The following is a 230,686-nucleotide window of genomic DNA, read 5'->3' as shown; positions in this document are numbered from 1 at the left end:
GTTCAAAGGTATTTTGATCGACAAAGACGACAGCGGTTACCGGGCCACACTGCAAGAGATCCAGGACGATCAGTTACCCGAGGGCGATGTCACGGTGCGTGTTGCCTACAGCACGCTGAACTTCAAGGATGGCCTGGCGATCACCGGCAGCAGTCCGGTGGTGCGCAAATTCCCGATGGTGCCGGGCATCGATCTGGCCGGTGTGGTCGAGGTCAGCGGGCATCCGGACTACAAGGTCGGTGACGCAGTCCTGCTCAATGGCTGGGGCGTAGGAGAAGGGCATTGGGGCGGCCTGGCGCAGAAGGCTCGCCTGAACGGTGACTGGCTGATCCCGCTGCCCAAAGCATTCACCGCCGCCCAGGCGATGGCCATCGGTACGGCGGGCTACACGGCCATGCTGTGCATCCTGGCTTTGGAACATAACGGTGTGACGCCCGGGCAGGGTGAAATCCTGGTGACCGGCGCCAACGGTGGCGTCGGCAGTTTCGCCATCGCGTTGCTGAACAGGCTCGGCTACCGGGTGGTGGCGTCCACCGGACGTACGTCGGAGCATGACTACCTGAAGCAACTGGGCGCCAGCGAAATCATCGATCGCGCCACCTTGTCCGAGCCGGGCAAGCCCTTGGCCAAGGAGCGCTGGGCGGCCGTGATCGATTCGGTCGGCAGCCACACCTTGGCCAATGCGTGCGCCAGCACCAAGGCCAATGGCACCGTCGCGGCCTGCGGTTTGGCGCAGGGCATGGACTTTCCGGCGTCCGTTGCGCCGTTCATCCTGCGCGGTGTGACCCTGGCCGGCATCAACAGCGTGACCCAGCCCAAAGCCAAGCGCGTGGAGGCCTGGAGTCGCCTGGCCAAGGACCTGGACTTCAACCTGTTGCCGTTGATCAGTCACGAAATTGGCTTGAGCGAAGCCATCGAAGCCGCGCCGCGCTTGCTTGCCGGGCAGTTGCGCGGGCGCGTGGTGGTGGACGTGAATCGCTGATCAGCGCGATTCGCGCTCCAGCAACTGGCGTTTGCGCTCGACACCCCAGCGATAGCCCGAGAGATTGCCATCGCTGCGCACCACGCGATGGCACGGGATCGCCACGGCCAGGTTGTTCGCGCCGCAGGCTTGAGCTACGGCGCGAACGGCTTTTGGCGAACCGATGCGTAGCGCGACATCGGCGTAGCTCGCCGTGCTGCCGACAGGGATCTCCCGCAGCGCTTGCCAGACCCGTTCCTGGAACGCGGTGCCGCGCACGTCCAATGGCAGGTCCAGGCCAATCGCCGGGGCTTCAATAAAGCCGACGACCTTGGCAATCAACGCTTCGAACGCCTGATCGGCGCCAATCAAATTGGCTCGCCGAAACTTGTCTTGCAGATCACAGACCAGTTGGTGCGGATCATCACCGAGCAAAATCGCGCAAACCCCGCGTTCACTCTGCGCCACCAGAATCGCTCCCAGCGAACACTGGCCGACGGCAAAACGAATGTCGTTGTTTTGCCCGGCAGCGCGGTAGTCCCCGGGCTTCATTCCGAGCAGTTGGTCTGCCGCTTCATAAAACCGGCTGTTGGAGTTGAAGCCGGCGTCATACAGGGCATCGGTCACCGAGCCGCCGCCTGCCAGGCGCTCGCGCACCTTGCGTGAACGATGGGCATCGGCGTAGCCCTTGGGCGTCAGGCCGGTGACGCCTTTGAACACACGATGGAAGTGGAAGCTGCTCAATCCCGCAGCCTCGGCCAGTTCGCCCAGGGTGGGCAGCGTTTCGGCGCTTTCAATCTGGCGGCAGGCAGCGGCCACGGTGGCGGCATGCTGTGCGGCGAGTTCGCTCTGATCCTTTGTCGCGCGCTTGCTCGGACGATAACCCGCGGCCCGGGCCTGTTCGGCGCTATCGAAGAATTCGACATTGTGTGGCTTGGGCAGGCGCGCGAGGCTGCTGGGGTTGCAGTAGATGCCTGTGGTCTTCACGGCATAGACAAACTGCCCGTCAGCCTTGGGATCGCGTGCGACCACGGCGGCCCAGCGCGGATCGTTTTCGGTGATGATCTTGGTCGATTGGGTTGTCATGGCGTCACGTCCTTTGAGGAGTTGCCTGCACATTATCCATGGGGCAATTCCCACACACTCCGGCGCTTGCGGTCAAATTCGAAGTCTTCATCCGGCGGTGCGGAAGGTGAAGTTGATGCGTTGCTCGCCCAGTCTCGGGTGAAGGCCGTCCTTGATCGGCAATACGCCGTGATAGCGCAGGCGATCCACGCCACCCCAGACCACGATGTCACCATGCAGCAGGGGGATGCGCTGACTTTTGTCACTGCGTGCAAAGCCGCCGAACAGGAACATCGCCGGCAAGCCCAGCGATACCGAAACGATGGGGGCTGCATAGGAATGCTCGTCCTTGTCTTGATGCAATGACATTTTTGCCCCGGGGATGTAGCGGTTGATCAGGCAGGAATCAGGCACAAAGTCGCTGAACCCGGCAGCCTGCGCCGCCGCTTGTGCCAGTTGGAAAAACACCTCGGGCATCGTCGGCCAGGGCTGACCGGTCTGGGGATCGTGACGGGTGTAGCGGTATCCGTTGCGGTCTGTGGTCCAGCCGAATGTGCCACAACTGCTCAGGGCGACCGACATGGTAAAACCGCCGGGCGTGACCATCTGCCGAAACGGCGCAGCCAGCAGCACCGCCTCCAGGGCGGGCAGCAAACGCTCCAACCAGGGTAGGGCGAAGCCTCGCAGCACGTATGACTGTTCGCCGATCTGCTCGCGCCTGGGCTCTTGCTCGGGTTCTGCATCGGCAAACAGATCGAACGTCAGCGGGTTCATGGGCTCATGTCGCATCGTGAAAGATGATTCCAAGGGTATGCCGTTTGCCGCTGTGCAGGCGACTCACGCCGTGGCGCAGGGTCACGCGGTAGTAACCGCGAGTGCCTTTGACCGGCCGCTGGTTGACGGCAAAGATCAGTCCGTCACCTTTCTTCAGGTCGATGACCATCGGGCGTGACTGCATGCGCGGGCGTTGTTCGGTCATGACAAATTCACCGCCGGTGAAGTCTTGATCGGGGGCTGACAGCAGAATCGCCACTTGCAACGGGAAAACGTGCTCACCGTACAGGTCCTGATGCAGGCAGTTGTAGTCCTGCGGACCATATTGCAGCAATAAGGGGGTCGGACGGTTCTGACCAGCGGCATGACAGCGCTCGAGGAAGGCAGGATGAGTGTCAGGAAAACGCTGCGGCAAGCCCATTTGTTCATGCCAGCGATTGGCAATCGGCGGCAGGCGCGGGTAGAGCGCGCTGCGCAAGCGCGCCACGAGGTCCGGCAACGGGTAGCTGAAATACTTGTACTCGCCGCGGCCGAAGCCGTGACGAGCCATCACCACGTGCGAGCGAAAGGACTCGGTCCGGGGGTACAGGGCGCTGACCTGATCACAAGCCTTGTGGCTCAGCAGTGAAGGGATGACGGCATAACCGTTCAGGTCAAGTTGCTGTTCCAGCCGGGACCAGTCCAGCCGGTCCAGATAGTGCTCGCTCATTGCCGGGCCTCTTGTGGTTGAGGTGGCCAGTCTGGAAGACTTGAATGCAGCAGGCACTCCGGCGCTTGCGGTCGAACTGCGAACGGGAGCCGACGTCCATTGTCGCTCCGGATCGCGTTACAGCGCTTTGCTGACGCTGATTTCGCTGATGACGTCGTCCTGTCCATGAATGGCATCCAGCGCCGCTTTGGCTTCTTCTACGGTGCCGTTTTCAAGCTGGGCAAACTCGAAGCGGCGCTCGCCATTGAGTTTGTATTTGATGACGTACTTGGTCGTTTGGGCCACGGTCGTATCTGCCTGTCTGTGTTTCGGGTGTGCTGATCAGCTCAGTTTCGTGCTGGAACGGCGAATGATTTTGATCGAGTGCGTCAGGGTGGGCTTGCGCGTCACGCTGATAGCGCGGCGGTTGACGGTGTCGATCGTGATGTTCCAGAAACCGGTGCTGGGGGCGGTGATGCGCGCCGGAAACGTGTCGAATGCACCGCCGTGATAGGTGTGACGGCCGCCATTCTTGAAGCTGCGGAAGTTGGCGTCGTTCATCAAACGGATGTTGCACATTTGGGAGCATTGAATGACGACGATGTCGTCTTCATTGAGGTGCTCGCGCTGATGGATAAATTTCATGGGGCGCCTCCAGAAGGGCTTTTTCTACAAAATCAAAACGATAGCATGGGCGATGGGCGCAGTTTATCAGCCCGAAGGCCTTATTATCCGGCCGCTTTGACAATTAAAAACGCTAATTTCACCTTTGATGAGTGATAAAGCAGTTTGCCTCGGAGAAAAAACGCATCTGCGTTGTCCGAGCCTCTTTATCGGAGGTTTTGTATGAAGTGGGGTTTGTGGGTTGTTTCGCTGGCGGCATTGGTGAGCGGTTGTGCGAACGTCTCTGACATCAACGAGTCACTGCCGACCATGAGCGTGATTTCTGGCAAGAAACCCCATGAGTATGCGCAATGCCTCAGCGAAAAACTGGCCGACAGTCGTGGCGCCTTGCAAATCGAGCCGCACAAGGATGGCCTGCGTGTGATCGTGCCACTCAAGTATTCCACGGGGCCGTCAGCCGTATTCGACATTGAAGAGCGCTCGGGTGGCAGCAGCATCAAGCTGCACGAGAGCATGTCCAATGTCCCGGTGCGTCCAAAGGATGTACAGAAGGCTGCCACCGAGTGCATTTCCGGCTGATAAACTATCGACCAACAGCACCGATGCCGCCAAAGCCTGTTTTTGGCGGCATCGTCATTTCTGGAGTCGACGATGAAACGAGAGCAGGTCCGGGAGCGCCATGCAGAGGGACTTATCTCTGCCACCCATGTGATCCAGAATCCGGCGGAGCTGGGGGAGTGGATCGTGTTTTTCAAGAAAAGCGCCGGGCGCAGCTATTTCCTGGTGGATGACAATGACGAAGTCGAGTCCTTTGCCAAACTCGACGATTTGATCGAAACAGTGCGTGGACTCGGGATCAGGTTCGCCGAAATTCATCTGTAGGGCCGAGCCCCTTATTTGCAGACCACCACGACGCTGCGGTTCTTGTAATTGCCGATATCGGCGCCGAGGGTTTTTTCACTGACCTTGAGCGCTGGCGTGCCGTCGGTGCCGACAATCCGGTAGCCGGTTCCTGCACAGGAGGCATCGGCCTTTTCATAGCAGGCGGCCCAGGAATTCGCCTCTCCCGAGCAATCGATCGTCAGACCCTGCTCTCCATTGCCCAGGTAGGTTTCTTCCGACGTTGCGCAGCCGCTCAGGGCCAGTACCGTTAGCAAAGGCAAAATTTTATTCATGGCTTGATCATCGTCAGGGGGTGGGCTAAGGCTGAGACAGCGCCGGAATGAAAAGGTTATAGCGAAAGGCCACTTCTTTTTCGGTGTTCATAAAACAGGTTCTTCACGCATTCCCGGGAAACTGTAGGAGCCAGCCTGCTGGCGATGGACTCCAGTGCGCCGCGTTTATGCAGGTTCACACGCGTTATCGTTAACGACCATCGCAGGCAAGCCAGCTCCCACAATGGACCATGCCCACGCTGAAAATGTAGGAGCCAGCCTGCTGGCGATGGACTCCAGTGCGCCGCGTTCATCCAGTTCACACGCATTATCGTTAACGACCATCGCTGGCAAGCCAGCTCCTACAGGAGACCGCGTTCGCGTCGAAAACGAAGTGACCTCTAAACCAGTGAAAGAACCATAAAAAAGCCCTGCGCCATGGCAGGGCTTTTCGAGAGGGGCGTCGATCAGCTCTTGTCCTTGCCGCGTCGCTTGGGTTCCGGGTGCTCAAGCTCCAGCACCGAGGCCACTTCGATTGCCAGGGCTTCGGAAGGGAAAGGCCCGGCGATATTTTCACCGGCGACACTGGCCACCCACCATTGCCCGTCTTTCATCTTGTTGATCAGGAATCCGTTGACGCTTTTTGCTTCCGACATCTATTTGCCTCGTTGTCTGGTTCAATCGCGCCATGATACCGGCAAACGCGCGCAACGGGTGCCGTTGGGTGTAGGGTAGGTCGCATCGGGTCGGTGAAAACCGTGCAATTACGCAAGTTTCTGCTATGCATAACGGGTTGCGTAGTGACCTGTGAACGCCCGCAGGGAACTATCGCCAAGAATATTTCTCTATGTTGACATCGGTTAGCCAGCGCGGGGCATTGTAAGGTGCTCGCCGGCTGATTAGACTGCGCCGAAACTCGTACACACAGCCCTTTCAAGGACTTTTATGATCAAGAAATGCTTGTTCCCAGCAGCCGGTTACGGTACTCGCTTCCTGCCAGCGACTAAAGCCATGCCCAAAGAAATGCTGCCGGTGGTGAACAAGCCACTGATCCAGTACGGCGTCGAAGAAGCCCTGGATGCCGGCTTGAACGAAATCTCCATCGTTACAGGTCGCGGCAAGCGCGCCCTGGAAGACCACTTCGACATCAGCTACGAGCTGGAAAACCAGATCAAGGGCACCGACAAGGAGAAATACCTGGTCGGCATCCGTCGCCTGTTGGACGAGTGCTCGTTCTCCTACACTCGCCAGACAGAAATGAAAGGCCTGGGTCATGCGATCCTGACGGGTCGCCCGCTGATCGGCGACGAACCGTTCGCCGTGGTGTTGGCGGATGACCTGTGCGTCAACCTGGAAGGTGACGGCGTTCTGAAGCAGATGGTCAAGCTGTACAAGCAGTATCGCTGCACCATCGTCGCGATCATGGAAGTGGACCCGCAGGAAACCAGCAAGTACGGCGTGATTGCAGGCGACCTGATTGGTGACGACCTGTACCGCGTGCGCAACATGGTCGAGAAACCAAAGCCGGAAGATGCCCCGTCGAACCTGGCGATCATCGGTCGTTACATCATGACGCCGGACATCTTCAGCCTGATCGAACAAACCGAGCCAGGCAAAGGTGGCGAGATCCAGATCACCGACGCCCTGATGAAACAGGCGCAGGATGGATGCGTGATTGCCTACAAGTTCAAAGGCAAGCGTTTCGACTGCGGTGGCGCCGAAGGCTACATCGACGCGACCAACTTCTGCTTCGAGAACTTCTACAAGACGGGCAAGGCTTACTGATAGCGCTTGAGCTACTTGTATTGAATTCACCTTCTCAGTTTGTGTAACAACAAACAGATGAAGGCCCAGGCAAACGCCCCGACTTGTTCGGGGCGTTTGCTTTTGTGCGGGCTCAAGTACGCAGGGGAGCGGGAAGGTAGGTATCGCCTGACATCCATCGGTGGGCGCTGCGAAAGAAAATCCTGATTTGTTAATTGCAGGGGCAAACGATGATTGTTGCGGCTAAAAACCTCTGTATTAAATGGGATGTATCAGAGCCGGCTTGCTCGGCGTGACTAATGTCACATCAAGGGTGCGCTTAAAGTCGCTGGGGTTTATGAGGAAATGGAGTTTCGTGAATGGCATTAACAGGAGGCGTGACCCTAAAACGGTGGTTGGCTCTAAGCGTACTGATGCTGCCTGTACTGCTGGTAACAATTGACAATACAGTGCTTGGATTCGCGCTGCCAAAGATTGCCGAGGCTCTGCGTCCGAGTGCTAGCCAGCAGTTGTGGATGATCGATGCTTATTCGCTGGTATTGGCGGGATTGCTGGTATCGATGGGGAGTCTGGGAGATCGGGTCGGTCATCGTAAGTTGTTGCAGGTCGGGTCTTTGGGTTTTGCGATTGTGTCGGTGTTGACTGCGTATTCCGATACCGCCGCGCAACTGATTGCCGGGCGAGCTTGTATGGGCATTTTCGGTGCAATGCTGATGCCCTCAACGCTGGCGTTGATACGTTCGGTGTTCGAGGACCGAGAAGAACGCAGGCTCGCAGTCGCGATCTGGGCGACGACGTTGACGGTAGGTTCGGCACTCGGCCCTTTGGTGGGCGGGGTGTTGCTGGAATTCTTCAGTTGGGGGTCGATTTTCCTGTTGGCGGTGCCCGTGTTGGTGCCACTGCTGGTACTGGGGCCACTGTTGTTGCCCGAATCCGAGCGAGATGCTTCAGGACCGTTGGATCCATTAAGCATCCTGCTTTCGATGGCAGCCCTTGGTGCCATTGTTTATGGCATTAAACACAGCGCCAGTAATGGTATCGACTGGATGGCGCTGACAGCATTTGCAGTAGGCGCAGTCGTAGGCGCGATGTTTGTACGTCGACAGTTCCGTCTGCCAGTGCCGCTGATGGACTTGAATCTGTTCCGCAGTGGCGCCTTTAGCGGCGCTGTCGCGATCAATTTGATGAGTCTCGCGTTTCTCGTCGGCTTCGTATTCTTTACCACCCAGTTCCTGCAGATCGTTCTTCAGATGTCGCCCTTGAGTGCTAGCCTCGCGTTGGTTCCTGGTCAGGTTATGGCGATCATAGTGGGAATGGCGGTCGTGCCAATTGCACGGCGATTACAGGTGCATGTGCTGATACCGATTTTGATGGCGTTTGCTGGAGCGGCGTTTTTGCTGGTCGCCAGCATGGGCAGTAGCCTGACCGTTCTAGTGGTGGCTTTTGCCTTGCTGAACATTGGCGTGGGCGCGATCGCGACGGTGTCCAATGATGTGATTTTGTCAGCCGCACCACCGGCAAAGGCGGGCGCTGCGTCGGCCATTAGTGAAACGGCCTATGAAGTGGGCGTAGTTTTGGGGACGACAGTGCTCGGCGGTGTCGTCACCGCCTACTATCGCGGTGCATTGCAGCTTCCGGGGTTCTTGAACGAAGTGCAGGTGATGCTGGCGAGTGAAACGCTGTCTGGCGCCTATCATGTGGCGGCAGACTTGTCGGGTGATCAAGCCAGGGAATTGATGGCGCAGGCGGGAAGGGCATTCGAAGGTGGAATCGGTTTGGTTTCGTGGGTGACGTTCGGCTTGGCACTCATGGCGATATTGATTGCTTGGCGCACTCTGCGGACACCGAAAACGCAATCCGCAGAGGGGCATTGATCGAAAACGAAGATTGGGTCGCGCATTGCCCGGCCCGAGCATTTCAGCACAATGCTTGCTCAGCGGCCGTCCGCAGGTATGCTGGTCACCTGCCGAGGAGATTGAAAATGGCCTACGATTTTGACCTTTATGTGATTGGTGCCGGTTCCGGTGGTGTGCGTGCTGCGCGGTTTGCCGCCGGGTTTGGCGCGAAAGTGGCGGTGGCCGAGAGTCGCTACCTGGGCGGCACCTGTGTGAACGTCGGCTGCGTGCCGAAAAAATTGCTGGTCTACGGTGCGCACTTCGCCGAGGACTTCGAGCAGGCATCCGGTTTTGGCTGGAGCCTGGATCAAGCGCAGTTCGATTGGCCGACGCTGATCGCCAACAAGGACCGCGAGATCAATCGCCTCAATGGCATTTATCGCAACCTGCTGGTCAACAGCGGTGTCACCTTGCATGAGGGGCACGCGAAGATCGTCGATCCGCATCAGGTCGAGATCAATGGCGAGCGCTTTACCGCGAAGAACATCCTGATCGCGACCGGTGGCTGGCCGCAGATTCCGGAGATTCCGGGGCACGAGCATGCCATCAGTTCCAACCAGGCATTCTTCCTCAAAGAGCTGCCCAAGCGGGTGCTGGTGGTGGGCGGTGGCTACATTGCCGTCGAGTTCGCCGGGATCTTCCATGGACTGGGTGCCGAGACTACGTTGCTGTACCGCGGCGAACTGTTCCTGCGCGGCTTTGACGGTTCCGTGCGCAAGCATTTGCAGGAAGAGTTGACCAAGCGTGGCATGGACCTGCAATTCAACGCGGACATCGAGCGCATCGACAAGCAGGCCGATGGCAGCCTCAAAGTCACGCTCAAGGACGGCCGCCAGCTGGAAGCCGATTGCGTGTTCTATGCCACCGGGCGTCGTCCGATGCTGGACAATCTCGGGCTGGAAAACACCGGGGTCAAGCTCGACAAGAAAGGCTTTGTCGAAGTCGATGAGTTGTATCAGACCGCCGAGCCGTCGATCCTGGCGCTGGGCGATGTGATCGGCCGTGTTCAACTGACGCCGGTCGCACTGGCTGAAGGCATGGCGGTTGCGCGACGCCTGTTCAAGCCTGAGCTGTATCGTGCGGTGGATTACAAGATGATCCCGACGGCGGTGTTCAGTCTGCCGAACATCGGCACCGTCGGTTTGACCGAAGAAGAGGCTCGCGAAGCCGGGCACGACGTGCAGATCTTCGAAAGCCGCTTCCGGCCAATGAAGCTGACCCTGACAGAATGCCAGGAGCGCACGCTGATGAAGCTGGTGGTGGATGCCAGGACCGACAAGGTATTGGGTTGCCACATGGTCGGCCCGGAGGCCGGTGAAATCGTCCAGGGCCTGGCGATTGCCTTGAAGGCCGGTGCCACCAAGCGCGACTTCGACGAAACCATCGGCGTGCACCCGACGGCCGCCGAAGAGTTCGTCACCATGCGCACGCCGGTCGCCGGTTAATCGTCCTTCGCTGCGTCTGCCGCTGCCGCAAGGGTCGCGGCCAGACGTACGCGTTCTTCCAGATCCGTCCGGGTTCTGGTCAGTTCAATTTCCAGTGACTTGTTGAGCTGCGATTGCTCATCGACGTTCTGTTTGAGTGCCTGACTTTCCAGCAGGGCGACGCGCAGGCGTTCCTGGAGGAGGGTGCGCTCGCCGTCGACACGGGTAGCCTGATCCAGCAACTGATCCTGACGGGTATTGCTTTGTTTGAGCTGTTCCTGCAGCAGGCTCAGTTCACGCAGTGTGCCGCGGTTTTCAGTCAGCAAGCGTTCGTTGTCACGGTGCAACTGGGTGATTTCATCCTGGCGTACCAGAGCGCTTTGTTGTGCCTGGCGCAGTTCCATCTGTAGCTGTTGCACCTGGCCTTCGTGGCGACTCATTTCCTGTTCGCGCTGTTCCTTGGCCGCATTGCGGTAGTGCTCCAGTGCGTCGCGAGTGTGCAGGTGCTTTTCCTCAAGGGAGCGGATCTGCTCGTCCTTGTCTTTCAAGCGCAATTCGAAATCGGCCAGCGCCTGGTTCATCCCGGCGTTACGGGTTTGCTCCGTTTGCAGCGTGGCGCGGGTTTCTTGCAGGGCCTCGGATTCCTGAGTCAGTGCCAGGCTCTGGAACTCGTATTGCTGGTGCAGTTCGTTGTTGGCCTCTTGCGCTTCGTCGAGCTGTTTTTCCAGCGCCTTGCGTTGTTCCTCGTACTGCGTGCGTGCCTGGTCGATGGGTTCCTGCGCCTGCTCCTTGAGTCTTTGGGCGAGCCGCGCCACCAGCGCCATCAGTTCGTCGTCAATCGGTTCCGCTGGCGCTTCAACCGCCTCGTTCCTGTCATCGAGCTCTTTGAGGTAGCGATGAATCGTGGTTTTCGAGCCGGTATTGCCCATTTCGATCCGTACGGCATCGATGCTGGGGTTTTCGCCACGGGCGAGGATCGCCAACCGAGCGGCTTGCACTACCGCTTTATTTACACCGCCGCGTGCCATGAGATCTCCCGGGTTTTGTTGATGTGGTACGTACCACATAAATACGCATTGTACCATTCAATTGATAAAGTTAAATGCTGAATGTAATTAACACGGGATATACTGGTATTACCCCGTGTGATGGCAGTTTCGAGATATTCCTCGCGCTATTTCCGTACACAAACCCTTGTAGGAGCGAGCTTGCTCCGGGCGGCGATCCGACGATGACCCCAAGACCGCCGCGGGGCACCTGCCAACCAGCGTCATCGTTAACGATCATCGCGAGCAGGCTCGCTCCTACAGTCGGTTAAAACAGGTTCATGTCCTATGAGCGATCTGGATCGCTATCTGCAAGCCGCGACTCGCGACAACACCCGTCGCAGCTATCGGGCGGCCATCGAACACTTCGAAGTCACCTGGGGCGGGTTTCTGCCGGCAACCGGCGACAGTGTGGCGCGCTACCTGGTGGCGCATGCCGGGGTGTTGTCGATCAATACGCTGAAGCTGCGCTTGTCGGCCTTGGCGCAGTGGCACAACAGCCAGGGTTTTGCCGACCCCACCAAGGCGCCGGTGGTGCGCAAGGTGTTCAAGGGCATCCGCGCGTTGCACCCGGCCCAGGAAAAACAGGCCGAACCCTTGCAGCTTCAACACCTGGAGCAGGTGGTCAGTTGTCTGGAGCTGGAAGTGCAAACCGCAAGAGCCGAAGGCGACCGCCCGGGGTTGTTGCGGGCCAGGCGCGATATGGCGTTGATCCTGCTGGGCTTCTGGCGCGGCTTTCGCAGCGACGAGTTGTGCAGGCTTCAGGTTGAACACGTGCAGGGGCTTACATCGACTGGATCACCGAAGCGGCACTGGTGCGTGGGCCGGTGTTTCGTGGCATCGATCGCTGGGGGCATCTGGGGGAAGAGGGCTTGCACGCCAACAGCGTGATTCCCTTGTTGCGCCAGGCGCTGGCGCGCGCAGGCATTGCCGGCGAACTCTACACCAGCCATTCCTTGCGCCGCGGCTTTGCGACCTGGGCGCATCAAAGTGGCTGGGATCTGAAGTCGCTGATGAGCTATGTGGGCTGGAAGGACATGAAGTCGGCCATGCGCTACATCGAAGCCAGTCCGTTCCTCGGGATGGCGCGGCTCACGGAAAAGCCCGTGTCACCCTAGATACCGTTTTCTTCTATTAATACAGCTGGCTAATAGCTAAAGCCAATCAGCAGCATCAGGTTTGCCAATGAGCCTTCCGTTCGTCGAGTGGGTAAAGTTCTCTCCATCAACTTCTTAACCCCTGACGGAGAGTCAACGATGCCTATCATCAACAGCCAAGTTAAACCGTTCAAAGCTGATGCATTCAAAAATGGCGACTTCGTAAAAGTCTCGGACGCTGACCTGAAAGGCAAGTGGTCTGTAGTGTTCTTTTACCCGGCCGACTTCACCTTCGTCTGCCCGACCGAGCTGGAAGACCTGGCTGACAACTACGACGCCTTCCAGAAACTGGGCGTCGAGATCTACAGTGTTTCCACCGACACCCACTTTGCCCACGCTGCCTGGCACAACACTTCGCCAGCCATCGGCAAAATCCAGTACACCATGATCGGCGACCCGACCCACGCCATCTCCCGCAACTTCGACGTGCTGATCGAAGAAGCTGGCCTGGCTGACCGTGGCACCTTCGTGATCAACCCGGAAGGCCAGATCAAGATCGTTGAACTGAACGACGGCGGTGTAGGCCGTGACGCTTCCGAGCTGCTGCGCAAGATCAAGGCTGCCCAGTACGTCGCTGCTCACCCGGGCCAGGTTTGCCCAGCCAAGTGGAAAGAAGGCGAGGCCACTCTGGCGCCGTCTCTGGACCTGGTCGGCAAGATCTAAGTCTGTGATCGCACCATCAGGGCGGAACTCCGCACCTACTCGGTAAGCTGCACCGCCCAATAAAAACGCCCGGGCGAGATTCGCTCGGGCGTTTTTTTATGCCTGCTTTATATGAAACAGCAAAAAGGAAATCGCCCGTATGTTGGACACCAATCTTAAAGCCCAGTTGAAATCGTACCTGGAACGGGTCACCCAGCCGATCGAGATCGTTGCTTCCCTCGACGACGGCGCGAAATCCCAGGAAATGCTCGAACTGTTGAAAGACGTTGCCAGTCTTTCCACCCAGATTACTTTGCTCGACAACGGTGATGATGCACGCAAGCCATCGTTCTCGATCAATCGCCCGGGAGCCGACATCAGCCTGCGTTTTGCCGGCATCCCGATGGGCCATGAATTCACTTCGCTGGTGCTGGCCTTGCTGCAAGTCGGCGGTCATCCGTCCAAGGCCAGTGTCGAAGTGATCGAACAGATTCGCTCGCTCAAAGGCGAGTTCAACTTCGAAACTTACTTCTCGCTGTCGTGCCAGAACTGCCCGGACGTGGTCCAGGCGCTGAACCTGATGGCGGTACTGAACCCGAACATTCGCCACGTCGCCATCGACGGCGCGCTGTTCCAGGCTGAAGTCGATGAACGCCAGATCATGGCCGTGCCCAGCATCTACCTCAATGGCGTGAACTTCGGTCAGGGCCGCATGGGCCTGGAAGAAATCCTCGCGAAGATCGACACCAGCGGCATTGAACGCCAGGCCGAGAAAATCAGCGCCAAGGAAGCCTTTGATGTGTTGGTGGTCGGCGGTGGCCCGGCCGGTGCTTCGGCGGCCATCTATGCGGCCCGTAAAGGCATTCGCACCGGTGTCGCGGCCGAGCGTTTTGGTGGTCAGGTGCTGGACACCATGGCCATCGAAAACTTCATCTCGGTGCAGGAAACCGAAGGGCCGAAACTGGCCGTGGCGCTGGAAGAACACGTCAAGCAGTACGACGTGGACATCATGAATCTGCAGCGTGCCGACAAGTTGGTGCCCGGCAAAAATGGCGAGCTGCACCAGATTCACTTCGCCAGCGGCGCAACGCTGAAAGCCAAGACCTTGATTCTGGCGACCGGAGCGCGCTGGCGTGAAATGAACGTCCCGGGCGAGCAGGAATACCGCAACAAAGGCGTGGCGTACTGCCCGCACTGCGACGGCCCGCTGTTCAAGGGCAAGCGCGTGGCAGTGATTGGCGGCGGTAACTCCGGCGTCGAGGCGGCCATCGACCTGGCCGGTATCGTGTCCCACGTCACGCTGCTGGAGTTCGACGTTCAGTTGCGCGCCGATGCGGTGTTGCAGCGCAAGTTGCACAGCCTGCCGAACGTCACCGTGATCACCAGTGCACAAACCACTGAAGTCACCGGCGACGGTCAGAAGGTCAACGGCCTGCGCTACAAGGATCGCCAGAGCGACGAAGTGCGCAGCGTGGAGCTGGAAGGGATCTTTGTGCAGATCGGTTTGCTGCCCAACACCGATTGGCTCAAGGGCACCATCGAGCTGTCACCCCGTGGCGAGATCATTGTCGATGCTCGCGGTGAAACGTCGGTGCCGGGTGTGTTCGCCGCCGGCGACGTGACTACTGTGCCGTACAAGCAGATCGTGATCGCGGTGGGCGAGGGCGCCAAGGCTTCGCTAAGCGCCTTCGATCACCTGATCCGCACGTCCGCCCCGGCATAAAGCCCGGCGCTGAAAACACAAAACCCCATGATCGGTCATGGGGTTTTTTGTGTCTTGCACATTACCAATGTGGGAGCGAGCCTGCTCGCGAAGACGGTTTGTCAGTCACATCATTTTTGCATGGACTGGCGCTTTCGCGAGCAGGCTCGCTCCCACAGGGGATTTGTGGTGAGGCTTACAGTGGAGCGGGCTGGATGATCTCGACCCAGTAGGCGTCCGGGTCCTTGATGAATGCCAGGCTCTTCATGCGGCCATCGCTCAGGCGCTTCTGGAAATCGCAGCCCAGTGCTTCAAAGCGCTCGCAGGCGGCGACGATGTCCGGCACCGAGATGCAGATATGGCCGAAACCGCGCGGGTCGGTGTTGCCATTGTGGTAGGCGAAATCCGCATCGTTCTCTGTGCCATGGTTGTGGGTCAGCTCCAGAATGCCGGGGATCGATTTCATCCACTCTGTGCGTGCGGCGGCATCGGCCGGGATCTGGTTTTTGTCGACCAACGCCAGGAAATACAGGCTGAACTCGGCTTCCGGGAAGTCGCGTTTTTCCACCAGGGTAAAGCCCAGGATGCGTGTGTAGAAGTCCAGGGACTTGGTGATGTCCTTGACCCGCAGCATGGTGTGGTTGAAGACAAATTTCTGCGTAGCGGTGTCCGGTTGGGCGGTGACGCCGGGGAAGGTGTTCAATTCGTGCAGGCTCATGGGCCCTCCGGGAAATATGTGGGCTAACGAATGGTGACAATGATACGCAAGGGTTCGGACATCACCAAACCCAAACAGTCGGCTATTGCCTGACAGCCGGCCTGGGCCCAGACTTTACGGCTTGATCCGTGAGTGCCGATTGCAATGATTCGATTCCGTAACCTGCTGTTTATCCTCCTGAGCGTGTTTTCGCTGGTGGGCGCTGCTCGTGCCGATGCGCCAGTGGTGACCTGGCCGCAAGGCTGGCAGATCGAAGCCGTCCCTGACTCTGCGTCGGGGGTCAGTCGCCAGCGGGCGGTGAAAAATGATCAGGATGGATCGCCGCTCCTGGTGATGGAGCTGACCATGAGCCCGGTGCAAAGCGATCATCAGGTAAACCTCGAAGGCGTATTGCTGGAGATGCGCAAGTCAGTTCAAAAAGACTTCTTTCAGGGTGGGTATCAAAGTGTCTGCACACGAATTCATTCGACTACCTTGAGTCGATTGGCCGCGTTGGAAACAACCTGCACCGTCACGCAAAACGGCCGGCATGTGCTTTCGCAAACATTGGTGGCCGCGGTGGATGCCGATAAGGCCTATGTTTTTTCCTACGCCGGGCAGGCCGAGGCTTATAAGGCGAGCCAGGATGAAATAGACGCAGCCCGTAACAGCTTGAAACTTTAGTTGGCGACAGTGCTTTTTCGATGCATGAAAAAAATTTTAGATATCGAAATGGATTAAGCACAAAGTAGTCGGGGGGGCAGGTAGTTGTCTTGTGCTCGCCGCGGGCATTTAGATAGCCCATGAAAAAGCCCTGCATAAGCAGGGCTTTTTTGTCGTCGCGAGAGTCAGCCGCGCAGCCAGGAGTCAACGGTGGCTGCACCGTACTGTTCTTTCCAGGCTTTCAGGCCGCGGTGATTGCCGCCCTTGGTTTCAATCAGCTCGCCGGTGTGCGGGTTCTGATAAACCTTGACCACACGGGCACGGCGGGTTTTCGGTGCTGCTGCTTGCAGGCCGGATTTTGCCGGGTTCGGGTCGAGAATGGCGATGATGTCGCGCAGGCTCTTGCCATAGGTTTTCATCAAGCCCTGGAGCTTCTCTTCGAATTCGATTTCTTTCTTGAGCCCGGCATCGTTCTTCAGGGATTCCAACTGCTTGAGCTGTTCTTGAAGGGCCTTTTCGGCTGCACGAAATTCAGCGAGTCTGGACAATATCTTTACTCCAATAGTGTGTTTGGCTGATACCAACCGCAAACAAAGCTATAAGCCAAGAGCCTTGAAGCGACTCGGTGATAGTGGCTCACCTGCCAAATTAGCGCAGGCAGGAAAAATTGTAGTAGTTAATTGGCCAAGAGTAAATCCTGTCTTTTTCTTCATGTAACGGCAGTAGTGTCTTGATTCAAATTTATGCCTGTAGTCGTTGTTTTATCGATTAAATTTTCGAGTTAATGGTCGCTTAATGCACTAATGAATTCCGCCCCGGGCATGGGTTTGCCGAACAGATAACCCTGCAGGAAGTTGACTTGGCGTGCGCTGAGGTAATCACTCTGCTCAGGGGTTTCGACACCTTCAGCCACCAGGGCAAGGTCGAGTTTGACGGCCAGGTCGATGATGCTGTCGAGGATGTGGCTGGAGAGGGTGTCGATGCCGATCATGGCGACAAAACTCTGGTCTATTTTCAGGAAGTCGACATTGAACTGGCGCAGGTAGCCAAGGCTTGAATGACCCGTGCCAAAATCGTCGATGGCGATCTTCACGCCCAGTTCACGAAGTTGCTCGAACAGTTGCAGGGTGATGTCCGTTGGCTCGATCAGTTCGCGTTCGGTCAGTTCCAGTACCAGGTAGATCGAGCCCGGCTCGAACGCATCGAGGAACTCGCGGCAATCCTTGACCAGCTCCAGGTCCTGGCAATGGCTGGCGGTAATGTTGATGCCAATGTGAAAGGGTTTGTTGAATCCGGCGGATTGCGGCGCGAGCAGGGCGGCGGTTTGTCGCATGAGCGAACGGGTCATCGGTACGATCAGTCCGCAGTGCTCGGCAAACGGGATGAACAGGTCCGGACGCACCAGGCCTTCCTTCGGATGCTTCCAGCGCATCAGCACTTCAGCACCGGACCAGCGTTTGCTGTCGCCATGCACCACGGCCTGGAAATACGGAATGAACTCTGCGGCTTCCAGTGCCCGTTGCATTTCCTGGGTGGGCGCCGATGAGCGCTTTTGCAGGAAGTGACCAATTGACCCGGCAATCACACCGAAGAAAATCAGCAGACTGAACAGGGGGGGATACTCGCGGCTCATGTATCGCCAGGTTTCGCCTTTGGGGAAACCGGCTTCCACGGCAAAGGCATAGTGCCCGGAGGCCAAGCGGCTCTGGGCAACGGGTAGTTCAGGCGCGGCACCGGCGTGAACCTTGCCATCGGCGGACATCCAGTCCGGGCCGACTTGCAGCACCAGCAAGGTCTGGCGGCCGATCAAGCGCAGAGCGTTGCCCAAGTGATAACCATCGAGGGTCGTCAGCGCGCCTTTTTGTCCTTCGCTCAGGCGGTACACCAGCAAGGCGGTGTTGGGCGTCACCGGATTGCCGTTCATGAGCCACAAAGCGCCCTGGGTGTAGTCGCCGGGGTTGACCTTCTCCTGGTAGTCGCCGAACAGCGAACTGCAATAGAGGTTGTTGTCCCACACCAGACTGGTCGAGCGCACGAATGGGCGGCGAGTGACCTGCTCGCGCAGCGCCAGATTGACCTCGCTGCAACTTTGGCCAGCCATCGGCAGCAGTTCGCGAGCGGCCTGGGCGGTGTTGTCGAGCATCAAGTCGAACTGACGAACCGCTTCCTCGGCGGTTTGTTCGGTGTCTTGCTTAAGCACACGTCCTGCCTGCATGTAAAGAATGGTGGCCCCCAGCAGTACCGGGAGTAATCCACAGAGCAGGGTGACAGCAATTTTCTTGCTGCGACTGCGGGTTTTGGCTTTCAGCGGCATTCGCGAATCCCGTCACGAAGAAGTAAGGCTCTCAACAGCTGGCAGGGCAATACGCCTCCCATAAAGAGTTCGGATAAGGGCCATGATAGTTGGCCCTCGGTAGTTGTGCTGGTAGCTATGCCGCTCAACGCAGGTCGAGGCTTGCGGCCAGTTCGATAAAGGCCAGCGTCGCGGGTGATGCCTGGCGTCGATCGAGTACCGCCAGGCCGACCTGGCGCACCACCGTCGGTGACAGCGGTTTTCTCACATAACGGCTGTCTGATTGATGGGGCAATGAACCTTCGGCGACTACCGTCACCCCATCGCCACGAGCGACGACATCCAGGGTGCTCAGCAGCTGTGAGCAGCGATAACGGATGTTGGGCGTCAGTCGGGCCGCGGTGAACAGGCGTGAAACCAGCTCCGAAGAACCGGCCTCGGTCAGCACAAACGGGAAGTCGCACAGGTCCTTCAGGTTCAGGCTGTCGTGAACCGCCAGCGGGTGGTCGGCGGGCAGCAGCGCGACCATCTGGTCTTCGATCAGCGCGACCGTGTCGAAACGCTCCTCGGGCAATACTACAAAGCCGATGTCGATCCGTCGCTCCTCCAGCCACTGCAGCACCTGGCGGTCTGGGCCTTCGTCGATATGCACTTCGATGCCGGGATGGGCGGCGCGGTACTGCTGCAGTATCAACGGCAACAATTTGATCGATGAAGTCGGCCCGAACGAGCCGATACGCAGCGTGCCGCGTTTCATGCCCCGCGCATCGGCCGCTTCCTGGCGCAGGGTGTTGGCCAGGCCCAGCATCGCGCGGGCGCGCAGCAGCAACTGCTGGCCAATGTCGCTTGGCTCGACCCGGGTTTGATGCCGGCGCAACAATTCGACCCCCAGCTCCTGCTCCAGAGACTTCAAGGCATGGGACACCGCCGATTGGGAAATGCCCAGGCGATTTGCCGCTGGCGTGAAGCCGTGGAGTTCGGACACGAGGGAGAAAATCTCCAGTTGAGTGAGGGTCATGAGTGTTTGCTCATTTTACGATGACTGAGTATTAGTCGGATGATAACTCATCTCTCCGACATCCGACCCTGGAACCTTATGACGATCTGTGAGCAAACCCTGTCAAAACCCTCGGATGTGCCGGTGTATCTGAAACTGGCGGGCGTCAGCATGGTGTGGGGCGGCACCTTCGTTGCCGGACGCTTTCTGGCTGACGGCCTCAGCCCGCTGCTGGCTGCCAGCCTGCGGTTTTTACTGGCCAGCGTGGCATTGCTGCTGTTTATACACATGGCGCGCATACCGCTGCTCCGACCCAGCGCCCGGCAATGGCTGCAATTGGTCTTGCTTGGCTTTTTCGGGATCTTCTTCTACAACCTGTGCTTCTTTTATGGCCTGCATTACATCAACGCTTCACGGGCATCCTTGATCGTGGCACTGAACCCGGCCGTGATCGGCCTGGCTTCCTGGCTACTGTTCAAGGAGCGTTTGAACCGGGCAAAAGTCGCCGGTATCTCAATCTGCATGGCGGGCGCGAGCATGGTGATCGTCAGTCGCAACCCGCAATTATTGGCCGCAGGTACCGATGCCTGGATCGGCGATCTGCTGATTTTCGGCTGCGTGCTCGGCTGGGGTGTCTACTCGCTTTGCTCCAGAGAGCTGAACCAGACCCTGGGACCAGTGCAAACGGTGACCTGTTCGATTCTGCTGGGCACCGTCATGCTCTGGATGACCTGCCTTGTCCGTGGCGAGGTGAGTGTCTCTGCGATCGCTCACCTGGATGCCCAGCAATGGTTGAGCCTTTTGTACCTCGGCGTGCTGGGTTCGGCGCTGGCGTACATTGGCTACTACGACGGCATCCGCACAATCGGTGCAACGCGTTCCGGGGTGTTCATTGCCTTGAACCCGTTGACAGCGGTGATCCTGGGGGCGCTGTTGCTCGATGAGCCGTTGACGCTGGCCATGTGCCTGGGTGGCGGGCTGATACTGGCGGGGATTTTCCTCTGCAACAAACCCCTTGCGCGGGTAAGGAAAAAGGGGATTTGATACAGAAGGCGGACAAATCTATTTACGCTGTGTAGAATCAGGTTACGCATACAATAATAATCGTCTTCTGGCAGCAGAAGCCTCGCCCGCAAGAGCCTTGGGTCGATAATGAAGATATTCGGGTTTCAACTGATCTACGGTGATTTTCTCGCCCGCAGCGTGCGGGGCATCTCCTGTGCGCCACCCAGCGGTCTCAGCATTGCTTACAACTAACCTTAGTTAATTGATAAAAAATGATGAGGCGCCAACCATGGCAGATTTATACGAAAACCCAATGGGCCTGATGGGCTTTGAATTCATCGAGCTCGCATCGCCGACCCCGAACACCCTGGAGCCGATCTTCGAGATCATGGGCTTCACCAAGGTCGCGACCCACCGCTCCAAGGACGTGCACCTGTATCGCCAGGGCGCGATCAACCTGATCCTCAACAACGAACCCCACAGCGTCGCCTCGTACTTTGCGGCCGAGCACGGCCCGTCGGTGTGCGGCATGGCGTTCCGCGTCAAGGATTCGCAGAAAGCCTACAAGCGTGCCCTGGAACTCGGCGCCCAGCCGATCCACATCGAGACCGGCCCGATGGAGCTGAACCTGCCGGCGATCAAAGGCATCGGCGGCGCGCCGCTGTACCTGATCGACCGTTTCGGTGAAGGCAGTTCGATCTATGACATCGACTTCGTGTTCATCGAAGGCGTTGACCGCCACCCGGTCGGTGCCGGTCTGAAGATCATCGATCACCTGACCCATAACGTGTATCGCGGTCGCATGGCCTACTGGGCCAACTTCTACGAGAAGTTGTTCAACTTCCGCGAAATCCGCTACTTCGACATCAAGGGCGAGTACACCGGCCTGACCTCCAAGGCCATGACCGCACCGGATGGCATGATCCGCATCCCGCTGAACGAAGAATCGTCCAAGGGCGCCGGGCAGATCGAAGAGTTCCTGATGCAGTTCAACGGCGAGGGCATTCAGCACGTTGCCTTCCTGTCCGATGACCTGCTCAAGACCTGGGATCACCTGAAAAGCATCGGCATGCGTTTCATGACCGCGCCGCCGGACACCTACTACGAAATGCTCGAAGGCCGTTTGCCGAACCACGGCGAGCCGGTGGGCGAACTGCAGGCACGTGGCATCTTGCTGGACGGTTCGTCCGAGTCGGGCGACAAGCGTCTGCTGTTGCAGATCTTCTCGGAAACCCTGATGGGGCCGGTGTTCTTCGAGTTCATCCAGCGCAAGGGCGACGACGGTTTCGGCGAAGGCAACTTCAAGGCGCTGTTCGAATCCATCGAGCGGGATCAGGTTCGTCGTGGCGTGTTGTCCACGGACTAAACCATTACACCGATAAAACTGTGGGAGCGAGCTTGCTCGCGATGGCGGTTGTACATTCAACATTAATGTTGACTGACACACCGCATTCGCGAGCAGGCTCGCTCCCACATCTGTTTTGTGTGTACTAAGGCCTGCGCTGCCGCACCAGATGTTTGAACCCTTCAAACACCAGCACCAGCACCGCCATCCAGATCGGGATATAGGTCAGCCATTCGCCGGCCTTGATACTCTCTCCCAGCAGCAGCGCCACGCCCAGCAGCAGCACCGGTTCGACGTAGCTCAACAAGCCGAACAGGCTGAACGGCAGCAGGCGACTGGCAATGATGTAGACCACCAGCGCTGAAGCGCTGATCACGCCGAGCAGCGGGATCAGCAGCGACAACCATGGGTGCTGGTCAAACACGAGAAAACCCTGTGCACCGCTCTGAACGAACCAGAAGGCCACGGGCAGCGTCAACGCCATGTCCAGCCACAAGCCGCCGAGGTTGTCCGCTGCCAGCCGTTTGCGCAGAACGAAGTAAGTCGGATAGCCAATGCAGACCAGCAAGGTCGCCCAGGAAAAACCACCGACCTGATACACCTCGTTGACCACGCCCAGGCAGGCGAATACCACGGCGACTTTTTGCAGGTACGACAGGCGTTCGCCATAGGCGATCCGCCCGGTCAACACCATGGTCAGCGGCAGCAGGAAATAACCGAGGGATACATCCAGGCTGTAGCCGTTCAGCGGCGCCCACATGAACAGCCACAATTGCACGCCGAGCAGGGCAGAGGAGGCGATCAACGCGCCAATCAGCTTCGGATCGGCCTTGGCGCGCCGCACGATCTCCAGCACGCGCTTCCACTCGCCGGACACCACCATGAACACGGTCATGCACGGCACGGTCAGCAGCATGCGCCAACCGAAGATTTCCACGCCGCTCAAGGGGGTGAGCAGCGACGTGTAGTAATACATGACGGCAAACAGCACCGAGGCTGAAACCGATAGAGCGATACCTTTAGACAAGCTGTCCTCGCGAGGTTGAAGGTGAAACGGGGGGGCGGAGGATACGCGTTTTCGCCGACTGATATTGACCATTCAATCAACACAGCTTCTGTAGGAGCCGGCTTGCCGGCGATTGCTGCTTAACATTCAACATGAATGCTGGCAGGTAGGCCGCTATCGCTGGCAAGCCAGCTCCTACAGGGTGAGTAGTGGGTCAGATTGGGTGTGGCTTGCGCCCGGACACAAAATGGCTCACATCATTGAACCCCGGTGTCGACGCATGTCCCGGTGTCACCAGCGCATCGATGAACGCCTCGTCCTCGGCCGTGATCTTCACCGCCTGCGCCTTAGTGTAGGCGTCCCATTGCGCTTCGGTACGCGGCCCGACAATGGCCGAGGTCACGGCGCTGTTGTTCAGCACCCAGGCAATCGCGAACTCGACGATGCCGACGCCGCGCTCCTGGGTGTACTGCTGGATCTGCTGGGCGATGCGCAGGGATTCGACGCGCCATTCAGTCTCAAGGATGCGTTTGTCCTGGCGACCGGCACGGCTGTTGGCGTCCGGTTTCACATCCGGCGCGTATTTGCCGCTGAGCACTCCGCGCGCGAGCGGGCTGTAGGGCACCACGCCCAGACCATAATTTTGCGCCGCCGTGATCTGCTCGGTTTCAGCCTGGCGGTTGACGATGTTGTACAGCGGCTGGCTGATGACCGGCCGGTCGACGCCGAGCTTGTCAGCCACGCGAATCACTTCGGCGATGCGCCAGCCACGATAATTGGACAGGCCCCAATAGCGGATCTTGCCCTGGCGAATCAAGTCGCCAATGGCCGATACCGTGACATCCAGCGGCGTGTTGTGGTCTTCGCGGTGCAGGTAGTAGATGTCTAGATAGTCGGTGCCCAGGCGCGTGAGGCTGGCGTCGAGACCGTTGAACAGATGCTTGCGGCTCAGACCGCTGCGGTTGGGGACACCGTCCACGGGACCGAAGCCGACCTTGGTCGCCAGCACCCATTCATGACGGCGGCTGGCGATGGCCTCGCCGACGATTTCCTCGGAACGGCCGTTGGTGTAGACGTCGGCGGTGTCGATGAAATTGATGCCCTGGTCCCAGGCCTTGTCGATGATCCGCAGGGAGTCTTCGGTACTGGTCTGTTCGCCGAACATCATGGTGCCCAAGGTCAGCGTGGACACCTGCAGACCCGAATGACCCAGTGTGCGATAGCTCATGAGCAAATCCTTTTACCGGTGGGAAAGGCTCAATCAGATACCAGAATCGCTATGCGGGGCAAACCGAATTATCCGGCCAACGCAAAAAACTTGTGGGAGCGAGCCTGCTCGCGAAAGCGGTGTGTCAGTCAGCATTGATGTCGCTGACACTCTGCATTCGCGAGCAGGCTCGCTCCCACAAGGGTGGTGGTGCTTAGGCGCGCAACGTACGAGTCATGCGCAACGCCAGCAGACTGCCGCAGACAATCACTCCCGCCAGCAGGTACAGCGCCGCATCGGTCGAACCGGTGCTGTCCTTGACCCAACCCACCAGGTACGGGCTGAGGAAACCAGCCATCTGTCCCATGGAGTTGATCAGTGCCAGGCCACCGGCGGCAGCGCCGGCACTGAGCAGGGCGGTCGGCACCGGCCAGAACATCGGCAGGCCGGTGAGGGCGCCCATGGTGGCGATGGTCAGGCCGAGAATCGCGATGGTGGGGTTGGCGGCGAAGTTCACCGCGATCAGCAGCCCCAGCGCGCCCATCAGCATCGGCACCACCAGATGCCAGCGACGCTCCTTGCGCAGGTCCGCCGAGCGGCCGACGAGCAGCATGAACACCGCCGCCAGCAGGTACGGAATCGCACTGAGCCAGCCGATCACCAGGTTATCGCTGAAGCCCAGGTTCTTGATGATCGATGGCAGCCAGAAGTTGATCGCGTACACACCGCTCTGGATGCAGAAGTAGATCAGGCCGAAGGCCCAGATCGCCGGGTTCTTGAACACCGCCAGCAGCGAATCAGTCGTGGTTTTCGGTTTGTTGGCCAGGTCCTCAGCGTGGTCGCCTTCCAGCACCGAACGCTCGAACGGGGTCAGCCATTTCGCATTGGCGTAACTGTCACTGAGCAGGAAATAAGCCAGCGCACCTAGGATCACGGTCGGAATGCCTTGCAGCAGGAACATCCACTGCCAGCCGGCGAGACCGCCCTGGCCTGCGGCGAAGTGGTTGAGAATCCAGCCGGAGAAGGGGCTGCCGAGCAGGCCGGAGACCGGGATCGCCGACATGAACAACGCCATGATGCGACCACGGCGGAAGGTCGGGAACCACTGCGAGAGATACAACACCACGCCGGGGAAGAACCCGGCTTCGGCAGCACCGGTGAACAGGCGCAGGGTATAGAACTCGGTCGGTGTGGTGACGAACAGCAGGCAGGTCGACAGCGTGCCCCAGGTCATCATCATCAGCGCGATCCAGCGCCGTGGGCCGAATTTCGTCAAGGCCAGGTTGCTGGGCACGCCGCACAGCACGTAACCGATAAAGAAGATACCGGCGCCCAGGCCGTACACGGTTTCGCTGAACTTCAGCGCGTCGAGCATCTGCAGCTTGGCAAATCCAACGTTGACCCGGTCGAGGTAGTTGAACAGGTAGCAGATGAATATGAAGGGGATCAAACGCAGGGTGATGCGCTTGTAGACGGCGTTTTTGTCGTCAGCGATGGCCTCGGACGCTACGGCGCTCTGTGTCATGGCGGCTCTCTCTTTATTATGATTTTTTGCGATGCAAAGGGTAACGTTGATCGCCCAGAGAGTCTCGACCACCCTCAGGGTGGCTGTCTTTGTGCCTGAGCACAGGGTTTGCAACCAAGGCCTGTGCGGGTGAACAACCCGTTCCATCACCGTCTTCAAGGATCACTTGCATGTTCGAACTCGATCACGACCTGGCCCAGGACATCGTCGACCGGGCGATGGCCATTCTGCCGTACAACGTCAACGTCATGGACAGCCAGGGCCTGATCCTGGGCAGCGGTGAACCGGAGCGGGTCAACACCCGGCATGAAGGCGCGCAACTGGTCCTGGCCAACGGCCGCGTAGTGGAGATCGATGCGCAGACGGCGATTCATCTCAAGGGCGTGCAGCCGGGCATCAACCTGCCGCTGTTGCTCGATCAGCGCCTGATTGGCGTGCTGGGTATCACCGGCGAACCCGAGCAACTGCGAACCTATGCCGAACTGGTGCGCATGACCGCCGAAATGCTGGTAGGCCAGCGCAACCAGCAGGCCGAACAGCAATGGCGGCGCCAGCGCTGCGATGATCTGCTGGCGCTGTTGCTCAGCGAAGCCGGGGATTCGCCGCGACTGATCGATGAAGCGCAGCAGTTGGGCCTCAAGCCACAAATGACCCGGGTGCCGTACCTGTTCGAACTGGGCCTGGAGCACGCGGCGGGGCAAACCGTCGAGGCACTGAGTGCCTGGTTGACCACTCGCCATCCGGACAGTTGGTGCGTCAGCTCGGCCAAAACCTCGTTGCTCTGGTGCCGGCCGGCCAGCCAGACGATCGAGAACGAGCGCTTGCTGGACAAGCTTGACGGCCTCGGCTGGAACATCCTGCGCATTGCCGTCGGTGGGCAAGCCGATGGGCTGGCGGGGTTGCGTCGCTGCTATCGCCGGGTCGGTGACTTGCTGGCCTACGGGCGCGAAGTGTTGCCGCGCTCCCGGTTGTTGACGCTCAACCGCTATCGGTTGCCGGTGATGCTCTGGCGCCACCGCAACGACGACGCCCTCGACGAATTGCTCAACCCGCTGCGCAAGGTCATTGCCAAGGACAGCAATGGTCAGTTGCTGGCGACCCTGCGCAGTTGGTGTGAACACGACGGCCAGAGCCAGGCCTGCGCCGATGCGCTGGGCATTCATCGCAACAGCCTGCGTTACCGCATGGAGCGGATTGCCGAGCTCAGCGGCGTCGACCCGCTTCGGCTGGACGGCATGCTCGCGTTGTACCTCGGCGTCCAACTCCTCCCCGAGCCAGACTCAATTTCGTGAGCGACAAAATCCCCCTGTAGGAGCGAGCCTGCTCGCGAAAGCGGCGCATCAGTCAGCATGGATGTCGCTGACACACCGCCATCGCGAGCAGGCTCGCTCCCACAGGTAACGCGTCTGCCTCGGGTTTTGTGGAAATGAACAATAATCCTCTTTGCCGCTTGTGCAGCGGACCGGCGTTATTGTTCATGGCGGCTGGCAGCATGTGGACATTGGAACTGGAGAATTCCCATGAAAATCGTGATCGCCCCCGACTCGTTCAAGGACAGCCTCAGCGCTCAAGGCGTAGCCGACGCCATTGCCTTGGGATTGGCGCAGGTCTGGCCTGATGCCCAACTGATCAAATGCCCGATGGCCGACGGCGGGGAAGGGACTGTCGAGTCGATTCTTGCCGCGTGCGAAGGCGAACTGCGTCGCACCCTGGTTCGCGGGCCGATGGGGGCCATGGTGGAGGCCGCCTGGGGCTGGTTGCCGCAGAGCCACACCGCAATCATCGAAATGGCCGAGGCCAGCGGATTGCAGTTGGTCCCGGTGGCGCAGCGCGACGCGTGCATCAGCAGCACCTTCGGCACCGGGCAATTGATCCGTGCCGCACTGGATGCCGGTGCACAACGGGTGATCCTGGCGATTGGCGGCAGCGCGACCAACGACGGCGGCGCCGGTGCCATGCAGGCCTTGGGCGTGAAATTACTGGACGCTCAGGGGCAGACGCTGTCACCGGGTGGCCTCGCCCTTGCGCAATTGGCCCGCGTGGACCTGAGCGACATCGATCCGCGTCTGGCGCAGGTGCGCTTCGACATCGCCGCCGACGTCAATAACCCGCTGTGCGGCCCCCACGGCGCCTCGGCGATTTTCGGCCCGCAAAAAGGCGCCTCGCCCGTGCAGGTCGAACAACTGGACCAGGCGCTGGGGCACTTTGCCGACCATTGCGCGGCCGCTTTGCGCAACGACGTTCGCGACGAACCGGGGAGTGGCGCGGCGGGTGGCCTGGGGTTTGCCGCCAAGGCGTTCCTGGGCGCGCAGTTCAAGGCCGGGGTCGAGGTGGTCGGCGAACTGGTGGGCTTGGCCGAGGCGGTTGCAGGCGCTGACCTGGTGATCACCGGCGAAGGGCGTTTCGATGCGCAAACCCTGCGCGGCAAGACGCCATTCGGTGTGGCGCGTGTCGCCAGGCAGCACGCCGTGCCGGTCATCGTCATCGCCGGCACGCTGGGCGAGGGGTATCAGGCGCTTTACGAGCACGGCATCGACGCTGCGTTTGCTCTGGCAAGCGGGCCGATGACCCTGGAGCAGGCCTGCGCCGAGGCGCCGCGCTTGCTGCGTGAGCGGGCAACCGACATCGCGCGTGTCTGGCGGATGGCCGTCCGCAAGCATTGAACGATTCCAATCAATGACATCTTTGTGGCGAGGGAGCTTGCTCCCGTTCGGTTGCGCAGCAACCGCCATTGAATGGGGCCGCTGCGCAGCCCAGCGGGACGGTGCGGCGTTCCGACGAGCTCCCTCGCCACAAAGTCCCCGATGGCAATTTTGAGGCTGGATTTGAAACGCCATGCTGGCGCGTTTCGTGATTTGCGATAGGGTTGAGGCTTGGAGCACCCGCGCGACTGGAGAACGACATGCGCTACTCAGCCTTGACCCAACGAATCGCCGGTGACGGAGCGGCGGCCTGGCAGATTCACGATCGAGCGCTGCATTTGCGCGAACAGGGCGTCGACGTCTTGCTGTTGTCCATTGGCGACCCGGACTTCGATACGCCGCAACCCATTGTCCAGGCCGCCATCGCCAGCCTGTTGGCCGGTGATACGCACTACCCTGAAGTGCGCGGCAGTCGTGGGCTGCGCGACAGCATTGCCCGCCGGCATCGGCAACGCAGTGGCCAGGTGGTGGATGGCGAACACGTGATCGTCTTTCCGGGGGCGCAGTGCGCGGTGTATTCGGTGGCGCAGTGCCTGCTCGACCCGGGCGATGAAGTGATTGTCGCCGAGCCGATGTACGTGACCTATGAAGGCGTGATCGGCGCGTGTGCGGCCACCGTGGTCCCGGTGCCCGTGCGCCCGCAGAATGGGTTTCGCGTCGACCCGCTGGATGTCGCGGCGCGGATCACGCCCAGGACCCGCGCCATACTGCTCAACAGTCCGAACAATCCATCCGGCGCCAGTTTGTCACTGGCCATCTGGCAAGCGCTGGCGGCGCTGTGCATTCGTCACGATTTGTGGCTGATCAGCGATGAGGTCTACAGTGATCTGCTGTTCGAAGGCCAGCACATCAGTCCGGCGAGTCTGCCGGGCATGGCCGAGCGCACCGCCACGATCAACAGCCTGTCCAAGTCCCACGCCATGAGCGGTTGGCGGGTGGGCTGGGTGATCGGGCCCAAACCCATGGCGGGTCACCTGGTCAATTTGTCGCTGAGCATGTTGTTCGGCATTCCGGATTTCGTGCAGAACGCTGCGCAGTTGGCGCTGGACCGGAACCTGCCGGAAGTGGCGATGATGCGCGAAGAGTATCGCCAGCGCCGCGACCTGGTGTGTGCAAGCCTGGGGCAATGCCCGGGGCTCAAGCCGATACGCCCGGACGGCGGAATGTTCGTGATGGTCGATGTGCGCCAGACCGGGTTGTCGGCCCAGCGCTTCGCCGAGCGACTGCTGGAAGGTTATGGCGTGTCGGTGTTGGCCGGTGAAGCTTTCGGGCCGAGTGCGGCGGGGCATATCCGCATCGGTCTGGTGGTGGATCAGCTGAAGCTGGCTGATGCCTGCCGGCGGATTGCTTTGTGTGCGACGGATTTGCTGGAGGTGCGGCGGGCCTGAAGGGTTGTGTTGCCTGTGCTGGCCTCTTCGCGAGCAAGCCCGCTTGTGTCTAGATCTAGGGATAAACTCTGGGGTGAGAGAGGTGGATGGCAAGCTGTGAGTCCGCGGTGCTAAAAGCACGTGTGGGAGCCAAGCTGCCATCCACCTTTCCACTCTGGCCCATAAGCCCGAACAGTTGGACGAGCGCCACTCGAATCACAAGCGTGGGCAAAGCCAGAGCACTCTCACTCCTGAGTGTAAGAGGGTTTTGCCATGATTTCCTGGGTCGGCATCGATATCTCCAAATCAAACCTGGTTGTATGGGTTCAACCTCAAGGTGAAGGTTTTGACCTTCCCAATACGTCAGAAGGCTTTGTTGAGCTGATTGAGCGCCTGAGCCAGTACGAGGTTGACCGGGTTCTGCTGGAGGCCACCGGTGGGTACGAATGCAAGGTCATGGCGGCGCTGCAAGGCGCCAACTTCAAAGTGCTTAGAATCAATCCCCGCCGGGCCAGAGCCTTCGCCGTGGCCATGGGCAAGAATGCCAAGACCGACCCCATCGACGCGGCCGTGCTGGCGGACTTCGCTGAAGTGCTGCATGCATCCCGCGACAAGATCATTTCGCCGGAACGTGAAGCGCTGCGCGAGCTGATCCAGTTGCGCGAGCAGTTTGTTCAGCAACGAGACGACAACAAGCGCCGGCTTCAGCAAGTTCAACTACCCGCTGTTACCGTGGCGATCAAAGGTCTTGTTCACTACCTGCAAGTGCAGATCAAGCAGCTCGATAAAACCATCCATCAGAGCATGCATGAGCTGGATGCCGAAAAAGCCGAGCGACTCATTTCCGTTAAAGGCATCGGTACGGTGGCCACAGCCAGCTTGCTGGTTTATCTGCCCGAATTGGGAGCGCTTGATCGTCGTGAAGTGGCGGCCTTGGCGGGAATTGCGCCGTACAACGACGACAGTGGCAATCACAGCGGAAAACGTCAAATCTACGGAGGCAGAGCCCGCGTCAGACGTGCGCTTTACCTGTCTTGCTGGGTCGTGATCCGTCATCAGCCAGACTTCAAGGCACGTTATGACGCTCTTCGGGAGCGAGGCAAGAGCGCGAAAGTCGCGCTCATCGCCTGCATGCGGATCCTACTGATCAGGCTGAATGCCATGTTGCGGGACGGCACCGAGTGGCGGTGACGAGTGGCTGGGGGAAGACAGTTGCTCCCACCCTAATGTGGGAGCGGGCTTGCTCGCGAAGGCTGCCTGACAGGCGCCGAATACCTCAGCCCTTCCACGCTAGAGCGTTCACCAGATTGGCCGGCCGCTCACCGGCCAGCGCCGCCAACAGGTTGTCCACCGCGCATCTGGCCATGGCCTCCCGTGTTTCATGGGTGGCCGAGCCGATGTGGGGTGTCGCCACCACGTTGTTCAACTGCAGCAATGGCGAGTCCTGATTCAAGGGTTCGTGATCGAAAACATCCAGCCCCGCCGCGCGAATCCGACCCGTGCGCAAGGCTTCGATCAGCGCCGCTTCGTCCACCACTTTACCCCGTGAAATATTGATGAAGATGGTCTCTGGACGCATCAGGGCGAACTGCTCTGCGCCGATCAGCCCTTGGGTTGCAGCGGTCAGCGGTAACGTCAGGCAAACGAAATCGGCCTGTTGCAACAGTTCCGGCAGGCTTCGATAGTGCGCATCGAACCGCTGTTCCACCGCCGGTTTAGGTGACTGGCTGTGGTAGATCACCGGCATGCCAAACCCGAAATGCCCGCGCTGCGCGAGGGCCTCGCCAATACGGCCCATGCCGATGATGCCCAGGGTTTTGCCGTGCACGTCGCTGCCGAAATGCGCAGGGCCGATGTTGCGGTTCCATTGGCCGGCGCGAACCAGGTTCGCCAGTTCCACCACCCGCCGGGCGGTGGCCAGGATCAGGGCAAAACCAGTGTCGGCAGTGGTTTCGGTGAGCACATCCGGCGTGTTGCTCAGCAGGATTCGCCGTTCGGTGAGGTAGTCGATGTCGTAGTTGTCGACGCCCACCGAGACGCTGGCAATGGCTTGAAGGTCGGGCGCCAGGTCGAGCAGTTCGGCATCCAGCTTCAGGCTGGCACCGAGCAGACCGTGAGCGCGGGGCAGGGCATCGCGCAGTTTGGCCAGGCCCTCGGCATCAAGGTTTTCGATCAGCGTCACTTCGACCTGCTCGTGCAGACGAGCCATCAATAGCGGCGAGAGTTTCTTGTACAGGACGACCTGCTTTTTCATCTTCGAGATCTCAACGTCAATTCAGGAATGTGCCGCGGCGGTGCGCGTTACCGTGGCCGTGGGCCGCTCCCGGTCGCTGGCGCCGGGCTTGAGGAAAATCGTCAGTACCACCGAGAACATCAACGCGCCGCTCATCAACAGGTACGACGCACCCGGCGAGCCGGTGGAGCTGTTCAGGTAACCGACAAGATAAGAACCGCCAAACGAACCGAGGGCACCCATGCTGTTGATCAGCGCCATGGCGCCGCCCGCGACGTTGGCCGGGAGGATCTCCGGAATGATCGCGAAGAAGGGGCCGTAAGGCGCGTACATGCAAGCGCCGGCAATCACCAGCAAGGTATAGGACCACCAGAAGTGTTCGGCACCCAAGGCGTAGGAGCCATAGAAGGCGATCGAGGCAATCAGCAGTGGCGGCCAGACGAAACGTTTACGTTTTTGCAGTTTGTCCGAACCCCAGGACACCAGCAGCATACCGATCACCGCCGCCAGGTACGGCAGCGCCGACAGCCAGCCGGCCTGGACCATGTCCATCTGCGCGCCGGCCTTGAGGATCGACGGCAGCCACAGCACGAAACCGTACACGCCAATGCTCCAGCAGAAGAACTGCAGGGCCAGGATGATCACTTTGGGAGAACGGAAGGCTTCGGCGTAGTTCTTCACGGCCTTGATGCCGACCTGTTCGGCGGCCAGTGCGCTTTCCAGATCCTGCTTTTCCTGATCGTTGAGCCACTTGGCCTGTGACGGACGATCATCGGCCAGGCGCCACCAGATGAATGCCCACAACACTGCCGGCAATCCCTCGACGATGAACATCCAGCGCCAGCTGTAGTGCTGCACCAGGTAGCCCGAGACCACTGACATCCAGAGCATGGTCACCGGGTTGCCGAGGATCAGGAAGGTGTTGGCCCGCGAACGTTCGGCGCGGGTGAACCAGTGGCACAGGTAGATCAGCATCGCCGGCATCACGGCCGCTTCGACCACGCCGAGCATGAAGCGAATGACGATCAGCCAGTAGGCATTGGAGACAATCCCGGTCAAGGTCGCCAGGCTGCCCCAGAGAATCAGGCTGACGAAAATCAGCTTCTTCACGCTGTGTTTCTGCGCGTAGATCGCGCCGGGTACCTGGAAGAAAAAATAGCCGAGGAAGAACAGCGCGCCGAGCATCGACGACAAGCCTGGTGTGATCATCAGGTCCGCCGCCATGCCGGACGCGGCGGCGAACCCATAGTTGGCGCGATCCAGATACGCCAGGCTGTAGGTGATGAACACGATGGGCATGATGTACCACCAGCGGCGGGTGGCGAGCGTTGCGGTTTTCATGAGTGATGCTCCTGAGCTTGTTGTTTTTGTCGCAGCAGGTAACGGTTTAAATCTTCAGTGACTGTTCTGGCCTATTCGCGAGCAGGCTCGCTCCCACAAATCCGATCCAATGTGGGAGCGAGCCTGCTCGCGAAGACGGCTTCGAATTCGCTGGCCATTTCAGGCCGGGTCGGCAACCCCTCCATATCCCCTCGGCTCTGCACCGCACGGCTGCCAATCCAGTTGGCGCGTTTCACGGCCTCGGCAAAGCTATGGTTTTCCAGCAGCGCGCTGATCATGCCGACGGCAAAACCATCGCCGGCGCCCACCGTATCGACTACCGTGGCCACCGGCACGCCAGCGACGAAACCTTGATCAAGATGGGTGCGGTAGTAAGCACCGTGCGGGCCAAGCTTGATCGCCACGGCTTCGGCGCCTTGGTCGAGGTAAAACGCGGCAATGTCGGCCGGGTCTTCGAAACCGCTCAGCAAGCGACCTTCGCTCAAGCCCGGCAGCACCCAATGGGCGAGGGCGGCGAGGCGGTTGATCTCTGTGATCATGTGTCGCTCGCTCGCCCACAGGCTCGGGCGCAGGTTCGGGTCGAAGGACACGCTGCGCCCGGCCTCGCGCATGCGGGTCATCAACTCGAACGACATCTGCCGCGCCGACTCCGACAGCGCCGGGGGAATGCCGGTGGCGTGCAGGTGCCGGGCCTTGAGCAACTCGGGCACGATCGAGTGCGGCGACAGGTGACTGGCCGCCGAACCACGGCGGAAGTACTCGACCACCGGATCGCTGCCATCGTCGGTGCGGGACTTGAGTTGAAAACCGGTCGGGTGGGCGGTGTCGATGTCGACGTGGCGGCAATCCAGGCCTTCTTTTTCCAGGGTGTCGACCACAAACCGGCCCAATGAGTCGGCACCGACCCGGCTCAGCCATGCCACGTTGAAGCCAAGCCGGGACAAACCGATCGCAACATTGCTGTCAGCCCCGGCGATGCGCCTGTGGAAAGCACTGACCTCGGCCAGGTCGCCAGCCTGCTCGGCAACGAACATCACCATGGTTTCACCGAACGAGAGGATATCGATCTCAGACATGAACATTCTCCCGTTGCGACTGGCCGAGGCGGGCGAGGGCCGCCACGTGTTCGCGGGTCAGTTGCACCAGGTCATCGCCTTGCAGCGGATATTCCGCAGCCCGCATAACACCTTGGGCCATGTGCTGCAGCAGCTGTTCCCACTGTTGCAAGTCGCTGGCGGTCGGCGGGATGGCGACCAGCTTGTCGTCAGCGCGACGCGCTACCGCTTTGCAGTGCACATAGCCGACGTGGCGTCCGAGAAGGCGCGCGGCGCTGGCGGCGGACTGGTCCTGCCAGTGCCAATTGCCGATGTCGAAGGTCATTTTGATTGGCAACCCGTGCTGCTCGACGTCCGCGAAAAAACGCTGGAAGGGTTCGATGCGGCCACCGTGCAGGGTCTGGTCGTTTTCCACCAGCAACTGCACGGGGCTGGCGTCCAGCAGCCGGGCGAGGGCGTGCAGGTCGCAGTTGTCGGTGAAATAGCCCAGCGACACTTTGAGCCATTTGGCACCAAACGCCTCGGCGCGTTGCAGGGCGGTGATCAGTTCTGGATTGGGCCTGGATTGCCCGGCCAGCCAGAGTTCCATGGGCGACGAATACACGCTCTCCAGGCCTTCTGCCTGAGTGGCACTGGCCAGTTGAACGGGGTCCTCAAGGGTCAGTAATTCTTCGCGCCACTCAATGCGCGTGGCGCCGGCGGCGGCCAGTACTTCAATAAAGCTGCCTTGGCCGCGCTGGCGCACCAGGTCGGCGCCGTAGCTGGAGAGGCTGATGGAAACGGCTGGTTTGTGCATTGTTGTTTTACCTCTGAAACCGGTTTCATTTTTGTTCAAAAAAAATGGCTGTACTGCTTGGGGCCCCTTCGCGAGCAGGCCGGAACATTCACCGAGAATTTCCAAGGGTCGATCCCCTAACAATCAACCGCGCCGAAAAATCCAGCGTCCGCACCGCCCCGTCTTCCCCCCGCAGCCGCTTGAGCAAACACTCAAACGCGCTGGCGCCAATCTCGGTGGTCGGCTGGGCCAGCGCGGTTATCCCGCTACCCACCAACGGATACCAATCCAGATCATCCAGAGCAATCAGACCCACATCCTCAAACAGGTTGCACTTGAGTTCACGCAACGCATGGGTGCAGGCCAGCGCCGCAATCCCGTTCGCGCAAAACAGCGCTTTCGGGCCGGGGCCAGGCATGTCGAGGAAGGCTTTAAGTTGTGCGGTCAGCTCATTGCCGGTTTCGATGATGCTGCCATGAAGGAGCGGGCGCAGGGCTATTTGCGCCTTGAAGCTGCCGACCCGTTCGATCCGCGAACTGGTGCCATCGAACGGTTCGGTCACCATCAGCACGTCGCGGTAGCCGCGCTCTTCAAGATGGACGATGGCCATCTCGACGGCGGCCGGGTTGTTTAGCCCGACCATGTCGCTTTCCAGGTCCTCGACCTTGCGGTCCACCAGCACCAGGGGCATTTCCCGGTGCAGTTCGTGCAATTCGTCACGGTGATGACCGAGGGTGTTCACGATCAGGCCTTCGATGTTGTACGAGCGCAGCAGGGCCAGGTGCTGGCGCTCTTGCTCGTCGTCGCGGTCGGTGTTGCACACCACCAGGCTATAACCGTGCTGACGGCAGGCGGTTTCCACCCCGTGCATCACGGCAATTGAATAAGGGTTGCGAATATCGGCCACCAGCATGCCGATCAGGCGGGTGCGCCCGCGTTTCAGGCCGCGGGCCATCTGGTTCGGGCGATAGCCCAGTTCCGCAATCGCCTGCTCGATGCGTTGAGCTATGGCATCGGAGAGCAGGGCGCGGTCTTCGCCGATGAACCGCGAAACGCTGGCCTTGGAGACCTTGGCGTGTTCGGCCACGTCGAGCATGGTCACGCGGCTGCGCTGGGCGGCGGAGAAATCGTTCACGGTCTGAAACCTTCTTATTGGATTTATAAGGCCGAGCGCTTCGTGAGATAACGCTGAAACCGGTTTCAGGAGACACCAAAAGCCAATTCGCCGTCAAGCCCCGGATTGTCAATTGTCGAACAAACACCGACGGGTGGCGCTCAGACTAATACGCTCAGCCACGCCGAACCCAGCAGCAACAGGCCCATGCAGCGATTGAAACGTTGCATGGCCCGGGGCGAGCGCAACCAGCGACTCGACCCGGCACCGAGCAGGGCCCAGACACCCAGGCAGGGCAAGGAAATCAGGAAAAACACCAAGGACAGGTTGATCACGTGCACGAACCGATCTTCGCCCGCTCCAGCGAAGACACTGACCACCGCCAGCGCCATCATCCAGGTTTTCGGGTTGATCCATTGCAGGCTGGCGGCGCCTACCCAACCCAGTCGAGCACCGGTTTTCTGCGTGCTGATGGCTTCGGCCGGCGAACGGATAATCTGCCAGGCCAGATAACTCAGCCACGCCACACCGACCCATTGCATGACGCTTTGCAACGCAGGCCAGGCCGTCAGTGACGAACCAACGCCCGTGCCCACCAGCAACACCAGCGTCGCGGCACTGGTGCAGGCGCCGAAGATAATCGGCAGGGCGGCGCCCAAGCCGTATCGGGCACTGTTGCTGAGCACCAGAATGTTGGTCGGTCCGGGTGTGATCGACGCCACCAAGGCAAAGAGCAAGAAGGGCAGTAACGTCGGGAAAGAAGAGAGCATTGCGGGCGAACTCCGGTAAAGATCAGTGAAACCGATCTTCACAATCCCCGGCGTTACTTGTCTGGAAGATTTGAGCAGCGCTTGCGGTACAGGGCCGGCGTCAGGCCATAGGCGAGCACGAACCAGCGGCCCAGATGGCTCTGGTCGGCAAAGCCCAGCGCCATCGCCACCGCCGCCGGTTGTTCGCCACGGGCCAGCATTCGCCGCGCGGTTGCAAGGCGCAATTGCACCAGATACGCGTGGGGCGCCATGCCGTAAGCGGCTTTGAACGCACGGGTCAGGCGGAAGCGGTCGACACCTGTGACGGTCGCCAGTTGATCGAGGCCGATGTCGTATTGCGCGTTGGCATGCAGGTAGTCCCGGGCCTTCTGCGCCACGCGCGGCAGACGCGGGTCCTGGCCATCGCGGGCGCGCCAATGCAAGTGGCTGGTCAGGCGCTCGAGCAACGCGTCGAGGGCGGTCTGGCGGACGATCTTCAGCTCACCGCGATGCAGGGTTTCAAACGCCAGGCTGGTGGCCTGGGCCAGGCGCGCATCGCTGGCCAGGGTGGCGGCGAAACTCAGTTGGCTGTGGTCGGGGGCATGATCGAACACAGCGCCGAGTTCGCGCTGTAACCACTGTGGATCGAGGTACAGCATGCGGTAGGTAAAACCGTCGGCGGTCGGTGCGTCGCCGTCGTGGATGTCACCGGGCTCGAGCAAAAACACCTTGCCCGGCGTGCTCTGGTGCCTGGCCCGTCGGCAATTGAATTGCTGGACCCCTTGCTCGGTCACGCCCACCAGATAACTGTCATGCCAGTGCGGGTCGTAGGCGTGACCTTCGAAATGCGCGCGCAGGGTCTCGATGCCGGTGTCGGCGTCCTGGGCCAGGTCGATCCAGTTGTGAGCGTTCATGTTGCACCTGCGGGACGGATTGCCGAGCTATTTAACGCCTGCTGCAAGTGCGATGACTAGAACGTTTGTGCAGGCATCAGTTAAACAGGCCCGCCGCAATATTGATTGAGAACCCAAGGATGGCGGTGTTGAACAGAAAACCGATCAACGATTGCGCCAGCACGATCTTGCGCAAATCGCGGGTCGCCACGCCGACATCCGAGGTCTGCACCGCCACGCCGACGGTGAACGAGAAGTACAGGAAATCCCAGTAATTGGGCGTCGTCAGGCCTTCGGCAAAGCGCAGCGCCGGCTCTTTGCCTTCCCAGGTGTAAAACAGGCGCGCGTAGTGCACGCTGAAAATCACCCCGATCAGCAGCCAGGAACCGATCACCGTCAATGCAGTGAAGGCGTAGTGCAGGAGCTTGCGGGTGGTTTCCAGGTCTTTGCTGCCGGCCAGTTCGAAGGTGATGGTCGCCAGGCTGGCCAGTGCCGCGATGCACACCACCAACAGCACCAGCCCGGCGTTTTCGTCTTCGATTTCGGCGATGCGTTTTACGTCGGTCGCTTTCGAGCGCACGGTGAGCCAGGACATCAGGATCAGGTAAGTCCAGACTCCGGCATTCCAGCCGATGAGGATTTTGCTGATCACCGAATCGGCCGGAACCAGGATGCCCGCCGCGATACCGAGCGTCGTGGCGGCGGACAGGCGAGGGTGGGTGTGAGTGAGGTAGGGCATGGAGGCTCGAAGGATTGGGGGGATGTAATCACCTTAGCCCAGGGCTGTCCGTCGTGACCACCATCATCAGGTTTACACAATCCCCTGTAGGAGCCGGCTTGCCGGCGATATCGCCCTTGAAGATTGCATCGTTATCAAGGCCGTCTTCGCTGGCAAGCCAGCTCCTACAGGGGACGTGGTGTGGGTTAGAGATCTTTATGGCGCTTGCGCACCAGCTTCATCACCACCACAAAAAACACCGGCACGAACACCACGGCCAGCGTCGCCGTGATCATCCCGCCGATCACCCCGGTGCCGATGGCCTGCTGGCTCGCCGAACTGGCGCCTGTGGCAATCGCCAGGGGCACCACGCCGAGGATGAACGCCAGCGAAGTCATGACAATCGGCCGCAACCGCAGGCGTGCCGCTTTCAGGGTGGCGTCGACCAGGTCGTGGCCTTCGTCGTACAGGCTCTTGGCGAACTCGATGATCAGGATCGCGTTCTTCGCCGACAGACCGATGATGGTGATCAGCCCGACCTTGAAGAACACGTCGTTGGGCATGCCGCGCAAGGTCACGGCCAGCACCGCGCCGAGCACGCCCAGCGGCACCACCAGCAGCACCGAGGTCGGGATCGACCAGCTCTCGTACAACGCCGCCAGGCACAGGAACACGATCAACAGCGACAGCCCGAGCAGGATCGGCGCCTGGCTGCCGGACAGGCGTTCCTGCAACGACAACCCGGTCCATTCCTGGCCCAGGCCCGCCGGACCTTGCGCCACCAACCGCTCGATCTCGGCCATGGCCTCGCCGGTGCTGTGGCCCGGCGTCGGTTCACCGGAAATGCTGATCGCCGGATAGCCGTTGTAGCGGGTCAACTGCGCCGGGCCCTGAGTCCATTTGGCCTGCACGAAGGCCGACAAGGGCACCATTTTTCCGTGGGTGTTGCGCACGTGGATCTTCAGCAGGTCTTGCACCTGGCTGCGCTGGTCGCCCTCGGCCTGCACCACGACGCGCTGCATCCGCCCCTGGTTGGGGAAGTCGTTGATGTAGGCCGAGCCCACGGCCGTGGACAGCACATTGCCCACGTCGGCAAAGGACACCCCCAGCGCGTTGGCCTGCTTGCGGTCTACCACCAATTGCACCTGCGGCGCTTCGGCCAGGGCGCTTTCGCGCACGTTCATCAGGATCGGGCTTTTTTCGGCGGCCGCGAGCAAGTCGGTGCGCGCTTGCATCAGCTTCTCATGGCCGAGACCACCGCGATCCTGCAGGCGGAACTCGAAGCCGCTGGACGTACCCAGGCCATCCACGGGCGGCGGCAGCACGGCAAAGGTCACGGCGTCCTTGATCTGGCTGAGGGCGACGTTGGCCCGGTCGGCAATCGAGCTCGCCGAATCGTCGCTGCCGCGCTCGGACCAGTCTTTGAGCGTGCTGAACGCCAGCGCCGCATTCTGCCCGCTGCCGGAGAAGCTGAACCCGAGAATCACCACGCTGTCGCGAATGCCCGGCTCGCCGGCGTTGTGCGCTTCCACCTGCTCGGCCACCTGCACCGTACGGTTTTTGCTCGCACCCGGTGGCAACTGGATGTCGGTGATGGTGTAACCCTGGTCTTCCACCGGCAGGAACGAGGAGGGCAGGCGACTGAAGGCCAGGCCCAGGCCGATCAGCAGCACGCCGTAGATCAGCAGGTAGCGCCCGGTGCGTTTCAACGCGTAGGCGACCCAGCCTTGATAGCGCTCGGTCAGTTGCTCGAAGCGGCGGTTGAACCAGCCAAAGAATCCGCTCTTTTCGTGGTGCTCGCCTTTGGCAATCGGCTTGAGCAGCGTTGCGCACAGGGCCGGGGTCAGGGTCAGGGCGAGGAAGGCCGAGAACAGGATCGAGGTGGCCATCGACAACGAGAACTGCTGGTAAATCACCCCGACCGAGCCCTGCATGAACGCCATCGGAATGAACACCGCGACCAGCACCAGGGTGATACCGATGATGGCCCCGGTGATCTGCTGCATGGCCTTGCGCGTAGCTTCCTTGGGCGACAGGCCCTCGGTGGCCATGATGCGCTCGACGTTCTCCACCACCACGATGGCGTCGTCCACCAGAATGCCGATCGCCAGCACCATGCCGAACATGGTCAGCACGTTGATCGAAAACCCCAGCGCCAGCATCGTCGCAAAGGTGCCCATCAACGCCACCGGCACCACCAGTGTCGGAATCAGCGTGTAGCGGATGTTCTGCAGGAACAGGAACATCACCGCGAACACCAGCAGCATGGCTTCGCCCAGGGTGTAGACCACCTTGGTGATCGAGACCTTGACGAAGGGGGAGGTGTCGTACGGGATCGAGTACTCGACGTTTGCCGGGAAGTAGCGCTTGAGTTCGTCCATCTTCGCCCGCACCAGGGTCGCGGTGTTCAGGGCGTTGGCGCCAGGCGACAACTGCACGGCGACGGCGGTGGACGGCTTGCCGTTCAGGCGCGTGGAAAACTGGTATTCCTGGCTGCCGATCTCGACCCGCGCGACATCGCTGATGCGCACGGTCGAACCGTCCGGGTTGGCCTTGAGGACGATGTCGGCAAACTCTTCGGGTGTCGACAACTGACCCTTGACCAGAATGGTCGCGGTGATTTCCTGGGTGGTGCGGGTTGGCAGATCGCCGATGCTGCCGGCCGACACCTGGGCGTTTTGCGCGACGATGGCGGCGTTGACGTCCGCTGGCGTCAGGTTGAAGGCGAGCAGTTTCTGCGGGTCGATCCAGATCCGCATCGCCCGCTCGGCGCCGTACAGCTGCGCCTTGCCAACGCCGTCCAGGCGCTTGATTTCGTTCATCACGTTGCGCGCCAGATAATCGCTGAGCGCCACGTCGTCGAGCTTGCCGTCGCTGGACGTCAGGGTGATCAACAGCAGGAAACCGGAGGAGACTTTCTCCACCTGCAAACCTTGCTGGATGACCGCTTGCGGCAGGCGTGACTCCACGGCCTTGAGGCGGTTCTGCACATCCACCTGCGCCAGTTCCGGGTTGGTGCCCGGCTGGAAAGTGGCCTTGATGGTCGCGCTGCCGAGGCTGCTCTGGGATTCGAAATACAACAGATGATCGGCGCCGTTGAGTTCTTCCTCGATCAGGCTGACCACGCTTTCGTCCACGGTTTGCGCCGAAGCGCCCGGGTAGACGGCATAGATTTCGATCTGCGGCGGCGCGACGTCGGGGTACTGCGCCACCGGCAACTGCGGAATGGCCAAGGCACCGGCCAGCAGGATGAACAACGCGACCACCCAGGCGAACACCGGGCGGTCGATAAAGAACTGCGGCATAAAAAAGCGTCCTGCTTACTGACCAGTCACCTGGGCAAGTGGAAGAGGGGAGTCGTCGATCTGCACTTTCTCGCCGGGGCGGGCGTGCTGCAGGCCCTCGATGACGATGCGGTCGCCGGCTTTCAGGCCGCCGGTGACGATCCAGCGATCGTTCTGCACGGCGCCCAGTTCGACCGGTTGCTGGCCGACGCGCTGTTCGGCGTCGAGCAGCAGCACCTGGGCGATGCCGGCGCTGTCGCGCTGGATGGCCCGTTGCGGCACGCTGATGCCCTGGCGATTGACCGCTTGTTCCAGGCGCACGCGCACGAAACTGCCGGGCAGCAGGTCGAGGTCGGGGTTGGGGAACTCGCCGCGCAGGATGATCTGGCCGGTGCCCGGGTCGACGGTGATGTCGCTGAACAGCATTTTGCCCGGCAGCGGGTAGAGGCTGCCGTCATCCTGAATCAGCGTGGCCTTGGCCTGGTCCTGGCCGACCTGCTGCAACTGGCCGGAACGGAAGGCGCGGCGCAGTTCGTTGAGTTCGCGGGTGGACTGGGTCAGGTCGGCATGAATCGGGTTGAGTTGCTGGATCAGCGCCAGCGGCGTGGTTTCGTTCTGCCCGACCAGCGCGCCTTCGGTGACCAGCGCACGACCGATGCGCCCGGAAATCGGCGCGGTGACGGTGGCGTAGCCGAGGTTGAGTTTTGCCCGCTCCACCGCAGCCTTGTTGGCCGCGACGTCGGCGGCGGTCTGCCGTGCGTTGGCCCGGGCGTTGTCGTAGTCCTGGCCGCTGATGGCCTTGTCGTCGATCAACTGGGCATAGCGCTGTTCCTGCAACCGGGCCTGGAACGCGTTGGCCTCGGCTTTGCGCAGCGCTGCTTCGGCGCTGTCCAAGTCGGCCTTGAGCGGCGCCGGGTCGATGCGGAACAGGACATCGCCCTGTTTCACGTCACTGCCTTCACGGAAGGTCCGCTGCAGGACCACGCCGGCCACGCGGGCACGCACTTCGGCCATGCGCGGTGCGGCAATCCGTCCGCTCAGTTCGCTGCTGATGGTCAGTGGTTGCGCTTCGATGGTCTCGATGCGAACCGTGGCCAGCGGCGCCTGTTCCTCGGCATTCGAGGCCTTCTCGCACGCACCCAGTGTCAACGCCAGAGCAATCAGACTGAGCCTGGCAAGCAGATTCTTCGACATGTAATACCCCAATAAAGACTCCCAGCATCCTACTGGGCGCAGGCGAGGGTAGCGGTGAAGCTTTGTTGGTGCTGTGTGAAATTGTGTAAGGGTTTTACTCAGAGACGAGTGAGGGCGTATATCCTTCAGTCCTTGAATTTTATTGCGCCTGTCAGGCCGCTATCGCTGGCAAGCCAGCTCCTACAATTGAAATGCGATCCCTTGTAGGAGCTGGCTTGCCAGCGATAGCGAGCTGATGGTCACCACCGCGTTTGCTGGAAACACCCCATGCCCAACATCCTCCTGGTCGAAGACGACACCGCCCTCGCCGAATTGATTGCCAGTTACCTGGAACGCAACGGTTATTCCGTCAGCGTGATCGGTCGCGGTGATCATGTGCGCGAGCGTGCGCGGCTCAATCCGCCGGACCTGGTGATCCTCGACCTGATGCTGCCCGGTCTCGACGGCTTGCAAGTCTGTCGCCTGCTGCGCACCGATTCGGCGACCTTGCCGATCCTGATGCTCACCGCCCGCGACGACAGCCACGACCAGGTACTGGGCCTGGAAATGGGGGCCGACGACTACGTCACCAAACCCTGCGAGCCACGGGTGCTGCTGGCGCGGGTGCGGACCCTGTTGCGCCGCAGCAGCCTCAGCGAGCCACAGACCGCCAACGACCGCATTCTGATGGGCAACCTGTGCATCGACCTGTCCGAACGCACCGTGACCTGGCGCGAGCAATTGGTGGACTTGTCCAGCGGTGAGTACAACCTGCTGGTGGTGCTGGCCCGACATGCCGGGGAGGTGCTGAGTCGCGACCAGATCCTGCAACGCCTACGCGGCATCGAATTCAACGGCACCGACCGTTCGGTAGACGTGGCGATCTCCAAGTTGCGGCGCAAGTTCGACGACCACGCCGGCGAGGCGCGCAAGATCAAGACCGTGTGGGGCAAGGGCTACCTGTTCAGCCGTTCCGAGTGGGAATGCTGAACCGATGTTCAGAATCCTCTTTCGCTTGTACCTGGTGACCATCGTCTCGTTCAGCGCGGCGATTTATCTGGTGCCGGACCTGGTGGTCAAGGTGTTCCACGAACGCTTTGTCACCTACAACCTCGATTACTCCCGTGGCTTGCAAACGCTGATCGTCAAACAGTTTCACGCGGCTCCGGCCGAACAGTGGCCGGCCTTGGCCGCCGAAATGGACAAGGACTTCAATCCGCTGCACATCGTGCTCAGCGGTAACGACGACAGCAGCCTGACGCCTGAAGAGCAGCAGCGCTTGCAGCGGGGCGAGAACGTCGTGCGCGTGGGTGACTGGGGCTGGCGTACGCTGGCGGTCGCACCGCTGAACGAGCGCACCGTGGTGCAAATGGTGGTGCCGCCGGATCCGCTGGACGTCAACCTGTTGTACTGGAGCATCAACGTACTGATCGGCGCGACCATGCTCGCGTGCCTGTTGCTGTGGCTGCGTCCGCACTGGCGTGACCTGGAACGCCTCAAGGGCGCGGCCGAACGCTTTGGCAAGGGCCACCTGGGCGAGCGCACGCAAATCTCCCCGAGTTCCAACATCGGCAGCCTGGCCAGCGTGTTCGACACCATGGCCGGGGATATCGAGAACCTGCTCAACCAGCAGCGCGACTTGCTCAATGCGGTGTCCCATGAGTTGCGTACGCCATTGACCCGCCTGGATTTCGGCCTGGCGCTGGCCCTCTCCGACGACTTGCCGGCGGCCAGCCGCGAGCGCCTGCAAAGCCTGGTGGCGCACATTCGGGAACTCGATGAGCTTGTGCTTGAGTTGCTGTCCTACAGTCGCCTGCAAAACCCGGCGCGACTACCGGAGCGGGTCGAAGTGTCACTGGATGAGTTCATCGACAGCATCCTCGGCAGCGTCGACGAGGAGCTGGAGTCCCCGGAGATCGTCATCGACGTGCTGCTGCACGGCCAGCTCGAACGCTTCAGCCTCGACCCTCGCCTGACCGCCCGCGCCCTGCAAAACCTGCTGCGCAACGCCATGCGCTACTGCGAAAAGCGTATCCAGATCGGTGTGCAGGTCTATGCCAGTGGCTGTGAAATCTGGGTCGACGATGACGGCATCGGCATACCGGATGACGAGCGCGAGCGGATTTTCGAACCCTTCTACCGTCTTGACCGCAGTCGAGATCGCGCCACGGGTGGTTTCGGACTGGGATTGGCGATCAGCCGGCGCGCCCTGGAAGCCCAGGGCGGCACGCTGACGGTGCAAGCCTCGCCGCTGGGCGGGGCGCGGTTTCGCTTGTGGTTGCCATTGCCGGTCTGATTTCGACAAACGGCCGCATTATCTGTCAGGTTTGACAGTAGCAAGGTGCCACGCTTATGGGTCTCATTAGCCTGCGAAGTCAATACAGGGCGGCAAGGCTGGAGGGACGAATGGGCGCGCCAATAATAAAAACCAGCGGGCAGGGCACGATCAGTGCAATCAGGGACGTCAAGGTCGAAAGCCTGTCGACAAAATTTGCGATGGTCATGCCTGATGACGGCTGTTGCACCTTGGCGATCCGGATTGGGCCGAACATGACCGCAGAGGGTAACGCCTGTTTTCTTGTCGGCGATGCGGTGAGATACACGATGACGAGCGGGGGGGATGGTGTGCCGCCAAGGGTACACGACCTTGAGAAGTCGGGCGTCGGCAGCAGAACAACATGATGGCTTGCGGGGGCTTTTTACGACCCCGCAAACCTGTGCCTGCGTATCAAGCGCTCAACCGGCCCCGCAACACCTTGGCCATCTCCTCCAGATCCGTCATCGGCTGGTGCCCGATCAACATCCAGGCGTGCTCCATGTCCGCCCAATACACGATGTTCAGCTCGCGCCGCTGTTCCTGGGCGAAATGGCGGCTGCCGCTGTTGGAACGGGTCACGCACAGCGCCATGGGGCCGTGCGCCGGATCGAGGTAGGTGATCTGGGCGATGGGCGCACCGTCGTACTCGAGGATTTGCGCCCGCTTGAACTCGGCACGGGGCAGGCTCAGTTTTGCCGGCGCGAGGTCGAGGCCCAGGCGTGCATCGATGGTCTGCAGCTGGGCCCGCTGGGAAGCTTCATCAGCGGGCAGGTGATCCAGGGTTTCCGGCACGTAGAGCGCCATGTAATCGGCCACGAGGCCGCGCCAGCTGTGAGTCTGCTGACTCGCTTGCCAACCGAGGAACAAACGGTCCGCCAGCACGCCGCCGGCCAGCAGCCCGGCCGCGGCGGCCAGGAACCAGCGTCGGCTGAGCCCGGGGCGGGCGGGTGAGGGCATTGTGGCGAGCATGGCTTGCAGGCGATCCACCGGCGCCTGCCGGGCCAGTTCATCGTAGGCGTCCTTGAACGGCAGGCTGCTGCGACCCAGCCATTGCAGGCGCAGGCTCAGCATCGGGTCGGCGCTGATGGCGGCGTCGATGCGCGAGCGCTGCTCGGCATCGAGTTGGTTGTCGAGATAAGCCACTAATTGTTCGTCCGAGGGTTTCGCGTTCATCAATGTTCTCCTCGGTAAGGGTGGGGCACCGTGTGCAAGGGTGGATATTCGGCCAGTTTCGCCCGGGCCGCGGCCAGGCGACTCATGACCGTGCCGATGGGCACTTGCAGCACGTCGGCGACTTCGCGGTAGGACAACCCTTCGACGTAGGCGAGAAATACCGTTTCACGCTGGGCCTCGGGCAATGCATCGACGCGGCGGATGACCTGTGCCGCCAACACGTGGGTCTGGGCCACGGACTCTCCATCGAACGACAAGGCCTGGTCGGCATCCACCTGGCCCTGACCTTGCCGCACCCGCTGGGCACGCACTTCATTGAGCCAGATCGAGTGCAGGATGCTAAGCAGCCAGCGGTCCATGCGCGTCCCCGGCTCGTATTGCCCGGCCCGCTCCAGCGCCCGCACGCAGGTGGCCTGCACCAGGTCATCGGCGACATGCCGTTGCCGGGACAACAGCAGACCGTAGCGCCATAAACGCGCCAGATGCTGGTTCAGTTCCGTTCGTATTGCCTGATCGCTGGCGATGGCGACCTCCGTCCGCTCGGGTTGTCAGGTTTTCGATGATCCGTTGATGGCTTCGGCCAGGTCCTGGTACTCCTCGCACTGGGTATTGCCGCAGATGGATTTGATCTGCTGCAGTTGCTCCTGCGCAAGGTCCAGCCGGCCCTTGACCACATAGGCCTCGCCCAGGTATTCGCGGACTTGCGCGTATTGCGGGTCGAGTTTTACCGATTGCAGGTAATAACCGATGCCTTCGTCGGTGCGTCCCAGTTTACGCGTGGCGTAGCCGCGATAGTTCAGCGCTTTTGCGGTATTTGGCTGTTTCAGCGTGTCGAGCAGGGCCAGGGCTTCTTCATAACGCCCGTCCTTGGCCAGTTGATAGGCATAGTTGGTGCGGTCTTCGTCAGGCACCAGGTTGCTGGTCTGCCTGACGCACCGCTGCGATCGGGTATCGAGCACCTGTCCTTTCGGGCAGTTGGGTCTGGCGGGCGGCTCGTCACCGCCGCCACCGCCGTTGGCCAGGGCGAGGGAGCCGGACAACGCAACGGTCAGCAACAACGGGGTCATCAGAAACGCAAAACGACTATTCATGGGCTTTGCTCCACAGGTTCATGGGTTTCAGATCAGTTCGCGCCCGGCCAGGCGCAGTGCAAGGTTGATGTGATGAGAACACTCCAGCATGCACAATTATTCATTGTGGGAGCGAGCCTGCTCGCGAAAGCGGAGTCTCAGGCAGCATTAATGTTGATTGACCCACCGCTTTCGCGAGCAGGCTCGCTCCCACAGGGGATTTTCGTTCAACCCAGCAAACGAATCGGAGCCCCCGCCGCCCAGGCCTGGATGTCCTCGATCATCTGCGAGAAAAACAGCCGGTAGTTCTGTTGGCTCACGTACCCGACATGGGGCGTGGCCAATACATTGTCCAGGGTCCGGAACGGATGGTGGGCGGGCAGCGGCTCCTGCTCGAAGACGTCCAGTGCGGCACCGGCCAGGCGTTGTTTCTGCAGCGCCTTGATCAGCGCCGCCTCATCGACAATCGGTCCGCGGGCGGTATTTACCAGCAGTGCCGTGGGCTTCATCCAGCCCAGGGCTTGCGCGTCCACCAGGCCCCGACTGCGGTCGCTGAGCACCAGGTGTACCGACAACACATCGGCCTGTTCGAACAGCTCTTGCTTGCTGACTCGGGTCACGCCGGCTTGCGCCGCACGTTCGGCGGTGAGGTTTTCGCTCCAGGCGATGACCCGCATACCGAATACCTGGCCGAATTGTGCGACGCGCTGGCCGATGCTGCCAAGGCCGAGGATCGCCAGCGTCTTGCCGTGCAGGTCGCCGCCCAGGCCTTGTTGCCACTGGCCGGTACGCAAGGCATTGGCTTCGGCCACCAGGTTGCGGGTGGCGGCCATGATCAGCGCCCAGGTCAACTCCGGCGCGGCGTGTTTGTAGCTGTCGGTGCCGCTGACCTGGATGCGCAGCGCGGCGGCGGCTTTCAGGTCCAGGGCGGCGTTGCGCATGCCGCCGGTCACCAGCAGTTTGAGCCTGGGCAGGCGGCGCAGCAGGTCTTCGTCGAAGCGCGTGCGCTCGCGCATGACGCAGATCACCTCGAACCCGGCCAGGCGCTCGGCCAGGGTCTGGTTGTCGGCGGGGTAGTCATGGAGAAAACTCACCTGGCCGACGCTGTCCAGCGCCGACCAGTCCACCACATCCCGCGCCACATCCTGCCAATCATCAAGCACTGCAATCTGCACAGGCATCAGCCTTTCCTCTTTAACGCACGGGGTTGGTCTTGTTCAGCCAGGCGAGCAGGGCCTGGTGGAATTGTGCCGGTTCTTCCATCTGTGGCGCGTGGCCCATGCCGGGGAATTCGACCAGCGTGGACCGGGGAATCAACTTCGCCACTTGTTTGCCGAGGACGTCGTAGTGCCCGATCTTCGCCTTGACCTCGGGCGGGGCGATGTCACTGCCGATGGCGGTCGTATCGGACGTCCCGATCAACAGCAGGGTCGGCATCTGCAGGTTCTGGAATTCGTAGTACACCGGTTGAGTGAAGATCATGTCGTAGATCAGCGCCGAGTTCCACGCGACTTGCGTATGCCCCGGGCCTTTGTTCAGGCCGGCGAGCATGTCGACCCAGCGATCGAATTCGGGTTTCCAGCGGCCGCCGTAGTAGGTGCTGCGTTCGTAGTTGCGGATACCGTCGGCGCTGAGCTTGAGTTCGCGTTCGTACCATTGATCAACTGTGCGGTAAGGCACACCGAGTGCTTTCCAGTCTTCCAGGCCGATGGGGTTGACCAGTGCCAGTTGCTCGACCTGTTCGGGGTATTGCAAGGCATAGCGAGTGGCGAGCATGCCGCCGGTGGAGTGCCCCAGCAGGGTGGCTTTCTGTATGCCCAATGCCTTGAGCAATTGCTGGGTGTTCGTCGCCAGTTGCTGGAATGTGTACTGATAGTGCGCAGGTTTGCTGGAGCTGCAGAAGCCGATCTGGTCCGGGGCGATGACCCGATAGCCGGCGTCGCTGAGGGCTTTGATCGAGCTGTCCCAGGTGGCGCCACAGAAATTCTTGCCGTGCATCAGCACCACGCTGCGGCCATTGGCCTTGCCGTGGGCGGCGACGTCCATATAGCCCATTTGCAGGGACTGGCCCTGGGATTCAAAGGCGAAGTGCTTGAGTGTGTAGGGATAATCGAAACCCTGGAGTTCGGGGCCGTATTCCGGCGCTTCGGTTTGGGTTTGGGCGTGGGCGATGGCGGGCAGGGCGGCGGTCAACAACAGGCCGGGCAACCAGCGGGGGAAGGGGCGCGACATGGGAGTGCTCCATGGAAAATCCGCCGATGCTGGATCGGCTCGATTAGGGCGGCATTAAACACAGGCAATCATCGCCCTCGATGGTTCAACCCATCCAGCCCAGCGTCGCCACGGCCAACACGCCGTAACGGGCGCCTTTGGCCAGGGTGACGATGAGCAGGAAGCGCCCCAATGGCTCGCGCATGACCCCGGCGACCAGTGTCAGCGGATCGCCGATCACCGGGAGCCAACTGAGCAGCAATGACCAATGGCCGTAGCGCTGGTAATGCAGCCGGGCTTTTTCCAGGTGCCGGGGGCTTACCGGAAACCAGCGCCGGTCGCGGAACCGCTCAATCCCCCGCCCCAGCCACCAGTTGAGCAGCGACCCCAGAACGTTGCCGAACGTGGCCACCGCCAGCAGTGCCCAGAGCCAGTAGCGGTCGCTGAGCAGCAGCCCCACCAGCACGGCTTCGGATTGCAACGGCAGCAGCGTGGCGGCACCGAATGCCGCGAAAAACAGCCCGAGGTACGCGCCGGGCATCAATGGGCGGGGTAGTCCGCGACCACCAGGTCAGTGCCGTCCTTTTTCAGGCCGATGACCTGATAGGCATCGCTCATGCCGTCCATTTCCATGCCGGGCGAACCCATGGGCATGCCGGGCGCCGCGACGCCCAACAGATCGTCGCGCTTGCTCAAGGCCAGGACCTGGTCGGCCGGGACGTGACCTTCGACGAATTTGCCGTTGATCAACGCGGTGTGGCACGACGCCAGGCGTGGCGGCACGCCGTGCTGTTGCTTGAACTTGCTCATGTTGGCTTCGACGTGGTCATCGACCTTGAAACCATTGGCTTCAAGATGGCTGATCCATTTTTTGCAGCAACCACAATTGGCGTCGCGATGAACCTCGATCGGAATGAGGTCCGCGGCCTGGGCCAGGGAGGACATAAACAGGGCGCTCAGGGCGATCAGACGCAGAGGGTTTCGCATGGGATTCGTCTCGGCTAACGGGCAAAAAAACGCATTCTGACCCTTTTTTCCGGTCAGGCATTCAAGGAGTGTTTCGAAGTACTACAAAGATCGGCTGTTCGATGATGGTAGATCAGTGCTGTCAGGCAGATGAGGGGGACATTACAAAAACGTCAGGTTGAAATGCCGTAGGCGCATGTTTACGTGATCCCCGGGTTCAAAAAAGGTTCTTCACGCAATCCCGGGGGACACCGATACCTGTAGGAGCCGGCTTGCTGGCGATGGCGGCCTCATGGCTGGCGTATTTGTTGGTGGTGTACATATCCATTTCTGCGGTAACGGCCGCCTATGGTTCCGCTTTTACAGCGGGTTACTTGGAAAAACGGAACGCCGCCCGGCCTGTAGGAGCGAGCTTGCTCGCGATGGAGGTCAACGATGATGCGGGGAGCCTGACACCCCGCGGTGCTCTCAGGTTTTTCGCGAGCAGGCTCGCTCCTACAGAGTCCGCCGCCATCGGTCTCTCGATGGGGCGTGCACCGCGAGGCGAGCTAACGCTCGACCTCGTTGTTTGGTGGTGCACGCGCTCCTACAGATAATTCGTTATCTCAGCGGTCAAGCAGTTTCATGACTTCCTCCGGATAACGCAGGCCAGCGGTGGCATTCGCCGCAAAGACCGACTCCAGCGCCCGCAGTTCATCAGCGTTCAGCCTCACCTGCAGAGCGGCCGGTTTTCTTCCAGGTATTTGCGTTGCTTGGTGCCCGGAATCGGAATCAGGTAGTCACCCTGGGCCAGCACCCACGCTAGCGCCAGTTGGCCTGTCGTCACGCCTTTCTCGGCCGCGAGCGCCTGGACTTGCTGCACCAGCAGCAGGTTTTTCGCAAAATTGTCGCCCTGGAAACGCGGGCTGAAACGGCGATAATCGTCTGCCGCGAAATCATCCGGGCTTTTCAATGCGCCGGTCAGAAACCCTCGGCCCAGCGGGCTGTAAGGCACAAAGGCGACGCCCAGGCGCCGGCAGGCCGCCAGGCAACCGTTCTCTTCCTGATCACGGCTCCACAACGAGTATTCATTCTGCAGCGCACTGATCGGATGAACCTTGTGCGCCCGCTCCAGGGTCGCCACCGAGGCTTCGCTCAATCCCAGGTAGCGGACTTTGCCGGCACTGACCAGTTCGGCCATGGCGCCGACGGTTTCTTCGATGGCCACCTGCGGGTCGATACGGTGCTGGTAATACAGGTCGAGGGTGTCCACGCCCAGGCGTTTCAAGCTGCCGTCGATGGACTGGCGAATGTATTCCGGCCGACCGTTGACGCCCCGGGCACCGGGATTCGCCGGGTCGCGGACGATACCGAACTTGCTGGCCAGGAACACCTGGTCGCGCTTGCCGGCAATGGCCTTGCCGATCAGCTCTTCATTGGTGTGCGGGCCGTACATATCGGCGGTATCGAGCAGGTTGACACCCAGTTCCAGCGCGCGATGCAGGGTCGCCGTGGCTTCGCGGGTATCCGTACCGGTGGTGTAAAAGTCAGTCATGCCCATGCAGCCAAGGCCGATGGCCGACACCTGAGGACCGTTCTTTCCCAATTGACGTGTGTGCATGAAATCAGCTCCCTGTGAGTGAGTGGCCATTGTTCGCCTCGACAGAAACAAGATAAACCGGCTAAAACGGCTATCACTATTCGTAAAATCTAAACAATCTGTCGGTGGAACCAGCAATGGACCGTTTCAACGCCATGCGCGTCTTTACCCGAATCGTCGAGCTGGGTGGCTTTGCCAAGGCTGCCGATAGCCTGCAACTGCCCCGAGCCTCGGTGACCATTCTGATCAAGCAACTGGAGGCCCATCTGGGAGTGCAACTGCTGCAACGCACCACACGGCAGATCAGCCTGACGCTCGACGGTGCGGCCTATTACCCGCGTTGCGTGCGCTTGCTGGCGGATCTCGAAGAGACCGAAGCGGTGTTCAGTGCTGCACGCCACAATCCCAAGGGGCTGTTGCGTGTGGACATGCCGGCGGGCGTGGGGCGTCTGGTGGTGATTCCGGCGCTGCCGCAGTTCACCGCCCGCTATCCGTTGATCGAGCTGGAAATCGGCTTGAATGACCGGCCGGTCGACCTGATTCGCGAAGGGGTGGATTGTGTGTTGCGCGGCGGCTCGACGCTGGACGATTCGCTGGTGGCGCGGCCGCTGGTGATGATGGATCAGGTGACCTGTGCCAGCCCTGACTACCTGCAGCGGCACGGAACGCCGCATACCCTGGATGACCTGCGCGGTCATCAGGTGGTCGAGTACTTCTCCAGCAGCAACGGAAAGCGCTATGGACTGGAGTTTGTCGTGGATGGCCAGATACAGCTGGTCGACCTGCCCAAGCAGGTGGCGGTCAACAGTGCCGATGGTTATCTGGCGGCGTGCGAGGCCGGATATGGGCTGGTGCAGACGCCTTACTACCACGTGGCCCGGCAACTGCAGGAGGGGGCGTTTGTGTGAAGTGCTGAGGGAAGTGCCGCCACCGGGCATGCCGATGACGGCGCTTTATCCGCCGCACCGCCAGTTGTCCCGGCGGGTGCGTGTGTTTGTCGACTGGCTGGTGGAACTCTGTGCCCAGGCCGGCAATGACTTTTACAGGAAGGATTCAGGACGTTGAACAGCGGTTAACGATGCGGGTAGTACCCCGGTCCGCCATGGTCGTAGTAGTGATCGTGATGCCAGCCCCCATGGGGGAAAACAATGCAACCGCTCAGGGTCAGGATGGCCAGCAGGGGAATCAGCAATGTGATTCGACGCAACATTTGAAAGTCCTCATGGTTATCGCCGCAATGAAGCTAAAACTCTTCATCGGCTGTAACATGAGACCCCGCTTGTAGCCGCTTATCCCCGAAACAGGGTATGTGCTTGGCAAGCGTCTTGATACAAATCGGATACATTTTCTTCAGGTTCAGGAACCCGCAATGACTCAGTCGCAACGTTTGAAATACTCGATTCTGATCTCCCTGGTGGTGCTGGGGATCATGTTTGGCCTTTCCTGGTTGCAGAACACCGGCGTCATCAGCGAAAAAATGTTCCAGTACATCGCCATTGGCGTGGCGGTGATTGTGGTAGTCATCAATGGTGTGATGCGCCGCAAGGTCAAGCCCTGATCATTCGCTCACGGGTTGCGCAGGATGGCGGCAGCCTGTGGATGCAGGCTGTAGCTTTTGTCGGGGTTCAGGACAATCACGCCTTCAATGCACAAGCGCTTGAGCACTTCGCGCACGCTGAGAAAGGACAGGGGAATGTCCAGTTCCAGCAATTGGCTGTGCACGCCACGCACGCCAAGACTGCGGTCGCTTTCGGCGGCCGTCAGCAGGGCATCGATGACTTTCAGGCGGATCAGGCTGGTGCGCAGGCCATAGCTCTTGAGCAGGATCCGGATCCGCTCGTTACCGTGGCGATCGGTACGCGGCTCGAACGCGCCGACTCCCATGGAAGTACCCTTTGGCGCGTTGCTACCGTCCATTGGCAGTTGCGAGTTGTACATTGGCAAAACTCCTTTTCAGAGCCTGATCAGGAAAAATGGGGCGCTCTTGCATGTCTAGACGTATGAGCTCCCCAAATCATGAAGGCTCAAATGTAGAAATTTTGTCGACGTCGTGTGATCAGCCTGTCAGTTCGCACGCCAATGCGCGGCAAAACCCTAAATTATTGATGTGAGCTTCGTCCCTACAGGGAGGCACTGCGCGCGTGGGTGCGCGCAACAGTGGCCATCGTTTTTTCGATCAGGAGCGAGCGTGATTATTTCCAGCCAGTTAACCAGGTTGAGCCTGGCGGGTGTGACTCTGGGGTTGAGCCTGGGGTTGAGCCTTGCGGCGAGCGCGAGCGATACGCCTGCGCCAACGAGCGCGGACATCCGCCGAACCAGTTTCGGCGTGCCGCACATCCGCGCCGACAACGAGCGCGGGCTGGGCTATGGCATCGGCTATGCCTACGCCCAGGACAACCTGTGCCTGCTGGCGAACGAGATCACTACGGTGAACGGCGAGCGCTCGCGCTATTTCGGACCGGATCAGTTCACCGTCGAGGCGCGTGAGAACCTGGTCAGTGATCTGTTCTTCACCTGGCTCAACACCCCGCAAGCCGTCGCCGGTTTCTGGCAGGCCCAGACTCCGCCGGTTCGTGAGTTGATTGAAGGCTATGTGGCGGGGTTCAACCGTTCCCTGAGCGAACGTCGCGCCCAGGGTCTGCCGCAACAGTGCCAGGGCGATTGGGTGCGGGACATCACCCCGTCGGATCTGGTCAAGCTGACCCGGCGCCTGTTGGTCGAAGGGGGTGTCGGCCAGTTCGCCGAAGCCCTGGCCGGTGCCATGCCGCCCCAAGCCGTGGCCGGTGCGTCGAACGCCCAGGCAGCGTTCCAGGAGGCCGCCACGCGCATGCAACGGTTTGCCCTGGACCGCGGCAGCAACGCGGTCGCGATCGGCAGCGAACGTTCCTTTAACGGACGCGGCATGTTGCTGGCCAACCCGCACTTCCCGTGGGTGGGCGGCATGCGTTTTTATCAGATGCACCTGACTATTCCCGGCAAGCTGGATGTGATGGGCGCGGCGTTGCCCGGCCTGCCGCTGATCAACATCGGTTTCAATCAACATCTGGCCTGGACCCACACCGTGGATTCGTCCAGGCATTTCACGCTGTACCGCCTGCAACTCGATCCAAAGGATTCGACCCGTTACCTGCTCGACGGCCAGTCCTTGCCGATGGACCAGCAGACCGTGACGGTCAACGTCAGGCAGGCGGACGGGCAGGTCCAGGCGATTACCCGCGTGGTCTACAGCTCGAAGTTCGGTCCGGTGGTGCAATGGCCGGGAAAACTGGATTGGGATCATCAATACGCCTTCAGCCTGCGCGACGCCAACCTGGATAACGATCGCGTCCTGCAGCAGTGGTACGCGATGAACCGCGCCGAAAACCTCAAGGACTTCCAGGACTCGGTGCACAGGATCCAGGGCATTCCGTGGGTCAACACCCTGGCGGCGGACGATCAGGGGCAGACGCTGTACATGAACCTCTCGGTGGTGCCCAACGTCAGCGTCGACAAGCTGGCGCAATGCAGCGATCCGCGGATCGGCCTGCAGATGATCATTCTTGACGGCTCCAACAGCGCCTGTGCCTGGGACAGCGACCCGCAGGCGCCACAACAGGGCATCTATGCGGCGGACAAGCTGCCGCAGCTGCTGCGCAAGGATTTTGTCCAGCACTCCAACGATTCGGCGTGGATGGCCAATCCGGCGCAACCGCTGACCGGCTATTCGCCGCTGATCAGCCAGGACGGTCAGCCTTTGGGCCTGCGTTCACGCTTTGCCCTGGACCGTTTGAGTACGCTGACCGGGGCCGGCAAGGTCGCGGTGGCGGACTTGCAGCACATGGTCATGGACGATCAGGTCTATCAGGCGGCTCAAGTGATGCCGGACATGCTGCAATTCTGCGCGAAGGATCTCGGTGCCGATGCCAGAACCCTCGCGCCACTGTGTGCCAGCCTCAAGGCCTGGGACCGCAAGGCCAACCTGGGCAGCGGTCTGGGTTTTGTGCACTTCCAGAATGTCATGGAGGCATTGGAGCCGGTGCCGGACGTATGGCGCGTGGCGTTCGATCCGCAGGACCCGCAACACACCCCGAGTGGACTCGCAGTCGATCTCCCGCCAGTGGCGAAGGCGCTACGCACAGCGATGCTGGCTTCGGCTGAGCAGGTCAAGGCCTCAGGCCTCAAGCCGGACACTCGCTGGGGCGACATCCAGGTGGTCAGCAGCGGCGGGCAACAGACGCCGATCCATGGCGGGCCAGGTACGCTGGGGGTATACAACGCGATCCAGAGCGTGCCGCGCAGCGATGGCAAGCGTGAGGTGGTCAGTGGCACGAGTTACCTGCAAGTGGTGACCTTCGACGAAAACGGACCTCAAGCCAAGGGGCTGCTGGCGTTCTCGTTGTCGAGTGACCCAGCTTCGAAATTTTCACGGGATCAGACGCAGGCCTTTTCGCAGAAGCAATGGAGCGTGCTGCCGTTCACCGAGCAGCAGATCACGTCCGATCCGCAGTATCAGGTACAGACGATCCGCCAGCAGGATGCCAAGGTCGCCGCGCATTGAGGTAGTGGGGTTTTACTGGAACGCTGAAGGCCGCACCCCGCAAGGGTGGCGGCCTTTTCAGCTTTTCGGGGTCTTTTGCGGGATCGCGTTGACCACCAGATTGCCGTTGTCATTGCGGGTCAGGTAGACCGGCAGGACCCGCGGCAGGGACTTCACCAGGCCGTTGATCTCTTTGATGTTGTAGATGCCACCGATATGGATCGAACCGGTGCTGTTGTCGGCGACCATCAGCGGTTTGTCCAGGTAGCGATTGATCAATGGCAGCGCATCGCTCAGTGCCAGATCGTCGAGCACCAGCTTGCCCTGGCGCCAGGCCAGCGAACTGTCATTGTCATAGGTCTGGCTGATGCGGGGAGTGAAGTCGCCGCGGCGGTAACTGGCCTGCATCGCCGGGTCGAGGCGCAAGCCGTCGCCGGGCAGGTCGGTGTTGCTGCTGACCAGTACCGAACCCTCGATCAGATTGACCTTGACCTGGTCTTCATACATCCAGACGTTGAATTGGGTGCCGGTCACGCGAACCCGGCCTTCGGCGGCCTTGACCACAAACGGATGGCGGGTGTCATGGCTGACCTTGAAGAAGGCTTCGCCTTTTTTCAGCGTGACCTGCCGCTGATCCTTGTAGTTGCTGTACGTCAGCTCGCTGCCCAGGTTCAGTTCCACCTGGCTGCCATCTTTCAAGGTGACCGTGCGAACATTGTCGGTGGTTTCGAAATGCTGGTACGCGTTCGGTACCCAGCCCAGGTGCCAGCCGCCATAACCGGCCAAAGGCAGCGCCAGGGCACAGACTGCCGCGGCAATGGCCAGGCGGCGCCACGGGGCTTCGGGTTGAGGGCGAACCAGCGGCAGGACGGGCTCGGGGCGGGGCAGGTCGCCGGCGACATCCCATATTTCCAGCATCGCTTCGTACTCGAAGGCATGGAGCGGATGTGCATCACGCCATTGTTCGAACGCGTGGCGCTCCTGCTCTGTGCAGTCATTGGCGTGCAGACGCATACACCAATGCGCAGCGGCATCGGTGATGGCGTCGTAGTCGGCTTCCGAGAGCGTGTGTTCGGTCATTGGCTCATCCTGATTTCGTGCATTCTAACCTTGGGGGCAGTCTGCGAGAACATCAGTCATGGCATTTAACTATCAATGTGTAACTTTTTTTCAACGCTTTGCCTCTGGATAGCCTGTTGTCGGCTTGCAGTATCCATAGGGCGCGTGAAAAAAAGATCAAAAAATTCATCACAGTGCCATCGCGGCCGATGTGCTGCGCAGATCCGGGGATCTGCGCTTTGTGATGCCAGGATCAGTTTCCGGAGGCCGATGTGACTGGCACCGGGTCCAGTTGCCGGCCCATTTCGCAGATCAGGAACGCGAGCGAATCGGCATTGTGCAAAATGACGTCAGCCCTGAAGTTCGCATTTTGCCCGTCCAGGAATGCTTCCCGTGCTCCGTCCATGGTTCTGCTGCCCGTTAACCTCAGAATGGCCTTGCCGACGTGATAAGACTCCGGGATCGAATCCAGGCTGATCCACGATTGCAGGCTGCTGTTCCAACGCGCAAACAGTTCCTCCTTCGGCGTGTTCAGCGACAAGGCTTCGCGCTGGAATTTCAGTTGGGACTGTTTCATGGCTTCACCGTAGGCCGTGATCGGCGCTACCAGGTCGCTGAAAGGGCGCCGGGCTTCAAGGTATGCAATGTCCACGGCCGCGGAAAACAGGTGAGCGAATTCGTGTATCAGCGTGGCGGCCTGGCTGTGGCCGTCGACGTTGAAGGGTTCCGTCAGACAGGATTTGTACCAGTCGAGTTGTTGATCGAAGAACCTTTCGGTGAAATGCACGTGGCGCTGTCGGTCCTTGTCCAGGACAAACGCGATGAGGTTGTCCTGCGGGGCCCGGTTTGAACCCACGACAAAACGATGGGAGTTCATCCAGTCTTCATCAGGGTCGACCAGCGCGTTGCAGATGGGGAGGATGGCGTCCTTGATCTTGTCGAGCAGCGCTGCGTTGACCTGGCCGACACCAAAGAAATCTTTGAGGAAGGTGTCCAGCCGGGTACCGGGGACGAATCTGCGCAGTTGCGTCATGTTGTGCAAACTGTTGAACGCGTAATAGCGCGCCATGTCGATGGCCTGCACGATCATTCGGGCTTTTTCGGGATGCCGGGCGCGAATGTCTTCCATCCCCCGGGCCTCGATGTTCAGCACCTCCCCGGCGATACGGGCATGAGCAAACTGGTTGTGCATTTTCGACATGGCCTTGCCGAAGTGCACCGTATGGATGTCCGGGTCGATCACCAGTTGCTTGTCTGGCGCCGTCAGCAATACGGGGCCTTGTTCCTTGTCCTTGATCATTCGCCAGGCCGGTCCGGTCTTGTCTACGTCGTAGACCTTGCCGGCGATGGGGGCGTAGGTTTTTTTGCTCGCCGCATCGAGGTAGGTGCCGTCAGCGCTGTTTTTCGTCAGGTTCTTGAGTTCGACCGTGGTTTCGAACGGTTGCAGCCGCGTACGCAGCGGTGCCGTCGAGTCGATTTCGGACCACTTTGGCGCGATGATCGGTGTGGCGACCGGTGCGCCCGGGTTTTCCTGGGTTGCCTGGGCCGTGTCGGTCCATCCTTCGAGCGACAGCCTGCCCAGTGTGATGAGTTGCGCCGCACCGGCGATGAACTCCTCCAGCGCAACTTTCCAGTGATGATCCTGCAGGGCTTCTGCGGAGTGGAGGGCATCCTTGTAGGCGTTCCAGAGAAACTGTGCATAAGCGAGTTTGCCCGGCAACAGGCCGAGGATGCGGTGGATGTTGGCGCCGAACAGGTGTTTGACGGCCTCCCAGTCCGCCTGGCTTGCCGCGTGTAACTGGCTGCCAAGCATTTGCGACAGCAGTCGGGTGTTGTCGTGGTATAGCTGGGTGAGCAAGTTGCCGTCGATGGGGCTGGACCCGAGGGTGATCTCACTCAACTGTCCAACGGTTGAGCTGAACAGGTTGCGGAAGGCGGACTGCTCGCTGTCTGGAAGGCGTCGTAGCAATAGGTCCTGCAAGGGCCCCGGGGTGTTCAGCGCCGAGACAAGGCTGGCCTCAGTGTCGAATTCGATAAAAGGCGAGCCGCCAGGGTGGTAAGGGGCATAGAGGATCTGCGGCCCGGCCTTTGCGTTGCCGGGGCTCACCAGGTACAGGCCCAACGCTTTGACCGCGGCAGCGCCGGTGGTCTTGATCAGCTCCAGTGGCCGGGCAATCGCGTGTGCTCCCTGCACGGCTGCCCGGGCCGTGGCGTCCGGCATGTCGAGCACCTGTCGAAGCAAATCGAACGCGCTGCTGGATAGCCTTTGCAACAGCTTCAGTTCATGGGCGTGTTGCAGCAGTTGCCAGGGCAGTTGTTTGACGAAACGCTGCATCCGGCCTTCGGCGTCGGCCGTTGCACCGGACAATGTCTGCGTTACCTGTGCTGCGTAGCTTTGCACAACGTTCAATGACTGCATCAGTTGACGGACTGCGGCCTGGTCCAGGCCCTCGGGCAGCGCCTGAGTGGTAGTCGAGGAAACCTGGAATCCGGAGCCTTGCGCGACACTGACATGGTTCAGGGCGAACTCGGTAAGGCTCCGGGCGGGACCGGTCAGGTTGAGGTCGGGGATGATTTGAATATCGTCGGGGTCCAGCGTAATGGCGGGGAAGCGATTGCCGAGCAACGTCTTCAGCCGTCCATGCACATACGACCTTAGGGGGGTGATCCCGTGCAAGTAGTCTTTGTCCTCCTCGACGCTGTTGCGGTATTGCTCCAGCAGTTCAACGTGCAGCCGCTGATCTTCAAGCGGGGCCATTCCAAGCCATGTGGGCAGTGACTGTTGCAGGGTGATCGCCCGGGCGATCGAGGTGGCTCTTCGTAAATGGGTATTGATCCCGGCGGTGGTCAGCGCTTTCAGGGCCTTTTTCTGCTTCGTGTCGTTCAGGTCCAGGCTGCGCGCGTGTTCGCAGCGAGCCAGAAAGTGATCGATGGATGAGCGTGCGACCTGCTCCAGTGCTGACCCTTCAATCAGCCGCAGCGCACCCAGCGAGTAGCGTTGGTGGAAGACGCGTTGGCTCGGGGTGAGGTTTTCCAGTAGCGCCATGCGTTGCTGCGGGTCGAGCAGGCGTCGGTTCAGTTCCTGCCTGGCACGGCTGATGTTGTCAAACACCTCCAGCCCCTCGGCGGGCGTCCACAGGATGGTCCGTCCGGAATGCGAGGGGTCGAGTCCGCCGCGCTCGGTCAGGAGAAGGCAATGGGCGAGCGGCAGGAGATCCCGCAGACCGGAGCGCTCAAGGGTCAGTGAATAGGCATCGGGCCGGAACCCCTTCAAGGAGCGACGGTTATGTCTTTCGGCCTGATCCGGGTTGAACACCGTATCGACGATGGCCCGGTCCGCATCCGCCAATGTCGCGCCGAGTGTGCGCAGGCTGGCCTCGCCGCGGATGCCGACGGAAAGCGCATGGGCCAGGCGCGGTTGCAGGTTTTCCAGGTAGACCCGCTGCAACGCCAATGAAGCGATCGGTTGTGCGGCGACGTCGGCGCTGATCAGCGTTTCGATGTCACTGAAGCTCTTGACGAACGCTGCCGCCGTATCGGCCAGCACCATGGACGGATGCTGGTCGCCGGACAACACCGGCCGCGTGCTCCAGCGTCCATCGGACTCCAGCGTCAGCAGCCGCTCGTTGATCATCGAACGGATATCCAGCGCCTTGTCGAACAGGGCGCGGATGTCCACGGCGCCGTCACTGTGGCGGAACACCTGCAGGCTGTATTCCGTGTTCTGCAGTTGCTTGGTGACAATGGCGTCGAAGAGCTTGCTGAAGATCGCGCCGGAGATTGCTTCCCCGGTCACATTCGGCCGGTCAAAACCAATGAATCGCTGGCGTTCGTCCAGGCTCAGCAGGCCATAGAGCTCGTCCTCGTGACCGGCCGCGCCGAACTTGCTCCGCACGGTATCGCGCAAGTCCTGATAGTCCTTGAGCACCTGCAAACCTTCGGTGGGCGTGTAGAGAAACGCATGACTGGCGCTGACCATCAGTGAACCGGCCAGCTCGACGTAATTGGCCTGGTACTCCCACAGGCGCACGGTTTCGACCGTCATCGATGTGTTCGTCCGGGTGGCTGTCGAGATCAACGCGTGCAGGTCCTGGCTTTGCTCCGGGGTGATGATCCCGGCTTCGCGCTTGAGCAGCAGTTGCACGCGCGCCTGATCGGCGATGGCCCGGCCGAAAAGTGCGCGACGGGAGGCGCCATTGGCGCTCGCCGCGTCCCAATAGTGTTCGAGCTTCCCGATCAGCAGGCTGACCAGTTTGCCCGAGACTGTCGTGACCGCCGTTTCCCAATGCCCCTGATCAGCGTTTGCCGGGGACTTTTTCGGGTGGGAAAATTCATGGGTCTGCCCGGTGGGCCAACGCTGATGGCGATAGTGCAGGAGCACGGCGTCACTCAGCGACAGGGAATTGACCCAAGGTCGCGACGGACGGCTTGCGTCCTCGTTCCCTGCAGTCGCTGCCAGATAGAAATTCACCCGGGTCTGGCTCTGATCCACGCCGGGAAATGACACCGTCAGTTGTTCAGCCAGCAAAGCATCGAGCAGCGACGTCAGGGACGGTAGCGCCTTGAGTTCATCGAGCAGGGCCTGGTCGTTGAGTTGCTGATGGCGAGAGAGGGTGGTGCGTTGGTCCTCGAACACGTCACCTTCAATGGTTTGAAACTCCAGCCCGATATCGTCGGCAGCCACCACCGTCTTGCGTTGTGACAGGGCCATGAAGGCCAGCAGTTCATCGTCTTCGTTGGCTACTTTGAGTCGTGCCGCCAGATGTTCGGTAAGGACCGAGCGGCTGGTGAACTTCTGTATGCCGGCGTAGGAGGTGTAGAGAATCACGCCGTTGTCATCCGGCGTCGCGGTCAGCAAAAAACTGCCGGCCAGCGTCACGGGGTCCTGGCCAGGGATCTTCAGAAGGATTTTTTTCGCCAGCATGGGCGGCGTCTGCTCATCGCGCAGGGCCTGGCTGGCCAGTTCGATATGGCTGAACCATTCGAAATCCTTTTGCGTCAGCCCGTGGGTTTGGCCAAGTTCTCGCCAGAGTCCGGGCATCGTCAGTGCTTCGGGGAAAAACAGCGGAGTTACGGGTGTAGTCATCGTCGAGTCTCGTTCAAGGTGCCACTCAAGGGCGCCTGTGGGTTGAGCATCGAGACTAAAAGCCGGTGCGTTGACGCAGGTGGTAAATAGATAACGCACGGGACGTGGGCTTTGGTGACACGGATTCACCTCGTCGCCCCTGAGCGAAAGGTTGACAGGTCGCTCGCCGCGCGTTGTTAATCGGCGGGTCTTTGTACGCTGTTGTTCCCTCCAATAATCAGTCTGGAGCTTCAGATGTCTGCGCCACACGATCATGCCTCTACTGCCGTCTCGTCACACCTGTCACTCGAAGCGCTGAGCGCTTTGCTGGAGAAGATTTTTCTGCGTCATGGCACCTCGGCCGAGGTTGCCAGGGTGCTGGCGCAAAACTGTGCCGGCGCCGAGCGCGATGGCGCCCACAGTCACGGGGTGTTCCGGATCCCGGGTTATGTTTCGACGCTGCAAAGCGGCTGGGTCAATGGCCAGGCCGTTCCGGTGGTCGAAGATGTGGCTTCGGGGTTTGTGCGGGTCGATGCCAATAACGGTTTTGCGCAACCGGCCCTGGCGGCGGCACGCGAGTTACTGGTGCAGAAGGCCCGAAGCGCCGGCATTGCAGTGCTGGCGATCCGTAATTCGCACCATTTCGCGGCCTTGTGGCCGGATGTCGAACCCTTCGCCTATGAAGGGCTGGTAGCGTTGAGCGTGGTCAACAGCATGACCTGCGTGGTGCCCCACGGCGCCGACCGACCACTGTTCGGTACCAATCCGATTGCCTTCGCCGCGCCACGGGCTGGCGGCGAACCGATTGTCTTCGACCTCGCCACCAGCGCCATTGCCCATGGCGACGTGCAAATTGCCGCACGCCAGGGCGAACGCTTGCCGCAAGGGATGGGCGTGGACAGCCTCGGCCAGCCGACTACCGACCCGAAAGCGATTCTTGAGGGCGGCGCGTTGCTGCCTTTTGGCGGACACAAGGGCTCGGCGTTGTCGATGATGGTCGAGTTGCTCGCGGCGGCACTGACCGGCGGCAATTTTTCCTTCGAGTTCGACTGGAACAACCACCCAGGCGCCAAGACGCCCTGGACGGGCCAATTGCTGATCGTGATTGATCCGGACAAAGCGGCGGGGCAAGGTTTTGCCCAGCGCAGCCAGGAACTGGTGCGGCAAATGCACGGTGTCGGCCTGAAGCGTTTGCCGGGTGACCGGCGTCATCATCAGCGCGCCAGGTCGCTGGCCAATGGCATTGAACTGGATGCCCCGACGCTGGCGAACCTGCGGGAGCTGGCGGGGGAGTGATCCTGTAGGAGCGAGCCTGCTCGCGATGGACTTGAGGGCGCCGCGGGGAATCAGATTTCCCGCGTAATCGTTAACGACCATCGCGGGCAAGCCCGCTCCCACAGGGTTCCAGTGTTTGCCAGTGCTCAGCGACGCCCCAGCAACAACCCCACCACCAGACCAAACCCGGCGGAAATCGCCACGGTTTGCCATGGATGCCCGCCGATATAGGTTTCAGTGGCCTCGACCGCGGGCAGGGTGCGGTTGCGCACGTTGGTCACCGAATCCCTGGCCTGCTGGAGTTTCAGGGCGATTTGCCCACGAAGGGTATCTGCTTCTTCCCCGACCAGTGAGGCGCTGCTTTTCAGCAGTTTTTCCGACTCTTCGATCAACGATTGAAGTTCGCTGAACGCTTGATCCTTGATTTGATCTTCGGCAGCTTGCGCGGCGGTTTTGCGGGCCATTGAAGTACTCCTTGCGGGTAAGTGGACAGTGAACAATGGAGTCTGCGGCCGTCGGAAAAGTTGCAGCTATTTTGCCCGGGAAGGTCATCTTGCTGAAAAACCGGCGCAGGACATTTCGCCCTACAGTGTAAGATGTCGCCAATTTTACGCAGCAGGAAATTCCCATGAGCTTCAACCTGGCCGACAAACCCCTCGCCGAGCGCGCTGCGCTTGAAGACGAGAAATCCCGTCTGTTCGAACTCTGGCAAAACAACCTGGGCAAAGCCAAGGGCGAGGCCGCGCGGTTGTTTGGTGAACGGGCTAAGCGCAAAGGCAAGTGGGCGGAATGGGTGCGCGCCGAACTGGACGGCATGTCGCCCCCGGAATACGCCAACATGGTACGCAGCGAAGTCAATCGCCTGATGGCGGCCAACAAATAACATCGGCGGTCAGGTGAAACTCGCGACAATCGCTTCGCGCACTTTCAACACGACCGGGTCAAGTTGGGTGCTGGTGCGCCAGCCCAGTTCGATCGGGTAGCGCGGCAAGGCCAAGGGGCAGGGCAGCAGTGCCAGGCCGCTGAGCGTCGCGATGCTTCGGGCAGCATGGGCCGGAATGGTCGCCACAGCCTGGCTGCCCTTGAGCAAATGCGGCAGCGCGGCAAAATGCGTGGTCGAGGCGCACACCCGCCGACTCAGGCCCAGCGCCGCCAATCCTTCATCGGTAATCCCGATAAAACCGCCGGACGACACCAGGATGTGCTCGCGGGCCACAAACTCCTCAAGACCGATGCTGTGCTGGCCCTCGACCAGGCTCGACGGGTCCGCCAGGCACAGGTAACTGCCTTCTCCCAACACCTGACGGCTGAGCAGCCGCTCGGCAAAGCCGCCCGCGGTGATCGCCAGGTCAATGCTGCGCTCCATCAACGCCTGGGCAACGATCTGGCTGTGGGTCTGGCGGAAAATCAGGCGCAACTTCGGCGCGCTCCGGGCGATTTCCTCGATCAGACGTCGGCCGTAGGCAATTTCGAAATCGTCCGACATGCCCACGGTGACCGAGCGACCTTCGTACTGCTGCGCAGCCGGGTCAACCATCGCCAGGCTCTGCCGGCATTTGTTCAGGGCCTCGCTGACCACCGGCTTGAGCTGATTAGCCTTGAGCGAGGGCGCCAGGCCGCGCCCGGTACGCACGAACAGTTGATCGCCATACACCTCGCGCAACCGGCGCAAGGCCGCGCTCACGGCCGATTGCGTCACACCCAGGCGCAAGGCGGCACGGCTGGCACTGGACTCTTCGTGCAGCGCTTCGAAGACTTTGAGCAGGTTGAGGTCAATGTTGGTGATATTCATTTGGTTCATATCATTCAGCAGTGAATCGGTCTTTATTGATGATCACGTGGCGCCGGAGAATGAGCAACCCCTGATGCGAATGGAGTTTTCGTGATGCCAAAAACAATCGTTGCGGCCTTGCAGATTGGCGCCTTGCCCGGTGGCAAGGCCGACACCCTGGAACAGATCCTGTCCTATGAACACGCGATCATCGAATCCGGCGCCGCGCTGGTGGTCATGCCGGAAGCGCTGCTGGGTGGTTATCCCAAAGGCGAGGGTTTTGGCACACAGCTTGGTTTTCGGCTGGCGCAAGGTCGCGAAGCCTTTGCCCGCTATTTTGCCAACGCCATCGACGTGCCCGGCGCGGAAACCGAGGCGCTGGCCGGCCTGTCCGCACGCACCGGGGCGAATCTGGTGATCGGCGTCATCGAACGTGCCGGCAGCACCTTGTACTGCACCGCCTTGTACTTTGATCCGCAGGCCGGGCTGGTGGCCAAACACCGCAAGCTGATGCCCACCGGCACCGAACGGCTGATCTGGGGCAAGGGCGATGGTTCAACGCTGCCGGTGATCGACAGCCAGGTCGGACGCATCGGTGCGGCGGTGTGTTGGGAAAACATGATGCCGCTGCTGCGTACGGCGATGTACGCCAAGGGCGTGGAGGTGTGGTGCGCGCCGACCGTAGACGAACGGGAGATGTGGCAGGTCAGCATGCGCCACATCGCCCATGAGGGGCGTTGTTTCGTGGTCAGCGCCTGTCAGGTCCAGGCATCACCCCAGGCCCTGGGACTGGATATCGCCAACTGGCCGGCGGATCGGCCGTTGATCGCCGGCGGCAGCGTGATCGTAGGGCCCATGGGCGACATCCTCGCCGGACCGTTGCGAGAGGGCGCTGGTCTACTTACCGCGCAGATCGACACTGACGACCTGGTGCGCGCCCGTTACGACTATGACGTGGTCGGTCACTACGCTCGTCCGGATGTGTTCGAGCTGACCGTGGACGAGCGCGCTAAACCGGGGGTGCGCTTCACTTCCTGATGCCTGAGGGCTTTGGCCAAACCAGTCAGACAACTTGATAACTTTGACCATTGCCCGCCACCCCTGGCAGAGCGAGTATTTCCCTGTTGATTACGGTTCCCCCCAACCTAATAAGAAACACAGGGATTCTGGCAATGCGCGATTACTTGTCTGCTACTGATCAGTTCAACTATCAGCACACCGTCGACGCCGCACTCGCAGGCGACCTGACGGCACTCAACGCCTGCGTCGAATGCTGTGACCGGCATGCCTTGCCGGGGCGCATCGCGCTGTTCTGGGAGGGGCGCGACGGCGCCAGTGCGAGCTACACCTTCACTGATTTGCAGGACAAGGCCGCGCGTTTCGCCAATTACCTGCTGGCCCAGGGTGTGAAGAAGGGCGACAAGGTCGCCGGCCTGCTGCCACGCAACATCGAATTGCTGATCACCGTGTTCGCCGCCTGGCGCATCGGCGCGGTGTATCAACCGCTGTTCACCGCGTTCGGCCCCAAAGCCATCGAGCACCGCCTGAGCTGCTCTGGGGCCAAAGTGGTGGTGACCGACGCGGTGAACCGGCCGAAACTTTCCGAAGTCGCCGACTGCCCGGCCATCGTTACCGTCACTGGCCCCAAAGGGCAGGGCCTGGTGCGTGGCGATTGCAGTTTCTGGGCCGAGCTGTCCAACTATTCCGCCCACTGCGAACCCGTGCTGTTGACCGGCGAAGATCCGTTCCTGCTGATGTTCACCTCGGGCACCACCGGCCCGTCGAAAGCGCTGTCGGTGCCGCTCAAGGCCATCGTTGCGTTCAAGAGCTACATCCGCGATGCGGTGGATCTGCGTCCTGAAGACGCCTTCTGGAACGTCGCCGACCCGGGTTGGGCCTACGGCATCTACTACGGTGTCACCGGGCCCATGTCGATGGGGCATCCGATCACCTTTTACGATGGCCCGTTCACCCTCGAAAGCACCTGCCGGGTGATCAATAAGTACGGGATCACCAACCTCACCGGTTCACCGACGGCCTACCGTTTGCTGATTGCCGGGGGTGATGAGTTCGCCAGGTCGATCAAGGGCAAGCTGCGCATCGTCAGCAGCGCTGGCGAGCCGCTGAACCCGGAAGTGATCCGCTGGTTCGCCGACAACCTCGACGTGGTCATCCACGACCACTACGGCCAGACCGAGCTGGGCATGGTGCTATGCAACCACCACGGCCTTGAACACCCGATTCACATGGGCGCCGCCGGTTTTGCCTCGCCGGGCCACCGCATTGCGGTCCTCGATGACGAATACAAGGAACTGGGTGTTGGCCAGCCGGGCATCCTGGCCATCGACCGCCGCCAATCGCCGATGTGCTGGTTCGCCGGCTACGAAGGCGGGCCGACCAAGGCCTTTGTCGGTGACTATTACCTGAGTGGCGACACCGTCGAGTGGAACCCGGACGGCAGCATCAGCTTCGTCGGTCGCAGCGATGACGTGATCACCACCTCCGGCTACCGGGTCGGCCCGTTCGACGTGGAAAGTGCGCTGATCGAACACCCGGCCGTGGTCGAGGCCGCCGTGATCGGCAAACCCGATCCGGAGCGTACCGAACTGGTCAAGGCGTTCGTCGTGCTCAGCCCGCAATACCGCGCAGAACCTGCGTTGGCCGAAGAGCTGCGCCAGCACGTGCGCAAGCGCCTGGCGGCGCACTCGTACCCCCGTGAAATCGAATTTGTCAGCGAGTTGCCGAAAACCCCAAGCGGCAAATTGCAGCGCTTTATCTTGCGCAACCAGGAAATCGCCAAGGCTCAAGAGGCTGCGGCGAAGAACCTTCCAGCTTGAATCCAGGGAAACAATGATGCAGATCGAAAACAAGATTTTTATCGTCACCGGTGGTGCTTCCGGCCTCGGCGCAGCCACCGCCGAGGTGCTGGTCGCCGCAGGCGCGAAAGTGATGCTGGTGGACATGAACGCCGAAGCCGTTGCAGCCCAGGCCCAGCGCCTTGGCGCGCACAGCGTAGTGGCGGACATCAGCAACGAAGCGGCGGCCGAAGCGGCCGTGCAGGCGACGGTCGAAGCCTTTGGCGGCCTCAATGGTCTGGTCAATTGCGCCGGCATCGTGCGTGGTGAGAAGATCCTCGGCAAGAACGGTCCGCACTTGCTGTCCAGTTTCAGCCAGGTGATCAACGTCAACCTGATCGGCAGCTTCAACATGCTGCGTCTTGCGGCAGCGGCGATTGCGCAAACCGAAGCGGATGCCGATGGCGAGCGCGGCGTGATCATCAACACCGCGTCTGCCGCGGCATACGACGGTCAGATCGGTCAGGCGGCCTACTCGGCGTCCAAAGGTGCCATCGTCAGCCTGACGTTGCCGGCGGCCCGTGAACTGGCGCGCTTCGGCATCCGCGTGATGACCATTGCCCCGGGCATTTTCGAGACGCCGATGATGGCCGGCATGACCCAGGAAGTTCGCGACTCCCTGGCTGCTGGCGTGCCATTCCCGCCGCGTTTGGGCAAACCGGGCGAGTATGCCGGGCTGGTGAAGCATATTATTGAAAACAGCATGCTCAACGGCGAGGTGATCCGTCTCGACGGTGCCTTGCGCATGGCCGCCAAATAAGGAGGATTTGTCATGACACTGTCCAACGATCCGATTGTAATCGTCAGCGCCGTCCGCACCCCCATGGGTGGGTTCCAGGGCGAACTGAAAAGCCTGACCGCGCCGCAACTGGGTGCGGCTGCTATCAAAGCCGCCGTTGAACGTGCCGGCGTTTCCAGTGACGGCATCGACGAAGTGCTGTTCGGCTGCGTACTGCCGGCTGGCCTTGGCCAGGCCCCTGCGCGCCAGGCGGCACTGGGTGCCGGGCTGGATAAATCGACCCGCTGCACCACCCTGAACAAGATGTGCGGTTCGGGCATGGAAGCGGCGATTCTGGCCCACGACATGCTGGTGGCCGGCAGTGCCGACGTGGTGGTCGCCGGTGGTATGGAAAGCATGTCCAACGCGCCTTACCTGCTGGACCGCGCCCGTGCCGGTTACCGCATGGGCCACGGCCGCGTGCAGGACTCGATGTTCCTGGACGGCCTCGAAGACGCCTACGACAAGGGCCGCCTGATGGGTACCTTCGCCGAAGACTGCGCCGAAACCAACAGCTTCAGCCGTGAAGCCCAGGATGCGTTCGCCATCGCCTCGACCACCCGCGCGCAACAGGCGATCAAGGACGGTAGCTTCAAGGCCGAAATTGTCCCGCTCACCGTGACAGTCGGCAAAGAGCAAGTGGTGATCAGCAACGACGAGCAACCGCCAAAAGCCAAACTGGACAAGATCGCTTCGTTGAAACCGGCGTTCCGCGAAGGCGGCACGGTGACGGCGGCCAACTCCAGTTCGATTTCCGACGGTGCGGCGGCATTGGTGCTGATGCGCCAGTCCCAGGCACAGAAACAAGGCCTGAAGCCGCTGGCGGTGATCCATGGTCACGCCGCGTTCGCCGACACCCCGGGCCTGTTCCCGGTGGCGCCAATCGGCGCGATCAAGAAATTGATGAAGAAAACCGGCTGGTCGATCAATGACGTCGATCTGGTGGAAGTCAACGAAGCCTTTGCCGTGGTCGGCATGGCCGCGATGACTCACCTGGAAATCCCCCACGAGAAACTCAACGTGCACGGCGGCGCTTGCGCCTTGGGCCACCCGATCGGTGCGTCCGGTGCGCGGATTCTCGTGACCTTGCTATCGGCCCTGCGCCAGAAAGGCCTGAAGCGCGGCGTCGCGGCGATCTGCATCGGTGGCGGTGAAGCGACGGCCATGGCCGTGGAATGCCTGTACTGAGGCAATGCTTTCCAATGTGGGGGCGAGCCTGCTCGCGAATGCGGTTTGTCATCTGACGATGATGTCGACCGACTCGGCCTCTTCGCGAGCAGGCTCGCTCCCACAGGTTCTTGCATTCAGCACGTTTTTTTTAAGGATTCACCATGATCCCCAATGACGACCAGCAACAGATCCGCGACATGGCCCGGGATTTTGCCCAGGAACGGCTCAAACCCTTCGCCGCCGAGTGGGACCGCGAACACCGCTTCCCCAAGGAAGCCATCGGCGAAATGGCCGGTTTGGGCTTCTTCGGCATGTTGGTGCCGGAGCAGTGGGGCGGGTGCGACACCGGTTACTTGGCCTACGCCATGGCGCTGGAAGAAATCGCCGCCGGCGATGGCGCCTGCTCGACCATCATGAGCGTGCACAACTCCGTGGGTTGTGTGCCGATCCTCCACTACGGCAACGACGAGCAGAAGGAGCGCTTCCTCAAGCCGTTGGCCAGCGGCGCGATGCTCGGCGCTTTCGCCCTGACCGAGCCCCAGGCGGGTTCCGACGCCAGCGGCCTGAAAACCCGTGCGCGCCTGGAAGGCGATCACTACGTGCTCAACGGCTGCAAGCAGTTCATTACCTCCGGGCAGAATGCCGGGGTGGTGATTGTGTTTGCGGTGACCGATCCGAACGCCGGCAAACGTGGCATCAGCGCGTTTATCGTACCGACCGATTCGCCGGGCTATAAAGTCGCGCGGGTCGAGGACAAGCTCGGCCAGCACGCTTCCGACACCTGCCAGATCCTTTTCGAAGACGTGAAGGTGCCGGTGGCCAACCGTTTGGGCGAGGAGGGCGAAGGCTACAGGATCGCCCTGGCCAACCTGGAAGGCGGTCGCGTCGGCATCGCTTCACAATCGGTGGGCATGGCCCGTGCCGCGTTTGAAGCGGCCCGTGATTACGCCCGTGAGCGCGAGAGCTTCGGCAAGCCGATCATCGAGCATCAGGCCGTGGCGTTCCGCCTGGCGGACATGGCCACCCAGATCGCCGTGGCGCGGCAAATGGTGCACTACGCCGCCGCCCTGCGCGACAGTGGCAAGCCGGCCCTGGTCGAGGCGTCGATGGCCAAGTTGTTCGCCTCGGAAATGGCCGAGAAGGTATGCTCCTCGGCGCTGCAAACCCTCGGCGGATATGGTTACCTCAACGACTTCCCGCTGGAGCGGATCTACCGCGACGTGCGGGTGTGTCAGATCTACGAAGGCACCAGCGATATTCAGCGCATGGTCATTTCGCGCAACTTATAAAAAGCAGACCCCTGTAGGAGCTGCCGCAGGCTGCGATCTTTTGGCGTTGATTTTCAAGATCAAAAGATCGCAGCCTGCGGCAGCTCCTACAAGGGATCTGGCCTTATGTGAAATAGGAGTTGTTTATGAGCTATGAAACGATTTTGCTGGAAACCCACGGCCGCGTTGGCCTGATCACCCTCAACCGTCCTCAGGCGTTGAACGCGTTGAACGCGCAGATCGTCAGCGAACTGAACCAGGCCCTCGATGGTTTCGAGGCGGATGCGAACATCGGCTGTATCGTCCTGACCGGTTCGAAAAAGGCGTTTGCCGCGGGTGCTGACATCAAGGAAATGGCCGAGCTGACCTACCCGCAGATCTACCTCGACGACCTGTTCAGCGACAGCGACCGCGTCGCCAACCGCCGCAAGCCGATCATCGCGGCGGTCAATGGTTTTGCCCTGGGCGGCGGCTGTGAGCTGGCGCTGATGTGCGATTTCATCCTGGCTGGCGACAACGCCAAATTTGGCCAGCCGGAAATCAACCTCGGCGTGTTGCCGGGCATGGGCGGCACCCAACGCCTGACCCGCGCCGTGGGCAAGGCCAAGGCCATGGAAATGTGCCTGAGCGGTCGTTTGATCGATGCCGTGGAAGCGGAGCGTTGTGGCGTCGTGGCGCGGATCGTGCCAAGCGATGAGCTGCTGGATGAAGCGCTGAAAGTCGCGGCGTTGATCGCCAAGAAGTCGCTGCCGATTGCAATGATGGTCAAGGAAAGCGTCAACCGTGCCTTTGAAGTGAGCCTGGCCGAAGGCGTGCGCTTTGAGCGTCGGGTGTTCCATGCGGCGTTTGCGACGCAGGATCAGAAGGAAGGCATGGCGGCGTTCATTGCCAAGCGTGAGGCGGAGTTCGTCGGTAAGTAATGCGGCGTCTTCGCTGACGCTATCGCTGGCAAGCCAGCTCCCACAGGGTCCGGGGTGTACACAACATGTGTGAACAACCGAGAACACTGTGGGAGCTGGCTTGCCAGCGATGCCTTTAAGACTTCAAACCAGTTTACAGCCAAAAGATCGCAGCCTTCGGCAGCTCCTACAGGGCTTTGTGCAGGAGCTGCCGAAGGCTGCGATCTTTTGCTTTTAAACCAGGTAGTTCTTCAGTTCACGGGCAATCACCATCCGCTGAATCTCGCTCGAGCCTTCGTAGATCTGCGTGATCCGCGCATCCCGGTAGTACTTCTCTACCGGATAGTCTTCCAGATACCCGTACCCGCCATGAATCTGAATCGCGGACGAACAGACCTTTTCCGCCATTTCCGACGCAAACAGCTTGGCCTGTGACGCCTCCGAAAGGCAGGGCTTGCCGGCCGTGCGCAGGCGCGCAGCGTGCAGGATCATCAACCGTGCGGCGTTCAGTTGCATGTGCATGTCGGCCAGCAGGTTGGCGATGCTCTGGTGTTCATTGATCGTCTTGCCAAACTGCACCCGGTCACGGGAGTAGGCCAGCGCCGCTTCGAACGCCGCGCGGGCGATGCCCAGCGCCTGGGCGGCGATGCCGATACGACCGCCTTCGAGGTTGGACAGGGCGATGGCCAGGCCTTTGCCCCGTTCACCCAGCAGATTGGCTTCGGGGATGGTGCAGTTGTTCAGGGTGACGGCACAGGTGTCGGACGCGCGGATACCCATTTTGTGTTCAGTGCGGTCAACGATAAAACCGGCGGTATCGGTCGGTACCAGGAACGCCGAGATGCCACGTTTGCCCAGGTCCGGATCGGTCACGGCAAATACAATCGCCAGCTTGGCCCGCTTGCCGTTGCTGACGAATTGCTTGGCACCGTTGATCACCCATTGGCCGTCGCGCAGTTCGGCGCGGGTGCGCAGGTTGTGCGCTTCGGAACCGGCCTGGGGTTCGGTCAGGCAGAAGCAGCCGATGACCTTTCCGCTGGCCAGGTCCGCCAGCCAGGTCTGCTTCTGTTCTTCGCTGCCGTAGTTGAGCACCGGCCCGCAGCCCACGGAGTTGTGGATGCTCATGAAGGCGCCGGTAGCACCGTCGCCGGCGGAAATCTCTTCTACCGCCAGCGCATAGGCCACGTAGTCGACATAGGTGCCGCCCCATTCCTCGGGGACCACCATGCCCAACAGGCCCAGTTCACCCATCTTCGCCACCAGACCGTCATCGATCCAGCCGGCCTTTTCCCAGGCCTGGGCATGGGGCGCGATTTCGCCACGGGCAAAATCCCGGGCCATGTCGCGGATCATCACTTGCTCTTCGCTCAATTCGATATCGTGCATGGCTCAGCTCTCGTTCCGGTCAAACCCGCTGAAGAAGCTCGCCACGTGTTCGGCGTCCAGCGCCTCGAGGGTGGGCGGGTTCCAGCGTGGTGTCTTGTCTTTGTCGATCAGCAAGGCGCGCACGCCTTCGATCAGGTCGCCGCGCTCGAACCACTGGCGGTCCAGGTGCAGCTCAAGGGCGAAACATTGTTCAAGGGGCAGCTCGCGTCCGCGACGGAGCATTTCCAGGGTGACGCCCATGGCCAGTGGCGAACGGGTTTCCAACAGGTCGGCGGTGGTGACGGCCCACGCATGGCTGTCGGCGACCGTGACCTGGCGCAGTTGCTCCACAATACTCGGCACGTCGGGTTGGGCGAAGAAGTGGTCGATGGCCGGACGCAACACACTCAACGGCGCGTCTGGCAGTTGCTGCACGGCGAGTGTTGCCAGCAGGCCTTGCAGGTCCTTGAGCGGCGTGTCGTGCCATTCGAGCTGGTCGAGTTTTTCGTCCAGTGTGCCCAGCCTGGCGCTTTCGAGGTACCAGTCGGCCAGGCCGCAATACAGCGCATCGGCGGCGCGAATCTGCACGCCGCTGACGCCCAGGTAAATCCCCAGCTCACCGGGAATGCGCGGCAGGAAGTAACTGCCGCCAACGTCCGGGAAATAACCGATGCCGACTTCCGGCATCGCCAGACGGCTTTTTTCGGTGACCACGCGCAAGTCTGCGCCTTGCACCAGGCCCATGCCGCCACCGAGAACAAAACCGTCCATCAGCGCCAGCACCGGTTTGCGGTAATGGTGGATCGCGAGGTCGAGGGCGTATTCCTCGACGAAGAAATCTTCGTGCAGGGTGTCGCCGCTTTTGAAGCTGTCATGCAGCGAACGAATGTCGCCGCCGGCGCAGAAGGCTTTTTCGCCGGCACCGCGCAGGACCACCGCATGCACGTTCGGGTCGTGGGCCCAGGCGTCGAGCTGGCGGTGCAGGTTGCGCACCATGTCCAGGGTCAGGGCATTGAGGCCGGCGGGGCGGTTGAGGGTCAGGTGACCGATGTGGTTGCGAACCTCGGCCAGCACTTCGTTTTGCATGGCATCCATGGACAGCGTCCCCTTCGATGTAACCTGAGCAGTCATCACTAACTCCCTGCTATTATTGTTCTTTATCGAGATGCTCGCGCGCGAGCGATGGCGGATCGTATCAGTGCAAATTTGCCGTGTACAAGCTGGATAAGTGCAGGTCATCTGTGCATTTTTGCATGTAGATGTCCGGCATTGTTACAGCGTAGACCACGGCGGATTCAGGCAAACGCCGCGAGCAGGTCCTCTTCGAAGGCCTTCTGCGCATCACCGGCCACCTGCGCCCGGTGCCGGGCCAGGTGAAACGCGACATCGAAACTCAAGTCGCTGTGCCGCACCGACCGCAGCAATCCCTTGTCTTCCCAGGTGCGGGCAAAGTGGCTGGGCAGATAACCGACATGCTTGCCGGACAGGATGAAGGCGAGGGTGCCTTCGACCTGTTCCGAACGGGCCGAACACCGCTCGCCCTGAAAGGGCTCGTCACTGCGCAGGAAACGGTAGGGGTGACCGACCCGGTCGCAGGCTTGCAGGTCCTGATCGCCCGGGTTCGCGTGGGTGAACAGCGGATGGCCGGGGGCGCAATACAGGTGCTGGGTTTCAATGAACAGTTCGCGGTAGTCAAACGCGCTTTGCACCTGCGAGAAGTAGCCGATGGCCAGGTCCAGCCGCTGTTGCAACAGCAAGCGCTCCATCTCGCCCGGCATGGCGCTGATCAGCTCGATGCGCACCGACTCGTCCCGTTCACGAAAGCGCCGGATCGCCTCGGCCACCCGCTGCAGCACCGATTGATCCAGCGCCTCGGACAGGCCCAGACGCACTTCGCCGATCAAGCGCCCGGCGACGCCGTTGGATTGATGGCGGAAGGCTTCGATGGACTCGAACAAGCCACGGGTGGCGCTGAGGAGTTGTTCGCCCTTGGGCGTGATCCTGAACCCGCCTTTACCGCGACTGCACAGCCGATAGCCGAGGCGGGTTTCCAGCTTGGCCATTTGCTGGCTGATGCTCGACTGGCTCAACCCCAGTTGGCCCTGGGCGGCGCTGAAACCGCCGCACTCCACCACGCTGACAAACAGACGCAACAGGTGCAGGTCCAGATCATGCAGTTGGCCGAGCATCAAACATTACTCCGTCATAAAGTCAGGTTAATTAACTTGATATTTCACCAATGTATCCGACGACGCATCCTGCAACCACTTCCTCTGGTCAGGTGTTCGTCATGGCTCCCATGTTCAAGCTGTGTTTACCCGCGCTATTCCTTGCCATGGCCGCATCGGCCCAGGCCGAGGACAAGGTGGTCAATCTGTACAGTTGGGCCGATTACGTCGCCCCCGAAACCCTGCAACGGTTCGAACAGGAAACCGGCATCCATGTGCGCTACGACACCTTTGACTCTTCGGAAGTATTGGAGACCAAATTGCTCACGGGCGGCAGTGGTTATGACGTGGTGGTGCCGTCCTCCAGCGTGCTGGCCCGGGGGCTTGCCGCCGGGGCGTTGAAACCGATTCCCCACGAAGGCCTCAAGGGGTACGCCAACCTCGATCCGGATTTGCTGGAAAAACTCGCCACTGTCGATCCCGGCAACCGCTACGGTGTGCCTTATACCTGGGGCACCCTGGGTTTGGGCATGAACGTCGAGGCGCTCAAGCAGCGCTTGCCGGACGTACCGCTCAACAGCCTGGACCTGCTGTTCAAACCCGAGTACGCGAGCAAGCTGAAGGATTGCGGCATCGCCATTCTCGATTCGCCCCAAGAGGTGATCGGACTCGCTTTGCATTACCTGGGTAAAGATCCCTACAGCACCGACAAGAACGATCTGTCAGCCGCCGAGGCGTTGTTGCGTCAGCTGCAGCCGAACGTGCTGTACGTCGCCACCGGGCGGCAGATCAGCGACCTGGCCAATGGTAGCGTTTGCCTGGCATTGACCTACAACGGTGATGCGAGCATGGCTGCCGACCAGGCGCGCAAGGCCAGCAAACCCTATGAAATTGCCTACCGGATTCCCAAGGAAGGCACCCTCGTCTGGCAGGACAACCTGGCGATTCCCAAGGACGCACCGCACCCCGAAGCCGCCCGTGCCTTTATCGAATTCATGTTGCGCCCTGAGTCCGTGGCGGCGCTGACCAACACCCTGTTCTTCGCCACGGCGAACCAGGCCGCCACGCCGCTGGTGGATGAAGCGGTGCGCACCGACCCGGACATCTATCCGTTGGCCGATGTGCGTGAGCGGCTGTACGCCGACCGCAGCATGAACCTCAAGGACCTGCGTCAGCGCACCCGCCTGTGGACCACTTTCCGTAGTCGCCAATAACAAAAAGGAGCCTTCAATGGACGTCCCGATGCAGAACGATCAAGCCCTTACCCGTGACAGCCTCTATGGCACGGCCGCCGAAAGTACCTACGCCGGCATCACCAGTTTCATGCGTCGCCGCTACAGCCGTGACTTGCGCGGGGTCGACGTGGCGGTCAGTGGTATACCGTTCGACACCGCCACCAGCAACCGCCCCGGTGCACGCTTCGGACCACGGGGCATTCGCGCAGCTTCCGCCGGGATCGCCTGGGAACGGCACTGGCCGTGGGCTTTCGATCCGTTTGACCATCTGGCGGTGATCGATTTCGGCGATTGCAATTTCGATTACGGTTCGCCGCAATCGACGCCGGAGTGCATCGAGGCCCACGCCGAGCACATCCTCAACGCCGGCACGGCCATGCTGACCTTTGGCGGCGACCATTTCATCACCTATCCGCTGCTCAAGGCCCATGCCCGTAAACACGGGGCATTGTCGCTGATCCACTTCGACGCCCACAGCGACACCTGGCCGGACGAAGAGGGCAAGCGCATCGACCACGGCACCATGTTCTGGCACGCGGCCAGGGAAGGGCTGGTCGACCCGTCGCGCTCGGTGCAAATCGGTTTACGCACCACCAATGACGATCATCAGGGCTTTCAAGTGCTGGATGCGCGACAGGTGCATCGCCGCGGCTGCGAAGCGATTGTCGAGGCAATTCGGGCGCGGGTCGGCGATAACCCGGTGTACCTGACCTTCGACATCGACTGCCTCGATCCGGCATTCGCTCCGGGTACCGGAACACCGGTGTGCGGCGGCCTGAGCACGGTGCAGGCGCTGGAGATCCTCGGCGGCCTGCGCGGGATCAATCTGGTGGGCATGGACGTGGTGGAAGTGGCGCCGGCCTATGACAGTGCGGAGATCACTTCACTGGCGGCAGCGACATTGGCGATGGAGATGTTGTGTCTGTATGCGGCCAGGCATAAGGTCGATAGGTAAAACACAATCCCCCTGTGGGAGCGAGCCTGCTCGCGAAAGCGGTGTGTCAGTTGGTGCAGCGGTAGACTGACACTCCCCATTCGCGAGCAGGCTCGCTCCCACAGTCGTGATGGGTGTCAGGCCACTGGAACGATCGGCAAGTCGAGGACGCATTCCATGGCACCGCTCTGCAGCGTACGCTGTTTTCTGGGAACGACTTGAAGCGCGCGGTCAACGGGCAGTACGGGAACGCCCGAGCCCAGAAAGATCGGAATGGTGGTGATGAAGAGTTGCTGCAATTCCCCGGCGTCGGCAAAACAGGCTGCCGTTTTGCCGCCACCGACCAGCCAGACATTTTTGCCCTTCGCCGCTTGCCTGGCCCTGGCCGCGATGGCCTCGGCATTTCCGCGTACGAAGGTGATATCCAGATTGGCGGGGACTGACAGGTTCCGGTTGCTCATGACAAAGGCGGGTACATCCTGATAGGGCCAGTCGTCGGGAGCCTTGGACATGATCCAGTCATAGGTCTGCGACCCCATGATCACCGCTCCGACCGTCTGATAAAAATCGTCATAGGCCGTTGCGTCATCGCCCAGCGCAAAGTTCTCCAGCCAATCGAGTTTGTGTTGTTGAGTGGCAATATAACCATCCAGGGTGGCAGCTACGTAATAGACCAGCGTCGACATGTGTTTTCCTTTCCTTGTAATCATGCAGGCGGGAAATGATCCGTAAATAAAGTGCCCCTCTGGAAAGTGGCGAGGGGCGATGGTGATCATTTATTTCGGGTAGGCGAAGATAATGCCGTTTTCACTTGGTAGGCGCTTTATGGTTGCACCGTATACCATCTCCTTGGTAATGGGATAAGCGTTTTTTACTTGTCGTGGTGATGCGGGGAAGCAGCGGGGCTTTATGTCTCATGCAGCTTGTTAGGTGTCCTTGATTACAAGATGTGGTTGAATTTTTACCTTTGAGTTTTAGGCCTGTGCGGCAATTGCAGTTGGATTTATGATTGACTATTTATGTTGAAGATCAAATGATAAGAAAGTAACAAAACATTGCGATGATCCCAATTTTTGGGGGTGGGAAGCCAACTTTTATGAATGATCTGTAGGGATGTTCTGGTGAAGCCCTGCATCCAAAAAATAAGTTCTGGAAGTGCGGTTTTTTGAGTCAGGAGATTAGTCAGGGGGTAGATGTCGTTTGTCTGATGATGGCTGCTTATTTAATTTTTATTGTTTGGGGTGGGTTTTCGCTACTAAGGTCCGTAATGGATAATTATCCATATCTGGATGCTCAATAATGCCTAGTGTTTTTTCTGACGGAAAAAGGGAATGGAAATCCAGGTTTTGTGCATGCGTTCAGTTGTATTGCGCCGACTTATCAAGAGAAGCACGGTACCAAACTGAGCCAGGGCCATGATGAATGTCTGCGAATATAGAGCCTGCTCGCGATGGCGGTCTTGCATTCAACATCTCTGTTGGCTGACAGGTCCTCATCGCGAGCAGGCTCGCTCCTACAGTTTTGATGGGTGTCAGGCGACGGGAATGCTCGGCAGGTCGAGAATCCGACCACCGCTAAACCGTGCAAATGATCCGCTGATGGATTCGTGCGGCACGCCTTTGGCCACCTCGCTGACTCCGTCCAGCCGCGCCAACTGATCAGCACTCAACTGTACATTCAGCGCCCCCAACGTGGCGTCCAACTGTTCACGTGTCCGCGAACCGAGGATCGGAATCAGTGCCGTGGTCGAGCGTTTGGCCTTTTCCCGCAACCAGGCAATGGCCACGTGGGTCGGGCTGGCGTCGAGTTCTGTGGCGACGTCGATCAAGGTGTCGAGCAGGGCGGTTTCGCGGGCGCTTTTTTCAGCATGAATCAGCACGCCGAGCTTGTTCGCGCGGTTGTCACCTTCACTGTTGCGATACTTGCCGGTCAGGAAGCCGCCACCCAGGGGCGACCACAGCGTCGCGGCCAGGCCAAGGGCTTCGGCCATCGGCAGCTGTTCGCGCTCGGCGGTGCGTTCGGCGAGGCTGTACTCGACCTGGATCGCAGCGATCGGCGCAAAACCACGGATTTCGGCCAGCAGGTCGGCGCGGGCGATGCGCCACGCGGGGAAGTTCGACAGCCCGGCATAGTGGATCTTGCCGGCACTGACCAGGTCGTCGAAGCCGCGCAGGATCTCTTCCATGGGGGTGACGCCGTCGCTCATGTGGGCCCAGAACAGGTCGATGTGATCAGTCTTCAGTCGTTTAAGGCTCTCTTCGACGGCGCGCACCATGTTCTTGCGGCTGTTGCCGGTGTGGGAAATACCGGCCGCCGGTGTAGTCCCCAGGGTGTATTTGGTGGCGATGACCAGGCTATCCCGTTCTGCATTGATGAATTCGCTGAGCATGGCCTCGGACTGCCCGCCCTGATAGCCATTGGCGGTGTCGATGAAGTTGCCGCCGGCTTCCAGGTAGCCATCAAAAATTCGCCTTGCTTCGTCACGCTCGGCGCCATGGCCCCAGCCAGTACCGAAATTACCGGCGCCCAGGGCCAGCTCGGACACTCGCAAGCCGGTTTTACGACCGAAAACTTTGTAATGCATGGGATAACTCCAGAGGGATGGCGGCAGGATTTATAGATGATGCGTGACATGTATAAAATATGATGCCAATCATTTAAATCGTCAAGGCGCATTTCTTTCCTGCACAAAACCGCCGATCGCCGGTCACGTCATCAATGCGCAATGGCATACTGCCGCCCATGACTATCGAATCCCCCTTAAGTGCCTGGCAGCACGCGATCGAGCAAAAGGGCTTCGTCCAGGACGAGGCTCAGGAACATGCCGTGTGGGCGCTGCAAAAATGTCACGAAGCGCTGCATGAAGGCCGCTCACCTGTTTCCGGCGTGTACCTGTGGGGGCCGGTGGGGCGGGGTAAGACCTGGTTGATGGACCAGTTCTACCAAAGCCTGCGAGTACCGGCGCGGCGCCAGCATTTTCACCACTTCATGGGCTGGGTGCACCAGCGTTCGTTCCAACTGACCGGCACCGCCGACCCGCTCAAGGCGTTGGCCCGTGAGTTGTCCGAAGAGGTGCGCGTGCTGTGTTTCGACGAGTTGTTCGTCAATGACATCGGCGACGCGATCATTCTCGGGCGCCTGTTCCAGGTGATGTTCGAGCAGGGCGTCGTGGTGGTCTGCACCTCCAACCTGCCGCCGGACCAGTTGTACGCCGACGGCTTCAATCGCGACCGTTTCATGCCCGCCATCGCCGCGATCAAGCAACACATGCAGGTGATCGCGGTGGATGGCGGGGAAGACCATCGCCTGCATCCGGGGGCCGCTTCGCAGCGCTATTGGGTGGCCGAGCCGGGCACGCCCGGGGCGCTGGGTGAGGTGTTCCAGGCGTTGAGCGCCGGCCAGTCGGCATCGTGCGAGCCGGTCCCGGTCGGTTACCGCTCGCTGGAGGTGGTCAAGGCCAGCCCGACCGTGCTCTGGACCCGCTACGCCGCGCTGTGCGAGCAACCCTTCGCGGCCATGGATTTCATCGCCCTGTGCGATACCTACGGCGCTATTCTGTTGGGGGACGTACCCAACCTCAGCGCGCAAACACGTGCCGGGCGCATCGCCCGCGGTACCGAGGACGGTGTCGAGCGGGTGGAAGCGGGGGATCGCGAGCTGCCGCAATTGTCGGTGCATGACGACGGCGTAAGACGTTTCATTGCGCTGGTGGACGAGTGCTACGACCGCAAGGTGCCGCTGTACCTTGAGGCGCAAGTGCCGATGGCAGCGCTTTATACCGAGGGTTATCTGGAATTCCCGTTCCGGCGCACCCTCAGTCGATTGCAGGAAATGCAGTTGCAACGGTTTGCCGAAGTCTGATCGGGAGCAGCACACATGAATCAGCCCCTGTCGCACCACCTGCTGACCATGGCTTATCAGAATGCCTGGGCCAACCACCGACTGGCCAAGGCCTGGAGGCAGTTGAGCGCGCAGGAGTTGATCGCCGCACGGGTCAGCTTCTTCCCCAGCATCTGCGCGACCCTCAACCACATCCTCACCTGCGACTGGTTTTATGTGGATGCGCTGGAGCGCGAAATGCGCGGCGACGATCCGCATCCCGAATGTCGGGTGTTTTTCAAGGAAGACGAACCCTGCCTCATCGCGTCGGACCTGGTTCGTGAACAGGCCCATGTTGACCGTCGATTGATCGCTTACTGCGAGCAGCTGCGCGACGCCAGCCTCGGCAAAATCGTGACCATCGCCCGCGACACGCCGCAACACGACAGCCGTTTGCGCCTGCTGTCCCACTTGTTCGAACACCAGCTCCATCATCGCGGTCAGGTTCACGCCATGCTCAGCGGCACCTCGGTCAAGCCACCGCAACTCGACGAGTTTTTCTGCGCCGGCGAGTCGCACTTGCGGGCCGAGGATTTTGCCGAGCTGGGATGGACGGAAGCACTGATCTGGGGCGCTTGAACGGCAAAGAATTGTGCGGTGGTGATTGTCGATACCCGGGTGCTCGCGCTATGGTCCGCCGGCACTTCAGCGTGAAATACATGCTGGGGGCTACTTCATGTGTGATCGAGGATGGAAATGGACTCCGCAGAAATTCTTGTGCTTCAGGCCAGCTACACCAATCCGGTGCATGCCGAGGCTATTTGTCTGGTGTTGAACCACTACGCCGAGGACCCGATGGGGGGCGGCCAGCCGTTGCCAGCCCATGTACTGGAGCAACTCCCGGCAGAGCTTGCCAGGCGCCCCCACGCTTTCAGTGTGCTGGCCTTTGTCGGGGGCGAACCGGCCGGGTTGGTCAATTGCTTCGAGGGGTTCTCGACCTTTGCCTGCCGGCCGTTGGTCAATGTGCATGACGTGTCGGTGGTGAAAAAATTTCGCGGCTTGGGCTTGAGCCAGAAGATGCTGCAAAAGGTCGAGGACATCGCCCGTCAGCGTGGTTGCTGCAAGCTCACCCTGGAAGTGCTGGAAGGCAATGCCGTGGCGCAGGGCTCTTACGAAAAAGCCGGTTTCGCCGCCGGCATGTTCGACCCGGCTCATGGACGTATGCTGTTCTGGACCAAGAGCCTCTAACCCGACAGGACGTTTTTTGGGGAGGGGCACTTTTCGCGTGGACGCGGTTTCCCTGTAGGAGCTGGCGCAGCCTGCGATCTTTTGATCTTCAGCGGTCGCTTTGGCGTCAACGTCAAAAGATCGCAGCCTTCGGCAGCTCCTACGGGATTGGCTTACGCCCTTTGATCATTGGTGTACGCGGTCGGGGTAGGAGCTGGCTTGCCAGCGATGGTCGTTAACGATAACGCGTGTGATCTGGATGAACGCGGCGTACTGGAGTCCATCGCCAGCAGGCTGGCTCCTACAGTGTCAATGTCACGGGAATGCGTGAATACCCAAAAAAAGGGCGTCCATCAGGACGCCCAAACGTTCTTCTGCGACTGTAGAGCCGCAGTCAAAGGATCATTTCGGTCTGTAGGTTTCTGTCATTTGTGCGGTTTGATCGTCGGGCACCCGTAGTTCGATGCTCGGGATCGGATGGCCGAGGGCTTCTTGCTGGGCCAGTCGCAGACTTTCGTAGTAATAGCGCATGCGTTCGGCTCCACCTTCGGCGAATGCGCTGGTCGAACCCAGCGCCATCAGGCCGGCGAGGATCACGGCGGTGCGTTTCATGGTATGCCTCCCACTAAAGATGTCGGATGCCTTTCGTCCATGAATCAATGAAGCAGTGTCGAAATGGCATTATCCGCCGATTCGCTTAAATGGGAATTAACTTCATCGATGGCCTTCCCATGAAAAAGGGGCCGGAACCGGCCCCTGAAAGGATTACTGCTGAACGACCGCGGGTGACGTTTTCGGCTTCATCAGGCTGAAATCGATCAACGCGCGCTGCTCACGCTCATAGGGGTTGCCGATCATCAATGGCCGGGCCTTGAAACTGTCGCTGACCACACTCTTGCTGCGATCGAGTTCGTCGAAGCTCAGGCCTGCAAGATCGGCCCAGGTGTGGATCAGGTGCGAGCTGCTGTAAGGACGCGAGAGATCGCCGGCGAGGTTCCAGTCATGGCTTGCCCGCCATTTCGGCGAAGCCCAGGCCATGAACGGAATGGTGTACATCGGTGCCGTCGGCTTGTTCTCGTTGCGCCCCAGGGTACTGTGACCCGCGGAATCGAATACGTCTTCGCCATGGTCGGAGAGGTACAGCAGGAAGCCGTTCGGATCGGTTTTGGCGTAGTCCTTGATCAGGCTGGACACCACGAAGTCGTTGTACAGCACGGCATTGTCATAGCTGTTGTACGTCGGCACCTGATCGTCACGTACGCCGGCCGGAACGCCATTGCGGTCCTGGAACTTGTCGAAGGTCGACGGGTAGCGGTACTGGTAGCTCATGTGCGTGCCGAGCAGATGCACGACGATGAGTTTACGCGGTGCCCCGTCGGCCAGGGCCTTGTTGAACGGCTCGATCACGTCGCCGTCGTACTGCGCGGCGTTCTGGTTGCGGTTGTTGTTCAGGTACACCTGTTCGTCGGCCTGTTCGGAGAAGGTCGTGAGCATGGTGTTGCGCTTGGTCATGGTCTGCTGGTTGGTGATCCAGAAGGTTTTGTAGCCGGCCTGTTTCATCATGCTGACCAGCGATGGCGTCGACAGGTACAGGTCCGGGTTTTCTTCGTCGGCGAAGGTCAGGACCTGTTGCAGCGCCTCAATGGTGTAGGGGCGCGGGGTGATGACGTTGTCGAAAACGTCCAGTTGATCCTTGAGCTTGTCCAGTTCCGGCGTGGTTTGCCGTGGGTAACCGTACAGGCTCATGCGCTGACGGTTGGTGGACTCGCCGATCACCAGCACCAGGGTCGCAGGCGTGTTGGCCGAGGCGTCCGTGAGATTGTGCAACGGTGGAATCCTGCTGGCGCTGTTGAGCATGTCCTGCATGCCGGCCAGGGTTTCCAGGTAACGGTGATAGGCCACGGCCATCTGCCATGGCACCGCCGGCTCGATGCGGGTTTCGAACTTGTCGAAGCCTTCGGCGAAACTGCCGGTGCGCGAGGTTTGCTTGATCAGCGGATAACCGACCACCGCCACGACAATGGCCACGGCTGCCGCGATGGCCTTGCCACGGGCCAGGTACACCGGGCGCAGGCGAGTCCACAGGAAATAGGCAAACGCGCTGTGGGCCAGGAACGCCGGGATCATCCACCAGGCAAAGTACTGGGTCATGTACTCGCCGGCTTCAGCCACGTTCGACTCGAACATGATGAAGATGACGCTCTGGGAAAACTCCTGCTGGTAAATGAAGAAGTAGCCCAGGCTCGCCATGGAGCACGCCCACAGCACAACGCCGATGACGGCGGTCATGACACGGGTCTGTTTGGGGAACAGCAGCATCGGCGCCAGCCAGATCGCGCTCATGACGAAGGCCTGGCGGAATCCGGTAAACCCGGAGGTGCCCGTCAGTTGGATCAGTAGTTGGGTGATGCCGGAAAAGTACCAGAAGAATACAAACAGCCAGACAAATCCGGCCCAATCAAAACCTGCCGCAGTCGTTTTGCTGCGTTCGAACAAAGACATTCAGCGCTCCAGCCGAGAATTCACTACCACCGCCGGGATTTGGAGATCGCGGACGACGAACGAGGGCCGCGCGGAACCGGGCAGCCTGAAACTTGTAATTATCGTGAGACAATTGTGAAAATTTCGTGAGTTGTCGCAGATGGCAGGGCGTGAGCCGATGCGGAAGCAGTGCAGACTGCTCCCGCTTGAGACGGGGGAATCAGGCGAGCGGGGCGCGTTGCACCGCAGCCAGGGGCTGCGTCTGACTCGTTTGCAGCAGCAGTCGCAACTGCGCCAGCTCCTGTTTCAATTGATCGCGTTCGTCCTTCAACTGACGCAATTCATCGCGACGGATAGTGACGTAAAGGGTTTGTGCTGGCAGTGCGGTATGTACTGTGCCCATTGCTCACCTCGCAAATGGCGTGTCTCAACTGTAGAGCCGCGTCGAAATCAACGGCTGATCTACTATCGGCGCCAATTTTGATTTCTTTTGCTCCCGAAGGGAACTTTTTTATTTTTCATTGTCGTTGTGTCTTCGGCTTGATTCCCGACGTTATCCATCAGGATCGGGCACAATGCCCGGAAACTTCACGCCAACGCTCTGGACTAACCTCATGAGTCGCGTTGGGCTATAACCTTTGACACACATTTTATTTGTAGTAGGGAGCATCAGCACATGCAACTCGGGATTATTGGACTGGGCCGCATGGGCGGCAATATTGCGCGGCGCCTGATGCTCAACGGGCACACCACCGTTGTTTACGACCGCAATACCGCCTTTGTCGAAGCCTTGTCCGCTGAGGGCTCCACCGGCGTCGCCGATTTGCCGGCCCTGGTCGCTGGCCTGGCCAAGCCGCGTGCGGTTTGGGTCATGCTGCCGGCAGGCGCACCGACCGAAGAAACCATCGACACCCTGAGCACCTTGCTCGAAGCCGGCGACACCATCATCGACGGCGGCAACACCTTCTATAAGGACGATATCCGCCGGGCGAAGACCCTGTCGGAAAAAGGCCTGCATTACATCGACGTCGGTACATCCGGCGGCGTCTGGGGACTGGAGCGGGGCTACTGCATGATGATCGGCGGCGATGCCGCGACCGTGACGCGTCTCGACCCGCTGTTTGCAACCCTGGCCCCGGGCATGGGTGACATCCCGCGTACCAAGGACCGCAAGTCCGACGACGATCGTGCCGAGCGTGGCTACATTCACGCCGGTCCCGCCGGCGCCGGACATTTCGTGAAGATGATCCACAACGGCATCGAATACGGAATGATGCAGGCCTTCGCCGAAGGCTTCGACATCCTGCAGACCAAAAACAGCGAAAGCCTGCCAGCGGACCAGCGTTTCGACCTGAACGTCGCCGACATCGCCGAAGTCTGGCGTCGTGGCAGCGTGGTGTCCTCGTGGTTGCTTGACCTGACCGCCGACGCCCTGGCCAGTGATCCGAAGCTCGAAGGTTTCTCCGGGTCGGTGGCGGACAGTGGTGAAGGCCGCTGGACCATCGAAGCGGCGATGGAGCAAGCGGTGCCGGTGCCGGTGCTGTCGAACTCGCTGTTTTCCCGCTACCGTTCGCGCGGCCAGGGCACCTTTGGCGACAAGGTTCTCTCGGCCCAGCGCTTCGGCTTCGGCGGCCATGTGGAGACTTCGAAAAAATGACCCACGTGATCCGCAGGAAATCCAAGGCTGAGCCCGCACCAGCGACGACGCTGTTTCTGTTTGGCGCCCATGGCGACCTGGTCAAGCGTCTGTTGGTGCCCGCGCTGTATAACCTCAAGCGCAACGGGCTGCTCGGGGATGGACTGCGGATCATCGGCGTTGACCACAACGCCATCAGCGATGAAGGTTTTGCGCAAAAGCTCGAAGACTTCATTCGAAACGAGATGGCTGGCAAGGGTGATCACACCCTTGATCCAGTGGTCTGGTCCAAACTTGCCAAAGGCATCAGCTACGTCCAGGGCGATTTCCTGGACGACAGCACTTATCAAGCGCTGGCGGCGAAAATCGCCGACAGCGGAACCGGCAATGCGGTGTTCTACCTGGCCACCGCGCCACGTTTTTTCAGTGAGGTGGCGCGCCGACTCGGTGCCGCCGGCTTGCTGGAAGAAACCCCCGAGGCCTTCAGAAGGGTGGTGATCGAAAAGCCCTTCGGCTCCGACCTGCAAACGGCCGAGGCCTTGAATGCCTGCCTGCTCAAGGTGATGACGGAAAAGCAGATCTACCGGATCGATCACTATCTGGGCAAAGAGACCGTGCAGAACATTCTGGTCAGCCGGTTCTCCAACAGCCTGTTCGAAGCGTTCTGGAACAATCACTACATCGACCACGTGCAGATCACCGCCGCTGAAACCGTCGGCGTGGAAACCCGTGGCAGTTTTTATGAGCACACGGGCGCGCTGCGCGACATGGTGCCCAATCACCTGTTCCAGTTGCTGGCGATGGTGGCGATGGAACCTCCCGCCGCGTTTGGCGCTGATGCGGTGCGCGGAGAGAAAGCCAAGGTCGTCGGCGCGATCAGGCCCTGGACGGTCGAGGAGGCCCACGCCAACTCGGTGCGCGGCCAGTACGCCGCGGGTGAAATCGACGGCAAGGCGCTGCCGGGCTATCGCCAGGAAGACAAGGTCGCACCCGACAGCAATACCGAAACCTATGTGGCCCTCAAGGTCATGATCGATAACTGGCGCTGGGTCGGGGTGCCGTTCTACCTGCGCACAGGCAAGCGCATGAGCGTGCGTGACACCGAGATCGTCATCTGTTTCAAGCCGGCGCCCTATGCGCAGTTTCGCGATACCGAGGTCGATGAGCTGCAGCCGACTTATTTGCGCATCCAGATCCAGCCGAACGAAGGCATGTGGTTCGACCTGTTGGCCAAACGTCCCGGTCAGGCCCTGAAAATGGACAACATCGAGTTGGGGTTTGCCTACAAGGATTTCTTCGAGATGCAGCCGTCCACGGGCTACGAAACCCTGATCTACGATTGCCTGACCGGCGATCAGACGTTGTTCCAGCGCGCCGACAACATCGAAAACGGCTGGCGCGCCGTGCAGCCGTTCCTCGATGCCTGGCAGCAGGACGCCAGCGTGCAGAGCTATGCCGCCGGGGAAAACGGCCCGAAGGCCGGCGAAGAATTGCTCACCCGTGACGGGCGCGTCTGGCACCGCCTCGGATAATGTGGGAGCGAGCTTGCTCGCGATAGCGGTCTGTCAGGCACTTGGATGTGAATGTGCCGCCGCCATCGCGAGCAAGCTCGCTCCTACAGGGTTGGGGGGTTACAGCCAGTAACTCACCGCATACCAGCCCAATATCCCCATCACAACGGTGTAGGGCAACGCCATCCAGACCATCCGCCCGTAAGACAGGCGCACCAGCGGTGCGATCGCCGAGGTCAGCAGGAACAGGAACGCCGCCTGGCCGTTGGGCGTCGCCACGCTTGGCAGGTTGGTGCCGGTGTTGATCGCAATGGCCAGCGTCTCGAAATGTTCGCGGGTCATCTCGCCTGCCATGAATGCGCGCTTCACTTCGGTGATGTAAATGGTCGCGACGAACACGTTGTCACTGATGGCTGACAGCAGGCCATTGGCAATGAACAGCATGCCCGGTTGTTGGTCCGCCGGCAGCGCGAGTACCCAGTGGATCAATGGCGAGAACAATTGCTGGTCGTGAATCACCGCGACCACGGCGAAAAACACCACCAACAAGGCGGTAAACGGCATGGCGTCCTTGAACGCGGTGCCGAGGCGGTGTTCGTCGGTGATGCCGGTAAACGCGGTGATCAACACGATCACCATCAAGCCGATCAAGCCCACTTCGGCGATGTGAAACGCCAGCCCGGCAATCAGAATCAATGCGGCAGCGCCTTGTACCAGCAGCGCGGCCCGTTGGCGGGCGGTGCGCTCGGCATTGTCTTCGGCGGCGTAGTTGGCCAGTACCGCACGGACGTTATCCGGCAGCAGCGTGCCGTATCCGAACCAGCGCAGCTTTTCCAGCAGGACGCATGTCACCAGGCCTGCAACCAGTACCGGCAGGGATACCGGCGCAACCTTGGTGAAGAATTCGGAGAAATGCCAACCCATTTCATGGCCGATCAGCAGGTTCTGCGGCTCGCCGACCAGCGTACACACACCGCCCAGTGCGGTGCCCACGGCACCGTGCATCAGCAGGCTGCGCAGAAAGGCGCGGAACTGTTCGAGATCGCCCTGATGCAGGGTCGGCAGATGTTGGTCGTCGCTGTACTCGCTGTCCTGGCGCGGGTCGTTACCCGAGGCGACACGGTGATACACCGAGTAAAAACCTACGGCGGCACTGATGATCACGGCGGTCACGGTCAAGGCATCGAGGAACGCCGACAGAAAGGCCGATAAAAAGCAGAACATCAGGGCCAGCGCGGCCTTGGAGCGAACCCCCAACAGCAGGCGCGAGAACAGGTACAGCAGCAAGTCCTTCATGAAGTAGATACCGGCCACCATGAACATCAGCAGCAGGATCACCGGGAAGTTGTGTAGCAACTCGTCATAAAGCGCTTGGGGCGTGGTCATCTTCAGCAGCAGGGCTTCAATCAACAACAGACCGCCGGGCATCAGCGGATAGCACTTGAGCGCCATGGCCAGGGTGAAGATGAACTCCAGCACCAGCAGCCAGCCGGCCGCCACCGGACCTGCGGTCCACAGGACCAGGGCATTGAGAATCAGAAAGCCGACGATGCAGGCCTTGTACCAACGGGGCGAATGCCCGAGAAAGTTGTGCGCGAACGCCTGGGCCATTGAACCGGACATCGGCTGCTCCTTGTTTTAAGAAGCGCGCAACTTGCCGCAAGCGGGGGAGAAGATCAAGCGCAGGAAAAATGCACGTGACTACCCCTGATAGCGAGCGATGACCGCCTTGTAGTTTCCATGCAGTGAATAGCCGCCGACGACGATGTTTCCATCGGCCTGCGCCGCGACACAGGTGGCAGTATCCAGGCTCGGGCCGAGGCGGGTACGCGTATAGCCGCGGCCATTGCCAAAGCGGTGATCGGGACGGCCGTCGGGCAGGTATCGACCGATCAGGAAGTCTGCTTCGATGCCGCCGATGGTTGCGCCCGCCGTGAGCACACCTCCATCGGGCTGTAGCTGCGCGGCACTCCACTGGCAGCCGCTATGGCCAATTACCAGGCGTTGCGGCTGGCCGCCGTTGCAGTGATTGTCGGGGCGGCCGTTGCTGTGCATCTTGAACGTCAGGCAGTGCATCGGCTCGCGACTGCAACCAAAACACAAGACGTCTCCATTGATTTGCTGGACCACCTGACTGACCTGGGCGCCATGCCCCTGCGCCTTGAACGTCAGGAATCCGTCCACGGCGAAACTGTCGTCGAGGCGGCCGTCGGTGTGGTAGCGCGCCAGCAAGCCTTCTTCTGGAAAGTTGATCGATCCACCCACCAGAACCCGGCCGTCACCTTGCACCGTCAGGCTGCTGAGCCAGGTATTCATCAGCAGGTGCCGGACCACCACAAAGCCACGGCCATTGAACGAGCAGTCCAGCGAGCCTTCGACATCCAGCCGTATCAACAGGCCCACGTGATCGGCCAGTTCGAAGTGATGGTTGGCCAGAATCAGGATCCGGCCGTCTCGCTGTACGTCCACATCGCAGGCCTCAGCGCCCGGCACACCGGGAGGCAGCCAGATATCACGCACACCCAGGGACAGACCGCCAGGCAATCGCACGACGCAGCGGCCATTATCGCCAAAGCTTCGAACCAGGCGACCCTCTTCATCGAACAGTGCCAGGCCCGGGAGCGTGCGGTGTGCATTATCGTATTGCAGGCCGGCCAACAGGATATTGCCGTCGGGCATGAGCAGAACCTTGGCGCCCATGGCTTCGAACCCGGGCTCGAATTGCCCGATGACGCTGCCTTGCCTGCCGAACGCAAGGTCTGCCGAACCATCATCCAGCAAGCGGGCCAGGCCAAATCGGCTGCCCTCGGCCATGGTGACCTTTGCCGCCACCAGCATACGGCCCCGGGCATCGATTGCGACGTCGTTGGCCATGCTGGAAAGGCTGTCGGCGAAATACACCTGGGTTTTGCCGTTGCCCGCAAACGTCGTATCGAGAGTGCCGGCAGTGTTCCGGACGGCGGAGCAGGCAATGGCGGACTGGATTGACATGAACCGCATCTCCTTGCGAGTCGTCCTGATCCAGAAGTTTGGGTGGCGACTTTATAAGGAGAATATTCAATCCCTGAATCGGGAGATGCACAACGGTATGAACTAACAGACGGAGAGTCGCTGTGTGCCACAACAGTGTCTTTTCGAACCAATGGCAAGCCTGCAAAGTATCAGGCGCACAAAAGTTCAAACTAATGGGGCAATGAGTGCGTATGGGCGAGAACCATCAGCCCAACTAAAAGACGGGAAGGGCGCGGATTACCCCGGAGTAATCCGCAAAACGATTAGTGCGGCATCGACCACGACTGCAGTGTGTAACCTTCCTCGCTCAATTCGGCGCGGGCCTGTTCCAGCAGCAGTTCGAGTTGTGCGGGATCGGAATAAGCGCTGCTTGGGATCTGCTTGCGGCCAATGCGGGTGCTGGTGCGGTCGATAACGGTCAGGCTGAGTTCGCCATTACCGTCTTGTGGAGCCCAGGCCACGCATTTGAATGGCTTAAATGCACGGTCGGCAATCAAAAGTGCTTCGTTGATACGGAGCGGGGCGTTCATAGGGTCTTCTCTCTGTGTGCCCAATCAAATGATGTGCCGTCGGTTGGGCTTACCGTTCGGCTGGTTACTTGTACTGATGCCCGCAACCGGGGTTCGGGTCACACACAATCAAAAGAAATTTCGATTTTATTTCATGGGTTCAAGAATGAGCCCGGCATTGAAAGCTGAATGAAAGGAAAGAGTCGTTAGGTAGCGATCAAAGGCGCTTCTTATAACTGGATTTATTGCAATCCTATAGTCAAACGGTACAAGGGCCTGTCAAGTTCTTGCTAATGTTACAATTATGTCCGCCAAATGATTGTTTTTACTAAATTTTCTAAAAATTGGCGCCAAGGATCAGTCATGAGCGATGTGCCAGCTTCACGACGTCTATTAGTGGTGGACCCCTGTGACGATTGCTATCGTCTGCTCCCTGGATTGCGCGCTATCGGTTGGGACGTTGACAGCTGCACGCTGGAACACGCCACTGACCGAACCTGTGACGTGGGCTTGATACGCCTGCAGCCGTATCATCTTGAACACCCGGAAGCCGTCAAGGAATTGATCAGCCGCAGTGGCGCAGAGTGGATAGCGGTACTCAACCAGGAAGTGCTGCGACTGCAAAATGTCGGCGACTTTGTCTGTGAGTGGTTTTTTGACTTTCATACCTTGCCGTTCGATGTGTCCAGGGTTCAGGTAACGCTGGGCCGGGCATTTGGCATGGTGCGGTTGCGTGGGCAGGGTACGGTGCATGTTGACCAGCCCGAGCACGAATTGCTCGGCGACAGCAAACCTGTGCGTGAACTGCGAAAACTGCTGAGCAAACTGGCGCCGACCGAATCTCCGGTATTGATTCGCGGTGAAAGCGGCACTGGCAAGGAATTGGTCGCACGAACTCTGCATCGCCTGTCCCAGCGTCACAGCAAACCCTTCATCGCGATCAATTGTGGTGCGATTCCCGAACACTTGATCCAGTCCGAGTTGTTCGGCCATGAGAAAGGTGCATTTACCGGCGCACATCAACGCAAGGTCGGACGAATAGAGGCCGCTAACGGTGGCACCCTGTTTCTCGACGAGATCGGTGACCTACCACTGGAGTTGCAGGCCAATCTGCTACGGTTCCTCCAGGAAAAACACATCGAGCGGGTGGGCGGCAGTCAGCCGATTCCGGTCGATGTGCGGGTGCTGGCGGCGACGAATGTCGACCTTGAAGCCGCTATCGCGAAGAAACGCTTTCGCGAAGACTTGTATTACCGCCTGAACGTACTGCAAGTGGTGACCGTTCCGCTGCGTGAGCGCCATGGCGACTTGTCGATGCTGGCCAATCACTTCTCCCATTTCTACAGTCGTGAAACCGGACGTCGCCCCCGCAGTTTCAGCGAAGACGCCTTGATTGCCATGGGCAAACACGACTGGCCAGGCAATGTTCGTGAGCTGGCCAATCGCGTTCGTCGTGGGCTGGTATTGGCCGAAGGCCGGCAGATCGAGGCCCGCGACCTGGGGTTGATCAGTCAACACGCAATTGCCGCGCCGATGGGCACCCTCGAAGAATACAAGACCCGGGCCGAACGCCAGGCGTTGTGCGATGTATTGAACCGCCACAGCGATAACCTGAGTGTCGCTGCCAAAGTATTGGGCGTGTCACGTCCGACTTTCTACCGGTTGCTGCACAAGCATCAGATTCGTTGAATTCCTGCTTCAAACAAAAAGACCGCTGCAATGAAAATTGCGAGCGCGGCGCGCTTGAATCCATCGCCAGCAAGCTGGCTCCTGTAGGAGCTGGCTTGCCAGCGATGGTCGTTAACGATAATGCGTGTGACCTGGATTAACGCGGCGCTCTTGAGTCCATCGCCAGCAGGCTGGCTCCTACAGTTTCAGCTTGGGCATGGTCCCTTGTAGGAGCTGGCTTGCCAGCGATGGTCGTTAACGATAACGCGTGTGAACTGGATGAACGCGGCGCACTGGGGTCCATCGCCAGCAGGCTGGCTCCTACAGTTTTAGCGTGGGCACGGTCCTTTGTAGGAGCTGGCTTGCCAGCGATGGTCGTTAACGATAACGCGTGTGAACTGGATGAACGCGGCGCTCTTGAGTCCATCGCCAGCAGGCTGGCTCCTACAGTTTTAGCGTGGGCACGGTCCTTTGTAGGAGCTGGCTTGCCAGCGATGGTCGTTAACGATTACGCGTGTGAACTGGATGAACGCGGCGCACTGGAGTCCATCGCCAGCAGGCTGGCTCCTACAGTTTCAGCGTGGGCACGGTCCTTTGTGGGAGCTGGCTTGCCAGCGATGGTCGTTAACTATAACGCGTGTGAACCGGATGAACGCGGCGCTCTTGAGTCCATCGCCAGCAGGCTGGCTCCTACAGTTTCAGCGTGGGCACGGTCCTTTGTAGGAGCTGGCTTGCCAGCGATGGTCGTTAACGATAACGCGTGTGAGCTGGATAAACGCGGCGCACTGGGGTCCATCGCCAGCAAGCTGGCTCCTACAGTTTCCTGGATGGCGTGAAGAGCCTGGTCAGAAGTAGTAAGGGAATTTCAGGCTGAACTGGAAGTCCGGGGCGTCGTCCGTCAAGCCAATGGACAGGTTGGGTACGATGGTCAGGTTGTTGGTGGCCGCAATGGTCATGCCGATGTTGAAGTAACCGGCGTTGGCATCGCTGGACACCACCGATTGCCAATCCCCGCCATCTTCCTTGAGCTGGCTCTTGCGTTGAACCAGGTCGGAGACCGAGAACGACATACTCATCTTTTCGTTCAAGGCGAACGCAATACCGGCGCCAATCTGGAAACTGTCGCCAATGCGTACTTTGCCCGGCGTCTTGAGCGCCGGGTTGGAGCTGATGTCGTCGAAAGACTCTTCCAGGTTGTGTGTGTACGACAGGCTGCCGAACAGCACTGCCGGATCGAACGTCTTGACCAGAGAGATCCCCGGCGTGATCGACCAGACGCCGTTACCGGTAGGCAAGGATTCAGGCACGGCCAGGTTGGAGTTGGCGTCCACCCGAACCAGCTTGATGCCGAACGGGTCTTTGCCGGTCGGTGCCTTGACGCGCAAGGTCACCACGGCATCCGGCGTGTTGGCCGACTCGTCGAGGAATTTGTAGGCGATACCGAAGTTGACGTCGCCAATGGCCGGGTCTTCCTTGACGGTGTCTTCGGTCGTGACGTTGGCGGCGCCGTTATTGCCGCCACCGGACTGGTACGTGGACTGACGGTAAACCACCGGCACGTTCAGGTCGAACTGCCAGCGATTGTTGAAGTTGTAGCGGCCGGTGAGGTCCAGCGTCCAGGTGTCGGCCTTGATCCGGTCCAGGTTGATGGCGCCGAGAAAGATCGAGTCCAGGGCGAGAAAACCGTTGAGGACCAGCTGGCGGGTATCGTACCGGGAGTAGGTGATCCCGGTTTCGACGCTGAACTTGCCACCGCCGAAGAACCCGCTGGCCTCGTCATACAGGTTTGAAACGCTTTGCGCCGGTTGTGAGTCATCAGCCAGCGATTGTCCATACGAACTGCCGCTGCCCCCGGCGGCACCCCCTGAAGCCGCCGCGGCACCGGTGCCGGTGGCGACGTTTGGATTGCCCTTCAGGTCCGCTGGCGACTTGGCCAGGCGTTTGGGAGGGGCTGGAGCGGGCTGCTCTTCGACCTGGCGGACCCGTTGTTCGAGAACCGCCAAGGCCTTTTGCTGAACTTCGTATCGCTGCTTCAACTCCAGAAGCTCTCGTTTGAGAGCCTCCAGTTCCGGGTCTGTTGCTGCCTGCACCATCGCCACCGGCAGTAGAGAGCACAAGCAAATAACTGCACGCAGTGATACCGATCGGTACATGAAAAAACCGTCCATTTGTGCCCAATGCTCGTGTCTCAGCGTAGCTCAATACCCCAAGGTCCGTAATGCAGTGAGTTGGTTCAGGTTATAGCCCAATGCACCAGCGCTCGGTTTTTTATTGTCGAGCACGACGCTGAGTCGAGTCAGGTTGTTGACCACATTGCTGTTGCCCAGCAACCGGGTGTCTTGCAGTAACCCGCCCTGGGCGACTTGTTGCAGGCTTGAGCCCTGGTTGTTGTTGGCGGTGATGGCGACCTGAACGCCACCGCCGGTCGCGGACACGGCGACACTGCCGGCAGCATTGCTGCCGGAGATGGTTTGACCGGCTATCAGCGCCTGGCCCCGGCTCGGCACCGGCGCAGGGGCCGTGCTGGCCTCTTTGACGTTGATGGCGATCTTGTTGTTTGAGCTGTTGCCATCGCCAGCGGCCCGTGTGACCTGGGTGACGCCCTGAGAGGTGCTCAGTCCCGCACCACCCGTTATGTTACCGGTACCCGGGGCGGTGCCCGAAACGGTGCCCGAGCCGTGGCCCGAGCCGCTACCTGAGTTAGGCGAACTGCCTTTACCACTGTGATTGAAGGTTGAAACGTAGAACTCGGGCTTGACCGTTTCGGCTTGAAGACGCATCGAGGTGGTTGCCCCGATCAGATCACCACTGGCGTTGCGCCAGGTACTGCTCATGACAACACCGAAGCTGATGATCCGCCCCGGCATCACATACCGGCCACGCAACTCGGCCAGTTCCTGGTCCTTGATTTCGATGGGTCTGAACTCATCAGCAAAACCTGAAGTGGTCGCTGCCAGACAGGCAGTGACCACCCAATACGAGGTTTTCATTTGCTGCTCCCGGAGCATCCTGCCCCCTGTCATCTTGTTGGCGATTAAAAGAAGTCGCTCTGTATGAAACCGAAATCCATCAATTCGGCATCTTTGACCGGGTTGAAATTATCCATCTTGTTCTTGGCAGTCAGCGGTTCCGGTGGACTGCGTAACGCATTGGTTTTGTCGTAACCGGGACCGATGATAGCGAAGACAATGCCATTCCAGCCTTGGACAAAGTCTTCATGGGAGTAGCGTTTGTGACCGAGCACCGGGTCGCCGATGTACACCCAGTTCTTGTCCGCCCGCTGCAACACCACGAAGTGCTTGTAGCCGCGAATTTCCATCAGTACTACCACCGGAATCGTCACGGCGTCGAGTCTTTCAGGCGGGATCTTGTAGCCCCGGGCGCGCATGCCGATGCTTTCTATGTAGCGCTTCATGTCCAGCATGGAAAAACCCTGGGTACGCACCAGATCCTGGTCGGCGAAGACCAGCATGCCTTTGATGATGTGCTCCTCATCGACGTCGAGCCAATAGGCCTGGCGCAGTATCGTTGCCAGCGCGGCGGCGCCGCAGCTGAAATCGGTTTTCTGTTCGACGATGTCGCTGAACTTGCGCTCACGCAAACTCTGTACGTGCTTGTACACCAGCACGCCGCCCGGCAGGGCGGCAACCGGCATCTGTGCGGCCTGGGTCAGCCCAGACAGGCAGAGCAGGGCAAAAAGGGCCGTCTTACGCATGGACGATACCCCTTCAGACCGAGGAAAAGCGTCGTCGCCGAGGCTTTCATGGCGGTCGCGATTATGGGCATGATTTGCAGCCTGCGGCGATCGACAGCGAGTTGCTTTGCTGGTTGCCGACGCCGGACGATACGTTGGCGCCGCCGTTGCCGGAGAAGCTGTTCATCGAGCCCGTGATCGAAGCATTGTTGGTTACAGGAGGTCTCCAGCCTTCTGGCGTCACCACTTGTTGAGTGGTTATACCGGACAGACCGAGTACACCCACGGGTACGAACTCAGGCCTGGCGTTGTTGGTGACTTTCAGCCCGGACGTGCTTTGGTTCGCTGCCGCCGCGGCTACTGCTACACGGCCGCCGGAAACGGCAATCGCCAGGTTGTTTTTCTGTTGGTTGAAGTCGCCGGTGGTCACGTTGATGCCGATGTTGCCGGAACCGCTGTTGCCAGCGTTATTGAGCGTTGTGTTGTTGGTATTGGAGTGGTTCCTGGCGGTGTTGCCGGTGCTCTTCTGAGTCGCGCTGGAGACGGTGACGGCGGAGCCGAAGATGAAGGCTTCGTCCGCCGTGGCAAGGGCGGCGGCGTTATCTTGCTGGTTGCCGTTACCGGCCGCAACGTTGGCGCCCATGTTGCCGTTGGAGCTGTTCAGGGAGTTATCGATTTTGGCGTCGTTTTGGGTGCCCCGGTTCACTACCCCGCTGTCACTGCTTTCCTGCGAGTCGAGCACGGCGGCCCCGGCGCCTGAGGTAATCTGCAGAATCTGATCCAGCGACGGGCCATTGGACTGTTGGTTGCTGCCCTGTCCATTGCCCTGCACGGGATCAGCCTGGGCTGCAAATGCCATCACTGCTGCCAGGGCGAAAGCCAGTGGTTTGAGAGCAGTTGTCGGGTTCATGGTGATTCTCCGTGCTCATTAGTTGTTCAAGTGTTGGTACTTCCCACTCGCGCTGTATCGGGGTCAGTCAGAGACCCGGATACTCAGGGTGTTGGCCATTCGGTTCCCCACCCCGGCACTCTGGTTCACCTGGATCACGCCCCGGCTGCCGGTGAAGGCCTGGTCGCTTGTCACGACCTGGCGACTGCCGTTTGGGGTGCCAGATGCTCCCGAGTTCGGTAGCAACGCCACGTTCTGTTGAGAAAGAGCACTGTCGTCGATGGCTTGCGGTGCAGCGCCGATGCTGATGCGCAGGGCGTTGGCCATCTGGTTGTTCGCCCCGGCACTCTGGTTGACGCCCAGTACGCCGCTGCCATGACTGAAAGAGTTGCCGCTGATAGTGGCCGTCGCATCCATCGATGGATTGGCCGGCGTAGTTATTTTCTGCCTGACGCTGGTGGTCGCACCGGCTTCGGTACCAATGGCGATCGCGCGGACGTTGGCCTGCTGCTGTTGATCACCCGCCGCCTGGTTGACGCTGAAGTTGCCTCGGTATTGGGTACCGGAATCCAGGAGGGTGGCGTTGTTCACCGAACTGACGCCCGAATCGGCCATCACGCTGGTGCCGCCGAGCAGGGCAAGCAACAAGGCAGTTAACAAGGCAGGTAAAAGAAAGGAACGATCCATCTCATTGCCCCCCCGCCATTCTGCCCAGTGGGCTGAGGCCGGTGCTCATGGCACGGTTGATGGTTCCGGAAATGGCGCCGCCACTGCCACCACCGTGGCCGATGGACATGCCAGGCAAACCGTTGGGGTTGGTGATGACACTCAGGCCTTGCATGCCGCCCGGGTTTTGCCCGAAGCTGTTATGAGGGGTCGTTCCGGTGGTTACCCCGGCGATATCGGCGTCGCTGAGTTCGCCGGTGACGCGGGCAGAAGGGTTGGCACTGATGGTGGCCGGGTTCGGATCCCTGCCGCCACTGCGACCGATGAAAGTTGGGTGAACGGTACGATCAAGCACGATGACACCGTTGCCTTCGGCTTGAACGTTGAAACTGAGAACAGTGCCGGCAGTGCTCGCGATCAGCAGGAGGCACATCAAGCCTTTTTTTTTGAATATCTCCACGACATTCATTCCTTCATTTGTAAGCTGGCCCCGGTCAGCTGTGTAAGGAATAGAGCGAAAGCTGTGCCGCCTTTTGAATATCGAGTTGATTCAATGGCTTACAGATTTTGATTGAGAACCTTTTGTCGAGGGTGTAACAACGGTGAGACAAAACCCTGCGCAGGCAACCCGTAATCGCGGACCAACCCCTCTGGAACAAGGGTTATAGCGTTGTTGTAACAACGCCTTAACACATCCGGTGAGCAAACGAGGAGGGGCGTTGAAATGGGTGGTTTCAGGCAGGGAGGATGTTTCAGAATCGGACACTTCGCCCCCCACAGCAGGGTGAGGATGGGCAAATTGCCCCAAATGCCGGTCAGGCGCCGAGCAATCGGGTCACGGCGCTCAGTGCCTGGATTCGGCGTTCTGCCCAATCTCCGTGCAGCACTTGAACCGGTTGTGCGTGGCGTTCAAGCCAGGCCAGGGTCTGCTCGAAAAATGCCTGGCGCTCACTCAATCCAGGCTGGCAACGCTGGCCGTCATCCGTCCACTCGACGTGCTCCGGTGACAGCAGCAGGTGCAAGTCGTAATGCCGGGCCAGCAGTGCGGGTTCAATCCAGGCGGGGCAATCGCCGAACAGGGTCTGGCTCCAGAGGATATTGCTCAGCAGGTGCGTGTCGAGGATGAGCAAGGGTGGTTGTTGCACCCGGGCCTGGTCTTCCCATGTCAGTTGACCGCGGGCGATGGGCGTAATGTCGGCCAGCGTGGTGTCCCGCGGATTCTGCTCGATGAACCAGCGCACGTACTCGTCAACCAGCATCCCGCCGAAACGCTGTTGCAACTCGGCCGCCAGCCAGCTTTTACCGCTGGATTCAGGGCCTGTGAGGACCAGGACTTTCATGCGCGCAATGCCGGATCGGCACGCCATTCGCGCCAGCCCTGTACGGCGATGACGGCGAACAACCCATACAGGGTGGCGGTCAGGTACAGGCCCTTATAGATGAACAACCCGACGAATATCACATCCAGAGCGATCCACAACGGCCAGCACTGGACACGTTTTTGCGCCATCCAGACCTGCGCCACCAGGCTGAACCCGGTCAGCGCCGCATCAAGCCAGGGTTGTGCAGCGTCGGTCCAGTGGGCCATGGCCGCTCCCAGCAACAGACTGCCGACTGCACCAATGGCCAGGCTCAACACCACGGTTCGAGTGTCGAGTCGACTGACTTCGCGGCCACGGGTCGTGTCGCCGCCCCGTGTCCACTGCCACCAGCCGTAAAGCTGCAAGCCGGCATAGATGACTTGCAGCAGCATGTCGGAATACAGCTTCACCTCAAAAAAGATCCAACTGTAGAGCAGTACCATGACCAGGCCGATAGGCCAGCACCAGGGGTTCTGTTTGACCGTCAGCCAGACGGCAATGACACCGAGGGCGGCGGCAAACAGTTCAAGCCCGGACATGGAGATACCTTGGGGTAATCGAAGAGGGGGCGGATTGTAACCGCCGATCGGACTTGTCTGATAGGATTTCGCCCCCCGCACGGGTAAAGCTGATTCAAGGTGGTTTTTTTCACAGGATTTTAACGGTTCTGTGGTGATCCTTGATGCGCGGGGCCTCAGCTACGCTGATCGCAATGAAAGCATTTGAAAAAATATTAACGGGGCATGCCGGCGCGCATAGCCTTTTGGGGGATTGATGGATCTTTGGACCGCCTTTCAGGCATTGATTCTTGGGGTTGTAGAAGGGCTGACCGAGTTCCTGCCCATTTCCAGTACCGGCCACCAGATCATCGTGGCCGACTTGCTCGGCTTCGGGGGCGAGCGGGCGATGGCGTTCAACATCATTATTCAGCTGGGTGCCATCCTGGCGGTGGTGTGGGAGTTTCGACGCAAGATCCTTGACGTGGTCATCGGTTTGCCAACCCAGCCGGGTGCCCGGCGGTTTACCGCGAACCTGTTGATCGCGTTCTTGCCGGCCGTGGTGTTGGGCGTGATCTTCGCCGACCTGATCCACCATTACCTGTTCAATCCGATCACCGTGGCAACCGCGCTGGTCGTGGGCGGGATCATCATGTTGTGGGCCGAGCGCCGCCAGCATGAAGTACACGCCGAATCCGTGGATGACATCACCTGGAAAGATGCCTTGAAAGTCGGCCTTGCCCAATGTCTGGCGATGATTCCGGGCACTTCGCGTTCGGGCTCGACCATCATCGGCGGTTTGCTGTTCGGCCTGTCGCGCAAAACCGCTACCGAGTTCTCGTTCTTCCTGGCGATGCCGACCATGGTCGGCGCGGCGGTGTACTCGGGCTACAAGTACCGTCAGTTGTTTGTCCCGGCGGATTTCCCGGTGTTCGCCATCGGCTTCGTCACCGCGTTCATTTTTGCGATGATTGCGGTCCGCGGGCTGCTCAAGTTCATCGCCAACCACAGCTATGCGGCGTTTGCCTGGTATCGCATTGTGTTCGGCCTGATCATCCTGGCGACCTGGCAGTTCGGCTGGGTCGACTGGAGCGCGGCCAAGCCGTGAGTGACTCGCGCTCGCGCAACAACCCCGGACGCCCGTCCGGGGGACAGATCCGCCATTCACGGCTGAAGTGGCTGTTGTTTGCGGTCCTGTGCGCGTTGCCGCTGTCGGGTTCGCTGTCGTCATGGCTGCACGGGGAGTCGCTGATTCCCCTCGCGGCCTACGGCATCGTCAGCGTCGTGACGTTTTTCCTGTACTGGAGCGACAAGCGCAAGGCGCGCGCCGAGCAATGGCGAACGCCGGAAAACGTCCTGCATGCGCTGGAGCTCGCCGGTGGCTGGCCCGGAGCGTTGCTGGCCCAGCAGGCGTTTCGCCACAAAACCCGCAAAGTCTCGTACCAGTTGGTGTTCTGGATCATCGTGCTATTGCACCAGGTGTTCTGGATCGATCACCTGTTTCTCGGCGCACATGTGTTCGCCTTGACCTGATAAACAAAGCCCTACAGCAACAGTCCGACTTGAGTGCGCTTGGGCAGTCTGCTCACCACCAATTGGTGGGAACGCTGCAGCAAGCCCTGCAGTTCCTCGCTGCCGAGCGGGTAGGGCGTTTGCATGATGATCCACTGGGCGCGGGCCAGATACGGCGCCGGGTGAATGCCCGGGCGGTCGCAGTGACCGAGAAACAGATCCTTGTCGACCTTGAAGGCCAGGGAATCACCCCTCAGGCCCTGCAAGGCGAACATCTTGTTCCCGGCAATCGAAAACACCCGCACACCTCCCCATTTATAATCTTCCCGTGCACCGGGCAGGGCGAGGCAGAACTTCGCGACATCCTCTTCGCTCATCCGTCCAGCTTTCATAACAATCGTTCCCCACAGGCATTGAAGGATTCGACCAGGTGGTCAATCCAGGCGCGTACCGCCGGCATTACCCCGCGTCGATGAGGATAGACCGCCTGCAGCCAGCCACCGGGCAACGACCACTCGGGCAACAACTGCACCAGTGAGCCGTTTTCCAGCTCCTGTTCGCAATACATCATGGGCAGCATCGTAAAGCCCAGGCCGGAAAGGGTGCTGGCCTTGCGCACGATAAAGTCATCGATGCCCAGCCGGGCCTCGAGCGCGAGTTCACAACTCTTGCCCTTTTGATCCAGCAGGCGGATGTGCACCATGCGGTCGGCTTCCAGTGCGCCGAGCACCGGCAGGCTTTTCAGATCTTCGGGGTGATTGATCTCACGCCCCGCGAGGAAACCGGGGCTGGCGACCATCAGCATCTGCGCCTGACGCAGGCGGCGGGTGACCAGCAGCGGGTCTTCGTCGCCCAGCTCCCGCACACGCAGGGCAACGTCAATGCCTTCGTTCACCAGGTCAACCCGGCGGTTTAGCAGCATGACTTCAAGCTGGACTTGCGGAAAGCGTTCGAGAAAGTCGCTGATCACCCCCGGTAATATTTCGTGGGCCAACCCGACCGGGCAAGACACCCGCAAACGTCCGCGGGGTTCACTGGACATACTGGCCACGGCCTCGTCGGCCATTTCTGCTTCCAGCAGCATCGCCTGGCAGTGCCTGAGGTAGCGTTCACCCACAGCAGTCAGTTTCAGCTGTCGGGTGGTGCGTTGCAGCAAACGTGCACCCAGGCGTTCTTCCAGTTCGGCGATGCGCCGTGACAGTCGGGACTTGGGAATGCCGAGCAAGCGTCCGGCTGCCGCGAAACCCCCGGCTTCCACGACTTTGGCGAAGTAATACAGGTCGTTGAGGTCTTGCATGATGTGAATCCGATTGTTCTATCTGTGAGACGAACTATCGCATTGTTGCCGACTAATCAGCTATTGGTTTCGTCTGTAGGATTAGTCCCATCTGATCGCCCTTGTGGGCGATCCTCACTTGGAGATCCCACATGAAATTGCTGCATATCGATTCGAGCATCCTGGGCGACAACTCGGCTTCCCGTCAGTTGAGCGGTGAAGTCGTCAAGGCCTGGCAAGCCGCCGAGCCGGCTGCCGTAGTGACCTACCGAGACCTGGCCGCTGACGCCATCAGCCATTTCTCTTCCACTACCCTGGTCGCCGCCGGCACCACCGCTGAACTGCGCAACGCCGCACAACAGCACGAAGCCGAACTGAGTGCCTCGACCCTGGCCGAATTCCTGGCTGCCGATGCCGTAGTGATCGCTGCACCGATGTACAACTTCACCATCCCGACTCAGTTGAAGGCCTGGATCGATCGCATTGCCGTCGCCGGCCAGACCTTCCGCTACACCGAAGCCGGCCCTGAAGGCCTGTGCGGCGGCAAGAAAGTGGTGATCGTTTCGACTTCCGGTGGCATGCACGCCGGTCAGGCAACCGGTGTTGCCCACGAAGAATATTTGAAGTTGCTGTTCGGTTTCATCGGTATCACCGACATCGAAATCGTCCGCGCCGAAGGCCTGGCATACGGTGACGATGTACGCAGCAAAGCCATGAGCGCTGCTCATGCGCAAATCAGCGAGCAGTTGTTCGCCGCCGCGTAAGGCTTGCGTAAAAGTTCGCAACCGTTCAGGTAAAGCCCAAAAAACTCTGTATTCTGGTTACGCAAGTACCAGCTACGGAGTTTTTTGTTTCTGGTCGTTTCAGGTGTGGCCCGACTTATGCAGTTCAGGGTGTACGTCTCAGTCCGGTAACAAGGTGGGGCATCCCATGGTGCGTCTTTGTGCAACTTTACTGATTTGCCTGCTCAGCAGCTTGAATACAGTGCACGCCGCGCCTGCACCGCATCCGCACTGGAGCGTCGGCTTCCATGAGATGACGTTTCTCGACCCACTGGACCTGCAGCCGATGCGCGCCATCGCCTTCTATCCATCCAGTGATTGGGAGCACACCAGCAAACTCGAGGGTTACACCGTCGAAGCCGGGGAGGACACCAAGGTCGCGATAGGCCGGTTCCCGATGCTGATGCTGTCCCACGGCAACACCGGCACCCCCCTGGCCCTGCACGATCTCGCCACCTCGCTGGCACGCAAGGGTTTCGTCGTGGTGGCGGTGATCCACCCCGGGGACAACTCCCGGGACCACAGCCGCCTCGGTACTTTGAGTAACCTGTACGGGCGGCCGATCCAGATTTCCGAAGCCATCACGGCCACCCTGGGCGACCGCATGCTGTCCCCCTTCGTCAACGCCGATCAGGTCGGTGTCATTGGTTATTCGGCCGGTGGCGAGACCGCATTGATTCTGTCCGGCGCTACGCCGGACCTGGATCGCCTGCGCCGTTATTGCCAGGAACGTCCGGACGACCACGACGCCTGTAATACCCAGGGCGAGTTGATTGTCGACCGCGACGACCTGCAGCCGGTGGCAGACCCACGGGTGCACGCCTTGATGCTGATGGCGCCGCTGAGCCTGAAGTTTGGTCGCCACACCCTGGCCGATGTGCACGTGCCGGTGCTGCTTTACAGCGGCGATGGCGACAAACTGGTGGCGGTCGACAAGAACGCCGCGGCACTGGCGCGCAAGTTGCCTACGGCGCCTGACTTCAAGTTACTGGCGGGAGCAGGGCACTTCGTCTTCATGGCGCCGTGCAATGACGAGCAGATCGCGATCATGCCTGCGCTGTGTACCGATGCCGATGGCGTCGATCGGCAAGACATTCACCGCAATCTGATCTCTGAAGCCGGAAGTTTCTTCTCGCGCACCCTGGGCAGGGCGACCCGGGCGGGGATGCAGACCGCCGATCAATGAATGCAGGATCGGCGGATTTCATTAAACGTTACTTGTTGGCCAACGCTGTTTCCAATGTTTTAACTCTGGCGTCAAGTTCGCGAACAGACTCGATAAGCGGCGCCACCAGTTTTTGATAGTCCACTTTCAGGTGTTCACCATCGGTGCGCACTAACTGTGGATAAACCTTTTGTACGTCCTGAGCAATCAAACCAACATCGGCCTGGTTGTTTTGTTTCCAGTTAAATGTAACTCCGTGAAGTTTCAGGAGGGTTTCCGTTGGGTTTTCGAGGCGTTTCACATCGGTTTTCAGTCGCTCGTCGCTGAATGGGCAGCACTCGTCACCCGGTCCATCACCGATGTCCCAGCATTGACCGTTGTGACAGATTTGCTGTGTCGAGCTTTCCGCATGGGCAGTGGAAGAAAGTGAAAGAACCATTGCCGGGGCAAGAAAAGCTAAAGGCAGTATACGCACTTTTGGTACATCCTGATTTTCGACTTGATGAGAAAGTAGCGCGCCGGATTTTGTCAAAACTTACTGCCGAAACAATGCTGGCACTTCTAACTAATCGATTCTGGATGTTGCATTTAAGTTGTAGTCTGAAACAATTTAATCTTTATTGTTATTAGGATGTTCAATTGGTTCTGTGTCGGGCCTGACGAGACAGCATGAGTGTCAAACAAAGTCCGGTCACCGACAACAGCGCCGCACTGAAGAATATCCACGAATATCCCATGTTCAATGCAATCGCGCCCATCAACGGGCCGGCGATCGCCAGCGCCAGGTCGAAAAACACCGCATAAGCACTCAATCCGGCCCCCCGGCTGGAATTGGGCACCTGTTTGATGGCCTCGACGCCCAGCGCCGGATACACCAGCGACAGGCCGAAGCCGGTCAGGCCGGCGCCAATCAGCGCGTACCCGGTCGACGGGGCCAGCCACAGCAGCACCAGGCCCACGGTCTCGATGCACATGCAGGCAATGGCGGAGGTGAATCCGCCGAATCGGCTGATGGCGGAAATGAACAGCAGCCGCGACAGAATGAAACAGACCCCGAACACGCTCAGGCAATAGGCGGCACCGGTCCAGCCGCGATTGACGTAATACAAGGTAATAAAGGTCGTCAGGGTGCCGTAGCCGATGGAAGCCAGGCTCAGGCTCGCGCCAAACGGCGCAATGCGTCCGAACACCGCCCAAAACGGCAAACGTTCACCGCGTACCACCGGCACCGAGGGCTTGTTGCGAATCAGCAACAGTGCAGCCAGGGCCAGCAGCGACAGGGCGATGCCCAGGCTGGCGAAACCGAGTTGTTGCACCATGACCACGCCCAGCGGCGCACCAATGGCAATCGCACCATAGGAGGCGATGCCGTTCCAGGAAATCGACCGCGCGGTGTGCTCGGCGCCCACCTGACCCATGCACCAACTGATGGTGCCGACGCCGATCAAGCCTTGGGCTATGCCCAGCAACAAGCGCCCGACGATGAGGATCAGCAGGCTGAGCAACGGCAAACTTTGCAACAGGGTCGACAGCAGCGTCAGCACGCCACTGAGTACAATCCCGGACAAGCCATAAATGATCGCCCGCTTGGTGCCAACGCTGTCCGACATGCGCCCGGCCATGGGGCGACTGAGCAGGGTGGCGAGGTATTGCGAGCCGATGGTCAGCCCGGCCACGATGGCGCTGAACCCCAGTTGCTCGTGGACATAACCTGGCAATACCGCAATCGGCAAACCGATGCAGAGGAAGGCTATAAAGGTATAGAACACGATGGAGACGATCTGCAGGGTGATCGCCATGGCGCTTTGCGGGGGCACTTGCTGCACAGACATGAGGGCTCGTTCGCGGGCGGCGGTGGGAGAACTGCATCATGGCGCGGCGGTGGGATAAAAGGAAGCAGGCTAACGATTAAAAGATCGCAGCCTGCGGCAGCTCCTACATTTGACGGCGTACACCCTGTAGGAGCTGCCGAAGGCTGCGATCTCTAGATCTTCAAAAACAAAAAGCCCCGTCACAAAGGACAGGGCTTTTCACTTACAGCTAAAGGCTTTTGGTAGCCCTTAGAACACCACACCCTGACTGCGCAGGTAGTCGTCATAGGTGCCGCTGAAGTCGGTCACGCCGTTCGGGCTCAACTCGATGATGCGGGTGGCCAGGGACGATACGAACTCACGGTCGTGGCTGACGAAGATCAGCGTGCCCGGATAGTTTTCCAGCGCCAGGTTCAGCGCCTCGATGGATTCCATGTCCAGGTGGTTGGTCGGTTCATCCATCACCAGTACGTTCGGCTTTTGCAGGATCAGCTTGCCGAACAGCATGCGGCCTTGCTCACCACCGGAAATGACCTTGACCGACTTGAGGATCTCGTCGTTGGAGAACAGCATGCGACCCAAGGTACCGCGAATGATCTGCTCGCCCTGGGTCCACTGGCCCATCCAGTCGAACAGGCTGACGTCGTCTTCGAAGTCATGGGCGTGGTCCTGGGCGTAGTAGCCCAGCTCCGCGCTTTCGGTCCACTTCACGGAACCGGCGTCCGGGGTCAATTCACCCATCAAGGTACGCAGCAGGGTGGTCTTGCCGATGCCGTTCGGGCCGATGATCGCCACGCGCTCGCCGGCTTCGACGGTGAAGCTGAAGTTCTTGAACAGGGTCTTGCCGTCGAAGCCCTTGGACATCTGCTCGATGGTCACGGCCTGGCGGTGCAGCTTCTTGGTCTGTTCGAAGCGGATGAACGGGCTCACGCGGCTCGATGGCTTGACTTCGGCCAGCTGGATCTTGTCGATCTGCTTGGCGCGGGAAGTGGCCTGCTTGGCTTTCGAGGCGTTGGCCGAGAAGCGGCTGACGAACGTTTGCAGTTCGGCGATCTGGGCTTTCTTCTTGGCGTTGTCCGACAGCAGTTGCTCGCGGGATTGGGTCGCCGCGGTCATGTACTCGTCGTAGTTGCCCGGGAACAGGCGCAGCTCGCCATAGTCCAGGTCGGCCATGTGGGTGCAGACACTGTTGAGGAAGTGACGGTCGTGGGAAATGATGATCATGGTGCTGTTACGCACGGTGAGAATCGATTCCAGCCAGCGAATGGTGTTGATGTCCAGGTGGTTGGTCGGTTCGTCGAGCAACAGCACTTCCGGATCGGAGAACAGCGCCTGGGCCAGCAATACGCGCAGTTTCCAGCCCGGAGCCACTTCAGACATCGGACCAAAATGCTGTTCCAGGGGAATACCCAGGCCCAGCAGCAGTTCACCGGCGCGGGATTCGGCGGTGTAGCCATCCATTTCGGCGAATTCGGTTTCCAGCTCGGCCACGGCCATGCCGTCTTCTTCGCTCATTTCCGGCAGCGAGTAGATGCGGTCGCGCTCGGCCTTGACCTTCCACAGCTCTTCGTGACCCATGATCACGGTGTCGATCACGGTGAATTCTTCGTAGGCGAACTGGTCCTGGCGCAATTTACCCAGGCGCACGTTCGGCTCCAGCATGACCTGGCCGCCGGACGGCTCGAGGTCGCCGCCGAGGATCTTCATGAAGGTCGACTTGCCGCAACCGTTGGCGCCGATCAGGCCGTAACGGTTGCCACCGTTGAACTTGACCGAAACGTTTTCGAAGAGCGGCTTGGCGCCGAACTGCATCGTGATGTTAGCTGTAGAAATCAAAGGTTTTTCCTGCGAAGCATTCAGAGTAGCTAGGGTTGCGGCAGTACCGGTTCAGTACCCGTTTCCACTGTCCGGACCTCAGGACATTCATCCCGATCGGCAGTGGAAGTTCCATCTGGCATTAAGTGGACAGCAGCATGTGGCGCGCCTGACCCGAGTCGACGTGCGCTGAAAGGGGATTTTTCCGCTTTCAACCTGGGGGCGCGTAAAGTTTGGCGGCGATTGTACTGGTCTGGCTCTTTAAACGATAGGGCGTTGAGGCCGCAGTGACGTTTCGGCGGGTTTTGTAGACAGTTTTTCACAGTTACAGGTTAACTATTGGTTACAAACTGTGGCTAAAATGCCATCCGTCGCCTAAGCGCCGATCGTCGGCGTAGCTCGATGGCGCTACAGGGCCGCTGTTTCGTTTTCAGCCGCTGCACAAGACCCGGGGACCGGCATGCCGGTAAAGGGCGCAGTTTGTTTTCTTCTGACGTGTGACGATTTCCGTGAAACTGATCATTGCCGTTATCTACGTTGTCTCTATTGCGTATGTCCACCTGCGTGGCCAAGTGCGCCATAAGCTGGGTCGCCAGTTGAGTGATCACTCGACGTTTCTGGCGCCGATCAATTGCTTTCTTTATCTGTTTTCGAAAATCCCCAACAAACCCTATCTCGACCCGGCCGACTTCCCCGACCTGCGTCCGCTGCAGGCGCATTGGGAAGAAATTCGTGCCGAAGGCCAGAATTTGCTTCGGGCCGGCGAGATCAAGCGTTCGGACCAATTCGATGACGTCGGTTTCAACTCGTTTTTCAAGACCGGCTGGAAGCGCTTCTATCTCAAGTGGTACGGCGACAGCCATCCATCGGCCATGAAGCTCTGCCCGCGCACCACCGAGCTGGTGCAGGGCATTGGTTCGATCAAGGCGGCAATGTTCGCCGAGTTGCCACCGGGATCCAGACTGGTGCGCCACCGCGACCCGTATGCCGGTTCGTACCGTTATCACCTGGGTCTGGAAACCCCCAACGCCGAGGGTTGCTACATCAATGTCGATGGCCAGGACTACCATTGGCGCGATGGCGAAGCGGTGATGTTCGATGAGACTTACATTCATTACGCGGAAAACACCACGCAGCAGAACCGCATCATTTTGTTCTGCGACGTCGAGCGCCCGATGAAATACAGGTGGGCAGCTGCATTCAATCGCTGGTTCAGTCGCCATGTGATGTCAGCGGCGGGTGCGCCCAACGAGGCGGGCGACAGGACCGGCGGCCTCAACCGCCTGTTCGGCAAGATCTACAAGGTTCGCCTGCACGGCAAGCAACTGAAAAAACGCAATCGCAAGCTTTACTACCTCGAAAAGTGGTCGATTTTCGCCGGATTGCTGGTGGTCATCATTCTGATCTGAGGGGTGTGTCCAGACGAAGAGGCCCGGACATCCAGCCAATCACTTGCTGACTTTCTTCTTCGCGGCCGGTTTGCTGCTCGCGTTGGGCTTTGCCGTTGCTTTCCCGGCACCCTTGCTGCCCAGGCTACGCTTGAGCAGCTCGGTCAGGTCAATGACATCCGCCGTTTTACGTAGCTCTTCACCCGAGGCGGTTTCGACGTCTTCAATCTTGCCTTCATGGGCCTTCTTGTCCACCAGGGCCATGATCTTGTCCTCGAAACCATCCCGATAGTCTTGCGGTGTCCACTGGGCGCTCATGTCCTCCACCAGGCGCCTGGCCATGTCCAGTTCGCCCTTGGCCAGTTCCGGCCGGGTCACTTCGCTGCCCAGCGCCAACTCATCGAGGCTTCGGACTTCCGCCGGCCAGCGCAGCATCACCAGCACCAGCGCCGACTCCAGCGGCATCAGCGCGGCCAGGTGCTGTCGGGTATGCAGTACCACATGGGCGAGGGCGACCTTGCCGGTTTTGCTCAGGGTTTCGCGCAGCAGGGCATAGACCTTGCCGCCGCGCTTGTCGGGCGCCAGGTAGTAAGGCGTGTCGATGTTCTGCAAGGGAATCTGCTCGGCGTCGACAAAGGAAAAAATGTCGATGGTCTGGGTCGAGAGCGGGTGAGCGCTGCGGATCTCCTCCTCACTGAGCACCACGTACCGGCCCTTTTCGTATTGCACGCCCTTGACGATGTGCTCCTTGGTGACTTCCTTGCCCGTGACCTTGTTGACACGCTTATAGCCCACCGGGTCCATGCTGCGGCTGTCGAGCCAGTCGAAATCGACGCCCTGGGAGGACGTTGCCGAGACCAGCGCCACGGGGATATGCACCAGTCCGAAGCTGATTGCGCCTTTCCAGATTGCCCGTGCCATGGTCGTCTACTCGCGAGTGATGTTCAGGTGACCTGCGGTCTTGGACAAAAGTTTCCGTGCTCCGCGTGACGGTTCCGTCGGCCGGATTGACGTCGTATTGCATCTTCCGGGGCGGTTTTGATTAACAAATCCGAACCCTGGGCGTAGCGTGGTATCGAAGTCCTTATCCACGCGACGTAGAGAGGCCCTCCCATGAACCGATACGTGTCTGGCGCCCTTGCGCTAGCCTTGAGTGCCATGCTGGTGCCACTGGTCGAGGCCGACACCTCTGCTTCGTTGCGCGTGGCCCAGAATCTGCCGGGCAGCACCAACAACAATCCTTACAGCAGCCCGATCAACCGGGCCAACCCCAACAGCATGCAAGGCACCCGGCCCAGTGCCCCGGCCATTCGCGGGCCCAATACCGTGCCGGTCCCGCGCCCGCCGACACTGGACAACGGCGGCATCGGTAATCGCTATCCCGAGCGGAGCGCTCCCGCCCGCCCACCGACATTCATTCCCAATCCTGCGCCACGAGACGCCGGCACCGGCAATCGTTGAGTGGCCGGCATGACGCGTGGCCACTATTTTTTTCCGACCTCATGGTCATCAGAAAAGGAGTCTGCATGTTGCGCAAAAACCCATTGGCGATCCTCTGTGCCAGCGTATTGATCACCGCCACTGTCCCTGTGCTTGCCGCGGCCACCCAGACAATGAAAAGCGAAGAAGGCACACTCGAGGTGACCACCGTCGTGACGGGGTTGGAGCACCCCTGGTCGCTGGCATTCCTGCCGGATGGTAAAAGCATGCTGGTCACCGAGCGGCCCGGCAACCTGCGGCTGGTGACCGCCGACGGCAAGCTGTCGGCACCGCTCAATGGCGTGCCAACGGTCTGGGCCAAGGCCCAGGGCGGCTTGCTCGACGTGGCGCTGTCACCCGATTTCAAACAGGACCGGATGGTCTATCTGTCCTATGCCGAAGGGGGTGGTGAGGATAACAAGGCCGGTACTGCGGTGGGGCGCGGCCGGCTCTCCGACGATCTGACGGCGATCAAGGATTTCCAGGTAATCCTGCGCCAGGAACCCAAACTCTCGGAAGGCAACCATTTTGGTTCGCGGCTGGTGTTCGATCGCGACGGCTATCTGTTCGTGACGCTGGGGGAAAACAACGACCGCCCGACCGCCCAGGACCTCGACAAGCTGCAAGGCAAGGTGGTACGCATCTATCCGGATGGCACGGTACCCAAGGACAACCCTTTTGTCGGCCAGGCCAACGTGCGCCCGGAGATCTGGTCCTACGGGCAACGCAACCCGCAAGGCGCGGCGCTCAACCCGTGGAACGGCACGCTGTGGGAAAACGAACATGGCCCGCTGGGCGGCGATGAAATCAACATCATCGAGCGGGGCAGGAATTACGGCTGGCCGCTGGCGACCCATGGCATCAACTACTCCGGTAAACCGATTCCCGAAGCCAGGGGGGAAACCGTTGAAGGCACCGTTGCCCCGAACCATGTCTGGGTAAAGTCCCCGGGCCTGAGCGGCATGGCGTTCTACGATGCCGATCGGTTCAAGCCCTGGCAGCGCAACGTGTTCATCGGCGCGTTGGTCAGCCAGGAGCTGATCCGCCTCGAGTTCGATGGCGACAAGGTGGTGCACGAGGAGCGCTTGCTCGGGGCGTTGAGAAAGCGAATTCGCGATGTGCGGCAGGGGCCGGATGGGTATTTGTATGTGTTGACCGATGAAGAGGATGGTGCGTTGTACAAAGTCGGATTGAAGTGAAGCCCACACGCCGCCTTCGCGAGCAAGCCCGCTCCCACAGGGGAATGCATTTCAAGTGTGGGAGCGCGAAGGCGGTGTGAGAACCACCACAGAAATAGCGACTACTTCTGTCCATACACAATCACAGCCGCCCTCAATTTGTCCCGGCCAAAGCTGCACATCTTCTCGAACTTCCCATGGCTGACCGGCAGGTGCTGGCAGTCCATGGCCTGGCGATGCTGGCTGTGGTCCACATCGGGATCATGCAGATAGACAAATTCTTCATCGCAATCGGTCACTATCACCCAGTGCGGCGATTTGGAGCGGGTCAGGCGATAGCTGCTGATCAGCACCAACGGTTGCCCGCCATGCTCCAGCAGTTGCGCAAGATCCAGTGGCCCGCCGATCTCGCACACGACGTCACTGGCAAGCAGCTGCGCGGTGAACTCCTCGTGCACCAGGCGCATTACGTCTTTTTTATGCTCATCGCGCACCCCGTCAAGGAACAACGGCCCGGCCTTGCTCAGTTGCAGGCGCACCCGAAACTCGCGGCGCCAGGCCGCCAATGCCAGGCCTTGCGGGCTGCAACCCCCGTGGCCGGAGGTCATGAACACGGTGGTTGCCTCGCGCCAGATTTGCAGTTCTTCACGCCGCTCCAGCAAACGTCCCGGCTGCAACGCGCCCATGGCCATGAGCAGGCAGGCCGGACCGCAGGTGAAATCGGTGGTCTGTGGGTAGTAGGGCACTTGGATGTTGCGTGATTCGCGGTGCTGGAGGATGCGTTTTTCCAGGCGCAACGCATCGGCGTGGTCCTGATAGTAGTCGTGGATCAGGGCAAACCGCCGGTACCCGTTACGTTCATACAGGGCAATCGCCGCCGGATTGTCGAGACGCACCTCCAGACGCAAATAGGCGCAATCGTGTTCCAGGGCAATGGCCTCGGTGCGATCGAGCAGTTGCTTGCCCAGGCCATTGCCCCGCGCCTGAGCCGCGATGGCGATCGAATAGAGACGCGCCAGCGACGTACCTCGATGGAAAAGCACCAGGGCGTAACCCAGCAGATGCTCGCCGCGCTGGGCCACGAGCAGTTGCCCGTTGGCGCGGCTGATCATCCATTGAAAGCTGCGACTGTTGAGCCGGTCGGTGGTAAAGCATTGCTCTTCAAGTTGCAGCAGTGCGGGTAAGTCCTCTATTACCGCCAAACGAAAAACTGTATTCATAATGACCGCCGTAAAAGTTGCGTAACGAAACGGGACTTTCGAAAAAGTTCGTGCTTAATAGGAAAGGTCTTGTTCTCCAACGGATCAATCACTATGTCAGCGGTACAAGGTCATTGGCGCGAAGTATCCGAGCAAACTTTGCCGACAGCAATCACTTCGGCAACTTATTTAAATGACTCCAATAAAACTTCCAGCCAGTTGATTATCATCGTCGAACGCAAGGAAGACTGGGGCTCCTATTTTCCCAGCGAGGACATCGTCACGGCCCAGGAATATCTGGAGCAAACCCGCGACAATGGGCAGGGCAAGCGCGTGCAGGTCATCAACCTGTGCCGCAGCTACAAGTACCTGGGGCACGGTTATTACTGCTCGCTGCTGGCGGAAGCCCGTGGGCACAAGGTCATTCCGTCGGTGCGAACCATCAGCGAACTGACCCGCAAATCCCTTTATGGCCTGGCCCTTGACGACCTGGATAAAACCCTGGAAAAAGCCCTCAGTCATCATGCTTACAGTGACACTGAAGGGTTTACCCTGACGTTGTATTTTGGCAAGACCAATATCGAACCATTGCAGGATTTGGCCAGGCAATTATTTGAAGTGTTTGCCTGTCCGATCTTGTTAGTTGAATTTCGCCGAACTAACGGCTGGCATATCGAAGGCATCAAGTCGGGGGCGTTGCATAAGTTACGGGAGGATCAGGAAGATCAATTTGCCCACTCCCTCGACAGTTTCAGTCGCAAGATCTGGCGCCTGCCGCGCTCACGACGGCTGGCCCGTTACGACCTGGCCATCCTGCACGATCCTCAGGAAGCCCTGCCACCGTCGAATGCCAGGGCGCTGGACAACTTCGTTCGGGTCGGCAGGACCCTGGGCATCGACGTCGAACTGATCGAGCGCAAGGACTATGCACGGATAGCGGAATACGACGGCCTGCTGATCCGCGAGACCACTAGCGTCGACAACCATACCTATCGCTTCGCCAAGAAAGCCGAGAGCGAAGGGCTGGTGGTGATGGACGACCCGACGTCGATCCTGCGCTGCACCAACAAGGTGTATCTGACCGACCTGCTCAAGAGTCATCAACTGGGCATGCCCGCCACTGAAATCCTCTACAAGGAGCGACCGGAAGACTTTGAACGGGTGGGCGAACGACTGGGCTTTCCGCTGGTGTTGAAGATCCCCGATGGTTGTTTCTCCCGGGGCGTGATCAAGGTCGAGAGCCAGCAGGCGTTGCTCGAAGCCACCGCCGAACTATTCGAACACTCGGTGCTGTTGCTGACCCAGGAGTTCTTCTACACCGAGTACGACTGGCGCATTGGCGTGCTCAACCGCAAACCGATCTTTGCCTGCCAGTACTTCATGTCCAAGGGCCACTGGCAAATCTACAACCACAAGGCCAAGGGCCAGGACATCAACGGTGAATGCCGCACCCTGGCGGTTCACGAAGCGCCGCGGGCGGTGGTGGAACTGGCGGTGAAGACGGCCAACCTGATCGGCGACGGCCTCTACGGGGTCGACCTCAAACAGTCCGGCGACAAAGTGGTGGTGATCGAGGTCAACGACAACCCGAACCTGGACGCCGGCATCGAAGACGCCTACCTGCAGGACGATCTGTACTCACTGGTGCTGGAAGAGTTCGTTCGGCGTCTGGAGCTTAAACGTCGCGGCCAGGCCTGGTGAAGCAGCGATGATCAAGAGCTTTCAGTTGAGCGGTGGAACGCTGCAGGCCGTCGAGCGACTGGACGCCGAGGTGATGCTGTTCAGTCACCCCGATGCGGCCGAGCGCGACCTGCTGCACAGTCATTTCAAACTCGACGAACACGCCTTGGCCTCGGCGCTCGACCCTGACGAGGTGTCGCGCATCGAATTCCATCCCGACAACCTGTTCCTGATCTGGAAGCGTCCGGACAGTTACTCCGGCGCCGACAACCTTGGGTTCCAGGTGTCATCCTGTGGCCTGCTGTTTTCTCCTGGGCGCTTGCTGGTGATCGCCACCGATGACGCACCGCTCAACGGGCTCGGCAAGCGCCAGGCGCTCGACACGCCACTGGATGTCCTGCTCGATCTGCTGTTCAACAACATCCACCACTACCTGGGGCACTTGAAGGTGATCAAATTGATCGCCCGGGAGTTGCAGCAGAAATTCAATGCCTCGATGCAGAATCAGCATCTGATCCAGATGTTCAACCTCAGTGAAAGCCTGATCTATTACATCAATGCGATTCACAGCAATGGCGCCGTCCTGAACCGACTGCGAAATCATGCGCAAAAGCAGGGCTTCAACGCCGAGGCCATCAGCCTGATCGATGACCTGATCATCGAAAACAACCAGTGTTACAAGCAGGCGGAAATCTATTCAACGGTGTTCTCCGGCCTCATCGACGCCCGGGGCAACCTGATGAACAACAGCATGAACAACCTGCTGCGCAAGCTGACGTTGATCAACGTGGTGTTTTTGCCGTTGAACCTGATTGCGAGCATCGGCGGCATGTCCGAGTTCAGCATGATGACGGCGGGAACGCCGTGGTGGGTTTCGTACCCCTTGCTGCTGTCGACGATGATGATCGGGGCGGGGGCGATGGTGGTGGGGCTCAAGCGGTTGGCGAAGTGACCGCGATGCAGGTCAATCCCTGTGGGAGCGAGCCTGCTCGCGAAAGCAATTTCAGCTTCACCACAGGGGACCGGATCAGATTTGCCGAGTCGCGGCCGCCAATCTCTTACGATCCTGAACCCCGCGTACCACCAGATACAACAATGGCCCAACCGACACAAACACAGCGGTGATCAATAGATAAGGCACCACCGAAAGCGTCGACAGCCCGCGCTTTCGCGCATCCCGGTACATCCAGATACCCGCCAGCGTCGCCAGCAAGTACAGATCGATCACCACTTGTGCAGTATCGGGACGTGATATCAGGCTGATGCCGAAGTCGATCAGCGATTGCTCGGCCTGGAGCATCACCGAAAGGGTATAGCCGGCAAAGGCGATCAGGGCGATAAGGGGCAGGGCAATGGCATTCATGTGTTCCTTCCTTGGGCAATGACTGGAATCGGCAGCCTGGAGTGATCTGCACAAATTTGCAATTGACTTGCCATCAACGCCCGGCTAATTTCGAACCATGACTTCCACCGTATTGCGCTGCCAGCCAAGCATTATTACCGCCATTCCTCATTTGGCGGGCTAGCTCACGACTGCAGCACCCAACCCGCCCTCGAGGCGGGTTTTTACTTTCTGTCTCCCGGGCCCCTATCAATGTCAGGAGACGACCATGAGTTTTACAACCGACCAGCAAGCCCTGCTTGAACGCTACGTCAAAAAAATCCTTGCCGCGCCGGTGTATGAACTGGCGGTGCGCACGCCGTTGCAAGCGGCACCGGCCTTGTCCGAGGCACTGGGCAATCAGATCCTGCTCAAGCGCGAAGACCTGCAACCGACCTTTTCCTTCAAGATCCGCGGCGCCTACAACAAGCTGGTGCAACTGAGCGACACGCAAAAGGCTCGCGGCGTGGTCACGGCTTCTGCCGGTAATCATGCGCAGGGTGTGGCGCTGGCGGCGCGGGAGTTGGGTATCGGCGCCACCATCGTAATGCCTTGCACGACGCCGCAATTGAAGGTGATCGGGGTTCGTAGCCGGGGCGCCGATGCGATATTGCATGGCGAAAGTTTTCCGTTTGCGCAGGCCTTTGCACTGGAGTTGGCCGGGGAAAGCGGTCGCACCTTTGTTTCGCCCTTTGACGATCCGGATGTGATCGCGGGCCAAGGCACGGTGGCCATGGAAATCCTGCGTCAGCAGCAAGGTCCGCTGGATGCGATCTTCGTGCCGGTGGGTGGCGGGGGGCTGATCGCCGGCATCGCCGCCTACATCAAATACTTGCGGCCGCAGGTGCGCATCGTTGGTGTCGAGTCGGAGCATTCGGCGTGCCTGCAAGCCGCGTTGCTGGCCGGTGAGCGAGTCATCCTGCCCAATGTCGGCACCTTCGCCGACGGGGTGGCGGTGGCGCAGATCGGCGCTTACGGTTTTGAGGTCTGCCGGTTTTGCGTTGATGAGGTGGTGACGGTCAGCAATGACGAGCTTTGCGCCGCCATCAAGAATATCTACGACGATACCCGCTCGATCACCGAACCTTCCGGTGCGCTGGCCGTGGCCGGAATCAAGCAGTACGTGGCACGCAGCGGGGCCCGTGGACAGACCCTGGTCGCCATCGACTCTGGTGCCAACATCAATTTTGACAGCCTGGGGCATGTGGCCGAGCGCGCCGCGTTGAGCGGCGCGCCGGCATGACCCTGGTGCAGGCCGCCCGGGTTATTCCTGAATGGCTTTCTCGACCTTGTTCGACGCCGACCAGATTCGGTAGCGCACTTCGATGTCCTTGGGCACGTACAGCACGAGCGGCAGCTTGCTGTTGTAACGCAGCAGAAAGCCGTCACCGACCACCGGCACAAAATCCTGTTTGCTCGTGCCGTCCGGGCAGGCCATCAGCGTGCTCATCGGGCCAATGACTTTTTCCAGGCGATAGAAGGGGTAGCCCCAACCCTCGAGGTTTTTCTCTTCGAGAATGCCGCCCAGACGCGGGTGATTGCAGTCTACGGTCATGGTTTTACCGGCCAGGATCTCGACCTGGAAGTCGTCTTCCCGGGACTGTGGCGCGAGGTGAATCACTTGGCGGGTAAAACCGTTCCCGGCTTTCGGATAGGGCGCGGTGTCTTCGAGTTTGGCGGCGTGCGCCACGCCGACAAGCTCCAGTGCGAACAGCGCTGCGAAAGCGTTAACGGTCAAAGAATTCATGATGCCTCCTTGCTTGAAGTGAAGGGCGGCATTTTCACTGTCGTGTGCAGCGAATGCAAACCCGCGGCGCCCAACGTGCAAATTGCAGGGGCGCCAGGGGTGTACAATGCAAACCGCACGGCAGGTTTTACAGGTAACAGGCCTAAACCCTTGATTTGCCGATGAGCTGCGCAGCGAAATCCGGGGTATGTTTTATGCTGTAGCTGTCCTTGAAGCTTGCCGGGCTTTTATATGAGAGAGCATACGAGCGAGCGTTGATGTTTATTGGCAGTCTCACAAAGGAGAGGGTCGCCATGTTTCTTTCTGCCTTGGAACTTCGCAATATCATCGAAAGCAGCTTTTTACCCAAGCGTTGCGAGTGCACATTGTCACCGGATCTGTCGATGACCGTGAAGATCTATGCCGACGGCCAAACCGATCATCTCGATCTGATGGTCACCGGCATCGATGCCTCCGGACTCAATGGTTGTCGGGAAATAAACGAGTTGATTGCCCAGCTGCGTTCCAGACAGCATCACGTAGCAGTCGAGCCACACTCGATGCTGGGCAAAGCGCTTTAACCTGCAGTTTCGAGTTCCACCGACACACGCCGGGTCTGGAAGAACGCCAGGCCCAGCGCCAGTTCAAGCCCGACAGCCAGCAACATGCCTGGCCCGACATGGCCGGCGAGCCATTCGGCAAAACCCAGCACGGCCAATCCCCAGCAGCCGACGACGAAGCCGAGGCTCAGCGCATTGCGGGTTGCGCAAGGGGGGGCGTTGCGAACCAGGTAAGAGATCACGCTAAACGCTGCGAACAGCACGGCGGTGCGGCGCGCGACCAATCCCGCCACGAATGAAAATTCGATACCCCAGAGCGACAGTAGCCATTGCGGTGCCAAACCCCAGACCAGGCTCAGCAAAAGGCATAAGGCGGCGGTAAACATCGACAACGTGCGAAACGAAAACTGCATGGCCAATCCTTGCGGGCAGTGAGGGAGGCGCTAGAGCATAGCGCCACGGCCCTCAAAGGAATACCGCCAGGTGTCAAATCAGACGTTTCGGTCAGCCTTGGTTCTCGCAGGCGTCGGAAAGTTTGCGGTAGGTGATTTCTGCGGGTTTTCCCGTTTCATCGAGGTACTTCATGTCGGCCTTCACCACTTTGCACTCCAGGGTGTCCGGCTCGGTCAGTGAAATCACTTTGCTGACATGCAATGGCATGCCGTAGTGATAGGTCACGGCTTGAGAGGTCGTGGTGTCATTGGCCTGGGCCAGGCCGGCAAACGCGGTGCAGGCGAGGGCGGCGGTAACCAGCAAGGTGCGAGTGTTCATCAGCGATCTCCAGTGCGTACGGGAAGTCAGTTCGATGTGTGGCTTGTCGAACCTGCCGCACCGGGCGTCAGAACAGTCTGAGGGCGTGCGGTCCAGTGAAGTGTTGGACCGCACGGTTAAACGAGGGTTAACCCGGCTGAACGCCGCCTGTCGCGAAGGCGCGATCCTGCGTATCAGTTAAGACCATCGCGAGCAGGCTCGCATTGCCCAAGTGTCGACACAAATGTCATGAACAACCCGGAACCCTGTGGGAGCGAGCCTGCTCGCGAAGAGGCCCTCGAATTCAGCGCAAATCCAACTGCTCCCGATAAGGCAGATCCGGCCCGGTCTTGCTGCACGTCAATGCCGCCGCCTGCACCGCGAACTTCAGCATGCCGTCAATCTGCTCGCGGCCAAGTTGTTTCACACCCTCCACCGAATCCAGGCGATGCTCGGTCAACCAGGCAATCAACGCCGCCTGAAAGGTATCCCCTGCGCCCACGGTGTCGGCGATTTTTACCGCGCAAGCCAGAGCCGACCACGAGCCGTGAGCCCGGCTGAACACGGTCGCGCCTTCGCCGCCCCGGGTCAGGAACACCAGCTGGCAGCGATGCCGCATCCAGCCCTCGATCACTTGCGCCGGATCCTGGCCTGGGTACAACAGATGCAGGTCCTCGTCGCTGACCTTGATCAGGTCGGCCAATTCCACCAGGGTTGCGATCCGTTTACGCCACCGTTCAATGTCCGGTTCCGGGTTCAGGCGCACGTTCGGGTCGAGGCTGATCAGGCGTTTGCCGCTTTCCCGGCGCACCAATGCCAACAGGGTGTCGGCAATCGGCTGCACCACCAGGGAAAACGATCCGATATGCAGGCCGCGCACTTCAGGCCCGAGTGCCGGCAGGTGCTCCGGTTTCAACTGTCGATCGGCGCAGCCTTCGCCACGGAAGCTGTATTGCGGCGAGCCATTGGCGCCCACGGCGACCATCGCCAGGGTGGTCGGCGCGGCGAAATCCAGCAGGAAGTCCTGGCGTACACCTTCATCCTGCAGCACCTGCAACAGGCGCCGGCCCAGGTAGTCGGTGGACAACCCGGCCAACAGCGCCGAATCCACGCCCAACCGGCGCAATCCCACGGCCACGTTGAACGGCGAGCCACCGGCGATGGCTTTGAAATTCACTTTGGACGCCAGACCGCCGGCGTCGTCTTCACTGAAAAAATCGAACAGCGCTTCGCCACACACCAGGTACATAGTTGTTCACTCTTCAAAGGGTTGCGACATGCTGTCGATAGCGTTCATAAGCCTGCTGACTGGCTCGTACATTGTCGGCGACCGGGAGGGTTTCACCGGTCGGGTCGAGTTTCACGCAGCGCTCGCACAAGTCCGCCAGGCTGAGTTCGTTTCCGTTTGCCCGGGATACGCACCAGGCCGCCTGGATCGCCGCACCCACGGCCGCGGCCTCGCTTTGTTCAGTGCAGATCACGGGGGTATTCATGGTATCGGCGACGATCTGCCGCCACACCGCGCTTTTCGAACCACCACCGATCAGCCGAATGCTGCGGCTTTGTAAGCCATTGTGGCGTAGCAGGTCCAGTCCGTAGCGCAAACCGAACGTCGTGCCTTCGACGACCGCGCGGCACAGGTTGGCCCGGGTCAGGTTGCTCGTGGTCAGGCCCGACAGGCTGCCGCTGGCATGGGGCAGGGCGGGCACCCGCTCGCCGTTGAAGAACGGCAACATGCTCACGCCTTCGGCACCGATGGGCGCTTCGGCAACCAGTGCGTTGAACTGATCGATGTCGAGGTCCAGCAGGTCGCGAATCAGGCCGGTGGCATTGGTCAGGTTCATGGTGCAGATCAATGGAAGCCAGCCGCCACTGGAAGAACAGAAGGTGGCGACTGCGGAATCCGGGGCGATGTTCGGCTGATCGGCATAGGCGTACACCGTGCCTGACGAGCCGAGGCTCATGGTGATTGCACCGGGCTGGATATTGCCGGTGCCGATGGCCCCCATCATGTTGTCGCCGCCGCCACTGGACACCTGTGCCCGCGGATTGATGCCCAGGTGCTCGGCAATCCCCGGCAGAATCGTGCCGACCGCCTGGTGCGCGTCGATCAGCTCGGGTAGCGCGGCTTGCAGGCGTCCGCTGGGGTCTATGTCGCGCAACAACTGCACATCCCACTGCCGAGTACGCACATTGAAGTACCCGGTGCCCGAGGCATCACCGTATTCGCTGCAACTGCGGCCGGTGAGCCAATGGTTGAGGTAGTCGTGGGGCAGCAGGATACGGGCGATCCGGGAAAACACCTCGGGATGCTGCTCTTTGGTCCAGAGCAGTTTGGACAGGGTATAGCCCGGCGCGATGACCACGCCAAGGCGTTCCAGCGAAGCCTTTTCGCCGCCCAGGTGGGCCAGGAGACGGTCATTCTCCGGCGTGGTTTCGGTGTCGCACCAGAGCTTGGCCGGACGCAGCACCTGGCCCTGTTCGTCAAGCAGCACCAGGCCATGCTGCTGGCCGGACACGCCAATGCCGAGGATCGACTGGCCATCGACCCTGGCCGCGAGCAACGCGCGGCGGGTGGCCGTGGCGAAGGCTTCCAGCCACTGACGGGTATCCTGTTCGCGGCGGCCATTGGCCGCGCTGATCAGGCTATGGCTGGCCGCGCCCTGGCCGAGCACTTCACCACTGACTGCGTCGAGGATGATGGCCTTGGTGCCCTGGGTGCCGCAGTCGATGCCGAGGAAGAGTTGTTGGTTTGGCATGCAAGATCCTTCGATATCAGTAAACCCTCATCGCGAGCAGGCTCGCTCCCACAGGAGATCTTCAGTGGACACACATGTTGTGCTCGACGGATATCCAATGTGGGAGCGAGCCTGCTCGCGAAGACGGCAGTTGTCACGCCACCGTCCTTACGCCAACACCCGCTCCAGCGTCCGCGACACCCCCACCTCGCGCAAACTGTTGCAGCACCACTCGAACGCCGCGACAAACTCCGCCGAGCGGGGTATCGCCGTACCAAATATCTCCTCGACCGCCAGCAAGCGCTGGGTGATCAGCACGTCATCGGCCACCAGTGCCTGGCAGAACTCGGCACGAGGATCGGGAATGCTGTACGTGTCGCCATGTTCATCCACGCCCTTCAGGTACAAGGCCCACGCCGCCACCACCAACGCCGCGCGTTTGGTCTCGCGGCCATCAGCGATCAGGCGGTTGATGGTCGGCACGGTGAATTTCGGAAACTTCGAAGAGCCGTCCGAACACACCCGTTCAAGTTGGTCGGCAATGGCCTGATTGGAGAAGCGCGCCACCAGGGTGTTTTTGTACCCGGTCAGGTCGATTCCCGGCACCGAGGCCAGTTGCGGCGTCACGTCCAGGTCCATGTAGGCGCGCATATAGCGCACGAAGAGCGGGTCGTTCATGGTTTCGTGGACGAAACGGTAACCCTTCAGGAATCCCAGGTAGGTCAGCGCCAGATGGCTGCCGTTGAGCAGCTTGATCTTCATGTCTTCGTAGGGCGTGACGTCGTCGGTGAATTGCACGCCGACCTTTTCCCAGGCCGGGCGACCATTGACGAACTTGTCTTCCAGTACCCATTGCACAAAGGGTTCGCAGACCACCGGCCAGGCATCGTCCACCCCGTGCTGGTCCGCCAGTTGCAGACGGTGCGAGGTGCTGGTCATCGGCGTGATGCGGTCGACCATGGCGTTGGGGAAACTGACGTTGGCGTCGATCCAGTCGCGCAGTGGGCTGTCGTGCAAGGCGGCGAAGGCCAGCAGGGCCTTGCGGGTGACGGCGCCATTGTGCGGCAGGTTATCGCAGGACATCAGGGTGAAGGCCGCTGTACCGGCGGCGCGGCGTCTGGCCAGTGCGGCACAGAGCAAGCCGAACACGGTCGTTGGCGTGTCGGGGTGCGCGAGGTCATGCTGGATCTGCGGCAAGTGCGCCATGAACTCACCGGTGCTGTCGTCAATGCAGTAACCGCCTTCGGTGATGGTCAGCGAGACGATGCGGATCTCGGGGCTGGCCAGTTTATCGATCAACGCCCGGGTGTCGTCTTCGGCCAGCAGCATGTCGCGGATGGCCCCGATCACCCGCACTTCGGTGTCGTCGCCGTCGCCGAGCTCGAACAGGGTGAACAGGTAGTCCTGGTCCTTGAGATCGTCACGGGCGCGACGGTCCTCGGCACGCAGGCCGACGCCACAAATGGCCCAGTCCAGGCCTTCTCCGGTGTTCATCAGCGCATCGGTGTAAAACGCCTGATGGGCGCGATGGAAACCGCCGACGCCGATGTGCGCAATGCCTTGACGGGTATCGCCCAGCGCGTAGGCGGGCAGGGCCACTCCGGGTGCGAGGCGGTTGAGGTTCTGTTTATTGAGTTTCATCACAGTCTCTCTGGGATCAGGCAGCAACGCGCAACGGGCGGGTCAACGCCATGCCGTCGGCATCGAATAAATGGCAGTGTTGCGCGTCCAGGTGCAGGCTCAGGGTTTCGCCGTAGCGGCTGGCCAGGTCGCCGAGAACGCGCATGGTCAGGGCTTCGCCGGAGGAAGTCCGAACGTGGCAGAACGTATCGCTGCCCAGGCGTTCGCTGACATCGGCGGTGACCTGCAAGGCGCAGTCGCCCGGTTTGGCCAGTTCCAGATGCTCCGGTCGAATGCCCAGGGTCACTGCGCTGCCGACACTCAGACGGGATCCGCTCAAGGGCAGGCTGATGCGGGTTCCGGCGTCCAGTTGCACTTCGCAGCCCTGGCTGTCGACGCGGGTGACCTTGCCCTTGAGGAAGCCCATTTTCGGCGTGCCCAGGAAACCGGCGACGAACAGGTTGGCGGGCTGGTGATAGAGATCCAGCGGCGTGCCGACTTGCTCGATCTTGCCGCCATTGAGTACGACGACTTTGTCGGCCATGGTCATGGCTTCGACCTGATCGTGGGTGACGTAGATCATCGTCGCTTGCAGGTCTTTGTGCAGGCGCAGCAATTCCAGGCGCATCTGCACGCGCAGGGCGGCGTCGAGGTTGGACAGCGGTTCGTCGAACAGGAAGATTTTCGGATTGCGCACGATCGCCCGGCCAATCGCCACGCGCTGGCGCTGGCCGCCGGACAGCTGCTTGGGCTTGCGCTCCAGCATCGGCCCCAGTTCGAGGATGCGCGCCGCTTCGCTGACCTTTTTCTCCACTTCGGCTTTCGCTACGCCCGCCAGGTCAAGGGCGAACGACATGTTCTTGCGCACGCTCATGTGCGGGTACAGGGCGTAGGTCTGGAACACCATCGCCAGGTCGCGCTTGGCCGGGCTCACTTCGGTGATGTCGCGGCCATCGAGTTCGATGGTGCCGCCGCTGACTTCTTCGAGCCCGGCGATCAGGCGCAGCAGCGTGGATTTGCCGCAGCCCGACGGGCCGACGAAGACCACGAATTCCTTGTCGTTCACTTCGAGGTCGATGCCCTTGATGATGGAAAAACCTTCGAAGCCTTTTTGCAGATTCTTGATTTTCAGGTTGGCCATGGTGGTGGGCCTCCGTTTGTATATATTCAGGCTTTTTGTAGGAGCGAGCCTGCTCGCGATGAGCGTTCAGGCGACGCGCTCTTCCAGTCAGCCAACGTTATCGTTCACGTCCATCGCGAGCAGGCTCGCTCCTACAGGTTTCGCATTGAGTCAGGAATCCGGGGGCTTCATTTCACGGCGCCGAACGACAGGCCGCGAACCAACTGTTTCTGGCTGATCCAACCGAAGATCAGGATCGGCGCACAGGCCAGGGTCGAGACGGCCGACAACTTGGCCCAGAACAGCCCTTCGGGGCTTGAGTAGGAGGCAATCAACGCGGTCAGTGGCGCGGCTTTCGAGGAAGTCAGGTTCAGCGACCAGAAGGCCTCGTTCCAGCACAGGATCAGCGACAGCAGCACCGTAGACGCCAGGCCACCCTTGGAGATCGGCAGCAATACCCGGAGCATCTCCTGGAGCAGCGTTGCGCCGTCCAGCCGCGCGGCTTCGAGGATGTCCCTGGGGATGTCCTTGAAATAGGTGTAAATCATCCAGACCACGATCGGCAGGTTGATCAGCGTGTAGATGACGATCAGCGCGATCCGTGTGTCGAGCAGGCCGAAACTCTTGGCCAGCAGGTAGATCGGCATCAGCACGCCCACCGGCGGCAGCATCTTGGTCGAGAGCATCCACAGCAGCGTGCCTTTGGTGCGACGGGTTTCGTAGAACGCCATCGAGTAGGCCGCCGGCACCGCGATCAGCAGGCACAGGGCCGTGGCGCTGAAGGAAATCACCACCGAGTTCCAGGCGAAGCTGAAGTAGTCGCTGCGCTCGTTGATGTGCAGGTAGTTCTCCAGCGTCGGCGTGAAGATGAACTGTGGCGGCGTGGCGAAGGCCTCGATTTCGGTCTTGAAGCTGGTCAGTACCATCCAGAAGATCGGGAAGAAGATCAGGATCGCGATGGCCCAGGCCAGCGTACCGAGCAACAGGCTTTGCAAACGACGGGATTGTTGAAGAGTCATGGCAGGCCTCAGGCTTTGTCGGTCAGGTTTTTGCCGATCATCCGCACCAGAATGATCGCCGCGATGTTGGCAATGACCACCGCGATCAAGCCGCCCGCCGAGGCCATGCCGACATCGAACTGCACCAGCGCCTGGTTGTAGATCAGGTAGGCGAGGTTGGTCGAGGCGTAGCCGGGGCCGCCGTTGGTGGTGGTGAAGATTTCGGCGAACACCGAGAGCAGGAAGATGGTTTCGATCATCACCACCACCGCAATCGGTCTTGCCAGGTGCGGCAGGGTCAGGTGCCAGAAGATCGCGATGGGGCCGGCACCGTCCAGGCGTGCGGCTTCTTTCTGTTCCTGGTCGAGGGACTGCATGGCGGTCATCAGGATCAGGATGGCGAACGGCAGCCATTGCCACGAGACAATGATGATGATCGACAGCAGCGGGTAGTGCGCCAGCCAGTCCACCGGTTGTGCGCCGAACAGTTTCCAGACGTAGGCGAGAATCCCCGACACCGGGTGGAAGATCAGGTTCTTCCAGATCAGCGCGCCGACCGTGGGCATGATGAAAAAAGGCGAGATCAGCATGACCCGCACGATGCCGCGACCGAAAAACTCACTGGCCTCCAGCAGTGCACTGATCAGCACACCGAACACCACGCTGATCAACAGCACGCTGCCCACCAGCAACAGGGTGTTGGTGGCGCCGGGCAGGAAGCCTGAATCGGTGAGGAAGTAGGTGAAGTTCTCCAGCCCGACGAACGCGTTCTCGCCGGGGTCGAGCAGGTTGTAGCGAATCGTCGAGAAGTAGAGGGTCATGCCCAGCGGTACGATCATCCACAACAGCAGCAGTGCCACCGAAGGGCTGACCAGAAACCAGCCGGGATTGGCCCCGCGGCTTTTGCGCAGGGGTAGGGCAATGTCCAGGTGAGCTTTGGCAGTTGATGTATTCATGGCGTTAAACCGATTGGGGACAGGCAATGAAGATCACCTGTGGGAGCGAGCCTGCTCGCGAATGCGATGTTTGAGTCACGAAAATGCGTTGGCTGTACCGGCCTCTTCGCGAGCAGGCTCGCTCCCACAGAAGGCGAGAGCGGGCTTTGGGTTACTTGGGATACCCGGCGCGCTTCATTTCGCGCTCGGTGGTTTGCTGGGCCGCCGCCAATGCCTGGTCGACCGTGGTCTGGCCGATCAGCGCCGCCGAGAAGGATTTGCCGACCTGGGTACCAATGCCCTGGAACTCGGGAATGGTCACCAACTGGATGCCGATAAAAGGCACCGGTTTCAGCGTCGGCTTGCCCGGGTCAGCGGCCTTGAGCGATTCGAGCGTAACCCTGGCGAACGGCGCGGCACTCATGTATGCCTCGCTGTAGGTTGAGGCCCGGGTGCCCGGCGGCACGTTGGCGATGCCGTCTTTTTCCGCGACCAGTGCGCTGTATTCCCGGGAGGTGGCCCAGGCGCTGAAGGTTTTCGCCGCGTCCTTGGCCTTGGAACTGGTCGGAATGGCCAGCGCCCAGGAATACAACCAGGCCGAGCCCTTGTCAGTGACCTGATGCGGCGCATAGGTGAAACCGACGTGATCGGCGACCTTGCTCTGGGTCTTGTCGGTCACGAACGAGCCGGCGACGCTGGCATCGACCCAGATCGCGCATTTGCCGCTGTTGAACAGCGCCAGGTTTTCGTTGAAACCGTTGCTCGATGCACCCGGCGGACCGGATTTCTTCATGGTATCGACGTAGAAGTTCAGCGCATTCTTCCACTCTGGCCCGTTGAATTCCGGCTGCCACTGTTCGTCGAACCAGCGCGCGCCATAGGCGTTGGCGACGGTGGTGATCAGCGCCATGTTCTCGCCCCAGCCGGCCTTGCCGCGCAGGCAGATGCCGTACTGTTCCTGGTCCGGTTTGCTGAGTTTGGCGGCGAACTCACCGATCTGCTCCCAGGTCGGGCGCTCGGGCATGCTCAGGCCGGCGTCCTTGAACAGGTCGGTGCGGTAATAGGTGATCGAGCTTTCGGCGTAGAACGGCAGGGCGTACAGCGAGCCTTTGACCGACAGGCCTTCGCGCACCGACGGGAACACGTCGTCCAGGGCATAGCTGGCCGGTAAATCCTTCATCGGCTCCAGCCAGCCCTTGGCGCCCCAGAGTGCCGCTTCGTACATGCCGATGGTCAGCACGTCGAATTGCCCGCCCTGGGTGGCGATGTCGGTGGTCAGGCGCTGGCGCAGGACGTTTTCTTCGAGCACCACCCAATTGAGCTTGATGTCCGGGTGCTCGGCCTCGAAGGTTTTCGAGAGCTTTTGCATGCGGATCATGTCGCTGTTGTTGACGGTGGCAATGGTCAGGGTCTGGGCGCCAAGGCTGACGCTGCTGAGGGTCATGCAGGTGAGGGCAAGCAGGGCTTTTACCGAAGGTTGCATCGTGCACTCCTTTTCTGCACCCGGCGGGTTACAGAAGGACAGTTATTGTTTTTGTGTCTTCCGAAGGCAGGAAGAATGTGCACTGATTACAACCTTCATTGGAGGGCGAGACAAATCATCCATCGCACTTCAACTGATACTTTTTTGCACTGGAATTTTTGGCTGTAGACGCAGGGAAGGGCTTCTCAGCAATGGGGCGGCATTGAATCTGTACAGGTTTCAATGCTTGGTGCTGTACCTGTGGGAGCGGGCTTGCCCGCGATGGCGGTGTATCAGTCACCCACAATGCTGGATGGGAGACCGCTATCGCGGGCAAGCCAACTCCCACAGGGAATTGAGGTGTCAGCTCAGATTCTGCTCGGTCAACCGCTGCACCACCAATCGCCGGTAATGCGAAGGCGTCATACCCTTGAGCTGCTGGAAGCGCCGGTTGAAGTTGGAAATGTTGTTGAAGCCGGATTCGAAGCACACGTCCGTGACCGGTTTGTCGCCATCGGCCAGCAACTCGCAGGACTTGCTGATGCGCAGGCGATTGACGAATTCGATGAAATTGCGCCCGGTGGCCTGCTTGAATACGCGGCTGAAATACGTGGGCTTCATGCCCAGATGTTCGGCGACTTCCTCCAGCGTCAAGTCCCGGGCGTAATGGGCGAAGATGTAATCCACTGCGCGGTTGGTGCGATCGATGTTGTTCTCGTCGGCCAGTTGCGGCGTCGTGGCGCCGGAGAGCAATTGGTAGTCGTCGGTGGCGGCGAGCAATTCGAGCAGGATAAAGAAGTGCCCGAGCCGGGTAATGCCGCTGGTATCGGCAATGCGCTGCATCAACTGCATGGCCTGGGCGATGGTGTGCTTGCTGCGAAACTCGATGCCGTACTGCGCGCGTTCCAGCAAGGGTGCCAGGGTCTTGAGCTCGGCGAACACTTGATAGCCGCTGTCGAACAACTCGTCGGTGAAGTTGACCAGCATGTCGCGCTTGGGCACCACTTCGTCCTCGGCTACCTGGCTGATCCAGTTGTGGGGCAGGTTGGGGCCAGTCAGGAACAGGGATTGCGGATAGAAGTTACCGATGTAATCGCCAATGAACACCTTGCCGGAACTGGCGACGATCAGGTGCAACTCGTATTCCTTGTGAAAATGCCAGCGCACCAGCGGGCAGGGAAAACCATGCTGGCGGTAGATGATGGACAAGCCATTGTGGTCGTCCATCAACTCATAGGAAGGATCCGTGACTCTGGCGGTGCGGGTCATGTCCAGTGTGGTCTTGTTGTTTTCAGGCGCCAATCATGCACCCCCGCCCACGACAGTTCCAGTTCCCCGGCCTTACTTCTTGCTCTGGCCTCTGGAAAGGTTGATTTCCCGGCAATAGCTGACCAGTCGTGTCGCTCCAATAAAGTCGGCACTGATGATGCTGCACTTCTGCGCCCATCCAGTGTCCGGAGCAAACCACTCGTTCAATTCCCGGGTGATTCGTGTTACACCGGCCAGTTCTCCATAACTGGTGGCGGATAACGACCAGAGCGTGTTTTCCTCGGGCGGGTTATTCAGTGTTCTTTCAATATGCTGCCTTAACTCTTCGGGGGAAGTAATGTCGTTGCCACTCCATTCAACCGGGATTTTTGGCCAATACAGGGGAGAGTTGAAGTCCGGATGCCAATCGGCGGCAACTACGATTCTTTGCAGGGGATTTATTTTCTTTAGTGCGCCCAGTGTCAAATAACGGTTTTCTCGCGGAATCAATCGCGTGCCCAGTTCACTCATGATGGCCTCATGAAAGCCTGTGTAGTCGAAACTTTTTTCATCAAGGCCTTTGAGTTCGCGCATATCCAGCACGACGAACTCATCCGGGTTTTCACTGAGGAAAAAGTCCAGGCTCTTGAACAACTCACTCAACGACCGCCCCCTGAGCAGCTTGAAACCGTGAAACGTATGGAACTTCTTGACTCCCAGCCAGTGCTCGTCTGAATGAAATCGCAAGTCGAGTGCCCGGACACCCTCGTTGAGCTGCTGGATAAAGGGTCCATCCTGGCAGACGAACCAGTGACTGGCGGGTTGAACGTGGATCGGGTAAGAGAAGTCATAATCCACTCCCGAATTATGGGCGCCGGGCCAGACCAGTTCCAGGAGGGTTAACTTGTCAATTGAAGATGTCGTCGACATCCAGTTTTTGTAGGGGTAAGAATTTGTCATAGTGCAGTCCGTTGCTATGTAAGAATAAAGAAACGCCCGACTATCAGGTTTGATGTCGGGCGATTTATTCTTGGTCGCAAGTCAGGCACTGCACAAGTTGTTAGTGTTTCGGGATATTGTTATTGCTGGCTGTTTTTCGCCTCTATCCATTGCGCCATGTATTGAGTGCTCTTGTGCTGATGATGACGCAGCATGCTGCCGGTAAAGTTGTCTCGCCTGATGTTGGCCAGATCCCGTTGGCAATCGACCAGCCGCTGGATCAAGGCCGGGCCATGAACGGATTTGCGGTAGCGACTGGCAAGCAGGGTTTGCCCGTGCGCCTGGGCATCGAGCCAGCGCGTCTTGTCGTTGTGCAGTTCCACCGCCTGATCGGCGAACTCGTGTGCGGAACGGGTCACTGCACCGGGCCACGCTTGTTCGCCATGCATCGCTTCTGCACCGACGGGCGTTGTCACATTCGGTGTGCCGCAGAGCATCGCATCGACAATCTTGCCTTTGATTCCAGCGCCAAAACGCAGAGGCGCCATACAGACCCGTGTCGACGACATGACTTGCAGGGCGTCCTGCGCCCAGTTCATTACATGAAAACCCTGGGCCGGGTTATGCAGGGCGGTCGCCTTGGGGGGTGTATAGGCGCCGTAGATATGCAATTGGGCACCGGGCAATTGCTCGCGAATCAGCGGCCAGATCGCGGTTTTCAACCAGAGCACCGCATCCCAGTTGGGCGCATGGCGAAAATTGCCGATATGAAGAAAGTGTGCCCGGTCTTCGAACGCTACCGGCGCACGGGTCGGCAGGTCGACCATCAATGGGCACCAGTGCAACAGGCTGCGCGGAATTCTGAACTGCTCGACCAGCAATTCGATTTCCACTTCGGAAACCATCAGCGTCAAATCACAACGATAAAACGAGGCGATCTCGCGCTTCGCCAGATCGGTATTGGCCATGTGTTCAAACTCTTCACGCGATGCCGGGGCGAACAGGCCGCTGAAGTCATTGTTGTCTTCACTGGCCTTCAAGCGCTCCTTGAGGCGTTGATGCCGAGCCTGCCTGAGGCTTTGCAAGTCGCAACTTTCCAGCACGCGCAAGGCATCGGGGCAATACTTCTCGACCCGCCAACCGAACTGTTCTTCCATCATGAATTGATCGAACAACACGATGTCCGGCGCCAGTTCACTGATGAACGTGTCGAAACTGCTGTTGTTCAGCTCGATGGGTACTTCACGAATACCCAGCGCCGTCAGGTCTGCGCGCTGTTCGCCGAAACCGGCCGGGCTGCTGAAGGTGATATCCCAGCCTTGCTGCAGGAAAACCTCGAGAATCTGCATGACATGCCCGCTGGCCGCGGAAGAGCGGGGCTCGGGCCAGACGTAACCAATGACCAGGACTTTGGTTGCGCGGGGCTCAATCATGTAGGGAATTTCCTTGAAACGAAGACAGGGCAGGGACGAAAAAGGCGCGCATTAAACCACAGTGGGTCGCCAGGTCACTCGAGAATGCCTTTGACCTTGTCGCGCAACTGATCAATGGAGAAGGGTTTTCCGATCACGTGCATGTCGGCGGGCACGTCGATGCTTTCGGCATAACCGCTGGCAAACAGGATGGGCAGGGCAGGACGCAAGACACGTGCTTCTTTGGCCAGTTCGCGGCCATCCATGATCGGCAGGCCGACATCCGTCATCATCAGGTCAATGTGTTGGTTCGAGTCCTTGAGCGTCTCCAGTGCCTGTTCGCTGCCTTCGGCTTCCAGCACCTTGAACTCCAGCTCCTCCAGTACGTCGACAATCAGCATGCGCACGATGGCATCGTCTTCGACGACGAGGATGGTGTGGGGGTTGGCGGATGACATAGTGGACTTCCTGAAAAGATTGGCATTGCCGGTCGCTGGAAATCCACCGGCCTCTTGCATCAGTAAGTGGCAGATCCAGACAAGTTCCCGAGGTGGCGCAAAAAAGAATGCGACGCAGGTCAGCAAGGATAACCCGCCGTTTTACGCGGGCGCAGCGGAATGTAGGAGTTTGCGCGAAAACATGTCAGAAAAATGGATCAATGTGCCAGTTTTGGGGCAAACTCCTTGCATCCTGACAGTTCGACAAGGCCTGCCCCATGACCTCCGCGTCCTCGGTTGATGAGCAACGATTTCGTAAACTCCTGAGCCGCAATATCAGCCTGCCGTTGGGTCTGGGCCTTATCAGCGCGGTGTTCTTCGTTTCGCTGATCACGTATCTGCTGTCGACGATCCAGTGGGTGGAACACACCGACCGGGTGATCAATAACGCCAATGAAGCGGTCAAGCTGACCGTGGACCTGGAAACCGGGATGCGCGGTTTCCTGCTCAGTGGCGACGAGCATTTCCTCGATCCCTACGAAACCGCCAAGCCGCGGGTTGCCGTGGCCCTCAACACCTTGCTCGAGCTGACCGCCGACAACCCTGTGCAGACCGACCGCTTGCTGCGGTTGCAGGCGTTGCAACAGGAGTGGGCCAGCTATGCGCAATCGTTGATCGATTTGCAGCGCAGCAGCGGTGATTATCGCTCGGTAGTGAAGGCCGGGCGCGGCAAACGCCTGACCGATGAAATTCGCAAGCAGTTCGAGGAGGTGATCGATACCGAACAACAGTTGCGCGCCACGCGCAATGATGAGGTGCGCCGCACCACGGTCTGGAGCATCAGCCTCTATCTGTTGTTCATCGCCGGTGTCAGTGGCTTGCTGGCGTACGTCGGGCGGCGTGATTTGCTCAGCCTGTCGCAAAGCTACAGCGTCAATCTCGCCGCCCAACAAGCCAGTGCCCAGCGCCTGGAGCAACAGGCCTGGCTGCGCAACGGTCAGACCGAGCTCGCCGAGCAGGTGCTGGGACAGTTGAGCCTGAACCTGCTGGGACGCAACATCCTGCAATTTTGCGCGCAGTACCTCGGTACTGCCGTGGCGGCGCTCTATGTTCGGGAAGACCACGGCGGTCTCAGGCGCATCGCCAGCTACGGTTTTTCCCGCGAACAGGAAGAGCGGGATCAGCAGATTTACAGCGATGAAGGCATTGTCGGTCAGGTGGCGCAGCAGGCGCGGTTGATTCGCCTGGACGAGGTGCCGGGGGATTATTTCAAGGTCAGCTCCGGCCTCGGTGACGGATTGCCGCGCAGTGTGCTGGTGGTGCCGACCAGCGACGACGGCCGGGTCAATGGTGTGATCGAGTTGGGTTTCCTGCGTCCGCTGGATGACCGCGATGTTGCGTTGCTGGAGTTGATTGCCAGCAACATCGGCACGTCCATCGAGGCCGCACGCTATCGCCATCGCCTGCAGGAAGTGCTGGCCGAAACTCAGCAACTCAATGAAGAGTTGCAGGTGCAGCAGGAAGAACTCAAGACCGCCAACGAAGAGCTCGAAGAACAGTCGCGGGTGCTCAAGGAGTCCCAGGCGCACCTGGAAACCCAGCAGGTGGAGCTGGAGCAGACCAACGAACAACTCGCCGAGCAGGCTGAAGTGCTGGCCGAGCAACGCGACGCCATGGACCTGAAGAACACCGAACTCAATCAGGCGCAGATCCAGCTCGAAGAGCGCGCGCTGGAATTGCAGCGTTCGAGCAAGTACAAGTCCGAATTCCTCGCCAACATGTCCCACGAGCTGCGCACGCCGCTCAACAGTTCGTTGATCCTGGCCAAGCTGCTGGCGGAAAACCCGGAAGAAAACCTCACGGCCGAGCAAGTGAAGTTCGCCGAGTCGATCTACTCCGCCGGCAATGACTTGCTCAACCTGATCAACGACATTCTGGACATTTCCAAAGTCGAGGCCGGCAAGCTGGAAATCCGTCCGGAGAACACCAGCGTGGCGCGCCTGGTCGATGGCCTGCGCGGCCTGTTCCAACCATTGGCCACGGACAAGCAGCTGGATTTCCAGGTGGATTTGCTGGACGGCGCGCCGCCGATGCTGTTCACCGACCGCCAGCGCCTGGAGCAGGTGCTCAAGAACCTGTTGTCCAACGCCGTGAAGTTCACTGAAAGCGGCAGCGTCGGCCTGTCCGTCGCCGCGGCGCCGAATGACGGCATCGCGTTCAGCATCCGCGATTCCGGGATCGGTATCGAGGCGGATCAGCACGACAGCATTTTCGAAGCCTTCCGTCAGGCCGATGGCACCACCAATCGGCGTTACGGCGGCACCGGGCTGGGCCTGTCGATCTCCCGCGATCTGGCCGCGTTGCTCGGCGGTTCCATCAGCGTGACCAGCAAGCCGGGGCAGGGCAGTGTGTTCACCCTGGTCTTGCCGCAGCAGTACGTCGAACCGGGCGAAGTGCCTGTCGAGCCGATGCGAGCGGTTGCGGTGGCGGCTGCGCCGAATGCAGTGCCGCCCACGTTGTCGCCACTGATGGCCGAAGTCGACATTGCGCGTTTCGACGACGACCGCCACAAAGGGCCGTTCACCAGCCGCTGCATTCTGGTGGTGGAGGACGAGTCGAACTTTGCGCACATCCTCTACGACCTTGCCCATGAGCTGGGTTATCAGTGCCTGGTGGCCCATGGCGCCGACGAAGGCTACGACCTGGCCAAGGCGTTCATCCCCGACGCGATCCTGCTGGACATGCGGCTTCCGGATCATTCCGGCCTGACCGTGCTGCAACGCCTGAAGGAGCACGCCGAAACCCGGCACATCCCGGTGCATGTGATTTCGGTCGAAGACCGGGTCGAGGCGGCGATGCACATGGGCGCCATCGGCTATGCGGTCAAACCCACCACCCGCGAGGAACTCAAGGACGTATTTGCGCGCCTTGAGGCCAAGCTGACCCAGAAGGTCAAACGTGTGCTGCTGGTCGAGGACGACGACTTGCAACGCGACAGCATTGCCCGCCTGATCGGCGACGATGATATAGAGATCACCGCCGTTGGCCTGGCGCAGGAGGCACTGGACCTGCTGCGCACGTCGGTCTTCGATTGCATGATCATCGACCTCAAGCTGCCTGACATGCTCGGCAACGACTTGCTCAAGCGCATGTCCACCGAAGACATCTGCTCCTTTCCGCCCGTCATCGTCTATACCGGGCGCAACCTGACCCGCGATGAAGAGGCTGAACTGCGCAAGTATTCGCGTTCGATCATCATCAAGGGCGCGCGTTCGCCGGAGCGGCTGCTGGACGAGGTGACACTTTTTCTGCACAAAGTCGAATCACGGTTGTCCCATGACCGGCAGAAGATGCTCAAGGTCGCCCGCAGTCGCGACCGGGTCTTCGAAGGCCGCAAGGTGCTGCTGGTGGATGATGATGTGCGCAACATTTTCGCCCTCACCAGTGCACTGGAGCAAAAGGGCGCAGTCGTGGTCATTGGTCGCAACGGCCGGGAAGCGATTGAACGACTCAATGAAGTGGAGGACATCGATCTGGTGTTGATGGACGTGATGATGCCGGAGATGGATGGCTTTGAAGCCACCGTTGAAATCCGCAAGGTCCCGCGTTGGCGCAAATTGCCGATCATCGCGGTGACGGCCAAGGCCATGAAGGACGATCAGGAGCGCTGCCTGCAAGCCGGCGCCAACGACTACCTGGCCAAGCCCATCGACCTGGACCGCCTGTTTTCGCTGATTCGCGTGTGGTTACCGAAGATGGAACGCATCTAGTGGAGCGCCATTTTTCAGGGGAGCGCAGCAGCGAAATCGAATTGCGCTTGTTGATCGAGGCGATTTACCTCAAGTACAGCTACGACTTTCGCGATTACTCCGGCGCGTCGATCAAGCGTCGGGTCAACCATGCGTTGAGTCAGTTCGAGTGCCAGACCATTTCGGCGTTGCAGGAAAAGGTCCTGCACGATCCGGCCGCTTTCATGCAATTGCTGCAATTGCTGACCATCCCGGTCAGCGAAATGTTTCGTGACCCCTCGCACTTCCTGGCCATCCGCAAGGAAGTGGTACCGCTGCTGCGAACCTACCCTTCGATCAAGATCTGGATCGCCGGATGCAGCACCGGGGAAGAGGTGTATTCGATGGCCATTCTGTTGCGCGAAGAGGGCTTGCTCGACCGAACGATCATCTACGCGACCGACATCAATCCGCGCTCCCTGGAAAAAGCCAAGCAAGGGATTTTCTCGATGGAGAACGTCCGTGCCTACACTGCTAATTACCAGCAGGCCGGTGGCCAGTGTTCGTTTGCCGACTACTATACGGCGGCCTATGGGTACGCGATTTTCGACAAGACATTGCGCGAGAATGTGACCTTCGCCGATCACAGCCTGGCGACGGACAGTGTGTTCTCCGAAACTCAATTAATTTCATGTCGTAACGTTTTGATTTATTTTAATAAAAAACTTCAGGATCGGGCGTTCGGACTGTTTCATGAGTCCCTCTGCCATCGCGGTTTCCTGGTGTTGGGCAGCAAGGAAACCCCGGATTTCTCGGCTTTTGGCGATGAATTCGAGCCGCTGGTCAAACAAGAACGGATCTATCGAAAAACATGAACAGTGCAACGAACCTGTCAGCTATCGAAGCGATCGTGATCGGTGCCTCCGCCGGTGGCGTTGAGGCGCTGTTGAACATCCTCGGCCCGCTGCGCGAAGGTTTTGCGTTGCCGATTATTGTCGTGCTGCACCTGCCGGACGAACGCCGCAGCCAGTTGGCGGATGTGTTTGCCCGCCGTGTTGCCATGCCGGTGCTGGAGGCGTGCGACAAGACCGCGGTCGAGGCCGGCACGCTGTATTTCGCCGCGCCCGGTTATCACCTGTCGGTGGAGCGGGATCGCAGCTTTTCCCTGAGCCTGGAGCCTCGAGTGCATCATTCGCGACCCGCCATCGATTACCTGTTCGAATCGGCTGCCGATGCCTACGGGACCGGGCTCGCTGCAGTCTTGCTCACAGGCGCCAACCGCGATGGCGCGCGCGGGCTGGCCCAGGTCAAACAGCGCGGTGGCATCACCATCGTGCAAGACCCGCAAGAGGCTCAGGTCGCCACCATGCCCCAGGCTGCGCTGGACATGCACCGGCCAGACCACATACTTTCTGTACGCGGCATCGGCCGTCTGCTTGTCGAGATGGAACGAATCGCATGCTGAGTAATATCCAGGCCAAACTGCTGATCGTGGACGATCTGCCGGAAAATCTGCTGGCGCTCGAAGCGCTGATCAAGCGTGAGGACCGGATTGTGTACAAGGCGCTGTCCGCCGACGAAGCCTTGTCACTGCTGTTGCAGCATGAATTCGCCATGGCCATCCTCGATGTGCAAATGCCGGGCATGAATGGCTTCGAGCTGGCCGAGTTGATGCGCGGCACCGAAAAAACCAAGAACATCCCGATCGTTTTCGTCAGCGCCGCCGGGCGTGAAATGGACTACGCGTTCAAGGGCTATGAAAGCGGTGCCGTGGACTTTCTGCACAAGCCACTGGACATCCACGCGGTCAAGAGCAAGGTCAATGTGTTCGTCGACCTGTACCGCCAGAGCAAGGCGATGAAGGAACAAGTGCTGGCCCTTGAGCAAAGTCGCCGCGAACAGGAAGCCCTGCTCAAGCAACTGCAGAACACCCAGCTGGAACTGCAACAGGCGGTGCGCATGCGCGATGACTTCATGTCCATCGTCGCCCACGAAGTGCGCACGCCGCTCAACGGCCTGATCCTTGAAACCCAGCTGCGCAAGATGCACCTGGCCCGGGACAACGCCGCCGCCTTCACCCTGGACAAGATGCACGCCATGGTCGACCGCGACGAGCGGCAGATCAAAAGCCTCATTCGCTTGATCGAGGATATGCTCGATGTCTCGCGCATTCGCACCGGAAAGCTGTCGATCCGGCCGACGCGGTTCGATCTTTCGACGCTGGTTCGCGATTTGCTGCACAACTTTTCCCGGCAGATCGACGCCGCCGAGACGTCGGTCACCCTCGATGCCGAGCAACCGGTGATCGGAAACTGGGATGAATTTCGTATTGAACAGGTCATATCCAACCTGTTGACCAATGCCTTGCGCTACGGGGCCAAGAGCCCGGTCTCGGTGAAGGTATACAGTGAAGGAGGCCAGGCGCTGGTCGACGTGCGCGACCAGGGGATCGGGATCAGCGAAGAAAACCAGACGCGCATATTCCAACAGTTCGAGCGCGTATCGGCCAGACAGGCCGTCGCCGGACTGGGCCTGGGATTGTTTATTTCAGAACAGATCGTGACCGCCCATGGCGGTACAATCACCGTCCAGAGCCGGATTGGCGAGGGCGCCTTGTTTCGCGTTTGTCTGCCGCTGTAGGAAAACAGCCAGATAAACGCAACCTCTGATCGACCCCACGGTCGTATCAGCAGCAATTGACCGAACAAAGGCTTCCCATGAGCGAAGATGCACAAGACGTAGTACTCGTTGTCGAGGACGATCCCTCGATTCTGATGGTGCTGTCCGCTTACCTGTCGGGCGAGGGTTATCGCGTATTGCAGGCCGAAAACGGCGAACAGGCGTTTGAAATCCTGGCGAGCAAACCCCACCTGGACATGATGATCACTGACTTCCGCCTGCCCGGTGGAATCTCCGGCGTGCAGATCGCCGAACCCGCCGTGAAGCTGCGACCGGAACTCAAGGTGATCTTCATCAGCGGCTACGCCCAGGAAATCCGTGAGACCGACAGCCCGATCACGCGCAAGGCGCCGATCCTGGACAAACCATTCGATCTGGATAAATTGCAGGAACTGATGCAGGACATGCTTTCGTAAGCATTCAGGCGCTGATCATCTCCCGCACCTTCGCCGTCAACAGATCGAAGGTGAACGGCTTGGTGATCATCTGCATGCCCGGATCGAGGAACCCGCCGCGCACTGCGGCGTGCTCGGCGTAGCCGGTGATGAACAGCACCCTGAGATCGGGCCGCAACTGCCGGCCGATTTCCGCCAGTTGCCGGCCATTCATGCCGGGCAGGCCGACATCGCTGATCAGCAGGTCGATGCGCTGGGCCGAATCGAGTATCGGCACCGCGCTATCGCCATCACAGGCTTCGACGAAGGCATAACCCAGGTCGCTCAACACCGTGCTGACCAGCACCCGCACCGCCGGATCGTCCTCGACGATCAATACCGTTTCGCCATGGTTGGCGAAGGGCGGGTGTTCGACATTGACCGGATGCTCCTGAGGCAGGTCACCTCCAAAGCGTGGCAGAAACAGACTCACCGTGGTGCCTTCGCCCACTACGCTGTGGATGACGACATGACCGCCTGACTGCTTGCTGAAGCCATAGATCATGGACAAACCCAGCCCGGTGCCCTGGCCGATGGGCTTGGTGGTGAAGAACGGGTCAAAGGCCCGGTTGACGATGCTTTGTGCCATGCCGCAACCGGTGTCGGTGACGCTGAGCACCACGTAATCACCGGCATCGAGATTGCTCTGGGACTGAGCAAAGTCCTCGTCAAGGTGCCGGTTTGAGGTAGAGACCACCAGCCTGCCGCCATTGGGCATGGCGTCGCGGGCGTTGATCACCAGGTTGAGCAGGGCGCTTTCCAGTTGATTGGGGTCGGCTTCGGCTACCCAGAGCTGCTCATCGAGTTGCATGTCCAGGCGAATGCTTTCGTTGATGCTGCGTTGCAGCAGTTCATCCATGGAGATCACCAGGGCATTCATCTCCACGGGTTTGGAGTCCAGCGACTGGCGGCGGGAAAACGCCAGCAGGCGGTGAGTCAAGGCCGCCGCGCGGTTGGCCGAGGTCACCCCCAGGTCGATCAGGCTGTCCAGGTCTTCGGTACGCCCCCGGGCCAGGCGTCGACGCAACAATTCCAGGCTGCCGATGATGCCGGTCAGCATGTTGTTGAAGTCATGGGCGATGCCGCCGGTGAGCTGGCCGACGGCTTCCATTTTCTGCGACTGGCGCAGCGCCTCTTCGTTGTGACGCAGTTGCGCGGTGCGCTCTTCCACCTGCTGCTCGAGGGTTTCGAGGGTGTTTTGCAGGCGCAATTCACTCTGGCTCAGGTCGATCAGCCGATCCCTGGCCTCGTACTGTCGTCGCCGTCCGCGCAAGGCGGTGGTGACCAGACTGATCAGTGTGATCGGGTGAAAGGGCCGTTCGAGGAAGGTGACATTGCCCAATTGCGGGCCGAAACGGGATGCCGGATTCTGTTGCGGGCCGCCATGGTGCGTCATTAACACGATCGGCAGGTCCGACCACGCGGGCTGCTGTTCAATCAGCCGGATCAGCGGTTCGAGATCACTGCCCAGCAGCGCTTCGCTGGAAATCAGCAGCAGGCCGGCACCGAGTTCCAACTCGGCGCACAGCCCCGGCAGGTCCTGGCTGATCACCCCGTGAAACCCGGCTTCGTTGAGCATCATCAAGGCAATCTGGCTGTCACGCCCTCGCGGCGCAAGGATGAGGGTGCGCTCGGGTGTCGCCAGCACCGCAGTCACCGGATATCTTCCGCAAGCAAGGGGTTGCTCGCCCCGAGATAGGTGGGCACTCCGCGCAGTACGCCCTGGAAGGCTTCCAGCGGTTCGCCGATGGTCATGCCCTGGGCGCTGATGCGGTATTCACGGATGGTCGATTCATGACTGCCGGTGCGTTTCTTGATGATAGAAATGGCCCGGCGTACCTTGCCCAGGGCTTCGAAGTAACGCAGCAGGATCACTGTATCGGCCAGGTAGGTGATGTCGACCGGGGTCTGCATATCGCCGACCAGGCCATGCTGGGCAACCGTCATGAAGGTCGCGGCGCCTTGTCGATTGAGGTACAGCAACAGCTCGTGCATGTGCAGCACCAGGGCGTTCTCTTCCGGCATTGCCGCCTGATAGCCATTGATGCTGTCGATCACCACGGTTTTGATATTGCCTTCGTCGACACAGCGCCGGACCCGGTAGGAGAACTCGCCGGGAGACAGCTCGGCGGCGTCCACCTGTTCGACCAGCAAATTGCCGCTGTCTTGCAGGGCCTGCAAATCGATGCCGATGTTCTTCATGCGCTCGAACAGCAACCCCAGCTCTTCATCGAAGATGAACAACGCGGCTTTTTCACCCCGGGCCACCGCCGCGGCGGCGAACACCATGGAGATCAGCGATTTGCCGGTCCCGGCCGGACCGAGAATCAAGGTGCTGGAACCGGTTTCGATACCGCCGCCCAGCAGCGCATCCATTTCCCGGATGCCGCTGGTCAATTGCTGGCGCAGGTATTGGCCGCGATGTTCGGCAGCCACCAGACGCGGAAATACATGCACGCCGTCGCCGGTGATGGTGAAGTCATGAAAGCCGCCCCGATATTTCTGGCCGCGGTACTTCACCACACGCACGCGCCGTCGCTCGGCACCGTAATTGGGCGTCAACTCTTCCAGGCGAATCACGCCGTGGGCGACGCTGTGCACGGTCTTGTCCAGGGACTCGGTGGTCAGGTCGTCGAGCAGCAAGACCGTGGCGTCGTAACGCACGAAATAATGTTTGATGGCCAGGATCTGCCGGCGATAGCGCAGCGAGCTTTGGGCCAGCAGGCGAATTTCGGAAAGGCTGTCCAGGACTACGCGGGTCGGTTTGACCCGTTCGACCACTTCGAAAATCTGGCGGGTGGCCTCGCCCAGTTCAAGGTCGGAGGAGTAAAGCAGCGTCTGCTGCTGGTCGGCATTGAGCAGGTTTTCCGGAGGCGTCAGCTCGAAGATGTGGACGTTGTCGTCCATCTCCCAACCATGGGACAAGGCACCCTGGCGCAGCTCGCGTTCGGTCTCGGACAGCGTGATGTATAACGAGCGCTCGCCGGCTTGCGCGCCAGCCAACAGGAACTGCAGCGCCACCGTGGTCTTGCCGGTTCCCGGCTCGCCTTCCAGTAAAAACACGTGACCGCGGGACAGTCCTCCATCGAGGATATCGTCAAGGCCTTCGATACCGGTGGCCGCCTTGGTACGGTTCAATTCGTTGCTTAGAGTCAAATAAGAGTCCTCTCATGGCCAGGAGCAATGAGGCAGCTACTTCGAAGTGCCGCAACGGGCTGCCTTTTCACTTGACCTTTGGCCGGGACGAGCGTTCAACCTTTTTTAACGCAAAAAGATCGCAGCCTTCGGCAGCTCCTACAGGGTGACGTACTCACATGTAGGAGCTGCCGAAGGCTGCGATCTTTTGTTTTCAGAGCCCCTGCTGCAATGACGGATCATCGGGATTCATCTGTTCGAGCTGGGCCGTCAGGATCTGCACGTTTTGCAACTGCCCGCTTTCCTTCCAGTAGTTGATCAGCAGCACCCGTGCCTTGCGATCGTTTGGATGGCGCTGAACGATTTCCTGCAACTGTATCTGCGCCGCTTCGAGCTCCTGCTCACCGCGCAGCGTGGTCGCCAGGTCGTAGCGGTAATCCCGGTTATCGGGTTCAAGCTCGACGGCCTTGGACAGGCCGAGCAGGGCGAATTCGCTTTGGTCGTGATGCAGTAGCCAGAGCCCCAGGGCATGTTGCAGATAGGCCGAGTTGGGCTGTGCCTGCAGTTGCCTGGCCAATAGCTGCCGGGCGGCGTCGTTCTGGCCCTGTTTGTCCAGCACTTCGATTTGCAGCACCAGCGCCGGCAAGTTGTCCGGCGCCAGGCGCAGGGTGTTGTCCAGCGCCTGTTGCGCTTCCTTGAGTTCGGCGTTGTGCAGGTGCAGCCGGGCCAGTTGGTATTGGTTTTCGGCGCTTTGCGGTTCGCTCTTGAGCACCAGCTCCCAGGCATCGATGGCTTGCTCCAGCGGTCCGAAATACAAGCCGAGTTCATCCGGGGACAACCCCAGCAGCGCATTGATTGCCGCCAGCCGCACGTTTTGTTCGCTGTCATCGAGCAATGGCCCCAGCAAAAGACTGCGCTGGCCGTTGGGTACCAGGGCGCTGATGCTCCTGATCGCGGCGATGCGCACTTCGGGCGACTCGTTCTGCAAGTCGGCATCCGCCAGTTTCAGGGCCACCGAGCTTGGATAATTGGGCAGCTCGGCATGCAACCAGACACGGCGCTTGGGGGACAGGTCCGGACGCTTCAACTGCTGATAGAGCACCCGCGCGGCACCGGGTTGACCGCCGCGGGCCGCAGCCAGCGCTTCGCTGTAACCGTGCTTGATGGCTTCGGGAACCACCGGGGTGGTATCGCGCAGGGAAAACCATGCAAGGCCGATGACGAGCAGGGCGACGAGGCTGATAAACAGATAGCGGCGGGACTGGGGCATGCAGGAATCCGGAAGCTGGCGAACTTTTACAAAGGCGCCAGCTTCGGTCAGGCCAGGCCTTGAGTCAAACCTTGACGACGTTCACTGACGATTCAAGCCGTGGAAAAGCCCTCCCGCCGGCAATCAACGGGCCTGCAAGCCGCGTCGCCAGCAAAACCTCTCGAGGCACCGCCGCAGTGACTACGCTTGCTGGAGGTGTGTCGACGGGTGTTCCCATGCAAGCGTTGTTGCAGTACTTCAAAGCCATGCTCAACCCCGGGCCCGGGGTGTTGCTGTTTGCCTTGCGAACCATCGCGGCCGGGTTATTGACCCTGTACCTGGCGTTTTTGTTCGATCTGGACCAGCCCAAGTGGTCGATCATGGCCGTGGTCATCATCAGCCAGCCACTGGGCGGCATGGTGCTGGCCCGCAGTTTTGGCCAGGTGATCGGCACCACGTTGGGCGCGGCCGTGGCGGTGTTGATCATGGCGATCTTTCCCCAGGCTCCGCTGCCGTTCATCACCACCCTGGCGTTGTGGCTGGCGTTGTGCACCGCCGGTGGCACCTTGTTACGCTATACCAGTTCCGGGGCGTTTGTCCTCAGCGGCTACACCGCCGTGGTGGTGGCCTTGCTGGCGGTGCCGGATCAGGACGGCATGTTTCTGCTGGCGGTGACCCGCGTCACCGAGACCTTGCTGGCGGTGGCCTGCGTGTGTCTGGTCAGCCTGCTGACCGCCAGGCCGGAAACCGTGGCCCGTGACTACTTCGCCAGGATCGACCAGATCACCCGGTTGCTGGCCACCCATGCCAGCGCCGTCATCCGCACCGAAGAAAGCGAAGCGGATTTCCAGCAGCGGCAAATGCAGCTGTTGGGCCAGATCAGCGGCCTGGAGGGCGTGCGCCGGCACATGTACTTCGATGCGCCGCGGTTGCGCAGTGCCAATGGCCTGGTGCAACTATTGGGCAACCAATTGGTATTGTTGACCGCGCGGCTGACAGCCCTGCGCCACCAGCGACTGCTGTTGACCGAGCGCTGGGAGGGCGAGTTACCCGAAGAAATTCAACGTTTGCGTGCCGAAGAACTGGCGTTTCTCGATGAGCTGGCGCGGGAGGGGCGTTCGCTTTCCAGTGACAAGCGCCATCATTTCACGTCGCTGCAACAACGCTTCGATGAGCTGGCCTACAGAGCCGAACAATTGACCGAGCCGTTGCCGGCCACCTTGCGCTCGCTGGCCTGGTCGCTGCGCTGGGAGCAGGCTCGCCTGCTGCAGCAGCTGGAGCAGATCCTGGAATTGAGTGATGCCATCCAGAGCGGGCGACCGGCCAGCAGCGTGTTCCGCGGACGGGAAAATCCGCTGCATCTGGACTTCACCCTGGCGACCATGAATGCCATCCGGGCTTTTTCCGCGCTGTTGATTTGCGGCCTGATCTGGATCGAAACCGGCTGGGACGGTGCGCGAGGCGGGATGGTGCTGGTGGGCATCCTTTGCTCGCTGATGTCGACGTTTCCAAGGCCGCTGCTGGCCGTGCAAAGCTACGCAAGGGGCTTCGGGCTGGCACTGGTGGCCTCGGCGCTCCTGCAGTTCATGTTCGTGCCGATGATCAGTAATTTCGAGATGCTTGCCTTGCTGTTGGCGCCCTTGCTCTATGCCGTTGCGGTGGGGCTGGCCAGTCCAGCCACGACAGGCACCGGCATTGGTCTGGGGCTCACGACTTTTCTACTGCTCGGTCCGTTGAACGTGGGGATCGGTCAAAACACCGCGAGCCAGTGGTTCGAATTTGCCGGGGCCTATACCTGCGCGACGGTGCTGGCGTTGAGCGTCTATGCGCTGATCTTTCCGTTCAGACCGGATTTGCGCATGAGGCGGCTTTATAAAGAGAACTGCGAGCAGGTGTACGCCTTGCTGAAAACCGCGCCGACCGATGAACAGCAGTTTGCTTTCGAGAGCCGCATGGTGGATCGCCTGACCATGATGCTGGGGCTGCTGCCGGCGACCCAGGACCCACAATCCCATGAACGCTTTCAAGTCAGCCTGGCCTGCATGGCGCTGGGGATTGCCATGAATCAGCTCAGGCAGCAGGGGCAGAACAACGCACTGTTGAGTGCGGATCTGCAAAGTCGCCTGTTTTCCACCGTCCGGGAAACGGGCAGGTTGGTCGCCGGCCGGCCCGGGGTTGAAGTGGCACGGGTGCTCGATAACCTGCACGCCCTGGGCGACGAACTGGACGCCCTGCATACCGATGTCCATGACCGCTTGTGGTCGGTGTTCCGCATGCGCGTGGCGCTGTTGATCGTGGTGTCGTTCGTCGAGCGTTATCGCGGCTACTTTCAACCCTCCGGCATTGAAGGAGACCCTGTCCTTGCCCATTGATCTGGAAGTGGGTGGCGCCTATCTGCCCCCGATCGCCCAGGCGCTGCTGCTGGGCTTGCCGATTTTCCTGCTGCTGGACTGGGTGCTGCGACGCCTCGGTGTGCTGCAGTTCGTCTGGCATGAGGCCTTGTTCGAAGGCGCGTTGTACGTCTGTGTCTGCGCCACGTTGATACTGGTGATGGGAGCCTGATGCCTTGAAGAATATCCTTCCCCGACTCACGACGCTGGCGGTGGTACTGCTGGCCTTGATCCTGGGCTGGTTCGCCTGGGAGCATTACACCCGTGCCCCCTGGACCCGGGATGCCCGGGTGCGTGCCGATGTGGTGACCTTGTCCGCCGATGTCTCGGGGCGAATCGTCAGCCTGGCCGTGCAGGACAACCAACATGTGAACAAGGGCCAGGCGCTGCTGGAGATCGATCCGGCGCGTTACACGCTGGCGGTGGAGCATGCCAAGCGGGCCGTCGAGGTGTCGAAAGCCTCGCTCGGGCAGGCCCAGGCGTCCATTACCGCCAGCGAGGCGTTGCTCAAGCAGCGTCAGAGCGAGGAGCAACGGCGGCGCACGCTCAAGGATCGTTCGGCGATTTCCGGCGAAGAGTGGGAAAAAGCCAACACTGATGTGTCGGTGGCCCAGGCTGATCTACTGCGAAATCAGGCCAATCTGGTGTTGGCCCAGGCCAACGTGCAACTCGCCATTGCGGCCCTGACTCAATCGGAGCTCGACTTGCAGCGCACCCATGTCGTCTCCCCGGTGACCGGCTTTGTCACCAATCTGCTGACCCGGGAGGGCGACTACGCCTCGGCCGGTGGTCCGTTGCTGGCGCTGGTGGACAGCGATTCGTTCTATGTCAGCGGTTACTTTGAAGAAACCAAGTTGCCACGGATCGGCGAGGGCGACCGGGTCAGAATCGAATTGATGAGTGGCGAAACGTTCGGCGGCAAAGTGCAGAGCATCGCCTTTGCCATCGCCGATCGGGAAAACCTTCCGGGCGGTCGCTTGTTGGCCAACATCAACCCCAGTTACACCTGGATCAAACTGGCGCAGCGGGTGCCGGTGCGGATCGAGATCGATGCCGACTATGCCGGTAAAGACAAGCTCAGGGCGGGGACCACGGCCACCGTGACCGTCCAGGAAAACCAAAAATCCAAAGACCGGTAATAACCGCCCCCTGTAGGCGCGAGCTTGCCAGCGATGGTCGTTAACGATACCGCGTGCTTACTGACTAAACGCCGCGCTCTTGAGTCCATCGCGAGCAAGCTCGCTCCTACAAGGGATATGCATTGCTTTGGAAAGGAAAAAAAAGGTTCCGTGAAGAACCTTTTTTTTTGGGGCTTTCACTGGTTTTGACTCGGACGCGGTCCCCTGTGGGAGCTGGCTTGCCAGCGATGGTCGTCAACGATTACGCGTGTGAACTGGATAAACGCGGCGCACTTGAGTCCATCGCCAGCAGGCTGGCTCCTACAGTTTCAGCGTGGGCAAGATCCCTTGTAGGAGCTGGCTTGTCGGGTCGCCGCATCGCAGCGATGGTCGTCAACGATTACGCGTGTGAACTGGATAAACGCGGCGCACTTGAGTCCATCGCCAGCAGGCTGGCTCCTACAGTTCCCCGGAAATGCGTGAAGAACCAAAAAAAAGCCCCGCGACCGAATGAGACGCAGGGCAAGGGAATTGGTTGGTTGCGGCCAACCAAAGGAGCGCTTGAAAACTTCGGGTTAATTGCTGGCGACCGTCTCGGGCTGCCAGCCGCCTCCGAGGGCCTTGTAGATCGCGACGATGCCGCGATACAGATCGACTTCAGCCTGTGCCTGGGTGTCCTCGGCCGCCAGGCGTTCACGCTGGGCGTCGAGCAGCACGAGGAAATCGGCGGTGCCTTCGCGGTAGCGAATCTCGGCGAGATCGGCAGCGGAACGGCTGGACTCGCTCTGGCGAATCAGCGAAATCAGGCGCTGTTGGCGTTTGCCGTAGTCGCTGAACGCGTTTTCCGATTCTTCCAGGGCCAGCAACACTTGCTGCTCGTACGTCGCCAGCGCGCCTTCGGCATCGGCGTCGGCGGCGCGCAAACGGGCGCGCACGCTGCCCAGGTCGAACGCTGCCCAGGTGATGCTCGGGCCGAGCGCCCAGGCGTTGGCCGCCGAGGAACCGATTTGCGAACCGCGCCCGGCGGTGAAGCCCAGGAAGCCGCTGAGGCTGACTTGCGGGAACAGGTCGGCCTTCGCCACGCCGATCCGCGCCGTGGCCGACGCCAGTTTGCGCTCGGCACTGCGAATGTCCGGCCGGCGTTGCAGCAGTTCACCCGGATTACCGATCGGCAAGGCCTTGGCAATCGCCGGCAAGTCTTTCGGGCTCAGGTCCACGGTCAGCTTGTCCGGACGCTCGCCCAGCAGCGTGGCGATACGGTTCTTCTCCCGAACCTGCTCGGCCTGCAATTGCGGCACGCTGGCTTCGACCGACGCCAGGCGGGCATCGGCACGTTCCACATCGAGTTGATCGCCGACGCCGGCATCACGCAGGTTGATGGTGATCTTGCGCGACTCCTGCTGGTTCTCCAGGTTGGCCAGGGCGATCTTTTCCCGCAGTTGCGCGCCGCGCAGTTGACCGTAGGCATCCACCAGTTCGGCAATCATGGTCACTTGCAGCTGGTACAGATCGGCTTCAAGCGACTGTTGCTCGGCATTCGCTGATTCCAGGTTGCGCTGGATACGGCCAAACAGGTCGATCTCCCAGGCCATGTCCAGGCCCAGGTCGTAGCGTTCGCTGTTGACCCGGTCGGTGGTCTGGCCCGGAATCTGGCCCTTGCCCAAGTCACTGCTGACACGGCTGGTGACGACCGGCAAGTTGTCGTTACTGATGTCATCGCGGATCGCCCGTGCGGCTTTCCAGCGGGCAAACGCGACGCGCAAATCACGGTTGCCCTTGAGCGATTGCGTCACCAACTGGTTGAGGGTCGGGTCTTCGAACTGCTGCCACCAGATGCCTTCGAAACGCGAACGGTCAAAGTTCTTCTGGCCGGCGGCGCCATCAGTGGCGGCCGTGATGTTGGCCGCCTCGGTGTTTGGCGTCTGGTAATCCGGGCCCACGGCACAGGCACTCAAGGCCAGGACCAGCAGGCTCGGCAGGAAGGCTTTCAAACTCATCAATGCGACTCCAGCTTCAGGGCGACCTTGGCGGCTTTGCGCGCCTGGCCACGCTCGACAAAGTTACGAATCAATACGTAGAACACTGGCGTCAGCAACAGACCGAAGAAGGTCACCCCGAGCATCCCGGAGAACACCGCCACACCCATGGCGTGACGCATTTCGGCACCGGCACCGCTGGAGAACACCAACGGCACAACACCCATGATGAACGCGAAGGAGGTCATCAGGATCGGCCGTAGACGCAGACGGCAGGCTTCCAGAACCGCAGCCAGCGGGTTGAGGCCCTCCAGCTGTTTGTCCTTGGCAAACTCGACGATCAGGATCGCGTTCTTGCACGCCAGGCCCACCAGTACGATCAGGCCGATCTGGGTGAAGATGTTGTTGTCACCGCCGGAGGCGATCACACCGGTGATGGCCGACAGCAGGGTCATCGGTACGATCAGGATCACCGCCAGTGGCAGGCTCCAGCTTTCGTACTGGGCCGCCAGTACCAGGAACGCCAGCAGGACGCAGAGCGGAAACACGAACAGCGCGGTGTTGCCGGACAGGATCTGCTGGTAGGTCAGGTCGGTCCATTCGTAGGTCATGCCGTTCGGAAGTTCTTCCTTGAGCAGTTTCTCGATGGCTTTTTCGGCCTGGCCGGAGCTGTAGCCGGGGGCTGCCGCACCGTTGATTTCAGCGGTGATGAAGCCGTTGTAGTGCATCACGCGGTCAGGGCCCGAGGTGTCGCTGACCTTGATGAAGGTCGCCAGCGGGATCATCTCGCCTTTGTTGTTACGCACCTTCAACTGGCCGATCTGGTCGGATTCGAGGCGGAACTGTTGCTCAGCCTGAACGTTGACCTGATAGGTGCGGCCAAAGCGGTTGAAGTCGTTGGCATACAGCGAGCCCAGGTAGATCTGCAGGGTGTCGAAGATGTCGCTGACGGCCACGCCGTGGGTCTTGGCTTTTTCCCGGTCGATGGCCGCATCGACCTGCGGCACGTTGACCGTGTAGCTGGTGAACAGGCCAGCCAGTTCCGGCACGCTGTGGCTCTTGGCGATGATGTTCATGGTTTCCTTGTACAGCTCTTCGTAGCCCAGGTTGCCCCGGTCTTCGATCTGCAGGCGGAAACCACCAATAGTGCCCAGGCCTTGCACCGGCGGCGGCGGGAAGATCGCCATATAAGCTTCCTGGATGTTCGCGTACTGGCCGTTCAAGGCACCGGCAATCGCACCGGCGGACATGCTCGGGTCTTTACGCTCGTCGAACGGTTTGAGAGTCACGAACACAATGCCGGCGTTCGGGCTGTTGGTGAAACCGTTGATCGACAGGCCAGGGAAGGCCACCGCGCTCTCCACGCCAGGCTGTTTCAGCGCCAGGTCGGACATGCGCTTGATCACGTCTTCGGTGCGGTCCAGGCTCGAGGCATCCGGCAATTGCGCGAAGGCCACCAGGTATTGCTTGTCCTGGCCGGGTACGAAACCGGTCGGGGTGCTGGAGAAACCGAAGAAGGTCAGGACCATCAGGCCGGCGTACAGCAGCAGGGCGATGCCGCTTGAGCGGATCACACGGGCAACGGTACCGACATAACCATGGCTGGCCTTTTCAAAGAAACGGTTGAACGGACGGAACAACCAGCCGCCAAACATCTTGTCCAGCACCTTGGAGAAACGGTCTTTCGGTGCGTCGTGGCCCTTGAGCAACACAGCAGCCAGTGCCGGCGACAGGGTCAGCGAGTTGAAGGCCGAGATCACCGTGGAAATCGCAATGGTCAGGGCGAATTGCTTGTAGAACTGCCCGGTCAACCCGGAGATGAACGCCGCCGGAACGAACACCGCACACAGCACCAGCGCCGTGGCAATGATCGGGCCGGTCACTTCACGCATGGCGCGTTTGGTGGCTTCCACCGGGGTCAATCCGAGTTCGATGTTCCGTTCGACGTTCTCCACCACCACGATGGCGTCGTCCACCACGATACCGATGGCCAATACCAGGCCGAACAGCGACAGGGCGTTGAGCGAAAAACCGAACAGGTGCATCACGGCAAAGGTACCGATCAGCGAAACCGGCACCGCCACCAACGGAATGATCGAGGCGCGCCAGGTCTGCAGGAACAGGATCACCACCAGTACCACGAGGATCAGTGCTTCGAAGAGGGTGTGAACCACCGCCTCGATGGAGCCGCGCACGAAGATCGTCGGGTCATAGACGATGCTGAAGTCCATGCCTTCGGGGAAGCTCTTCTTCAGCTCGGCCATTTTCGCCCGGACTTCGTTGGAAATCTCGATGGCGTTGGAACCGGGGCGCTGGAAGATCGGGATCGCCACCGCCGGCTGATTATTCAGCAGCGAACGCAGGGCGTACTGGCTGGAACCCAGCTCGACGCGAGCGATGTCCTTGAGGCGGGTGATTTCACCGTTGTCGCCAGAGCGAATGATGATGTTCTCGAACTCTTCCTCACTGACCAGACGGCCCTGCGTGTTGACCGACAGCTGGAAGCTTTGGGCATTCGGGGCAGGGGGAGCGCCCAAGGCACCGGCGGCCACCTGGCGGTTCTGTTCACGAATGGCGGTGACAACGTCAGTGGCGGTCAGGTTGCGCGAAGCGGTTTTGTTCGGGTCGAGCCAGACACGCAGCGAGTAGTCGCCCATGCCGAACAGTTGCACGTCTCCGACACCGCCCAGCCGCGCCAGCTCATCCTTGATGTTGAGGATCGCGTAGTTGGACAGGTACAGCATGTCGTAGCGTTTGTCCGGCGAGGTCAAGTGCACCACCATCGTCAGGTCGGGCGACGCCTTGTCCACGGTGATACCGATACGCGTCACTTCCTCGGGAAGTTTCGGCTCGGTCCGGGTCACGCGGTTCTGCACCTGCACCTGCGCGTTGTCCAGGTCGGTACCCAGGGCAAAGGTGATGGTCAGGGTGATCTTGCCGTCGGCGGTCGACTGCGAGGACATGTACAGCATGTTCTCGACGCCGGTGATGGCTTGCTCCAGCGGAGCGGCCACGGTTTCACCAATGACTTTCGGGTTGGCACCGGGGAAGTTGGCGCGGACCACCACGGTCGGCGGCACCACTTCCGGGTATTCGCTGATCGGCAGCTGGAACAGCGAGATCGCACCGGCGATCAGGATCAGCAGCGACAGCACCGCTGCGAAGATCGGCCGCGAAATGAAGAATTGGGAAAAATTCATCGTAAAAATCCCTTAACCGCGTGGGGTCGTGGCAGCCAGTTTCACAACCGTGCCCGGCGCGACCTTGGCAGGCGCGACTTGGGGCAGGTTGCTGGCTTCCAGCGCTTGGCGTTGTTGTGCGAGTGCCGCGAGGGTTTGTTCGCTGGCCATCGGAATCACTTCAGGGGTGACCGATGAACCGGGACGTACCCGTTGCAGGCCCTTGACGATGATGGTGTCGTCCTTGTTCAAGCCGTTGCGCACGATGCGCAAACCTTCGATCTTCGGCCCCAGTTCCACCGCGCGGTAGGCGGTCTTGTTGTCGCCGTCCATCACGATCACGAACTTCTTGCCCAGGTCGGTACCGACCGCTTCATCGTTGATCAGCATGGCGCTGTAGGTGCCGCTGCCCACCAGTTTCAGGCGTGCATACAGGCCCGGGGTGTAGCTGCCATCGCTGTTGTCGAATACGGCGCGGCCACGGATGGTGCCGGTCTTCGGGTTGACCTGGTTATCGACGAAGTTCATCACGCCCTGGTGCGGGTTGCCGTCCTCATTGGACAGGCCCATGTAAACCGGGGTGGTAGCGCCGCGTTTACCCTGGCGAGCGAGCTCGGTGTACTTGAGGAACACACGCTCGTCCGCGTCGAAGTAGGCGTAGACCTTGTCGGTGGAGACCACGCTGGTCAGTGGCGTGGTGTCAGCGGTCACCAGGTTGCCGGCGGTGATTTCCGCACGGCTGACACGGCCGCTGATCGGTGCGGTGACGCGGGTGAAACTCAGGTTGAGCTTGGCCAGGTCGAGCTGTGCCTGAAGCGCACCGACGGCGGCGCGGGCTTCCTGGGCAGCGCTGGTACGCGAATCGGCTAGCTCCGCGGAAATGGCGTTGCTGGTACGCAGGCGCTCACCGCGCTGGGCTTCGTTTTCACTGCGGGTGGCATTGGCGCGCGATTGTGCAACCAGGGCTTCGAGACGGCGGACCTCAGCCTGGAACGGACGCGGGTCGATCTGGAACAGCAGGTCGCCTTTCTTGACCAGGGCGCCTTCAGTGAATGCCACTTCATCGATCTGGCCGGAGACCCGCGGACGAATCTCGACCGTTTCTGGCGCTTCCAGGCGCCCGGTGAATTCGTCCCACTCGTTGACCGGTTGTTCCAGCACCTTGGCCACGCTGACTTTGGCAGCGGGCAGGGTGGCGGCGGTTTCCGGGGCCTTGCCGCAAGCGCTGATCACCACTACGGCCAGCAAAGCCAACGGGAAGCGCAAATGTTTGAATGACTGTTCCATGGATGCATCCGCCAATGTGTTGAGATTGGCGAATGATGCGCGGCGGGTTGGTATCTCACGAATCGAATGGGGCGAAGGTAACTATCATTCGGAATGATATAAGGCTCAAGCCAGCCCTCTAGACTGCGCCTTGCGTCTGCTCGCCATCAACTGGATTGATGACAATTGTGTGTTGCATTGGATGCAATAGTTCGACTCGAAACCGAGTGACTCCTTGGCGTCATGAAGGATTCTGACGATCACGTCGTCGTTTGCTACACGGCAGAGCATGGCCTAGCGCAACGGGCGAAAGACAATGGGGTCGATGTAAGCCGATTGCAGGTCCCGCTCCGGGATCTCCCAGATGATTTGCTTTGGCGGCGTTTCTTTGAAGGCCGGGTTGTTCAGGTAGCTGTTTGCAGCGCCAGAGAACGCTCCGCCGTCTTTGGCGAAGTTACCCACGGGGGCGCCCAGTGCCTGCTGCAGAAACCCTGCGAAGTTGGAGTTGCGCGAGAATGAAGTGCCGATGAGCGCGGTGTTGGGGAGGTCGGCATCGCCAAAGAGGTCTGCCTCAGTGTCGGGGCTGGTGACTGATGCAACGGGAAGTTCGTGGGTGCTGGTTTGGGCGACCATTTCGGGGGCGGGCTGCCATTTGAGCGGCAGCCCGTCGATGCCCGCCAGATGGACCAGATCGCCAGGCCGCACCGCGAGCGGGGCATGACTTTCGTTGAACGACCTGCGTGGCGTTGCGCTGATGCCCAGGGTCTTCAGGCGTTGTGTGATGGCATTGGCCGCCGCCTTCGCGCCGAATTCGCTCCAGTGCGTATCGGTGCGCAACCAGGCGCTGGCCCCCAGTGGCGTCAGCGCAGCGGTGAGGTCCAGATTCGACACGCCGCCCGCATCCAGCTTCGAGGTCCAGGCCTGGATGCGCCCTTCGTGAGCAGTTGGGCGGTGCAGTGCGCAACGCTGCTCGGAAGCGATGCGGCTCTTGTCTGGAACGATGACCACCAGCAGTTTGATGCCACGTTGAGAGAGCTGCTGCTTCAGGTCAATCACGGCCTGGGCTTTGGCATCGGCATTGCGCTGCGCTTGATGATTGACCTTGAGCTCATCAGCCAAAAACAACCAGCCAGGACAACCTGAGCGAACCCTCGGCCCGGTGTCACTCAGGAGCAGCCAGCTGACACCGCGCTCCAGCTCGGCGAAGGTCGTGGGCAGTTGAGCGTTCGACAGTTCCTTGGCGATCCGGTGAGTGATATCGCCGTCAAGAATCTGCGAGGTCAGCACTGTACCGGGTAACAGCGAGATCTGCCCTGAAACGATCAGACCGCCAGAGGACAGCAGTCCGACGAACAGGAATGTCAGCAGCGCCAAGCCTGCCAACCGACTGCTGCGTGTCGCCAGATCATCTGGTTGAGTGGAGGGCGGGGTGTGCTTTGGGGTCGTCATCAGAATTGAAAGTACAGGAAGGGTACGGTTTCGCGACTGGCGATCAGTGCGAACGACAGCATGAAACCGGCGATGGGCCAAAGGGCGGCGGCGTAAAACGCAATACCGCCCAGTTGTTTCTCACAGTAAGGGCGCAGCAGCGGTGCGATGACACCGACCACACCCAGCAAACCCGCAAGGCCGTGTACCGGGCGCAGGGTTGCGGACAGTTCATCACCGAGGGCGATGCCCTGCAGGCCGAACTGTCCGGCATACAGGTTCAGCGCGCTATGAAAGTCGGGGGCGCGGAACAGTGTCCAGGCCAGGCAGACGAACAACAATGTCAGTCCATGGGACAGCACCGGCGGTACAGAGGGCAGGGTGGAACGGCTCCAGGCACGATCAACGCATAACGCGAGGCCATGGGCGCAGCCCCACAGCAGAAAATTCCAGCTGTCGCCACCGTGCCATAGGCCGGCAATGGCCATGGTCAGGAACAGGTTGCGGTAGGTTTTCCAGGTGCCGTTGCGATTGCCGCCCAGCGAAATATACAGATAGTCGCGTAACCAGCTGGACAGCGACAGATGCCAGCGTCGCCAGAAGTCCTGGATGCTGTTGGCCAGATACGGACGGTCGAAGTTCTCGGGAAAGTGAAAGCCCAGCATCAGCCCCAGACCAATGGCCATGGCACTGTAGCCGGCGAAGTCGAAGAACAGTTGCAGGGAGTAGGCAAGGCAGCCGATCCAGGCATCAGAGAAACTTGGGTTCTGCACGTTGAATGCCACGTCAACCACCGGCGACAGGGTGTCGGCCACCAGGACCTTCATGCTCATCCCGACCATGAACCGGCGTGCGCCCAGCGAGAAATTCTGCAGGTTGAAGTAACGCTGATTCAGCTCACGCCGAACCCAGTCATAGCGAATGATGGGGCCTGCGACCGAATGGCCGAACATCGAAATATAGGTGGCGTAGTTAATGAAGCTGCGTTCAACCGGCACGGTACGGCGATGCACATCCACCAGATAGGAAATCGCCTGCAAGACAATAAACGACAGCCCGGCCGGCATGATGACCCGCTGCCAGTCCGGGGGCAGGACGCCGTACCCGATGATGGTATCGATCAACGTGCCGGCAACGATGTTGGCGTACTTGTACCAGCACAGCACCGCCGTGTTGAGCACGATCAGCGTCGCGAGTAGCCGCACGCGGCCTTTGCCTTCTTCCCGCAAGGCGTCTATCAGCAGGCCACCGGTCCACGCCGTGATCGTCAGGATCACATGCACCGCGAGGAACCGTGGGCTCAACCAGCCATAGAACAGCCAGCTGCCGATCAGTAACGTGACGTTGCGCCACGCCGCTGGGCACACTGCATAGGCGCACAGGAACAGCGGCAGGAACAACGTCAGAAACTCTAGAGAGGCAAAAACCATGGTGGTGGCGCGATCCGGATCAGTGGGCCAGGACGTCAGTCGCTAGCAGCAGGTACGGGCCATTTTCGCCCGGCAGTAGCACAACGCTGTAGCGCTCGCCGGCCTTGAGCTGGCCCAGGTCAAGCGGGGCACCGACGTTGGTTTGGGCGCAGACCAATTGAACCGACAGGCTGACCGGGTTGATCGCTCGGCGTTGTACGCTACCGTCGGCCACTTCCTTGAACAGGTCGGCGTTTTTTCCCGCAGCGCGCAAACCGGCCTGGGTGCATGCTGGATCGGCGCTGAAAAACGCCAGCGAGGCTCTCAGGCTATTGAAGTCGTCGGGTTGCTCACGGATGACGACCTGGCGGATACCTTGAGCGCTGTCCGGCAGTGCGATCACGCTGGCGAATTCGCCTGCCGCCACCTGGATGTCCAGCGGCTGGCTTTTGCCGTTGAGTTCCAGGGTGCCCTTGATCGGCTGGTTGGCGGGCACGGGCAGGTAGTCGGACACGGCATTCGAACCCTCGAGCCTGAGGCTGGCCCGCGAGCCTTCGGCCAGCAGCTGCAAGGGGCGGTCGGCGGCGTTGATAAAGCGCAGGAAGGCCGAGTCCTGATCCGGGCCCGTCGGGTACAGGGCAATGTCGGCGGCCTGGGCGTGCAGGCTCAGCATCAAGGGCGCGAACAGCGCCCAGCCACATGCGGATCGGCTCATTTGCCGGCTCCTGTGCTGCTGACGGTATCGGCGGGCAGTTTGGCCAACGCACCACCAATCGCATTGCCCCAGGATTGATAACCGGCGACGGTAAAGTGCTGCCCATCGGTGGTGATCCACTGCCCGGGTTTGGAGAACGCCAGCGAATCGATGTAGGTACAAGGCGCCACGTTCGCGGCCAAAAACTGCGACATCAATTGGGTGCGGGCATCATTTTTCTGGTACATGCCACCGGCTTTACCCCAGGCCGGGCCTACCCAGGCGCAACGGGTCCCGGTGGCCGCAATGGCCTTGGCCAGGCCGGTGACGCTTTGCCATGCCCAAGCCTTTGGAAACACTGGCTTGTCATAGGACGCCATGGTGTCGCCGATGACCAGCACCACCAGGTCGGGCTTGTCAGCGGCGATCAGGTCCTGGATCGGTGTGGTGGTTGCCTCGCGCCCCTTGATCACGATCTTGTCGTTGCCTTTGCGCTCGGCGCCGCAGTCGACTTTTTTACTGATCAGCCAGTCGCCGGCGCTGGCGCCGCAGGCACCGATGGAGTGGACCTGGGCGCCTTGGCGCGTCAGGTTGTCGTGCAGCGGCTCCAGCAAATGGTCCGCGAGGCTCATGTGGCTCTCCCCAAGAACAAGAAGAGTCAGGCCGGCAAGGGCAGAAGTGGGCATCGAAAGCTCCAGAATGATCAGTTGGAATAAGGCGAGGTGTACGGGCTGACCGGCAGGTTCATGGGGCCGCTGATCTCCTCGAACTGGTAGCGCAAGGACAGGGCAGCGCTGAGTTGTTGGTAGTCGCGGGCGTTGTCCAGGCCCAGGTTGGCGCCCAGCAGGAAGTTCGAAGCGACCTTGTATTCAGCCGCCGCGGCGACGCTGTAGCCGATCCCGGTTTTGTTTTGCCCTTCGTAGCGCAATCCCGAGGCCGCCTGCAGGGCTTTGTCGTTCGGGAAATAGTCGACGCTGTCCTGCTCGAAATGCTGCACGCCGACCGAGCCCTTGACTTGATACGTCAAGCGCCCGGTGCGTTGTGCCCAGGTCACCGGTACGCCCAGGGCGAAGAACGTCTGCGGGCTGAAATAGCCGCCGTGGCCGTAGGTGAAAAAGTCCTGGTTGTTGGCGTAGCTGATGCCGGTCATGCTCAGGCCGACGGTCAGCTTGCTGTCCGTTGCATTTTGCAGGTACCAGTACACACCGCTGCCCAGCTCACTGCGGTTGTTGGACTCGACATGGTTGCCCAATAGCTGGTGCCAGGAGGCGTAGCCATAGGCGCCGACTTCGTTGTCGTCAAAGCTCAACTGGCCACGTCCGCCGTTGGCGGTCACACCCCCCCAGGACTGCCCGCTGCGTTTGTCCGTGGTGCCGGCAAACGAGGTGACGCTGTCCGTCACCGGGCGTCGGGAAACGCTCACGCCGTAGCGGACATTGGAGGTGTCGCTCACGGGGCGATCAATGCTGATGCCGCCCGTCGCGGTGGAGTACTTGAAGCCAAGCGGGGTGGTGCCAAGATCGGCTTTGAGCCCGTCAGCAGGCCGTTGAATGGCAATGGAAAGGCCAACACCCTCGGTTTTTTGCGAACCGGCATTGCCGCTCTGCGCACCGTTACCGAAACGCGACAGCGCTTCGCTGCTGACGCTGCCGGCGTTCAGCGAGACGGGCGTCACGCGCAGAGCGATGCGGCTTTCATCCAACGGAATATTGATTTCCAGCGGTGTTTCAATATCGGTCAGTTTGCTCAACCCCGACTCACTGTTGTTGCTGCGAATGCTCACGCCCTGGGTGACGTAGGCGCTGCGCTCTTGAAGGATTTTATTCAGCGCCAGTTGCGCGGGGCTGATGTCCTCGCTCGCCAGTGCTGCGCGCGGCTGTTGCGACTCGAATGGATTGCTCGCTTGCTGCGGTTTTGGCGAAGCGCCGATGACAAAAGAGGTGTGGGACGTCATGCGACCTGGCATCTCTTTTACCGGTGGCGGAATGGCTGCCAGCAAGGTGTCGCGACTGACTTCGTTACGTGAGCCCGACACCCCGGCAAAAGGGTTGGGCGCCACAGTCGAACCTGCCAGTTGGGCGCCCTGGCTTCTGCGTTTCTCGCTCTGTTCAATGGCCACGGCCTTGCGCAGCAGATCGGTCGCTGTGCCGGTCTTGCCCATGTTCTGGTAGAGGCGGGCAGCCTCTGTCAGCGTTTGAGGATTGCCGGATTCAGTCTTGAGTAGCTGTTGCAATGCCTGTTCGGCAAAGGCCGCGTCATGTGCCAACACCGCCGCGTCGGCGGCACCCAACAGCAGTTGCGGGTCGTTTGGCTGACGTTGTAACAGCGGTTTGTAGAGCTCGAGGGCTTTTGCCGTGTCGCGGTTGGCCGAGTACATCCGCGCCAGGGCCGCGACGGCAGCACTGTCACCGGGACGTTGCGCCAGTGCAGGCGCCAACGTGTCATAGGCGTTGGCCAGATCGCCTCGCTCACGCAACTGATCAGCCTGGCGGATGCGATAGAGATAGAGCAGGTCGTCGAAACGCTTGCGAGCCGGCGCGTTCAAGGGCCTGTTCTGAAGGTCGCGCAGAATCTCGTTGACCTGTGCGTCTTCTCCGGATTTAAGCAACACAGCGGCGTATTGCAGGATGAAGTCCGCCGAGGGCGCAGCGGTGATTTGCAACTGGCCGCGCATGAGGGCCAGCGCACGGGTCGGTTCGCCGATGTCGACATAGGCCGAGGCCAGGCTCGCCGTGCGGTCTGGACTGTTGTTGGTCATCGGTTGAATGCGCTCGAGCAAGGTCAGGGCTTCCTGGCGCTGTCCGCGCTTGCCCAATTCGATCACCTGGCTGAGTTGCAGGTTGAAGCTGACGTCGACGGCCAGCGCTTCCATGTCCGGGGTGCGCTGGTCGGGGCGCAAGCGTCCTAACGTTGTCTGGGCGGCTTTCCACTCACCCATCTGCACCGACAACAAAGCGCTGACGTAAAGCGCATCGGCATTGTTGGGGTGGGCCTGGAGCATGGCGTTGATCAGGTCCCGCGCCTTTTGCGGTTCGCCCATCGCCAGGTTCAGGCGGGCCAGGGCGAAACGCGTCCAGATGTTGTCCGGTTCGTAGCGCAGCGCGTCTTGCAAGGCGCTGCGCGCAGCGGGCAGGTCGTTGCGTTGTTCGGCGAGGGCGGCCAGTTGCGTCGCGCGCAAGGCTTGCAGGCGTGCGGACTGGCCGATCTTGGTCTGTCCGGTGGCTGGCAGGCTGTTGATCAGTTGCAGGGCTTCATCGTTCTTGCCGCTCTTGAGCAGCACATTGACCAGCCCTTCCAGTGCTTGAGGGTCGTCGCGGCGCAGGTTCAACGTTTGGCGATAGTTACGCTGGGCGTCATCGAGCTGGCCCGCGCCGGCCTGAATGTCTGCCAGGGCGAGGCGGGCGTCCGCCCCGTTTGGATTGAGCTGCAGCGCCTGGTTTACCAGGACCTGTGCCTGGCCTGCCTGGCCTTTGGCCTGGACGTCGCGGGCCTGTTGCAATGCCGACCAGTAGCGCACTTCGTTCAGCGCGGCTTGCCAATGGCTGCCATCGCGTTGTCGCGTGGCCTGACCCAGGAGCTTTTCCGCTTCGGCCAGTCGGTGTTGTTGCTGGCGGATAACCCCAAGGCCACCCAGCGCGTCAGCATCATCGGGCCGGGTGTTCAAACGCGCTTGAAACGCCTGTTCGGCGGTGACCTGATCACCTTCTTTGAGCGCCTTCAGGCCGCGCGCGACGTCGGCGGGCGGTTGCCATTCCTTGCCGGCCGTCGTTGCTGCCTGTTGCTTGCCCTTGTTCATCTGCGCCCGGATTTCGCCATCATCCGGATGCGTCTTGAGGTACGTCTCGAACAACGGTATTTGTGCGAGATTGGGTGGACCGATCCAGGTCAGCGCCAGGCGCCAGCTTTCATCGGCATCACCGGCAATGTCGGTACGCTGGGTCAGCGCGGCCAACGCGCGGATGCCCTCGGCACGGCTGTCTTCACGGCGGATCAGATGCTTGGCGTAAAACAGCGCGACGATCGAATCGTTGGGCATTTCACGTTGCAGCCGCTCAAAGCCGCTGCGTGCTTCAGCCCAGTCAGCCTGATTGAAGGCGAGGTTGTTGTAATACTCGCGGCCAATCGTACCTTGAGGTGGACGGCCATCGAACAGCGAACGAAACACCGTGGTCGCCTTGTCGCGCTCACCGGCATCGACCAGGCGCCGAGCCTCCTCCAGACGCTGCTGGTTCTGCGGCTGGGCCAGGGCGATGTCCTGTGCCAATTGCAGTGCCTGCCGAGGCGGAGGCTGGATGGCCTGCAAGCGGGCGAGATTTTGCTGCGCCTGTTGTGAGTCGCCCTGTTGCACGCCAATCAGGCCCAGGCCATACAGTGCGTCAACCTGGACCGGGTCCAGCAGCAGGACTTTTTGCCAGACCTCCGCAGCGCGTTGAGGGTTCTTGCGCGACTGCCAGTACTGGCCTTGTTCGACGAGCAATGTCTGTGGCGTCGGACTTTGAGCGTGGGCAGCAGCCGTCCATGCGCTCATGACGGCGATGGCTAGCGTGCGGTGGTGCGCGTGCATGCGGTCTCCCAGGAGAGTTTCAGCGTTCCGTCTTCCCGGAATCGATAATGGTTATCTGCCCAGCCGAGCGCGAAAAGGCTGAGCATGAAGTTGTAGTAACGCGGCGGACCTGCGTCGGCATCAGGCCTGGCCAGCGCCTCGCGCAAGGCGAGTTCCGCGCGGTGCCGTTGCTGATCGGCCAAACGGGGGTGCCCCTTGGCCTGGAGGTACGGAATCAGCGCAGCCCGGAATCCGAAAGGGCTCTGACCCTGAACACTGCCGTGCAGAACCTGAACCGTTTCCGGGGGGGAACCTGTCGCGACAGTGTTGCGGGCCATGCCGTCCAGCCGTTTGAGCAGGAGCGCTGCCAGCGGTTCGGAGGTATCACTCATGCCCAGCCAGAGGTACACGCGAATGGCATCGTAGCTGCCCGTGTCACCGTTGATCGGGTCGCTGACGAAGACTCCCGATTGCGCTGAAGTGCCTTGATAACCGACCCAGTCAGCGACAAAACCGTGGTGGCTTGATTGGGCAATCATCGTCGCGGTGTTGTTGGCAATCGCTTGCCAGGGCCCGGCGGGGGCTTCCTTGGCCAGCCGCCGTAACAGTGGCAGCGGCAGGTAGCTGGGGTTCAGGCGCCAGAGAGCGTCCGGCTTGACGAAACCTTGTGGTCCGGGCAATACCATCGGGCCCAGTCCGGGCAGTTTGACGACCAATTGCGCTTCGATCGTCGCCATCAGGTGCCGGGCGTCCTGGCGATAGTCCGGCCGATGCCACAGGCGTGCGGCTTCGAGCAGGGCGTAGGCGATCCACAGGTCGGCGTCGGCGGCCGAATTGGCGTCTTGCAGGCGCCACTGACCGTCCTTGCCTTGCCCCCATAACCAGCCCGGCAGGCGCGTGGCGGTGGCGGAGCCTGCGAGGTTGGCTGATGTCCAGCGCCAGAGTTTGTCAAAGCGTGGCTGATCGTTGCCGATCAGTGCGAAGAGCATGCCGTAGGCCTGCCCTTCAGAGGTGCTGTGATTGTTCTTAAGGCTCGATTCCAGAACCCGGCCATCGGCCTGGACGAAGCGCGTTGCATAGCTTTGCCACAGTGGCCAGGCCGGCGGCTCGCAAGATTGTGCGGCCGCTATCGCCGGCGCCAGCAGGGCGAGCGCAAGCACAGCGCTCAACCTGCGCGCGTTACCGCGCAGGCACTGGCGAAGTGAAACACCCCGGCTGCTCATGGACGTCACAGGCATGCGCGGTTCATTGGCCAAGACGACGTTTAGCCCGTAAGCGCAGGCTCAGATAGGCCATTGAAGCAAGCAGCAGGACCCCGAGGAGAGTGAACAGCATGAACGCTATTACGTTTTGCGAGAGGTACCACTGCAGATAGCGCAATGGGCCCAGGCTCCCGACGTAGTAATCCTGTTCGGCGACCAGCGATTCGACATGCTTGCCCCTGACCACCACCAGACTGCCCTGCAACTCGTGGGCGTTTTCTTCGTTGCGCAGCAAGGCGTTGGTCACATCGGCCAAGCCGTTAGGCCTTGCGCTGGCGATAAACACCACGCTGCGCCCACTCTTGAGTGGCGATTCGAATCCGGTCAGATAAGCACTGCCGTCGTCAGCGGTAAACCTGAAGCTGCTGCGCGCTTCGCGCAGATTGACTTTCGTATCCGGGCTGACCCAGTTGCGCAGACGCAAGGGCAGGTCAGACAGTTCAAAGTACTGCGCAGCATCCTCGTCCTTGGCCGGCAGAAGGCTTTGCCATTGCTCCAGCAACGGCTGATTGTTGCCCGAAGCAAGCACCAGCAAATCCCGGTCGCGTTGCTCGGCCACCTGGTCGGCGTGGACCACCTTCACGCCGGTGGCCGGATAACCGGTGGAGTCGCCGAAGCGGCCCAGCAGGGTCAGATAGGCGCTCAGTTCGGCCGGGCCTGGCTCGTTGGGCAGGATCACCGATGTTTCGGAAAGGTCGGCCATGCGGGTGAACGGGAAGCCACTGTCCTTGAACACCCCGAGGTTGGGCATGGCCATGAAATGTTCGTATTGGCTGAGGTCCAGGGTCGAATCCGGGTCGATCACACCGCGCATGTTGTCGATGATGATGTCGCGGCATTCGCCCTGTTTGATGTAGTCATACATGAAACGAAATTGCAGGCGCGATTGCAGCGCGACTGAATTGAGCGGCAACAGCATGCGCGATGTGCGGGCCAGACTGTCGTCGGTTTTGAGCATCGACAGCAGGCTGTCGCTGTTGCCGAGCTTCTCGATCGAAGGCAGGTCGATCGACTTGATAAAGGTATCGTTGAAACTGATCAGCAACGAGGAATTGGTGGAGACCGGTTGCGGCGTATAGCGGTATTTGAGGTCTAGTTGCGCGCCGGGCTCACGCCAGTTGAACAGGTCGGGTGGCAAGCGCAGCGCAACCGTCATTTGTCCCGGGTTATAACCCGACACATTGAGTTCAGCGGGCTTGGCCAGTTCACCCAGACGAACCGGGCGATCGGAGGGCAGCCAGTTAGGCGCGTCGTACGGTCGGCGTGGCTTGAGCGAGTCGATCCGGTCGATCACCACGCTCTGCCCGGAAAAGGCCGAGCCACCGAGGGCCAGCGCGGTCGCGGCGACCTTGAGATCGGCGCCATCGCGCCCGGAGACGATCAACAGTTTGCCCTGAGCATCATTCGGGTTACTCATGAGGGTCAATGTCGGCCCCGTGGCCTCTTTGATCGGTAAGCCACTCAGGGTCGTTGATTCGTTGCCGCTGACAAACACCACGGCGTTGCCTTTGGCCGGCAGGCTGGTGAGGCTGGCGGGGAAGGTTGCGCCGCGGTAGCTGGCCAAGGCGCCAAACCAGGACGACAGAATACCGGCGGCCTCAAGCTCAGGGCCGCCCGGGCGCCCGGCGAACACGAAGGGCAGCTTCAGGGGCGAGGCGTCTCGACGATCGAACAAGGGACGCGGCAGCGCGGACAGATCGTTGGGCTGTTGAATCGAGGACACCTGGAGGCTCAGTTGGCTCTCGTTGCCGATCCTGGCCCAAAGGCTTGAGTGCAACGGATCTTCACATTGCATCGTGTAGTGACCGATGAACTGCAGGCTGAGCCGGTTGAACTCGGTAATGGTCTGCGGTGGAATCTGCACGGTCCGGGTCTGCAGTTTGCCGGCCTCCTCCTTCGGGAGGGGCAGGCTGGCGGCCACTTGATCGTTGATCAGCACGTTGATTTGCGAAAGATCGGCGAGCAGCGCCGGTGAGTAGCTGTACTGCAGTGTGACCTGCGCAGCCGTGACGACTTCATCGGCGCGCACATCGAAATTCACACTGTCGGTCGCCTCCACGCCTTTAAGGGTCATCGAATAGCTTTTACCCAGCTCCTTGAGGGTGCGGGTATAACTGTTGCCCGGGGCATCGGTCCCGGGCAACGACGCGGCCGGCATCACCGCCGGCTCTGTGGCGCTGATGTGGGCGGCAGCACTCAACGCCCAGCTGCTCCAGCCCGCTAGCGAGCAGGCGATCAGCATGAGTGAGTGACGAGGAAGAAAGGTCCGGCGAGTGGAAGGGTTCAAGATCGTTGCGTGTCCGCGGTGGAGTCTATAGGTGATGGAGCGTCCGGGCGTTTGCGCAGCAGCGCCTGGCTGTCCTTTAGCGTTGCAACGAACAGGCGCAGGATCGCGCGTAAGCCAATGCCGCTGACCTCGCGCAACGCCGACATGGGTGCATCGAGGCGGCCGTTCCCCCAGGTGTTGGCCCAAGTGTCGGCCCGTGAAAAGGTCAGTCGTACCAGTTCACTTTGCTGGCGCAGGGTCAAACCCTCGAATTGCACACCCGCCACGTTGTCGTTGCTGAAGATCGTTTTTGCGGGAAAGAGGCTTGAGGGAGGTGTGCGCAGAATGCAGAGCCGCAGCGTCTCATTGACGCTGAGCTGAACCTGCGGTGGCAGAGCCAGACCCACGCCGTTTTGTGAGAAGTCCCGGGTGATGCAATCAAACGAGGTGCCGTCTTCGCGATAGACCCGCACAGGCAGATCCGCCGGCACTCTGGGTTCGTTGCGTACCTGAGAGGACTCAGTGGCCACCGCCACGGCGGTGCTGACAATGATGATGTTGTACAGGGTCCAGGCCAGGTTGATCAGCAGGGTAGTGGCCTGGGCCGAATCACTCCCGATCAGTTTCACCACGCCAATCACCAGGCCGATGATGTTCAAGGTCAGCAGGACGATGTAAGGCCGCGCGAGCTTCCAGTTGAAATAGTCATCCTCGATGGTGCCGCCCTTGTCGGTCACGTTGAACTTACCCAGCGAAGGGTTGATCAGGGCCAACAGTACCGGTCGCATGATGTACCAGGCCAACACCGACTCATACACTTCGTTCCAGAAGGAATGGCGGAAGCGCCCCTGGATCGCGGAGTTGGTCAGGCTGGAATGGAAAATATGCGGCAGCACATAAACCGTGACCATCAGCGCCGACGCATGGAAAATCTGCGCGTCAAAAAACAGGTAGGCCAAGGGTGCGGTCAAGAACACCAGGCGAGGCAGGCTGTAGAAAAAGTGCATCATGGCGTTGAGGTAGCAGATGCGCTGCCCCAGGTTCAGTCCTTTGCCAAACAACGGATTGTCGGTCCGAAAAATCTGCGCCATGCCCCGCGCCCAGCGTATGCGCTGGCTGATGTGCCGGGAAAGGCTTTCGGTGGCCAGTCCCGCCGCTTGTGGAATGGCGAGGTAAGCAGTATTGAAACCACGGCGGTTGAGCTTGAGTGCCGTGTGCGCATCTTCCGTCACGGTTTCGGTGGCGATGCCTCCGACTTCCAGCAAGTGAGTCCGCCGGATGACCGCGCAGGACCCGCAAAAGAATGCCGCGTTCCACAGGTCATTGCCGTCCTGCACCAGACCGTAGAACAGCTCACCTTCATTGGGCACCGAGCGAAAGGTCTCGAGGTTTTTTTCGAACGGATCGGGTGAATAGAAGAAGTGCGGCGTTTGCAGCAACGCCAGGTTCGGGTCCTTGAAAAACCAGCCCATCGTGATCTGCAGGAAGGAGCGGGTAGGCACGTGGTCGGCGTCGAATATGGCAATGAACTCGCCATCGGTGACTTTGAGTGCCTCGTTGAGGTTGCCGGCCTTGGCATGTTGATTGTTGTCGCGAGTGATGTAGTTGACACCAATCTGCTGACAGAAAACCTTGAATTCCTCCCGGCGTCCGTCATCGAGCACGTGCACCCGCAGTTTGCCCTCGGGCCAGTCGATGGCCTGAGCGGCGAGCACCACCAGTTTGACGATACCCAATGCTTCGTTATAGGTGGGAATGAAGACATCCACGGTCGGCCATTCAGCGGGTGGCTGTTGCAGAAACTGCGGTTTGCGGTGCAGCGGCCAGGCGGTCTGTACATAACCGAAGACCAGGACGAGCAAGGCATACAGTTCGGCCAGCACCAGCCCGTAGCCAAATACGGCATCCTGCCAGTTGTCGAAGCCCAGGGTGTCGGACAGGCGCCAGTACATATAACGCAACGAAGCGATTAGCGAGAGGGTGATCAGGGTCAGGATCGCCAGTCGCCCGGCTTGCTTGCGAATGATCAGGCTGGCGGCAAAACAGACAGCGGCAAACACGGCCTGGGAATACAGATTCTGCGGCGCAGTGAGGATACCCAGCACCAATAATGCTGCGATCAGCCCGGCCGAGATCTTCAGGCCCTGGCGCCAAATCAGGGGCCATCGACTGACGCGAGCCTGGAAAGTATCCAGTAGCCCCTGCAACCACCAAGTCTTTGCAGGCGGCTGATTCAGCTGGACGGTCATGGCGTGTCCTGCTGGCTGGAATTCTCCGAGAAAAGCAGGGCATGGACCGCGCCTGATAGCGAAAGAATGTCCTGACAGCCAATGCTCTGAGGTGCGTATTGCAGTAAGTCCCGACCATGGGCCAGCGACTCGTTGAACTGGTGATCGAGGCGAATCGTCCCAATCAGGTTGGCGCCGAGCCGCCGCAGAAACAGCACGCCCATGTCCCTGCTGAACGAACGCGAGTCATCCCGTTGGTTGAGCACATACCGTTGCCGCTGCGCGCGTCGTCGGCTGGTTTCCAGCCAGTGGGTCATGCTGTCCAGCGCCAGGTAGGAGGCCGCGTCGGCCACCGTCATCACCAGCACCAGATCGGCGGCGTCGAGTGCCTGTTGCGAATAGACGGTCTCACCCGAAGGAGTGTCCAGGATCACGGTATCGTTTTCGCTGAGGTTCATTGACGCAAGGTGCTGATTCAACCAGTCAGAATCTTCAAGCATCATCTGCTTGAGCAATCGGCGATCGTTCACCTCGCCAGTGCCGAAGGGCAGGCATTCGCTATCGCCAAAGCCTGGCAGGCGATGAGCGCCCCAGTCTGCGTCCTGTTCCTTGAGCTGAATCAGCCCGGGAGCCTGGCGGGTGATACCCAAGTGGCTGGACAGCGCGTTCTGAGGGTCCAGATCAATCGCGATGGTTCGCCCGCCGGGGCGCCGAAGTGTTTTCGCGAGACCTGCAACGATGGTGCTTCTACCCACGCCACCATTCGCCGAAACGATAGCAATGACCTTCGCCTTGGTCCGCTTGCGAGTCGTTTCTGACAGAGCGTCTCGACGAACCTGGCTGAGTTCACGCAACAGGTCGCTCAATCGCTGACGGTCACCCGTAGCAGAACTCGCAGGGGGCTCGGTCGGGGAAGGGGATTTGGGCGAAGGTAGCGAGAGGACAACATTCTTCACCGGCTCGTCCGGCACGCCAATCAACAAGGAAGGCTGTGGCTCGTCCAGCAGAAACACAGGGGGTGTCGGGGAAGGCAATGCCGCCGACGACTCTGGCTCAGCCACAGTTGGTGTAACCGGGTCGTCTTTGAAATCTTTATAATTCGGTTGTATTTCCTGGTAACTCTCCGCGTTGGCGCCAAAACGTGTAAAGAGTTTCGTAATATCGTCTACATATTTCATGCGTTGTACCAGGAATGAAATAACTCAGAACTCAGGATTCAGAACTCAGCATTCCATTAACTTGACAAAGTTGATGCGTCGTCTTGGTGTTGGCAGAGTGCCGGCAATTTAGGGTGTCTGCGTCTGGGTGTCAACGATTGTTATAAAAAGTCATTGATACTTGTTTGTGCTCGCCAGAGCGTTATTAAGGTACTGTGTTATCCGTGGAAAGTGTGAGTGTTAGAGTGCGCCCATTAGTTACTCTACTTGCAGATTCCACGCGCACTTGGACACTCATTCCACAAACACCGGGACGGAGATTCTTCGCTGATAGCCCCCGCGCTCAGGCAATAGCTCCCTTTACACAGCTCTGGCATGTAGAAAGTGAGTATCGAGAATCGGATCCTGCATTCTCCGCCTTTGTTCGCTGTGTTATTTGCTGTTTTGGAAATGAAGGCGATTGGGAACAAGACAACTCGGGAGAAGAAACGCCCTCATGGTTTTCCTTTTCTATATTGAAAAAGTTTATCCGGACGCTGGGCAGCACCTGGTCGATCTATTTTTATCCGGCCTTTACACGCAATGGGTATAGATAAAAGAAACACCCACCCTTTTCCTTGATCACCCCTGATGGCACGTTTGTGAAGGTTCCGAAGTATGGTAGGGCCTGAGTCGGCAAGGGCACGCTATGTTTCGTCTTACTTAACCTGGCAAGTCCGGGCCTGCCAGGTCCGCTCGACAACCTTATTCAAAGACTGTCCGGATCGCCGAAGAACATCTGAATCCGCGAGCGCAACCAGCGTTCCCCCGGATCATTATCCTGCGACCCGCGCCACGCCATGTGCAACTCAAAGCTGCGCACCGGCAACGGCGGATCCTCCGCGCGAACACCGCCCGCGGCAGTCAGCGCGTCGGCCGTGTAGTCCGGCACGGTTGCGACGATGTCAGTGCCGGCCAGCAGGGTACTCAAGCCATTGAACTGCGGTACCGCGAGCACCACATGGCGTTTGCGCCCGAGCTTTTCCAGTTCTTCATCTATAAAGCCGCTGAGGTCGCCGGCGAACGACACCAGTGCATGGGGGCGCGCGCAGTAATCATCCAGGCTCAATGGCCCCGGCACGGTGTCGGCGCGCAACAGCTTGGGCTGGCTGCGGCGCAGTACCTTGCGCTTGGCGTTGGCCGGCAGGTCGGTGGTGTAGCTGACGCCGATGGAGATCTCACCGGAGGCCAGCAACCCCGGCATCAGGATGTAGTTGACCCGACGTACCACCAGCACGATCCCCGGCGATTCGGCGCGCAGGCGCTTGAGCAGCATGGGCAGCAAGGCGAATTCGACGTCGTCCGAAAGGCCGATGCGGAACACCGCGGTACTTGTGGCAGGATCGAACTCGGCCGCTCGGCTGACCGCGGTGGAAATCGAATCCAGTGCCGGCGAGAGCAGGGCGAAGATCTCGATCGCCCGGGCGGACGGCTCCATGCTGCGGCCGGTACGCACAAACAAAGGGTCATCGAACAACCCGCGCAGGCGCGAGAGCGCCGCACTGATGGCCGGCTGGCCGAGGAACAGTTTTTCCGCAGCACGGGTCACGCTGCGTTCGTGCATCAATGTTTCAAAAACGATCAACAGGTTCAGGTCGACACGACGCAGGTCATTACGATTCATCTGGAGTCCTGGCAGAGTCAGCAAACTTGACGTGGGCGGCCATATGAGAACAATGGCCAGCAGGAATATTACGGGGAAAGGCTGGTACTCTGCACCGGGTAATTCAGATTTCCTGCAAAGGTGGCTTCGGTTCTTGCGGCATTTGACAATGTCGCCGCCCCTGCGGAATCAATGACAGGCATGTCGACTATTAATACCCACTGATAGTGTTGGGTTGAAAGCCCAGCTAGAGTTCAAGGCATTAGAGGTTCAATTGGCGAGGTTTGCGATGTCCCGCACGATCCGTTTTCACAAGTTTGGTCCAGCCGAGGTGCTCAAATGCGAAGAGCATGCGGCGGCTCTGCCTGCACCGGGCGAAGTGCAGGTGCGCGTCGAGGCCATTGGCATCAGTTGGTATGACACTCTCTGGCGCCAGAACCTGGCGTCGTCCCGCGCCCGTCTGCCTTCCGGCCTTGGCCAGGAAATGGCCGGTGTCGTCACGGCTGTCGGTGAGGGTGTGGATGACCTGGCGATAGGTGACAAGGTCGCCAGTTTCCCGGCCCAAAGCCCGAACGACTATCCGGTCTACGGAGAGCTGATTGTCCTGCCGCGCTCGTCGCTGACCCGTTACCCGGACGTACTGAGCCCGATCGAGGCCAGCGTGCATTACACGCCGCTGTTGGTCGCCTATTTTGCTTATGCCGACCTGGCACGGGTCAAGCCCGGGCAATTCGCCCTGGTGACCGACGCCAGCCATTGCGCCGGACCTTCGTTCGTGCAACTGGGCAAGGCCTTGGGTGTTCGAGTGATTGCCGCAACCAAGTCAGCAGAAGAGCGTGAGTATCTGTTGTCGCTGGGCGCCGAGAAAGTCATCGTTACCGAGGAAGAAGATCTGCTGATACGGATCAACAAGATCACCGATAACCGCGGTGTGGATGTGGTCTTCGATGGTTTGGGCGGTCCTCAGATGTCGTTGCTGGGCGATGTGCTGGCGCCTCGCGGCAGCCTGGTGCTGTACGGCCTGCAAGGTGGCAACCAGACGCCATTCCCGGCCTGCGCGGCGTTCCAGAAGAACATTCAGTTCTTCGTGCACTGCATCGGCAACTTCACCGGCAAGCCGGAACTGGGCATCATCCAGGACCAGGTCGCACTGCAACGTGCCTTGCGCGACATCAACCAGTTGACCGCTGACCGCGTGCTGCTGCCGCTCAAGACTCGGGTCTTCCCGTTTGCCGAGGTGGTCGAAGCACACCGCTACATGGACGAATGCCCTTGTCGCGAGCGGGTCGCCCTGCAGGTCGAACCGGCGTAGCACTTAGCCCAAGAGCCGACGCAAAAGCCCCCCAAGAGTCCGTGTCCACACGGACTCTTTCGTTTGTGCCCCCCAAACCCGTCGATCCGCAGGCCGGTCCAGCAACTGAACTGGTTTTTGCCCGTAATCTGTAGCTTCTAATCAGCCACTAAGCCCTGATAATTGAATGATTACTTTCATCTCAAGGAATGAGTCATGGCTGGGTGTCAGGCTGAAGCTTTTCGATGTGCGCCCTCGGTGCACACCTCCGATTTAGTTAGTTGTTGTGTAGTTACCAAAAAGACAGCAACAACTTCTTTCCTTATTTCTTGTGTTAAGTGTCTGTGGGACTCTGTCGGACGCTTCCTAGGACTCCGCCTCCAATCGAGAAAACCCTTGCCAGCCGGGCGCTACAGTCTTGTCTTCGGTGTGCGAAAGAAGGGTTGTTACGATCGTTTCAAATGATTTCCAGAAAATTCAATTGCTAGCATTTGGCAATAAAGTCGATGACTCCATTCGTGCAGACAGTCCAGCGGAATGTGCTGTCCGCGCGATATTGAACTTACGAGTACCAGGTAAATAAAGATGACCAGCATCCATGACCAAGCGATGAACTATGTCTATCAACAAGTGCTGCAGCGATTGCTGGGTTTCTTCTCCCGTGCCGAGCGCACGGCATTGCAGTTGTTGATTCAGCGTCTGGCAGTGGCGGCGGGGGGCATGGAGCGTATAGGTGATTACAAGGTGTTGGCAGTCCAGTCCGGGGCTCGCGACAACTGCTACAGCCTGGCGCTGTTGCGTGCGGCGCAATTGACCATCGCCACTCGGTCCCCGGCGACATTCCAGTTGCGCATCGCATCGTTGCGGTTGAACGGGACCAGCCGGGCAGCCGTGGAAAACATGCACCGGACCAACAGCGCGTTGTTTGTCTATGACGATCCGCGGGTCGAAGTGCTGATGGTCGATGATCGGGAGGTCCTGCCGTTCAATCATCTGGAACCGATCTCAGACGCCGGCCGCGAGTCCAGCCGCGTGAACCTGCTGCTGATCGGCCATCGCCGGGAGTGGCACGGCGGGTTCGACCTGTGGGATGACGGATACCTGGCCACGGGAGAGTTCTACGGGCAAATCGCCCGCTGGGACGGTGGCGTCGACGCTTTGCTCATCAGTGACACGCCGCGTCAGCAGAAACAGTTCATCGACGGTTTGACGCGTGCCGCCACCAAGGCAGGGCTCAAGCCCCCGCACGGTGGCGAGGCCGGCCATGGGGGGTTGTTTGCATTGCTCGATGAGCTGGGCAGCGACTGTTATAAGGCGTTCTATGCCGATGACGGCCAAGCTCGATGGCGTCCTGAAGAGCGCTTTGAAACCTGCCGTCGTACTACCTGCATCGAGATTCACGACCTGCTGGTCAGCAGCCTGGAAGAGCGCTGGTCATTGCTGACTGAGTTTCTCGGCTTCCAGCCTGACGAACTGTCCGCGCAGATCAGCGACAATGAATTCGTCAGCGCGTCGATCTCGGCGCATGTGCGTGGGTTGCAAGCGAGCTTCGTGCAGGGTCGCGATTACCAGTCAGGCGTTGCGCAATTCCTGCAACGCGCCCTGGTGATGATGCGCCGCAAGCGCTTGCCCGAGCGTTTGTGCGAGCAGGCCATCGAGGTGTTCGGCAACCCGGCGACACTGGGCGACCAGCGTGCCCGCGCGGCGGCCGAGGCGCAAAAGACCCTGGGCCTGAGCGAAGCACAGCTGGTGTGCCTGCTTTTTGCGCCGTTTACCGAAGAAGGTGCGGGGCTTGAGCGATTTTTGCGTCAGTGCCATCCGGGCATGCTGGTGGCCATGCCCGAATTGCACCGGGCCATGCAGGGGCATCCGGTCGCCGAACAAGTCATGCAATGGATGATTGATGTCAGCGGATTGCCCGTCAGCCTGATCGGCCGGCTTTATCGCATGGAGCGGGCGCCAGGCAGCGATGGCGGGGCGCCCGAAGCGCTGATCCAGGGCGCCGCGTTGCAAGAGGCGGCGGGCGATCCTGACACCGGCAACACGTTGGTGGATGAATGGTCAGCGGGTCACTGAGGGTGGGCGGACTATCAGCCAGTGCGGTCGGCCTTCAGCCATGAAAGGTCCACGAGAAACGGATTTCGCCTATCAGGCCGTTTATCGATATCTGGGCAGCCTGATAAATGAGTCCGAAGGGGATTCACGCATCCGCCTGCCGTCGCTGCGGCAGCTGGCGGAGCGCCTCAATGTGTCGATCTCGACCATTCAGTACGCCTTACCACTTCGCGCTGTCAACGACTATGTCAATGCCAGGCGTCCGGGGATGCTGGTCCTGAGCGCCGATGAACCGGCGTTGCTGCAGCCCCTCGACAGCCCCTTGTTGCTGCTGGAGCGAGAGTTGCTGCGCCAGTATCCAAGGCAGCCGCAGTCGCCTTCGCAACCCTGCGGCGAGCTTGAGCTGCGCACCGCCCTGGCAGCACGCTACACCACGTCTCCCATGCGTTACTGGCACGCCGATGATGTCTACATCGGCGCCGACCTTCGCGGTGTCCTGGAAATCCTCATCGCGGTGCTGGGCTTGAAAGACGCCACGGTAGTGGTTGAATCGCCGTGTGACTGGACGGTCCTGCGTTTGTTTCAAGCCGCCTGCGTGCGGGTGATCGAGTGGCCTGTGCAAGCCGATGGTTGCCTCGATCCGCAACGCCTGAAAACGTTGCTGGAGACTGAGCCGGTACGCCTGGTGCTGCTGTCATCGGCCCTGAACATGCCCCGTGGCAGCCTGGCGCCTGAGGAAAACAGGCAGGTCATTGCCCGGCTGTTGGCCGCGCATGACAGTTGGGTGCTGGAAAACGACTGCTATGGCGAGCTCGGATTCGACCCGGGCGGCGTGCGCTTTCGCGACTTGCTGGACCCTGAGCGGCTGATGGTGTTTTCCGCGTTCGAGAAAATCATTGGACCGGAAGCGCCCTACGGCTACCTGCTTTCAAGGCACTTGAGCACCGAGTTGCAACGGCACTTCCTGCTGCGTTCGTTTCGACTGTCGCCGATTCGCCAGAAAGCCATCGCCCGTTTGTACAGCAGTGGCCGCATCGATCAACACCTGCTGGTGCTGCGACGGCTACTCAAGGAGCGCAAGAGTCAAATGACCCAGTTGTTGCAGGAGCGACTGGGAGATGCCTTGCATTTCGTCGAGCCAGAAGGCGGTGCAACGATCTGGGTGCGCTCGTTGCGCCGGGTCAATGTCCGTCGTGTGTTCCAGCGCCTGCTGGCGCAACAGGTGGTCATCGCGCCAGGCGAACTGTTCAGCCTCCACGGTCTGCATGGGCAGCATTTGCGCCTGAGTCATACCTTCGGCGGCGATCACAACCTGGCGGCCGCGCTGGGACTGCTGGGGGATGCACTGCGCCTGGAATCGATCGAGTGAGTGACAAAAAATAACAACTTCACTGTGTTGGATCGATCCCATCGCGTTGCGGTCAAACTGCCAGTAAACTGCGACTCAATCCCTGAACCACTCTATTCCAGAGGTTTTGCATGACACTCAGTCCTTTTGCGGGTAAACCGGCACCGGCAGAATTGTTGGTCGACATCCCGCGACTGGTAACGGCCTATTACACCGGCCAGCCTGATGCCGCCATTTCGACCCAGCGCGTTGCCTTCGGCACGTCGGGGCACCGCGGTAGCTCGTTCGACCTGAGTTTCAACGAATGGCACGTGCTGGCGATCAGCCAGGCCATTTGCCTGTATCGCGAAGCTCAGGGCATCGATGGCCCGCTGTTTGTCGGTATCGACACCCACGCGCTGTCCACGCCGGCCGGTGCCAGCGCCCTTGAAGTGCTGGCGGCCAACGGCGTGACCGTGATGATCGCCACTGGCGACGAGTACACGCCGACGCCGGCCATTTCCCATGCGATTCTCTGCTACAACCGTGGTCGCACCAGCGGCCTGGCGGACGGCATCGTCATCACGCCGTCGCACAACCCGCCACAAAGCGGTGGCTACAAGTACAACCCCACCAACGGTGGTCCGGCCGATACCCACATCACCAAGTGGATCGAAGCCAAGGCCAACGAATTGCTGGCCAACAAGCTCGCTGGGGTCAAGCGCATCAGCTACGAGCAGGCACTGAAGGCCAGCACCACCCATCGTCACGATTACCTCAACACCTATGTCGCCGACCTGATCAACGTGATCGACTTCGACGCCATCCGTGATGCCAAACTGCGCCTGGGTGTCGATCCGCTGGGTGGAGCAGGGGTGCGCTACTGGTCGGCGATTGCCGAGCATTACCGTCTGGACCTGGATGTGGTGAACAAACAGGTCGACCCGACTTTCCGCTTCATGACCGTCGACTGGGACGGCCAGATCCGCATGGACCCATCGTCCAGCCACGCCATGCAAGGCCTGATCGGCCTGAAAGAGCGCTTCGACGTGGCGTTTGCCTGCGACCCTGACCATGACCGCCATGGCATCGTCACGCCGTCCGGTGGTTTGCTGGCACCGAACAACTACCTCGCCGTTGCCATCGACTACCTGTTCCAGAATCGTCCGCAATGGCGCGCCGATGCTGCCGTGGGCAAAACCGTGGTCAGCAGCGGCTTGATCGATCGCGTGGCCAAGCGCCTGGGCCGTCGCCTGTACGAAGTGCCGGTCGGCTTCAAGTGGTTTGCCGACGGGCTGTTCGATGGCTCCCTGGGGTTCGGCGGTGAAGAAAGCGCCGGTGCCTCGTTCCTGCGCAAGGACGGCGGCGTCTGGAGCACCGACAAGGACGGTTTGATTCCGGCCCTGCTGGCCGCCGAGATGACGGCCCGGACCGGTCGCGATCCAAGCCAGGCGTACCGTGCCTTGACCGATGAACTGGGTGAACCGTTCTCGGTACGGGTCGACGCCAAGGCCAACCCGGAGCAGAAGGCCCTGCTGAGCAAGCTGTCGCCGCAACAGGTCACTTCGACCCAACTGGCCGGCGAGCCGATCCAGAGCATCCTCAGCCACGCACCGGGCAACGACCAGGCCATTGGTGGTCTCAAGGTCATGACCGAAAACGGCTGGTTCGCGGCGCGTCCGTCGGGCACGGAAGACATCTACAAGATCTACGCCGAGAGCTTTGTCAGCGACGACCACCTCAAGCAACTGGTGGCCGAGGCGCAAACGTTGGTGGATGGTGCCATTTCTTTGTAGGAGCGAGCCTGCTCGCGATGGTCGTCAACGATAACGCTGGCAGCCTGACACCCCGCGGTATCCTCGGGTTTTTCGCGAGCAGGCTCGCTCCTACATTGGACCGCATTCCCCATGTAGGAGCTGGCTTGCCAGCGAAGACATTTGAACAGGCACCCAAAAAAGGGGCGACCAATACGGTCGCCCCTTTTTTTTTGCAATTGCGCTCAGCGAATCAAGCCAGGTCCACCAACACGATCTCACTGTCCTCGATGGCAGTCACACGCAGCACCTGCTCATCGGCCACCGCAACACCGTCTCGAGCTTGTGCGCGCAAGCCATTGACTTCAATGACCCCGGTGGCCGGGACCAGGTAGGCACGACGACCGCTGTCCAAATGGTATTCAGCCGTTTCACCGGCCTTCAGATTGGCGGCCACCAGCCGGGCATCGGCGCGGATGCGCAGGCTCTGCTCGTCGCCTTCCTTGCCGCTGGCCAGGGTGACAAAACCTTCGCGGTCGCCTTTCGGGAACGGTTTGGCGCCCCAGGACGGCGCCAGGCCGGTCTCATTCGGGATGATCCAGATCTGGAAAATCCGGGTCGGCGTCGCTTCCAGGTTGTACTCGCTGTGGGCGATCCCGGTACCGGCGCTCATGACCTGTACGTCACCCGCTTCGGTCCGGCCCTTGTTGCCCAGGTTGTCCTGGTGGGTAATGGCGCCTTCACGGACATAGGTGATGATTTCCATGTCCCGGTGCGGGTGTTGCGGGAAGCCGGTGCCGGGAGCGATCACGTCGTCATTCCAGACCCGCAGGTTGCCCCAGTTCATGCGCTGTGGATCGTAGTATTCGGCGAACGAAAAATGGTGATGCGCATCCAACCAGCCGTGGTGAGCACCGCCAAGCGTTTTGAAAGGTCTGAGTTCAAGCATGATCGTCTCCAGAAAAGGTTCGTCATGGGGCGAGGCGCCTGAGCCACGAAGCGAGACCGGTGGTTGATGGCGGCCATCATCCATCAGGCAACAATCGATAAAAAGCGTAAAAAATGCGCCATTCCCATCGAATCAATTGATATGAAATAGGCTCGAAACTTTCTCATCCAGCCTTCACTTCATCGCATAAGCCAATGAGTCATAAGCAATTCACTAGAACTCAATGGCAAATGCAGACACCATAGCGCTCAACAGCCTCACACCCTGGAGTCAGTCCGCGTGCCGCAACACACCCCCGATCTTCCGCCTGAACTTCGCCCCCTGGCCGAAATGCCGCTGATCAAGCGCCTGCTCGCCCGGTTCTTCGGATACAGCCTGACCCGTCTGCACGCTCAACATCGTGCGTCGTGGTTGCATGGCCAGGCTGACGGTTTTCGCAGCGGTCACAGCGCCGGGGTCGATTACGGCTACAGGGAAGGCAAGCTCGAAGGGCTGGAGGAGGGGCGGCAGGTCCTGCTGATCCGCGACTCGCGTTCCACTGAACACCGGCCACCGAATGTCGATGACCTGCTGTTCGACGATTGGCGCCTGCCGTTGAGCGCCGAGTTGAAGAAGCGCATGAAGGCTGATGTCGCCCGGTTACTGCCGGCCCATGCCCAGCCCAGCGCCGCACAGTGGAAAATGATCTTCAGCGACACGCCGTCCACCTCGGTGATCGCCGGTGCTGGCGCAGGCAAGTCGACCACGCTGGTGCTGCGTATCTTGCTGTTGAGCCATTACCTGGGCTTCGAGCTGAGTTCGATGACGGTGGTGACCTTCACCCGCGAGTCGCGCAAGGACTTCATCAACAAGCTGATCGAACTGTTTGCGCTCTGGGGGCGCGCGATCAGTTTCAAGGAGGCACGGGACCTGGTGCGCACCTTTCACTCGCGGATCCTGCCGATGGTGCGCAGTCTTCCGGGTTTCGAGCGTTTGCAGGCCTTCGAGAACCTCAGCCTGCGGGCTGCACAGGGTGACGAGGAGGTCGACAGCAATCCGTTCGACCTGCGTATCAACGACGCCCAGCGCCAACAGCTCAACGCCTGCTATCACCGTCTGCACAGTAACGACGAGCGCTTTCGTGAGCTGATCAAGCCATTGTCCCGGCATGCCTTGCAACTCAAGGAACTGGAGCGTGATCACCCCGATGTGCAGAAACGCATGGGCGTCACCGAACTGGCGGCCAAGCGTGATGAAGAGTTGTGCGACGCCATTGAAGACCTGTGGTTTCGCGCCGGTGCCTGGCCCATCAAGGGCATCGAACCGAAGCGCCAGTCGTTCGATATCAACGGCTCGACATTCCACTGTCACGGCTACATCCCGACGCTGGACGCCTGGGTGGTGCTGGGGTTCGACCCTCGGGAGAACCCGCAGGTCACGCGGCCCAATGCCAAGCTGACGGTACGCGCAGAATGGGCGGTAAAGCGCACCCTGTTTCAAGCTTTCTGTCGTAAGCCATTGATTTGGCTTGATAGTTACGAGTCATCAAAGCGTGTGCTGGCCTCGCTGGCGGGGGATGCCAGCGCCGGGCCGGGCTTCGATTACAAGGTCAAGGGCGAGCTCGCCTCCGCGCCGTTGCTCGATTGCTTTGTCGCCGCCGCCGGGTTCATCGAAAACCTCGGGCTGGATGTGCCGAGTGCAGTGGGACAGATGAGTTTCGCCAAGGACGATCCCGACCGGTTCTTCTTCGAGGCCCTGAGCCTTTACTGGCGGGCGCTGGAAGATCATTTGCTCGACCAGAAACCGCCGATCATGACCTACAACCGGATGTTCGCCCTGTTCAGCGAGCATTCGCCGGAGAACCTCAAGCTGCTGAGTGATGAGCTGCTGCGGCCGCTGTCGCACCTGATGATCGACGAATTCCAGGACGTCTCGCCGCAAATCGTCTCCTGGATCAGGGCCAGCCTGGCGGAGATCCGCAGTCGCGGTCCGGCCATGCACGTCGGGCGGGGTGCCCAGCGTTCCTCGCTGCTCTGTGTGGGCGATGACTGGCAATCCATCTATGGCTGGCGCGGCAGTTCGCCGAGCTACTTCATGGAGTTCAACAAGGCGTTCCCGTCGCCGGGCACCACCAAGGTCATGCTCAGCGACAACTACCGCAGCCACCAGCACATCATCGATGCCGCCGAGCACATCGTGCGCGCAGCACCGGCGATTGCCGGGAAGAAAGCCAAGGCCAGCGGTGAACCCAAGGCATTGCTGCCGGTGAATGTCCTCGATCGTGATGACCAGGGCATGGCGCAGCGCCTGATGGAGCATTACCGAAAGGGTGATTCAATCTTGATGCTTTATCGAAAAAGTAGCGATAAGTCATTGATAGAAGAGCATATTCAGTCAGTAGTTAATGTTGATTCGAGCTTGCCCCATGCGGCTCGCAGGCTCAAGCAACTGACGTATCACAGTGCCAAGGGCCTCCAGGCCGATGCGGTGTTTTTGCTGGGCGACTGCCAACACCTGACCAGTTCGCCCTATAAAAATCAGGTTTACCGGATGGCGGGCCTGGGCAAGGCGGGTGACAGCGAACCCTACGACAATGCCCAGAAGGACGAGATCCTGCGGCTGGCGTACGTCGGTATCACCCGTGCCGTCAGCCATTGCTACTGGTACGTCGACGCACAAGACACCCAGGCCGCGAACATGCCCAAGGCCTCCGACCGGATCGGCAAGGGCAAGGCGTTCTTTGTCGATCATCGTAAAAGCCAGAACACCGCCTGAATCGAAACCCTGTAGGAGCCGGCTTGCCGGCGATGGGCTCAAGTGCGCCGCGTTTATCCGGTTCACACGCGTTATCGTTAACGACCATCGCGAGCGGGCTCGCTCCTACAGGGGAATAGCGCTCAACAAAAAGCCCACTTGACGTGGGCTTTTTTGGGGGTGGACAGGCTTCAGGCATAACTCCTGAAGGCCTCCGGTGGAACGAAGGCTTCAAGTTCATCCTCCACCGCTTCGATTATTCGTTCTACATCCGCGGCATTCATGACGGTGGCGCAAGGAATACCGGCAATGGCGATCATGGTCTCGCCAGTGGCACGATCGAAAAGACGGGCAATCATGCTGCCCGGCGCGTCCATGCTCGCCTCGAAACCCATGGGATGAAAATGCCAGCGCATCAGCTGGCAGGCGTTTGGAAATGTGACCTTACTGAACCCTCTATTCATGTGTTGCCCGCCTTCATTATCGAGCGCTTCCTTTAGCTCATGGTAGGAGGGAAGAACCTTCAATGGTTCAACCGGTGACAGTCTTTTAAAGTAGCATCCGAATGTGAAAAGAATGTGGTTTTTTCAGGTCGTTTGGCGATTGCCACCCTTTTTTTGATTCAGGTCACGCTTCCTTGATATTGGCGCCCCAAAGCCCGCATCCGTTTAGTCGTTGAAGACAAAGCGGAAGTTGGGCAAGCTCGGTTTTTTCCGTCGAGACTTTCAATGCACGCCGAGGATGATGGCCCGCTGCAAACCCAGGCCACGGGCGAGACGGTCATGCGCTATCACTTGCGCTGGAAACACCGGGACCTGGACGGCGTCATGGCGCTCTATCACCCGGAAGTCCAGTACAACGACTTTTTCCAGAACCGGGTCATGGGCCTGGCCGAATTGCGCGACTATGTGCGCAGCAGCATGCCCCGGGATCCGGATGAAGCGCTGGAGCACTCCGACCGCATTCGACTGGACGGCAACACCGCCTTCATTCAGTACCGCATCACCCTGCGCGGTGGTGAAGGCCTGGTGTCGTTCCGCGCCAGCGAGGCGATCACCGTCAAGGACGGGCTGATCTGGCGGGTCAATGAATACGCTTCGCTGGTGCATGAGCAACCCGTCAGCAAAACCACCCCCGGCCAACGCCCGGCGGTCAGTCGGCTGGGCCTGTCGCCTCGCCAGTTGAGCTTTATGGCCGATGACCTGCAGCAGTATTTCCAGCGCCAGCAGCCGTATCTTGACCCGGAACTCGACCTGCAACGAGTGGCGAAGGAGTGCGGGTACAGCCGTAACCAGATTTCCTATCTGTTGAACCAGGTGCTGGGCCAGAGCTTCTACCGCTACGTCAACCAGGCGCGCCTGCAACACTTGTTGGCGGCACTGGATGACGCCACGCCACCGCTGCGTATCGATGAACTGGCGTTCGCCGCCGGGTTCAATTCGCTGTCGGCGTTCTACAGCTGTTTCCGCCAGCACACCGGCCAGTCACCCAAGGCTTACGTCAAACAAATTTCTTTGCGTGCACGCGCGCAAGACAGCGCCTGAGCCCACGCACTAGGATCGACGCCATCGAAGTTTTTCAGTGGCGGAGTCTTGCATGCCGGCGTGGCGCACTATCAGTTTGTGGATGGACCAGCTCGACGAGCCTTTGTTGGCGCGTCCGGCGCTGGAACGGGACCTCGATGTGGACGTGGCGATCATCGGCGCCGGCTACACGGGTCTCTGGACCGCGTACTACCTCAAGCAGCAGAAACCGGAGCTGAACATCGCCATTGTCGAAGCACAGACTGCCGGTTTCGGTGCGTCGGGGCGCAATGGCGGCTGGCTGATGGGCAACTTGCTGGGTGAAGACCGCCTGCTGGCCGGCCTATCGGCCCAAGAGCGTCGCGCTTCCTACGATTTGTTGCATGGCATTCCGGATGAAGTGGAGATTGTCCTCGAACGTGAGGGCATCGACTGCGATTTCCGTAAAGGCGGGGTGTTGTATTGCGCTGCGCGTTATCCGGAACAGGCGACCAGCCTGCGTCACTACCTGGACGATCTCCATCGCCAGGGCCTCGACGACAACCACTATCGCTGGCTGAGCCCGGAACAACTGGCACAGCAGATCCGCGTCGCCAAACCCTATGGCGGCATCTATGCGCCGCACGTGGCGACCATCCACCCGGCCAAGCTGGTACGCGGGCTGGCCCGGGCAGTGGAGCGCCTGGGGGTCAGGATCTACGAAAACAGCCCGGTCACCCATTGGCAATCCGGCAGCCTGCGCACGGCGAAAGCGTCGGTGCGCTGTCACTGGGTCGTTCCGGCAGTAGAAGGCTACTCCGTCACCTTGCCGCCCCTGGGGCGTTATCAGATGCCGGTGCAGAGCCTGATCGTCGCGACCGAGCCATTGTCGGCGGCCACCTGGGATGAAATCGGCCTGAGCCGTGGTCAGGCGTTCAGCGAGGCCAGTCGTCAGGTGACCTACGGCCAGCGCACCGCTGACAACCGTTTGATCTTTGGCGCCCGTGGCGGCTATCAGTTCGCCGGCAAACTGCGCCACGACTTCGAGCTGACCACGGATGAAAAAGACCTGCGGCGCTACCTGTTCGGCGAGCTGTTCCCGCAGTTGAAGAACGTGCAGATCACTCATTCCTGGGGCGGCAACCTGGGCATGTCCCGGCACTTCAAGCCGCACATGCTCTGTGACCGGGCCAAAGGCATCGCCTTGTCCGGCGGCTACGGCGGGGAGGGCGTTGGCGCCAGCAACCTCGGTGGACGCACGCTCGCCGACCTGATCCTGGGGCGCGACACCGATCTGGTGCGCCAGCCGTGGGTCCTCCCGCAGCGGGGCCTCGACGCGCTCAGGGCCTGGGAGCCGGAACCGATCCGCTGGCTCGGCTACAACGCAATCATCCGCAGCTTTGTCCATGAGGACCAGACCTTGGCCAACCCGGCTACCGCGCCCTGGCGGCGCAAGCTGGCGAGCGGGGTGGCCGGTTTCATGGAAGGTTTCATGCACTAAACGGCGCGCTCTTCATCGACAGGCCATATCGACAGGTATTCCCATGAGCATCACGCAATTCAAGCACACCGCAACCCTGAAACTGGAAGAGTCCAACCCGGTCGCGGTGCCCCTGGGCACGCCCGTGGCCGTGGCTTCGACCACCAGCGTCGAACGCGACGACGGCGTCGAGACCGGCGTCTGGGAATGCACCCCGGGGCGCTGGCGGCGGCAGATCGTCGCCCAGGAATTCTGCCACTTCATCCAGGGCCGCTGCACCTTCACCCCGGACGGCGGTGAGCCGCTGCACATCGAAGCCGGCGACGCACTGATGTTGCCGGCCAACAGCCTCGGTATCTGGGACATCCAGGAAACCGTGCGCAAGACCTACGTCCTGATTTTCTGATCCTTGATTGCCTGCCAACAAAAACAACCTACAGGAATCGACTCATGCTCCGAAAGACACTGACCCTGGCTCCGCTGCTGCTGGTTGCATCGATCAGTCAGGCGGCCGAAACCGTCAAAATCTATAACTGGTCGGATTACATCGCGCCGGACACCACGAAAGACTTCCAGAAAGAAACCGGCATCGGCTTCACCTACGACGTCTACGACAGCAACGAGACCCTCGATGGCAAGCTGATGACCGGCAAATCCGGGTACGACGTGGTGTTTCCGTCCAACCACTTCATGGCGCGGCAGATTGAGGGTGGCGCCCTGAAGAAGCTCGACAAGAGCCAGTTGCCGAACTGGAAAAACCTCAACCCGGTATTGCTCAAGGCCTTGCAGACCAACGATCCGGGCAACGAGCACGGCTTCCCGTACCTGTGGGGTAGCACCGGCATCGGCTACAACATTGCCAAGGTCAAGGCGGTGCTGGGCGACAACGCCCCGGTGGATTCCTGGGACTTGATTTTCAAGCCCGAGAACATGCAGAAGTTACAGAAGTGTGGCGTGGCCATCCTCGACAACGGTCCCGAACTGCTGCCGGCCGCATTGAATTACCTTGGGTTGCCGCCTCACAGCAAGAACCCGGACGACTACAAGAAGGCTGAAGCCTTGCTGTTGAAAGTGCGGCCGTATGTGAGCTATTTCCACTCGTCCAAGTACACCAGTGACCTGGCCAATGGCGACATCTGCGTCGCGGTCGGTTTCTCCGGCGACATCCTGCAAGCGGAAAACCGCGCCAGGGAAGCCAACAATGGTATCGACATCGGTTATGCGATTCCCAAGGAAGGCGCCGCCATCTGGTTCGACATGGTCGCGATGCCGGTCGATGCTCCGGACGAAAAGGCCGGATACGCCTTCATGAATTATCTGCTGCGCCCGGACGTCATGGCCAGCGTCAGCAACTACGTGCATTACGCCAATGGCAACGAGCAGGCTGACAGCCTGATCGACCCGGCGATCAAGAACGACACCAAGGTTTACCCAAGTCCGGAAATGATGGGAAAACTGTTTGCCCTGGAAGCCATGCCATTGAACATCGACCGGGTCCGCACGCGCGTGTGGAACAAGATTCGCACCGGCAGTTGAAGACCTGGTCAGGCTACGGGACAGAATGTCCCGTTGCCATCCTTATCAGCCGACCGGCTCGGCTGCGCAACTCATCTGGCCTGAGCCGGGTATCTGGAAAAAAACGTCATCGCCGATTTGCCAGAAGCTGTAGCTGCCTTTGTAATCCTTGCCCGTGTACTGGGTTCCGGAATTGCTCGGCACCTGGTTCAGCGTCACCGAGGAGTTGGCCCATTTCAGGAACACCACGCCCGGTTCGACCGTAAAGAAGGTCGCGGCCACCAATGCGTTAAACCCTGCGCAACGATAAGCCAAGGGGCCTTCGGTGAGCCGGCTCGGGTCCTTGGTTCTGGCAATGGCCGAACCCTGACGCAGTTGGAACGCACGCTCGGCATAACTGGCGATGACGCACGTCTTGGCTTGCGGCCCGGCACCACACCGGTTACGGGACTCCATCCAGAACCTTTGATCTATCTCGACTTTATTCGGGCGCGGCACTGAATGTTCGTCGGTGAGCGCCAGGAGATAAAGACGGTTGAGTTCCAGGTCCATACGCGCCAGCTGAGCGTCGTGACAGATAAGCTTTTCGGCGGATGCCTGGGGCGAGGTGCAATCGAAACTGGCCTTGTAAGTTGGCAAGGGTTTTGGCTTTGCCTTTGTCGCGGCTTCACACACACCCGCAGTCACGCATGCGCTGATGGCGAGCAGAGAGGCCAGAAGTGGCGTGACCATTTTCATTTCGGCGTCACCTGAATCTTTACGTGATGCCCGTATTGCAACGCATCGTGTCGAAGCGTTGCACAGTCATTCGGTCGCATGGGGTCTATCGAGTGTAAGGCAGTGCTCGAAACCTGCCACATCGAGCCAGGAGAAACGTCAGTCTTCCTCGCGAATCGTCGCCACTTCGTCGGCCCTGACTTTCACCTTCGCCCCCGAAATGTCCTCGAACTCGAAGAACCCGTCCTTGGTCCGGGTATTCGGCATGTCCTTGGTCAGGTACTGAGTGCCGTTCTGCAGGGTCACCACCGTCGGCGTCGAGCAGCCGGCCAGCATCAGCAGGGCCGCTGCGGCCAGGGGTAAACCCAAAGTCTTGATGTCCATGATCACCTCCCGTTCGTTTTGAAGCAGTGCCATACATTCGTGCCTGTCACTGCATGCCTATGGCGGTTGGTGCCGCCAGGGGACAGAAAGTTCTACTGCCCGGGAAATATTCCGTACAGCACCTCCATTTATCCTTTTCCGATTGCACCGGGCAGGGCGGAACTGTTATCTGTACGCATAACCAGTACTCGCTCGCCATGGCCCATTTCCTGTGACTGCAAATCCTCTCGACGATCCGTTCTATTACCTCAACAACTTCATGCAAGTGCTTGATTGGCTTGAGCAGCGCTTTGCCGATGTGCTGAGCGTCGACGAGCTGAGTTTCATTAATGAGTTTAAGCGGTTACCCCGTGAATCGCAGGCACTGCTGGTCAGAATGGTCATGCGCAAGGGCATACATTTCAGGGCCGGCAAACTGCATTACGACGAAATCGGCGATATCCTCAGCGCCACCAGCCCGCTGTTGACACTCGGTTGGGTCGACGAGCGTATGCCGGTGGCGGTCGAGGAACTGTTCGAACTGCTGCTCAAGGGTGAAATCCTCCAGACCTTCGGCGCCGTCATCGATCAACCCAAAGGCAGGAAAACCGATTGGCTGCCCGCGCTGAGCGAGCAATTTCCCCAGGCGCAAAGCTTCAACGACTGGTGCCCGTGGCTGGATGAGCGCCTGCTCAGCCTGACCATCATGGAGTTGTGCGATCGCCTGCGCCTGATGTTCTTCGGCAACCTGTATCAGGACTGGTCGGAGTTCGTGCTGGCGGACCTGGGTATCTACACCTACGAAAAAGTCGAATTCAGCGCCGAGTCCCGCGGCTTGCGCAGCCGCGAAGACGTGGATGCCTGTGTCCTCCTGCACGCGTACCAGCAACAGTTCGAAGCCGGTGAAGCGCTGGAAGAGGTGGCCGCGCGCATCAAGGGCCTGGCGCTGGACAATCCCTGGTTGCAACGCCGGCGCGGCAAGCTGTTGTTCCAGATGGGCCAGTATTGCGAACGCATCGCGGATTTCGCCATGGCCCTGGATCTCTACCGCGAATGCGCTTATCCGGGGGCCCGTGCGCGACTCATTCGCGTGCTGGAGCGCAGCGGGGAGTTCGAGTTGGCGCTGGATCTGGCCGAGCAGGCCGAACAAGCACCGGAAAGTGCCGCCGAACACCAGCAGTTGATCCGCGTGCTGCCCCGCCTGCGGCGCAAGCTCGGCGGGCCGCCCATCAAGCGGGCGGCGCCTCGGGAAATGCAGCGTCTGGACCTGCAACTATCAAGAGTCGATCCGGCAGTGTCGGTCGAGTTTTACGTTCAGGCGCATCTGGCTGAGGATTCGGCACCGATCCACTACGTCGAAAACAGTCTGATCAATTCGCTGTTCGGCCTGTTGTGCTGGCCGGCGATTTTCGCGCCTTTGCCGGGTGCGTTTTTTCACCCGTTCCAGCGCGGGCCGGTGGATTTGCTCAGCGAAGACTTCCAGGCCCGCCGGGCCGAACTGTTCCAGGCGTGCCTGGCTGAACTCGAAGACGGCCGCTACCGGCAGACCATCCGCCAACGTTATGCGGCCAAGTGGGGCGTGCAGTCGCCGTTCGTGTTCTGGAGCGTGCTCAGCGAAGAGTTGCTGGAGCAAGCCCTCGATTGCCTCCCCGCCGAGCATCTCAGGCACTGGTTCAACCGCCTCTTGCTGGACATCAAGGCCAATCGCGCCGGCATGCCGGACCTGATCCAGTTCTGGCCGCAGCAAAAGACCTACCGCATGATCGAAGTCAAGGGCCCGGGCGACCGCCTGCAGGACAACCAGTTGCGCTGGCTGGAGTTCTGCCACGAACACCAGATGCCCATCGCCGTGTGTTACGTGCAATGGGCGGAGCAGGACGCTTGAGCTACAGCATTGCGGTGCGGGCGCTGTGTGAGTTCACCGCCAAGACCGGCGACCTCGACCTGCGCTTCACGCCGTCGCCCACCGCGCTGGAAGGCATTGTCGGGCACCGCACGGTGGCCTCGCGACGCAGCGAGGGTTACCAAAGTGAAGTCGCCCTTGAGGGCCAGTATCAGACCTTGACGGTCAAGGGCAGGGCGGATGGCTATGACCCGGGGCAAAACTGCCTGGAAGAGGTCAAGACCTACCGCGGTGACTTGAGCAAACAACCGGCCAACCACCGTCAGTTGCATTGGGCCCAGGCGAAAATCTACGGCTGGTTGATGTGCCGCCAACGGGATCTGCCGCGGATCAACCTGGCGCTGGTGTATTTCGACATCGTCAGCGAACAGGAAACCTGCCTGGTCGAGCCCTTCGAGGCCGCGCAGCTGCAACAGTTCTTCGAGCGGCAATGCGCGCGCTTCCTGCAATGGGCGCAACAGGAAGTCGCCCACCGTGACGGGCGCAATCTCGCGGTGCAGCGCCTGGCCTTTCCCCACGCCGATTTTCGGCCGGGGCAGCGCCATCTGGCCGAGTCGGTGTTCAAGGCCGTCAGCACAGGGCGCTGCCTGATGGCGCAGGCGCCCACGGGCATCGGCAAGACCCTGGGCACCCTGTTTCCCATGCTCAAGGCACTGGCACCGCAGCAGCTGGACAAAGTGTTCTTCCTGACGGCGAAAACCCCGGGACGCAAGCTGGCCCTGGACGCCGCGCAAGTGTTGCTGGCCAGTGCCGATGCGCCACCGTTGCGGGTGCTGGAGATGATTGCCCGGGACAAGGCCTGCGAACATCCGGACAAAGCCTGCCACGGCGAGTCCTGCCCACTGGCCCGGGGTTTCTACGATCGCCTGCCGGCTGCGCGACAGGCGGCCAGTCAACTGAGCCTGCTGGACCAGGGCGCCTTGCGCGAGGTGGCCCTGGCACACGATGTCTGTCCGTATTACCTGAGCCAGGAAATGGCGCGATGGGCCGACGTGGTGGTTGCCGACTACAACTATTACTTTGATTTCAGCGCCTTGCTGTTCGGTCTGGCCCAGGCCAATCACTGGAAGGTCGCGGTGCTGGTCGACGAAGCGCATAACCTGGTGGAGCGCGGCCGGCAGATGTACAGCGCCAGCCTCGATCAGGCGACCTTCAACGGCGTGCGCAAAACCGCGCCCGACGTGCTGAAAAAGCCGATGCAGCGAATCAACCGCGAGTGGAATGCCCTGCATGACGCGCAAACCGGCGCCTATCAAGCCTATGACAAGCCGCCGGAAAAACTCCTTCAGGCACTGTCATCGTGCAGCGCCAGCATCGGTGACTACCTGAACGATCACCCACAAGGGCTGGACAGCGCACTACAAGGATTCTACTTCGACATGCTGCAGTTTTGCCGGGTGGCCGAACTGTTCGATGAGCAGTTCCTGTTCGACATCAGCAAGCGCGACCTAGAACGCAAGCGCAATCTCTCGCAACTGTGCCTGCGCAACGTGGTACCGGCAGGGTTCATCCGCCCGCGCCTGACTGCCGCGCGCAGCACCGTACTGTTTTCCGCGACCCTCAGCCCCCGGCACTATTACGCCGATTTACTGGGAACGCCGGCGGACACGGTGTGCATCGATGTCGAGTCGCCGTTTCATGCCGATCAACTGCAAGTGCACATCGTCAACCAGATCTCCACGCGGTTCGTGCATCGCCAGTCCTCTCTCGAACCGATCGTGGAGCTGATCGCCAGCCAGTTCTGCAAGCGCCCCGGTAATTACCTGGCGTTTTTCAGCAGTTTCGATTATTTGCAGCAGGTGGCGCAGCTACTCGCCGAGAAACATCCGCACATCAGCCTGTGGTCGCAGTCCCGAGGCATGGGCGAAGCGCAACGCCAGCAGTTTCTCGACCAATTCCACGCCGACGGCCAGGGGGTCGGCTTTGCGGTACTGGGCGGGGCCTTTGGTGAAGGCATCGACTTGCCCGGTGCCCGGTTGATCGGCGCATTTATCGCCACGTTGGGGCTGGCCCAGCTCAATCCGGTGAACGAGCAACTGAAACGGCGCATGGCCGCCATCTTTGGCGCCGGTTACGACTACACCTATCTGTTTCCCGGCGTACAGAAAGTGGTACAGGCCGCCGGACGGGTCATCCGTACGCAACAGGATCAAGGGGTAGTGATGTTGATCGACGACCGTTTTGGCGAGAGCAAGGTCAAACAATTGTTGCCGCGTTGGTGGGCTTTCCAAATTCCCGGTATGACGCATACTCCAGAGAAATAATGAGGCGGTGGGATCCATGAGCGAAGATCGAACCAAGGTCAGTGCCATCGAAGACGGTCGTTTTCGGCTATTGATCGATGCGGTGATCGACTATGCGATCTACATGATTGATCCGGACGGCGTCATTACCAGCTGGAATGCCGGCGCCAGGCGTTTCAAGGGGTATGAAGAGGCCGAGATCCTCGGCGAGCATTTCTCGCGTTTCTACACCGATGAGGATCGCCGGGCCGGCTTGCCCCAGCGGACACTGGACACGGCGCTTGATGAAGGGCGTTTCGAGGGCGAAGGCTGGCAGGTGCGCAAGGACGGCACCCATTTCTGGTCCCATGTGGTCATCGATCCGATCTTCGACCCGTCGGGCACCTTGCTGGGTTTCGCCAAGATCACCCGCGACCTGACTGATCGCCGGGTGGCCGAGGAAATCCTCAAGCAAAGCGAACAGCAGTTCCGCCTGCTGGTGCAGAGCGTTACCGACTATGCGATCTACATGCTTTCGCCGGACGGACGCGTGAGCAACTGGAACCTTGGCGCCCAGCGCATCAAGGGTTACTCGCCGGAAGAAGTCATTGGCCAGCACTTTTCGATGTTCTATACCCCGGAGGATCGCGAAGCCCGCGAGCCACAAAGGACGCTGGACATTGCCAAGCGTGAAGGGCGCTTTGAAAACAAGGGCTGGCGGATGCGCAAGGACGGTACGCGGTTCCTCGCACACGTCATCGTCGATCCGATCTGGGGTGACACCGGCACCTTGCTCGGTTTTGCCAAGATTACCCGTGATATCACTGACGTCACGCATGCGCAGCAGGTGCTGGAGCAAACCCGGGAGGCCTTGTTCCAGGCGCAGAAAATGCAGGCCATCGGCCAGCTCAGTGGCGGGATCGCCCACGATTTCAATAACCTGCTGACGGTGATCCTCGGCAATCTGGAAATCGTGCGCAAACGGGTGACGGACAACCCCAAAATAACCCGCTTGATCGACAACGCAACCCAGGGTGCCTTGCGCGGCGTTTCCCTGACCCAGCGCATGCTCGCGTTTGCCCGACGCCAGGAGCTCAAGTCGGAACCAGTGCGGATACCGGCCTTGGTGGAAGGCATTTCCGGGCTGTTGCGCAGTTCCCTGGGGCCTTCGGTGAAAATCGAAACGCGCTTTCCCGAAGATCTCGAACCGGTGCTGGCGGACCTCAATCAGCTGGAACTGGCCGTACTGAACCTGGCCACCAACGCCCGTGACGCCATGCCCAACGGCGGGACCATCAGCTTCAGCGCCAGAAACCGTGAAGTGGCCGACAGCGCCGCCTCATCCCTGGCCCCGGGAAGTTACGTCTGCCTGAGCATTGCCGATACCGGCGAGGGCATGGATGAAACCACGCTGGTCTCGGCGATGGACCCGTTTTTCACCACCAAGGGCGTCGGTAAAGGCACGGGCCTGGGGTTGTCGATGGTTCACGGTTTTATTGAACAACTGGGCGGACGATTCATCCTCAAAAGCCAGAAGGACCATGGCACGACCGCCGAACTCTGGTTGCCGGTCGCCACCGGGGATTCGCCCGTCAAACCGGTCGCCAAAGCGCCGGCCGTGACGGGACCAGGCCTGCGCGTGTTGGTGGTCGACGATGACAGCCTGGTGTTGACCAGCACCTGCCTGCTGCTCGAGGACCTCGGGCATCGGGTCATCAGTGCGCCTTGCGGTGCCAGGGCGCTGGAACTGTTCAACAGTCAATCGCAGATCGATCTGGTCATCACCGACATGGCCATGCCACAGATGAGTGGGGCACAGCTGGCCAATGCCATCAGGAGCATGCGACCGGACGTGCCGATCATCCTCGCCACCGGTTATGCCGAACGGCTCGAAGGCTTTGCCGCCCATCTGCCGCGTTTGTCGAAACCTTTTACCCAGCTCAACCTGGTGGAAGTCATTGCCTTGGCGATGAAGTGACGCGGCGGTTGTGCTGTTCATAGCGGGCCAGCATCGGCTGGGTGCTGATGCCGTGGACCAGAATGCTCAGGGCCACCACCGAGAGCGTCAGGTCGGCACACAAGGTGGCCACCGAAGGCGACAGGTCGTGGTTCAAGGCGTAGAACAGGTAGTAGAAACTGCCGATGCCGCGAATGCCGAACCAGCCGATCAACCAGCGTTGCGGGCCATTGAGCAGCGAACCCCAGGGCATCAGCCAGACCGCCAGCGGGCGAATCATCCCGAACAGCACCAGTGCGAGCACCAGCGCCCGCCAGTCCCAGTGTGCAACCAGCACGACCCCGAGCAAGGTGACCAGAAACACTTCCATGGCCCGTTCCACCAGGCTGCCGAACGACAGCATGTCGCCCATCATGATCCCGGCAGCGACTTGCGTGTCTTCCAGGTGATCCACATTGCCGGCCACGGCCGCTTCGGGTTCGACATGCTGATGACCGACCACCGCCTGGACCAGATGTTCGGCCGGTGCCTGGGTGTCACCGCTTGTCTTGACCTCGGCCTGGCGCAAGCCCAGGCCGGCGGCAAACACCGAGAGAAACCCGTAGCCCTGGATGGTTTCGGCCACGACATAGGCCAGTGCGATCAGGGCCAGGGCCAGGTAATCATTGGGTGAGAAGGTGCTGTCGGCATTCTTGATGCGCATGAACAAGGTCAGGCGGCCAATGCCGCGCCCCATCCAGTAACCGGTCAGCAGTCCGGCGGGCACGGCCCAGAGCAACTGCCTGAATGCCCAGTCGTCGAGCCAGGCACCTGTATTGTCACTGTGTTGCAGAAACAACAAGCCGAGGATGACGAAGGGGAATGCAATGCCATCGTTGAAACCGGCTTCACCGGTAAGCCCGAACCTGACCGGGTCGTAATCCCTGGCATCGCTGACCTGTACCAGAGAGGCCAGGACCGGATCGGTGGGCGCCAGAATCGACCCGATCAACAGCGACGGCCCCCACGGGAACCCAAACCCGAAATGCAGTAACAGGCTTACACCGGCAATGGTCAGGATCATCACCGGTCCCGCCAGGGCAAATGCCACCCGCCATCGGCGATCGCCCAAGGGCAGGCGCAACTTCAACCCGCAGACAAACAGCGAAAAAAGTACCGCTACTTCCGATAGATGCTCCATCCAGAAGGCGGCATCCTTGATATCCAGCCTGAGCAGACCCAGGCCCGCCGGACCGATGGCGACGCCCAGCACCAGACACACCGCCGAAGTGGTGACCGGCAACCAGCGCAGGTACGACGAGGTCAGCGCCAGCGTCAGCAACACAGCCCCCAACACCGCCACCCAGGTAATGAAGCTCATGGTCCGGATCTCGAAACAACCTTGTAGGAGCGAGCTTGCTCGCGATGGACGTAAACGATAACGCGTTCTGTCTGAATAAACGCGTTGCGCTGGCGTTCATCGCGGGCAAGCCCGCTCCCACAGGGATCCCGGTCGTTGTCGAGGGGCTGGATCAGGCCTTGAGATGGCGCAAGCTGCGCTCCATCCGCGCGATGCCTTCTTCGAGCAGCGAGCGTGGGCAGCCGAAATTCAGGCGCACGAACTGCTTGCAGTCATCGCCGAAGTCCAGGCCGGCGCTCAAGCCGACCCTGGCCTGTTCGAGGAAGAACTGCTGCGGGTCTTCCAGCCCCAGTGCCGTGCAGTCGAGCCACGCCAGGTAGGTGCTTTGCGGCAGGTTCATGGTGATGCCCGGCAGGCGGGTGCGTACCGCTTCGGCGAGAAAATCGCGGTTGCCTTGCAGGTAGACCTTCAGTTCGGCCAGCCATGGCGCGGCCTCGCTGTAGGCGACGCGGGTGGCTTCCATGCCCAGCGGGTTGACGCTGTCGACCATGCCGCAACGGGCGTGGTTGACCTTCTCGCGCAGCTGGCGGTCCTGGATGATCATGAACGAGGTCTTCAGGCCGGCGATGTTGTAGGCCTTGCTCGCTGACATCAGCGTGATGGTGCGCTGGGCGACTTGCGGGCTCAGCGTGGCCATCGGAATGTGCTGGCGGCCGTCGAAGCACAACTCGGCGTGGATCTCGTCGGAAATGATCCAGGCATCATGCTCGAGGCAAATGTCGGCAATGGCTTGCAGCTCTGCGCGGGGGAAGGCTTTGCCCAACGGGTTGTGCGGATTGCTCAGCAGCAGTGCGCCACCACCTTGCAGCGACTGGCTCAGGGTATCCAGCGGCGTGCTGTAGGTGCCATCGGCTTGTGCATCGAAGTTCAGCTCGACCTTGTTCAGGCCCCAATGTCCGGGGGCGTGGCGCAGCGGCGGGTAGTTCGGCACCTGTACCACGACGTTCTGTGGCGGCTGTACCAGGGCTTTCAATGCCATGTTAAAGCCCGACTCGACGCCCGGCAGGAATATCAACGCCTGCGGCTCGACACGCCAGGCGTATTTGTTCCAGAGGTCGGCAACGATAGCCTCGCGCAGCTCATCCTGGGCCACGCTGTAACCGACCATCGGGTGTTCCAGTCGTTTTTGCAGGGCCTGGATGATCACCGGCGGCGCGGCGAAATCCATGTCGGCGACCCACATCGGCAACACGTCCGCCGGGTAGCGGCTCCACTTGGTACTGCCGGTATTGTGGCGGTCGAACACCTGATCAAAATCGAAAGTCATGCGCAAATCTCGTAAAGGCCGGTTAATCATGCCGGCCATGATAAGCGCCAATCCTTGCAGGAGCGAGCCTGCTCGCGATGACTGACACCATACCCCCTGTGGGAGCGGGCTTGCCCGCGAAGGGGCCGGCAGATCCACCATGAGTGTTGGCTGACACTACGCCTTCGCGGGCAAGCTCGCTCCCACAGGTTTTGTGCCAATAGCCGTGAACGCCGACTAACGCCCGACGGTCGGGTTTCATCGCAGATTCGACAGCATTGACTAAAGTTCAACTGTCGGCAGCCAGACTGCCGCGACCGTGGTTGTTCGAAAAAGCCCGGCCATGTACCGGGTTCCACCTGATCAGGAGTGCACGATGGATCTCAGCCGTCGTCAGTTCTTCAAGGTCGCCGGTATCGGCCTTGCAGGCTCTAGCCTGGGTGCGTTGGGCATGGCCCCGACGCTTGCCTTTGCCGAACAGGTGCGTCATTTCAAGCTCGCCCACACCCATGAAACCCGCAACACCTGCCCGTATTGCTCGGTCGGTTGCGGCTTGATCATGTACAGCCAGGGCGATGCGGCGAAGAATGTCGCGCAAAACATCATCCACATCGAAGGTGACGCCGACCATCCGGTCAACCGCGGCACCCTGTGCCCCAAAGGTGCGGGCCTGCTGGATTTCATTCACAGTCCCGGCCGCCTGCAATACCCGCAGGTGCGCAAGCCCGGCAGCACCGAGTGGACGCGCATCTCCTGGGATGAAGCCCTCGATCGCGTCGCCAACCTGATGAAGGCCGACCGCGACGCCAACTTCATCGAGAAGAACGAGCAGGGGCAGACGGTGAACCGCTGGCTGACCACCGGTTTCCTCGCGGCATCGGCGGCGTCCAATGAAGCGGGCTACATCACCCACAAGGTGGTGCGCAGCCTCGGCATGCTGGGGTTTGATAACCAGGCGCGTGTCTGACACGGCCCGACGGTGGCAAGTCTTGCCCCGACGTACGGCCGTGGTGCCATGACCAATACCTGGACCGATATCGCCAACGCGAATCTGGTTCTGGTGATGGGCGGCAACGCAGCAGAAGCGCACCCGTGCGGCTTCAAATGGGTGACCGAAGCCAAGGCGCACAACAAGGCGCGGCTGATCGTGGTCGACCCGCGTTTTACCCGCACCGCCTCGGTGGCCGACTATTACGCGCCGATCCGTACCGGCACCGACATCGCCTTCATGGGCGGGCTGATCAACTACCTGCTGACCGAGGACAAGATCCAGCACGAGTACGTGCGCAACTACACCGACGTGTCGTTCATCGTCAAAGCCGGCTATGGCTTCGAGGACGGGATTTTCAGCGGCTACGACGCGGCCAAGCGCCTCTACACCGATAAATCCGGTTGGGGCTATGAGCTCGGTGAAGACGGTTTTGCCAAGGTCGACCCGACCCTGCAGGACCCGCGCTGCGTCTATCAGTTGATGAAGCAGCATTACAGCCGTTACACCCGGGAACTGGCGAGCCAGATCTGCGGCATGCCGGTCGATGCCATGCAGAAAATCTGGGAAGAAATCGCCACTTGCTCGACGCCGGGCAAGACCATGACCATCCTCTACGCGCTGGGCTGGACCCAGCACTCGATTGGCGCGCAGATGATCCGCAGCGCGGCGATGGTGCAACTGTTGCTGGGCAACGTCGGCATGCCGGGCGGCGGCGTGAACGCCTTGCGCGGGCACTCCAACATCCAAGGGCTGACCGACCTGGGCCTGTTGTCCAACTCACTGCCGGGCTACCTCACGCTGCCCGGCGATGCCGAACAGGATTACAACGCCTACATCGTCAAGCGCACGCAGAAACCGTTGCGGCCTGGGCAACTGTCCTACTGGCAGAACTACAGCAAGTTCCACGTCAGCCTGATGAAGTCCTGGTACGGCGCCAACGCCACCGCCGAGAACAACTGGGCTTACGAGTACTTGCCGAAACTGGACATCCCCCAGTACGACATCCTCAAGGTGTTCGACCTGATGGGGCAAGGCAAGGTAAACGGCTACATGTGCCAGGGCTTCAACCCTATCGCCGCGCTGCCCGATAAAAACCGCGTGATGGCGGCGCTGGCCAAGCTGAAATGGCTGGTGGTGATGGACCCACTGGCCACAGAGACTTCCGAGTTCTGGCAAAAGGTCGGGCCGTACAACGACGTGAACAGCGCCGACATCCAGACCGAAGTGATCCGCCTGCCCACCACCTGTTTTGCCGAGGAGGACGGTTCGCTGGTCAACAGCAGCCGCTGGCTGCAATGGCACTGGAAAGGCGCCGACGGCCCTGGCGAAGCGCGCACCGACGTGCGGATCATGAGCGAATTGTTCCTGCGCCTGCGCCAGCGTTATCAGGCCGATGGCGGCAAGTATCCCGACCCGCTGCTCAAGTTGACGTGGCCGTACAAGATCCCCGACGAACCTTCGCCGGAGGAACTGGCCAAGGAAATCAACGGTTCGGCGACGACCGACTTCACCGACGCCACCGGCGCGGCGATCAAGGCCAATACGCAACTGGCCGGTTTCGGCCAGCTCAAGGATGACGGCAGTACGGCGTCCGGGTGCTGGATTTTCTGTGGCAGCTGGACCGAACTGGGCAACCAGATGGCCCGCCGCGACAACAACGACCCGTACGGCATGCACCAGCATCAGGGCTGGGCCTGGGCCTGGCCGGCCAACCGGCGGATTCTCTACAACCGCGCCTCGGCGGACCTGCAAGGCAAGCCGTGGGATCCGAAAAAACGCCTGGTGTGGTGGAACGGCAAAGCCTGGGCCGGCACCGATGTGCCGGACTACAAGGCCGACGTGCCGCCGGAAGCCGGGATGAACCCGTTCATCATGAACCCCGAAGGCGTGGCGCGATTCTTCGCCGTCGACAAGATGAACGAAGGCCCGTTTCCCGAGCACTACGAGCCGTTCGAAACCCCGATCGGTATCAACCCGCTGCACCCGCAAAACAAGAAAGCCACCAGCAACCCGGCAGCACGGATCTTCGATTCGGTCTGGGACTCCCTCGGCGTGGCCAAGGATTACCCGTACGCCGCCACCAGTTACCGGCTGACCGAGCATTTCCACTTCTGGAGCAAGCATTGCAAGCTCAACGCGATCGTCCAGCCCGAGCAGTTCGTGGAAATCGGCGAAGTGCTGGCCAAGGAAAAAGGCATCGTCGCAGGCGATAGGGTACGGGTCAGCAGCAAGCGTGGCTTCATCGAAGCGGTGGCGGTGGTGACCAAGCGGATTCGTCCGCTGCAGGTCAACAATCAGGTGGTGCACCAGATCGGCATTCCGCTGCACTGGGGCTTCACCGGGCTCACGCGGCACGGTTACCTGACCAACACCCTGGTGCCGTTCCTCGGCGATGGCAACACACAGACCCCGGAATCCAAGTCATTCCTGGTCAACGTGGAGAAAGTCTAAATGGCCAGCCAAGACATCATTGCCCGCTCGGCCACCACCACACCCGCGCCCTCGGTGCGCGGCATGGAGGAAGTCGCCAAGCTGATCGACACCACCAAATGCATTGGCTGCAAGGCCTGCCAGGTTGCCTGCTCGGAATGGAACGATCTGCGCGATGAGGTCGGCCACAACCACGGTACCTACGAAAACCCGCAGGACCTCAGCGCCGAAACCTGGACGCTGATGCGCTTCACCGAGCACGAGACCGACGCCGGCAACCTGGAGTGGCTGATCCGCAAGGACGGCTGTATGCACTGCGCCGAGCCCGGTTGCCTGGCGGCATGTCCCAGCCCCGGGGCGATCATCAAGCACGCCAACGGCATCGTCGATTTCGATCAGGACCACTGCATCGGTTGCGGCTATTGCATCACCGGGTGTCCGTTCAACATTCCACGGATCTCGCAAAAGGATCACAAGGCCTACAAGTGCACCCTGTGCTCGGACCGGGTGGCGGTCGGCCTGGAACCGGCCTGTGTGAAAACCTGCCCGACCGGTGCCATCGTGTTCGGCTCCAAGGACGACATGAAGGAGCACGCCGCCGAACGCATCGTTGATCTGAAAAGCCGCGGCTTTGAAAACGCCGGCCTGTACGACCCCGAAGGCGTCGGCGGCACCCACGTGATGTACGTGCTGCACCACGCCGATACGCCAAGGCTGTACGCCGGCTTGCCCGATCACCCGGCGATCAGCCCGTTGGTAGGGCTGTGGAAAGGCATCAGCAAACCCCTGGCGCTGCTGGCCATGGGCGCGGCGGTGCTGGCCGGGTTCTTCCACTACGTGCGGGTCGGCCCGCAAATTGTCGAAGAGGATGAACATCCCGAGCCGCCGGACAACGCCGTGCACGAAGTCGATCCGTCGGTGCATACCTTCGATCCCCGTGGGGAGGGCAGGCCATGAGCAACAAGACGATCCTGCGCTACACCAGCAATCAGCGCACCAATCACTGGTTGGTGGCGATTCTGTTCTTCATGGCTGGGTTGTCCGGATTGGCACTGTTCCACCCGGCGCTGTTCTGGCTGAGCAACCTGTTCGGCGGCGGCCCATGGACGCGCATCCTGCACCCGTTCATGGGCGTGCTGATGTTCCTGCTGTTCCTTGGCCTGGTGTTTCGCTTCTGGCGCGCCAACTACTTCATCGCCAACGATCGGCTGTGGCTCAGGCGCATCGACCGGGTGATGAAAAATGAAGAGGAGGGCGTCCCGCCCATCGGCAAATACAACCCCGGGCAGAAGCTGCTGTTCTGGACTTTACTGCTGTGCATGTTGGTGCTGTTGTTCAGCGGGCTGGTGATCTGGCGTGCCTACTTCAGCGAGTATTTCGGCATCACCGCGATACGCTGGGCGATGTTGCTGCATGCGCTGGCCGGTTTCGTGCTGATCCTGAGCATCATCGTGCACATCTACGCCGGCATCTGGATCAAAGGCTCGGTCAGCGCCATGGTGCACGGCCGGGTCAGCCGCGGCTGGGCCAGGAAGCACCACGAACTCTGGTATCGCCAAGTGACTCAAGATGAGACGCGCGACGAAGCGCCTACGCGACCGATCACCAAAAAGGGCTGACATTTGCCAACCATCCTCGAACCTGGAGAAATCGAAGCGGCAGCCAGTTCGCCGCCGTTTCTGTACTTGCCACCGCCCAACCTGTTCAGCCTGCGCGCCCTGCGCCTGGAAACCCTGGCCGAAGGGCACCCGCTGGCCGATTACCTGCGCCTGATTGCCGGGTTGTGCCGGGTGCAGCAACAGGTGCTGGACGATCCGCCGCTTGGCGAGCCTCTGGACCGGCAACGCATCGAATTGTGCCAGCAGCACGGCTTGCCGCCCTTTGCGGCCGACAGTCTGGCGCGCGAAGACGACTGGCAGCTTTACCTCGATGCCTTGTTGCAGCGCTATGGCGCACCGCCACAATCCGCCGTGGCCGAAGCCGTGGACACCTTGCGCCTGGCCGGTGCCGGGCAACGCCGCGCCTGGGCGGTGGCACTGGTCAGCGGCCAGTATTCGCTGGTACCGGCGGCGCTGGTGCCGTTTCTCGGTGCGGCGCTGCAAACGGCCTGGAGCCACTGGCTGTTGAGTACGCCGAACCTGGCACTGACACCCGGCGATAGCCTCAGCCAGTGCCCGGCCTGTGGCTCGCCAGCCATGGCCGGGGTCATCCGCCATCGCGGCAAGCACAATGGCTTGCGTTATCTGGTCTGTTCGCTGTGTGCCTGCGAGTGGCACGTAGTGCGGGTCAAGTGCGTGTATTGCGAGCAGAGCAAGGGCCTGGAATACCTCAGCCTTGAAGATGATCGCCATGCCGCCAACCAGGCGCCGTTGCGCGCCGAAGTCTGCCCCGGTTGCAACAGCTATCTGAAGTTGCTCTATCTGGAAAACGATGCGGATGCCGAAGCGTTGTCGGCAGACCTGTCCAGCCTGATGCTCGACATGCGCCTGGCCCAGGACGGTTATCAGCGCCTGGCGCCGAATCTGCTGCTGGCGCCGGGAGACGAATAAACGCAGCGTCTACACTCTGGCGCGAGGGTCATTCGTTTTCAGGAGTGCCAGATGTCTGCACGCGGTGCCAGCCAATCCCTGCGTCTACCTTCCATCGACAGTCTGTTGCGTCACCCGGCGTGCCGGCCGCTGGCCGAGCGTCATGGACGCGACGCCTTGCTGGGTGCCTTGCGGCTGTTGCTGGATGAGTTGCGCGAAGGGGCACGCCAGGGCTTGCTCGACCCTGTAGAAGTCAGCGCCGAGGTGTTGGCAGGCCGGGTCGGCGAGCGATTGGCGATCCAGCATCGCAGCCATGTGCGGCGGGTGTTCAACCTTACCGGCACGGTGCTGCACACCAACCTCGGGCGGGCGTTGTTGCCCGAAGAAGCGATCGAGGCGGTGCAAATGGCCGCACGTTATCCGCTCAACCTGGAATTTGACCTGCGCAGCGGCAAGCGCGGCGATCGCGACGACCTGATCGAAGGTTTGATTCGCGAGTTGACCGGCGCCGAAGCGGTGACGGTGGTCAACAACAATGCCGCCGCGGTTCTGCTGACCCTCAACAGCCTGGGTGCGCGCAAGGAAGGGATCATTTCCCGGGGCGAACTGATTGAAATCGGCGGCGCCTTCCGCATTCCCGACATCATGGCCCGCGCCGGGGTGAAGCTCGTCGAGGTCGGCACCACCAACCGCACTCATGCCCGCGACTACGAGGCTGCCATCGGCCCGCGCAGCGGTTTGATCATGCGAGTGCACGCGAGCAACTACAGCATTCAAGGCTTCACCGCGAGCGTGCCGACCGCCGAACTGGCGCAACTGGCACACCGGCATGGCTTGCCGTTGCTCGAAGACCTCGGCAGCGGGAGCCTGCTGGACTTGACCCGCTGGGGGCTGCCCGCTGAGCCGACGGTGCGCCAGGCGCTGCTCGATGGCGCGGACATCGTGACCTTCAGTGGCGACAAACTGCTCGGCGGCCCACAGGCCGGGCTGATTGTTGGACGCAAGGAACTGATCGCCCGGATCAAGAAGAACCCGCTCAAGCGCGCGCTGCGGGTCGACAAAATGACCCTGGCGGCCCTGGAAGCGGTGCTGGGTCTATACCGAAACCCGGACCGACTGGCCGAGCGTCTGCCGAGCCTGCGCCTGCTGACCCGGCCACAGGCCGATATCCTCGCCCAGGCTGAGCGCTTGCAGCCGGCGCTGGCCCGCGTGCTGGGTGACGGCTGGAGCGTCAGCGCCATGCCGTCACTGGGCATGATCGGCAGCGGCAGCCAACCGGTGGCGCGGCTGGCCAGCGCGGCGCTGTGTATTCGCCCACTCACGTCGAAGCGTTTACGCGGGCGATCCTTGCTGAATCTGGAGGAGGCCTTTCGCGCCTTGCCGATTGCGGTGCTCGGGCGCATTGACGATGACGCCCTGTGGCTGGACCTGCGGCAACTGGACGACGAACCGGCCTGGCTGACGCAGCTCGATCAATTGCAGGTAGAGGGCCGGGCAGGGTGATTGTCGGCACCGCAGGACACATCGACCATGGCAAGACGGCGCTGCTCCAGGCGCTGACGGGCCAGGCGGGCGACCGGCGCCGGGAGGAGCGTGAGCGCGGCATGACCATCGACCTCGGCTACCTGTATGCCGCGCTGGAGCCGGAGGCGCCACTGACCGGTTTCATCGACGTTCCCGGCCATGAGCGCTTCACCCACAACATGCTGGCCGGGGCGCAGGGCATCGACCTGGTGTTGCTGGTGGTGGCCGCCGATGACGGGGTGATGCCGCAGACCCGCGAGCACCTGGCGATCGTCGAGTTGCTTGGCATCCCGCGGGCGCTGGTGGCGATCAGCAAGTGCGATCGGGTCGACAGCGCCCGGGTGCAAGACGTGCGTGAGCAGATCCGTACCTTGCTGGCACCCGGACCCTATGCCGATGCACCGCTGATTGCACTGTCGAGCGTGACCGGCGAGGGCATCGAAACCTTGCGCAAGACGTTGCTCGATGCCCAGCGTGAAGTGTCGCAGCGCAATACGGAAGGCGGTTTTCGCCTGGCGATCGATCGGGCCTTCAGCGTGGCCGGGGCCGGTATCGTGGTGACCGGTACGGCGCTGTCCGGCCAGGTCGCGGTGGGTGATACCTTGCTGTTGGGTCCACAAGGTAAACCGGTGCGCATTCGTGGCCTGCACGCGCAAAACCAGGCCGCCGACAGCGCCTGTGCCGGCCAGCGCGTGGCGTTGAACCTGAGTGCCGAGCGGCTGGCCCTGGAGCACATCCATCGCGGTCACTGGTTGCTGGCCGACGGCTTGTACGCGCCGACCCAGCGCCTGGACATCGACATGCAGTTGCTTGCCGGCGAATCCCGGGCCTTCGAACACTTTCAACCGGTGCACGTGCACCTCGGCACCCAGGACGTCACCGGCAGAGTCGCCTTGCTCGAAGGCGCCAGCCTGGCGCCCGGTGGGCGGATGTTTGCACAACTGCTGCTCAATACGCCGGTGCACGCGGTGAACGGCGATCGGCTGATCCTGCGCGACCAGAGTGCCCAACGTACCTTGGGGGGCGGTCGGGTACTCGATCCGTTTGCACCCACTCGGCAACGCCGCAGCCCCGAACGCTTGGCGCAGTTGGTGGCACTGGCGAGCAGCACGACGCTGGAGGATATTTTGCCGGCATTGCTTGCCCACAGTGACACCGGGCTCGATCCGCAGCGCCTGGAGCGGCAGTTCAACCGACCGCGCAGCCGTTGGGTGTTGCCCGCTGACGTGCGCTTGATCGACACCCGCCAGGGCGCGTTGCTGTTCAGTGCCAGCCGTTGGCAGGCCTTGAAGGCCGCCGTGCTGGAACACCTCGCACGCTTTCATCAACTCGAACCGGACCAGATGGGGCCGGACCGGGATCGCTTGCGCCGATTTGCCGGCAGCACTCAAGAACGTGGGACATATGTCAGCCTGCTCGACGAGTTGCTGGCCAGCGGCGACATCGCCAGCAGTGGCCCGTGGTTGCACCTGCCTGGGCACCAGGTGCGCTTGAGCGAAGAGGACGAAGCCCTGTGGCTGCAATTGCAACCGCTGTTCGAACAGGCCGCTTTCGACTCGCCGTGGGTGCGCGACCTGGGGCATGAGGAAGCGGCCGTGCGCGGGTTGCTGCGCAAAATGGCGCGCCTGGGGCTGATGCACCAAGTGGTGCGCGACCTGTTTTATACCGACGGCATGATTCGCCGATTGGCGGCTATGCTGTTGCAACTGGCCGACGCCAACCCGGTGATCCAGGTGGCGGCGTTTCGTGATGCGGTGGGCCTGGGGCGCAAGCGCAGTATCCAGATACTGGAGTACTTCGACCGCATCGGCCTGACCCGGCGTTTTGGCGATCGTCGCCAGGTTCGCCCGGACAACGCGTTGGCCCAGCGCAATGAGCCCTGATTCAGGGGCAGGAATTAAGGAAGGCAATCGCGCCCGGTGGCGCGGCCGGGCTTCAAACCCGGTTGGGGACGGCATCCGTTCCCGGGCAGGTTCGACTCCGGCTGCCTTCCGCCACTTTCCCTTCAGAACGGCCCGAAGTCCAACGGGTACTGGATGACCACGTAAACCCGGTCGATGTTGTCGCCGGCTTGGGCGGCGTTGGCCCGGTGCGACACATGGGACAATTGCAACGACAGACCTTTGGCCGCCCCGGCCTGCACGACATAGTGCAGATCGATGTCGCGCTCCCAGTGTTTGCCCCCATCCCCTTGTTGCGGCACGAAGGTGCCGGACGCCGGGTCGAACGGGTTGTAGGCCCCGCCTTGTGGCGCATGAGTGCCGTCGATCCGGTCGCCGGTGACGTAGCGGGTCATGAACTTCAGGCCGGGTATGCCGAAGGTGGCCAGGTCCAGGTCGTAGCGAACCTGCCAGGAGCGTTCGCGGGCGCCATTGAAGTCGGCGTACTTGATCGAGTTGGCCAGGTAGATGGAGTCGCCCCCGACAAAATCGAACGGCGTATCACCGTCGACCTTTTGATACGCCAGGGTGAACCCATGGGCGCCCAGCGTGTATTGGCCGGACAGGCTGTATGCGGTGTTGTCGATGGCGCCGGCCAGCGCCTGGCCGGTGTCCTTCGTGTGATAGAGGTTCGCGTCGAGGAACACCTCGGACTGCTTGAAGTGCAGATTGCCGTAGTACTGATACCAGGTGTCGGTCAGCTCCGAGGCGTACAGGGCACCGCCAACCGGACTTTGGGTAAACAGGTCGGCACCGGCAAACGAAATGCCGCCGGCCTCGGTGTTGGCGCCATAGCCGAAAAAATTGCCCTTGCCGGAAGCACTGTCCTGATTCTTGAATGCCGTGAAGTGTCCGGCTTGCAGGTTCATGCCGTCGATTTCGCGGCTGGTGAGCAGAAAACCGGTGGCGTACTCCGGTTGCAGGCGTTTGTCCGCGGTGTCGAACACCGGGGATTCGACCATCATTTCGCCAAACGCCAGGGTGGTGTTCGATGCCTTGAACTTGATCGCGCCGCCACCACTGGAATAATCGCTTTCGCTGCGACCGTCACTGTCCACCGGCAGCAAACCCGTCCCGGAATGCCCTTTGCCGCCATCGAGTTTCAGACCCAGAAATGCATGGGCATCGAGGCCGAAGCCGACCGTGCCCGGCGTGAAACCGGATTGAAACGTACTGATGAAGCCTTGAGCCCATTCTGCCTTGTAGCTCTTGCCGGTCGACGAGGGGGATCGATAGTCGCTGTTCAGATAAAAGTTTCGATTGAGCACGCCAAGCGACGCGCCGTCCAGAAAGCCCTGAGCCGGTTCATCCGCTACCGCGGTTCTGGCCGTGCTGGCGAGCAGCACCAATAGGCAGAACCGTAATCCGGCCCTGAGTTCTTGCGAGTCACACTTCATCAATCGTTCACCACAGGCACAGTCCCTACAGGTGATGACTCACTGTAGGAGCGAGCTTGCTCGCGATGGTCTCAAGCGCGCCGCGTTTAGCCAGTAAACACGCGTTCTCGTTAACGACCCTCGCGAGCAAGCTCGCTCCTACAGGAGGCCGCCCGTAGTCGAAAGTATTTCCGAGAGCCTTAGTGGCCTTCCGAGGCACCAAACATGGTCTTGGCATAGATCAGCCCCAGACCGTAGGCGCCGCCATTGGCAATCGAGGTTCTCACCGTTTCGTCGTACGTCTCGCTGCGGGCCCAGTCACGTTGCAGTTCAAGCAGGTATTGCAGCGAGGTCATCGGCCTTGCGCCGATCTGGATCATGCGCTGCATGGCCATTTCGTGGGCCTCGGTGCTGACGTCGCCGCAGGCATCGGCAATCACATACACCTCGAAACCCTGATCGATCGCCGACAACGCCGGACCAACGATGCACACGGACGTCCAGAGGCCGGCGAGCACGATCTTCTGCTTGCCGATGGCGTTGACTTCCACAGCAATGCGCGCGTCTTCCCAGGTGTTCATGCTGGTGCGGTCGATCACGTTGTGTTCCGGGAACACCGCCTTGATTTCGTCGAAGATCGGCCCGGAAAAGCTCTTCTCGGCGACAGTGGTGAGAATCGTCGAGACCTTGAAGCCACGCGCCGCCTTGGCCACCAGTGCGGCGTTGTTGCGCAGGGTGACGGCGTCGATCGACTTGGTCGCGAAGGACATCTGCGACTGGTGGTCGATCATGATCAGGGTGTGGTCGGTCGGGGTCAGCAGGGTTTTGCCGGGTACTGCCTTTGCAATGGCCATGACACTGTCCTTTCGGGGGGGAGTGAGGACGTCATGGTTGCGCAGTTCGGATCGGGAATATTGAATCGGTGTGCTGTCTTTGACTCATTGATATCAGACGGCGCAAAACCTGTAGGAGCGAGCTTGCTCGCGATGGTCGTTAACGATAACGCTTGTTTTCCGGGTAAACGCGGCGCTCTCGAGACCATCGCGAGCAAGCTCGCTCCCACAGGGTTTTTGTGTGCCACGTTCTCCATGTTCGCGGCACTGGTGTGCGGATGTCAGATCGACCTCAAAGGTGATCCGCATCGATCACCGCCTTGGCGAACGCCTGCGGGTCTTCCTGCGGCAGGTTGTGGCCGATGCCGCCGTTGATCAGCCGGAATTCGTATTTGCCGGTGAAGCGCTTGGCATAGTCTTCGGGGGCCGGGTGCGGTGCGCCGTTGGCATCGCCTTCAAGGGTAATGGTCGGCACGCGGATGGACGGCGCCGTGGCCAGCTTCTGCTCCAGCGCTTCGTAGCGGCTTTCACCCTGGACCAGGCCAAGGCGCCAGCGGTAGTTGAACACGGTGATGTCGACATGGTCCGGGTTGTCCAGTGCCTTGGCGCTGCGGTCGAAGGTAGCGTCATCGAACGCCCATTTCGGCGAAGCCAGTTGCCAGATCAGCTTGGCGAAGTCGTGGGTGTTTTTCGCGTAACCGGCGCGACCGCGGTCGGTGGCGAAGTAGAACTGATACCACCATTGCAGTTCCGCCTTGGGGGGCAGCGGGTTCTTGCCGGCCGCCTGGTTGCCGATCAGATAACCGCTGACCGAGACCAGCGCCTTGACCCGCTCCGGCCACAGCGCCGAGACAATGTCGGCCGAACGCGCACCCCAGTCATAACCACCGAGCACCGCTTGCTTGATCTTCAGCGCATCCATGAAGTCGATGACATCGCTGGCCAGCGCAGCCGGCTGGCCATTGCGCAGGGTCTTGTCGGAGAGGAAATGCGTATCGCCATAGCCGCGCGCATAGGGCATCAGCACCCGATAGCCCTTGGCGGCGAGCAGCGGCGCGACGTCGTCATAGCTGTGAATGTCGTACGGCCAGCCGTGCAGCAGGATCACCACCGGTCCGTTGGCCGGGCCGGTTTCGGCATACGCCACGTCCAGCAGCCCGGCGTTGACATGCTTAAGCGGGCCGAACGGCGAGGGTGCCGCCTGAGTGGCTTGGGCAGGGGGCGCAGCCGGCTGCACGCTGGCGGCCGTTTGCGCATGGGCTGCGCCGAGCACACCGAACAGGCTGAGTGCGAGGATCGATGGGCCGACCAGGTGGCGGCGAGTCTTGCCGGTGTTGCTGTTGCGCAGTGCCATCTTCATGGGATGTCTCCATTACCAGCCATGGCCAGGGGTTCGGTCTGAACCCCTGCAAACCTTGCTTGCATTGAAACGCGGCAACGTATCCGGCCTGTGTCCAATCACCGACCGGATGAAAGTCTGTGTATCGGGACGTCGCGTTGACACAGTGTGATACACAGCGGCGTCATGCGTGGCCCGTGACCTGTGCACACAGCCTTGTCAGTTGTTCGGCCAGGTCGATCACCCGGCGTGGTGCGTCGGGGCGCAGGTGTAGCGCGATCTCCAGTGGCGCCAGTTCGGGAAAGGACTCGGCCGCGCCCAACTGTCGGTGGCCGGGCAGTGCAAGGCGCGCCGGGAGCACGCTGACACCAAGACCATCGGCGACTGCCGAGCGGACGCTCGCCAGGCTTGCGCTGCTGTAGCCGATGCTCCAGCGTCGGCCGGCGCTCTCGAGCGCGTGGATCATCTCATCGCGATACAAACCGCCGACCGGAAACACCACCAGTGGCAGCGGGTCGCGCTCGAATGTGGGTTCGCCGAGGCTGTCGAACCAGGCGAGCGGTTCGGGCCAGGCGGCGTGCCCCACCACCTGTCCCGGGCGCTGTTTGACCAGCACCAGGTCGTAGTCGCCTGCACAAAACTGTTGCCATAGCGTGTTGCTCAGCCCACTGCTGATCTCAAGCCTTATCGACGGGTGCGCGCGTGCGAAGGCGCCCAGTGTCGGGGTCAGCAGGTCCGAGGCGAAGTCTTCCGGCACGCCGATGTGCAACTCGCCCTGTGCGTGGCCTTTGCGAAACTCTTCCACGACCTCTTCCATCAGCCCCAGGAGCCGTCGCGCATAGCCGAGCAGGCGTTCGCCATCCTCGGTGGTGCCGACGTAGCGCCCGTTGCGGTTGAGCAACTCGCAGCCGAGTTGTTCCTCGAGCCGCTTCAACTGTTGGCTGATGGTCGACTGGCTCAGGTGCACGCGCTCACCGGCACGGGTGAAGCTGCCGCTCTCTACCACGGCAACGAAACTCTTGAGCAGCACCGGATCGATCAGCGTTGAAGTCATTTGATTTCCCACTAATTGTCATTCGAACATTTCATTTCCGAATAATAGCACCTGCTCTTAATCTTTAAGAACAGCCGCTGATGCGGACTTTTTGACCAGAAAGACCAGGGTAAATGTGATGACCACTGACGTGACAGACCGTGGATCGGCTTGCATCGCTACGCACGTGCCGCGCGCTGGTGAGGTGTCCCTGGTCGCACTGGTGCTGCTGGTGTTGCTGGGCTTGAACCTGCGGCCATTTCTGACTTCGGTAGGGCCGGTGCTCGACCTGGTGCGCGCCGACATCGGCCTCGATTTTCGCGCCGCCGCGATGCTGACCACCTTGCCCTTCGTGCTGATGGGCCTGATTGCCTTCATTGGCATCGGTGTCGCACGGCGCTTTGGCGAGAAGCGGGCGCTGGCTGGCGCATTGCTGCTGTTGATGCTCGGTTGCGCATCGCGCGCCGTGGTCAAGGACGGGGCGCAGTTGATCATCGGCGCCGGTATAGCCGGCACCGGCGTGGCGGTGATCCAGGCCTTGATACCGGGTGTCGCCAAACGCTGGTTTCCTGAACGGATAGCGATGGTGATGGGGCTCTACTCGGCGGCATTGGTCGGCGGCGGGGCGCTGGGCTCGCTGGCAAGCACATGGCTGAATCCGTATGGCGGCTGGAGGCTAGGGCTCTCCATTTGGGCGCTGCCGGCGCTTGCCGTGTTCTTGCTGTGGCTGGTGTGTGCGCCACGCAGTGCGCCGATAGCCTCTGGCGGACCTGCACCGGTCAAAACCTTCAGCTTCTTCAAGAATCGCCGCGCGTGGCAGTTGGCCGCCTACTTCGGACTCACCAACAGCGGTTACTCAAGCCTGGTGGCCTGGCTGCCGTCCTTCTACCAGCAGCAGAACATGAGCCTGCAGGCCTCGGGCAACTTGCTCGCGTGGCTGGCGATGTTCCAGGCGACGGCGGCGTTCGCGATGCCGATGCTCGCCCGCCGCAGCATTGATCGGCGCGCGGCCTTGTGGCTGACGATTGTGCTGCAGGCCGTGGGTTTCGCTGGCTTCGCGCTGGCCCCGAACGCAGCGCCGTGGTTGTGGGTCGCACTGGCTGGCTTCGGCCTTGGCGGGTTCTTTTCGCTCAGCCTGATTGTCAGCCTCGACCACTTGCCCGGCGCACAGGCGGCCGGGACCTTGGCGGCGTTCGTACAAGGCATCGGGTTTGTGCTCGCATCGACTGCTCCCTGGTTGATCGGCTGGCTGCGCGACTCCGGTGCCAGTTTCACCACCGGATGGTGGCTGCACATCGGGGTGCTCGCAGCGATGGCGGTGCTGACGTTCAGGTTCTCCCCGGCGAGTTACCGAAAGAGCATGCAAGCGTTGTGACCGAGGTTAAACAAAACAAAAAACCTAAACAGAACTGGCCACTTTTAAACCCCAGTACCACTGTGCCTACGGAGATTGATATGAAGAAGTTAGCAGTTTCGGTTGTTCTCGCCCTGGCCGCCAGCGGCGTCCATGCGAAAGACTTGCAAGTCATTCGCTTCGGCGTTGACCCCACTTACGCCCCGTTCGAGTCGAAGGCGCCCGACGGCTCGCTTGTGGGTTTCGATATCGATCTTGGCAATGCGATCTGCGAAAAGCTCAAGGTCAAATGCGTATGGGTCGAGAACTCTTTCGACGGCATCATCCCGGCGCTGAAAGCCAAGAAGTTCGACGGCATCCTTTCTTCCATGAGCGTGACCGAGAAACGCCAGGCGCAAATCGCCTTCTCCGACAAGATCAGTAATGTCCTGCCGCGTCTCCTTGCGAAAAAAGGCTCGGATCTCCTGCCAACGCCCGAATCCCTTCAAGGCAAGCGGGTAGGGATCGAGCAGGGCTCGACGTCGGAAACCTATGCCCGGGCTTATTGGGCGCCCAAGGGCGTCACTGTCATGACCTACCAGAACCAGGACATGGTTTATCAGGATCTGATGGCCGGCCGCCTGGATGCAGCGCTGCAGTCGTCGGTCCAGGCCGACCTGGGCTTTCTGAAAACCGCGAACGGACGTGATTTCGCCTTTGCCGGCCCGGAATTGCGCGACCCGAAAACCCTCGGCGTGGGTGCGGGCATTGGTTTGCGCAAGGAAGACAATGAACTTCGCGAACAGATCAACGGGGCGCTGGCCGAGATCATCAAGGACGGCACTTACCAGACGATCTCCGACAAATACTTCTCCTTTGATGTGTACAACTGATTGATTGCAAGTTGCGGGCAGTCAGCATTCAAAAACAAGAACAATACAACTGAACAAGATAGGCAGCATCGGCTGGACTATCGAACTCAAGGAGAATGCAATGTCCTTGGCAGACTATGGGCCGCTGATTGCGAGTGGCACCTGGATGACATTGAAGCTGGCCATATTATCGCTGCTGACCGCAGTACTGATTGGTCTGGCAGGCGCCAGTTCCAAGTTGTCCGGCAATCGGTGGCTGCGCAATGTCGCCACCCTCTATACCACGCTGATACGCAGTGTTCCGGATCTGGTGACCATGCTGTTGCTGTTCTACAGCATTCAGATCGTCCTCAATCAGGTCACCGAAGGGCTGGGAATGGATCAGATCGATATCGATCCTTTTCTTGCCGGTGTTGCGACGCTGGGGTTTATCTACGGCGCCTACTTTACCGAAACCTTTCGCGGTGCTTTCCAGGCGGTTCCGCGCGGCCAGACAGAGGCAGCCATGGCCTATGGCCTGAGCCCATGGCAGGCGTTCTACCGGATTCTGTTCCCGCAAATGATGCGTTTTGCCTTGCCCGGCATTGCCAACAACTGGCAGGTGATGATCAAGGCGACCGCGCTGGTGTCCATCATTGGTCTGTCCGATATCGTCAGGGCCACCCAGGACGCCGGGAAGAGCTCCATGCAGCTGTTCTATTTCACCGTGATCGGTGCACTGATTTACCTGGTCATTACCACGGTCTCGAACGGCGTCTTGATGTGGCTTAAGCATCACTACTCGGTCGGCGTTCGGGAGGCTCAACTGTGATCGATATCATCCAGGAATACTGGCAAGCGTATTTGTGGTCGGACGGCGCCAACTTTTCCGGTCTGGCAATCACCTTGTGGCTGCTGGTGCTGTCGATCGCGATCGGATTCGTGCTGTCGGTGCCGCTGGCCGTGGCCCGGGTGTCAAGCAACCGGTTCGTGCGGCTTCCGGTCTGGTTTTACACCTATGTGTTTCGCGGCACGCCGCTCTATATACAACTGTTGATCATCTACACCGGTGTCTACAGCCTGAGCGTGGTGCGCGAGCACGAGTTCCTCGCCATGTTCTTTCGCGAAGGCTTCAACTGCACGGTGCTGGCGTTCGCGCTCAATACCTGCGCCTACACCACGGAAGTCTTCGCGGGCGCGATCAGGTCGGTGCCCTACGGCGAGGTCGAGGCGGCCCGCGCCTTCGGCATGTCCAGGTTCACCCTGTACCGCCGCATCATCCTGCCCTCGGCGCTGCGTCGCGCACTGCCGTACTACAGCAACGAGGTGATCATGATGCTGCATTCGACCTCGGTGGCCTTTACGGCCACGGTGCCCGACCTGCTGAAGGTCGCCCGCGACGTCAACTCGGCGACCTACGCGTCGTTCGAGGCTTTCTTCATCGCTGCACTGTTGTACGCGGTGATTGCGCTGTCGCTTGTCTGGCTATTTCGTCGCGGTGAAACCCGCTGGCTGGCCTTCCTGAAACCCCAGGCCGCCTGAAGGCCGCATACGCAGGGCAAAAACATGTACAAACTGACCGTAGACGATCTGTACAAGAACTATGGCAACCACGAAGTGCTCAAGGGCGTGTCGATCAAGGCCAAGGCAGGCGATGTGATCAGCATCATCGGCTCCTCGGGTTCCGGCAAGAGTACCTTCCTGCGTTGCATCAACTTCCTCGAGCAACCGTGCGCCGGGCGAATCACGGTGAACGCCGAGGAAATCCGCACCGAGAAGGACAAGTACGGCGGGCTGCGCGTGGCCAACCAGAAGCAGCTGCAAAGCATGCGCACCAAGCTGGCCATGGTGTTTCAGCACTTCAACCTGTGGGCGCACATGTCCGTGCTGGAAAACGTCATCGAGGCGCCGATGCATGCGCTGGGCCTCGGCCGCGATGAGGCGCTGGCCCGCGCCCGCAAGTACCTGGCCAAGGTCGGCCTGCCGGCCAGCATGGAGGCAAAGTATCCGTCGCACCTCTCCGGCGGCCAGCAGCAGCGTGTGGCAATCGCCCGTGCCCTGGTGATGGAGCCGGAGGTGATGCTGTTCGACGAACCGACCTCGGCGCTCGACCCCGAGCTGGTCGGCGAGGTGCTCAAGGTGATGCAGGCCCTGGCCGAAGAGGGCCGGACCATGGTGGTGGTGACCCATGAAATGGCCTTTGCCCGCGAGGTGTCCAACCACGTGATCTTCCTGCATCAGGGCAAAATCGAGGAAGAAGGCAACCCGGAGCAGCTGTTCAAGCACACCAAAAGTGAGCGCCTCAAGCAGTTCCTTGCCGGCAACTTGAAGTAGCGCTTGTAGTGACTCGGTAAACAGTGCCCCTGTTGGCTATCCGGCGACAGGGGCTTGTTCGAAAGTGATGAGGTTCCAATGATCCAATCGTTCTGGTTGCGTAATGTCCGCCCCTATGGCGGCGAAATTGAAGACATACAGATTGTTGAGGGTCGTATCGGCGACCGTCAGCCAGCCAGTGGCAATCCAGTCGCCGAGCCTGACCTTGACGGGCAAGGCCAGTTACTCGTTCCGTCGCTGGTGGAAAGCCACATCCATCTGGACAAGACGCTGTGGGGGCAGCCATGGCGGCCGCATAGCGCAGGTCCGACGCTCAAAGCGCGCATCGCCAATGAGCGGCAGATCCTGCGCGAGCTCAAATCACCCATTGCAGAGCGGGCGGGGGCCCTGCTGGAGCAATGCATCGCTCGCGGCTCGCTGCTGTTGCGCTGCCATGTGGACGCCGATCCCGAACTGGGCATCGAGCATGTGCAAGCCATGCTGGCGCTGCGCGAGCGCTACGCCGACCTGGTCGATATCGAGTTCGTCACCTTCCCTCAGGTAGGCCTGGTCAACCGCCCCGGGGTCGAGGCCTTGATGCGCGAAGCCCTGGAACTGGGCGTCGAGGTAGTAGGGGGGTTGGACCCCTGCGGCATAGACAACGATCCCATCGCGCACCTCTCGATCCTGTTCGAACTCGCGGACAGGTTTGATCGCGGTATCGATATCCACCTGCATGACGGTGGTGAGCTGGGGCTCTGGCAGATTGCCCGGATCATTGATTTCACCGAGCGCTATCAGCGTCAGGGGCGAGTCATGATCAGCCATGCTTTTTGCCTGGGCATGAAAAACTGGGCCCAGGTGCTGCCGTTGGCCGAACGCCTGGCGGCCAACCGAATTTCGCTCATGACCACGGCGCCCTCCGATATCGCCATACCGCCCTTTACCGAACTGCTCTCGGCGGGGGTGAACGTGTGCCTCGGTTCGGATGGCATTCGGGACGCATGGACCCCGATGGGCAATGGCGACATGCTTGAGCGCGCGATGCTGCTCGCCTTGCGCTGTGGCATGAGAACCGACCCTGAAATCTGCACGGCGTTCGAAGCCGCTGCCGGCAATGGCGCCCGGGCACTTGGGCGGAGTGATTACGGATTGGCGACGGGGCAAACAGCCAACTTGCTGTTGCTGCCTGCGCAGACACTGAGTGAAGCCGTCGTGGCGCGTCCGCTGGCGCGGACGGTGATCAGCCGCGGCACGGTCGTGGCGAAAAATGGAAGCCTGCTGCGGAGCCGCCTGTGACTCAACATACTCTCGACAAAGTAGACCTGCTGATCGAGCGCGGCGTGGTCATCACCGTGGACGAGCAACGGCGCGTCATCAACGACGGCGCCGTGGCCGTGCTCGGCAACCGCATCGTCGCGGTGGGGAGCACGGATGAACTGCGGGCTCGCTACACGGCTGAAAAAGTCATCGATGCACGCAACAAGGCGGTACTCCCTGGCTTGATCGACAGCCACGCCCATGCCGGCCACGCCATGCTGAAAACCATCGGCGGCGCGGAGGGCGATGCCTGGATGGACGCATGCGAGACCATCTACACCTCGGCCTCCGGCATCGGGTTCTGGGAGGCCGATGCCCGGTTGTCGGCGCTGGAACGGCTCAAATGCGGCACCACCACTGGCGTGTCGCTCCTGGGCGGAGGCGACTCGATCATGCGGGTCGACGACCCGGTTTACGCGCAACGCCACGCCCGGGCCATCGCCGAAATCGGCACCCGCTCGGTGGTGGCCGTCGGGCCGTCACGGCCGCCGGCGCCGCGCACCTACCTGGACTGGTCGACTGAACCGCCCACTCGGCGCGACGTCAGTTTCGAGACAATGTTCGAGACCTGCGAAGAAATCGCCCGGAGCTGCGACGGTCTGGGTGACGGCCGGGTGCGCATCGCCATCACGTTGCCGGTGTACGCGCCACAATACGAGCCCGACCACCGGCAGCTGGCACCGCTGTTCCGCCAGCAAGCACAGGATTACCTGGCCCTGGCCCGGCGCTATGGCCTGACGTTCACCCAGGACGGCCACCGCGCCGGTACGCTGGCGCTGGCCCACCGCGAACTGGGCCTGCTCGGCCCGACTTCCTTCATGTCGCACTGCATTGACCTGACCGAGGAAGACATCGCCCTGTGCCGCGAGACCCAGACCAAAATCGTGCACAACCCGAGCGCGATCATGTCGATCCTGGGGCGCTGCCCGGTACCGGAACTGATCGAGGCCAATGTCACCGTCGCCCTCGGATCAGACGGCGCCGCCCCGGACCGCGGTTACGACATGTTCCGCCACATGTTCCAGTGCATGCATTACCACCGTCGGCATTTCCGCGATCCGGACATCCTGCCCCAGGGCAAAGTGCTGGAAATGGTCACTATCGACGCCGCCAAGGCACTGTCGATGGAGCATGAGATCGGCTCCCTGGAAGTCGGTAAGAAAGCCGACATCATTCTGATCGACCTGCTCAAGCCGCACCTGATGCCGATGAACATGCCGGTCCACCGTGTCACCAGTTTCGCCAACGGCGCGGACGTGTGCACCACCATCGTCGATGGCCGGATCCTGATGGAAGACTACGTCGTGCGCGCCGTCGACGAGGCGGCTGTGCTGGCCGCGGTGCAAGAGGAGTCGGAACGCATGCTGGACCGTAGCGGCCTGCGCCATCTGACGGAAGAATCGAAAAACCTCTGGCGGGCGGCCCGGTATCACCCGGCAGGCAAGGGCTGACGCTGACAATTATTACAGCCATGGCATTGCTTTACCTGTGGGGTGTTCGGATTTGGTGGGCGGACGCATATCCGTAGGAGCCGGCTTGCTGGCGATTTCGGTGGTGGCCATGGCGACGCCATCGCTGGCAAGCCAGCTCCTACAGAGTGTGTGTGGGGGGTGGATATTGTGGGCGGACGCATATCCGTAGGAGCCGGCTTGCTGGCGATTTCGGTGGTGGCCGTGGCGACGCCATCGCTGGCAAGCCAGCTCCCACAGTGTGTGTGGGGGGTGTTCGGATTTGGTGGTCGAACGCACATCGGTAGGAGCCGGCTTGCTGGCGATTTCGGTGGTGGCCATGGCGACGCCATCGCTGGCAAGCCAGCTCCCACAGTGTGTGTGGGGTGTTCGGATTTTGTGGTCGAACGCACATCCGTAGGAGCCGGCTTGCTGGCGATTTCGGTGGTGGCCATGGCGACACCATCGCTGGCAAGCCAGCTCCTACAGTGTGTGTGGGGTGTTCGGATTTTGTGGTCGAACGCACATCGGTAGGAGCCGGCATGCTGGCGATTTCGGTGGTGGCCATGGCGACGCTATCGCTGGCAAGCCAGCTCCCACAGGTTTTGTGGGGTGTTCGGATTTGGTGGTTGGACGCACATCCGTAGGAGGCGCAGACGTGGCGTTTGCCCGATCACTATCCGAGCGACGCCACACTGTTGAGCAATGTCTTGACCAGTTGAGCCTGGCGGGTCGCGCCGGTCTTGGCGAACACCCCGCGCAGATGGGCACGCACCGTGTTGCGCGAAACCCCAAGGGCCAGGGCTGTTTCATCGAGGGTTTGCCCGTCCATGACGAGCATGGCCACTTCGGTTTCGGTCGGCGTCAGCTGGAACAGGCTGCGCAACAGGTTGCGCGACGCCTGCGGCGAGTCCGCCGGGTCGCGGATGAACACCGCTACGGCGGGCCGGCGTGCGCCGTTGCGCGATTGATAGCTCACGGGGATGGGGCGCAGCAGTAAATTGAGTGGCATCTCGCCGCTTGGCCGGGTCAGGGTCAACACTTCGATGTCATCGAGACCGCGTTGGCGTTGTTTCAATACGGCCTGGATGGCTTGCTGGACATTGCGGTTCTGCTGGCTGGTGAAGGCGCAGAGCTTGTCGTGCCGGCACTCCAGGCCGTCACGGCTGTCGAACAGTCGCTGGGCGGCGCGATTGCAACGCATCATTCTGCCGTCTTCGTCGAGGATCGCCGTGCCCACCATCAGCCGGTCGATGGTTGCGGCATAGAGTTGGCGTTCGGAGTCCAGTTGCTCTACCGCTGAATGCAGATCCACCGCTTGTTGCAGGTGGGGCAGGAGCAGGCGAATCAGGGCAATCTCCGTGCTGTCGAAGTCGCGGCTGGCGTGGTTGCGGCAGGCGAACAAGGCGCAATGCATACCCGTGGGCGTGCGCATGTTGGCGACCAGGACGTGGCGCAGATCCAGGGGTTGCAGATAGTTGCGGTAGAAGTCGTGGGCCAGCCAGGCATCGGCACCGAGTACCTGATCGGCACTGGCCACCTGCTCGACAGGCCAGTCGATGAAGGGGCAGATTGCGTAGTACTGTTCGCTGTAGAACGGCTCGCCTGGCAGCAAGGGGCCATGAATCGATGCATTGACGATCAGCCCCGGCCGTTCATGGTCGGGGTTGCGTAGCACCAGGGTGAAGAAGCTGGCTTCGAATCGCTGACGCAAGGTTTCCAGCAGGCCGGACCAGGGTGTGGACTCAAGGGGGCCTTGATAGACCAGCGCAAGCAAGCGGCTGAGTTCTGCAGACGGGATTTCGGTGTTGGGCTGCAGGTTCTTGCAGACCGGAAGAGAGAGGGTCATGGATGCGCCTCGCTACTGCTGGTTGTTGTCGTTCGAGTATTGATCGCGCCCATGGCGGGAAAATCGTCCGTTTGGCTTAGGCGGGTTGTGGGGCCATGTGATAGGCAGCGCTACACCGGTTGATGCCGGCATAGCGCTGAGCTCATGGGTTTTTACAGTGCCAGCAGTGCCTCGACGATACGTTCGGCGGCCGTTTCGGCCGACTCGTTGCGGGTATCGATGTGGATGTCCGGCGCTACAGGCGGCTCATAAGGTGAGTCGATCCCGGTGAAGTTTTTCAACTCGCCGCGCCGGGCTTTCTGGTACAGGCCCTTGGGGTCGCGCTGTTCGGCCAGGGCCAGTGGCGCATCGACGAAAATTTCCAGGAAATTACCGTCTCCTGCCAGGCGGCGTGCCATCTCGCGCTCGGCACGGAACGGCGAGATGAACGACACCAGGGTGATCAGACCGGCATCGAGCATCAGCTTCGCCACTTCCGAGACCCGGCGGATATTCTCCACCCGGTCGGCTTCGGTGAAGCCCAGGTCGCGATTCAGGCCATGGCGGACATTGTCGCCATCGAGCAGGTAAGTGTGCCGGCCGAGGGTATGCAGCTTGCGCTCCACCAGGTTGGCGATGGTCGACTTGCCTGCGCCGGACAACCCGGTGAACCACAGGATTCGCGGCGACTGCCCCTTGAGCGTCGCGTGGGCCTCGCGGTTCACGTCGACGGCCTGCCAGTGCACGTTCTGTGCGCGGCGCAAGGCGAAGTGCAGCATGCCGGCGCCGACCGTTCGGTTGCTCAGGCGGTCGATAATGATGAATCCGCCCGTATCGCGGTTGTCGGCATAAGCATCGAAGGCGATCGGCCGGTCCAGGTGCAAATTGCACACACCGATACCGTTCAGCTCCAGGGTTTTGGCCGCCAGGTGTTCCAGGCTGTTCACATCGACCCGGTGCTTGAGGCTGGCGCAGCTCATGCTGACGGTGCGGCAACCGATCTTCATCAGGTAAGGACGCCCGGGCAACATCGGCTCTTCGTCCATCCATACCAGCGTCGCCTCGAACTGGTCGGCAACCGCCGCCGGTGCATCGGCCAGGACAATCATGTCGCCGCGGCTGATATCGATTTCATCCTTGAGCGTCAGCGTGACAGCCTGGCCGCACAGGGCCTGTTGCTGTTCCCCGGCGCTACCGAGGATCCCGGTGATCTCGCTCTGATGACCTGACGGAAGCACCCGGATCCGGTCCCCCACGCTGACGCTGCCCGCGGCGACGTTGCCGCAGTAGCCACGAAAGTCGAGGTTCGGCCGATTCACCCATTGCACGGGCAGGCGGAACGCGGCGTCGACCTGTCGAGCCTGCTCAAGAGGGACGTTTTCCAGATGCTGGAGCAGGGTCGGACCCTGGTACCAAGGTGTGTTCGGGCTGGCTTCCAGCATGTTGTCGCCACGCAGCGCAGAGAGCGGGATGCACTGGATGTCGTGTAAGCCGATCTGCGTGGCGAACGCACGATAATCGGATTCGATGCGTTCGAACACCGCTTGGGAATAGTCCACCAGGTCCAGTTTGTTGATGGCCACCACGACCTTGCGGATGCCCAGCAGGGACACCAGGTAACTGTGCCGGCGGGTTTGGGTGAGGATGCCCTGACGGGCATCGATGAGGATCACCGCGAGGTCGGCGGTCGAGGCGCCAGTGACCATGTTGCGGGTGTATTGCTCGTGGCCGGGGGTGTCGGCGACGATGAACTTGCGCTTGTCGGTGGCGAAGAACCGATAGGCGACATCGATGGTAATGCCTTGCTCACGCTCGGCGCTCAAACCGTCGACCAACAGGGCGAAGTCCAGTTCGTCGCCCTGGGTGCCGAGTTTTTTCGAGTCGGCTTCGAGTTGGCCAAGCTGGTCCTCGAACAGTACCTTGGACTCATAAAGCAGGCGGCCGATCAGGGTGCTTTTGCCATCGTCGACGCTGCCACAGGTGATGAAGCGCAGCAGTTGCTTGTTCTGTTGCTGTTCCAGATAGGGCGTCAGGTCGCCATTGAAGGTGTCGTTCAGCGCGCTCATCAGAAATACCCCTCTTGCTTCTTTTTCTCCATGGAACCGGCCGAATCGCTGTCGATCAGTCGACCCTGGCGTTCCGAAGTACGGCTTACCAGCATTTCGCTGATAATCGCCGGCAGGTTGTCGGCATCGCTGTCGATGGCACCGGTCAGCGGGTAACAGCCAAGCGTACGGAAACGCACCTTGCGCATTTGCGGGGTTTCTCCCGGTCGCAGCGGCAGGCGCTCGTCGTCGACCATGATCAGCGTGCCGTCACGCTGAACCACCGGGCGCTCCTTGGCGAAATACAGCGGCACGATGGGGATCTGTTCGAGGTAGATGTATTGCCAGATATCCAGCTCGGTCCAGTTCGACAACGGGAATACCCGCAGGCTTTCGCCCTTGCGTTTGCGTGTGTTGTACAAGCGCCAGAGCTCGGGGCGCTGCTGTTTCGGGTCCCAGCGATGCTGCTCGGAGCGCAGCGAGAACATCCGTTCCTTGGCCCGCGACTTCTCTTCATCACGACGGGCACCGCCGAAAGCGGCGTCGAATCCATAGTGGTCCAGGGCCTGCTTCAGTCCTTGGGTCTTCCACACGTCGGTATGCAGGGCCGAGCCGTGGGTAAAAGGATCGATGGCCTTTTCCACGCCCTCGGGATTGACGTGCACCAGCAGTTCCAGCCCCAGGCGCGATGCCGTCTGGTCGCGGAACGTGATCATTTCGCGAAACTTCCAGGTGGTGTCCACGTGCAGCAAGGGGAAGGGCGGTTTGCCCGGGGCAAACGCCTTCATCGCCAGGTGCAGCATCACGGCGCTGTCCTTGCCGATGGAATAGAGCATCACCGGGTTTTCACACTCGGCGACCACTTCGCGGATGATCTGGATGCTTTCCGCTTCCAGCCATTGCAGATGAGTCAACATCGGATACCTCCTCGATTTCTGCCGGGTTTGGCTCCGGCGGACCTCCAAGGTAGGTAAAGCGCCGCTGGCGCTTCTTCGTCTGCTCGGACGAAGAACGCGACAGCGGCTGAAGGTCACGCGACGGACGCGTACAACGTCTCGGCACGCACCTTGAGGGCGCGGGCTACGGCGTCGAAGCCCTGTTGCACCCAGGGACCATGATTGGCCATGACCTGGTCGGCGGTCGCACCGAGGAACTGGTCGGTGGTGTGGTAACGGCAACTGGCCGGACCGGTGCGCTCGATGTGCTGTTCGCGGCGGGCAGCGTCCGGATTGTCGGCAGTGGCATACATCTCCCAGGCGAGCAGTCGGTGGGGCTCGAAGTCCGCCAGGTATTCGATCACGTGCAGCAATTCACCCGGTTGTCCCGGATGGGGCAGGAACAGGTTGACCGGCTCCCCAAGTACCAGGCTCGACTCGACCTTGACGGTATAGGGGTTCCACTGCGGATAACGCGCCAGGTCGATCAGTACCGACCAGACCCGTTCGGCGGGCGCGGCGATGTCCACGATGACGGAACGAACCAGATTTTTCTCTGCGGTCATGGGTGACTCCTCTGAGAGTGACTCCGCGCCACGCATCGCGACGGGAGTAAGCCATGGGCTCAGGCGCGATCCTCCGCGCTCGGGATGCCCGGCTCCTCGTCCGAGCGGACTAGGCGGGCGCTTAGTCCGCTCGGACGAAGAACCGGCAAGCGGGAACTCCCTAAGGTCACTGGCAGCGGCGGGATGTCCGCCGGCAGAGGAGAGCGACATGGTTGCAGACATGGCTACAGACAGGATCGATCAGGAGGTGCTCAGCGGTGAGAGCTGGAGCCACTTTTGCGAACAATTGCGCCGCAGCGGCGAGCAGATACTGCGCCGCGAAGCGCCGGCCGATGTGCAGACCCGTGCCGAAGGCTTTCGTTATCTCACCCGGTTACTGCGCATTGCCCTGGAAATGCACCTGGAGTTCGCTGACCCGGACTTTCCGGGCTTCATCACCCCGTCCCATGAAACCGCGAAAATCGGCGCCGACAACCCGGATAACCTGTACCGCTATGCGCGCCTGAACGGCGAGCATGAGTACCGGGTCAGCGGTCACCGCGGCAGCGTTGCCTACCTCAGCTTCGGCTCCCAGAAAGGGGGGTATGAGACGGATGGCAAGATGACCCAGACCGGTTTCCTCGATGCCGGGTCACTGGCGCTGGATGCCGAGGGCCACTTCGAAATCATCCTCAGCCAGCGTCAGCCGGCTGAAGGCAACTGGCTGCGGCTGGAGCCGCAGAGCAATGCCCTGATCGTGCGCCAGACGTTTCTTGACCGTAGCAGTGAGCAACCGGCCCAACTGCGAATAGAGCGCCTGAATGCCGGGCAGGCCCCTGAGCCGCTGACGGCGCCACGCTTGCAGCAAAGCCTGCAACGGGTGGGCAGTTTCGTCGAGAACACCGCCCGACTGTTTGCCGATTGGGCCCAGGGTTACCAGGCCCATCCCAATCAACTGCCAGCCGCCGACCAGGCGCTGTGCCAGTCAGTGGGGGGCGACCCGAACATTTTCTATTACCACTCCTACTGGGCCTTGGCCGAGGACGAGGCCTTGCTGATCGAGGTCGATCAGGTGCCTGACTGCGACTTCTGGAATGTGCAGATCAACAATTACTGGATGGAGTCGCTGGACTACCGCTACCACCGCATCTGCCTGAACAAGCACTCAGCGCGCCTGGACGCCGATGGCCGCCTGCGCATGGTGCTCTGCGGCGTTGATCCGGGCCTTGAGAATTGGCTGGAAACCGCCAGCCATCCCCACGGCACCCTGTGCTTGCGCTGGGTGGGGGCGCAGCATCCCGTGCACCCGACCACTCGTGTGGTCAAGCTCGATGCGTTGAAGGAGATTGTGCGATGAGCGCCGATGATTTCGCCCTGGATGCCTTGCTGGCCGAAGCCCGCGCCCGTTCTGGGGGACTCGACGACTTCGGTCCCGGCGATTTTCGCCAGGGCCTGCGGGTATTGGCCGACGCCCTGAACAACGAAGCGTGCCTGTCGCCCGCCGGGCGGGGCCTGTTGCGGGAAAAACTGCTGGGGCAACTGGTCAACCGCCTGGTCATGGAGGATCACTTGCGGCGTCACCCGGAGATCCTTGAGCAACCCATCGATGACCCGTTGGTGATCGTCGGCCTGCCGCGCACCGGCACTACGCTGCTGCAGCGCACACTGGCGGTGGACCCGCAGTTCAGCAAGGCGCAGTGGTGGGAAACCCGTTACCCCGCACCCTTGCCCGGTGAAACACTGGAGCAGCCACTCAAACGCATCGCCCGGGCACGCGAAGAAGTCGCGGGAATGATCGAGTTCCTCCCGCAATTGCTGGCCATCCACCCGCTGGACGCCGAGCAGCCCGATGAAGAGTTCATGCTGATGGAACACTCGTTCCTGTGCGCCATGGATTCCTACGTCAATGTGCCGAGCTATACCGCCTGGCTTGACGGTCAGGACCAGACGCAGGTCTATCGGTACCTCAAGCGAACCCTGCAGTTCCTGCAATGGCAGCAAGCCCGTCGCGGCATCGAGCCTGGCCGTCGCTGGCTGCTCAAAAGTCCGCAGCACCTGCATACCCTGGAGCTGCTGTTCGAGGTTTTTCCCAAGGCGCAGGTCGTCCTCACCCATCGCGAACCGGCCAGAACCATTCCTTCGCTGGCCAGCTTTATCCATACCCTGTGGTTGCTCTACAGCGACAAGGCCGATGCCGAGGCCGTAGGAGAACAGTGGAACCGCCGTATGGCACGTGCGTTGCGCCATGCGATGGCCGTCCGCGAGCGTATGCCCCCGGAGCGTTTCCTTGATGTGCACTTCGAAGACACCGTGGCCGAGCCGCAGGCTGTCGTCGAAAGGATCTATCAGTTTGCCGGCCTCCAGTTGACGCCGCAGACCCGGTCCGCCATGGCGCAATGGCTGCAGGCAAACGGGCGTGAAAAGCGCGCGGTTCATCACTACAGCCCCGGCCAGTTCGGCCTCAGCGAAGAGATTTTGCAACGAGACTATGCCGAGTATCGAACCCGGCATATTCAAGCCTGAAACCCGTGCAGCTCATAACAACAAGAGGAGTCTCCCCATGCTGTTGAAAGACAAGGTCGTGATGGTCTCGGGCGTCGGCCCCGGGCTGGGTATCAAGTTGGCCATGGAGGCCGCACGCGAAGGTGCGCGCGCTGTTGCCATAGGGGCGCGGGACAAGGCGCGGCTGCTGGAGGCGCAACAACGCATCCTGGCGCTCACCCACACCTGCGAGGTGTTGTGTGTACCCACGGACATTACCGATGTCGATGCCTGTCAGCGCTTCGCCGCAAACACGCTGGAACAATTCGGGCGTATCGATGCGCTGATCAACAGCGCCTTCTCCCACGGTGGTTTCCAGTCCGTGGAGGAGGGCGACAACGCCCCATTGCGCGAGGCCCTGGAGGTCAATCTGCTGGGCTCGTTGAACATGAGCCGCGCCGTGCTGGCGCCCATGCGCACCCAGGGCGCGGGCGCCATTGTCATGATCAATACCCTGGGGGTACGCAAGCCGTACCAGGGCGGTGCCGCCTATGCCGCCTCGAAAAGCGCATTGGCCGCGACAGTGCGCTACCTGGCGACCGAGCAGGCGGTGCATGGCCTGCGGGTCAACGGCCTGGCGTGCGGCTGGATGTGGGGCGAGCCGGTCCAGGCCCTGGTCCGCCAGACCGCTGCCGCCCGGGGCGTCAGTGAAGAACAGGTGCGTGCCGAACTCAGTGCCGGGATCCCGGGCGGGCGCATGCGCACCGATGACGAGTGCGCACGCGCCGCGCTGTTCCTTGCATCGGACTACGCCAGTGCAATCAATGGCGCGCAACTGGATGCCAACGGCGGCGAAATGATGTGCTGAGGAACATGACAGATGATTGATCACTGCGCCTTTAACGGCGATGCAGATGGCCTCTGTGCACTGCAGCAATTGCGACTGGCCGGGGAACTGGACCGCGAGGTGCGCTTGATCAGCGGGGTCAAGCGCGATATCGAACTGCTGCGTCGGATCACGGCCGCTCATGGCGAGCGGGTCACTGTGCTGGACGTGGCCCACGAGCAGAATCGCGAGGATACCCGGCGTTTACTCGACGCCGGTGCCCGGGTGCGCTATTTCGATCACCACTATGCGGGTGACCTGCCGCGACACCCGGCATTCGAGTCATTTATCGATACGGCGGCCCATGTGTGTACCAGCATCCTGGTGGACAACTACCTCTCGGGACGGGAGCACCGCTGGGCGGTGGTCGCCGCATTTGGTGATGGCCTGGCCGGTCCGGCGCGTGCGCTGGCCGAACGACACGGGTTGAATACGGATGAGGTGGTGGCGCTGGAAGAACTGGGTCAGTTGTTGAACTACAACGCCTACGGCGACAGCCTGGAGGACCTGCATTTCGATCCGTTGGCGCTGGCTGGCGAATTGTTGCCGTACCGCAATCCAATGGACTTCATCCGCGAAAGCGCGAGTTTCATCACCCTGAAAGAGGGGCATGCCGCCGACATGGCGGCTGCCGCTGACCTGGTGCCGTGGCGTGAGGGCAACGGCGCGCGGCTCTATCGCTTGCCGCCGCAGCCATGGGCGCGACGGGTCAGCGGTGTGCTGGCCAACCAATTGGCGGCACAGGCTCCGCACCTGGCCATCGGTCTGCTCAGTGCCAAGGCCAATGGTGAATGGGGGTTCAGCCTTCGTGTACCTGACGGCAGCCAACAGACGGCGGATGCGTTCTGCCGTCAGTTCCCGACGGGGGGTGGACGCAAGCGTGCAGCCGGCATCAACCGTTTGGCGGAATCGGATCTGCCCGCGTTTGCAGAGCGCTTGCTTGCTGGTTATTCGTCCGGATGTTGCTGAGATTGCAGGGACAGTGCGGCATGGATGCCGCATTTCACCTGCAGATTGACGCGCTGTAGCCTTTGCGCGGGTTTCTGATTGGATTTGTTCAAACTATTTTCCCGAATGCATGGCAATCACCCTGTAACTGAGCTTTTCTAATGACTCTGACGACGCGTGATCGACCCGCAGGTTTCCGTGGAGAACAAGCGATGCCTACCTTCCAAACGCCTGTCCGGTTGTTCTGTTTCGGTTTAGCCATGGGTCTTTTCGCCATCCCGCTGCACGCCGCACAAGCTCCCTCTGCCAATCCGCCTGCGGAGCAACTGGAACCCAAGGCGCTAGAGGTTCTAAAGGGCATGAGTGCCAGGCTCGCGGGCACTCAGGGCATGAGTTTCAAAGCCGTCACGACCTACGAAAAACCCAGCCGGCTAGGGCCTCCGCTGGCCTATGGCACGGTCGACCTGGTCAATGTGCAACGACCGGATCGCCTTCGTGTGTTGACTTCCGGCGACGGTCCGGCCACCGAGTTTTACTACGATGGCAAAAAAGCCTATGCCTTCGAGCGCAAAGGCGACTTGCTGGCCCAGGCGGATGCGCCGCCTACCATTGATGCGACCCTGGAGGCCGCGTACCAGCGTGCCGCGATCTACTTTCCGTTTACCGACGTGATCGTCGCCGATCCCTACAAGGATTTGTCCCGGGACATGCGTGTGGCGTTTTACGTCGGCCAAAGCACGGTGGTCGGTGATACCACCACCGATGTGATCGCCTACACCAGCGACAGCGTGTTCGTGCAGGCGTGGATCGGTGTGGAGGACAAGCTGCCGCGCCGGTTGCGCGCGGTGTTTCTTGATGATCCGACACGATCCCGGCATCAAGTCGATTTCAGTGACTGGAAGCTCCAGTCGACGATGCCTGCCGATTTTTTCAAGCCTGACCACATCGAAACGGCCCACCGCATTCAGTTTGCCCCACCGCCCGATCTTCGTGCCCCGCAGGGGGTAAAAGAGCCCGTGGCGAAACCCTGAACAAGGAGACTGACCCATGAACAGATCTACCTTGAAATTCGCCGGCCTGTTTGTCGCGCTGCTCACCTGCAACCAGGCAGCGGCCTGGTCCCACGCTTCCGGCTTCGGGCGCACTTACGGAGGAGGGGGCTCATGGAGTCATTCGGGTGAATACGGCTCGGCTTCGGGCGGTGGCGGCAGTTGGAGTGGCGAAACCAATCGCGGCGGCTCGGCTTCCGGAGGCGATGGGAGCTGGAGCGGCACAGGCTATCGCGGCGGCACGGCGTCCGGCGGCGAAGGCTCCTGGCACGGCACGGGCGCGGAAGGTGGAACGGCGTCGGGTGGTGAAGGTGCCTGGCATGCGCAAGGTGAAAATGGCGCCACCGCCGCCGGCTATCACGCGGATGGCTATGGCACGACGGCTTACCGCCCCCCCGTTTATGGTGCAACCGCCTACCATGCCGTGCCTTACGGGACCGCTTACTACCATCCGCCAACCGCGGTGATTGCCAGCAGTGGCTGCTACAACTGTGGCTATAGCGAGGGCGTCAATCCGGCCGCTGCCGCTGCGGCGGGCGTGGTCGTCGGTGAAGCAGCCGCGACGGTCGCCGACCAGAACGCCAGCTATAACGCCGGCATGGTGGCCTCCGCACCACCGACAATGCCCATGGGCGCGACGTACGCCTCACTGCCTCCAGGCTGTGGCTTGATAAGCTTCTCCAATACCACGTATTACCAGTGCGGCAACGCCTGGTTGCGACCGTCCTTTGGCGCCAACGGCGTTTATTACACCGTCGTGCCGATGCCTTGAGTGCCGGGTGGCTCATTGACGGGGCCCGAACGGTCAGGCGACGCTCATGCTGCGGTGCGTGTTGATCAGGTTCAGCACGACGCCTGGATCTGCCAGGGTGGAGATATCGCCCAAGCCATCGTATTCCGCCGCCGCAATCTTGCGCAGAATCCGCCGCATGATCTTGCCCGAACGAGTCTTCGGCAGCCCCGGCGCCCACTGAATCACATCCGGTGAAGCAATCGGACCGATCTCCTTACGCACCCAGTTTTTCAGCTCCAGGCGCAGCTGCTCGCTCGGCTCTTCGCCACCGATCAACGTGACGTAAACATAGATACCCTGTCCCTTGATGTCGTGCGGCACACCGACCACGGCCGCTTCGGCAACTTTCGGGTGAGCGACCATCGCGCTTTCGATCTCGGCGGTGCCCATGCGGTGCCCGGAGACGTTGAGCACGTCGTCCACGCGACCGGTGATCCAGTAGTAGCCATCGGCATCGCGACGGGCGCCGTCACCGGTGAAGTACATGCCACGGAAGGTCTTGAAGTAGGTGTCGACGAAGCGGTCGTGATCGCCAAACAGCGTCCGCGCCTGGCCCGGCCACGAATCGAGAATCACCAGGTTGCCCTCGGCCTCGCCTTCGATGATGTTGCCCAGGTTGTCCACCAGGGCCGGCACCACGCCGAAGAACGGACGCGCCGCCGAGCCCGGCTTGAGGGCGTGAGCGCCCGGCAGCGGGCTCATCATGTTGCCGCCGGTTTCGGTCTGCCACCAGGTGTCGACGATCGGGCAACGGGACTTGCCGACATTCTTGTAGTACCAGTCCCAGGCTTCCGGGTTGATTGGCTCACCCACCGAACCCAACAGGCGCAGGCTGCTGCCATCGGCGCCTTCAACCGCGGCGGTGCCCGAGGCCATCATGGCGCGGATTGCGGTCGGCGCGGTGTAGAGGATGTTGACCTTGTGCTTGTCGACGATCTTCGCCACCCGGGTGATGTCCGGGTAGTTCGGCACGCCTTCGAACAGCAGGGTGGTCGCGCCGTTGGCCAGCGGGCCGTAGACGATGTAGCTGTGGCCGGTGACCCAGCCGACGTCGGCGGTGCACCAGTAGACTTCACCGGGGCGGTAGTCGAACACGCGCTCGTGGGTCATGGCGGCGTACAGCAGGTAGCCGCCGGTGGTGTGCTGCACGCCCTTCGGCTTGCCGGTGGAGCCCGAGGTGTAGAGGATGAACAGCGCCTCTTCGGCGCCCATCTCTTTCGGCGCGCACACGGTGCCGGCCACTTTCATCAGGTCCTCGAACCAGATGTCGCGGTGCTGGTTCCACTTGATTTCGCCACCGGTGCGCTTGCACACGATGACTTTCTGGATGCTGCTGGTTTCCGGGTTGGTCAGCGCGTCGTCGACGTTGGCCTTGAGCGGGATCTTCTTGCCGGCACGAATGCCTTCGTCGGCGGTGATCACCACTTT

Annotated in this window: 198 protein-coding genes, 1 tRNA gene and 2 pseudogenes (1 of these 201 cut by a window edge); 90 read left to right on the top strand and 111 right to left on the bottom strand. The window is 60.6% G+C overall.

Features of this window, described 5'->3' with window-relative positions; translation table 11 throughout:
* Positions 1–982, top strand: partial view of an acrylyl-CoA reductase (NADPH) gene (acuI, locus tag CD175_RS01020; RefSeq protein WP_104447306.1) — the 3' portion only. The gene continues 2 nt to the left of window position 1, outside the view; only the last 982 of its 984 coding nucleotides appear in the window; the start codon is cut by the window's left edge — 1 of its three bases falls inside, at position 1; the stop codon is at positions 980–982.
* Here the strand turns inward: acuI and ada are convergent, their stop codons facing one another.
* From ada to CD175_RS01000, 5 genes are all read right to left on the bottom strand, one after another.
* On the bottom strand, positions 983–2,047 hold the full coding sequence (gene ada, locus CD175_RS01015; protein WP_104447305.1) for a bifunctional DNA-binding transcriptional regulator/O6-methylguanine-DNA methyltransferase Ada: 1,065 nt from the start codon (positions 2,045–2,047) through the stop codon (positions 983–985).
* A gap of 87 nt (positions 2,048–2,134) precedes the next feature.
* The gene (alkB, locus tag CD175_RS01010) at positions 2,135–2,815 is read right to left on the bottom strand and encodes a DNA oxidative demethylase AlkB (protein ID WP_104447304.1); all 681 of its coding nucleotides are present in this window, start codon (positions 2,813–2,815) and stop codon (positions 2,135–2,137) included.
* Positions 2,805–3,509, bottom strand: a complete 705-nt coding sequence (locus tag CD175_RS01005) for a 2OG-Fe(II) oxygenase (RefSeq protein WP_104447303.1) — start codon at positions 3,507–3,509, stop codon at positions 2,805–2,807. Before CD175_RS01005 ends, alkB begins: the two co-directional genes overlap by 11 nt.
* A 117-nt stretch (positions 3,510–3,626) precedes the next feature.
* Entirely contained in the window at positions 3,627–3,794 is a 168-nt protein-coding gene (locus CD175_RS31265; RefSeq protein ID WP_167399488.1) for a hypothetical protein, read from the bottom strand.
* Between the two features lie 36 nt (positions 3,795–3,830).
* Positions 3,831–4,133, bottom strand: a complete 303-nt coding sequence (locus CD175_RS01000) for a DUF1883 domain-containing protein (RefSeq protein ID WP_007912251.1) — start codon at positions 4,131–4,133, stop codon at positions 3,831–3,833.
* Between the two features lie 201 nt (positions 4,134–4,334).
* On the opposite strand from CD175_RS01000, the gene CD175_RS00995 reads away from it, so the two are divergent.
* Positions 4,335–4,691, top strand: a complete 357-nt coding sequence (locus CD175_RS00995; RefSeq protein WP_104447302.1) for a hypothetical protein — start codon at positions 4,335–4,337, stop codon at positions 4,689–4,691.
* A gap of 72 nt (positions 4,692–4,763) precedes the next feature.
* Entirely contained in the window at positions 4,764–4,994 is a 231-nt protein-coding gene (locus tag CD175_RS00990) for a hypothetical protein (RefSeq protein ID WP_104447301.1), read from the top strand.
* An 11-nt stretch (positions 4,995–5,005) separates the two neighbouring features.
* Here CD175_RS00990 and CD175_RS00985 read toward each other — a convergent pair whose 3' ends face one another.
* The gene (locus tag CD175_RS00985) at positions 5,006–5,287 is read right to left on the bottom strand and encodes a hypothetical protein (protein ID WP_104447300.1); all 282 of its coding nucleotides are present in this window, start codon (positions 5,285–5,287) and stop codon (positions 5,006–5,008) included.
* A 446-nt stretch (positions 5,288–5,733) separates the two neighbouring features.
* Positions 5,734–5,922: a hypothetical protein gene (locus CD175_RS00980; protein ID WP_104447299.1), complete on the bottom strand. Its 189-nt coding sequence runs from the start codon at positions 5,920–5,922 to the stop codon at positions 5,734–5,736.
* Between the two features lie 289 nt (positions 5,923–6,211).
* Between CD175_RS00980 and galU the strand changes: the two genes are divergently transcribed.
* The 3 genes from galU (at position 6,212) to gorA (ending at position 10,370) form a co-directional block, all read left to right on the top strand.
* Positions 6,212–7,051: a UTP--glucose-1-phosphate uridylyltransferase GalU gene (galU, locus tag CD175_RS00975; RefSeq protein WP_007975949.1), complete on the top strand. Its 840-nt coding sequence runs from the start codon at positions 6,212–6,214 to the stop codon at positions 7,049–7,051.
* A 338-nt stretch (positions 7,052–7,389) separates the two neighbouring features.
* Positions 7,390–8,904, top strand: a complete 1,515-nt coding sequence (locus CD175_RS00970) for an MFS transporter (protein WP_104447298.1) — start codon at positions 7,390–7,392, stop codon at positions 8,902–8,904.
* 107 nt (positions 8,905–9,011) lie between these two features.
* Entirely contained in the window at positions 9,012–10,370 is a 1,359-nt protein-coding gene (gene gorA, locus CD175_RS00965; protein WP_104447297.1) for a glutathione-disulfide reductase, read from the top strand.
* Here the strand turns inward: gorA and CD175_RS00960 are convergent.
* Positions 10,367–11,377 carry a DNA-binding protein gene (locus CD175_RS00960; RefSeq protein WP_104447296.1) on the bottom strand — a complete coding sequence of 337 codons (1,011 nt, stop codon included), beginning with the start codon at positions 11,375–11,377 and terminating at the stop codon, positions 10,367–10,369. The genes gorA and CD175_RS00960 overlap by 4 nt on opposite strands.
* 306 nt (positions 11,378–11,683) lie before the next feature.
* Here CD175_RS00960 and CD175_RS00950 point away from each other — a divergent pair, with 306 nt between their 5' ends.
* The 4 genes from CD175_RS00950 (at position 11,684) to ahpF (ending at position 14,917) form a co-directional block, all read left to right on the top strand.
* A complete protein-coding gene (locus CD175_RS00950; RefSeq protein ID WP_205886309.1) occupies positions 11,684–12,286 on the top strand; it encodes a site-specific integrase in 603 nt (200 codons plus the stop codon).
* A complete protein-coding gene (locus tag CD175_RS31395) occupies positions 12,268–12,513 on the top strand; it encodes a tyrosine-type recombinase/integrase (protein ID WP_205886308.1) in 246 nt (81 codons plus the stop codon). Before CD175_RS00950 ends, CD175_RS31395 begins: the two co-directional genes overlap by 19 nt.
* A gap of 138 nt (positions 12,514–12,651) precedes the next feature.
* The gene (gene ahpC / locus CD175_RS00945) at positions 12,652–13,215 is read left to right on the top strand and encodes an alkyl hydroperoxide reductase subunit C (protein ID WP_007975937.1); all 564 of its coding nucleotides are present in this window, start codon (positions 12,652–12,654) and stop codon (positions 13,213–13,215) included.
* A gap of 139 nt (positions 13,216–13,354) precedes the next feature.
* Complete coding sequence (gene ahpF, locus CD175_RS00940) at positions 13,355–14,917, top strand: alkyl hydroperoxide reductase subunit F (protein WP_104447294.1); 1,563 nt, start codon at positions 13,355–13,357, stop codon at positions 14,915–14,917.
* Positions 14,918–15,092: 175 nt separating this feature from the next.
* Here ahpF and gloA read toward each other — a convergent pair whose 3' ends face one another.
* The gene (gloA, locus tag CD175_RS00935) at positions 15,093–15,614 is read right to left on the bottom strand and encodes a lactoylglutathione lyase (RefSeq protein WP_104447293.1); all 522 of its coding nucleotides are present in this window, start codon (positions 15,612–15,614) and stop codon (positions 15,093–15,095) included.
* A gap of 144 nt (positions 15,615–15,758) precedes the next feature.
* Between gloA and CD175_RS00930 the strand changes: the two genes are divergently transcribed.
* Complete coding sequence (locus CD175_RS00930; RefSeq protein ID WP_104447292.1) at positions 15,759–16,277, top strand: DUF4946 domain-containing protein; 519 nt, start codon at positions 15,759–15,761, stop codon at positions 16,275–16,277.
* Between the two features lie 164 nt (positions 16,278–16,441).
* Here the strand turns inward: CD175_RS00930 and CD175_RS00925 are convergent, their stop codons facing one another.
* The 3 genes from CD175_RS00925 to CD175_RS00915 form a co-directional block, all read right to left on the bottom strand.
* Positions 16,442–16,804 carry a histone-like nucleoid-structuring protein, MvaT/MvaU family gene (locus CD175_RS00925; RefSeq protein WP_007975932.1) on the bottom strand — a complete coding sequence of 121 codons (363 nt, stop codon included), beginning with the start codon at positions 16,802–16,804 and terminating at the stop codon, positions 16,442–16,444.
* Positions 16,805–17,037: 233 nt separating this feature from the next.
* Entirely contained in the window at positions 17,038–18,570 is a 1,533-nt protein-coding gene (locus CD175_RS00920) for an EAL domain-containing protein (RefSeq protein WP_104447291.1), read from the bottom strand.
* A gap of 124 nt (positions 18,571–18,694) precedes the next feature.
* Positions 18,695–19,567: a LysR family transcriptional regulator gene (locus CD175_RS00915; protein WP_104447290.1), complete on the bottom strand. Its 873-nt coding sequence runs from the start codon at positions 19,565–19,567 to the stop codon at positions 18,695–18,697.
* Positions 19,568–19,645: 78 nt separating this feature from the next.
* Between CD175_RS00915 and CD175_RS00910 the strand changes: the two genes are divergently transcribed.
* Both CD175_RS00910 and hppD read left to right on the top strand, forming a co-directional pair.
* On the top strand, positions 19,646–20,590 hold the full coding sequence (locus CD175_RS00910; RefSeq protein ID WP_104447289.1) for a DMT family transporter: 945 nt from the start codon (positions 19,646–19,648) through the stop codon (positions 20,588–20,590).
* A 250-nt stretch (positions 20,591–20,840) separates the two neighbouring features.
* Positions 20,841–21,917, top strand: coding sequence for a 4-hydroxyphenylpyruvate dioxygenase (hppD, locus tag CD175_RS00905; RefSeq protein WP_007979060.1), 1,077 nt, complete (start codon positions 20,841–20,843; stop codon positions 21,915–21,917).
* 124 nt (positions 21,918–22,041) lie between these two features.
* On the opposite strand, the gene rarD is transcribed toward hppD, so the two are convergent.
* From rarD to CD175_RS00890, 3 genes are all read right to left on the bottom strand, one after another.
* The gene (gene rarD, locus CD175_RS00900; protein WP_104447288.1) at positions 22,042–22,923 is read right to left on the bottom strand and encodes an EamA family transporter RarD; all 882 of its coding nucleotides are present in this window, start codon (positions 22,921–22,923) and stop codon (positions 22,042–22,044) included.
* A 193-nt stretch (positions 22,924–23,116) separates the two neighbouring features.
* The gene (locus CD175_RS00895; RefSeq protein WP_104447287.1) at positions 23,117–24,130 is read right to left on the bottom strand and encodes an aldo/keto reductase; all 1,014 of its coding nucleotides are present in this window, start codon (positions 24,128–24,130) and stop codon (positions 23,117–23,119) included.
* Positions 24,131–24,323: 193 nt separating this feature from the next.
* Positions 24,324–25,634 carry an MFS transporter gene (locus CD175_RS00890; protein ID WP_104447286.1) on the bottom strand — a complete coding sequence of 437 codons (1,311 nt, stop codon included), beginning with the start codon at positions 25,632–25,634 and terminating at the stop codon, positions 24,324–24,326.
* A 170-nt stretch (positions 25,635–25,804) separates the two neighbouring features.
* Between CD175_RS00890 and CD175_RS00885 the strand changes: the two genes are divergently transcribed.
* The 4 genes from CD175_RS00885 (at position 25,805) to CD175_RS00870 (ending at position 30,894) form a co-directional block, all read left to right on the top strand.
* Positions 25,805–26,926, top strand: coding sequence for a sugar diacid recognition domain-containing protein (locus CD175_RS00885; protein WP_104447285.1), 1,122 nt, complete (start codon positions 25,805–25,807; stop codon positions 26,924–26,926).
* 228 nt (positions 26,927–27,154) lie between these two features.
* The gene (locus CD175_RS00880; RefSeq protein ID WP_104447284.1) at positions 27,155–28,297 is read left to right on the top strand and encodes a glycerate kinase; all 1,143 of its coding nucleotides are present in this window, start codon (positions 27,155–27,157) and stop codon (positions 28,295–28,297) included.
* A gap of 239 nt (positions 28,298–28,536) precedes the next feature.
* Positions 28,537–29,724 carry a pyridoxal phosphate-dependent aminotransferase gene (locus CD175_RS00875; protein ID WP_104447283.1) on the top strand — a complete coding sequence of 396 codons (1,188 nt, stop codon included), beginning with the start codon at positions 28,537–28,539 and terminating at the stop codon, positions 29,722–29,724.
* 252 nt (positions 29,725–29,976) lie between these two features.
* Positions 29,977–30,894, top strand: a complete 918-nt coding sequence (locus CD175_RS00870; RefSeq protein ID WP_104447282.1) for an IS110 family transposase — start codon at positions 29,977–29,979, stop codon at positions 30,892–30,894.
* Positions 30,895–30,979: 85 nt separating this feature from the next.
* On the opposite strand, the gene CD175_RS00865 is transcribed toward CD175_RS00870, so the two are convergent.
* The 10 genes from CD175_RS00865 to CD175_RS00820 all read right to left on the bottom strand — a co-directional run bounded on the left by CD175_RS00865 (position 30,980) and on the right by CD175_RS00820 (position 43,059).
* On the bottom strand, positions 30,980–31,957 hold the full coding sequence (locus CD175_RS00865) for a 2-hydroxyacid dehydrogenase (protein ID WP_104447281.1): 978 nt from the start codon (positions 31,955–31,957) through the stop codon (positions 30,980–30,982).
* 21 nt (positions 31,958–31,978) lie between these two features.
* Positions 31,979–33,277, bottom strand: coding sequence for an MFS transporter (locus CD175_RS00860; protein ID WP_104447280.1), 1,299 nt, complete (start codon positions 33,275–33,277; stop codon positions 31,979–31,981).
* A gap of 71 nt (positions 33,278–33,348) precedes the next feature.
* A complete protein-coding gene (locus CD175_RS00855) occupies positions 33,349–34,353 on the bottom strand; it encodes a sugar kinase (protein WP_104447279.1) in 1,005 nt (334 codons plus the stop codon).
* Positions 34,346–35,128: a sugar phosphate isomerase/epimerase family protein gene (locus CD175_RS00850; protein ID WP_104447278.1), complete on the bottom strand. Its 783-nt coding sequence runs from the start codon at positions 35,126–35,128 to the stop codon at positions 34,346–34,348. Before CD175_RS00850 ends, CD175_RS00855 begins: the two co-directional genes overlap by 8 nt.
* A gap of 88 nt (positions 35,129–35,216) precedes the next feature.
* Complete coding sequence (locus CD175_RS00845) at positions 35,217–36,242, bottom strand: LacI family DNA-binding transcriptional regulator (RefSeq protein ID WP_104447277.1); 1,026 nt, start codon at positions 36,240–36,242, stop codon at positions 35,217–35,219.
* 140 nt (positions 36,243–36,382) lie between these two features.
* Entirely contained in the window at positions 36,383–36,991 is a 609-nt protein-coding gene (locus CD175_RS00840; protein ID WP_104447276.1) for a LysE family translocator, read from the bottom strand.
* A 53-nt stretch (positions 36,992–37,044) separates the two neighbouring features.
* A complete protein-coding gene (locus CD175_RS00835; protein WP_104447275.1) occupies positions 37,045–37,884 on the bottom strand; it encodes an AraC family transcriptional regulator in 840 nt (279 codons plus the stop codon).
* 76 nt (positions 37,885–37,960) lie between these two features.
* A complete protein-coding gene (locus tag CD175_RS00830) occupies positions 37,961–38,602 on the bottom strand; it encodes a DUF1345 domain-containing protein (RefSeq protein ID WP_104447274.1) in 642 nt (213 codons plus the stop codon).
* A gap of 185 nt (positions 38,603–38,787) precedes the next feature.
* Positions 38,788–41,886, bottom strand: a complete 3,099-nt coding sequence (locus tag CD175_RS00825) for a multidrug efflux RND transporter permease subunit (protein WP_104447273.1) — start codon at positions 41,884–41,886, stop codon at positions 38,788–38,790.
* 15 nt (positions 41,887–41,901) lie between these two features.
* The gene (locus CD175_RS00820; protein WP_104447272.1) at positions 41,902–43,059 is read right to left on the bottom strand and encodes an efflux RND transporter periplasmic adaptor subunit; all 1,158 of its coding nucleotides are present in this window, start codon (positions 43,057–43,059) and stop codon (positions 41,902–41,904) included.
* 267 nt (positions 43,060–43,326) lie between these two features.
* Here CD175_RS00820 and CD175_RS00815 point away from each other — a divergent pair, with 267 nt between their 5' ends.
* From CD175_RS00815 to CD175_RS00805, 3 genes are all read left to right on the top strand, one after another.
* On the top strand, positions 43,327–44,028 hold the full coding sequence (locus CD175_RS00815) for a response regulator (RefSeq protein ID WP_104447271.1): 702 nt from the start codon (positions 43,327–43,329) through the stop codon (positions 44,026–44,028).
* 4 nt (positions 44,029–44,032) lie between these two features.
* On the top strand, positions 44,033–45,334 hold the full coding sequence (locus tag CD175_RS00810) for an ATP-binding protein (protein ID WP_104447270.1): 1,302 nt from the start codon (positions 44,033–44,035) through the stop codon (positions 45,332–45,334).
* A gap of 110 nt (positions 45,335–45,444) precedes the next feature.
* The gene (locus CD175_RS00805; RefSeq protein WP_104447269.1) at positions 45,445–45,720 is read left to right on the top strand and encodes a hypothetical protein; all 276 of its coding nucleotides are present in this window, start codon (positions 45,445–45,447) and stop codon (positions 45,718–45,720) included.
* A 46-nt stretch (positions 45,721–45,766) separates the two neighbouring features.
* Here the strand turns inward: CD175_RS00805 and CD175_RS00800 are convergent, their stop codons facing one another.
* The 8 genes and pseudogenes from CD175_RS00800 to CD175_RS00760 all read right to left on the bottom strand — a co-directional run bounded on the left by CD175_RS00800 (position 45,767) and on the right by CD175_RS00760 (position 52,375).
* Positions 45,767–46,528, bottom strand: a complete 762-nt coding sequence (locus tag CD175_RS00800; RefSeq protein ID WP_104447268.1) for an anti-sigma factor family protein — start codon at positions 46,526–46,528, stop codon at positions 45,767–45,769.
* A complete protein-coding gene (locus tag CD175_RS00795; protein WP_420849088.1) occupies positions 46,528–47,010 on the bottom strand; it encodes an RNA polymerase sigma factor in 483 nt (160 codons plus the stop codon). The genes CD175_RS00800 and CD175_RS00795 overlap by 1 nt, the downstream gene beginning before the upstream one ends.
* A 66-nt stretch (positions 47,011–47,076) precedes the next feature.
* A complete protein-coding gene (locus tag CD175_RS00790; protein ID WP_104447266.1) occupies positions 47,077–47,619 on the bottom strand; it encodes a tetratricopeptide repeat protein in 543 nt (180 codons plus the stop codon).
* Between the two features lie 206 nt (positions 47,620–47,825).
* Positions 47,826–48,779: a D-2-hydroxyacid dehydrogenase family protein gene (locus CD175_RS00785; RefSeq protein ID WP_104447265.1), complete on the bottom strand. Its 954-nt coding sequence runs from the start codon at positions 48,777–48,779 to the stop codon at positions 47,826–47,828.
* A 13-nt stretch (positions 48,780–48,792) separates the two neighbouring features.
* Complete coding sequence (locus CD175_RS00780) at positions 48,793–49,830, bottom strand: alpha/beta fold hydrolase (protein ID WP_104447264.1); 1,038 nt, start codon at positions 49,828–49,830, stop codon at positions 48,793–48,795.
* Positions 49,831–49,915: 85 nt separating this feature from the next.
* The gene (locus CD175_RS00775; protein ID WP_104447263.1) at positions 49,916–50,350 is read right to left on the bottom strand and encodes a YqaA family protein; all 435 of its coding nucleotides are present in this window, start codon (positions 50,348–50,350) and stop codon (positions 49,916–49,918) included.
* Positions 50,350–50,796 (bottom strand): DUF411 domain-containing protein, encoded by a 447-nt coding sequence (locus CD175_RS00770; protein WP_104447262.1) that lies wholly within the window; start codon positions 50,794–50,796, stop codon positions 50,350–50,352. Before CD175_RS00770 ends, CD175_RS00775 begins: the two co-directional genes overlap by 1 nt.
* A gap of 584 nt (positions 50,797–51,380) precedes the next feature.
* Positions 51,381–52,375 (bottom strand): annotated as a pseudogene (locus CD175_RS00760) (aldo/keto reductase).
* Positions 52,376–52,491: 116 nt separating this feature from the next.
* Between CD175_RS00760 and CD175_RS00755 the strand changes: the two are divergent.
* Positions 52,492–53,419 (top strand): annotated as a pseudogene (locus CD175_RS00755) (LysR family transcriptional regulator).
* A 7-nt stretch (positions 53,420–53,426) separates the two neighbouring features.
* On the opposite strand, the gene CD175_RS31260 reads toward CD175_RS00755, so the two are convergent.
* Positions 53,427–53,564: a hypothetical protein gene (locus CD175_RS31260; RefSeq protein WP_007970990.1), complete on the bottom strand. Its 138-nt coding sequence runs from the start codon at positions 53,562–53,564 to the stop codon at positions 53,427–53,429.
* A 159-nt stretch (positions 53,565–53,723) separates the two neighbouring features.
* On the opposite strand from CD175_RS31260, the gene CD175_RS00750 reads away from it, so the two are divergent.
* Positions 53,724–53,912 (top strand): hypothetical protein, encoded by a 189-nt coding sequence (locus CD175_RS00750; RefSeq protein ID WP_007970993.1) that lies wholly within the window; start codon positions 53,724–53,726, stop codon positions 53,910–53,912.
* 8 nt (positions 53,913–53,920) lie between these two features.
* Here CD175_RS00750 and CD175_RS00745 read toward each other — a convergent pair whose 3' ends face one another.
* Complete coding sequence (locus tag CD175_RS00745) at positions 53,921–54,292, bottom strand: hypothetical protein (protein ID WP_007970994.1); 372 nt, start codon at positions 54,290–54,292, stop codon at positions 53,921–53,923.
* 250 nt (positions 54,293–54,542) lie between these two features.
* On the opposite strand from CD175_RS00745, the gene pvdQ reads away from it, so the two are divergent.
* A complete protein-coding gene (pvdQ, locus tag CD175_RS00740) occupies positions 54,543–56,891 on the top strand; it encodes a bifunctional acylase PvdQ (RefSeq protein ID WP_104447260.1) in 2,349 nt (782 codons plus the stop codon).
* Between the two features lie 57 nt (positions 56,892–56,948).
* Here pvdQ and CD175_RS00735 read toward each other — a convergent pair whose 3' ends face one another.
* Together CD175_RS00735 and CD175_RS00730 are read right to left on the bottom strand one after the other, a co-directional pair.
* Positions 56,949–57,950 (bottom strand): FecR family protein, encoded by a 1,002-nt coding sequence (locus tag CD175_RS00735; RefSeq protein ID WP_104447259.1) that lies wholly within the window; start codon positions 57,948–57,950, stop codon positions 56,949–56,951.
* 232 nt (positions 57,951–58,182) lie between these two features.
* Positions 58,183–63,015: a M35 family metalloendopeptidase gene (locus CD175_RS00730; protein ID WP_104447258.1), complete on the bottom strand. Its 4,833-nt coding sequence runs from the start codon at positions 63,013–63,015 to the stop codon at positions 58,183–58,185.
* 234 nt (positions 63,016–63,249) lie between these two features.
* On the opposite strand from CD175_RS00730, the gene CD175_RS00725 reads away from it, so the two are divergent.
* Positions 63,250–64,290, top strand: a complete 1,041-nt coding sequence (locus CD175_RS00725; RefSeq protein ID WP_104447257.1) for an Ldh family oxidoreductase — start codon at positions 63,250–63,252, stop codon at positions 64,288–64,290.
* 125 nt (positions 64,291–64,415) lie between these two features.
* Here the strand turns inward: CD175_RS00725 and CD175_RS00720 are convergent, their stop codons facing one another.
* Positions 64,416–64,733, bottom strand: a complete 318-nt coding sequence (locus CD175_RS00720; protein ID WP_102673772.1) for an ElaB/YgaM/YqjD family protein — start codon at positions 64,731–64,733, stop codon at positions 64,416–64,418.
* Between the two features lie 164 nt (positions 64,734–64,897).
* Between CD175_RS00720 and CD175_RS00715 the strand changes: the two genes are divergently transcribed.
* Positions 64,898–65,152, top strand: a complete 255-nt coding sequence (locus CD175_RS00715) for a hypothetical protein (RefSeq protein ID WP_007970091.1) — start codon at positions 64,898–64,900, stop codon at positions 65,150–65,152.
* A gap of 9 nt (positions 65,153–65,161) precedes the next feature.
* Here CD175_RS00715 and CD175_RS00710 read toward each other — a convergent pair whose 3' ends face one another.
* Positions 65,162–66,070 carry a LysR family transcriptional regulator gene (locus tag CD175_RS00710; RefSeq protein WP_104447256.1) on the bottom strand — a complete coding sequence of 303 codons (909 nt, stop codon included), beginning with the start codon at positions 66,068–66,070 and terminating at the stop codon, positions 65,162–65,164.
* 84 nt (positions 66,071–66,154) lie between these two features.
* Between CD175_RS00710 and CD175_RS00705 the strand changes: the two genes are divergently transcribed.
* The 6 genes from CD175_RS00705 to CD175_RS00675 all read left to right on the top strand — a co-directional run bounded on the left by CD175_RS00705 (position 66,155) and on the right by CD175_RS00675 (position 73,031).
* Positions 66,155–67,078 (top strand): carbon-nitrogen hydrolase family protein, encoded by a 924-nt coding sequence (locus CD175_RS00705; RefSeq protein WP_104447255.1) that lies wholly within the window; start codon positions 66,155–66,157, stop codon positions 67,076–67,078.
* A 134-nt stretch (positions 67,079–67,212) separates the two neighbouring features.
* Positions 67,213–68,877, top strand: a complete 1,665-nt coding sequence (locus CD175_RS00700) for an AMP-binding protein (protein ID WP_104447254.1) — start codon at positions 67,213–67,215, stop codon at positions 68,875–68,877.
* 16 nt (positions 68,878–68,893) lie between these two features.
* Complete coding sequence (locus CD175_RS00695) at positions 68,894–69,655, top strand: SDR family NAD(P)-dependent oxidoreductase (protein ID WP_033047337.1); 762 nt, start codon at positions 68,894–68,896, stop codon at positions 69,653–69,655.
* Between the two features lie 12 nt (positions 69,656–69,667).
* Positions 69,668–70,861, top strand: coding sequence for an acetyl-CoA C-acyltransferase (locus CD175_RS00690; RefSeq protein WP_104447253.1), 1,194 nt, complete (start codon positions 69,668–69,670; stop codon positions 70,859–70,861).
* A gap of 143 nt (positions 70,862–71,004) precedes the next feature.
* Entirely contained in the window at positions 71,005–72,132 is a 1,128-nt protein-coding gene (locus CD175_RS00680) for an acyl-CoA dehydrogenase (RefSeq protein ID WP_007970101.1), read from the top strand.
* A gap of 125 nt (positions 72,133–72,257) precedes the next feature.
* Entirely contained in the window at positions 72,258–73,031 is a 774-nt protein-coding gene (locus tag CD175_RS00675) for an enoyl-CoA hydratase (RefSeq protein ID WP_104447252.1), read from the top strand.
* A gap of 213 nt (positions 73,032–73,244) precedes the next feature.
* On the opposite strand, the gene CD175_RS00670 is transcribed toward CD175_RS00675, so the two are convergent.
* From CD175_RS00670 to CD175_RS00660, 3 genes are all read right to left on the bottom strand, one after another.
* Positions 73,245–74,396: an acyl-CoA dehydrogenase family protein gene (locus tag CD175_RS00670; RefSeq protein ID WP_007970104.1), complete on the bottom strand. Its 1,152-nt coding sequence runs from the start codon at positions 74,394–74,396 to the stop codon at positions 73,245–73,247.
* 3 nt (positions 74,397–74,399) lie between these two features.
* A complete protein-coding gene (locus CD175_RS00665) occupies positions 74,400–75,506 on the bottom strand; it encodes an enoyl-CoA hydratase/isomerase family protein (RefSeq protein ID WP_104447251.1) in 1,107 nt (368 codons plus the stop codon).
* Positions 75,507–75,670: 164 nt separating this feature from the next.
* A complete protein-coding gene (locus tag CD175_RS00660) occupies positions 75,671–76,564 on the bottom strand; it encodes a LysR family transcriptional regulator (protein WP_104447250.1) in 894 nt (297 codons plus the stop codon).
* A gap of 101 nt (positions 76,565–76,665) precedes the next feature.
* On the opposite strand from CD175_RS00660, the gene CD175_RS00655 reads away from it, so the two are divergent.
* Positions 76,666–77,757, top strand: a complete 1,092-nt coding sequence (locus tag CD175_RS00655; protein ID WP_104447249.1) for a polyamine ABC transporter substrate-binding protein — start codon at positions 76,666–76,668, stop codon at positions 77,755–77,757.
* A 16-nt stretch (positions 77,758–77,773) separates the two neighbouring features.
* Positions 77,774–78,733: an agmatinase gene (gene speB / locus CD175_RS00650; protein ID WP_104447248.1), complete on the top strand. Its 960-nt coding sequence runs from the start codon at positions 77,774–77,776 to the stop codon at positions 78,731–78,733.
* A 116-nt stretch (positions 78,734–78,849) separates the two neighbouring features.
* On the opposite strand, the gene CD175_RS00645 is transcribed toward speB, so the two are convergent.
* Together CD175_RS00645 and CD175_RS00640 are read right to left on the bottom strand one after the other, a co-directional pair.
* Complete coding sequence (locus CD175_RS00645; protein ID WP_104447247.1) at positions 78,850–79,398, bottom strand: dihydrofolate reductase family protein; 549 nt, start codon at positions 79,396–79,398, stop codon at positions 78,850–78,852.
* A gap of 845 nt (positions 79,399–80,243) precedes the next feature.
* Entirely contained in the window at positions 80,244–81,296 is a 1,053-nt protein-coding gene (locus tag CD175_RS00640) for an aldo/keto reductase (RefSeq protein ID WP_104447246.1), read from the bottom strand.
* Positions 81,297–81,454: 158 nt separating this feature from the next.
* Between CD175_RS00640 and zapE the strand changes: the two genes are divergently transcribed.
* The 3 genes from zapE to CD175_RS00625 all read left to right on the top strand — a co-directional run bounded on the left by zapE (position 81,455) and on the right by CD175_RS00625 (position 83,779).
* Positions 81,455–82,573: a cell division protein ZapE gene (gene zapE / locus CD175_RS00635; RefSeq protein ID WP_104447245.1), complete on the top strand. Its 1,119-nt coding sequence runs from the start codon at positions 81,455–81,457 to the stop codon at positions 82,571–82,573.
* Positions 82,574–82,588: 15 nt separating this feature from the next.
* Positions 82,589–83,170: a DinB family protein gene (locus CD175_RS00630; protein WP_104447244.1), complete on the top strand. Its 582-nt coding sequence runs from the start codon at positions 82,589–82,591 to the stop codon at positions 83,168–83,170.
* Positions 83,171–83,287: 117 nt separating this feature from the next.
* The gene (locus CD175_RS00625; protein WP_015094987.1) at positions 83,288–83,779 is read left to right on the top strand and encodes a GNAT family N-acetyltransferase; all 492 of its coding nucleotides are present in this window, start codon (positions 83,288–83,290) and stop codon (positions 83,777–83,779) included.
* A gap of 381 nt (positions 83,780–84,160) precedes the next feature.
* Here CD175_RS00625 and CD175_RS00615 read toward each other — a convergent pair whose 3' ends face one another.
* The 3 genes from CD175_RS00615 to CD175_RS00605 form a co-directional block, all read right to left on the bottom strand.
* Complete coding sequence (locus tag CD175_RS00615) at positions 84,161–84,370, bottom strand: hypothetical protein (RefSeq protein WP_104447242.1); 210 nt, start codon at positions 84,368–84,370, stop codon at positions 84,161–84,163.
* A 153-nt stretch (positions 84,371–84,523) separates the two neighbouring features.
* Entirely contained in the window at positions 84,524–86,260 is a 1,737-nt protein-coding gene (locus CD175_RS00610; protein ID WP_104447241.1) for a phosphoethanolamine transferase CptA, read from the bottom strand.
* A gap of 199 nt (positions 86,261–86,459) precedes the next feature.
* Positions 86,460–86,642 carry a DUF6026 family protein gene (locus CD175_RS00605; protein ID WP_104447240.1) on the bottom strand — a complete coding sequence of 61 codons (183 nt, stop codon included), beginning with the start codon at positions 86,640–86,642 and terminating at the stop codon, positions 86,460–86,462.
* Positions 86,643–86,891: 249 nt separating this feature from the next.
* On the opposite strand from CD175_RS00605, the gene gnd reads away from it, so the two are divergent.
* Positions 86,892–87,896 (top strand): phosphogluconate dehydrogenase (NAD(+)-dependent, decarboxylating), encoded by a 1,005-nt coding sequence (gene gnd, locus CD175_RS00600; RefSeq protein ID WP_338066199.1) that lies wholly within the window; start codon positions 86,892–86,894, stop codon positions 87,894–87,896.
* Positions 87,893–89,407, top strand: coding sequence for a glucose-6-phosphate dehydrogenase (gene zwf / locus CD175_RS00595; RefSeq protein ID WP_104447238.1), 1,515 nt, complete (start codon positions 87,893–87,895; stop codon positions 89,405–89,407). The genes gnd and zwf overlap by 4 nt, the downstream gene beginning before the upstream one ends.
* Positions 89,408–89,506: 99 nt before the next feature.
* Here the strand turns inward: zwf and nhaB are convergent, their stop codons facing one another.
* The 3 genes from nhaB to CD175_RS00580 all read right to left on the bottom strand — a co-directional run bounded on the left by nhaB (position 89,507) and on the right by CD175_RS00580 (position 92,928).
* Entirely contained in the window at positions 89,507–91,009 is a 1,503-nt protein-coding gene (gene nhaB / locus CD175_RS00590) for a sodium/proton antiporter NhaB (protein ID WP_104447237.1), read from the bottom strand.
* 78 nt (positions 91,010–91,087) lie between these two features.
* Positions 91,088–92,377 carry an NHL repeat-containing protein gene (locus tag CD175_RS00585; RefSeq protein WP_104447236.1) on the bottom strand — a complete coding sequence of 430 codons (1,290 nt, stop codon included), beginning with the start codon at positions 92,375–92,377 and terminating at the stop codon, positions 91,088–91,090.
* Positions 92,378–92,661: 284 nt separating this feature from the next.
* Positions 92,662–92,928: a hypothetical protein gene (locus CD175_RS00580; protein WP_057714735.1), complete on the bottom strand. Its 267-nt coding sequence runs from the start codon at positions 92,926–92,928 to the stop codon at positions 92,662–92,664.
* A gap of 342 nt (positions 92,929–93,270) precedes the next feature.
* Between CD175_RS00580 and CD175_RS00575 the strand changes: the two genes are divergently transcribed.
* Entirely contained in the window at positions 93,271–94,596 is a 1,326-nt protein-coding gene (locus CD175_RS00575) for a sigma-54 dependent transcriptional regulator (RefSeq protein ID WP_104447235.1), read from the top strand.
* An 824-nt stretch (positions 94,597–95,420) separates the two neighbouring features.
* On the opposite strand, the gene CD175_RS00570 is transcribed toward CD175_RS00575, so the two are convergent.
* The 8 genes from CD175_RS00570 to pnuC all read right to left on the bottom strand — a co-directional run bounded on the left by CD175_RS00570 (position 95,421) and on the right by pnuC (position 101,724).
* Positions 95,421–96,728 carry a fibril amyloid transporter FapF gene (locus tag CD175_RS00570; RefSeq protein ID WP_104448054.1) on the bottom strand — a complete coding sequence of 436 codons (1,308 nt, stop codon included), beginning with the start codon at positions 96,726–96,728 and terminating at the stop codon, positions 95,421–95,423.
* Between the two features lie 45 nt (positions 96,729–96,773).
* Complete coding sequence (locus tag CD175_RS00565) at positions 96,774–97,583, bottom strand: fibril amyloid subunit FapE (protein WP_104447234.1); 810 nt, start codon at positions 97,581–97,583, stop codon at positions 96,774–96,776.
* Between the two features lie 26 nt (positions 97,584–97,609).
* The gene (locus CD175_RS00560) at positions 97,610–98,290 is read right to left on the bottom strand and encodes a fibril amyloid maturation endopeptidase FapD (protein WP_104447233.1); all 681 of its coding nucleotides are present in this window, start codon (positions 98,288–98,290) and stop codon (positions 97,610–97,612) included.
* 61 nt (positions 98,291–98,351) lie between these two features.
* Positions 98,352–99,179 carry an amyloid-like fimbrin subunit FapC gene (locus CD175_RS00555; protein ID WP_104447232.1) on the bottom strand — a complete coding sequence of 276 codons (828 nt, stop codon included), beginning with the start codon at positions 99,177–99,179 and terminating at the stop codon, positions 98,352–98,354.
* A gap of 63 nt (positions 99,180–99,242) precedes the next feature.
* Positions 99,243–99,845 carry a fibril amyloid subunit FapB gene (locus CD175_RS00550; protein WP_104447231.1) on the bottom strand — a complete coding sequence of 201 codons (603 nt, stop codon included), beginning with the start codon at positions 99,843–99,845 and terminating at the stop codon, positions 99,243–99,245.
* A 1-nt stretch (position 99,846) separates the two neighbouring features.
* The gene (locus CD175_RS00545; protein WP_104447230.1) at positions 99,847–100,293 is read right to left on the bottom strand and encodes a functional amyloid chaperone FapA; all 447 of its coding nucleotides are present in this window, start codon (positions 100,291–100,293) and stop codon (positions 99,847–99,849) included.
* A gap of 346 nt (positions 100,294–100,639) precedes the next feature.
* On the bottom strand, positions 100,640–101,164 hold the full coding sequence (locus CD175_RS00540; protein ID WP_104447229.1) for an AAA family ATPase: 525 nt from the start codon (positions 101,162–101,164) through the stop codon (positions 100,640–100,642).
* Positions 101,161–101,724, bottom strand: a complete 564-nt coding sequence (pnuC, locus tag CD175_RS00535; protein WP_104447228.1) for a nicotinamide riboside transporter PnuC — start codon at positions 101,722–101,724, stop codon at positions 101,161–101,163. Before pnuC ends, CD175_RS00540 begins: the two co-directional genes overlap by 4 nt.
* Before the next feature lie 235 nt (positions 101,725–101,959).
* On the opposite strand from pnuC, the gene CD175_RS00530 reads away from it, so the two are divergent.
* Complete coding sequence (locus tag CD175_RS00530; RefSeq protein ID WP_104447227.1) at positions 101,960–102,790, top strand: undecaprenyl-diphosphate phosphatase; 831 nt, start codon at positions 101,960–101,962, stop codon at positions 102,788–102,790.
* Positions 102,787–103,215: a DUF1294 domain-containing protein gene (locus CD175_RS00525; RefSeq protein ID WP_104447226.1), complete on the top strand. Its 429-nt coding sequence runs from the start codon at positions 102,787–102,789 to the stop codon at positions 103,213–103,215. The genes CD175_RS00530 and CD175_RS00525 overlap by 4 nt, the downstream gene beginning before the upstream one ends.
* A gap of 11 nt (positions 103,216–103,226) precedes the next feature.
* Here the strand turns inward: CD175_RS00525 and CD175_RS00520 are convergent, their stop codons facing one another.
* Together CD175_RS00520 and CD175_RS00515 are read right to left on the bottom strand one after the other, a co-directional pair.
* Entirely contained in the window at positions 103,227–103,586 is a 360-nt protein-coding gene (locus tag CD175_RS00520) for an MmcQ/YjbR family DNA-binding protein (protein ID WP_102700747.1), read from the bottom strand.
* Complete coding sequence (locus tag CD175_RS00515; RefSeq protein ID WP_104447225.1) at positions 103,583–104,491, bottom strand: LysR substrate-binding domain-containing protein; 909 nt, start codon at positions 104,489–104,491, stop codon at positions 103,583–103,585. Before CD175_RS00515 ends, CD175_RS00520 begins: the two co-directional genes overlap by 4 nt.
* Before the next feature lie 131 nt (positions 104,492–104,622).
* Between CD175_RS00515 and CD175_RS00510 the strand changes: the two genes are divergently transcribed.
* Both CD175_RS00510 and CD175_RS00505 read left to right on the top strand, forming a co-directional pair.
* Entirely contained in the window at positions 104,623–105,234 is a 612-nt protein-coding gene (locus tag CD175_RS00510) for an FMN-dependent NADH-azoreductase (protein WP_104447224.1), read from the top strand.
* 166 nt (positions 105,235–105,400) lie between these two features.
* Positions 105,401–106,438: an alpha/beta hydrolase family protein gene (locus CD175_RS00505; protein WP_104447223.1), complete on the top strand. Its 1,038-nt coding sequence runs from the start codon at positions 105,401–105,403 to the stop codon at positions 106,436–106,438.
* A 28-nt stretch (positions 106,439–106,466) separates the two neighbouring features.
* Here CD175_RS00505 and CD175_RS00500 read toward each other — a convergent pair whose 3' ends face one another.
* From CD175_RS00500 to CD175_RS00490, 3 genes are all read right to left on the bottom strand, one after another.
* Positions 106,467–106,892: a tail fiber domain-containing protein gene (locus tag CD175_RS00500; RefSeq protein WP_240628876.1), complete on the bottom strand. Its 426-nt coding sequence runs from the start codon at positions 106,890–106,892 to the stop codon at positions 106,467–106,469.
* Between the two features lie 160 nt (positions 106,893–107,052).
* A complete protein-coding gene (locus CD175_RS00495; protein WP_104447222.1) occupies positions 107,053–108,249 on the bottom strand; it encodes an MFS transporter in 1,197 nt (398 codons plus the stop codon).
* 228 nt (positions 108,250–108,477) lie between these two features.
* Positions 108,478–110,064, bottom strand: a complete 1,587-nt coding sequence (locus CD175_RS00490) for an ABC-F family ATPase (RefSeq protein WP_033044478.1) — start codon at positions 110,062–110,064, stop codon at positions 108,478–108,480.
* Between the two features lie 488 nt (positions 110,065–110,552).
* On the opposite strand from CD175_RS00490, the gene lpxO reads away from it, so the two are divergent.
* Positions 110,553–111,452 (top strand): lipid A hydroxylase LpxO, encoded by a 900-nt coding sequence (gene lpxO / locus CD175_RS00485; protein WP_104447221.1) that lies wholly within the window; start codon positions 110,553–110,555, stop codon positions 111,450–111,452.
* Positions 111,453–111,491: 39 nt separating this feature from the next.
* Here the strand turns inward: lpxO and ku are convergent, their stop codons facing one another.
* Positions 111,492–112,352 (bottom strand): non-homologous end joining protein Ku, encoded by an 861-nt coding sequence (ku, locus tag CD175_RS00480; RefSeq protein WP_104447220.1) that lies wholly within the window; start codon positions 112,350–112,352, stop codon positions 111,492–111,494.
* 192 nt (positions 112,353–112,544) lie between these two features.
* Between ku and CD175_RS00475 the strand changes: the two genes are divergently transcribed.
* Both CD175_RS00475 and CD175_RS00470 read left to right on the top strand, forming a co-directional pair.
* Positions 112,545–112,892 carry a hypothetical protein gene (locus CD175_RS00475; RefSeq protein ID WP_104447219.1) on the top strand — a complete coding sequence of 116 codons (348 nt, stop codon included), beginning with the start codon at positions 112,545–112,547 and terminating at the stop codon, positions 112,890–112,892.
* A 65-nt stretch (positions 112,893–112,957) separates the two neighbouring features.
* On the top strand, positions 112,958–114,109 hold the full coding sequence (locus CD175_RS00470) for a PQQ-dependent sugar dehydrogenase (protein WP_104447218.1): 1,152 nt from the start codon (positions 112,958–112,960) through the stop codon (positions 114,107–114,109).
* A 101-nt stretch (positions 114,110–114,210) separates the two neighbouring features.
* Here the strand turns inward: CD175_RS00470 and CD175_RS00465 are convergent, their stop codons facing one another.
* Complete coding sequence (locus CD175_RS00465; RefSeq protein ID WP_104447217.1) at positions 114,211–115,308, bottom strand: GNAT family N-acetyltransferase/peptidase C39 family protein; 1,098 nt, start codon at positions 115,306–115,308, stop codon at positions 114,211–114,213.
* Positions 115,309–115,401: 93 nt separating this feature from the next.
* Between CD175_RS00465 and CD175_RS00460 the strand changes: the two genes are divergently transcribed.
* Both CD175_RS00460 and CD175_RS00455 read left to right on the top strand, forming a co-directional pair.
* Positions 115,402–116,988, top strand: a complete 1,587-nt coding sequence (locus CD175_RS00460; RefSeq protein WP_104447216.1) for a RimK family ATP-grasp domain-containing protein — start codon at positions 115,402–115,404, stop codon at positions 116,986–116,988.
* 7 nt (positions 116,989–116,995) lie between these two features.
* The gene (locus CD175_RS00455; RefSeq protein WP_104447215.1) at positions 116,996–117,919 is read left to right on the top strand and encodes a magnesium transporter CorA family protein; all 924 of its coding nucleotides are present in this window, start codon (positions 116,996–116,998) and stop codon (positions 117,917–117,919) included.
* 75 nt (positions 117,920–117,994) lie between these two features.
* On the opposite strand, the gene CD175_RS00450 is transcribed toward CD175_RS00455, so the two are convergent.
* The gene (locus CD175_RS00450) at positions 117,995–118,330 is read right to left on the bottom strand and encodes a DUF2834 domain-containing protein (protein WP_104447214.1); all 336 of its coding nucleotides are present in this window, start codon (positions 118,328–118,330) and stop codon (positions 117,995–117,997) included.
* A gap of 247 nt (positions 118,331–118,577) precedes the next feature.
* On the opposite strand from CD175_RS00450, the gene ilvA reads away from it, so the two are divergent.
* Entirely contained in the window at positions 118,578–119,591 is a 1,014-nt protein-coding gene (gene ilvA / locus CD175_RS00445) for a threonine ammonia-lyase, biosynthetic (protein ID WP_104447213.1), read from the top strand.
* Positions 119,592–119,612: 21 nt separating this feature from the next.
* Here the strand turns inward: ilvA and eco are convergent, their stop codons facing one another.
* Positions 119,613–120,095, bottom strand: a complete 483-nt coding sequence (gene eco / locus CD175_RS00440; protein WP_104447212.1) for a serine protease inhibitor ecotin — start codon at positions 120,093–120,095, stop codon at positions 119,613–119,615.
* 293 nt (positions 120,096–120,388) lie between these two features.
* On the opposite strand from eco, the gene CD175_RS00435 reads away from it, so the two are divergent.
* Complete coding sequence (locus CD175_RS00435; RefSeq protein ID WP_104447211.1) at positions 120,389–120,655, top strand: DUF1652 domain-containing protein; 267 nt, start codon at positions 120,389–120,391, stop codon at positions 120,653–120,655.
* Here CD175_RS00435 and CD175_RS00430 read toward each other — a convergent pair.
* The 13 genes from CD175_RS00430 to CD175_RS00370 form a co-directional block, all read right to left on the bottom strand.
* Positions 120,652–121,047, bottom strand: a complete 396-nt coding sequence (locus CD175_RS00430; protein WP_095966704.1) for a hypothetical protein — start codon at positions 121,045–121,047, stop codon at positions 120,652–120,654. The two genes, CD175_RS00435 and CD175_RS00430, sit on opposite strands and share 4 nt — an antisense overlap.
* Positions 121,048–121,138: 91 nt before the next feature.
* The gene (locus CD175_RS00425) at positions 121,139–121,405 is read right to left on the bottom strand and encodes a DUF2790 domain-containing protein (RefSeq protein ID WP_104447210.1); all 267 of its coding nucleotides are present in this window, start codon (positions 121,403–121,405) and stop codon (positions 121,139–121,141) included.
* Positions 121,406–121,688: 283 nt separating this feature from the next.
* Positions 121,689–122,633: a carbohydrate kinase family protein gene (locus CD175_RS00420; RefSeq protein WP_104447209.1), complete on the bottom strand. Its 945-nt coding sequence runs from the start codon at positions 122,631–122,633 to the stop codon at positions 121,689–121,691.
* Positions 122,634–122,646: 13 nt separating this feature from the next.
* Positions 122,647–124,143 carry a xylulokinase gene (xylB, locus tag CD175_RS00415; protein ID WP_104447208.1) on the bottom strand — a complete coding sequence of 499 codons (1,497 nt, stop codon included), beginning with the start codon at positions 124,141–124,143 and terminating at the stop codon, positions 122,647–122,649.
* Positions 124,144–124,290: 147 nt separating this feature from the next.
* Entirely contained in the window at positions 124,291–125,763 is a 1,473-nt protein-coding gene (locus tag CD175_RS00410; RefSeq protein WP_104447207.1) for a mannitol dehydrogenase family protein, read from the bottom strand.
* Between the two features lie 16 nt (positions 125,764–125,779).
* Positions 125,780–126,883, bottom strand: a complete 1,104-nt coding sequence (locus CD175_RS00405) for an ABC transporter ATP-binding protein (protein WP_104447206.1) — start codon at positions 126,881–126,883, stop codon at positions 125,780–125,782.
* Positions 126,884–127,050: 167 nt separating this feature from the next.
* A complete protein-coding gene (locus tag CD175_RS00400) occupies positions 127,051–127,881 on the bottom strand; it encodes a carbohydrate ABC transporter permease (protein ID WP_104447205.1) in 831 nt (276 codons plus the stop codon).
* An 8-nt stretch (positions 127,882–127,889) separates the two neighbouring features.
* Positions 127,890–128,816: a carbohydrate ABC transporter permease gene (locus tag CD175_RS00395; RefSeq protein WP_104447204.1), complete on the bottom strand. Its 927-nt coding sequence runs from the start codon at positions 128,814–128,816 to the stop codon at positions 127,890–127,892.
* 151 nt (positions 128,817–128,967) lie between these two features.
* Positions 128,968–130,278: an ABC transporter substrate-binding protein gene (locus tag CD175_RS00390; RefSeq protein WP_104447203.1), complete on the bottom strand. Its 1,311-nt coding sequence runs from the start codon at positions 130,276–130,278 to the stop codon at positions 128,968–128,970.
* Between the two features lie 342 nt (positions 130,279–130,620).
* Complete coding sequence (locus tag CD175_RS00385; protein WP_104448052.1) at positions 130,621–131,526, bottom strand: AraC family transcriptional regulator; 906 nt, start codon at positions 131,524–131,526, stop codon at positions 130,621–130,623.
* 72 nt (positions 131,527–131,598) lie between these two features.
* Positions 131,599–132,465: a phosphatidylinositol-specific phospholipase C domain-containing protein gene (locus tag CD175_RS00380; RefSeq protein ID WP_104447202.1), complete on the bottom strand. Its 867-nt coding sequence runs from the start codon at positions 132,463–132,465 to the stop codon at positions 131,599–131,601.
* A gap of 119 nt (positions 132,466–132,584) precedes the next feature.
* Positions 132,585–133,877, bottom strand: a complete 1,293-nt coding sequence (locus CD175_RS00375; RefSeq protein ID WP_104447201.1) for a glycosyltransferase — start codon at positions 133,875–133,877, stop codon at positions 132,585–132,587.
* A gap of 74 nt (positions 133,878–133,951) precedes the next feature.
* Complete coding sequence (locus CD175_RS00370; RefSeq protein WP_104447200.1) at positions 133,952–134,314, bottom strand: response regulator; 363 nt, start codon at positions 134,312–134,314, stop codon at positions 133,952–133,954.
* Between the two features lie 257 nt (positions 134,315–134,571).
* On the opposite strand from CD175_RS00370, the gene CD175_RS00365 reads away from it, so the two are divergent.
* The 5 genes from CD175_RS00365 (at position 134,572) to CD175_RS00345 (ending at position 141,116) form a co-directional block, all read left to right on the top strand.
* Complete coding sequence (locus tag CD175_RS00365) at positions 134,572–138,063, top strand: response regulator (protein ID WP_104447199.1); 3,492 nt, start codon at positions 134,572–134,574, stop codon at positions 138,061–138,063.
* Positions 138,063–138,896, top strand: a complete 834-nt coding sequence (locus tag CD175_RS00360) for a CheR family methyltransferase (RefSeq protein WP_104447198.1) — start codon at positions 138,063–138,065, stop codon at positions 138,894–138,896. The genes CD175_RS00365 and CD175_RS00360 overlap by 1 nt, the downstream gene beginning before the upstream one ends.
* Positions 138,893–139,486 carry a chemotaxis protein CheB gene (locus tag CD175_RS00355; protein ID WP_104447197.1) on the top strand — a complete coding sequence of 198 codons (594 nt, stop codon included), beginning with the start codon at positions 138,893–138,895 and terminating at the stop codon, positions 139,484–139,486. The genes CD175_RS00360 and CD175_RS00355 overlap by 4 nt, the downstream gene beginning before the upstream one ends.
* Positions 139,480–140,661: a hybrid sensor histidine kinase/response regulator gene (locus tag CD175_RS00350; RefSeq protein ID WP_104447196.1), complete on the top strand. Its 1,182-nt coding sequence runs from the start codon at positions 139,480–139,482 to the stop codon at positions 140,659–140,661. The genes CD175_RS00355 and CD175_RS00350 overlap by 7 nt, the downstream gene beginning before the upstream one ends.
* Before the next feature lie 77 nt (positions 140,662–140,738).
* Complete coding sequence (locus tag CD175_RS00345) at positions 140,739–141,116, top strand: response regulator (protein ID WP_007970583.1); 378 nt, start codon at positions 140,739–140,741, stop codon at positions 141,114–141,116.
* A 4-nt stretch (positions 141,117–141,120) separates the two neighbouring features.
* Here the strand turns inward: CD175_RS00345 and CD175_RS00340 are convergent, their stop codons facing one another.
* The 3 genes from CD175_RS00340 to CD175_RS00330 form a co-directional block, all read right to left on the bottom strand.
* Complete coding sequence (locus CD175_RS00340; RefSeq protein ID WP_104447195.1) at positions 141,121–142,791, bottom strand: response regulator; 1,671 nt, start codon at positions 142,789–142,791, stop codon at positions 141,121–141,123.
* Positions 142,788–144,290, bottom strand: coding sequence for an ATPase domain-containing protein (locus tag CD175_RS00335; protein WP_104447194.1), 1,503 nt, complete (start codon positions 144,288–144,290; stop codon positions 142,788–142,790). Before CD175_RS00335 ends, CD175_RS00340 begins: the two co-directional genes overlap by 4 nt.
* 193 nt (positions 144,291–144,483) lie before the next feature.
* The gene (locus CD175_RS00330) at positions 144,484–145,539 is read right to left on the bottom strand and encodes a tetratricopeptide repeat protein (RefSeq protein ID WP_104447193.1); all 1,056 of its coding nucleotides are present in this window, start codon (positions 145,537–145,539) and stop codon (positions 144,484–144,486) included.
* Between the two features lie 215 nt (positions 145,540–145,754).
* Here CD175_RS00330 and CD175_RS00325 point away from each other — a divergent pair, with 215 nt between their 5' ends.
* Genes CD175_RS00325 through CD175_RS00315 form a run of 3 tightly spaced genes read left to right on the top strand, consistent with a single transcriptional unit; the run spans position 145,755 to position 149,047 of the window.
* Entirely contained in the window at positions 145,755–147,890 is a 2,136-nt protein-coding gene (locus CD175_RS00325; RefSeq protein WP_104447192.1) for an FUSC family protein, read from the top strand.
* Entirely contained in the window at positions 147,880–148,080 is a 201-nt protein-coding gene (locus CD175_RS00320) for a DUF1656 domain-containing protein (RefSeq protein WP_104447191.1), read from the top strand. The genes CD175_RS00325 and CD175_RS00320 overlap by 11 nt, the downstream gene beginning before the upstream one ends.
* Positions 148,081–148,084: 4 nt before the next feature.
* Positions 148,085–149,047, top strand: a complete 963-nt coding sequence (locus CD175_RS00315; protein WP_104447190.1) for an HlyD family secretion protein — start codon at positions 148,085–148,087, stop codon at positions 149,045–149,047.
* 554 nt (positions 149,048–149,601) lie between these two features.
* Here the strand turns inward: CD175_RS00315 and CD175_RS00310 are convergent.
* From CD175_RS00310 to CD175_RS00250, 13 genes are all read right to left on the bottom strand, one after another.
* A complete protein-coding gene (locus CD175_RS00310) occupies positions 149,602–151,023 on the bottom strand; it encodes an efflux transporter outer membrane subunit (protein ID WP_104447189.1) in 1,422 nt (473 codons plus the stop codon).
* Positions 151,023–154,202, bottom strand: coding sequence for an efflux RND transporter permease subunit (locus CD175_RS00305; RefSeq protein ID WP_104447188.1), 3,180 nt, complete (start codon positions 154,200–154,202; stop codon positions 151,023–151,025). The genes CD175_RS00310 and CD175_RS00305 overlap by 1 nt, the downstream gene beginning before the upstream one ends.
* Before the next feature lie 12 nt (positions 154,203–154,214).
* Complete coding sequence (mexE, locus tag CD175_RS00300) at positions 154,215–155,468, bottom strand: multidrug efflux RND transporter periplasmic adaptor subunit MexE (protein WP_104447187.1); 1,254 nt, start codon at positions 155,466–155,468, stop codon at positions 154,215–154,217.
* 273 nt (positions 155,469–155,741) lie between these two features.
* Positions 155,742–156,896, bottom strand: a complete 1,155-nt coding sequence (locus CD175_RS00295; RefSeq protein WP_104447186.1) for an alginate O-acetyltransferase AlgX-related protein — start codon at positions 156,894–156,896, stop codon at positions 155,742–155,744.
* Positions 156,896–158,305 carry an MBOAT family O-acyltransferase gene (locus CD175_RS00290; RefSeq protein WP_104447185.1) on the bottom strand — a complete coding sequence of 470 codons (1,410 nt, stop codon included), beginning with the start codon at positions 158,303–158,305 and terminating at the stop codon, positions 156,896–156,898. Before CD175_RS00290 ends, CD175_RS00295 begins: the two co-directional genes overlap by 1 nt.
* 19 nt (positions 158,306–158,324) lie before the next feature.
* On the bottom strand, positions 158,325–158,999 hold the full coding sequence (locus tag CD175_RS00285; protein WP_104447184.1) for an alginate O-acetyltransferase AlgF: 675 nt from the start codon (positions 158,997–158,999) through the stop codon (positions 158,325–158,327).
* The gene (locus tag CD175_RS00280; protein WP_104447183.1) at positions 158,996–159,664 is read right to left on the bottom strand and encodes an SGNH/GDSL hydrolase family protein; all 669 of its coding nucleotides are present in this window, start codon (positions 159,662–159,664) and stop codon (positions 158,996–158,998) included. The genes CD175_RS00285 and CD175_RS00280 overlap by 4 nt, the downstream gene beginning before the upstream one ends.
* A gap of 17 nt (positions 159,665–159,681) precedes the next feature.
* The gene (locus CD175_RS00275) at positions 159,682–163,542 is read right to left on the bottom strand and encodes a cellulose biosynthesis protein BcsC (protein ID WP_104447182.1); all 3,861 of its coding nucleotides are present in this window, start codon (positions 163,540–163,542) and stop codon (positions 159,682–159,684) included.
* Positions 163,518–164,759 (bottom strand): cellulose synthase complex periplasmic endoglucanase BcsZ, encoded by a 1,242-nt coding sequence (gene bcsZ, locus CD175_RS00270; RefSeq protein ID WP_104447181.1) that lies wholly within the window; start codon positions 164,757–164,759, stop codon positions 163,518–163,520. Before bcsZ ends, CD175_RS00275 begins: the two co-directional genes overlap by 25 nt.
* A 7-nt stretch (positions 164,760–164,766) precedes the next feature.
* Positions 164,767–167,025 carry a cellulose biosynthesis cyclic di-GMP-binding regulatory protein BcsB gene (bcsB, locus tag CD175_RS00265; protein WP_104447180.1) on the bottom strand — a complete coding sequence of 753 codons (2,259 nt, stop codon included), beginning with the start codon at positions 167,023–167,025 and terminating at the stop codon, positions 164,767–164,769.
* Positions 167,026–167,066: 41 nt separating this feature from the next.
* Positions 167,067–169,298, bottom strand: a complete 2,232-nt coding sequence (bcsA, locus tag CD175_RS00260; RefSeq protein ID WP_104447179.1) for a UDP-forming cellulose synthase catalytic subunit — start codon at positions 169,296–169,298, stop codon at positions 167,067–167,069.
* Entirely contained in the window at positions 169,295–170,455 is a 1,161-nt protein-coding gene (bcsQ, locus tag CD175_RS00255) for a cellulose biosynthesis protein BcsQ (RefSeq protein ID WP_104447178.1), read from the bottom strand. The genes bcsA and bcsQ overlap by 4 nt, the downstream gene beginning before the upstream one ends.
* A gap of 727 nt (positions 170,456–171,182) precedes the next feature.
* Positions 171,183–172,097 (bottom strand): LysR family transcriptional regulator, encoded by a 915-nt coding sequence (locus CD175_RS00250; protein WP_053160139.1) that lies wholly within the window; start codon positions 172,095–172,097, stop codon positions 171,183–171,185.
* 268 nt (positions 172,098–172,365) lie between these two features.
* On the opposite strand from CD175_RS00250, the gene CD175_RS00245 reads away from it, so the two are divergent.
* From CD175_RS00245 to pgm, 4 genes are all read left to right on the top strand, one after another.
* Positions 172,366–173,388 carry a zinc-dependent alcohol dehydrogenase family protein gene (locus CD175_RS00245; protein ID WP_104447177.1) on the top strand — a complete coding sequence of 341 codons (1,023 nt, stop codon included), beginning with the start codon at positions 172,366–172,368 and terminating at the stop codon, positions 173,386–173,388.
* A 564-nt stretch (positions 173,389–173,952) separates the two neighbouring features.
* Positions 173,953–175,443: a hypothetical protein gene (locus CD175_RS00240; protein ID WP_104447176.1), complete on the top strand. Its 1,491-nt coding sequence runs from the start codon at positions 173,953–173,955 to the stop codon at positions 175,441–175,443.
* Between the two features lie 40 nt (positions 175,444–175,483).
* On the top strand, positions 175,484–176,791 hold the full coding sequence (locus CD175_RS00235) for an aminotransferase class I/II-fold pyridoxal phosphate-dependent enzyme (protein ID WP_104447175.1): 1,308 nt from the start codon (positions 175,484–175,486) through the stop codon (positions 176,789–176,791).
* 110 nt (positions 176,792–176,901) lie between these two features.
* Positions 176,902–178,545 carry a phosphoglucomutase (alpha-D-glucose-1,6-bisphosphate-dependent) gene (gene pgm, locus CD175_RS00230; RefSeq protein ID WP_104447174.1) on the top strand — a complete coding sequence of 548 codons (1,644 nt, stop codon included), beginning with the start codon at positions 176,902–176,904 and terminating at the stop codon, positions 178,543–178,545.
* Between the two features lie 211 nt (positions 178,546–178,756).
* On the opposite strand, the gene CD175_RS00225 is transcribed toward pgm, so the two are convergent.
* Positions 178,757–179,452, bottom strand: a complete 696-nt coding sequence (locus tag CD175_RS00225; protein ID WP_104447173.1) for a pirin family protein — start codon at positions 179,450–179,452, stop codon at positions 178,757–178,759.
* 279 nt (positions 179,453–179,731) lie between these two features.
* On the opposite strand from CD175_RS00225, the gene CD175_RS00220 reads away from it, so the two are divergent.
* Complete coding sequence (locus CD175_RS00220) at positions 179,732–182,206, top strand: UvrD-helicase domain-containing protein (protein ID WP_104447172.1); 2,475 nt, start codon at positions 179,732–179,734, stop codon at positions 182,204–182,206.
* 170 nt (positions 182,207–182,376) lie between these two features.
* On the opposite strand, the gene CD175_RS00215 is transcribed toward CD175_RS00220, so the two are convergent.
* Positions 182,377–182,649 (bottom strand): DUF1652 domain-containing protein, encoded by a 273-nt coding sequence (locus CD175_RS00215; RefSeq protein ID WP_102701366.1) that lies wholly within the window; start codon positions 182,647–182,649, stop codon positions 182,377–182,379.
* Positions 182,650–182,913: 264 nt separating this feature from the next.
* Between CD175_RS00215 and CD175_RS00210 the strand changes: the two genes are divergently transcribed.
* Genes CD175_RS00210 through CD175_RS00195 form a run of 4 tightly spaced genes read left to right on the top strand, consistent with a single transcriptional unit; the run spans position 182,914 to position 186,703 of the window.
* Positions 182,914–183,729: a helix-turn-helix transcriptional regulator gene (locus CD175_RS00210; protein WP_104447171.1), complete on the top strand. Its 816-nt coding sequence runs from the start codon at positions 182,914–182,916 to the stop codon at positions 183,727–183,729.
* Positions 183,730–183,781: 52 nt separating this feature from the next.
* Entirely contained in the window at positions 183,782–185,188 is a 1,407-nt protein-coding gene (locus CD175_RS00205) for an NAD(P)/FAD-dependent oxidoreductase (protein ID WP_104447170.1), read from the top strand.
* Between the two features lie 43 nt (positions 185,189–185,231).
* Positions 185,232–185,573 (top strand): cupin domain-containing protein, encoded by a 342-nt coding sequence (locus tag CD175_RS00200; protein WP_015095054.1) that lies wholly within the window; start codon positions 185,232–185,234, stop codon positions 185,571–185,573.
* A gap of 44 nt (positions 185,574–185,617) precedes the next feature.
* Entirely contained in the window at positions 185,618–186,703 is a 1,086-nt protein-coding gene (locus CD175_RS00195; RefSeq protein WP_104447169.1) for a polyamine ABC transporter substrate-binding protein, read from the top strand.
* A 45-nt stretch (positions 186,704–186,748) separates the two neighbouring features.
* Here the strand turns inward: CD175_RS00195 and CD175_RS00190 are convergent, their stop codons facing one another.
* On the bottom strand, positions 186,749–187,420 hold the full coding sequence (locus CD175_RS00190; RefSeq protein WP_104447168.1) for an MliC family protein: 672 nt from the start codon (positions 187,418–187,420) through the stop codon (positions 186,749–186,751).
* A 138-nt stretch (positions 187,421–187,558) separates the two neighbouring features.
* The gene (locus tag CD175_RS00185; RefSeq protein ID WP_104448051.1) at positions 187,559–187,783 is read right to left on the bottom strand and encodes a YgdI/YgdR family lipoprotein; all 225 of its coding nucleotides are present in this window, start codon (positions 187,781–187,783) and stop codon (positions 187,559–187,561) included.
* A 259-nt stretch (positions 187,784–188,042) separates the two neighbouring features.
* Here CD175_RS00185 and CD175_RS00180 point away from each other — a divergent pair, with 259 nt between their 5' ends.
* The 3 genes from CD175_RS00180 to CD175_RS00170 are packed head-to-tail and all read left to right on the top strand — an operon-like array spanning position 188,043 to position 193,865.
* On the top strand, positions 188,043–189,647 hold the full coding sequence (locus CD175_RS00180; RefSeq protein WP_240628900.1) for a VRR-NUC domain-containing protein: 1,605 nt from the start codon (positions 188,043–188,045) through the stop codon (positions 189,645–189,647).
* The gene (locus tag CD175_RS00175; RefSeq protein WP_104447166.1) at positions 189,644–191,929 is read left to right on the top strand and encodes an ATP-dependent DNA helicase; all 2,286 of its coding nucleotides are present in this window, start codon (positions 189,644–189,646) and stop codon (positions 191,927–191,929) included. The genes CD175_RS00180 and CD175_RS00175 overlap by 4 nt, the downstream gene beginning before the upstream one ends.
* Positions 191,930–191,945: 16 nt before the next feature.
* A complete protein-coding gene (locus tag CD175_RS00170; protein ID WP_104447165.1) occupies positions 191,946–193,865 on the top strand; it encodes a hybrid sensor histidine kinase/response regulator in 1,920 nt (639 codons plus the stop codon).
* On the opposite strand, the gene CD175_RS00165 is transcribed toward CD175_RS00170, so the two are convergent.
* Together CD175_RS00165 and CD175_RS00160 are read right to left on the bottom strand one after the other, a co-directional pair.
* On the bottom strand, positions 193,843–195,204 hold the full coding sequence (locus CD175_RS00165; RefSeq protein WP_104447164.1) for a cation:proton antiporter: 1,362 nt from the start codon (positions 195,202–195,204) through the stop codon (positions 193,843–193,845). The genes CD175_RS00170 and CD175_RS00165 overlap by 23 nt on opposite strands.
* A 151-nt stretch (positions 195,205–195,355) precedes the next feature.
* The gene (locus CD175_RS00160) at positions 195,356–196,510 is read right to left on the bottom strand and encodes a MalY/PatB family protein (RefSeq protein WP_104447163.1); all 1,155 of its coding nucleotides are present in this window, start codon (positions 196,508–196,510) and stop codon (positions 195,356–195,358) included.
* A gap of 355 nt (positions 196,511–196,865) precedes the next feature.
* Between CD175_RS00160 and fdnG the strand changes: the two genes are divergently transcribed.
* From fdnG to CD175_RS00120, 7 genes are all read left to right on the top strand, one after another.
* Positions 196,866–199,931, top strand: coding sequence for a formate dehydrogenase-N subunit alpha (fdnG, locus tag CD175_RS00150; RefSeq protein WP_146094538.1), 3,066 nt, complete (start codon positions 196,866–196,868; stop codon positions 199,929–199,931).
* Entirely contained in the window at positions 199,932–200,867 is a 936-nt protein-coding gene (gene fdxH / locus CD175_RS00145) for a formate dehydrogenase subunit beta (protein ID WP_007970080.1), read from the top strand.
* Positions 200,864–201,529 carry a formate dehydrogenase subunit gamma gene (locus CD175_RS00140; protein ID WP_104447160.1) on the top strand — a complete coding sequence of 222 codons (666 nt, stop codon included), beginning with the start codon at positions 200,864–200,866 and terminating at the stop codon, positions 201,527–201,529. Before fdxH ends, CD175_RS00140 begins: the two co-directional genes overlap by 4 nt.
* A gap of 3 nt (positions 201,530–201,532) precedes the next feature.
* A complete protein-coding gene (gene fdhE / locus CD175_RS00135) occupies positions 201,533–202,459 on the top strand; it encodes a formate dehydrogenase accessory protein FdhE (RefSeq protein ID WP_104447159.1) in 927 nt (308 codons plus the stop codon).
* A gap of 51 nt (positions 202,460–202,510) precedes the next feature.
* The gene (selA, locus tag CD175_RS00130) at positions 202,511–203,941 is read left to right on the top strand and encodes an L-seryl-tRNA(Sec) selenium transferase (protein ID WP_104447158.1); all 1,431 of its coding nucleotides are present in this window, start codon (positions 202,511–202,513) and stop codon (positions 203,939–203,941) included.
* Positions 203,938–205,845, top strand: coding sequence for a selenocysteine-specific translation elongation factor (gene selB / locus CD175_RS00125; RefSeq protein ID WP_104447157.1), 1,908 nt, complete (start codon positions 203,938–203,940; stop codon positions 205,843–205,845). The genes selA and selB overlap by 4 nt, the downstream gene beginning before the upstream one ends.
* Before the next feature lie 18 nt (positions 205,846–205,863).
* Positions 205,864–205,959 (top strand) — tRNA-Sec (locus CD175_RS00120).
* An 8-nt stretch (positions 205,960–205,967) separates the two neighbouring features.
* Here CD175_RS00120 and CD175_RS00115 read toward each other — a convergent pair.
* The 4 genes from CD175_RS00115 to CD175_RS00095 all read right to left on the bottom strand — a co-directional run bounded on the left by CD175_RS00115 (position 205,968) and on the right by CD175_RS00095 (position 210,504).
* Positions 205,968–207,299: an OprD family porin gene (locus tag CD175_RS00115; protein WP_104447156.1), complete on the bottom strand. Its 1,332-nt coding sequence runs from the start codon at positions 207,297–207,299 to the stop codon at positions 205,968–205,970.
* Positions 207,300–207,478: 179 nt separating this feature from the next.
* A complete protein-coding gene (locus CD175_RS00110; protein ID WP_104447155.1) occupies positions 207,479–208,132 on the bottom strand; it encodes a hydrolase in 654 nt (217 codons plus the stop codon).
* Between the two features lie 271 nt (positions 208,133–208,403).
* Positions 208,404–209,471 carry an alpha/beta fold hydrolase gene (locus CD175_RS00100; RefSeq protein WP_104447154.1) on the bottom strand — a complete coding sequence of 356 codons (1,068 nt, stop codon included), beginning with the start codon at positions 209,469–209,471 and terminating at the stop codon, positions 208,404–208,406.
* A gap of 163 nt (positions 209,472–209,634) precedes the next feature.
* Complete coding sequence (locus CD175_RS00095; RefSeq protein WP_104447153.1) at positions 209,635–210,504, bottom strand: LysR family transcriptional regulator; 870 nt, start codon at positions 210,502–210,504, stop codon at positions 209,635–209,637.
* 118 nt (positions 210,505–210,622) lie between these two features.
* Here CD175_RS00095 and CD175_RS00090 point away from each other — a divergent pair, with 118 nt between their 5' ends.
* The 7 genes from CD175_RS00090 to CD175_RS00060 all read left to right on the top strand — a co-directional run bounded on the left by CD175_RS00090 (position 210,623) and on the right by CD175_RS00060 (position 217,751).
* Positions 210,623–211,858, top strand: coding sequence for a cyanate transporter (locus CD175_RS00090; RefSeq protein WP_240628875.1), 1,236 nt, complete (start codon positions 210,623–210,625; stop codon positions 211,856–211,858).
* 80 nt (positions 211,859–211,938) lie between these two features.
* Positions 211,939–212,709 carry an ABC transporter substrate-binding protein gene (locus tag CD175_RS00085; RefSeq protein ID WP_104447152.1) on the top strand — a complete coding sequence of 257 codons (771 nt, stop codon included), beginning with the start codon at positions 211,939–211,941 and terminating at the stop codon, positions 212,707–212,709.
* Between the two features lie 100 nt (positions 212,710–212,809).
* Positions 212,810–213,499: an ABC transporter permease gene (locus CD175_RS00080; RefSeq protein WP_104447151.1), complete on the top strand. Its 690-nt coding sequence runs from the start codon at positions 212,810–212,812 to the stop codon at positions 213,497–213,499.
* Positions 213,496–214,209 carry an ABC transporter permease gene (locus CD175_RS00075; protein WP_104447150.1) on the top strand — a complete coding sequence of 238 codons (714 nt, stop codon included), beginning with the start codon at positions 213,496–213,498 and terminating at the stop codon, positions 214,207–214,209. Before CD175_RS00080 ends, CD175_RS00075 begins: the two co-directional genes overlap by 4 nt.
* Before the next feature lie 24 nt (positions 214,210–214,233).
* Entirely contained in the window at positions 214,234–215,001 is a 768-nt protein-coding gene (locus tag CD175_RS00070) for an ABC transporter ATP-binding protein (RefSeq protein WP_104447149.1), read from the top strand.
* A gap of 78 nt (positions 215,002–215,079) precedes the next feature.
* A complete protein-coding gene (locus CD175_RS00065; RefSeq protein WP_104447148.1) occupies positions 215,080–216,279 on the top strand; it encodes an amidohydrolase family protein in 1,200 nt (399 codons plus the stop codon).
* On the top strand, positions 216,276–217,751 hold the full coding sequence (locus CD175_RS00060; RefSeq protein ID WP_104447147.1) for an amidohydrolase family protein: 1,476 nt from the start codon (positions 216,276–216,278) through the stop codon (positions 217,749–217,751). Before CD175_RS00065 ends, CD175_RS00060 begins: the two co-directional genes overlap by 4 nt.
* Positions 217,752–218,424: 673 nt before the next feature.
* Here CD175_RS00060 and CD175_RS00055 read toward each other — a convergent pair.
* From CD175_RS00055 to CD175_RS00040, 4 genes are all read right to left on the bottom strand, one after another.
* Positions 218,425–219,597: a helix-turn-helix transcriptional regulator gene (locus CD175_RS00055; RefSeq protein WP_104447146.1), complete on the bottom strand. Its 1,173-nt coding sequence runs from the start codon at positions 219,595–219,597 to the stop codon at positions 218,425–218,427.
* 152 nt (positions 219,598–219,749) lie between these two features.
* On the bottom strand, positions 219,750–221,642 hold the full coding sequence (cysN, locus tag CD175_RS00050) for a sulfate adenylyltransferase subunit CysN (RefSeq protein ID WP_104447145.1): 1,893 nt from the start codon (positions 221,640–221,642) through the stop codon (positions 219,750–219,752).
* Positions 221,642–222,586 carry a sulfate adenylyltransferase subunit CysD gene (gene cysD, locus CD175_RS00045; protein ID WP_167399487.1) on the bottom strand — a complete coding sequence of 315 codons (945 nt, stop codon included), beginning with the start codon at positions 222,584–222,586 and terminating at the stop codon, positions 221,642–221,644. The genes cysN and cysD overlap by 1 nt, the downstream gene beginning before the upstream one ends.
* A 65-nt stretch (positions 222,587–222,651) precedes the next feature.
* Positions 222,652–223,122, bottom strand: coding sequence for an SRPBCC domain-containing protein (locus CD175_RS00040; RefSeq protein ID WP_007980949.1), 471 nt, complete (start codon positions 223,120–223,122; stop codon positions 222,652–222,654).
* A gap of 208 nt (positions 223,123–223,330) precedes the next feature.
* On the opposite strand from CD175_RS00040, the gene CD175_RS00035 reads away from it, so the two are divergent.
* The 6 genes from CD175_RS00035 to CD175_RS00010 all read left to right on the top strand — a co-directional run bounded on the left by CD175_RS00035 (position 223,331) and on the right by CD175_RS00010 (position 229,237).
* Positions 223,331–224,458 (top strand): DUF1214 domain-containing protein, encoded by a 1,128-nt coding sequence (locus CD175_RS00035; RefSeq protein WP_205886307.1) that lies wholly within the window; start codon positions 223,331–223,333, stop codon positions 224,456–224,458.
* Positions 224,455–225,624 carry a sulfotransferase family protein gene (locus CD175_RS00030; RefSeq protein ID WP_104447144.1) on the top strand — a complete coding sequence of 390 codons (1,170 nt, stop codon included), beginning with the start codon at positions 224,455–224,457 and terminating at the stop codon, positions 225,622–225,624. The genes CD175_RS00035 and CD175_RS00030 overlap by 4 nt, the downstream gene beginning before the upstream one ends.
* Before the next feature lie 37 nt (positions 225,625–225,661).
* Positions 225,662–226,450 carry an SDR family oxidoreductase gene (locus CD175_RS00025; protein WP_104447143.1) on the top strand — a complete coding sequence of 263 codons (789 nt, stop codon included), beginning with the start codon at positions 225,662–225,664 and terminating at the stop codon, positions 226,448–226,450.
* Positions 226,451–226,462: 12 nt separating this feature from the next.
* On the top strand, positions 226,463–227,437 hold the full coding sequence (locus tag CD175_RS00020) for an acetyltransferase (protein WP_104447142.1): 975 nt from the start codon (positions 226,463–226,465) through the stop codon (positions 227,435–227,437).
* 140 nt (positions 227,438–227,577) lie between these two features.
* The gene (locus CD175_RS00015) at positions 227,578–228,447 is read left to right on the top strand and encodes a DUF2092 domain-containing protein (RefSeq protein WP_240628874.1); all 870 of its coding nucleotides are present in this window, start codon (positions 227,578–227,580) and stop codon (positions 228,445–228,447) included.
* A gap of 16 nt (positions 228,448–228,463) precedes the next feature.
* On the top strand, positions 228,464–229,237 hold the full coding sequence (locus CD175_RS00010; RefSeq protein WP_104447140.1) for a hypothetical protein: 774 nt from the start codon (positions 228,464–228,466) through the stop codon (positions 229,235–229,237).
* Positions 229,238–229,270: 33 nt separating this feature from the next.
* Here CD175_RS00010 and acs read toward each other — a convergent pair.
* Positions 229,271–230,686: acetate--CoA ligase (gene acs, locus CD175_RS00005; protein ID WP_104447139.1), on the bottom strand; the 1,416-nt coding region annotated here is incomplete at its 5' end.

Source organism: Pseudomonas laurylsulfatiphila, assembly GCF_002934665.1.
Lineage (GTDB): Bacteria > Pseudomonadota > Gammaproteobacteria > Pseudomonadales > Pseudomonadaceae > Aquipseudomonas > Aquipseudomonas laurylsulfatiphila.
Note: the sequence above shows the minus strand (reverse complement) of the source record. Positions and strands in the feature narration are given on the sequence as shown.

What these genes read in the sequence shown, in the direction of transcription:
- ada (WP_104447305.1), bottom strand. Translation starts at nt 2,047, where the DNA reads ATGACAACCCAATCGACCAAGATCATCACCGAAAACGATCCGCGCTGG.
- alkB (WP_104447304.1), bottom strand. Translation starts at nt 2,815, where the DNA reads ATGCGACATGAGCCCATGAACCCGCTGACGTTCGATCTGTTTGCCGAT.
- CD175_RS01005 (WP_104447303.1), bottom strand. Translation starts at nt 3,509, where the DNA reads ATGAGCGAGCACTATCTGGACCGGCTGGACTGGTCCCGGCTGGAACAG.
- CD175_RS01000 (WP_007912251.1), bottom strand. Translation starts at nt 4,133, where the DNA reads ATGAAATTTATCCATCAGCGCGAGCACCTCAATGAAGACGACATCGTC.
- CD175_RS00995 (WP_104447302.1), top strand. Translation starts at nt 4,335, where the DNA reads ATGAAGTGGGGTTTGTGGGTTGTTTCGCTGGCGGCATTGGTGAGCGGT.
- CD175_RS00990 (WP_104447301.1), top strand. Translation starts at nt 4,764, where the DNA reads ATGAAACGAGAGCAGGTCCGGGAGCGCCATGCAGAGGGACTTATCTCT.
- CD175_RS00985 (WP_104447300.1), bottom strand. Translation starts at nt 5,287, where the DNA reads ATGAATAAAATTTTGCCTTTGCTAACGGTACTGGCCCTGAGCGGCTGC.
- CD175_RS00980 (WP_104447299.1), bottom strand. Translation starts at nt 5,922, where the DNA reads ATGTCGGAAGCAAAAAGCGTCAACGGATTCCTGATCAACAAGATGAAA.
- galU (WP_007975949.1), top strand. Translation starts at nt 6,212, where the DNA reads ATGATCAAGAAATGCTTGTTCCCAGCAGCCGGTTACGGTACTCGCTTC.
- CD175_RS00970 (WP_104447298.1), top strand. Translation starts at nt 7,390, where the DNA reads ATGGCATTAACAGGAGGCGTGACCCTAAAACGGTGGTTGGCTCTAAGC.
- gorA (WP_104447297.1), top strand. Translation starts at nt 9,012, where the DNA reads ATGGCCTACGATTTTGACCTTTATGTGATTGGTGCCGGTTCCGGTGGT.
- CD175_RS00960 (WP_104447296.1), bottom strand. Translation starts at nt 11,377, where the DNA reads ATGGCACGCGGCGGTGTAAATAAAGCGGTAGTGCAAGCCGCTCGGTTG.
- CD175_RS00950 (WP_205886309.1), top strand. Translation starts at nt 11,684, where the DNA reads ATGAGCGATCTGGATCGCTATCTGCAAGCCGCGACTCGCGACAACACC.
- ahpC (WP_007975937.1), top strand. Translation starts at nt 12,652, where the DNA reads ATGCCTATCATCAACAGCCAAGTTAAACCGTTCAAAGCTGATGCATTC.
- ahpF (WP_104447294.1), top strand. Translation starts at nt 13,355, where the DNA reads ATGTTGGACACCAATCTTAAAGCCCAGTTGAAATCGTACCTGGAACGG.
- gloA (WP_104447293.1), bottom strand. Translation starts at nt 15,614, where the DNA reads ATGAGCCTGCACGAATTGAACACCTTCCCCGGCGTCACCGCCCAACCG.
- CD175_RS00930 (WP_104447292.1), top strand. Translation starts at nt 15,759, where the DNA reads ATGATTCGATTCCGTAACCTGCTGTTTATCCTCCTGAGCGTGTTTTCG.
- CD175_RS00920 (WP_104447291.1), bottom strand. Translation starts at nt 18,570, where the DNA reads ATGCCGCTGAAAGCCAAAACCCGCAGTCGCAGCAAGAAAATTGCTGTC.
- CD175_RS00915 (WP_104447290.1), bottom strand. Translation starts at nt 19,567, where the DNA reads ATGACCCTCACTCAACTGGAGATTTTCTCCCTCGTGTCCGAACTCCAC.
- CD175_RS00910 (WP_104447289.1), top strand. Translation starts at nt 19,646, where the DNA reads ATGACGATCTGTGAGCAAACCCTGTCAAAACCCTCGGATGTGCCGGTG.
- hppD (WP_007979060.1), top strand. Translation starts at nt 20,841, where the DNA reads ATGGCAGATTTATACGAAAACCCAATGGGCCTGATGGGCTTTGAATTC.
- CD175_RS00895 (WP_104447287.1), bottom strand. Translation starts at nt 24,130, where the DNA reads ATGAGCTATCGCACACTGGGTCATTCGGGTCTGCAGGTGTCCACGCTG.
- CD175_RS00890 (WP_104447286.1), bottom strand. Translation starts at nt 25,634, where the DNA reads ATGACACAGAGCGCCGTAGCGTCCGAGGCCATCGCTGACGACAAAAAC.
- CD175_RS00885 (WP_104447285.1), top strand. Translation starts at nt 25,805, where the DNA reads ATGTTCGAACTCGATCACGACCTGGCCCAGGACATCGTCGACCGGGCG.
- CD175_RS00880 (WP_104447284.1), top strand. Translation starts at nt 27,155, where the DNA reads ATGAAAATCGTGATCGCCCCCGACTCGTTCAAGGACAGCCTCAGCGCT.
- CD175_RS00875 (WP_104447283.1), top strand. Translation starts at nt 28,537, where the DNA reads ATGCGCTACTCAGCCTTGACCCAACGAATCGCCGGTGACGGAGCGGCG.
- CD175_RS00870 (WP_104447282.1), top strand. Translation starts at nt 29,977, where the DNA reads ATGATTTCCTGGGTCGGCATCGATATCTCCAAATCAAACCTGGTTGTA.
- CD175_RS00865 (WP_104447281.1), bottom strand. Translation starts at nt 31,957, where the DNA reads ATGAAAAAGCAGGTCGTCCTGTACAAGAAACTCTCGCCGCTATTGATG.
- CD175_RS00860 (WP_104447280.1), bottom strand. Translation starts at nt 33,277, where the DNA reads ATGAAAACCGCAACGCTCGCCACCCGCCGCTGGTGGTACATCATGCCC.
- CD175_RS00855 (WP_104447279.1), bottom strand. Translation starts at nt 34,353, where the DNA reads ATGTCTGAGATCGATATCCTCTCGTTCGGTGAAACCATGGTGATGTTC.
- CD175_RS00850 (WP_104447278.1), bottom strand. Translation starts at nt 35,128, where the DNA reads ATGCACAAACCAGCCGTTTCCATCAGCCTCTCCAGCTACGGCGCCGAC.
- CD175_RS00840 (WP_104447276.1), bottom strand. Translation starts at nt 36,991, where the DNA reads ATGCTCTCTTCTTTCCCGACGTTACTGCCCTTCTTGCTCTTTGCCTTG.
- CD175_RS00835 (WP_104447275.1), bottom strand. Translation starts at nt 37,884, where the DNA reads ATGAACGCTCACAACTGGATCGACCTGGCCCAGGACGCCGACACCGGC.
- CD175_RS00830 (WP_104447274.1), bottom strand. Translation starts at nt 38,602, where the DNA reads ATGCCCTACCTCACTCACACCCACCCTCGCCTGTCCGCCGCCACGACG.
- CD175_RS00825 (WP_104447273.1), bottom strand. Translation starts at nt 41,886, where the DNA reads ATGCCGCAGTTCTTTATCGACCGCCCGGTGTTCGCCTGGGTGGTCGCG.
- CD175_RS00820 (WP_104447272.1), bottom strand. Translation starts at nt 43,059, where the DNA reads ATGTCGAAGAATCTGCTTGCCAGGCTCAGTCTGATTGCTCTGGCGTTG.
- CD175_RS00815 (WP_104447271.1), top strand. Translation starts at nt 43,327, where the DNA reads ATGCCCAACATCCTCCTGGTCGAAGACGACACCGCCCTCGCCGAATTG.
- CD175_RS00810 (WP_104447270.1), top strand. Translation starts at nt 44,033, where the DNA reads ATGTTCAGAATCCTCTTTCGCTTGTACCTGGTGACCATCGTCTCGTTC.
- CD175_RS00805 (WP_104447269.1), top strand. Translation starts at nt 45,445, where the DNA reads ATGGGCGCGCCAATAATAAAAACCAGCGGGCAGGGCACGATCAGTGCA.
- CD175_RS00800 (WP_104447268.1), bottom strand. Translation starts at nt 46,528, where the DNA reads ATGAACGCGAAACCCTCGGACGAACAATTAGTGGCTTATCTCGACAAC.
- CD175_RS00790 (WP_104447266.1), bottom strand. Translation starts at nt 47,619, where the DNA reads ATGAATAGTCGTTTTGCGTTTCTGATGACCCCGTTGTTGCTGACCGTT.
- CD175_RS00785 (WP_104447265.1), bottom strand. Translation starts at nt 48,779, where the DNA reads ATGCCTGTGCAGATTGCAGTGCTTGATGATTGGCAGGATGTGGCGCGG.
- CD175_RS00780 (WP_104447264.1), bottom strand. Translation starts at nt 49,830, where the DNA reads ATGTCGCGCCCCTTCCCCCGCTGGTTGCCCGGCCTGTTGTTGACCGCC.
- CD175_RS00775 (WP_104447263.1), bottom strand. Translation starts at nt 50,350, where the DNA reads ATGCCCGGCGCGTACCTCGGGCTGTTTTTCGCGGCATTCGGTGCCGCC.
- CD175_RS00770 (WP_104447262.1), bottom strand. Translation starts at nt 50,796, where the DNA reads ATGCGAAACCCTCTGCGTCTGATCGCCCTGAGCGCCCTGTTTATGTCC.
- CD175_RS31260 (WP_007970990.1), bottom strand. Translation starts at nt 53,564, where the DNA reads ATGTTGCGTCGAATCACATTGCTGATTCCCCTGCTGGCCATCCTGACC.
- CD175_RS00750 (WP_007970993.1), top strand. Translation starts at nt 53,724, where the DNA reads ATGACTCAGTCGCAACGTTTGAAATACTCGATTCTGATCTCCCTGGTG.
- CD175_RS00745 (WP_007970994.1), bottom strand. Translation starts at nt 54,292, where the DNA reads ATGTACAACTCGCAACTGCCAATGGACGGTAGCAACGCGCCAAAGGGT.
- CD175_RS00735 (WP_104447259.1), bottom strand. Translation starts at nt 57,950, where the DNA reads ATGACCGAACACACGCTCTCGGAAGCCGACTACGACGCCATCACCGAT.
- CD175_RS00730 (WP_104447258.1), bottom strand. Translation starts at nt 63,015, where the DNA reads ATGACTACACCCGTAACTCCGCTGTTTTTCCCCGAAGCACTGACGATG.
- CD175_RS00725 (WP_104447257.1), top strand. Translation starts at nt 63,250, where the DNA reads ATGTCTGCGCCACACGATCATGCCTCTACTGCCGTCTCGTCACACCTG.
- CD175_RS00720 (WP_102673772.1), bottom strand. Translation starts at nt 64,733, where the DNA reads ATGGCCCGCAAAACCGCCGCGCAAGCTGCCGAAGATCAAATCAAGGAT.
- CD175_RS00715 (WP_007970091.1), top strand. Translation starts at nt 64,898, where the DNA reads ATGAGCTTCAACCTGGCCGACAAACCCCTCGCCGAGCGCGCTGCGCTT.
- CD175_RS00710 (WP_104447256.1), bottom strand. Translation starts at nt 66,070, where the DNA reads ATGAACCAAATGAATATCACCAACATTGACCTCAACCTGCTCAAAGTC.
- CD175_RS00705 (WP_104447255.1), top strand. Translation starts at nt 66,155, where the DNA reads ATGCCAAAAACAATCGTTGCGGCCTTGCAGATTGGCGCCTTGCCCGGT.
- CD175_RS00700 (WP_104447254.1), top strand. Translation starts at nt 67,213, where the DNA reads ATGCGCGATTACTTGTCTGCTACTGATCAGTTCAACTATCAGCACACC.
- CD175_RS00695 (WP_033047337.1), top strand. Translation starts at nt 68,894, where the DNA reads ATGCAGATCGAAAACAAGATTTTTATCGTCACCGGTGGTGCTTCCGGC.
- CD175_RS00690 (WP_104447253.1), top strand. Translation starts at nt 69,668, where the DNA reads ATGACACTGTCCAACGATCCGATTGTAATCGTCAGCGCCGTCCGCACC.
- CD175_RS00680 (WP_007970101.1), top strand. Translation starts at nt 71,005, where the DNA reads ATGATCCCCAATGACGACCAGCAACAGATCCGCGACATGGCCCGGGAT.
- CD175_RS00675 (WP_104447252.1), top strand. Translation starts at nt 72,258, where the DNA reads ATGAGCTATGAAACGATTTTGCTGGAAACCCACGGCCGCGTTGGCCTG.
- CD175_RS00670 (WP_007970104.1), bottom strand. Translation starts at nt 74,396, where the DNA reads ATGCACGATATCGAATTGAGCGAAGAGCAAGTGATGATCCGCGACATG.
- CD175_RS00665 (WP_104447251.1), bottom strand. Translation starts at nt 75,506, where the DNA reads ATGACTGCTCAGGTTACATCGAAGGGGACGCTGTCCATGGATGCCATG.
- CD175_RS00660 (WP_104447250.1), bottom strand. Translation starts at nt 76,564, where the DNA reads ATGCTCGGCCAACTGCATGATCTGGACCTGCACCTGTTGCGTCTGTTT.
- CD175_RS00655 (WP_104447249.1), top strand. Translation starts at nt 76,666, where the DNA reads ATGGCTCCCATGTTCAAGCTGTGTTTACCCGCGCTATTCCTTGCCATG.
- speB (WP_104447248.1), top strand. Translation starts at nt 77,774, where the DNA reads ATGGACGTCCCGATGCAGAACGATCAAGCCCTTACCCGTGACAGCCTC.
- CD175_RS00645 (WP_104447247.1), bottom strand. Translation starts at nt 79,398, where the DNA reads ATGTCGACGCTGGTCTATTACGTAGCTGCCACCCTGGATGGTTATATT.
- CD175_RS00640 (WP_104447246.1), bottom strand. Translation starts at nt 81,296, where the DNA reads ATGCATTACAAAGTTTTCGGTCGTAAAACCGGCTTGCGAGTGTCCGAG.
- zapE (WP_104447245.1), top strand. Translation starts at nt 81,455, where the DNA reads ATGACTATCGAATCCCCCTTAAGTGCCTGGCAGCACGCGATCGAGCAA.
- CD175_RS00630 (WP_104447244.1), top strand. Translation starts at nt 82,589, where the DNA reads ATGAATCAGCCCCTGTCGCACCACCTGCTGACCATGGCTTATCAGAAT.
- CD175_RS00625 (WP_015094987.1), top strand. Translation starts at nt 83,288, where the DNA reads ATGGACTCCGCAGAAATTCTTGTGCTTCAGGCCAGCTACACCAATCCG.
- CD175_RS00615 (WP_104447242.1), bottom strand. Translation starts at nt 84,370, where the DNA reads ATGAAACGCACCGCCGTGATCCTCGCCGGCCTGATGGCGCTGGGTTCG.
- CD175_RS00610 (WP_104447241.1), bottom strand. Translation starts at nt 86,260, where the DNA reads ATGTCTTTGTTCGAACGCAGCAAAACGACTGCGGCAGGTTTTGATTGG.
- CD175_RS00605 (WP_104447240.1), bottom strand. Translation starts at nt 86,642, where the DNA reads ATGGGCACAGTACATACCGCACTGCCAGCACAAACCCTTTACGTCACT.
- zwf (WP_104447238.1), top strand. Translation starts at nt 87,893, where the DNA reads ATGACCCACGTGATCCGCAGGAAATCCAAGGCTGAGCCCGCACCAGCG.
- nhaB (WP_104447237.1), bottom strand. Translation starts at nt 91,009, where the DNA reads ATGTCCGGTTCAATGGCCCAGGCGTTCGCGCACAACTTTCTCGGGCAT.
- CD175_RS00585 (WP_104447236.1), bottom strand. Translation starts at nt 92,377, where the DNA reads ATGTCAATCCAGTCCGCCATTGCCTGCTCCGCCGTCCGGAACACTGCC.
- CD175_RS00580 (WP_057714735.1), bottom strand. Translation starts at nt 92,928, where the DNA reads ATGAACGCCCCGCTCCGTATCAACGAAGCACTTTTGATTGCCGACCGT.
- CD175_RS00575 (WP_104447235.1), top strand. Translation starts at nt 93,271, where the DNA reads ATGAGCGATGTGCCAGCTTCACGACGTCTATTAGTGGTGGACCCCTGT.
- CD175_RS00570 (WP_104448054.1), bottom strand. Translation starts at nt 96,728, where the DNA reads ATGTACCGATCGGTATCACTGCGTGCAGTTATTTGCTTGTGCTCTCTA.
- CD175_RS00565 (WP_104447234.1), bottom strand. Translation starts at nt 97,583, where the DNA reads ATGCTCCGGGAGCAGCAAATGAAAACCTCGTATTGGGTGGTCACTGCC.
- CD175_RS00560 (WP_104447233.1), bottom strand. Translation starts at nt 98,290, where the DNA reads ATGCGTAAGACGGCCCTTTTTGCCCTGCTCTGCCTGTCTGGGCTGACC.
- CD175_RS00555 (WP_104447232.1), bottom strand. Translation starts at nt 99,179, where the DNA reads ATGAACCCGACAACTGCTCTCAAACCACTGGCTTTCGCCCTGGCAGCA.
- CD175_RS00550 (WP_104447231.1), bottom strand. Translation starts at nt 99,845, where the DNA reads ATGGATCGTTCCTTTCTTTTACCTGCCTTGTTAACTGCCTTGTTGCTT.
- CD175_RS00545 (WP_104447230.1), bottom strand. Translation starts at nt 100,293, where the DNA reads ATGAATGTCGTGGAGATATTCAAAAAAAAAGGCTTGATGTGCCTCCTG.
- CD175_RS00540 (WP_104447229.1), bottom strand. Translation starts at nt 101,164, where the DNA reads ATGAAAGTCCTGGTCCTCACAGGCCCTGAATCCAGCGGTAAAAGCTGG.
- pnuC (WP_104447228.1), bottom strand. Translation starts at nt 101,724, where the DNA reads ATGTCCGGGCTTGAACTGTTTGCCGCCGCCCTCGGTGTCATTGCCGTC.
- CD175_RS00530 (WP_104447227.1), top strand. Translation starts at nt 101,960, where the DNA reads ATGGATCTTTGGACCGCCTTTCAGGCATTGATTCTTGGGGTTGTAGAA.
- CD175_RS00520 (WP_102700747.1), bottom strand. Translation starts at nt 103,586, where the DNA reads ATGAAAGCTGGACGGATGAGCGAAGAGGATGTCGCGAAGTTCTGCCTC.
- CD175_RS00515 (WP_104447225.1), bottom strand. Translation starts at nt 104,491, where the DNA reads ATGCAAGACCTCAACGACCTGTATTACTTCGCCAAAGTCGTGGAAGCC.
- CD175_RS00510 (WP_104447224.1), top strand. Translation starts at nt 104,623, where the DNA reads ATGAAATTGCTGCATATCGATTCGAGCATCCTGGGCGACAACTCGGCT.
- CD175_RS00505 (WP_104447223.1), top strand. Translation starts at nt 105,401, where the DNA reads ATGGTGCGTCTTTGTGCAACTTTACTGATTTGCCTGCTCAGCAGCTTG.
- CD175_RS00495 (WP_104447222.1), bottom strand. Translation starts at nt 108,249, where the DNA reads ATGTCTGTGCAGCAAGTGCCCCCGCAAAGCGCCATGGCGATCACCCTG.
- ku (WP_104447220.1), bottom strand. Translation starts at nt 112,352, where the DNA reads ATGGCACGGGCAATCTGGAAAGGCGCAATCAGCTTCGGACTGGTGCAT.
- CD175_RS00475 (WP_104447219.1), top strand. Translation starts at nt 112,545, where the DNA reads ATGAACCGATACGTGTCTGGCGCCCTTGCGCTAGCCTTGAGTGCCATG.
- CD175_RS00470 (WP_104447218.1), top strand. Translation starts at nt 112,958, where the DNA reads ATGTTGCGCAAAAACCCATTGGCGATCCTCTGTGCCAGCGTATTGATC.
- CD175_RS00465 (WP_104447217.1), bottom strand. Translation starts at nt 115,308, where the DNA reads ATGAATACAGTTTTTCGTTTGGCGGTAATAGAGGACTTACCCGCACTG.
- CD175_RS00460 (WP_104447216.1), top strand. Translation starts at nt 115,402, where the DNA reads ATGTCAGCGGTACAAGGTCATTGGCGCGAAGTATCCGAGCAAACTTTG.
- CD175_RS00455 (WP_104447215.1), top strand. Translation starts at nt 116,996, where the DNA reads ATGATCAAGAGCTTTCAGTTGAGCGGTGGAACGCTGCAGGCCGTCGAG.
- CD175_RS00450 (WP_104447214.1), bottom strand. Translation starts at nt 118,330, where the DNA reads ATGAATGCCATTGCCCTGCCCCTTATCGCCCTGATCGCCTTTGCCGGC.
- ilvA (WP_104447213.1), top strand. Translation starts at nt 118,578, where the DNA reads ATGAGTTTTACAACCGACCAGCAAGCCCTGCTTGAACGCTACGTCAAA.
- eco (WP_104447212.1), bottom strand. Translation starts at nt 120,095, where the DNA reads ATGAATTCTTTGACCGTTAACGCTTTCGCAGCGCTGTTCGCACTGGAG.
- CD175_RS00435 (WP_104447211.1), top strand. Translation starts at nt 120,389, where the DNA reads ATGTTTCTTTCTGCCTTGGAACTTCGCAATATCATCGAAAGCAGCTTT.
- CD175_RS00430 (WP_095966704.1), bottom strand. Translation starts at nt 121,047, where the DNA reads ATGCAGTTTTCGTTTCGCACGTTGTCGATGTTTACCGCCGCCTTATGC.
- CD175_RS00425 (WP_104447210.1), bottom strand. Translation starts at nt 121,405, where the DNA reads ATGAACACTCGCACCTTGCTGGTTACCGCCGCCCTCGCCTGCACCGCG.
- CD175_RS00420 (WP_104447209.1), bottom strand. Translation starts at nt 122,633, where the DNA reads ATGTACCTGGTGTGTGGCGAAGCGCTGTTCGATTTTTTCAGTGAAGAC.
- xylB (WP_104447208.1), bottom strand. Translation starts at nt 124,143, where the DNA reads ATGCCAAACCAACAACTCTTCCTCGGCATCGACTGCGGCACCCAGGGC.
- CD175_RS00410 (WP_104447207.1), bottom strand. Translation starts at nt 125,763, where the DNA reads ATGAAACTCAATAAACAGAACCTCAACCGCCTCGCACCCGGAGTGGCC.
- CD175_RS00405 (WP_104447206.1), bottom strand. Translation starts at nt 126,883, where the DNA reads ATGGCCAACCTGAAAATCAAGAATCTGCAAAAAGGCTTCGAAGGTTTT.
- CD175_RS00400 (WP_104447205.1), bottom strand. Translation starts at nt 127,881, where the DNA reads ATGACTCTTCAACAATCCCGTCGTTTGCAAAGCCTGTTGCTCGGTACG.
- CD175_RS00395 (WP_104447204.1), bottom strand. Translation starts at nt 128,816, where the DNA reads ATGAATACATCAACTGCCAAAGCTCACCTGGACATTGCCCTACCCCTG.
- CD175_RS00390 (WP_104447203.1), bottom strand. Translation starts at nt 130,278, where the DNA reads ATGCAACCTTCGGTAAAAGCCCTGCTTGCCCTCACCTGCATGACCCTC.
- CD175_RS00385 (WP_104448052.1), bottom strand. Translation starts at nt 131,526, where the DNA reads ATGACCCGCACCGCCAGAGTCACGGATCCTTCCTATGAGTTGATGGAC.
- CD175_RS00380 (WP_104447202.1), bottom strand. Translation starts at nt 132,465, where the DNA reads ATGACAAATTCTTACCCCTACAAAAACTGGATGTCGACGACATCTTCA.
- CD175_RS00375 (WP_104447201.1), bottom strand. Translation starts at nt 133,877, where the DNA reads ATGATTGAGCCCCGCGCAACCAAAGTCCTGGTCATTGGTTACGTCTGG.
- CD175_RS00370 (WP_104447200.1), bottom strand. Translation starts at nt 134,314, where the DNA reads ATGTCATCCGCCAACCCCCACACCATCCTCGTCGTCGAAGACGATGCC.
- CD175_RS00365 (WP_104447199.1), top strand. Translation starts at nt 134,572, where the DNA reads ATGACCTCCGCGTCCTCGGTTGATGAGCAACGATTTCGTAAACTCCTG.
- CD175_RS00355 (WP_104447197.1), top strand. Translation starts at nt 138,893, where the DNA reads ATGAACAGTGCAACGAACCTGTCAGCTATCGAAGCGATCGTGATCGGT.
- CD175_RS00350 (WP_104447196.1), top strand. Translation starts at nt 139,480, where the DNA reads ATGCTGAGTAATATCCAGGCCAAACTGCTGATCGTGGACGATCTGCCG.
- CD175_RS00345 (WP_007970583.1), top strand. Translation starts at nt 140,739, where the DNA reads ATGAGCGAAGATGCACAAGACGTAGTACTCGTTGTCGAGGACGATCCC.
- CD175_RS00330 (WP_104447193.1), bottom strand. Translation starts at nt 145,539, where the DNA reads ATGCCCCAGTCCCGCCGCTATCTGTTTATCAGCCTCGTCGCCCTGCTC.
- CD175_RS00325 (WP_104447192.1), top strand. Translation starts at nt 145,755, where the DNA reads ATGCAAGCGTTGTTGCAGTACTTCAAAGCCATGCTCAACCCCGGGCCC.
- CD175_RS00310 (WP_104447189.1), bottom strand. Translation starts at nt 151,023, where the DNA reads ATGAGTTTGAAAGCCTTCCTGCCGAGCCTGCTGGTCCTGGCCTTGAGT.
- CD175_RS00305 (WP_104447188.1), bottom strand. Translation starts at nt 154,202, where the DNA reads ATGAATTTTTCCCAATTCTTCATTTCGCGGCCGATCTTCGCAGCGGTG.
- mexE (WP_104447187.1), bottom strand. Translation starts at nt 155,468, where the DNA reads ATGGAACAGTCATTCAAACATTTGCGCTTCCCGTTGGCTTTGCTGGCC.
- CD175_RS00295 (WP_104447186.1), bottom strand. Translation starts at nt 156,896, where the DNA reads ATGACGACCCCAAAGCACACCCCGCCCTCCACTCAACCAGATGATCTG.
- CD175_RS00290 (WP_104447185.1), bottom strand. Translation starts at nt 158,305, where the DNA reads ATGGTTTTTGCCTCTCTAGAGTTTCTGACGTTGTTCCTGCCGCTGTTC.
- CD175_RS00285 (WP_104447184.1), bottom strand. Translation starts at nt 158,999, where the DNA reads ATGAGCCGATCCGCATGTGGCTGGGCGCTGTTCGCGCCCTTGATGCTG.
- CD175_RS00280 (WP_104447183.1), bottom strand. Translation starts at nt 159,664, where the DNA reads ATGCCCACTTCTGCCCTTGCCGGCCTGACTCTTCTTGTTCTTGGGGAG.
- CD175_RS00275 (WP_104447182.1), bottom strand. Translation starts at nt 163,542, where the DNA reads ATGCACGCGCACCACCGCACGCTAGCCATCGCCGTCATGAGCGCATGG.
- bcsZ (WP_104447181.1), bottom strand. Translation starts at nt 164,759, where the DNA reads ATGCCTGTGACGTCCATGAGCAGCCGGGGTGTTTCACTTCGCCAGTGC.
- bcsB (WP_104447180.1), bottom strand. Translation starts at nt 167,025, where the DNA reads ATGCTGATCGCCTGCTCGCTAGCGGGCTGGAGCAGCTGGGCGTTGAGT.
- bcsA (WP_104447179.1), bottom strand. Translation starts at nt 169,298, where the DNA reads ATGACCGTCCAGCTGAATCAGCCGCCTGCAAAGACTTGGTGGTTGCAG.
- bcsQ (WP_104447178.1), bottom strand. Translation starts at nt 170,455, where the DNA reads ATGAAATATGTAGACGATATTACGAAACTCTTTACACGTTTTGGCGCC.
- CD175_RS00250 (WP_053160139.1), bottom strand. Translation starts at nt 172,097, where the DNA reads ATGAATCGTAATGACCTGCGTCGTGTCGACCTGAACCTGTTGATCGTT.
- CD175_RS00245 (WP_104447177.1), top strand. Translation starts at nt 172,366, where the DNA reads ATGTCCCGCACGATCCGTTTTCACAAGTTTGGTCCAGCCGAGGTGCTC.
- CD175_RS00240 (WP_104447176.1), top strand. Translation starts at nt 173,953, where the DNA reads ATGACCAGCATCCATGACCAAGCGATGAACTATGTCTATCAACAAGTG.
- CD175_RS00235 (WP_104447175.1), top strand. Translation starts at nt 175,484, where the DNA reads ATGAAAGGTCCACGAGAAACGGATTTCGCCTATCAGGCCGTTTATCGA.
- pgm (WP_104447174.1), top strand. Translation starts at nt 176,902, where the DNA reads ATGACACTCAGTCCTTTTGCGGGTAAACCGGCACCGGCAGAATTGTTG.
- CD175_RS00225 (WP_104447173.1), bottom strand. Translation starts at nt 179,452, where the DNA reads ATGCTTGAACTCAGACCTTTCAAAACGCTTGGCGGTGCTCACCACGGC.
- CD175_RS00215 (WP_102701366.1), bottom strand. Translation starts at nt 182,649, where the DNA reads ATGAATAGAGGGTTCAGTAAGGTCACATTTCCAAACGCCTGCCAGCTG.
- CD175_RS00210 (WP_104447171.1), top strand. Translation starts at nt 182,914, where the DNA reads ATGCACGCCGAGGATGATGGCCCGCTGCAAACCCAGGCCACGGGCGAG.
- CD175_RS00205 (WP_104447170.1), top strand. Translation starts at nt 183,782, where the DNA reads ATGCCGGCGTGGCGCACTATCAGTTTGTGGATGGACCAGCTCGACGAG.
- CD175_RS00200 (WP_015095054.1), top strand. Translation starts at nt 185,232, where the DNA reads ATGAGCATCACGCAATTCAAGCACACCGCAACCCTGAAACTGGAAGAG.
- CD175_RS00195 (WP_104447169.1), top strand. Translation starts at nt 185,618, where the DNA reads ATGCTCCGAAAGACACTGACCCTGGCTCCGCTGCTGCTGGTTGCATCG.
- CD175_RS00190 (WP_104447168.1), bottom strand. Translation starts at nt 187,420, where the DNA reads ATGAAAATGGTCACGCCACTTCTGGCCTCTCTGCTCGCCATCAGCGCA.
- CD175_RS00185 (WP_104448051.1), bottom strand. Translation starts at nt 187,783, where the DNA reads ATGGACATCAAGACTTTGGGTTTACCCCTGGCCGCAGCGGCCCTGCTG.
- CD175_RS00180 (WP_240628900.1), top strand. Translation starts at nt 188,043, where the DNA reads ATGCAAGTGCTTGATTGGCTTGAGCAGCGCTTTGCCGATGTGCTGAGC.
- CD175_RS00170 (WP_104447165.1), top strand. Translation starts at nt 191,946, where the DNA reads ATGAGCGAAGATCGAACCAAGGTCAGTGCCATCGAAGACGGTCGTTTT.
- CD175_RS00165 (WP_104447164.1), bottom strand. Translation starts at nt 195,204, where the DNA reads ATGAGCTTCATTACCTGGGTGGCGGTGTTGGGGGCTGTGTTGCTGACG.
- CD175_RS00160 (WP_104447163.1), bottom strand. Translation starts at nt 196,510, where the DNA reads ATGACTTTCGATTTTGATCAGGTGTTCGACCGCCACAATACCGGCAGT.
- fdxH (WP_007970080.1), top strand. Translation starts at nt 199,932, where the DNA reads ATGGCCAGCCAAGACATCATTGCCCGCTCGGCCACCACCACACCCGCG.
- CD175_RS00140 (WP_104447160.1), top strand. Translation starts at nt 200,864, where the DNA reads ATGAGCAACAAGACGATCCTGCGCTACACCAGCAATCAGCGCACCAAT.
- selA (WP_104447158.1), top strand. Translation starts at nt 202,511, where the DNA reads ATGTCTGCACGCGGTGCCAGCCAATCCCTGCGTCTACCTTCCATCGAC.
- CD175_RS00115 (WP_104447156.1), bottom strand. Translation starts at nt 207,299, where the DNA reads ATGAAGTGTGACTCGCAAGAACTCAGGGCCGGATTACGGTTCTGCCTA.
- CD175_RS00110 (WP_104447155.1), bottom strand. Translation starts at nt 208,132, where the DNA reads ATGGCCATTGCAAAGGCAGTACCCGGCAAAACCCTGCTGACCCCGACC.
- CD175_RS00100 (WP_104447154.1), bottom strand. Translation starts at nt 209,471, where the DNA reads ATGAAGATGGCACTGCGCAACAGCAACACCGGCAAGACTCGCCGCCAC.
- CD175_RS00095 (WP_104447153.1), bottom strand. Translation starts at nt 210,504, where the DNA reads ATGACTTCAACGCTGATCGATCCGGTGCTGCTCAAGAGTTTCGTTGCC.
- CD175_RS00090 (WP_240628875.1), top strand. Translation starts at nt 210,623, where the DNA reads ATGACCACTGACGTGACAGACCGTGGATCGGCTTGCATCGCTACGCAC.
- CD175_RS00085 (WP_104447152.1), top strand. Translation starts at nt 211,939, where the DNA reads ATGAAGAAGTTAGCAGTTTCGGTTGTTCTCGCCCTGGCCGCCAGCGGC.
- CD175_RS00080 (WP_104447151.1), top strand. Translation starts at nt 212,810, where the DNA reads ATGTCCTTGGCAGACTATGGGCCGCTGATTGCGAGTGGCACCTGGATG.
- CD175_RS00070 (WP_104447149.1), top strand. Translation starts at nt 214,234, where the DNA reads ATGTACAAACTGACCGTAGACGATCTGTACAAGAACTATGGCAACCAC.
- CD175_RS00065 (WP_104447148.1), top strand. Translation starts at nt 215,080, where the DNA reads ATGATCCAATCGTTCTGGTTGCGTAATGTCCGCCCCTATGGCGGCGAA.
- CD175_RS00055 (WP_104447146.1), bottom strand. Translation starts at nt 219,597, where the DNA reads ATGACCCTCTCTCTTCCGGTCTGCAAGAACCTGCAGCCCAACACCGAA.
- cysN (WP_104447145.1), bottom strand. Translation starts at nt 221,642, where the DNA reads ATGAGCGCGCTGAACGACACCTTCAATGGCGACCTGACGCCCTATCTG.
- CD175_RS00040 (WP_007980949.1), bottom strand. Translation starts at nt 223,122, where the DNA reads ATGACCGCAGAGAAAAATCTGGTTCGTTCCGTCATCGTGGACATCGCC.
- CD175_RS00035 (WP_205886307.1), top strand. Translation starts at nt 223,331, where the DNA reads ATGGTTGCAGACATGGCTACAGACAGGATCGATCAGGAGGTGCTCAGC.
- CD175_RS00030 (WP_104447144.1), top strand. Translation starts at nt 224,455, where the DNA reads ATGAGCGCCGATGATTTCGCCCTGGATGCCTTGCTGGCCGAAGCCCGC.
- CD175_RS00025 (WP_104447143.1), top strand. Translation starts at nt 225,662, where the DNA reads ATGCTGTTGAAAGACAAGGTCGTGATGGTCTCGGGCGTCGGCCCCGGG.
- CD175_RS00020 (WP_104447142.1), top strand. Translation starts at nt 226,463, where the DNA reads ATGATTGATCACTGCGCCTTTAACGGCGATGCAGATGGCCTCTGTGCA.
- CD175_RS00015 (WP_240628874.1), top strand. Translation starts at nt 227,578, where the DNA reads ATGACTCTGACGACGCGTGATCGACCCGCAGGTTTCCGTGGAGAACAA.
- CD175_RS00010 (WP_104447140.1), top strand. Translation starts at nt 228,464, where the DNA reads ATGAACAGATCTACCTTGAAATTCGCCGGCCTGTTTGTCGCGCTGCTC.